Source organism: Pseudomonas sp. G.S.17 (genome assembly GCF_038096165.1).
Lineage (GTDB): Bacteria > Pseudomonadota > Gammaproteobacteria > Pseudomonadales > Pseudomonadaceae > Aquipseudomonas.
The window spans coordinates 3,024,126-3,245,602 of record NZ_CP151076.1 but is presented as its reverse complement, the minus strand read 5'-3'; the positions used below and the strand labels follow the sequence as shown (position 1 = coordinate 3,245,602).

Below are 221,477 nucleotides of genomic sequence, written 5' to 3'. Positions count from 1 at the left end.
ACCTGTACGCCAGCAACGAGCGGTTCCGCGAGGTCATGGCGCCGCTGTATCGCCAGGCGTTGCAGCTCAAGGAGCTCGAGCGCGACCATCCGGATGTGCAGAAACGTGTCACCGTCACCGAGTTGTCGGCCAAGCGTGATGAAGAATTGTGCGACACCATTGAAGACCTGTGGATTCGCGCCAAGGCATGGCCGATCAAAGGCATCGAGCCCATGCGCCAGACGGTGGAGATCAACGGTTTCGGTTTTCACCTGCACGGGTATATCGCCGAACTGGACGCCTGGGTGGTTCTGGGCTTCGATCCATCGGAAGACCAGCAGCTGAAACGTCCGGGGGCGAAATTGCCGGTTTGGGCTGAGTGGGTCATCAAGCGCACCCTGTTTCAAGCTTTCTGCCGCAAACCATTGATATGGCTGGAAAGCTATGAGGCCGGCGGCCGGGTTCTACAGTCCCTGTCCGGCGCTGCTGTGGCCGGGCCAGGCTTTGATTACAAGGTCAAAGGCGAGCTTGGCGCTGCGCCACTGCTGGACAGTTTCGTGGCCGCGGCAAGTTTTATCGAAAACCTGGCGCTCGACGTCCCGGCTGCCGTGGCCGAAATGAGCTTTGCCAACGACGACCCGGATCGATATTTCTTCGAAGCGTTGAGTCTGTTCTGGAAAGCCTTCGAAACTCATCTGCTGGCGCAGACGCCGCCGGTCATGACCTATAACCGGATGTTCGCCCTGTTTGGCGAGAACGCCCCGGAAAACCTGAAAGTTGTGGGTGATGCGCAGCTCAGGCCACTGTCGCACTTGATGATCGATGAATTTCAGGACGTGTCGCCGCAAATCGTTTCGTGGGTCCGGGCGAGTCTTCGGGAAATTCGTCGGCGAGGTCCGGCGTTGCACATCGGGCGTACGGCCCGGCACGCTTCGTTGCTGTGTGTCGGCGACGACTGGCAATCGATCTACGGCTGGCGCGGCAGCTCACCCAAGTTCTTCATGGAGTTCCCCAAGGAATTTTCCTCGCCGGCAACCACCAAGGTCATGCTCAGCGAAAACTATCGTAGCCATCAGCACATCATCGACGCTGCCGAACATATCGTCCGCGCCGCGCCGGCCATCGCCGGCAAAAAAGCCCGCGCCTGCGGAGCCGCTCAGGAGTTGCTGCCGGTCACTGTGCTGAATCGTGAGGATCAGGTGCTTGAAGAACGGCTGATGGAGCATTACCAGGACGGCGATTCGATTTTATTGCTGTACCGTAAAAGCAGTGAAAAAGCCTCTTTGTCCAAAGGCTTACAAGCGCTTATTAATGCAGACTATGCGCAATCATCCGAGAAGCGACGCTTCAAACAATTGACCTATCACAGCGCCAAGGGGCTGCAGGCTGACGCGGTATTCCTGCTGGGCGATTGCCAGCATCTGACCCATTCGCCTTACAAGAACCAGCTGTATCGTCTGGCCGGGCTGGGTAATGCCGGCGATACAGATGCATTCGACAACGCGCAAAAAGACGAGGTGATGCGTCTGGCCTATGTCGCGATTACGCGCGCCGTTCGGCACTGCTATTGGTTTATCGATGGCAGCGTGAAAGAGGGCGCGAACGTGACCAAAGCGTCGGATCGAATCGACGCTGGCAAAGCATTTTTCGAGGATTTGCGTCACAAAACCTGAGTTTCAGGACGCGTTCAACACTCTGGATGGGCGGAACGACTCCAGTTCCGCCTCGATCGCCTCGATAATCAGTTCCACCTCCGTCGCATTCATCACCGTTGCGCAAGGCAGGCCTGCGATGGCAATGACGGTTTCGCCGCTGGCCCGATCGAAAAGTCGGGCAACCATGCTGCTGGGGGCATCCATGGTGGCTTCGAAACCGACCGGGTGGAAGTACCAGCGCATCAGCTGGCAAGCGTTGGGGAACGTGACTTTGTTCATTCAGCCCACCTCGTCTACATCGGCACTGGCAATAGCTCCAATGGGTAGGGAAGGACCGGTCGAGATGGCCAGCGAAAGCACTGGTTGACCTGGAAGCGGGGTCTTGGGGAAGATTCCCACAATGGTCGAGGCACTTTCCTGATAAGAAATCTGAACAGTCCTATCGAGAAACAAAAATAGCACTGCATCGGTTACAAACAGAAAACTTTTTTCCGGATGGGACGAAGTTTCGCATTTTTATGATCCAGGTCATGTTGGTTATTCCTTAAACATCTTTCAGAATGGGCCAACGGTTCATTCTGGCTTGAAGCCTTGCTTTAAAGCGAGGCTTGCCCGCGAAGAGGTCTTTAGCGCCGTGTCTCCCAACCTTTCGAATTAACCAGATTCGCCGGCCTCTGGCCCTTGAGCGCACTGATGAGATTGTCCACTGCGCAACTGGCCATGGCCTCGCGGGTTTCATGGGTTGCCGAGCCCATGTGCGGCGTCGCCACGACATTGTTCAGCCCGAGCAATGGCGAATCGCTGGCCAGTGGTTCGCGCTCGAACACATCGAGCCCCGCCGCGCGTAGCTGGCCGCTCTGCAGCGCCTCGATGAGCGCCTGCTCGTCGACCACCTTGCCCCGGGCGATATTGATCAGAATGCTTTCCGGGCGCATCAGCGCCAGTTGCTCCTTGCCGATCAATCCCTCGGTTTCAGCGGTCAACGGCACCGTCAGGCAAACAAAGTCGGCTTCGCGCAACAACGCCTCAAGGCTGCGATAGCCCGCATCGAAACGGGCTTCCACAGCCGGTTTTGGCGAGTGACTGTGATACAGCACCGGCATGCCAAAACCGAAATGGCCGCGCTGGGCCAGTGCCTCACCGATCCGGCCCATGCCGATGATGCCTAACGTCTTGCCATGCACGTCACTGCCGAAATGCGCGGAGCCGATGTTCTGCTTCCATTCACCGTTGCGCACCATATTGGCCAGTTCGACCACCCGCCGCGCCGTGGCCATGATCAGGGCAAAGCCTGTATCGGCGGTGGTTTCAGTCAGAACATCCGGGGTGTTGCACAGCGCAATGCCCCGACGGTCCAGATCCTCGAGGTCGTAATTGTCCACGCCCACGGAAACAGTGGAGATCGCCTCCAGTTGCGGCGCAAGGTCCAGCAAAGCGGCATCCAGTTTGATGCTCGCGCCCAGAAGACCCTGCGCGTAAGGCAAGGCCGCGCGCAGTCGGGCGAGATCATCACGCTTGGGATCCTCGATAAACGTGACTTCAGCGTGGGCCTGCAAACGCTCCATGAGTGGGGAAGACAGTTGCTTGTAGAGAACGACATGCTTTTTCATCGTGGACATTTCCCTTTCAAGGATGGGCCGGGGCGCGGGGAGTATTGCGCTGGTCAGCGACAGGCTTGGTTTTGTTGTCTGGCCTGAGCATCAGGGTCAGGAATACCGACAGCAGCAGCGAGCCGCTCATGAACAGATACGAAGCGCTCAGGGTTCCGGTCACGCCGTTGAGGTAACCCACCAGATACGAGCCGGCAAACGAACCCAATGCGCCGAGACTGTTGATCAGCGCCATGGCCCCACCGGCCACATTCGACGGCAGGATTTCCGGAACGATGGCAAAGAACGGCCCATAAGGCGCATACATGCAGGCACCGGCAATCACCAGCAGGGAATAGGACCACCAGAAATGTTCAGTACCCAAGGCGTAGGAACCGTAGAAGGCAATCGCGGCCAGCAGCAGCGGCGGCCATACAAACACCTTACGTTTTTGCAGTTTGTCCGAGGCCCAGGACACCACGATCATGCCGATCACGGCAGCCAGATAAGGCAAGGCCGACAACCAACCGGCCTCGACCATGTCCATCTGCATGCCTTTTTTCAGGATGGTCGGCAGCCACAGCACAAAGCCGTAAACGCCGATGCTCCAGCAGAAATACTGCGCGGCGAGCAGCAACACTTTTGGCGAACGAAATGCCTCGGCATAGTTCTTCACCGGTTTGATGCCGACTTGCTCGGCGTCCAGGCGCGCTTGCAGTTCGGTTTTCTCGGCTTCACTGAGCCACTTGGCCTGGGCTGGACGCTCGTCCACCAGACGCCACCAGATAAACGCCCAGATAACCGCTGGCAAGCCTTCGACGATAAACATCCAACGCCAGCTGAAATGGGCTACGAGATAACCGGAAACCACTGACATCCAGAGCATGGTCACCGGATTGCCGAGAATCAGCACGGTATTGGCCCGGGAGCGCTCGGCGCGTGTGAACCAGTAGCAGAGATAGACCAGCATTGCGGGCATTACTGCAGCCTCGACCACGCCGAGCATGAAGCGGATACCGATCAGCATGTAGGCATTGGAAACAATGCCAGTCAGCGTCGCGAGGCCACCCCAGAGAATCAGGCTGACAAAGATCAGCTTTTTAACGCTCTTCTTCTGCGCGTAGATCGCACCTGGCACCTGAAAGAAGAAATAGCCGAGAAAGAACAGGGCACCCAGCAACGACGACATGCCTGGGGTGATGTGCAGGTCTTCGGCCATGCCCGAGGCGGCGGCAAAGCCATAATTGGCCCGATCCAGATAGGCCAGGCTGTAAGTGATGAAGACGATGGGCATGATCCACAACCAGCGACGTTTCAAACCGCTGGTTTTAACGCTATCGAGTAACTTTTCCATTTCGATCTCCTGAGCTTTTTGTTGTTGTCGCAGCAGGTACGGTTATTCAGTTGAGCAGGGGTGGTTCAGATCAGTTCCGCCAGTTTTCGGCTGATGGGCAACGCCGCGTCGAGCGCCGCGCGTGACGGCAGGCCTTCCATATCGCCGCGGCTTTGCACGGCCTGACTGCCGATCCAGTTGCCCCGGGCTACGGCCTGGGCAAACCCCTGGTTTTCCAGCAGGGCGCTGATCACCCCGACGGCGAAACCATCACCGGCGCCGACGGTGTCAACCACCTGGCTGACCGGAACGCCGGCGACAAAACCCTGATCGTTTTGCGTGCGGTAATACGCGCCGTTAGCGCCGAGCTTGATCACCACCGCTTCGACGCCCTGGTCCAGGTAGAACGCGGCAATGTCCGGCGGATCTTCATAGCCGGTGAGCACCAGGCCTTCGGCCAAACCTGGAAACACCCAGTGCGCCAGGCTGGCGAGGTAGTTGATCTCGTTGATCATGCGTGCCTGGTTCGGCCACAGGGACGGGCGCAAATTAGGATCGAACGACACGCTGCGTCCGGCGTTATGCATGCAGGTCATCAATTCCCGGGACAAGTCACGGCAGCTGCCCGACAACGCAGCGGGGATGCCGGTTGCGTGTAAATGCCTGGCGTCGAGCAGGCGCGGATCGATGTCCTTGAGCGACAGGCGACTGGCCGCCGAACCCTTGCGGAAATACTCCACGGCAGGATCGGCGCCCTCCAGTTCCCGGGACTTGAGCTGGAAACCGGTGGGGTGCAGCGGGTCCACGGTCACGTGCTGACAACTCACGCCTTCGCGTTGCAGGCTGTCAACGACGAAACGCCCCAGCGAGTCATCGCCGACGCGGCTCAGCCATTCAACCTTGAAGCCCAGGCGCGCCAGACCGATGGCAACGTTGCTGTCGGCACCGGCAATGCGTTTTTCGAAATGACTGACCTGAGCCAGATCGCCGGGCTGCTCCGCGACGAACATCGCCATGGTTTCGCCGAATGAGAGGATATCGATCTCAGACATGGCTCAATGCCTCCCGTGGCTGAATCGGCGCATCCGGAGCGAGACGCGCCAGGATGGCCACCTGCTGGCGGGTGATCGCCAGCAAATCGTCGCCTTGCAACGGGTATTCGATGGCACGCGGGACTGCGTCCGGCATATACGCCAGCAGTTGTCGCCATGCAGGCAAGTCAGCCTCGGTGGGCGGGACCGCAACCAGCTTGTCACTGGCGTTGCGGGTCACGGCCTTGAAATGCACGTATTGCACGAAGCGCCCCAATTGCTGCGCGGCGCTGAGCACATTCTGGTCCTGCCACTGCCAATTGCCGACATCGAAGGTCATGCCGATGTCCAGTTTCAGGGCTTCTATCTGCGCGAAGAAACGGCGCAAGGGCGCGATTATTCCGCCGTGGGCTGTCTGGTCGTTTTCCACCAGCAGTTGCACATCGTGGTGGGCCAGTTCCTCACTGAGCGCCTGTAAATCACAGGCGTCAGTAAAGTGACCGAGAGAAACTTTCAGCCACTTCGCGCCGCAGGTATGGGCCCGTAGCAGGGTTGCGGTCAGTTGTGGATTGGGTTGCGTCTGATCAGCCAGCCACAATTCCAGCGGCGCCGAATACAGACACTCCAGGCCTTGAACCTGAATCGCCAGAGCCAGGGCGGGGAAATCCTCAACAGTGAACAGCTCTTCGCGCAATTCGATGCGCGAGACGTTGCTATCAACCAATAGTGGAATAAAGGCGGCTTGCCCGCGCTGACGAACCAGATCGGCGCCGAAGCTTGAAAGACTGATGGAGACGGGGTTCATGTGCATTATTTTTATCCTCTGAAACCGGTTTCATTTTTACGTAAAAAGTGGATCGAACAGCGGTCGTTCATGTCAGGAGCGCGGTCGAGTCGAGCCGCGCACAATCAATTTCGCTGGAAAGTCGAACAGCCGGCTGGGTGCCTGATCGCCACGCAGCCGGTTGAGCAGGCATTCGAATGCGGTAATGCCGATGTCATGGGTGGGTTGGGCGAGGGAAGTAATGCCGCTGCCCACCAAGGGATACCAGTCCAGTTCATCCAGGGCGATCAGGCCGATATCATCAAAAAGGTCGCAACCCAGCTCACGAAGCAGCCGGGTGGAGGTCAGCGTCGCCACGCCATTGGCGGTGAACAGCGCCTTGGGGCCGGGGCCCGGTGCGGCGAGAAAGGATCGCAGATTGTCGGCCAGTTGCTCATCGGTTTGCGTGACCTGACCACGAAGCCGGGGTCGCTGCTCCATCAGGCGGGTGAAGGCTTCGGTTCGTTCCAGGCGGGTGCTGGTCCCGTCCTGTTGCTCGCTGACCAGCAAGATGTCGCGGTAGCCGCAGCTTTCCAGATGATCGATGGCTTGTTGCACCGCTGCACTGTTGTTCAGTCCCACCAGATCACTGTCCAGCTGATCGACTCGGCGATCCACCAGAACCATGGGCAGTTCGCGATGCAGATCGCGCAGTTCATCAAGGTGATGCCCGAGGGTATTCACGATCAAACCCTCGATGTTGTAAGAACGCAGCGCCGCCAGATGCAGGCGTTCCTGCTCGTCATCGCGATCGGTATTGCACACCACAAGGCTGTAACCGTGACGTCGGCAGGCGGTTTCGACACCGTGCATGACGGCAATGGAATAGGGGTTGCGAATGTCGGCGACGAGCATGCCGATCAACCGCGTACGACCGCGCTTCAGGCCGCGAGCCATTTGATTGGGGCGATAACCGAGGGTTTCGATAGCCTGTTCAATGCGCAAGGCGATGGCATCGGAGAGTAATTGCCGGTCATCGCCTATAAAACGCGAGACGCTGGCCTTGGATACACCGGCCAGATCGGCAACATCATTCATGGTCACGCGCACACGCGGCGACGGAGGAAAACTACTCACATTGAACACCCTGTTGGATTTATTGGCGGGCTAGTTTTACGGGCTCTGAAAACGGTTTCAGAAAACACCATCGCCGCGCTCACGTCAACACGGCGCCGGATGAAAGGCGGTATTTGTGGATCTGGCGCCGGGTCAATGTTCAATCCTGCGCAGCGCATTGGCGTGACAGTTTTATGAAAGAAGGGTTGTCAGTCCGCATTCCAGAGCCTCATGCTGCACGTCCGTTTTGTAACCGGCTGTTGCTCGAAATGCCTGCGGTTAAACCTTCCGTTGATGCTGCCTCCCGTCGTTCGGCCATAGTCCTGGCGCTGTGTTTACCCAGTGACGTGTTGCTGTATCTGCTGCTGCCGATGCATGTGCAGGCATTTGGCATCAGCCTGGCCCAGGCCGGAGTGCTGTTGGCGGCCAATCGGCTGGTGAGGATTTTTGGTTATAGCTACGTGGTGCGTTATTACGCGCGCCATGGTGATCGTCCTACAGTCATGCTGGCTGCGGCGACAGCGACGGTATGCGCGCTCGGCAATGCGGTCATTTCCGGATTCTGGTGGCTGTTGATCCTGCGCCTGGGTTGGGGATTGGCCTACGCGGCGCTCAATTTGTCTACGCAGGTTCTGGCCACTTCGGAACCTGCGGGGGCGGCGCATCGCTCAGGTCGTTCTCGGGCCTATATCGCGATCGGCCCGATGCTGGCCTTGCCGGTTGGCGCATTGATCAGTATCCAGTTCGGCCCCCGGCCGGTGTTTATTGTGCTGGCCTTGGCCGCGCTGCTCGGTTGCTGGGTGGCCCGTGGCTTACCGGGGCTCGCACATGTCATGCCGACCGCTTCGGGTCGCCGTTTCAAGGCACCGGACAGTGTTGCGATCTGGTCGTTCGTCGAAGGCGTCGCGCTGGACGGGCTGTTCATTTTTGGCTTGTCGCTGCAGGCGCAAGCCGTGATGGGCACCAATGCCGTTCTGGTTGCGGGGGTGCTGCTAGCGTTGCGTTATGTCTCGGAAATGCTCTTGAGCCCATTGGGCGGTCGCCTTGCTGATCATGTCGGGGCGGTGAACATGCTGGTGGTGTGCTCGGTGCTGACCTGCATCGCACTCACGGCGTTCGGTTCCCATTGGTTGATTCTCGGGGCGGCCAGCGTGTTGATCTTGCGCGCGGTGCAACTGCCCCTGGTGACCACGCTGGTTGCGCAACGCAACCCTGGGCCGGGTCGAGTGCAGGCCTTGGCCGCCAACGCTGTCTGGCGAGACATCGGTGCCGGACTGGGCCCATTGTTGGCGGGGGTGTTATTGCCGGTGGCCTCTGCCACATGGGTGTTTGCTGGCGCCGGGCTTGCGGTTGCGCTAAGCGCAATTGTCTGCGGGCTGCGCAAGTAGCTTTCGAGTAATAGTCTTTCGGTCTCTATAACGGGACAGCATTTTACTCGTTGATAGTTCGAGTATTTATGACCCTGGATGCAACCTTCAGGCCTTATTTGACTCTTATCGTCACATTCTTTAAATCGACACATTGGACAACTAGCCTGTGAGCGGCCTTCACAGCCAGCCGCATGCTGATCGGAACATGGAGTTGCGGGGAGCGAACCCAGTCAGGGAAGCATATTCGCAGTAGCGATTGGCGCTATATCTCCAATAAATGCGTACCAGAATCCGAGAATAATGAAAATTTTCAAAGCGCCCCTCATCACCCGATTCCAGCGTCGCTGTGCATTCTTCGTCCTCCCTGTATTGCTTATAGCGTCTTCGGCGTTGTTGTTCAGCGTGGGCAAGGGCGTACATGCCGAACCCAAGAACGGTACACAAACGCTGGTGTTCATGCGCCACGCGGAAAAACCTTCAATGGGCCTGGGCCAGTTGAACTGTCAGGGCCTGAATCGCGCCATCGATCTGTCAGAGCTGCTGCCCAAGGAATTCGGCAAGGCCAATTTCATCTTTGCCGCCAACCCCAGCCGTCACGTTGAAGAAGGTGAGGGCGATCATTCCTATAGCTATCTGCGTCCCTTGATGACGGTTGGTCCCAGCGCGATAAAACTTGGCCTGCCCATCAATATCGACTTCGCGGCCAATGACACCAGCGATCTGGCCGATGAATTAATGAATGACAAGTACCGCGATGCGACGATTTACACTGCCTGGTCCCACGGCTATCTGCCTGAGTTGATCAACAAGGTGGCAGAGGAAGCGTCCGGGCAAAAAATCAAACTTGTGAACGACTGGACGGGCGATGATTTTGACTCGTTGTCCGTGCTGACCCTCAAGTGGACCAACGGCAAAGCGACGCTCGAGTACGAGAACTACAAGCAAGGGCTGAACCACGGCGCCGAAGGCTGTCCGACTTGATTCAGCCTTAGCGGGCCGCTGATTTCGAGTCTGGCGACCAAATGCTCTAGGCAGCAAAAGCGCAAAGGAGTACAAATGTACTCCATGAGCATATTATCTCCTCGCCGCAGCGCAATTCTTACCTTCATTCGCGATCGCATCGCGCAGCAGGGTCAATCGCCGAGCCTTGCGGAAATCTCCGAAGCCTTCGGTTTTGCCTCGCGCAGCGTGGCACGCAAACACATTCTCGCCTTGACCGAGGCCGGCTTGATCGAAGTCATGCCCAATCAGGCCAGAGGCATTCGCCTGATACAGACCGCCCCGCGTCCCGAGCTGCTGGAAATTCCGGTCATGGGCCGCGTGGCCGCCGGCATGCCGATCGGTCCGGATGTCGGCACCCACGACACCTTGCTGCTGGACCGCGCCACGTTTTCCCGCGTGCCGGATTATCTGCTGCGGGTGCAGGGCGACTCGATGATCGAGGACGGCATCCTTGATGGTGACCTGGTCGGCGTCCATCGAAGCAGCGAAGCCCAGGACGGGCAGATCGTGGTTGCACGGCTGGACGGCGAAGTCACCATCAAACGCCTGCAAACCGGCCATAACCAATTTCTCCTGCTGCCGCGTAACCCGGCTTATGCGCCGATTGTGGTCGAGCCCCATCAGGATTTCGCCATCGAAGGCGTGTTCTGTGGCCTGGTCAGGCGTGAATGATGGGCGCCGTGGTCAGCCTCGATGCGCTGCTGGACGAGCGACGGGTCTGGAAAGGCCGGCAAAGTGCGCCCCCGGTCAGTCCGCAACCCACCGGCCATTCAGCCCTGGATGCCGCGCTGCCTACAGGTGGCTGGCCTGCCTCGGCGCTCAGTGAAATCCTGATCCCTGCCGATGGCAGCGGCGAATTGCGTCTGTTATGGCCAACCCTGGCGCGGCTGGCTGACAAGGGCGAACGTATCGTCCTGGTTGCACCGCCGTTCATTCCTTACCCTCAGGCGTGGGAAGCGGCCGGTGTCGATCTACGCTGGCTGGCAGTGATTCAGGCCAGCGAGCGCGACGGCTTGTGGGCGGCCGAGCAATGCTTGCGCTCCGGCAGTTGTGGCGCGGTGGTGTGCTGGCCCCGGCAAGCGGATGACCGGGCGCTGCGTCGCTTGCAAGTGGCCGCCGAAACCGGGCAGACCCTGGCCTTCGCCTGCCGCCCGATACAGGCCGCGACCAATCCATCGCCCGCTGCGTTGCGCATTGCCATTGATACCCGGCCCCTGCAATTGCGGGTGCTCAAATGTCGGGGCGGTATGGCGCCGGCATTTCCCATCCCCTTTACGACAGGCGCTTGAGGTTCTTATGTTGTGGGCCTGTGTCTTGCTGCCACAACTGGCGCTCGACGGCGTCATGCGCCGCCGCACCAATGCCGATGAACCGCTGGCGCTGCTGAGCGGCACGCCGCAACGGCGGATATTGCAGGCGGTCAATCCGGCCGCCCGAGCCTTGGGGCTGCGGCCCGGTCAATCCTTGACCAGTGCCCACGCCATGGTGCGTGATTTCGCAACCGCTGAATTCGACCCGGCGGAAACCGAGCGCTGGCATCGTTTGCTGGCAGCCTGGGCGTATCGCTTCAGCTCGCAAGTCAGTCTGAAATACCCGCGCGTATTGATCATGGAAGTCGAATCAAGCCTGGGTTTGTTCGGACCGTGGCCAGTGTTCGAAGCCCGGTTGCGCGCCGAGTTGAACGCTTTGGGGTTTTCCCACCGAATCGTCGTGGCGCCCAATCCGGTGGCTGCGCGCATGCTGGCCAATGTTCATGACGGACTGGCAGTTACCTGCAGCGAGAGCTTGCGCCGGACCCTGGAGCAGATGCCGGTAGACCGCATCGGCCTGACCCGCGAAACCGCAACGGCCTTGTCGCGCATGGGCCTGCGCAATCTCCAGCAGGTTCTCGGACTGCAACGTAACAGTCTGGCCCGGCGTTTTCCGGCGCAGGTCCTGCAGCATCTGGATACCTTGCTCGGTGAGCGGCCAGTGGCGCTGGAGTTCTATACCCCGCCGGACTATTTCGATGTGCGTATCGAGCTCAATTTTGACGTCGAGTCTCATCAGGCCTTGCTATTTCCCATCAAACGGCTGGTTTCCGATCTGGCGATGTTTCTCGGCGGACGTGACAGTGGCGTCCAGCGTTTCACTTTGCATCTGGAACATCTCGTAGGCGCTGACACACTGGTGCCGGTCGGATTGCTCAGCGCCGAACGTGATGGCGCCATGCTGTTTGAACTGGCGCGCGGCCGGCTGGAGCAGATTCAGGTGCCTTCCCCGGTGCGCGCAGTGCGCTTGCATGCCCGTGAATTGCCACCATTTGTCCCGGCTCATCGGGAGCTGTTTGATGAGCGGCCCCAGCAATCACTGCCGTGGGAGCAATTACGCGAACGGCTGCGCGCGCGGCTGGGCGATGAATCAGTCAATGGCTTGCGCCTGCGCGCCGATCACCGGCCCGAATGTGCCTGGCAAGCGGACTCTGAAACCAGAGTCAGGCTTTCCCAGACTAAAGTGCCGCGTCCCGGCTGGCTGTTGAGTCAGCCATCACCATTGCCGGAAGCGGGTACGCGAATCCTCGCCGGGCCGGAGCGTATCGAGTCCGGCTGGTGGGACGGCGGCGACATTCGGCGCGACTATTTTCTGGTCGAAACCCGTACCGGTCAGCGTGGCTGGGCTTATCGAACAGTGGGTGAGGGCGGCGACCTGTTGCTGCATGGCTGGTTCGCATGAACAGCCCTTATGCTGAACTGCATTGCCTGTCGAACTTCAGTTTCCAGCGTGGAGCCTCCAGCGCCGCAGAATTGTTCCAGCGCGCCAAAGAGCACGAATACCAGGCCCTGGCGATCACCGACGAATGCACATTGGCCGGCATCGTGCGCGCCTGGCAGGCGGCCATGGACAGCGGTCTGCCGTTGATCATCGGCAGTGAGATCAGCATCGTCGATGGTCCAAAAGTCGTGCTTCTGGTGGAAAACCTCAGGGGCTATCAGGCGCTGTGCCGGTTGATAACCCTGGCCCGGCGCAGAGCCAAAAAAGGTCAATACCTGTCGTTACGTGAAGATTTTCCGGGGGCGGGCAGCGGCTTGTTGGCGTTATGGCTGCCGGATCTCGAATTGCCAGCGGCAACGCTTCAGGACCATGGGCAGTGGCTGGCAAAAACATTCCCCGAAGCCACGTGGCTGGCGGTCGAGCTGCATCGTGGCCCGGATGATCAACAGCGACTCGCTCAACTCCAGGCACTGGCGCACGAGTTGAATATCCCGCTGGTCGCCAGTGGCGATGTGCATATGCATGCCCGTGGGCGTCGTGCCCTGCAAGACACCATGACCGCCATCCGCTATCACACCACGGTGGCCGAGGCCGGGCATCGGCTGTTCGCCAATGGTGAGCGTTACCTGCGTCCGCGCAGCGCCTTGCTTGAGCTGTATCCCGAGCAGTTATTGGCGCAAACGCTGTTGATCGCTGCGCGCTGCACCTTCGACTTGAGCCAGTTACGTTATGAATATCCCCACGAGCTGGTGCCAGCAGCACATACGCCGGGCTCATGGCTGCGGGAAATGACTGAGCAAGGCGTGCGCAAGCGCTGGCCTAAAGGGCTGAAGCCAGCGACCCGGGCGCAGATCGAAAAGGAATTGCAGCTGATCGGCGAGATGAAGTTCGAGAGCTACTTTCTCACGGTCCACGACATCGTCTGCTTTGCGCGCAGTCGCGACATCTTGTGCCAGGGTCGGGGTTCAGCGGCCAATTCCGTGGTCTGTTTCGCCCTGGGCATCACTGAACTGAATCCCGAGAAGAGCAATCTGCTATTTGAGCGATTCATTTCCAGGGAGCGCAACGAGCCGCCGGATATTGACGTGGATTTCGAACATGAGCGCCGCGAGGAGGTTTTGCAGTACGTTTTCAAACGTTATGGCCGGGGCAGGGCAGCACTGACGGCCGTGGCCAGTACTTATCACGGCACTGGAGCGGTGCGTGATGTAGCCAAGGTGCTGGGCTTGCCGCCGGACCAGATCAACGCACTCGCGGAGTGTTTCAGCCGCTGGAGCGATGAAATGCCGCCGGTGGATCGTCTGCGCGAAAACGGCTTTGACCCCGAAGCGCCGATTTTGCGGCGTGTGCTGGCATTGACGGACACGCTGATCGGTTTCCCCCGGCATTTATCGCAGCATCCTGGCGGCTTTGTCATTTCCGAGCATCCGCTGGAAACCCTGGTGCCGGTGGAAAACGCGGCAATGGCCGAACGCACCATTATTCAGTGGGACAAAAATGATCTGGATCTGGTGGGTTTGCTCAAGGTCGACATCCTCGCCCTCGGCATGCTCAGCGCGTTGCGCCGCACTTTCGATCTGGTGCGTACTTATCGAGGTCAGCAATGGACCCTGGCGTCAGTGCCCGCTGAAGATCCTGCCACCTACGAAATGATCGGCCGGGCAGACACCATTGGAGTATTCCAGATCGAGTCCCGAGCGCAAATGGCCATGTTGCCGCGCCTCAAACCTGTGACCTTCTACGATCTGGTCATCGAAGTGGCCATCGTCCGGCCGGGGCCGATTCAGGGCGACATGGTTCATCCCTACCTGCGCAGGCGCAACGATGAGGAAGCTGTCACTTACCCACCAAGACTGAAAAAGGTCTTCGAGCGCACTCTTGGCGTTCCCCTGTTCCAGGAACAGGTGATGGAAGTCGCGATCCTGGCGGCCGATTACACCCCCGGTGAAGCCGATGAACTGCGCCGTTCCATGGCTGCCTGGAAGCGTCATGGTGGGCTGGAGCCGCACCGCCTGCGTCTGGCTGAGCGCATGAAAGCCAATGGTTATGAGCCAGAGTTCATCACCCGGATTTTCGAGCAAATCAAGGGCTTCGGCAGTTATGGTTTCCCGGAATCCCATGCTGCCAGCTTCGCCTTGCTGACCTACGCCAGTTGCTGGCTCAAATGTCATGAGCCAGCGGCCTTCGCCTGCGCGCTGATCAACAGTTGGCCCATGGGTTTCTACAGCCCCGACCAGATTCTTCAGGACGCGCGGCGTCACCACATCGAAATTCGCCCGGTGGATGTGCGCTACAGCGATTGGGATTGCTCACTGGAACCTGTCGAGCATCAGGAGCGCAACCGGACCCTTGCGATTCGCATGGGCATGCGCATGATTCGCGGCTTTCGTGAAGAAGATGCCCGGCATATCGAGTCTGCCAGGGCGGGCAGAACATTTATTGATGCCACTGATCTGAGCCTGCGTGCAGCGCTGGAAAACCGAGCTCTGGAGGCATTGGCTGACGCAGGGGCATTGCGCGGACTGATCGGCCATCGCCATCGGGCGCGCTGGGAAGTCGCCGGAGTCGAAGCGCAACGCCCGCTGTTCGGCCCGGAACATACGGTAGAAGAGACGCAAATCGCCTTGCCTTTACCGACGGTGGCGCAGGATGTGTTCGCCGATTACACCATGACCGGAACCACATTGGGCCCTCATCCCCTGGCCATGTTGCGCCGCCAACTGGCCGCCAAACGCTTTTACAGTGCTCACGATCTGCTCGATCTTGAGCATGGACGCATGATCAGTGTGGCCGGGCTGGTGGTGGGCCGCCAGCGTCCGGGTACCGCCAGTGGCGTGACCTTCGTTACCCTGGAAGATGAATTCGGCATGATCAACGTCGTGGTCTGGCTCGACCTGGCTCAACGTCAACGCAAGATTCTGGTGGGCTCCAGGTTGATGCAGGTATTCGGGCGGTTGGAGTCGCAGAAGGGCGTGCGGCATGTGATCGCGCAGCGCCTGCTCGATCTGACGCCGCTGCTTGCCGGGCTGGATGTCCGCAGTCGTGATTTTAAATGAGGGTTCGGGAAGCACAGCCTGGTTGCGGGCAAGTACCTCGCGGCATAGAGCGCAACAGGCTTAGTGCATTAACGAGGTGTGCTGCTGATCGATTCCAGGGGAGTGTTGGCTCGGTCAAGTTGAGCCATTACACCGTTGAGCAGTTGGGTAATCGTCCAGGGCTTGGCGATGAACAGCACGTCAGGCTTGATCTGATCGCTGCCAGGCGTACCGTGCCCGGACATGACCACGATAGGTATGTCGGCCCATTTCTCACCCACCAGATTCGCCAGGGCAATGCCATCCATACTGCCCGGCATGCGTACGTCAGTCAGCAACAAGGCGACCTCGTTACCATGGGCATTGAGGTAATCGACAGCCTCATCAGCGTTCTCGACCGCCTGGGTCTTCAGCCCTTCTTCAGTCAGGATTTCGCATACGAAGTCCCGAATCATTGGCTCATCTTCAACAACAAGCACCAGACTCATTGTGGATCGGGTCTCTTCGTACTGCGGTGTTTGAGTCATTTTGGTTCCCTCAGCCTGCACATTAAATATCCGGGAGCACTGCAACGTTGGATCCATTTTCGTTGTTCCCAGACATCTGAGCGGAATCAAACGGAAAAAATTCATTTTTAAATAAAAAGCGATAAGTTCCAGACGACCGGCATCGAACCCTGGATCGTACGTGCTTCGGTCCCGAGTATTGATCTAGATCAATTCCTCAGTTTGCGACTCTGTAAAAATAGCCGCTCTCCAGCCCCAACCCTGCCGTACGGCCTCTCACTATTTAAATCTCTCCGTCACCTGCTCGTTCAGAAAAGGCACGGCACAGTGAAAGTTTCAGTATCCCGACTACCCTTGTTTACCACCTCTGCCGTCACGGTAAGTTTCATTCGCCCTCTATTCACCCAGTCACGCACAAATCGACTTCCCAATACTCCGCCAAGTCAGTTTTCAGATTGCCCTTCGCAATAGATAACTCTGTCATGCGCTCTTAGAACAGGAAGTTTTAAAATGCCTCGTAAACAGCAAGCTCGTTTGGGTATGAAAGCCCTGCTCATTCATGAAGACCTTACGGCACTGACGGCGGCAGGCAGGGCCGTCAGAGAGATGGCTGAGGTTCTGGAGCAGCGTCAGGTTGAAGTGATTCTCGCGAAAAGTGCGCTGGACGCCGTCGCCATCATCCACGCCGATCCCATGGTTCAATGTGTCCTGCTGGACTGGGACCTCGACCTGGACGACGGCCACGAAAAAGCCATGACGGTGCTCAATGCCGTACGCGCCCGCAGTGAAGCCCTGCCTATTTTTCTGTTGGCTGATCGCAGCAGCGCCGCCACTGTCCCCCTGGAAGCCATGCAGAAGTCCGATGACTTTATCTGGCTACTTGAAGACACCATCGCGTTTATTGGCGGGCGCATCGTCGCAGCGATCCAGCGTTACCGGGAAGCAGTCCTGCCGCCCATGTTCTCGGCATTGGTGAAGTTCTCCCAGGTTTATGAATACTCGTGGCATACGCCAGGGCATACCGGCGGTACTGCATTCCTGAAGTCCACGGTCGGGCGGGCGTTCTTCGATTATTTCGGCGAAAATCTGTTCCGCTCCGATCTGTCGATTTCTGTTGGTGAGCTGGGATCGCTGCTGGATCATTCCGGCCCCATCGGCGCCAGTGAAGTGTATGCGGCACGCGTCTTCGGCGCCCATCGCACGTACCACGTCACCAATGGCTCATCGACATCCAATCGGGTGATCCTGATGGCCAGCGTCACCCGTGATCAAGTGACGCTGTGTGATCGCAATTGCCACAAGTCGGTCGAACACGCCATGACCATGTCCGGCGCGATCCCGACGTATCTGATCCCGTCGCGCAACCATTACGGCCTGATCGGGCCGATTCCGCCGGAACGCCTGAGCGCCAGCTATATCAGCGAATCCATCGCCAATAATCCGCTGGTACACAACGGCATCGATCCAACACCGATGCACGCGATCATCACCAACTCGACCTACGACGGGCTGTGCTACAACGTGCGCCGGGTCGAGGAGCTGCTGGGCGAAAGCGTTGACCGGTTGCATTTTGACGAAGCCTGGTTCGGTTACGCGCGCTTCAACCCGATGTACCACGAGCGTTTTGCGATGCATGGCGAACCGGCCAGCCACGGCGCCGACCGGCCGACGGTTTTTGCCACCCAGTCCACGCACAAGCTGCTCGCCGCATTGTCCCAGGCGTCGATGATTCATATCCGCGATGGCCGTCGCCCTATCGATCACGCACGTTTCAACGAGGCGTTCATGATGCATGCCTCGACGTCGCCCAATTACGCGATCATCGCGTCCAATGACGTCAGCGCCGCCATGATGGAGGGTCCGGGCGGCAAGGCCTTGACCGACGACTCGATCCGCGAGGCGGTCTCGTTCCGGCGCATGCTGGCGCGCCTCAACGTGGAGTTCCTGGAGAAGGGCGAATGGTTCTTCAATGTCTGGCAGCCGGATACCGTGTTCGATCCCGCGCAAGGCAAAGACATCGCATTTCATACCGCCAGTGATGATCTGCTGGCCAGCGAACCCGCCTGTTGGGTCCTCAAGCCCAATGCGGCCTGGCACGGATTTGGCGACATCGAAGACGGTTACTGCCTGCTGGACCCGATCAAGGTCTCGATCACCTCGCCTGGCATTCTCGCGGGCGGCGGCATGAGCGGGCAGGGCATTCCTGCCCAGGTGTTGACGGCGTATCTGGATCGGCAAGGCATCGTGGCCGAGAAAACCACGGATTTCACCATCCTGTTCCTGTTCTCCATCGGCGTGACCAAAGGCAAGTGGGGCACGCTGGTCAATGCCTTGCTCGATTTCAAGCGTGACTTCGATAACAACGCGCCGCTGGAAGTGGTGCTGCCAGCCTTGATGGCTGCGCATGGCGCGCGTTATCGCGGTCTGGGTCTGCGCGACCTGTGCGAAACCATGTTCGCCAGCATGGCGCACCTGGACACCACCGCTGCAATGTCCCGGGGTTTCTCGACCTTGCCGGTTCCGGACTTGAGCCCGGTGCGCGCTTACGAGCAACTGGTGCGCGGCAACGTTGAAGTAGTGAGCCTGGAGCAGATGGCGGGGCGCACCGTGGCCACGGGCGTGGTGCCTTATCCACCTGGCATTCCGTTACTGATGCCCGGCGAAAACGCCGGCCCTGCAGACGGCCCGTTACTGGGTTATCTCAAGGCTCTGGAAGCCTTTGATCATCGATTCCCGGGCTTCACCCACGACACCCATGGCGTGGAAGTGGAGGAGGGTCTTTATAAGGTCCGCTGCCTGACAACGCCAAGCGCCACCCCCTACGTAGCAGAGGTTACCCAGTGAATCGTTTGAAAATTGCTGCCAGTCTGGCCAGCCGCAGCAGCTTCGCCACCTCACGTACCGTGCTGGAATTCAACGAAACCGATCTGACCGACATCGCAGCTGCGGTCATCAGTGCCGAAGACGTGCGCAACGGGCTACTGGAAGTCATCCGCACCTCCGGGTTCGATATTCCGATTTTTTTCGCGGTCACTGCCAAAGACCAACTGACCCCGGAGAACTTGCCGAGCATCGAACATGTGCTGCTGCAAATCAGCGGGGTGTTCGACCTCGGCGTCGATGACGCGCAGTTCTACGGCGACAAGCTCGAAACCGCCGCCAGCCAGTATGAAGAAGCCTTGTTGCCGCCGTTCTTCGGTGCGTTGAAACACTACGTGGAACGCGGCAATTCGACGTTTGCCTGTCCGGGCCATCAAGGCGGCCAGTTCTTTCGCAAACACCCGGCCGGTCGGCAATTTGTCGAGTTTTTCGGCCCGACTCTGTTCCGCGCTGACCGCTGCAATGCCGATGTCGAGATGGGCGATCTGCTGATCCATGAAGGCGCCCCGCTGGAAGCACAGAAACGGGCGGCCAAGGTGTACAACGCCGACAAGACTTACTTCGTGCTCAACGGCACTTCGGCGTCGAACAAGGTGGTGACCAATGCCTTGCTGACTCCGGGCGATGTGGTGCTGTTCGACCGCAACAACCACAAGTCTGTGCATCAAGGGGCATTGTTCCAGGCTGGCGCGACCCCGCTGTATCTGGAAACCGCGCGCAACCCCTACGGTTTTATCGGCGGTATCGACGCCCACTGCTTCAACGAAGACTATCTGCGTGAACAGCTGCGCACCGTCGCGCCGCATAAAGCGGACGAGCCTCGGCCGTTCCGCCTGGCGGTCATTCAACTGGGCACCTACGACGGCACGATCTATAACGCCCGACAAGTTGTGGATCGCATCGGTCATTTGTGCGATTACATTTTGTTCGACTCAGCCTGGGTCGGTTATGAGCAGTTCATCCCGATGATGAAAGACTGCTCGCCGATGCTGCTGGAGCTGGGCCCGGAGGATCCTGGCATCTTCGTCACCCAGTCGATCCACAAGCAGCAGGCGGGGTTTTCCCAAGCCTCGCAGATCCACAAGAAAGACCGGCATATCAAAGGCCAGGATCGTTATTGCAATCACCATCGCCTGAACAATGCCTTCATGGCTCAGGCATCCACCAGCCCGTTTTACCCGCTGTTCGCCTCGCTGGACGTCAACGCCCGCATGCACAGCGGTCGCAGCGGCCTGCGTCTGTGGAGCGAGTGCGTCCATGCCGGCATCGAGGCGCGCAAGCTGGTAATGGACAACTGCACGTTGATTCGGCCGTTCGTGCCGCCAACCATCGACGGCCGTTATTGGCAGGACTACCCGACCGATGTGATCGCCAACGATCTGCGCTTCTTCAAGTTTCACCCCGATGAGCGCTGGCACGCGTTCGAGGGCTATACCGACGATCAATACTTCATCGACCCGTGCAAGCTGCTGTTCACCACGCCGGGGATCGATGCCGTCACCGGCGCCTATACCGAATTTGGCGTGCATGCCGGGATATTGGCCACCTTCCTGCGCCAGTACGGCATCGTGCCGGAAAAGAGCGACCTGAACTCCATTCTGTTCCTGCTGACGCCCGCTGAAGGCAAAGCGAAGATGCAGCACCTGGTGGCGCAGATCGCGCGTTTCGAGCGTTTCATTCATGACGATGCGCCGCTGGCTGAAGTGCTGCCCAACGTATATCAGGCCAATCAGGTCCGTTACCACGACTACACCATCGGCCAGCTGTGTCGTGAGATGCACCAGTTGTACGTGCGCCATGACGTCAAAAGGTTGCAGAAGGAGATGTTCCGCAAGGCCAGCATGCCGCCGATTGTGCTCAATCCACGGGATGCTCATCTGGAATTTGTGCGCGGACATTGCGAATTGATCGCCTTGCAGGACGCCAAGGGCCGGATCGCTGCCGAAGGCGCCTTGCCGTATCCGCCGGGTCTGCTCTGCGTGGTACCCGGCGAGGTCTGGCAAGGCCCGGTATTGGAATACTTCCTGGCGCTTGAAGATGCGATCAATCACTTCCCCGGCTTCAACCCCGAGTTGCAAGGTGTGTATCTGCGCGTTGAAGACGACGGCCGAACCCGCGCCTATGGGTATGTCATCAAGCAATGATCCATCTTGAGGGGCGCCGGCAATCTCTTGCCGGCGTTTTCACTGGAATACCGCGCTTTGTGAAAGGCGAAGGAGTGCAACATGGTTAGCGCAGTCAAGAAAATGAACGTGGTCCAGCTGACGGTGCTGACGGCGATCAACATGCTGGGTTCGGGGATTGTCCTGTTGCCGTCCAAGCTGGCGCAGGTGGGCACGATTTCGATCTTTTCCTGGATCGTCACCGCACTGGGTTCCCTGGCGCTGGCGTATGCCTTTGCCAAGTGCGGACGCTTCAGCCGCAAGCCCGGCGGCATGGGTGGTTATGCCGAATATGCGTTTGGCCGGTCCGGCAACTTCATGTCCAACTACACCTATGGCGTATCGTTGCTGATTGCCAACGTGGCCATTGCGATCACCGCCGTGGGCTACGCGACGGTGCTGTTTAACATGAAGCTGACTCCGATTGGCGTCGCCATGGCCACCGCCGGCCTGTTGGTGCTGACCACCGTGGCTAACTTCGGTGGCGCGCGGATTACCGGTCAAATCGGCAATGTCACCATTTGGGGCGTGGTCATTCCGGTATTGGGCGTTTCGGTCCTGGGCTGGTTCTGGTTCGACAAGTCCTTGTACGTTGCGGCCTGGAATCCCCATGACATGCCGCTCCTTGAAGCCGTGGGTGCGTCCATTTCGATCACCCTGTGGGCGTTTCTCGGCCTTGAGTCCGCGTGTGCCAACACCGATGCGGTGGAAAATCCGGAACGCAATGTGCCGATCGCGGTATTGGGTGGCACCCTTGGGTCGGCGGTGATTTACATCGTGTCCACCAACGTGATCGCCGGGATCGTACCCAACATGGATCTGGCGGCCTCCAATGCACCGTTCGGCCTGGCGTTCGCCACCATGTTCACCCCTGTCGTGGGGCAGATCATCATGGGCCTGATGGTGATCGCCTGCATCGGTTCGCTGCTCGGCTGGCAGTTCACCATCGCCCAGGTGTTCAAGAGTTCTGCAGATGTGGGTTACTTCCTCAAACTGTTCGCCAAAACCACCGCCAAAGACGTGCCGATTGTCGGCATGCTGGTGCTGTTGGCCTGCCAGGTGGCGCTGACGCTCATGACCATCAGTCCGGACCTGAGCAAGCAGTTCGACATGATCGTCAATCTGGCGGTAGTCACCAATCTGGTGCCATACCTGATGTCCATGGCAGCACTGATGACCATGCAGAAGGTCGCGGGTGTCACGCCACGCGATGCTATGTTCACCAACGCGATTGCCTATATCGCTGCGGCGTATAGCTATTACGCGCTGTACAGCGCCGGAGCCAACGCGATGATGTTGGGCGGTATCGTCACCATGCTGGGCTGGACGCTCTATGGCACGGTCAGCCGTCGATTCATGACAGTCGATGCCATTGTGGTGACAGATCCGGTGATAAACGCGGATGCGGGGACGGCAAGAGGCCAGTAGACTGTTCGCCAGATATTCCATGGCGATTAGCGTCAGTCACTCGGACACCAGCAGATCAATGAGACGTATCGTCACCGCTTTAACGGGGCTCGCCATGCTGGCGAGCCTCGCCGGTTGTATTTCCGCTCCGATTCCGTTGACCGCAGAGACGTCCCAACGTCTCCAGTCACAAGCTCCGATCCGCTTTTTGCTGACCTTTGACGATGGCCCAAGCGCCTCGGGCTTCTCCAATCCAACCCTGACGGTTCTGGACAGTCTGAAAAACAACCCACTGCAGCCGGATATAAAAGCCGTGTTTTTTGTGCAAACCGGCGCTGCCCGTGCAGGCGGCAGTGAGCGCGGCCAGCGCGTGATGCGTCGGGAGAACGCGGCAGGTCATATCCTGGCGTTTCATACCGCAACGCCCGGGCACACCAATCATCGATCCTTGCCGCCTGAAGTCCTTGAGCAATCCCTGAGCGCTGGCAGTGCTGCCATTGCTGCGATCAGTGGCGCGCCGCCTGCGCTGGTCCGCCCGCCATTCTGGAATTACGACAAGCGCACCTTTGCCGCTTATCAGCGGCATGGCATGCAGGTTTTGCTGACCGATGTGAGCGCCAATGACGGCAAAATCTGGGGTTTCAACGCCAGCCCACGCAGGCGCGCCAATATGCTCCGGCAACTTTCCGAAGTTCGCGAGCGCATCGCAGCCGGTGAATTGCCTACGGTGGATGGCGTGGTTCCCGTGGTGGTGACCTTTCATGACTTGAATCGCTATTCAGCCCGGCACGCTCGGGAATACTTGCAGATCCTGCTGGACAGCGCCAACGCAACAGGGGTGAGGACTGCCGAAAAGCCGTTTTATGATGACCATTCGATATTGCTGCGCGCGGCACTGGCGCGCACGGTTCAGAACGGCGACGAACCGGTGCATTTGCCGGGGATGTGGAACTGGATCTGGGGTGCCAATTCGCAGTGATGCAAACACCATTGATGTGAAAAAGGCGACCTGATGGTCGCCTTTTTGCTGGATGGTTGCTGACTGTCAGTAACGCTCAAGCCAGTGAGCGTAAGGGGCTGGCAATGTCCAGGAAGCGCGTTCCACACCCAGTTCCTTGGCAGCGAAATAGGCCCAGTGCGGGTTGGCCAGGTGAGCACGTCCGACCATGACCAGATCCAGCTGTCCGTCCTTGATCACTTGCTCGGCAATCGCCGGGGTGCCGAAGCCCCATGCCGAGGACACCGGAATACCAGCCTCACGACGCACACGCTCGGCAATCGGCCCCATGAACGCAGGCGCCCACGGAATATTGGTTTCCGGAATCGTGAAACCGATGCTGACGCTGAGCATATCCAACCCGGCAGCCTTGAACTGACGGGTCAATTCAATGGACTCCACCAGGGTTTGCTCGTCGCGGCCATCGAACTCAAGCACACCGAAGCGGGCAGTCAGCGGCAGATTTTCCGGCCAGACATCGCGCACTGCCGCCAGCGTTTCCAGCAGGAAGCGGCTGCGGTTTTCGAAACTGCCGCCGTAAGCGTCTTCGCGGTGATTGGAGTGCTCGGAAAAGAACGTCTGCGCCAGATAACCGTGGGCGAAGTGCAATTCCAGCCACTCGAAACCCGCATCCCGCGCACGACGGGCCGCCGCGACGAAATCGTCACGAACACGGGCGATGTCGTCCAGGGTCATCGCTTTGGGTTGTTTCGGCAGATTGGCACCGAAGGCGATGGAAGAGGGCGCAATGGTGTCCCAGCCGCGCGCATCATCGGCGGCTATATGATCGTCGCCTTCCCATGGGCGGTTGGCACTGGCCTTGCGACCGGCGTGGGCGATCTGGATGCCCGGCACCGATCCGGCAGCCTTGATGGCTTGCACCACCGGCACGAACGCCTGGGCCAGTTCGTCATTCCAGATGCCGGTGCAGCCCGGCGTAATGCGACCTTCAGGGGCGACCGCCGTAGCTTCCACGATAACCAGACCCGCGCCGCCGCGAGCGATGGCTGCCAAGTGCACTTGATGCCATTCGTTGATCAAGCCATCGACAGCGGTGTATTGGCACATGGGCGGCACGGCAATGCGATTGCGCAGCGTGACGTCTTTGAGGGTGTAGGGTTGGAACAAAGCAGACATGGTCAGACCTCAGGTCAATTTAAAATTCGGTTGTTCGATACTATTCGAACAATGGTCGTCTGGCAAACCCTTGTGTATGATCTGCCCATGCGCCCATTCAAACATCCTCCCGTCAGTGATTTCGTCCTCGAACGCTTGTTCTATGCCTTGAGTGATCCCGTACGCCTGGAAATCGTCCGCCATCTCGGCCGCGTCACCGACGCCAGCTGCGGTGAACTGGACGGCGGTAGACCCAAGTCGAGCATGTCCCATCACTTTCGTGTATTGCGCGACGCCGGCCTGGTCAGAACCCAGAGCGTGGGAACCACCCATATGAACTCACTGCGCAGAGAAGAGCTGGACAGTCGGTTCCCGGGATTACTGGCGGTGATACTGGCGCAGCAGAGCTGATCGACGTGTGGCATTCAAGCGTCTAGATCCAGATATTGACGCAACGCTTTACGCGTAAGGTCGTTTAGAGAGATTTCGTCCCGTGTCGCAGCTACGCTCGCTGCCAGATGCAGGTCATGCCCGACCCTTACGTTGAACGAGCCTTTACATGGCAACTCGGGATCTTTCCCCAAGGTCGCGCAAGTTTCGAGGTAGTCGTCCACCGCAGCCCGGAACGCTTCGGACAATTGGGCCACGGTTTGACCTTCATAACTCACCAAGGCGCGGATGAATTGAAGCTTGCCGAACAGGCAGTTGTCTTCCGGGCTGGCCTCAAGCGATCCGTAATACCCCCGATGGTGTAATAGCGTGTTCATGAAATGAATTCTCCTGCCTTCAAATGCTCGATGACCTGGCGTTTTACGTAGGCTTTTATCTCGTTTCCCGGGTGTGGCCGATGCAGATTTATCATTGCCAAAGCGTTGCCATTTTCAAATTTCACACGACTGCCTTCCCCCTCAATCTGCCTGTACCCAAAGCCCTTCAGCAACGAGACCAGTTCAGGCCAGCTGAAGCCGGCATTCTTGTTCAACAATTTAGCGATTAGCTTTTCCTGCCTGGACATCCACGCTCCTTGCACGCGACTAAATTTAGTCGCACGACAGTCGAAAATCAAATTTTCCATTCAAACTATCGGTGCCTCAGTTTCTGAGCAACGTCCAAAAAGATGGGGTTGTATCCCAACGTTGGATTTGTGCAGAGCGGCAGAACGCCAAGGAGGAGGGCGGCAATCACGCCATTGCGCACCGCCACCATTTGTACGAACCGGATAAGCAAAAAGGGCGTCGTACCCGAGAAATTACTCTGTGATTCGGGTGTTTTTCCCAGGTGTGGACGGTTTGGTTGTTTTGCCAATTTTGAAAGGGCTGATTCAAAACCCCTAAAACGACGAAAGCCGCGCAGTGCGCGGCTTTCAAGGATGGTGCCCCGAGCCGGGGTCGAACCGGCACGTCCTGGAACGAGGGATTTTAAGTCCGTGACGTTATTCAGCTAAATCATATGGTTAGGCGTTATTCCGCACCGCTAATCAATGTAATTAGCTCGCTTCTAGCCCTTTGTTTTCAATGGGTCCAAATTGATTGCGGTGCGGAATTCATCGGGTTGGCGTGACCTTTTTGCCGATTCTTTTGCGTATATAGTTCTCCGTCATGACCACTGTTGTGTGCCCGAGCTGGTCTCGCGCCTGCAAAATATCGCCACTCGACTCTGCCTTGTCCGTTCCGGCTTTTGCTCGAAGGTCACGCATTTGGAAATCCCCCTTCTGAACCCCGGCAGCTTCGCGCGCCGCGTCAAATCTTCCACGCAACATGCTGCTTGTCATGGGCTGGCCGTTATCCATCACGATGAGTCGAGTGGTACGAATCCTGTGACCATCTTTCCTGGCTAGAATCCGATCAATAACAACCCTCAGTTCGCCTGTTATCTCAATTCGCCGCTTAGCCCTGGTTTTTCCTTGCTGAACGGCAAGCCTGCCATCTCTGATATCGCGCTCGTCCATTTTCAGGGTGTCCGCGATTCGCTGGCCGGTTAGATAGAAGAGATCAAGGGCATCTCTGAGCGGCTGCTCGGCATGCCCGTACACCAAAGCAAACATCTCATCCTCGATATAGTGATCCCGACCTACCTCCTTATGACCCTTGACGCCCGCACATGGGTTGGCCAGGGCTGTATATCCGGCACTCCTTGCAAAATTCCAGATAGCGCTCAGCAGCGCCTTTTCCCGATTGGCTCGAACAGGGGCCGTCTTCCCTCGCTGACGCAGGTACTGGACAACGTGCTTCGGCTCAATGGCCTCCAGTGGGGCCGGCGGATCATCGAAGAACTTGAGAAGCTGCTTCAGCTCCCTGGCATTGTCTATTTGCGTTGCTGAGCCCTTGGTTGGCACCACCTCCATCATGTACTTATTGGCTACGTATGCGAACGTGAGCACTTGCTGTACCAGCGAGGAGGATGTCCGACTTTTCTCCAGCTTCGCGTACTCGACGATTGCGAGCCCGTAATCCGAGCCTAGCGGGATTTCCTTTCTGGGCGATCCTCCGGTGTCGTAGTAGTAATAGATGACGCCGCTGCGCTGCTTGCGCTTTCTGAGGCGCGTAACGCTGTCAGATTTAGTTGGCTTCCTTCCCATTTATCCCACCAGCCGCGGCTGCCATGTTGGTTTCTCCGATGTTGCGCTCACGGCCTCGCCACTCAGTGCGGACGCAACGACGCAGGGCCATCCACTGCGCTTGATCGTGTGGCGGATGCCATTCCGCTTCAGAACTGTCACTTGTCCGGCTTTCGTTTTTGCCCCGGTCAGCGTGCAGACCTCTTCATGTGACAGGAAAATAATTCCGTCCATATATAACTCCCGCAGCATATGGCTGAATGGTCAGTTTGATATTGTCGATGCATCCGGGCCGCGCTGGGCGGCGGAAGGGGTTATTCGATTGCTTTAGCTATTGCGCCGTGGCGAGCTGTACAGGTAGATCGCTGAATTGACTTCTCTGGCCCGCTGCATCTTGACGACATCAGCGCCCGTGCAGCTGTACCGCCGCCAGTGACTGCGCGCCTCGCACCAGTTGACGAGGATCAGGGGAAACTTGAGTCGATGCGCGGCGCCCATCACGCCAGACAGGAAGGTGTCCCAGTCGCAGCATCGCCGGTCGACCCATGCTTTCTTGCGGGCCATACAGATACCTCGCCCGCCGATCACCGGCAGGCTGTATATGGAAGAAGGGAGGGGTTAGCGGCGCTTGAATTCGGTGCAGCGGACGATGATCGTCTCGGCATCACGCTGAGTCGGTGAGCCCTCACCACGGGCGACTTTAGTTGCCGATATGAGTCGCTCCAGCAACTCAACAGGTACAGCTCGGGCTTCGTTGTTCATATCAGGACTTTCCACAAGGTCTGTTTTCATCATGCATGTCGTTTCCCTGCGCGCCAAAGTCGCAGCTGTCGCAAGTCCATGCTCCGTCGGTGTCAAGCTCGACTTTCCCAGAGTTGCACTGCGGGCAGGGATAGCTGACCTGTTTGTCTTCTGGAATCGAATCAAAGCTCATACCGTCTCGCTCCCGGCTGGCTTGGACAGATCAGCAATCCGCGCCTTAGCCTCCTCACACGTCTCATCGCTGGTGTGGCAGATGCCGTCATGCGGGCAATGGGCTTGGTTGCTGGTGTTGGTTTGGGGTGGGGCGTATCGGGCCATCATGTCCTCAAGGCTGATGTGCTTGCCTTGATGTGTATTGGAGCGGACAAAGGCCTTCTTGCGATCCTCTTCGTCTTCCTCCAATTCCTCTGCCGTAGGTTTAGATGCTTCTTCCAAAAGCCTCTGCGCCTCGGCCAGTTCGGATTGCAACTTATCCCGCTCATTCGACACGTCGGCCAGTTGTTGGCGCAGTGAGTTGTTTTCGGCCTGCAACCGGGTGGCGTGGGCGCGGTCGATCAGCTCGACAACCGTATGCCCCTCACCTTCAAGTTTGCGCAATGAGTCGTGGTCTCGGCTCAGCGACCAGCACTGGATATTGCCGTTCTTGGCGAATGATGCAGCGGCCAATACTTCCACCTCCCCGCTGAGCACTGGCGCTTGATGGGCTGCGGGGATATCCATCTCATTCAGATCAATTTCGACACCGCACTTCCAGCAGCATCCGTCACAGTCGGCATGCTCGGAGAGGGTGAACACTGCTTTACAGCTCCAGCACTTCAATTCGTTGCTCATGATTTCAATTCCTTCGCGCGCTGCGCATGAATGGCCTGGCGCTTCTTCGAGCAGGCCTTGTGGTTGCCGACGGTTCGCATGAGGCCGCACACATCACATTTTGTCTTGTGAGCGAACCATGGCGAGGGGATGGGGCTGTCTGAGGTGGAGCGGTGGAGGGCGGTCATTCAATAAACTCGTCGCCATCACAGGCGCTCAGGTAGACAGCCTTTGCCAGCGCGATTACCTTTTCCGCCTGCTCGATCAGATCGGGATACTGATCATTCCAGTTCTGCTTGTATGCCTTGCTCAGCACGTCTTCTAGGCACTTGAGCATTTGGGGCGCAGTCCGCATTAGGTAAGCGTTGGCCCAGCTTTCTTCGCCGATCACAAACTTGATGCCGTTGTGGTCCATGGCTCCAATGGTGGCGATCTCAAGCGGATCGCCATCCCGCATTACACAGACGCAGTAGTCCTGGCGATCTACCAGCCATTCTTCTTTGGTGTGCATAGTCGAATTCCAGTCAGGCGCACTTCTCCGATACCGGATGAGGTGGCGCAGTGTGTAGGTGGTTGAGCTACGCTTCATCGCTTACATTGAGGAATAGCCATGAGCGAAGATCGTGTAGAGGCGCTTGAAATGGCGCTGAAATACTTGGTGATTGTGATGAGGGAGCGCGGTGTCGATTTGACTGCCGTGAATGCGGCGGTGGCCGACAGGCTGTTGCAGTCGCCCGAGCGAAAGTATCTTGCGGCTCAGGCGGTGCTCGCTATTGAGGAGGCGGCTGCGGAAGTCAAAGGGACGTAGCAGATCAGCTCGAGCTCGGCGGCCACCTCGAACACCTGGTTGAAGGCTAGACCTTCGTCTCCAAGAGTGTCGCCATGTTCGGCGTCAAACTCCCAGACCAAGTGGTAAAGCGAGTCGCAGCCCAGGCAGAGCTTGGCGGTGTAGAAGTCGCCGTCCCATTTTCCCGCATATCCCATGTATCGCTCTCCTGGCGATATTTGGCGACGGCAGCTTTCGCATTTATGAGGCTTGCGCGCAGTGGTCGTCCGCTTTCCTTGAAATGAATCGCTCATGGCAATCTCCATGCATGCGCCGCCCTCCGTCAGTTCGGACGCGCGCGGGAAGTAAAGCAGGGGGTTATTCGTCGCGACAGATGCGAAGCGTCTTGCGTTTGAATTCAGCGTCAAGCAGTCGGGCGAAACGCGCTGGCAGCACATAAGGCTCGCGAGGCGGCATTGTCAGGAAGGGAATGCACCGCACCGGGCCGCAGTCATGGAGCGCATGAATCACCAGTCGCACTGCCGAGCACTGATCTTTCGCGCCGGACCACTCGACCAGCAACTCCAGTGCATCGCGCGTCCCTTGCCTGGCTCGGAAGCGGATCATTTCGCTACCGGTAATGTGCGCCACGTTTTCGTGATAATCCAAAACCGGGCGCGAGCCAAGGAATCGAATCACTCCGTCCCGGCCAAGCCCTTGAACATGGTGAATCATCCAGGTGAGCGCTTCGGCCTGCTCGTCAATCTTGGACCACTCCATCAGCTCAGCCAGTGCCTGTCGTGTGCCGGGCCTGACCCGTAGGCGCAATTCCTCCTCCTGGGCCGCTATGCGCTTCTTCGCCGTCCGGGCTGACCGTTCTGCTGTGTTAAATGCCATAAACTGGCTCCTTCAAGCCGCTCGGCGGCAGATGGAATTGTTCGGCCCGCCGTCGCTGGCGGACCTTTGCACTGAGGCGTTTCAATCAAGCCACCCGGAACAGTTGTGACTTTAGCCCCTCAACCTGGCGCTCAAGGTTGCGAATTGTCTTCTCGCCGCGCTCACGATCTGCTGGGGTCCAGTTGGGCGAGAACTCATGCAGTCGCTCCAGGCTTTCACGCAGATGGTGCAGATTGGTCTGGCGGGCGTTGTGGACGATGAGGGTGGCGGTCATGGTCAGGCCGCCTGTGCAAACGTGAGGCGTTTGTGGATTTGGCGAACACGCTCCACGTCGCCAACGCAATACTTCGCCACATCGTCGATACGGCCCGCCTGTACGAATTCCCAGACCTTGCTGCCGTCGATCTCGTCTTCAATTTCGCTGCCCTTGGTGGCTATCCCGAAAACCTTACAGAGCTTGTCGAGGCTGACCGTTCCGCGCACACCGGCCCAGGCCGTCATTGTGTCAAACACCTCGGAGCCCCATGGCTTGGCTTCGAATGGGATGCATGCCGGGGGGCGAATGCCGAGCATCACTGCGCGCTGAAAGATGAAGCGAAGGTCGAAGTTGAGGACGTTGTGCCCGATGAATACCGGCTTTCCAGTTTGCCGGGTGCCGCCAGCCAGCTCGCGCCCGGCCGCCGAGTCGACTGCATTGAACAGGCCGAAGAGGATTTCCCGCTCGCTGTCCGGCCAGTTTTTGCCGTAGAAGGTGATTGGCGGTTCGTCGCCGATAGCAATCGATGCCACCACGATATGTCCGAATGCACCGTCAAAGCTGGTTTTCAGCCAAGCCTCATCGACCAGCGCTGGCTTTTCGTTAAGCTCCCACGCGGCGATTGTTTCCGGCTTCTTGTAATTGCCCGGCGCGCTGATTCGCTCGGCGAGGATGCCTTTGATGCCTGGTGCTTGGCCTGGGATCGTTTCAATGTCGAGATAGATGTTCATGCTTTGCTCCAAAGAAAAGGGCGCTCAATAGCGCCCATGGGGAGTGGTGGTCGTTGCTATCAATCGAATGGGATGTTGTCCCAGTCTGCTGGTGGCGCTGAGTCGTCATGACTGGCCGCGTATCCGCTGCCTCCGGCTGGCGCATGACCCTTCGGACGACGATCAACGACAGGCTTCTTCATCACCTGTTGAACCATCTTTTCCAGCTTGGCGGGGGCGGGGCTGCGGGTATCGAGGATTTCCGAGGCGGTCTTTTCGGATTCGGCGCTGAATGGCGCGAAGATGGTCGGCCGCTCCATCCCGGTAGTGCTGTTCTTCTCGATCTCCATCTGAAGCAGTAGGCCAATCGGTTTTCCTACCAGCTCAGGGAACCCCTTGATGATGACCTTCTCGCGCTGACCTGCGTCTTTGTTCCACTTCTCGATTTCCATTGGTCGAGGGTCGGCCACTGTTCGCACCTGAAGGCAGGCCATAATCGCGTTCAGTGTGGCGTGACCGCCGTCGTTCTTCGTCCCGTGCTGATAGGACAGGTTAAGGTAGAACTGAGCCTCGGCGCCTTCCCGCGTCTTGTAGGTGAAGCCGATGCCGGTAGAACCGGTTTCTGACTTTTCCATGTATTCGGCGCGCGTGAAGGCGCCAATGTATTTCCCGGCTTCGTCGATGAACGCTGACTTGTTGTCTGCGGATCGGGCTGAGTTCTGGTCAAGATCAAACATTGCAGGGTTCCTTATGCGGCGATAGGGGATTCAATTTGGTAGTAGGCGCAGATGCCTGCGTCCACGGCGGCCAAGTCGTTGTCGATCAGGTCTTCAAACATGCCCATCGGGGCTTTTGTCGTGTCAGACCCGTTGTTGCGTGTTGCGAAGTAGTTCTTGCCGTCCTGAACGATTGCCCGGAGAACGATGGTAACCATGCCTTCCAGAGTGATCTTGTCGTCCAACATCTTGCCGACCGTTTTCATCTTGATCTGGCCGGTCTCGCTCTCCTCGGTGTGGCTGAGGATGTAGATCCGAACGTCATCGGGCAGCTTGAGCAGGGCGTCGAATACGTCCCAGGTGTGGCGGCCGATGTCATTGAACTTGTCGTAGCCTTTTTCCTGACTGCGCCGCATGAATTCATTGGCGAGCACGTACTGGTAATCATCGATCACGATCACCTTGCGTTTCGTGTTGGTCGCCGCATGGATGATTCGTGCGTGGTCATCAGTTACCAGCGGCTTCCAGGCATTGGAGCCGGGGAATGGAAGTGGCTTCTTGATGACTTGAATCAGCGCGACCTGCCTTGGATCGAAATTACGCAGCGAAGTGGATTTGCCGCTGCCGGACTTGCCGAGAATTAGTGAAAGTGTCGACATGGCTGCCTCGCTACTGCGGTTGGTTGTCCCATTCCCGCTCAATGCGGGCTTGTTCTGCCTCGTACTCTTTGCGCTCATCCCCGGCGAATCGCTCGGGCGAGAAGCTGCCGACCGTCCTCCAGTCAAGCTGGGCGGCCATTCGGGGTGTGCTCATTTAGGGCCTCGCTATCCGTGATTTGAGAACTGCTCGTGATACTTCAGTCGCTGAAGTCGGATCTCATGTGCAGCCTCTTCAAGGCTGTCGAAATACGCTTCGTACACAGTCACGCTGTTTTTGTTGATTTTGGCGGTCCATTTTTTGTAGGTAGGATTCCAGCTGACCCCCTTCACCCCGCTAACGTTGTCCTTCCGAAGGCCTGAGTTCTGAACGTTTTCGCCAGCAGTGGCGAGCCTAAGATTTGCAATCCTGTTGTCGCTTTTATTGCCGTTTATGTGGTCAATTCGAGAGCGTGGCTCCTCTCCATAAAAAAGCTGCCACGCCAATCGATGCCCATAAAAAAACTTGGTTTTAATGACGGCCTGAATGTATCCACTGGCGTTCGTGCAAGTTATCGGCGTCCCAGACTTTGAGTTCGCCGCGAAATCAACTTTCCTTGTCAGCACCCCTGTTTTTGGGTCGTAGTCGATCATCGCCCTCAGTCTTGAGGTATCCATAAATCACCTAATAAATAATTTGGATGGCGGGAATCATGCGACTTGCAATCAGGATCACCGCCTTCTTGGCGCAATCCTCTGGCATGCCACCGTCGATAAATGCCTGAAGCGCCGCGCGGTTTATCCTGCCCTTGTGCGCCTTGTCTGCTTCGCGAGCCTCGGCCTGTTTGCGATCTTCGGCGGCAGCCTGTTCGCTACGCGCTATCTCATCGAGTCGCGCTTGCTCAACTGCCTGCGCCTGGCGCTGTTCGGCTGCAACCCGGTCTTGCTCGGCCTGAAGCTTCTGGCGTTCTTCGCGCTAGGCGGCAAGTTTCAGCTGAAGGGCCTGATTAGCGGCTGCGGCCTCGGCATCGCGGGCTTTCTGATCCGCGTCCCTTTGGGCCTGTGCGGCTTGATCAATCAGCGCCTGTTCGCGCCGGGCCGCTGCATCACGTTCGGCCTGAACTGCTTCTGCGGCTTCACGCTGGGCTTGCTCAACTGCGGCACGGGCAATGGCTGCATCACGCTCTTGCTGTTCGCGTATGGCTTGCTCGGCGTTGAACTTGGCGATGGCGGCAAGATCAGCTTCAACCTTTGTCCGATCAGCCAGCAGCGCCCGCAGGGTGACAAGCGACTTGTCTTTCACCTGGGCGGCTTCCGGCAAAAACTCCTGCCAGCTGTCGTCGATAGCGACCAACTCCAGATCGGCAATCACCTGGGCGACGAATGCAGCCGACGGCATCTCGGTGAATATGGCCAAGTCTTTGAGGCGCTGGATGGCGTCGGCATGCTTGTCGCGGCGAGCCACCTCGGCGACTTCCCAGTCAGTCAGCGGCTTGCGAATCTCGTCACGCAAGGCATCTGCATCGCGTACAAATTCACGCAGCTCGACCTCGATGACCTTGGGTAGCTCTTTGATCTTGCGCAGGTAGTCGCGCCCAGGCTTTTCTACTGCTGCCTTGCGCTTGCTGACCGTGGCTGCAAGGCTGGCTATGCGATCACGGCCCTTGCGACTGGAAAGATCAGGCACCTCTCCAGACACCTCATCCTTGATCATCTGAAGGAAAGGCTTCAGGCCGTTCTGGACGTAGATGGCAGGGGCGTTCTCGTCACTTATGTGGTCGATCTGGACCAGTTGCATATTCGCGGACATAACGATCTCTCCACGCCACCAGAGAGGGGCGCTGTGATATGTGAAATTAGATGTGCAGGGTTATCGCCGGGACGCCTTGTGGTGCGGGGCTGGTGTGGCGATTTGAATGTGAAGGGTTAGCGGCGAGCCTTGGCGAATGCTCTGCCCATTGCCGTGCTTTCATTCAGCGCGGCGCTGCAAATACTGGACGCTGCGGCGCACTGCTCAGGCTCAAACCATCCGAAGTGACATTCAGAGACAGGGACACCCATCCTCTCCGATAGCCACTGGTAAGCCTGATTCCGGCTGAAACCGCGCAACTCTTTCAACTGGTGAAACAAGTCCTTGCTGGCATTTCGGTCCTTACGAAGCTGGTTGGCTGCAAGCGTTCCCAACGGTATATCAGTCGATGGGTGCAAGCCGACATAAGCTTTGCAGTCAGAGCACAGGTAGGCGTACGGCCATTCCCCGTAGCTGCGGCCGTTGTATATTTGCGAATTGCAGACAAGCTCAACGTCGCCGCCGCAGTACCGGCACACGGTCGGGGCTGGAAGTGGGTTCTTGACGCGCTTCAGAGCTTTTCGGCTGATGTGCGGGAGCGGAGCGGGCGCAACAATGCGCTCCGGGCTGTGTGCCCGAGTGTCGATAGCCATTTTGGATTCCTTGCCTGTTAGAGCGGGGCGATGCGGTCGGCGAGGGCGGTCGCAAGGAATACGACAGTTACCGCGAAGAGGACCGGGAAGCTGCCGCGCCAGAACGCGAAGCGCTTGGCACGCTGGGAGCGGGTCACATTTCCACCAGTCGGCCCCGAGGATCAAATCCCCAGTCGCCTTCCATAAAGGAACTGTTGTCGCGAGCGTGCAGGGGCCAGTCGCCCTTGACCTGATTATCAAGCTCGAAGACCAGGGTTTCGCGAGGCAGCTTTAGAATGTCTTCAAGCTGTTCATCGGCCAGAGATTTAACAATTGGCTGGCTCATTTCGCTCTCCCTGGCCGGCGCTCAAGCGTGTCCGTCAGCCGTTTGCAGTAGTGGTGGAATTCTTCGGTTGTGATCTGCCCCGAATCCCTCAGCCTTTTGATATTGCGCAGCGCTATTTCCTCGTACAGAGGAGGGCATGTAGGCGATCCGACGGTGTCTAGATATTCGTCTATGACGATATGAGGGCTCAAAACCCACACTCCGACTGCGCTTTATCGTCATCCCGAGCAGCGTCGGCGTACTCTTCGGCGAGCGGAGACAGAATCTCCAGCGCCAGATCCTGCACGACCCGGCACTCACCCTCATCAACACCGAGGGCTTCGGAGGCGAGCTGATAAAGCACGTCATCTTTGTGAGCGCGCCGCATGACTTCGATCAGGATCCGCTCGATTGCGTAGTTATCACCGCCATTGGCTGACAGGTGATTGGCTACCGACTCAACCAGATGCTGGCTGATGACCAGCACCCCATCCCGACCAAACGGGTTTGGCTTCATCACATCGCGGCCAGACATCAGCCTTGCAGTGGACTTCTCCAGCCATTCCTTGCCTGCGGTTGATTCTAGAAAATCGCCATCCTCTTCGGGCAGCATGTCGTCCCAGCGTTGTTGAAGTTTTCGTAGTGCGCTCATGACTGCCTCCAGAGGCTTGGTTATGCGGTAGGTGGCTGCGGAAGTGGCATCCAGTGGGTGATGCCGATCAGGTCGTCACCGTTTGCATCGAAGAAGCCTGTATCTCCATCGTGAACGCCCGGCTCATGCCGCCAGTATTCGGCGGCCTCGGTAATCGTGCCGAATACCAGAACAGGCTGGCCTTGATGCGGCTCACAATCGATCAATCTGCGCCATTCGCTCATCACTCAATCCTCATCGTTCAAATACAATCGGCTGGAAACATCACTCGGCTGTATTCCGCAAAGGAGCCGGGTGTTTCCATGCGATTGAATTCGGGGCAATAAAAACCCGGCGTTAACCGGGTGCGGGTGTATCTGAGGCGGTGCCGAGATTGAACGCCTCGGCGCACTGTTCGTTTACATAGTCGTATCTCCTGTCGCTCGCTCACTGGGCAGGCAGTGGCCACCTATGGAATTGGGTGCAGACGGCTGGTACTGATCTCCAGCCTGATGGACCGATCCGCTATTTTTAAGTAGGCCCGCGTCACTCCATCGCTTGTGGCATTTCGTTCGCGCATCAGCCTGCGCATTCATCTGCTGTTGTTGCTGTGATGCAAGGTGTCCCGCATGTGCGGGGTTGGCTTCTTACATCGGTCTGCAATCTCAGAGGGCGAACCCTCAGCCCGCCGTATTGGCTGCCCCGTGACGGGCTGGCGGGTAACCGGTATTCACGTTCCGGCGAGATTGCAGGCCGATGTCTCCTCTCGCGAAGAGATCGGTACTCTTGCCCATAGGGCGGTTATGCGGTGGCTTGGGGTGTACGATCCAGCTTGTTCCAGCGGCGCACCACCGCTTCTTCAGAGCAGGCGTGCTGAAGCTTGTGATCGCAATCTCGACACTGCACCCAGCTCGCTGCATTGGTGGCGCTGTCCACTTCCAGATCATCACCGCCGCACACCGGGCATGGTTTTGGCCTAGGGTCACTCATTGTCTTGCTCCGTTGCGTTGATGGGGTGGGTTAGGCCGGGATGAAGTGATCGGCGTGGCGCATGTGTCGCTCCACTTCGATTGGCTCAAGCTCTCTGATCTGATCGCCCGTCTCAATCTGAAACTTGTGAAGCGGCGTGTCGATCATTGCTACGTTTCCGGCCTCTTCTTCACTATCAGCCTCAATCACGACCGTGCACTGAGCCGTCAGCGTCACGGTGTAAGTTTTCTTTGGAGTGGCATCCATCTTCTATCTCCCATCCCAGTCATTTACCTCAGAGCCCGGTATAGGGGTGAGGGGGTGTGGTGTTAGGCGAGAACGAACTTATTGTTCTCGCCCAGTCGATAAGCCTTTTCAGCTTCGATTCCGTCTTCGCCGACATATGCCTGATAGGTTCGGTAGCGCTCAGACTTACTGCACCACTTACGGATTCTCAGTTCGGATTTGTCGCCGCCGGTGAGCGTTGAGTGGTAGCCGCCGGTGAGCGTTGAGTGGTAGCCGCCGGTGAGCGTTGAGTCGTAGCCGCCGGTGAGCGTTGAGCCGTAGCCGCCGGTGAGCGTTGAGTCGTAGCCGCCGGTGAGCGTTGAGTGGTCGCCGCCGGTGAGCGTTGAGCCGTAGCCGCCGGTGAGCGTTGAGTCGTCGCCGCCGGTGAGCGTTGAGTGGTCGCCGCCGGTGAGCGTTGAGTCGTAGCCGCCGGTGAGCGTTGAGCCGTAGCCGCCGGTGAGCGTTGAGTCGTAGCCGCCGGTGAGCGTTGAGTGGTTGCCGCCGGTGAGCGTTGAGTGGTAGCCGCCGGTGAGCGTTGAGTCGTCGCCGCCGGTGAGCGTTGAGTGGTTGCCGCCGGTGAGCGTTGAGTGGTAGCCGCCGGTGAGCGTTGAGTCGTCGCCGCCGGTGAGCGTGACCCCAATAACCGCGACACTCGCAGCGCGCACTTCGTGCTCAAGCAGATATTGAGTGGCACTCAGCTTGTCGCCGATGTGACGAATTGTGCATGACGGGAATTTGATTTTTCCACCCAGCGCGACAATGGATGGCAGCGGCACTTCGACCACCAGCCATTTAGCGTCAGGTTTACCGATGCTGCTGCTTGCACCAGAATCGCCTTGCCCGAACAACCAGCCATGAAGACCATGGCCGCATTCGTCATCTTTACGCCAGTCCGAAGCGGTCACGACAGCGCCCACTTCATCGGGCCATTGGAAGCCGCCGTGACTGGTCATATCTGCGTAGCAAGTACGCAACACCAGGGCCGTTTCAGGCGCCTGTAATTTCTTCTTCGTTGCCATCTCACTTCCTCCACTTGAATTCAACAAAGCGTCCGATGCGGGCGCTTGGGTAGGGGTTATGCAGCTTCAGATTCAGATTCTGGCTCGATGCCGCCCGGCTCTGCTGGCGCGGAGCTGATGATGGTTTCGAGGATTGGCTTCCAGACGCCCCACCAAGCAGTTGCCTGGTTATCCATTCGATCAATCTGCGCAGGACTGAACGCCCACCATTCGCTGATTTCATGTATCTGGCAGCCGATCTGCATGTGGGTGGCGGTATAAGTCACGGCATAAGTTCCGCACTGAAGCGACTTGATTTCGCGACCGTTGCCTGATGCGCCCCAAAGCTCGCGAATGTCGCTCAGGTTGGCACCGCTCAGGTTGGCATCGCTCAGGTTGGCACCGCTCAGATTGGCATCGCTCAGATTGGCATCGCTCAGGTTGGCACCGCTCAGATTGGCATCGCTCAGGTTGGCATCGCTCAGGTTGGCACCGCTCAGGTAGGCACCGCTCAGGTTGGCACCGCTCAGATTGGCATCGCGCAGATTGGCATCGCTCAGGTTGGCACCGCTCAGATTGGCATCGCTCAGATTGGCATCGCTCAGGTTGGCATCGCTCAGGTAGGCACCGCGCAGATTGGCACCGCGCAGATTGGCATCGCTCAGGTTGGCATCGCTCAGGTAGGCACCGCGCAGATTGGCACCGCGCAGATTGGCATCGCTCAGGTTGGCACCGCTCAGGTAGGCACCGCGCAGATTGGCATCGCGCAGATTGGCATCGCTCAGATTGGCACCGCTCAGGTTGGCACGCTCGCCACCCTCTTCGTCATCCAGCCAGGCTTTGTGCTTTCCAAGAATCTCGGCAAGCTGTTCTGCTGTGTAGGTATTCATGATGTGACTCCCGTTGGATTCCCCAATGCAGCCTGTCGCCAAGCTGCATCAGCGAAATGTTCGGTGTGCACCGCGACCCGCTACTGGCGTCGGTCGCGGCTTCAAGCATCAGCGCTGCTCGTCTTGCTTGGGTTGGCCCACCGGTTGCCCGGCTGATGCGCGGTGACATCTCTGGCCCGCTGTCCGCTGCCTGTCAGGTATTGGGCGCAGCCTTCAGGCTTGCTGCGCCGCACGGGTGGATCGCTAACTACTTCATGGCTTGGTTCCTCCTATAGGTGTTTGTTCCGCACCACACGCATCGCCCGATTCGTATCTCTGGCCAGGTCACACATTTCGTGTCCGGTGTTCTTCCTGGCTGGCTTGCATGGTTTGGCGTACTCACATGAGGGAGTACGGCAGCTATCCAGAGCTGGCATGGCATCGACTATTTGTTGCTCGTACTGCTAATCTCAGAAACTGAGAACTCAAAGGCTGATGCCATGGAACTGAAAGAGTCGAAGCACCCGAAACCTAAATCCGACGAGGATGCTTTAACGATTGAGTTGAGGAATGAGTTCGCACTGCTCAACAAGATCTTTGAGCTGCGAGAAATTGCTCGCGACACCAGCAAAAAGAAGCTGAATCGGAAAGCTGCCAAGGCCGCAATCAAAGAAACGAAGAAAACTTCGAACAACAACGCTTCCCTGAAGGCGCCGAAGCTTCCTAAGCCATCTTCACCACCCAGGAAGCCGGAAGGTGAGTGGATTAAGAAGATCTGCTGGCGATGCAATTCTAAATTTGCCGTCCATTCACACTGGCTAAACAAGCCGAGCATGTGCAGAGCCTGCGCCAAAGATCTGGACGAAACCTACTTGCCATCAGGTCCAGATCATTCGACCCCTTTCTCAAAGGTCCACTTTGTCAGTGGCGGCGCACCTGGCTCAGGTAAGCGTCGATAAGCATTTTTCCTGCTTTCCGCGTGATCCCGAGTAGGGCTACCTGGAGAGCATCCGGCCAGCACATGGCCGACCGGGTGCCGGGCTGGCTTTTCAGCTGAACTGCCGCTCGACGTGCTCTTCGACGCGCCTGTCAACCAAATCAGCAATTCTGAAAGCTTCATCGCTGCTGTAGTGCGGGTTGCACTCCGAGCAATGGCCGGTCACTTCAATCTCGGCGATCAACTGCATCAGCGACTGATCACGCAAGCAGGCTGGACACTGCACCTTCTCGTCTGCTTTCGTCTTGACCAGCCCGATGCAGCACTTCGCGGCATCTTCCTTTTCGTCATGGAAGTCAGCGCATACATCGCAGCTCCAGCCTTCGTCAATCGGCGGCTGACAACAGCTTTCAGCTTCGTGATAGAACTCATGGACTTCGTAACAAGCCCCACATTGATAAGCCTTTGTCGGCATATCGGTGCCCTCCGTTGTTTTCCCGGATGCCACTCAACGAACGGCATCTAGTGAAATCTGGTATTGCTGTCTCGCTACGCATATCTGGGTCATTCGCACAGTTATGGCATTTGCCATCGATCAACCGTCAAGGGTGGTCCCTCGCGTTGGCAGGCTTTATTCATTCACCTGTCTGATCGCCGGTCTCCAGTAGAGGCGTAGCGGCCAATAGTTAGTTTTTGACAGAGCCTTTGAGTCGGCCCTACCTGTCCTTGCCGGACAGGCGGCCCCGCTGTTATTTCCGCAGCGGGATCGTGTTCTGAAGTTTTAAAGAGCGAACCTCCGAGGAGGCGGGCCGGGTGGCCCTGTCGCGGTGTTGCTGCGATGGGTTAAATATGAACTACAGGTTCATATTCAGTCAAGTACCAAAAGTACATAATTTATCTGGTTCACTTTTGGAAGAATAAAAACGGGGGCGAAATGGGATTTACGTTGAACCAACGGTTCGCTATGCTCGTGCCACAACTGTACGCATATACAGTATCTAATCAGGGGGTGATTTCATGGCGAAGAAGCAGGCGGCACCGGCAGCACGACAGGAAATGAGCGGTATGGCGCGCCTGGGGTTGCGCGTCTCATCGATGATCAATCACCCGACGGCACAGGCGCAGCGCTGGGTGACGATTCATCGCCTGGACACGGACGGGGATCGGGAGTGGGAAGAGGTGCTGAGCGTGATCGCCGAGACGGACGAGCTTGAGTTGACGCTCAATGATGACGGTAGCGTGACAGTGAGGTGGGAGCAGCAGGATGCAGAGCCGGCGGGGAAGGGCGAGCCGGAGTTTGAAGCAGAGGAAGAGGCGGTTTCGTTCTGAGTGGCATGAAAAAGCCCGCACTTGGCGGGCTGTCGGACTGCCATCATTCCGCTACAATCGGCGTCGGCTGAGCCTCAGCCAGGCCAATGAAGGCGCGATGGAGTGATGGCATGAAGATGGGGAAGGTGGCGGGAGCCGCAACGCTTGCTGCAATACTGGCAACGAACGGGTGCGCCAGCATCGTGAGCACCAGCAAGCCCAAGGTGAATATCTATGCCTTGCCGCAGGTGACGACCTATACGATCAAGGATTCGGCGGGGAAAGTTTTGCTTGTCGGGCAAACGCCTGGAGCGGCGCTGCTGGAGACTAGCCGTGGCTACTTCAAGCGCCAAACCTACTCAATCACGTTCAGCGCTGACGGCTACAGTGACAGCACTCAAGTCCTCAAGCCGACGATCAGCGGTTGGTACTGGTGGAATATCCTGCTCGGCGGTGCAATCGGCATGCTCATCGTCGATCCGCTCACGGGAGCGATGTATACGCTGCCTGACGAAGTTGTGGGAACGCTCAAACCTATCGAAGTCAACACGCCATCCCCTTTGGCAAGGCCGGCCCAGGCTCAGCAGTAGCCCACAAAAAAGCCCGCTCATCGGCGGGCTTTGTTTCCTAGCGGGCGGCTACCACCCAAGCATTTCCGGGACTATCCACTCGGGAGGCTGGCCGTCTTTAGATATTCGGACCATTCCAGCATTCAGCTGGTAAACCTGAACTACAGCGCCGATCTTGACTCCGCGCTTTATGGCGGCCGACGGGTCGGCGGTAGTGCGGATGGGCGCCGCGAATGTAGCAGGTTTGGATTTGCTCCCGATCTTCAGGGTGAGTGATTTAGCTGATGGGGTTGCCGGATCGCCTGAAGCGCTTGGAGGCTTGGAGAAAATAGCCCATTTAGTTAGCGTCCAATAGTTGAGCTTCCCGAGGTCTGGGTTTTTACTATATTCCGAGGCGAGCTTTAGGCCGATTTGCATGTGGTCGCCACGGACCTGCATTACTGTCCATGATATGTCAGAGCTGACATTGCTCTGATGGAAGCAGTATCTGGACCCAGTGATCTCAGCCCAGGCCGTGTATTCAGCTCTGGCATAGTGGTCAAGGGCTCTATCGAGGTCACTTCCGGTCATGCAGCCAATAGTTGACGAGTCCAGCCAGACTTGCTGATCGGCTCTTGGCGTAAGTGGCGATGACGACGATGAACCTCCAGATTGCAGAGAAGATTTGTCGGACATCGCTCCAAATATCATCAGGGCGCCAAATGCGATGACCGGGGTCAGCACTATCCACAACAGTATCTTGCCCAACGATCCCGGCTTTGCAGCCTGGGGCGAGGTCGCCGTTGTTAGGTCGGCCTGGCAGTGTCTGCACCGAATTGCCTCTGCCTTGATCGTTTCTGCGCAATAAGGACATGCCTTTTCTTCCATTGCCAACCGCTCCCGTAATTGAGCCAGCACTCTACCATTCGTGGCGTACAGCCACCATTGGCGGGGAGAGGGCAAGGTTATGCGCTTGCTCATGCGCCAAAAAAAGACCAGAATAAAGACCTATATAGGAGTCTTATCCATGCAAAATATTCTGGCTGATGTGGCCGTCAGCGTATCCGAGCTCAAAAAGAACCCGTCGGCAGTGCTGAGCGGCGCCAATGGCTCGGCCGTGGCCGTACTGAACCACAACCGCGTCATGGGCTACATGGTCCCGGCTGATATCTACGAAGCCATGGTCGAACGCTTGGACGACTTGGAGCTGGCACAAGTAGCCAAGGCCCGACTCGACGCCAAGGCAGCGCCTATCCGTGTATCGCTCGACGATCTCATTGGCGAGGCCGAGGCCGATATCGCTAATGGCCGCTGAGTTCAGCGTTGAGTGGGACCCGAAAGCGCTGAAGGAGCTTCGAAAGCTCGACGGCGCCATCCGCCTCCAGTTCCTGCGAAAGCTCCAGGAGCGACAGAGCGGTCCACGCGTGCCAGGCAATGCGCTTCACGGCATGAAGGATTGCTACAAAATAAAATTGCGCGGGGCTGGGTATCGGCTGGCGTACCGTGTAGAGGACGAGCGAATCGTGATCCTGGTGCTGGCCATCGGTAAGCGCGAGCGAAGCTCGGTGTATGAGCAGGCAGGGAGGCGGTAGGGCAGAAACAAGAAGCCCGGCGCTGGGCCGGGCTGAGTCACTTCTGCTGTGCCGGTGGTGCGGCTGGCTGAGCTGGAGTCGCTTGCTCCACCGCTTTATGAACTGCAAGCTCGCTACGACCCATCTGAAAAGATGAAATCATATTTGAGGTCAGCATAGCGTTGAAACCACCAATGCCGATGACGATGGCGAGAACCGTCGAAACTGCAGTGACAATTATTGTGGTTTTCATGCTGCCAAATGCAGATTTTATCTGATCATGACTTGTGTCAATGCGATTTACGGTCGCCTCCAGCCGCCTGTCACGCTCAGCTTGGACTGCCATGAATGCATCAATTTTAGCCGACACAGACTCGACCCGAGCATCCATCTTGGTCTCGATGGTCTCGATCTTTGCGTTGAATTCTTCTCGAGTAATATCGCTCATGAATTCAGTATCGTTGTTGATCTTGGCCTTGTCATCAGGTGTTTTTAACACGCTCTCTGTAAGTCGGCGAACCGAAGCGCTTAGCGCATCGCTTTGAATAGCCTGCCAAGCAGATAAAATAGTTGGCGCGGCGATTGCTGAATCGCTGATGTTTTTGTATCTCTGGATCGTATCCTGGTCATCCTCGTCATGGCTTTTTGGATCTAACGGTTCGAGAGAAACACCAAAACCCAAGCCGCTCACTTTGGCTCAATCTCTGATTTTTTCCTGTCGCGAGTTTGGCTCACCATCTTCAAGAGGCTAATCGCAAGGCGTTCCGCGACGTCAATAGGCATCGTCAGCGCTGCAACATCATTGCGATAAGGCGTAGCTCGGCCGCCTCCCATTATAGCTCTGCTGGGATTTTCAGGATCAGGCACTATGGGTTCGCTGGTGACTTCTAGCGAGTCTCTGCCGAAGGTTATGTGGATCCGATCTTCGTCATTCCAACTGATAGCCATGGGAGAGTAGCGGTCCACAAACTCATCGATAAAGACGGATGATCTGCGATGTATTAATTCGGTGAGAGTTACTTTGTCGGTCACGAAACCATCCATGCGCTTTGCGCTCAATCAAAGTTCTTAAAATTCCCACCAGGCCTACTCAGGCTTCCCCCGCACAATCCTTCCAGCCTTCACCTCTTCCGCATACCCCGCCAGCTTGTCCTCGGTCTCTTGGAGGGAGAGGGCGATCTTCAGCAGCTCCATAGCCTCGCCTTCCTGGCCTGTCGCGGACAGCCTCTTCGCTGCCTGCATCAGATCGACGCCTGACCACTTGAGCAGGGCCGCAGCCTGTTTCAGGTCGCGGCGTAGCTGCTGGTTGGGTTTGGTTAGGGCCATGGCGTCACACCGGTTGTCCGTTCCACACGTAAAGCACCCGAGCCAGGATATGGGTGTCATCCACTCGGATTTCCTCGGGGTCGTGGTGCTTGTTGTCCGAGATCATCTTGAAGCGGTCCTTGCCTTTCTTCTGGAGGCGCTTCACGTACAGCATCTCGTTGTGGGAGAAAAGGTAGATGCCGTCGCCGGTGAACTCCCGGATCGTGATGTCGACCAGTAGCGGATCTCGGTCTTTGATGGTCGGCGCCATCGACTGGCCCCACCCGGTGATCATCTTCAGGTGGAAGTGTTCTTTGAAGGTGAGGCCGAGATCGCGCAGGTGCTTCGGGCTGACCCTGATGTCCTGGAGCATTTCCGGATATTCGTGCGGGATCTGCCCGCCGCCCATCGCGGCGCGCACATCGTAGTGGGCAATCCACACCTCGTCACCGACCTGGCCGGGCCGAGAGAAGTCAACGGTGATTACGTTGCTCGCTGGCTCATTTGCCGCTGACGCAATGCGCTGGCGCACTTCTTTTGGCAAACCCTTTCCGTGCTTTTCAAGCATGTCACGCACTAGATCGGCGGCAGATAGCCTATCCGCGCTCGCTGGGTCTTTGGCCATGTGTAGGCTCGAGTGGCCCGGCTCATCACCCGACCCATGTTGTAGCCATTCGATTTTTACATCGAGCGCCTCAGCGATCGCCTGCATTTTGGCAGGGCCCGGCATCGCCTCACCATTCAGCCACTTGCTCGCCGCCTTTGGAGTGACTTTGGCTATTTCAGACAGCCGAGCGCCCGCACCCCATTGATCAATGCCTTTTGCGGCAACGGATTTTTTGAGGCGAGAGGCAAACGCTGCGCGTATCTCTTCGATTTGAACCATAGGTTCAATATCGCATGGCCTTGCATGTACTTTCAGTTCCGACATAATATGTACTGCAAGTTCATATTTCGCTTGGAGGCCACATGAGCCCGCTTAAGAAATCAATTGATGATGCCGGCGGCGTTCCGGTGGTTGCCCTGGCATGCGGCAAGACCCCGCGGGCCGTTTACAAGTGGCTTGCCGCCGACTGCCTGCCACGCACCGAGTACACCGGAGAGACGCGGTACGCAGAAAGGATTGCGGCTCTGGCTTCTGCAAATGGAAAGCCATTCGAACCTTCTTGGCTTCTTTCCGAGGCCCATCCGAAGAAAACCGCCGCCTGACATCCCTGTCCGCCGCTCCATTGAAGCCAGATTAGAAGAGAGCAGTCCCCATGCAAACGTCGAACTTGCGACACGAAACACGCGATGCGGTCTTGGTCGCCATTGCGCGCGACATGATCGCGAGAACGAGCATGAGCCAGGACGGCTTCGCCGAGCAGCTCAATCACCAGCTGTTTACGCGGGCGCCGGAGCGCTGCAAGGAAAAGGGCTTTCCTGATTTGCAGGGCATGACCAAAACCGCAGACATGCAGGCATATGGTCGCGCGTACAAGGCTTGGAGCAAGCGTGTAGAGCGTTGGCTCGACGACAGTGGTGACCGCATCGAGATTCCTTCGTGGATTGAGGAGTCGTGGGTTGCGGCGCTGGATCAGCCTTGGCGTGATCGCGCATTGATTGAGCTGTCGAGTCGCTACGGCCTTTTGGCTGTTAAGCAGATTGGCTCTGGTGTCGACGATGCCTTGCAGGTGTTTGCCGGTATCTCAACGAGTTTTGGGCTTGTCGCCGGCCTAGGCGGAAAGGTTTTCGCCGATGGCGTATTTGACCAGAAAGACCAAATTTACGCCGAGTCATTTGAAACCTTCTGCCGGTCCCTTGCCGCTCATGCCGTCGCAATGGCAGATCGGGCCGCGCTTGTTGGTTCGAAGGTTCACTAAATCACGGGCACAAAAAAGCCAGGTTCGTGGCCTGGCTCATTCATTAACACTTTGTGAGGCCGATTATATGCAAACCCAGCCACATATCAATAGCTCTACCAATTCCGCGCCACGTTTTCTGCAATCGCAAAACGTGGCGCGAGAAGTTTCCATGAGCAGTTCGGATATTGCTGATCTGACAGGGAAGCTTCACGCCCATGTCATTCGCGACATTCGCGTCATGCTTAAGGCGCTGGCCGATGATCCAGTTCTGGATCATGTCGTTGAAGACAAGGATTCCCGTGGCTACACAGAAAACTACCACCTCAATCGTGAACTGACCGAAACCCTGGTCACCGGCTATAGCGTGCCGCTTCGACTCAAGGTGATCCGTCGCCTTCACGAGCTTGAGGATGCTCTGGTCAGGCCGTCGTTCGATATCGCCAGCCTAAACGACCCAAAGGTACTGCTGGCTTTATTGACCGACAACGTACGCAAGGTAGTCTCCCTGGAGGCTGACAACACCGAACTCAGCCATGAAAACACCATGCTTGAGCAGAAGGTGGTCGCCGACGCACCAAAGGTCGACTTCTTCAATGCCGTAACCGTAACCCACGAAACCTACTCAGTGGGCGAGGCTGCCAAGCTGATCGGTACAGGCCAGAAACGCCTGATGGATTTCCTGCGCCAGAAACGCTGGGTCACTCTGCGTAAAAACGAACCCATGCAAGCCCCTATTGAGTCCGGTTACCTGACCGCGAAGCTCAGCACCTTCGAGCACCCAGAGAACGGCAAGACCACTGTTGCCACTGCTCGCGTGACCGGAAAGGGTCTGACCAAGATCCGCGCCTTGTGGTCCGCACGCGATGCCGACCTGCTGGGAGGTGCATTGTGATCACCACCGAACGCCTTCAGCTCCTGCTCCGCGTTGCTGATCGCGCACTGGCCCACCAGATTATGTTGGACGACGCTACAGAGTCGAGTAGACGTCTTGATCAGGGCTATTACGACTTCTTCGAAGAGCATGGTCGCCCATTTTCCGATAGTCGCCCGATCAATCCGGAAGTGCCCGAGTTCCTGCCGGTCATCGAAGCCACACGCGAACTCTACATTGCCCGCTGCAACGCCCGCCAATCCGCCAACACAGCCAAGCGTAAGCTGAAGCTGGCCGTTCGTGCGGTTGAGCGTTACGACGCAGCCAGCACTCAGGAGGCCGCGTAATGGCCGGAGACTGGATCAAGTTCGAGCTCACCACTATGGATAAGCCGGAGGTCTGCCTGATCGCAGATTTGGCCGGGATTGATCCTGATGCGGTGGTGGGGAAGCTTATGCGTGTTTGGGCCTGGTTTGATCAGCAAACCGAAAATGGTAACGCTCCGAGCGTTAGTAAAAAGTTACTCGATCGTTCGGTAGGCGTTACCGGTTTCTGCGATCACATGAAGTCAGTGGGTTGGATGGCTGAAGCCGAAGGTGTGATAAGCCTTCCTCATTTTGAGCGTCACAACGGGAAGACCGCTAAAAACAGGCTTCTCACGGCAAAACGCGTCGCAAGCCACAAAGCAGGTAACGCAAAAGGTAACGCTCGCATCGTTACTTCTGCGTTACCTAAAGAAGATGTAGATGTAGAGAAGAATAAAGATCAACACAACTCTCTCTCTGCGCACGAAGCGCTCGTCGCCGAAACGTTCGGCGGATTGGAGCCGGCCGGAATTGTGCTGGAGGACGAAGAGCCAAAAGCCGACCCCATTCCTATCGATACCAAAGCGCCATCGGAAATGACGCTGGACTGGCAGCCAAACCAGAGCCTCCTGAAAAACTACGCGCTGCGCATGACGCTTCCGGTGAGCGTGTTTACGGATGAAGCAACAGCTTCGTTCGTTTGCCACTACACGGCATCTGGCCGGTTGGAGACGCAAGACGCCTGGGTTGCTCTGCTGGTGAAGTGGATTAAGTCTGACCGCAACCAGGCCAGTAACGTGCGCCAGTTCCCGGCGCGCCGCCAAAGCACGGAGCCTGACTTCGACAGCAATGCCTGGGCCGAAGGGCTTGTGGTGAGCCCATGAAGCCAGCCAGTCAACTGATGGCGACCATGGGCAACCTGCCTGCTGTGGAGCCGCGCCAGCCTCTCCAGGTGACGCCGCAAACGGCAGAAGTGGTTAACGACCTGTTCCGTCGCCTGCGCGGGATATTCCCGGCATGGCGCCAGGCCTGGCCATCCACCGAAGCGCTCGACGCCGCCAAGGCCGAGTGGATCAAGGAATTCGCTGACGAGGGCATCCGCACCCTGGAGCAGATCGAGTTCGGTATCCAGAAGTGCCGCAAGCTCAAGAAGCCTTTCGCGCCGAGCGTTGGTGAGTTCATCGCCATGTGCGCACCCGGGCCAGAAGACTTCGGCATGCCGGCTGTTGGTGATGCCTGGATCGAGGCGCTGATGACCACGTACAGCCATGAAGCGGTAAAGCTGGCCGCCGAGGCTACCGGTCTTTTCGATCTGCGAGGCGCCCGCCAAGAAGACAAGGGCCTGCGCGCCAGGTTCGATCGCAACTACGAAATCATCCTTCGTCGTGCCCAGGCCGGGCAGCCACTCGATGGTCGGATCGCCACCGGTATCGGTCACGACAGCCAGAAGACCGACTTCGAACTCTCCAACGAGCTGGCCGACCAGCAAACCCAGGCACGAATCCTCCAGCAAGGCATCCCGGCCGACGGAAAGTCCGCCCGTGAGCTGCTGATGGCCAAGTTCGGCAAGAACAAGACTCAGGAGCAGCGGCCATGAAGCGCGCAAACCCAGCCCAGCTACGCCAATCCTTTGAGACGGCCAACACCATGGTCAAGCACGGAATCCGTTTCGTGTGCATGCCGGTGGTGGATGAGGCGGACTTTTTGAACCTGGCCAGCCAAGCCGCTGAGCGCTTTGAGCGCCTGGCATTGATCGCAGAAGCAGCGGAGCAACGGACATGACCGACAAGATGCGTGACGAGTTTGAAACGGCTGTTGCTTTGGAAGCTGGCGAGCCTGTGCTTTCGGTTTACCTGAGCCGCCGGAACGAAACCTACAGCACCAGCACCCTCCACTTTGCGTGGTGGGCTTGGAAAGCCTCCCACGCGGCGCTGCTGAAAAAGCAAGTCAAGGAGCAAGAAGAGTTCCTTGACCACCTTGCCGACTTTGAGCATGAGGACACTTTCCATGACTGACCGTACCGAACTGAAGCGGCTGGCCGAGGCTGCAACTGCCGGCCCTTGGTATCAGCACGGCGGAATCATGCAGGTGCTGAACCATGACTGCGAAACGGTATGCGAGACGTTTGAGGATGACGGGGAGTGCCCTGACGCTCAGTTCATCGCCGCCGCCAACCCTGCAGCAGTCCTGGCCCTGATAGCCGAGAACGAGCGGCTGAGGGTGGATCTGAAGTCTGTCGTCCGCCTCAATAACGAAAATGCCGACCTGTTCAAGGCAAAAAACGACCAGATCAAGGCCGAGAACGAACAGGCCAAGTTCATTAGTCGACTCGCCTATAACTTCGATGGCTACAAGGCTGTACTGGATGAGCGCGACCAGCTCCGCGCCGAAGTCGCAGGCCTAAAGACCGGCTACGAAGCCTACGAGCGGGTGAATGCTGAGCTGAAGGCTGAGGTCGAGGCGCTGCGGAAGGCAGGATTCGCTGATGCGTTTTACAAAGTTTCTGAAGCCGTCGGCGTCACCGGTGCTCGCGCTGTATCACCAATGCAAGTGTTCGAGGCTGAGATTTTACCGGCGATTGAAGCCGCGGTGAAGGACGCAGAGCGGTATCGGTTCGTCAGCCAGCTTGCTTGGTACGTCGATCAGGCTGCCTACATCTACGACGTGGGCAACCAAAAGGCGGTCTGGTCCGATCAGCGCGAAGCCGTCGATGCCGATCAGATAGAGGATGCGATTGACGAGGTAATGCGAGAGGAGCCAACCCAATGACCCTTACATGGGAACAACTCAAAGCCCTGCTCAAGACCGCCAAGGTGATGAATGACGGGCGTGGTCGGTATTACTTTGTGGGGGTGGATCGTGACCATAACTGAAATCGCTCAATGGCTGGGCTACGGCGTGATGCTATGCGCTGGGTTAGGCGTTGTCGCAGTAATGCTGATTGCCATGGGATGCATGGCATCTATCGCTTACGCCTTCATGGGTAAGGAGTTGCGCGAGGCTTTCGATACCGCCGTGTTGCGAAAAACCATGCGCCAGCTTGAGGCGGACGGGAAGGTCAGCAAGAAGTCGGAGGTGAATCGTGGCTGAGAAAATCAGCGTCAACAGCCAGGCCAAGCTGACCGAGGCAATCACGAGCCTGACCACCATGTTCCGGGACAAGCGTTACGTCGTTGTCTCGCTGCGTCCGGGCAAGGACCGCACGCTCGACCAGAACGCCATGTGGTTCAAGCTTTACGAGCGCATCAGCCTCATGACACAGATCGGCGACGTGGACGAGGCTCGCAAGTACTGCAAGCTCCACGTCGGCGTTCAGATCCTGCTCAACGAAGACGAGGACTTTCGCGCCTCATGGCATAGGACCATGCGCCACCTCTCCTACGAGGAAAAGCTGGACCTGATGGGCGGGAATGCACTGTTCGGCCCCGACGGCTTCCCTGTGACTCGCCTGTTCAATCGGGCGCAGGGCATCGCCTACACGGATCGCATCGCAGCTGAGTTCTCGGCGAAGGGCGTGGTGTTCGGTGATCTGCTCAAGGATTTGGCCGCATGAAGACCCTAATCAGGCTCACCACTCGTTTCACCACCTTCATGGCAAAAGCCTATGAGCGTCCAGAGCTGTGCATTGAGTTTCGGGGAGGGCGGGTATGAGCAAACAAACCAAGCTCACCAAGGCGGCGCGCGGCCGGGACTGCATGGTTCGTCTTCCTGGCTGCCCGAACGATACGGAAACGACCGTGCTCGCCCATTACCGACTGGCCGGCACCTGCGGCATAGGCATCAAGCCGAACAACCTGCAAGGAGCCTGGTGCTGCGCCTGGTGCCATGACCGCATTGATGGCCGAGCCAAGCACGACATGCCGCGTGACGAAATGCGGCTGTACCACGCTGAGGGCGTTATCAGGACGAACGACACTCTCGTTGGCGAAGGAGTGATCGCCGCATGACCTGCCTAATGCTTCCGTGGCCACCAGCCGCATGCAGCCCCAATGCCAGAGTTCATTGGTCCAGGAAGAGCAAGGCAGCCAAGGCCTATCGCGCTGCCTGCTTCCTCCTTTGCCGAGAAGCCAAGATGAAAGCGCCAACTGGTGAATTGATCTTGAGCCTTGAGTTCATGCCGCCCGACTTTCGCCGACGCGATGACGACAACCTGGTCGCCGCATTCAAATCGGGCAGGGACGGGGTTGCTGAGGCGCTAGGGATCGATGACAGCAGATTCGCCACCCTGATAAAGCTCAGCAAAGAAACCATCAAGGGCGGCGCTGTGCGCGTCCGTATCCAGTCAGCGGGAGAGGCCGCATGAGCATTCTGAATCTGAAGTTCACGCCCGGTGCTCCGGCCAAATTGCTGCCGGGGATGGCTGTTCGCTGCCGGGGCGAAATGGTGCTTATCGGCACCCACACTCCGCCATCCATTGAGCGTGTCCTCATGGCTGAGTCTGTTGAATGGGCTCAGGCAATTGACGGCTACGTCCTCGAATGGCTCAACAACATGGGCGTTCCTGCCAAGGCGGTTGTATGAGCATGCGCGAAGAGTTTGAGCGGACATCAGTTCGCGACACCCGACGTCAGCCGCCCAAGGGCAACAACTACATAGATCCAATGGCTCAGATGGATTGGTTGGCGTTCCAGAAGGGTTGGGAGCAGTCCCGCGCCGCTCTGGTCGCCGAGTTTGAGTCCAAAAAGCTGGAGGTCAGCGATGACCACGATGATTGGTCGGAGCGTGAGTGCTGGAACAACGGCATCACTCGATGCCAGTGCATCGCAGATCCGTCGATCATTCAGAAGGTGCCAGCATGACCGACTCCCCAAAGGGCAGGCCATGCCCAAAGTGCTCGGCACCCATGTAAAACCTCGCCAGCCAGTTCATCCGCATGTGCACCGGATGCCCGCATACCGAGGCGTGGGAACTGGAAGAGGGGCAGGCACCACTTTTGACCGAGAGTAGAGATCGAGGGTTGCAGTCATGACTTACCTAAATGTTGTCTCAGCAGTAGTCCGGGCACTGGCCGCCGAAACGATCAACAGCGCGGGAGGGTGTGATTTCGAACCAAAGGTTCAGTGCGCCAAGCAGAAGGGGGAGATTGTCGGGAAGGAAGCGGCGTTCCTCACTGAATGCTGGGTGTTCGGTCGGCTGCATTCCTGCCTTGAACCGAGACACTGGATAGTATTGAACGCCTGCTACTCGACGCATATGGCGTCGAAGGTTGGAGCTATTGGTCGGATTGTATCGCATGTGACTTCGCCGGCGCCGCGCCTGTTTCTGACCAAAGCGGTGACTGCATGGGCATATCCGCAGCTGGGCGGCGCCGAGCGTGTGGCCTCTGTAAAGGTGTCGCTCGACGTTGATGATAATGCCCCGGCCTGGAGGAAGACGGCAGTAGCAAAGGCGCAGAAGTCGATCAACGCGAAGCTGAAGCAGCGTCAGGAGGCGCCCTGCGAAGGCGTGATAATCCTCCCCGCCCACAACTACGACATGAACACTTGGGACTTGGACGGCACGCCAGAACGCACGCGGCGCGACTGGCGCCGGAAGATATTCAACGGCCTGAACAAGATGGTGGACGACGCGCTTCTTGAGGCTGGGATGATCCTGACGGAGGAGGGTGTTTTCTTCGGTGATCAAGATGCCGCATGAGGGTCTTGACAGGGGCCTGCCGGTTCGCCGATTATTCACCCATCCTGTCGTACTTGCGCATGTAGGTGATGCAAGCGACAAACGAAACCCGGCCACCGCGCCGGGTTTTTGCGTTTTCGGCCCCACCACACCCATTGCTATGGCTGGGAGTGCTGCTGGGGCTGATTCAAATCGCCGCTGCTCCCCAGCGCTTGGCCGCTCACACCGGCCTTTTTTATTAATCCCCGAAAGGGAGCGAACCGGAATGTCGACCATGCCTGAAAAACCAGACACATGGGCCGCACTCTGGGTGGCTCTCAGTAATCCACTGTGGCAGGGCGCAATCATGGCGATCCTCATCTCCCTATTGCGCGTGCTGTACGACGCCAAAGAAACCAGCAAGCGCCGGATCTTCTTCGAGGCGCTGATCTGTGGCGGGCTGAGTTTGTCTGCCAGTAGCGTGATTGAGTGGATGGCCTGGCCATCGAGTTTGTCGGTTGCTGCTGGAGGGGCTATTGGGTTCCTCGGCGTTACTGCCATCCGTGAGCTGGTGACTCGTTTTCTTGGTCGCAAGGCGGATTCAGCATGAAGGCGTTCGCAGCAGCAATCATTATCGCCCTGGTCGGCCTGCTACTGGTGGGCATTCAGCAGTCGCGCGTCATTGCCCTTCGCGGCGAGGTGGCATTCGAAACTGGCGAGAAGACAAAAGCCTTCGCGGCCAACGTCGAGAGCCAGGCCACCATCACCACGCTGCGCGCCGAAGCCCTGCGCAATGCCGCATACACCGCAGACCTGGCAAGACGCATCAAGGCCAGTGAAGACAAGGCCAAACAAGCGAGGAAGGAATTTGAAACTCTCAAGCGCAACAGCAAGCCTGTTCGTGATTGGGCTAATCAGCCTCTTCCTGACGGCCTGCGCGGCAAAGCCCCTGGTAGTAACAAAGACCAGCGCGTTAAGAATTGAAGCGCCCGAGTTGGTGCCGTGTGAGCGGGTAGAGGATGAAGACCTCACCGACAACGGCCAGCTTTGGGAGTTGAAGAATCAGGCGGTGAAGCTGCTCGACACCTGCGCAGATCAAGTTGATGCGCAGATCGTGCGAAGTCAGAGCAAATAATCCGCGCCACGATTTCAGATGCGCCGTTTCGTGGCGCGAGGTGATACCCATGGATATTGAAGTCCATCCGGTTCAGACGAGTTGCAAGGGTAAGGCGCGCGCCCCGAAGACGGTGACCATGCGCGCCTACGAGGTCTACTGTCATATGTACGGCAGCCAGGAAGCGATGGTGACGGGCGGATGCCGCGGTGGGTTCGGTTCGGGGGAGCTGATTGCCTTCCTCTACGCCTATTCATTCCCGAAGGCTGAGTGGTCTGCACGGGTTCAAGAGGCCTTCCTGGGCATGAAGAACATGTGACCAAGAAGTCCTGGCACGTTACCACCCCCGGCTATCCACCATTCCCCATGATCATGCAAGAAGACCACGACCCTGTATCGGCGTTGGCATTTGCCCGCAGTATCTGGCCAGTTTGCGAGGTGTCCTGATGACCAACGTCACGCGCATCCGTCACGCGCTGCCGGTAGGGCCTGAAGTCAACGAAGCCATTGAGGCGCTGGATGGTGCAATCGCCAAGGCTATCGATGCCGCCAAGGAGGCTGGACTGCCGCAGGGTTTCATTGTCTCGCTCCTGCACGGGCATGCCCACAAAGAAACTCACCTGATGGTGTGCCAATGAAGGTCGTCGAGTTGAAGCGCGAAGGCTGGAGGGACGCCGCCAAGACGCTGCGCAAGATCGCTGACGACCTCGATGCCGGTGTACATCCGGAATGCACTGTCGGTGCTTTGACCATGATCGGCCCGAAAGGTCAGGTAACTGTGTTCGGGCTTGGACCTAAATGCGATGACCTGCAATGCCTGGGTGCGATGCGGCTGGGTGAGCAGAAGGTGATTGACGTGCTGCTGGATACTGACGATTAAGGATTCCCCATGACAACCATGCACCCCGACTGGGAGGCCATCGAACGCGCCTACCGGGCCGGTCTGCTTTCCATCCGAGAAATCGCATCAACCCAAGGCATCACACACGGCGCAATCAACAAGCGCGCCAAGCGGGATGGCTGGGAGCGAAACCTCAAGGCAAAGATCCAGGCCAAGGCTGATGCGCTGGTATCCAAGCGCACGGTATCCACTCTGGTATCCACCAAACAGGCGGATACCGAAAGAGAGATAATCGAGGTCAACGCTGAGGTCATTGCGAGCATACGCATGGCTCACCGTGGCGACATCTCGCGCGGCCGGCGACTGACCAATAAGTTGTTGGATGAATTGGAAGGGCTGACCGATAACCGACAGCTGTTCGAAGAGCTTGGCGAGTTGATGCGCGACCCGGACGACAGCGGCCAGGACAAGCGAAACGACCTTTACCAGAAGATCATCGACTTGCCGGGCCGATCCAAGACCATGAAGGAAATGGCGGAAACACTGAAGACGCTGATCAGCCTGGAGCGACAAGCCTACGACCTCGACAGCAAGGCTGGCGGCAACGATGCCGACGAACTATCCAAAATGATGGACGATCTATCGAAGGACGCCTGACATGAAGCCTGAGCACATAAAGCTGCTCCGGGACAAATACTGGCGTTTGAATCACCTGTACTTCGTGACAAATGAGGACGGCAAGCAAGTCCGCTTTCGCATGCGACCAGAACAGGTTGAGTATTTCTCGGGACTGCACACACGGAACCTGATCCTCAAGGCTCGCCAGATTGGTTTCACGACCGCCCAGTGCATCATCCAGCTAGATGCGGCCCTATTTGAGGCTGCCAAGTGCGCGCTGATCGCTCACACCCTTCCTGACGCTCACAGGCTGTTCAGGGAGAAAGTGAAATACGCCTACGACAACCTGCCCGCCGAGATACGCGCAGCTAACCCAGCGCGCAATGACGCGGCCGGGGAGCTTGTATTCAGCAAAGGCGGATCGCTTTACGTCTCCACGTCATTCCGGGGCGGCACGCTGCGCTATCTGCACGTGTCCGAGTTCGGGAAGATCTGCGCCAAGGCTCCATACAAGGCAAGGGAGATCGTAACGGGCGCGTTCGAGGCAGTAGCTGCAGACTGCTTCATCACTATTGAGTCGACCGCTGAAGGTCGTGCTGGCTACTTCTTCGACTACTCGCAGAGTGCCGAGAAGCAAGCGCTATCGGGCACGCCGCTGGGTAAGCTGGACTGGAAGTTCTTCTTTTTCACTTGGTGGACTGCGCCGAAGTATTCGCTGGACGCGGATGATGTCGTCATCCCGCAACGCCTGACCGACTACTTCAACGAGCTGCTGGCCAAGCATGGGATCGTCACGAGTCCCGGTCAGCGTGCTTGGTATGCCGCCAAAGAGAAAACACTCGGCGACGACATGAAGCGGGAATACCCGTCGATACCGACCGAGGCCTTCCAGCAGTCTGTCGAAGGGGCCTATTACGCCAAGCAGTTCGCCAAGCTGTACGCGAACAAGCGGATTGGCGTCATTCCGAACAACAGTCACCAGCCGGTGATGACGTTCTGGGACATCGGTGTCGGCGACTCAACGGCCATCTGGTTCGTGCGTCAGATCGGTACCGAATACCACGTGATCGACTACTACGAGAACTCCGGCGAAGGCCTGCGCCATTACATGAAGGTGCTTAAGGATAAGGGTTACACCTACTCCGAGCACTGGGGGCCGCACGACATCGAGAACCGGGAGTTCGGCAGCGATGCCAAGAGCCGCAAGGACATCGCCAAAGAGGGCTACGAGATCGATGGCGAGCGGTATTCCATCAAGTTCCAGGTCGTTCCAAGGACTGGCGTCGATGACGGCATTGAATCGGCCCGGGAGATCCTGGCCCTTTGCGTCTTCGACGAATCCAAATGTGAAGAAGGCATCGGCCACCTCGAAAACTACCGCAAGGAATGGGATGAGAATCGGGGCTGCTGGAAGGACAAGCCATTCCATGACAGTACATCTCACGGCTCGGACGCCTTTCGATACTTCGCTGTGGCGAAGACCAAGCGCATACGTACCGCATCCACTTCACCTCTGAGAATCTGATTATGTCCAACGACCCAAACGCCACGCTGCCAGCGGTGGACCGCATGCGTGCCTATTGGGCCGTGGTTGCGCCGCTGATGGATGGAACGCAGGGGATGCGCAGGGCGGGGAAGGCATTGCTGCCTCAGTTCCCCGCCGAGCATGACGACACGTACAAGGAGCGCCTAGCACTATCCACGCTACTCCCGGTGTACGCCGAGACGATCAACAACATGACGTCGCGGGTGTTCGCCGAACCATTGCAGTTGGGCGAAGACATTCCGGAATCGATTCAAGCGCTGTGCAGTGACATCGACCTGGCTGGCAACGACATCAATTCATGGGCAGTCGAGCTGTTCCGCGACGGGATGAGCCACGGTCTATGCCACGCATTCATTGATCACCAGTCGACCGTAGACGCTGAGGGCAACAAGCTCTACAAGACCAAGATCGAGGAGGTTGCCGCAGGCGTCAGGCCCTACGCGGTGATCGTCAAGCCGCATCAAGTGCTTGGCTGGAGGTTCAGCGCGGGCGTGCTGGTGCAGGTTCGCTACATCGAAGTGATCGAGGTCCCTGATGGCGAGTTCGGGACAAAGTGCGTCGATCAGATCCGCGTGCTTGAGCCTGGCAGCTGGAAAACCTACCGTTCCGCCAACGGCAAGGCCTGGGCGATCTTCGAAGAGGGCACGACCAGCCTCACTTACATCCCGTGGGTGACGTTCTACACCGGCCGCACCGGCTCAATGACGGCTAAACCTCCGCTGCTGGAACTGGCATACCTCAACGTCAAGCACTGGCAGTCACAGAGCGACCAAGACAATCTGCTTCACGTCGCACGTGTTCCGCTGCTGTTTGTGTTCACCGGTGACGAGCAATTTCAACTAGTCATCAGCTCAGGCAGCGCAACCCGCATGCCTGCTGATGGTAATGCGAAGTACGTCGAGCACACCGGGGCTGCAATCGACTCGGGCCGTCAGTCGCTGCAAGACCTGATCGATGAGATGCGCATGGCTGGGGCGAAACTGCTTCAGCGCGACAAGCAGCAGGTCAAGACGGCCGCACAGGCCAACGAAGAGGCAGCGCAAGAGCTATCACCGCTGGCTCGTTTGGCTGGTCAGTTCGGTGACTGCATCGCCCAGATACTCCAGATCATCGCGGACTATCGCGGCGAGAAGGAAGGTGGGCACGTCGAGATGCGCGGCAACTTCGACAGCGACTTCGCTCCCGAAGTAAGTCTGCCGTCACTGATCAGCATGGCAGCGGCCGGCAAGATCAGCGATGAAACCCTGTACTCCGAAATGCAGCGTCGTGGCGTTATCAGCGATGAGCTGGATTGGGAAGACGAAAAAGCACGCCTGGAAGAGCAGGGGCCAGCACTGGGGGCGATGTAAATGGCTACGGTCAACGAGAAGCTTCAGTCGTCCTCCATAGGGCACGCCGTCGACCTGCAGCACCTGAGTAACGCCGAGGTACGGAAGGTCATGGCGCTGCTCAACCGTGCGGACGAAGATCTGCGGGGTAGGCTGCTCGCCGCTGTTGAGCGAATGGGGCCGAATCGCTTCACTGTCACTTACATGAACACCGTGCTTGAATCGGTTCGCGAACTGAACAAGCAGGTATACGACCAAGCTGGCGAGGTTTTGAAAGCATCGGTAGATGAACTGGCCCCCTATGAGATCGGCTATCAGCAGGCGCTGTTCGCCGCAACGCTACCGGCTCAGGTGCTTATCGCCGTGCCGCTGGCAAGGATTGATCTTGCTCAGGTCCAGAAGATCGCCTCAAGCCGCCCATTTCAGGGAAAATTGCTCGGCGAATGGATGGATGATCTGGAAGTGGGTCGCGCGGCTCGCATTCGTGACGCCATCCGCACCGGTATGGTCAACGGTCAAACCACTGACCAGATCGTTCGCGACATCATGGGCATCAAGTCCGAGGGTTATGCTGACGGCCTGCTGAATCGCAGTCGCAATGACATTGATGCGATGGTGCGGACGGCGATCAGTCACACCGCACAGGGCGCGCGCGATGCGTTCTACCAAGCAAACAGCGACCTGATAGCTGGCGTAGGCTGGCACAGCACGCTCGACGGACATACTTCCGGCCCATGCCGAATCCGTGACGGCAAGCAATACACCAATGACACGCACCAACCTGTTGGTCATGACATTCCGTGGCTTGCCGGCCCAGGCCGAATCCACTGGCGCTGCCGAAGCACTTCAACCCCTATCATCAAGGCATGGGAAGAGCTTGGTTTGTCGAAAGAGGATATGCCACCAGGCACTAGGGCGAGCATGGACGGCCAGGTGCCTGATTCGACCACTTACGGTGAATGGATCAAGGGCCAGAGCGCGAAACGCCAGGACGAAGTTCTAGGGCCTGCTCGGGGCAAGCTAATGCGAGAAGGCGGGCTATCTCTGGACAAGTTTTACAACGACCAAGGGAAAACGCTCACTCTCGATCAGCTACGCGAGCGTGACGCTGCCTCTTTCGCCAAAGCCGGGCTATGATGCCTGCATGACTGATAAACCAAAGCTGCACGTAATCGAAGGAACCCCAGCGCCTGATACTCCGGTCGAGCAGGCGCGGGCTCGTATCCGCAAGATGCCTAGGCCCGCGACCATGATCCAGTGCCACCGCTGCGGCAGTCGCGAGGTGATGATTACGAAGATCGGGATGTTGCTGAAGAACGGCAAGGCCACTGGTGGAACTCCGCAGGTTCTGTGTGCAAGCTGTCATCGCAACGGAGAGCGCGTAGTGCTCTGCTGAACAAGCTGAATACCTAAAGCCCGCCAAGCGCGGGCTTTTTAATACCCAAAATTCAAGCCCTGGCATCCGCTGGGGCTTTTTTATGCCCGCTGTTCGGATGGACGGGGCGCACTGAGTCGGATGGCTCGCAGGAGACAAGACCTTGAAACTGAAAACCGTAGAAGTCGATGGCAAGCAGTACGCTGAAATCCAGGACGGCAAGCCTGTGTACGTGGAGGACGACGGCAAAGAGGTCGCCTTCGACGCCGCTGGCACCCGCTCCACCATCACCCGACTGAACGCCGAAGCCAAAGACCACCGCGTGCGCGCCGACTCCGCTGAGAAGATCGTGAAGACCTTCGAAGGCATCGACGACCCCGCAGCGGCCAAAAAAGCGCTGGGCATTGTCGCGAACCTCGATGCAAAAACACTGGTGGATGCCGGTGAGATCGAGAAGGTGAAGACCGAAATCAGCAAGGCCTTCCAGACTCAACTGGACGAAGCAAACGGCAAAGCCCAGACCTTCGAGCAGCAGCTGTACGCAGAGAAAATCGGCGGCAACTTCGCTCGCTCGGCGTTCATTGCCGAAAAGCTAGCTGTTCCGGCTGACATGGTCCAGGCCACCTTCGGGCAAAACCTGAAGATCGAAGACGGCAAGGTTGTCGCTTATGACAGCCAGGGCCAGAAGATTTTCAGCCGCGCCCGCCCGGGTGAATTGGCCGACTTCGACGAAGCGATTGAAACCCTTGTCTCGCAGTACCCCCACCGCGACCACATCCTGAAAAGCTCCAACGCCACTGGCAGCGGCGCACAGAACGGTCAGAACACCAACTCGAACGCTAAAGGCAATTTTGGCGGAGGCAAAGACGACCGAGTCGCCGCCATCAAGGCCATGACCGCCACGAATTAAGGAGTCACCATGTCCCTGTCGAACATGAAGGTATTCAACGAGTACCTCAAGAAAATCACCATTGAAACGCTGGCTCAGGACGTTGAGAAATTCAACGCCGCCTCTGCCGGGTCCATCCGACTCACTACGCAGGGCATCGACGGCGACTTCCTTCAGGAATCGTTCTGGGCTGGCCTGCATGGCGCACAACGCCGTGTAGATCGTTACGCTGCCAACGGCGCACAGGCTGCCACTCCACTGGCTCAGAAGCAGTACGACTCCGTGAAGATCGCAGGCGGCTTCGGTCCGATCCTGTGGGAGCCTTCCCAGCTGTCGTGGGTGCAGAAGAACCCGGAAGAAGCACTGGAAGTGATCAGCCGCAACCTGTCCGAAGCAATCATGTCGGACCAGTTGAACACCGCCATTTCTGCATTGGTTGCTGCTATCGGCAATCAGCCGGCCGCCACGAACGACGTTTCGGCCACTCTCGGCATGAGCTACATCGCCATCAACAACGCGCACGCGCTGTTTGGTGATGCCTCGCAACGCCTGGTTGCTCAGGTCATGACCGGTGCGATGTACCACAAACTGCTGGGCCAGAACCTGGCCAACGAGAACCGTCTGTTCAGCTTCAGCGGTGTGCAGGTAGTCGACATCCTGGGTAAGGCAGTGATCATCACTGACGCTGCGGCGTTGTACGAAGCTGGCACCCCGAACAAGCAGAAGGTGTTGAGCCTGGCTGACGGCGCGGCGGTGGTGATGGATGGTTCCGATCTGATCACCAACATCGAAACCTCCAACGGCAAGGAGCGTATCGAAACCACCATGCAGGCCGATTACACCTTCGGTCTGGGTCTGAAGGGCTACACCTGGGACACCGCGAACGGCGGCAAGTCTCCGGCCAGCGCTGAACTGGCCACCGGCACCAACTGGGATCTGGTTGCGAACAGCATCAAGGCCTCGGCTGGCGTGATGACCATCGGCGATGCCGCCAAGTAACCAAGATGGCGGCCTTCGGGTCGCCTGATCCACTTATCAGGAGTCCGTCATGGGCGAGAAAATCATTTACGAGCAACACCCGGTCACCGCTGAGCGCAAAGCTGAACTGCGCCAGAAGGGTTACAAGATCATCGACGCCAAGTTCGCGCCGGATGACTACAAGCATCCTGAGCCGATGAAGAAGGGCGGGTCTGTCGTCGACAAGCCTTCCAAGGGGCTGAACGTCGACGAGATCAAGGCCAAACTGACCGAAAAGGGCATTGATTTCGATCCTGCCGCCAACAAGCCAGTGCTGGCTGAGCTGCTCGACAACGCAGCGGAGTAACCCATGACCGACTTCATCACTGTTGCAGACGTTGATGCATTGCTGGGGTCGGGCTGGGCGGGTGCCGGTGATCCGGTTATGTCTGTGATGCAGGCTAACGCCTGGCTGACCAGCAAAATTAAGCGTCCTGTTCCCGCCGAAGTACCGGCCGAGATCAAGCAGGCCGGTGCGCAAGTTGCAAAGATCGCCTCGACTGATGGCCTGTACAAGTCCGTCGAGCGCGAGACGATCAGCGAGACGGTATCAGCCACCTCAGGCACTTCCGTCAGCGAAACCTACGTGCAAGGATCTGTCGCGCTGTCCGCTGGCGAGAGTTTCGCCATGGCGCTCATCTATCCATGGGCAGTCGGCACCAATTCCATTCCAATGATCAGGGGTTGATCATGGGCCTACATGACAAGCTTCAATCGAAGCTGGCGAAAGCATTTGACGGCAAGCTGGCTGATGCGGTGCGCGCTGTGTCTGGAGCTCGCGTAGTTGCTGGCGAGTACGACCCGGTGACCGGATCAGAGAGTGCAGGCTCAACCTTGAATTACGGTGGGCGCGGCGTCTTCAGTAGCTACCAAGCACGCGAGATTGACGGCAGTCTGATCCAGACGACTGACGAAAAGCTGCTGATTCTGCAAAACGAGCTGTTTGTTCTCTTGGCAGGCTCGCCGACATCAGAAATTGCCGTTCCAGCGATAGGCGACATCATCAGCGGCAAGCGAGCGTTGAACGTCTCCGAAGACCCGGCCAAAGCGACATTCACCATTCAGCTGAGGGCGTGACAATGAGCTTTTCAGATGACATTCGGCGTTTCACCGCCAAGACTGCGGCCTCTCACAATAAGATCGTCCGCGCCGCGACCATCGAACTGTTCAGCAGCGTTATCAAAATGACTCCAGTCGGCGACCCTGACGGCTGGAAATATCCTCTGCTTGCCCCTCCCGGCTACGTAGGTGGTCGCGCTCGCGGGAATTGGCAGGCTTCGGTAGGTTCGCCGGTAGATGGCGAGGTGGAAAGGCTTGATCAAAGTGGCGGGAGTACCATTTCGGACGCCGAAGGCAAAACCCCTCAAGGGGCTGGGCAGGTTACGTACTTGACCAACAACCTTCCGTACATTGAGCGGCTAGAGAATGGCTGGTCTGATCAGGCGGCCGCAGGCATGGTCACCGTAAGCATGGATCGAGTCTCCAAGATCGTTGCCGCAGCCATCGAAAAGAACAAGGTTTAAGTCATGTCTGAAACCAAGATCAACGGGGCATTGGTCAGCGCCTATCTGGCGAGCGATCTGTACCCGCTAAGCCGAACCAATGTTGAGGGCAAAACCTACACGCCCGTCACCGGCCAAGCTTGGGCACGACTGACCGACATGCCGACCGGCCGCGAGCCTGCTGCATTCGGTGCAGTGAATCCCGTCGAGCGCTCCGGCTACCTGCAGATCGACGTATTCCACCCGAACAACACCGGCACCGGCCCTATTCTGGCTGATGCCGACAAGGCGCTGAGCTTTTATAGGCCGGGCCTTGACCTCGAATATCAAGGGCAGCGGGTTCACATCCGCAAGGCTGAGCGATCCAAGATAACGCCGGAAGCTGTCTGGACTGGCGTCAGCATCAAAGTCTTCTACACGGCCTGGATCTTTCCGACCGCCTGATTCATCCCTCGCAATCCCACACCCTGCCCATATGCGGGGTTTTTTCGTTCCAGGAGATCCCAAAAATGGGCAAGTTATCCAACGGCTCAGCCGCGCAGTATTACTACGTCGAGGAGGTGGCAGGCGCTATCCCTGCAACTCCGGCGTGGAAGCCTATTCGCTTTGTGAGCGCAGGCCTTACCCCGAACATCAACCAAGTCACCACTGCTGAGATGAACGAGTTTCGCCAGCAGCAGGCTAGTCGGGGCGGCACCTACAGCGTGGCCGGCGATATCGCGGTTGAGCTGTCTTTCCGCAGTTTCGACGACTTGATCCAAGCTGCAATGCAAGGCACTTGGACCGCGAACGTCCTGAAGATCGGCAAGGTTGAGCGCTCCTTTGCCATCCTGGAGCGCCACACCGACATCGGTATCGACTACTGCTACCACGGCTGCCGAGTGGGCACGATGGCAATCAGCGCACCGCTGAACGCTCCAGTCGGTGTAACCTTCAGCATGTTGGGTACCAAGGCTGAGCGCTACACCGTGCCGGTTGGCTCGACGTACACGGCCAGCACTGCCACCGACATCATGATCACCACCAACCTTGCGCTGACGGAAGGCGGCCTGCCAGTTGCTTACGCGACAGAGTGGAGCGTGAACCTCGACAACGGCATGGAAGCACTGTTTGCGCTGGGCAGCCGTGAAGCCTTCGATATCTCCAACGGTATCGCGGTCGTCACCGGCTCCATGAGCGCATACCTCGTCGACGCAGTGCTGTGGGACAAGGTTCTCAACGAGACTTCTACCTCACATGTGATTGAGTTCACCGAAGGCGCTGACAGCTACACGCTGGAACTGCCGAAGGTTCGCTACACCCAGGGCCAGAAGCAAACCAGCGGTCCTGGCGCGATCATCCCGCAGTACACAGTGAGCGCCGGTTACGACGCAACGCTGGCCACCACGATGATGATTACTCGCACGTCGTAATCACAACCCCTTCCCAGGCCCGCCATTTGAGCGGGTCTTTTCATTTCTGGAGATTCATCGCATGGCTGCTAAACCCGAAAAAGCTGTAACACCGAAGACTTTCGCTCTGGCCGACTTCTTCACCTTGTCCGCATTGGAAGCAGGCAAGAAGCTGCCTCTGACACTGCCGGACGGCACTGCTACTGATCACTACCTGATTGTAATCGGGCAGGATGCTCCAGTTGCCAGGCGTGCATTGCTGTCATTGGCACGCGAAGGCCGCGACAAGGATGAATCCAAGCTGAGCTCGGACGAGATCTATGACATCCAGAACACTGGCACCATCAAGTACCGCTCTGCACTGGTAACCGGCTGGTCGTTCGATGCGCCGTTCTCACGCGACGCCGTTGCTGAGCTGCTGACCCAGAACCCCGGCCTTGCTCAGGAGGTAGAGTCATTCTCCAATAGCCGCGCGCGTTTTTTCGCGCCAGAGTTGAAAGCCTCCTAACCCACTGGGAAGGCGAGGCCAGGCTTAACAAGCCGGTCAAAGGGTCGACAGCCACAACCCGCGATCACCTGACGCGGGTCTGGAATATGACCGGGCACAAGCCGCGCGAGCTGGATATTCCGTCGATGCCTGACGGCATGGCGTACTTGGCTGGCCTGTTCTGGGAGCTGAAGCGCACCGCTGACCCGTTGACGTGGCAGGAGATGGACGCTTGGGCGCGCATGATGGATCGACAGATTGATCCAGAAGAGGCGCGAACCATCATGAAGATGGACGGCATCCAATGTCGGGTGATGAGTGAGGCTTGATGATAGGCTGCCTCCACATCGTCCGAGGACGCTATTTGGCGCAGCTGATCTTCAGCTCTTTGCGGTTGAATCCCTGATCCTCCTCGATCGTTTTGTATCCGCCCGGGCATACCTCCTGAGCTCTGCTGTAACAGATACCCCAGCCGGTCGCGGCTCCGCAGGCTATTTGGTATTCGACCGTACCATCCGGCCGGTCGATCTTTTGAGCCGTAGTGCATCCGGCCAGTGTGGTAACTCCTGCGAATACCAATACTGCGAGCAGCTTTGCGCTTCCCATGCGTCTCTCCTTAATTTGATCGGCAAGCATGAGGCGGTGAAGCCGTTCGGGCAAGTGGTGTGCGTGGCGATTTGATATTCTGGCGCTTTAATGGGAGGGATTCGGAATGCGCCATTGGCTGTTGGTCGGGGTTTTCCTGGCAGGAGGGGCTCAAGCGGCAGCGCCAGCTACGTCGCAGAGTCAGAAGGATTTGGTAAAATACCTGATAGCGTCCGAGAAGAAATCTGTCAAAGACGCGACCTGGATGAGCAAGGACAACCTGTACATCGGCGCTATTGATGACGGCACGGACCGGAAGGGGCTGGCCAGCTACATATGCACGGTGGCGTCCGAACGCAAAGCCACGGCCAAGATGGTCAAGGTGGTCGACATCGTGAAGGTCCAGCGCTCCGGGAAATTCGAAGAGCTGGGCAGGGCCGACTGCCCATAACTGAAACGTAAACCAAGAGCCTCGCCAAGTGCGGGGCTTTTTTTCGCCCGGAGAAAAGTATGCAGCCCCGAGATTTCTACGTGAAGCAGGAGGCGGAAGAGGGGCGACGGGTCGATTTATCGAATGCTGACGGCGCGCCAAGCGAGCACTGGCTGGTCGTCCGGTCGGTGCTTTCCCAGCAATACGAAAAGGCTTTCGACTCAATCAAGGCGCAGGCACTGGTCCAGGTAGTCGAGCTTTCCAAGGCCGGAGGCAAGGAGCAGGCATTGCGCATGGACAAGCAGCAGCGCCGCGCGCGAAAGGCCCGACTTGTTGCCTCGCTCATCTCGGACTGGTCGCTAGACCTTCCCTGCAACGAAACAGAAAAAACCAATCTGCTCATTCAGGCCCCGCGACTGCGCCGCCAGATCGAGCGCATCAGTGAAACCATTTTCATAGCGAGAGCCGGCCATGTCTGAATACGCAAAGCTGGTCATCTCGGTCGACAGCACCTCTGCCCGGAAGGCTGATAAGGATCTAGGCGCGCTCGATAAGAGTGCATCAAACCTAACTTCCGGCCTGGGTAAGCTGCTGGGCCCGCTGGTATCCGTGGCCACCGCAATGGCGGCGCTGAACAAGGCGGCCGACGTACAGCGCCAGTTCGATGTGCTCAACTCTGGCCTGATCACCGCGACCGGCAGCAGCGAGAAGGCAGCCGTAGCATTTAAAGCGCTGCAAACCTTCGCCCAGAAAACGCCATACGACCTCAATCAGGCGGTGAAGGGCTTCACGCAACTGGTGAACCTCGGCCTCACTCCGTCTGAAAAGGCGCTGATGTCGTACGGCAACACTGCGTCGGCAATGGGCAAAGACCTCAATCAGATGATCGAGGCAGTCGCTGATGCGGCAACAGGCGAGTTTGAGCGCCTGAAAGAATTCGGTATCAAGGCGAAGGTCAATGGCGACAGCATCGCGCTCACCTTCCAAGGTGTCACCAAGAAGATCGGCAACAATGCCGCCGAGATTGAAAAGTACCTGACCGATCTGGGCGAGAATCAATTTGCTGGAGCCATGGAGCTCCGCATGAAAACCCTGGACGGCGCAGTTGCCAACCTGGGCAAAACATGGGATAGCACATTCCGCCTAATCAACGATGCCGGGCTCGGCACGCTGATGCAGGATTCGGTCAACTCCGTCACCGACGCACTGAGTGAGCTGAATAGCCAGATTGCATCAGGCCAGATGGAAACAAATCTGTCTGCCGCCGCTTCCCAGTTCACGGCATTTGGATCTGACGCAACAAAATCCCTTCAGACGCTGAAAGATTGGTGGGGCAGCCTTTTTGATGTGGATCAGCAAGGAGGAATGGCTGCCTCTGCATCGGAAACAGCGAATTTCGTAAGTGATGCGTTTGCATCTCTGCCCACCAATATTCGAGCAATGGTCCAGATCGCGACCGTTGAAATCGCTTCGTACTTTGACCGCCTGATTGCTCAAGCCGTCTTCGCCAAGGACGCAATAAAGTCTGCTTTCTCGGATGACACCGTTCAGGACGCAGCCAATCGGTATCAGGAATCCCTCAACGTAACGAATCAGGCTCGCGAAGACAGTATTGTCAGCATCCTTGAGGAGCGCGATTCTGCCCTCGACTCATTCAAAAAGCAGCGTGAGTCAGCCCTGGACAAGCGCAAAGTCTTCGACGAAGGCGCAAAGGCTGATGCGGCCAACACTACCGATCGTCTCGCGCAGTTCAAGGTTCTGGGCGATGGCACCAAAGCCCAATCCGCAGCAAGCAAGAAGGCAGCAACTGAAGCCGAGCAACTCGCCAAGCAGCAGAAGAAGGCCCTCGACGACCTAGTTGCGCAGTCTGGCATCGCGGTGTCATCGTCAAACTCCATGGCCGACGCCTATCTGGCCGGCGCCGACAACGTTCGCGATCTGACCATTCAGCAAAAGATCGAAGAGTCGCTACTGAAGACCGGCGCCGCCGCGCACGACAAGGTAACGGACGCGGTAAACAAGGAAGCGGACGCCAAGGATCGTCTGGACATTGCGCAGTCCATTGCGGCTATGCGCACCGAAACTACGCAGACACTGGCCCAGGCCACCGCCACACTCCAAGGCAAGACAGCACTCGAAGCCTTCAACATTCAAAAGTCGATGACTGTTGCGCTTGCCGGCAAGAATATCGAATACGGCAGCCAGGAATACGACCTGCTGCTGCAACAGACCAAGGCCCAGCTCGACGCCAATAAGGCGCTGGAGCAGGCTAACTCGGTTGAGGGGATCGTTGATCGTCTCAATCCTCAGGTAAAGCTCTTACGCGATTACACCACCGAACAGAAAGCTCTCAGCGCCGCTATCGCTTCCGGTACAGGAGATACAGCGCTATATCAGGACGCGCTGGCGAAGCTCGGCCTGGAATATGAGCAGAACAAGGCATCAGCTACCGCGTGGGGCAAATTCACAGAGGGTGCAGTTGACCGAGTAGACGACGCATTCGCTGACGCATGGAAGAACATCGACAAGGGCTTTAAAGGGTTTGCCGATAGCCTGGTCGACGGATTCAAGCAACTGCTGGCCGAGATGGCACACATGGCGATCACTAAGCCGATCATCATGCAGATCGGGGCATCGCTTGGCGTTGGCGGGCTTTCCGCGCAGTCCTCCGGCCTTTTTGGTGGCTCGGGCGGAATGAATGCCTCGAACCTTTTTGACGGTGCGAGCAAAGCTTACAGCCTTGCGACATCCAGCTTCGGCGATGCGGTAAGCGCAGGCTGGAGCGCTGGTGATGGTTTCTTGGGAGGCGTCCAAGGCGCGTTTAAAGCCGGCTCGGGCAGCATTTCCAACGGGATATCCGGGTTGTTCTCGGGCGCCGGCTCTACGGCTGGTGCAACGGCGAACGGGGTTTACCAACTCGGCTCAAGCGCGGCACCCGCAACAGTCGATTTGATTTCGAACACCGTAAGCAATAGCGCGACCGGCGCGGTAACTGGCACGGCCAGCGGAGCCACAACAGCGGCCACTTCCGGCCTTGCTGCGTCCAGCGCGCTAATGTACGGCATTGGTGGCGCGATTCAGGGTTATCTAAAGGCTGGCGTTAAAGGTGCCATCGCGGGCGCGGGCGGTGCGGTGGCGGGCGCATATGCGGGCGCGGCCATTGGTTCTGCGGTTCCAGTGATCGGCACTGCCATCGGCGCGGCCATCGGCGCTGTACTTGGCGGCCTGTTTGGTTCATCGCTGTTCGGCGGTGACTGGGTGACGAAGGACCAGGGCTTTCAGCTGGGCGTGACTGGCGGCGAATTGGATTCGAATTCGTTCGAGTACCAAAAGAAAAAAGGAGGCTTGTTCAGCAGTAACAAGAAGCGCACGCGCCTCACCGCCATGGACCCGGAGATGCAAACCGCGCTGGATAACACTTACGCGGCGACACTGGGCACTGTTGTGGGCTTGTTCGATAGCCTGAACGTACAGCTGAATGACGGCGTGCTCGACGGCTTGAATGTCGCGGCCACTCAGATAAGTACAAAGGACAAAACCGCCGAACAGATACAAACAGAAATCGCAAAGTGGTTCACGGACCTGGCTGACGCTGCGATTTCCGAAGTGGATAAAGTCACATCGGCTGGCTTGTCGGGAATGACCTTCGAGGGACTGACGGCATTCGTTAACAACTTGTACAGCGTCAACGGCTCTCTTGAAATGATCGGCGTGAAGGCGGTCGACTTCAGCGTTGCCGGTGGGCGAATGATTGAAAATCTTGTCGGCATGGCTGGCGGGATTGAAAATCTAAACACCAACATGACCGGCTTCTATGACGGCTTCACAACCGATGTTCAGAAGTCTTCTGACTTGCTGGATGGTGTTCGCGCTCAGTTCTTGGCAATGGGGCTTACCTTGCCCGCCACCCGCGAAGCATTTGACGCGGCGGTTAAAGGGCTGGACCTCACCTCCGAGGCCGAGCGTGTCATTTTCAATTCAATGACTGCGAACGCAAAACAGGCTTCCGCCGCATACTCAATCCTGGAGCAGCGAGCAAAAGCCGCCAAAGAAGCGCAGGACGCGCTGGATTCGAACTACTACACCCTCTTCACCACTGAAGCCGAGCGTGCCAACGACAAGCTCTCCGACATCACGGCGCAATTTGCCGCGATGGGCCTGGCACTGCCGACGACCAATCAAGACTTCAAGAACATGGTCTACGCCGCTGGCCAGGCAGGCGAATCCGGCAAGAAGGTTTTCGACTTCCTGAAGGGTTCGGCGGGTAACGCCAGTGATGCAATCGCGATCCTTGCAGCCAGGTCGAAGGCTTCGCTGGACTCTGCTTTCAGCACCTTGCAGCGGTCGATCGCGGCCCAACAGAAAACCGCTTCCGACGCATACAACGCACTGAACACCTCGCTCAACGACATGCTCAGCACGGCGAGCAGCAGCGTTTCTGACCTGACTTCGGTCGGCTCGGATCTCAGCTCGGCGCTCAAAGCATTGCGTGGCGATTCGGACGAGGCGGTTCGTACCTTGCGCGCCCAGGCTCAGGCCACGCTGCAATCGGCACTGGCTACCGCGCGGGCTGGCGGTTCGCTGGCTGGCTTCACCGGTTTGAGTGATGCACTGGACACGGTCAGCGATAACAGCACTGATCTGTACTCGTCGCTTGAAGACTTCAACCGGGATCAGGGTCGGACTGCAAACGTCGTGGCCGAGCTGAACGCCATCAATGGCAAGCAGCTCACCGCAGCGGAGAAATTGCAGGAGAGTCTGGAAGATCAGATCGATCAGGCCAAGGCAGCCTACGACCTGCAAAGCGCACAGTTCGAGTCGGAGCAGGCGTTTGCGCAGGCTCAGCTGGACATGCTCAACGGCGTGAACAATTCGACTATGACCGTAGCGGCAGCAGTTGCAGCTATGAACTCGGCCGTGGTCGCGGCGCTGTCGACATTGCCACGTACCGGCGCAGGCAGTGCAGCCCAAAACACGCCGCAGAACAACTCGAACGCGATCCAGACCATTTACAAGGATGTACTGGACCGGGACGCAGATGCGGGCGGCTTGGCCTTCTGGTCTGCTGCTCTGCAGAACGGGACGCTGAGCTACGACCAAGTTATTGCGGCTATTCGTGATTCGGCATCGACCAATGGGCAGCTCAAGGTTCCAGGCTACGCAACCGGTGGCGACTTCGGCGGCGGGATGCGCCTCGTTGGCGAGAACGGTCCGGAACTGGAAGTCACAGGCCCTAGCCGGATATTCAACGCGAACCAGACGGCGGCGATGCTCAGCGGGGGTGGCGATTCTGGGGCTACGGCTGCCGAAGTTCGGGCACTACGCGAAGAGATCAAGAGCAACGCCACCTACATGGCGCAACTCACGAAGGCGGTCGCGCAAGGCATGGACACGCTCGTTAACTCCGGCATGCAGATCATTGGCACTATTGAAACAAAGGCGGCGACCGCATGAGCCAGATGAAAGTGGTGCCGGGGATAGAAATAACCCCGGCGAAGATGATCGTTAATGCGCTGCCTGACGCCGACTATGCGGCCTGGTCGGCAGCTACGACATATGCGATAGGCGACTTTGTAACCATTGACCGCATCAACTATCAGGCATTGGTTGCGCATAACAACCGCAATCCAGTGACTGATATGGTTTCGCCTCCTGCTTGGCAAAACCTCGGGTGGATCAACAAGTACAGGATGTTCAACAAGGCAATCGGCAACACCTGGAAGATCGGGACATTCACGGCCGCACAGAATGTCATCGACTTCACGATCCGGCCCGGCCAGCGCATCAACGCCATCGGCCTTGTTGGGGTTTACGCCTCATCGGTGCGCATCGTTATGACCGTGCCGGGGGTGACTGATCCGGTGTACGACAAGACCTTTGCCATGTCGAGCAAGGCCGGGGGTAGCTGGTATCAGTACTTCTTCGGCCAGTTCACCACCAAGGACAACTTGGCCGAGTTCGACCTGCCGCCATACAACAATGCCGATATTCGCGTAATCGTCAGTGCGACAGGCAGCACCGCTCGCGTGGGGATGATGATTATCGGCTGGGCCAAGAATATTGGCACCGCAGTTTATGGAACATCGCTTGGCCGCAAGAAGTACTCGACCATCAAGGAAGAGTTTGACGGAAGTATCACCATCACCAAACGCGGGCGACGGAGATCGATCGACTTCCAAGTCGAGCTAACCGGCGACCAGATTTCCAGCACTCAAAGAATCCTGGATGACGTCGACGACGTTCCGTCCCTGTTCGTCGGGGCCAGCAATCTTGCCTACACCATCATCATCGGGATTTACGACGACTTCGACACAGGTCTTCCGACTTACAACCGTGGGCAATACACACTCAAGACAAGGAGCCTCATGTAATGGCAGACATCGAATTACTTTCAACGCTTCCTGATCCGCCATTGCCAACTGACGCTGAGGATGTTTTTGACGCAAAGGCAGGCGCCACGCTCACAGCCCAGCAGAAGATGGTCAATGTCGATATCAACGGCAAGCTGGTGCCGCAGATCAACTCTGCTACGGCGCAGATTACGGTGGATAAGAACGCTGCGGCCGCTTCAGCCCTGACAGCTACCCAGCAAGCCGCCATCGCAAGTGGTGCCGGTGGTGCCGCTGCCGCCCAGGTCGCATTGGCCACGGCCGCAGCCAACAACGCCGCCGCCTCAGCGACAGCCGCCGAATCTGCCCCCGGCTCTATCGGCAATCTCGCCCTCATGCATGCCGTCGCACTCTCTTTCTAAGGAATCACCATGGCCAAGACATTCACTGCGCCGTTTGCTCAGACGTACAAGACTGGCACCGCCGTCGTTACTGCCGCACTGACCGGGATCGGCACTTCAACCGTCACTGGCGCTGCTCTACTCGCTACGGCGGGCGCCAATGGCGCGCTAGTTACCAAGCTGACGGCCATCCCTCGCGCAACAGTGGCGGCGTCGTCACTGGTCCTATTTCTGGTGAAGGCCAGCGCTCCGACGGTCTACAACCTGATTGATTCCGAACTGATGGCCGCCTATACGCTGGCCGCAACCACGGCCATTCCTGAAACCGCGTTCGGCAACATTGCGCCGACTACACCGCTGCGCCTCGAAGCTGGCGACATGCTCTACGTCGGCTCGCAAGTCGCCCTTGCTGCAGGGATCGTCTTCTACGCAGAGCAGGCCGACCTATGATTGGCAATCCATTGGGTAATCCGCTTGGGAATCCGCTGGGGTTGAAGATTGGCGGCGGGACTGGCTCCAGCATCGGCGACATCGTGACCCGCATGTCGCCACCATCCGGCAATTACCTTTTGGCGAATGGAGCCACCCCCGCCAAAGCGGACTATCCAAGACTGTTTGAAAAGCTAGGGCAGCAGGCCCTGAAGAACCCGGTGGCCCCATCGAATCCAGGGACATCAACAAGCACATTTATACCGGTAGCTAGCAGCCTAGCTTATGACGGGGTTTACTTCTACGGCGTAGCTAACGGCAGTAGCGGGATTTATCGTAGTATTGACGGCCAGACGTGGACGACCACGGCGGCAGGTATTTTTACGAATGGCGGGGCGGCGATTTCTAGCGCTAACGGCTCGATCTTCGGGACCGATCAAGTTTCGTCAAACCTTGTAAAAAGGTCGGTAGATAACGGGGTAACGTGGTCGAGTGTAACGCTTCCTCGGGCGGACACGTGGGGGAAAATGTTTTATTTCTCCGGCCGCTATATCCTTTTTTCTACTAGCTCTAGCGGCATACTCTATTCAAGTGACTTAGTTAATTGGACTGAGGTAGGGATTAGCGGTAGCTATACCGATATGATTATCGGGAACGGTGTCGCGGTGATCACTACTAACACGAGTAGCGGAAGTAATGGAGTTATTTACGTATCCACCAATGGTGCAACTTGGCAACAAGTACTTCTACCTAATGGCATATTTATATCTGGTGCGTTTCAAAACGGTTTAATAATTGTGTCCAGTCGCTCGACGACAGCTGTTTATACTACCGTCGATGGGGTTGCCTGGACCGCCTCTACGCCGCAACCTGGTAACGGTGCATTCGCCTTTATGGCGGCAGGTGATGGTCTATTCTTCGCAATGACCAGTGTAAATATCGTGTACACGTCTATAGATGGGGACGTTTGGGAGCCGACTGCGTTTGGCGGTACGGCGTTCAACTGGAATAGGATCATCTACGGCAACAAGCGGCTTTTAGCGAGGGAAGGTACCAACGGGGGGTACTCGATGACTTGGGATAGATACAATTTCGACAGCAATACGTTATTTGCACTCCCGACAATCAAGTTGCAAGGTGGACTGCGCGCTTACGTGAGGGCTAAGTAAAATGATCAAAGTAGAAAACAACACCGCCACTCGCGAGCCGATCCCATCCTTTCTGGATCAGTCCGGCACTTCCGAAGCGCTCGCCTCTCTCCTCGACCTCTCATGGACAGACCCGCAGTTCGGATTGCAGGAGGCTGCATGGTGGCCGGAAGAAAACGCCGACGTAACGCTTGGCACCAACAAGAAATGGGGCGCTGAAGTCCTAACGCTTGATGCAGATCGCAAGGTCGTAGTGGTCACGCGCAAGCAGGTAGCCATGACAGCGGCAGAGAAGGCGGCGCGGGATGCTGATCTGGCAGCTCAGATCGCAGCTGCTCAAGCTGCAACCATGGCCGAGTTCGAGCAGGCCGTACAAGCCAAGCTGAACTCCGCTGCTATCGCCGCCAAATACGACAGCGTCGAAAACGCTGTGAGTTATGCCGAAGAACCGGCTGTGCCCAAGTTCCAGAATGACGGAATCGCCTTCCGCGCCTGGCGCTCGCTGGTCTGGGCCTACGCCTATGAGCAGCTTGCCTTGGTGCTGGCCGGCGGGCGTGAGCAGCCGACAGTCGAAGCCTTCCTGCTTGAGTTGCCGGTGCTGGAATTGCCCGCGTAACCCATCGACTACAAATTTCAGCTATCCCACTCAGATAGCCTTGAACCTTTATTGACCCTTGCACTCCTATGAATGAGTCCGAGAGCTCTCCCGGCAATTTGAACGTCGCTGTTTCATGCCGGGGTTATTCATAAGCTGTTTGGTGTCGAACCGCCGAATGGTTGAGAAAGGTCCAGCCGTATATCTCACTCCAAAGCCGCCTTGAGCGGTTTTTTTGTGCCCGCGATTCGGCGGGCCAAGGACTTTCTATGCCTACGATTTCTCGCGGCATCCGCTCCAATAACCCCGGAAACATCGACTACAACAAGGCCAACGACTGGCTTGGTCAACTCCCTTTCGATCCGCTCATTGAATCCCGATTCGCCCGGTTCGATAAGCCAGAGAACGGCATCCGCGCACTGGGTAAGCTGTTGCGCAACTACCGGGCCAAGTACGGCCTAGATACCGTGAAAGGCCTGATCAGCCGCTGGGCACCCTCAAACGAGAACGACACAGCTGCATACGTGGCCGCTGTAGAAAGCCGCATCGTCAAGGCAACCTGCAAGCCTGCTGGCAAGCTGGACCTGAACAGCCCGGTCATTCTAGGCTGCCTGGTGCGCGCGATCATCCAGCACGAGAACGGCAGCATTCCCTATCCGGACGCGGTGATTGATGAAGGCGTGCAGCGGGCTCTGGCATGAGCAAATCCGGGTCGCTCGGGAAATTGCCCTATGTCGGCAACGGTCCTGGCCAGTTCTCCATCATTCCGCCGCTCCTCCCTTACAAAGTCGGTGAGTGGGCGCTGTTGGACGATCCGATTTATACCGACAAGGCAGGCAAGCAGCATCCATGCCCTCGCTATTTCATAACTGACCTTGCATCAATCCCATGGCTCGCCGAGCCGATCTTCAATTCGGTTGATTCCCGGCTCCCAGGCGTGATGCACGATCTTTTTTACTGTACCAATGCGCTACCCCGCGCCGAGTGCGATGCTCTGCTCAGGGAAATGCTGATTGTCACCGGTTGCGACGTCGTGCGTGCGAACCTGATCTATGCAGCCGTCCGGGTCGGTGGTGCGAGCCGGTACAAGGCCTGCACTGGCGGACCTAAGTATGAGGACTTCGCTTGGGAATACATGACGCCTTACGAGGTGATTCTGTATGAGTCCGCTTACAAGCTGGGCGCAAATCACATGTGATGCTTTGATGTTGGGGGTGTTCGTCGGCAGGACGCCGGGGAGGGGGTGAAACCTTGAATTGCGGAGCATTGGTAGAAATTGCGGAGCAATAAACAACAAAGGCCCACGCACCCAAAGCACGTAAGCCCTTGTTCTGTAAGTGGTGCCCCGAGCCGGGGTCGAACCGGCACGTCCTAGAACGAGGGATTTTAAGTCCCTTGCGTCTACCAATTTCGCCATCGGGGCGGTCTTGCAGAAGAGCAGGGAGGATATACATCCAGCTTCCTTGAAGCAAGCTTGCAAACCCTTTATGTGAAACAGAATCTTGCCTGGCCACAAAAATAAAAAGCTTCAGAATCATGGCTCTACGCAGCTTCTCCATGAAAGGTGCGCCGACGCAAGCGTGATCTGCGTCTGATAATGCACATTCACTTCCTCCTGTCGGCACGGACATTGCGCTGTTTTGTTTTGGGGCTTGGTGCTGTATAGCTTGAGTTCCATATTGTGTAGCACGGAGGCAACAATGACAGACGCACGCCAGAATCAGCAGTCGGACACGTCAGCCAGCGGTGAAATTGAGGACGCGCTTTCGCATTTGAAGTGGCAGGGCAAGCAGATTGATTGGCTGCTGCAGTGGCTGGTCAAATTTGTCGCAAACACCAAGGTCGAGATGGGCATCACGTTAACCGTCGGTGGCAATCTCGTCTCAGGTCAGCTGATTTCCCACGATGCGTACTTTGAGCAATTGGCAGCCGACATTTCTGCGCCCTTCGCTCAGTTCAACAACGGTACCGAAGCCTCCATGAAGGAAATGATTTTGTCGTTTCGCCCGGGCGAATCCTCGGACGATACTCCAGAGTTCCACTTCATTCATTTGAAGGACTGCAAGACTTACTCAAACGAGCAGAACCCTATCTGCGCAGAGGGTGTTCTCTGGCGAGGGAAAATTGCCTCGGTTACAGGATTCACTATTGGGCTCATCGCCCGGAAATAAGCGCTTGCCCTCCAAGGCCCCGATTCAAGCGGGGCCTGTCATCCCGCCTGACATGAACGTCCTCATTGACCGGCGAGTAGCTTCAATACCGTCAGGTTGCGTCGAATAGGCTGCTGTTCGGCAGGGCGCACGATTGATATGACTTTCCCATGCCCCGCATCATATCCAAGACTCTCGCTCTCGATAGCTTCCAACAATGTTTTGGCCAGAATGGTTGCTCCGTAAGGCCCTCGATAATCCGCTGGGCGGATACCCGAAACGCCGTAGACGGCATGTGTGTAAGCGTGCGTTAACACTAACGAGATCACGTTTATATCAGTTTCTTTACACGACACTTTGTAGTCGCGAAGTCGGGTTTCGAGAACATTGCCTATTTGATGGTTGGACAGCAGCTTCATAACGACTCCTCTTCCTTAGAGTACGAAAGGCATTGCCTGTGCTTAAGTGTTATCCATTGAACATTCTTGCTGTGTCGATCCCGTCATGGAAAGCAACTTTACGCGCTTCAGGGCTGTCATTCACAAAGTCATTTAGCCGGAATAAAAGATGGTCCATGAGCTGTTTGTCGACGCCGTCTATATTCCGGTAGGACGCGATGAATGTTCGTTCGTGGCCGACGAGTTGCGACAGTCCGACCGAGCGTTTTCCGGTAAGAATGAACAGCAAGTCGATTCCGGTGCCGGCTATCGCGGCCAGGTAATCCCCACGAGGCAACCGACGCCCACTTTCATACTTGACCTGCGCGTTAGGTTTGACACCGCCTATCGCCGCAAATGAGTACTGAGGCATGCCTATCCTGATCCGCTCGTTGCGCAGCCTGACATGCAAACTGTTCATACCGTGAGTAATTGAATGCGCGAAGCGAGGCTTGTTTTTTTAACGGAGCAGTGCTCGGTTTTCCGCTGGTGGGCTGCAGGCCGTGATCCAGAACTCAGAAGGTTCAAAGTTTGACATGTTTCAATTTCGGACAATAGGAAGTTCGCCAGCCGGGTCACGGCAAGCGTGTTGAAATAATTCATTCTAGCGACCCCTGAAATAGCATATGTCTCCTGACTGTTAACGTGAGTTAACACTAACTCCAATGTTCCATTCTTGAGAAACTTGCACTGGACTTTGTAATCGTGCAAACGAGCCCGAAGCGCCTTTGCCAAATAACCTGATGCTAATGAAATCATGCCATAAGTCCGAGCCATTTGTTGATAACTTAGCAAGACAGGTTTTTTGAGTAAATAGTGTTGCAGGCAAATACTCTACGAGCCGTCGGCAATTAACGTAACAAAGCTCTCTGGCGTGGGCGCTGAGGAGAATTAGGGGTGTTATAAAATATTACTGCAACGCAGAGTGAGCGCAGAAACGAACTTTCCGTTCGGATGGGCTAGCCGCGTTAACGTGTGCATTTGGATGCATCAAGGCTGCCGACAACAGTCTCGATTGCAGACATGCCGTGGTCAGCCTGTTGGAGTGTTGGAGCGGGTTGACCTCGATCTGGTTGTATCACTGGTGCCGCTCCGGAGGACCGGAGCGGACAAGCTACAGATCAGTTGCGACGATGATTACGCTTGTTCTTGTGCTTGCGGGAATGGCTTTTGTCGTTGCTGCTGCTGCCGAGGTTGTTACCCACTGCACCGCCTGCTGCGCCACCCAGGCCAGCGCCAATGGTGGAGCCGGTGCTGCCGCCCAATTGGTTGCCGATCAACGAGCCGCCGGCAGAGCCGATGCCGCCACCGATGGCTGCCTCAGTTCGACTGCCCTTGCGTGCGCCTACAGCACTGCCCGCAGCGCCGCCGACGCCAGCGCCTACCGCCGCGCCGGTGCTGCCACCCATTTGTTGCCCGATGACATTACCCAAAGCGCCGCCCAGGCCGCCGCCAATTGCGGCAGTACCGTCGCCAGCCGCCATCGCGCCTTGGGTGATCAGAAAACTCAGTGCCAATGTTGGAAAGATATAACGCATGCCGTGAACCTCAGAAATACTCACTGCGTGTAGTGGCGTCCTGATGGCTACCACTGTACAGGCCGCCACTTTACCACCAACTGATTGCAAGGCATGTTCGATCGGATGGAATACCTTAAATGCTGGCATTGCCGCTTAACTGAACCGCCACCCGTCTGCAACGGCGGGCGGCAAATCCACTCGTTAGCGGCCCAGTAAAGGCTTGAGAAATGGCGCGGTCCGACTCGTCTTGACCTTGGCCACGGTCGCTGGAGTGCCGCTGGCTACGATGCGGCCACCTTCGTCGCCCGCTCCCGGGCCGATATCGATAACCCAATCACTCTGCGCGACCACACGCATCTCGTGTTCGACCACGATGACGGTATTGCCGGCATCCACCAGCGTGTTGAGTTGTATCAGCAGCCGATCAACGTCGGTCGGGTGAAGACCTGTGGTGGGTTCGTCCAGCACGTATAACGTCGCGCCGCGTTGGGTGCGCTGCAACTCGGTTGCCAGTTTGATGCGCTGCGCTTCGCCACCGGACAATTCAGTTGCCGGCTGACCCAAGCGCAAATAGCCCAGGCCAATATCGCGCAGCACTTCCAGGGCGCGAAGCACTGGCGGCTCACCCGCGAACTGAATCACAGCCTGGTCGACAGTCAGTTGCAGGACCTGCGCAATGTTCAGCCCTTGCCAGGTTACCGTCAGGGTCTGCGGGTTATAGCGGGCGCCATGACACGTCGGGCAGGGCGCGTAGACGCTGGGCATGAACAGCAATTCAACGCTGACAAAGCCTTCCCCTTCACAGATGGGACAGCGACCCTTGGCGACGTTGAAGGAAAACTGACCGGCATCGTACCCTTCGCTGCGCGCCTGGGGAGTGGCAGCAAAGATCTTCCGGACCTGATCAAACAAACCGGTATAGGTCGCGAGGTTGGAACGTGGCGTACGCCCGATAGGTTTCTGATCGACCTGAACCAGACGACGAATGCCTTCAAGCCCTTCGATGACTCTGCCATCGCTGGTTTGCGGTGCGTCATCTTCAAGGCTGGGTGTTTCCTGGGTGTGATCCTGAGCCGGACGCCCCAGATGCGCGCCTACCAGTTCCAGCAGCGCGTGACTGACCAGGCTGGATTTGCCAGAGCCAGAAATCCCCGTCACTGCGGTAAAGCAGCCCAGCGGAAATTCGGCGCTGAGGTCGTTCAGGTTATTTCGCGTAACACCTTCCAGGCGTAACCAGCCCGAAGGCTCGCGTCGGGTATGGGCCTGGGGCTGGTGCTCGGCAAACAGATGCAGCCGAGTCTGCGAAGCTTCGACCTCGGCAAGCCCCGCAGGAGGACCGCTGTAGAGAATGCGTCCACCTTGCTCACCCGCAGCCGGGCCGACATCAATGAGCCAGTCGGCCCTGCGCATGGTTTCCAGATCATGCTCCACGACAAATAACGAGTTGCCCGCGGCCTTCAGACGTTGCAGAGCGCTGAACAACGCTTCGCCATCAGCCGGATGCAAACCTGCGGACGGCTCATCGAGCACGTAGATCACGCCAAACAGTTGCGAGCCCAGCTGGGTGGCCAGACGCAGGCGCTGCAATTCCCCGGATGACAGTGTCGGGGTGCTGCGATCCAGTGATAGATAACCAAGGCCCAGTTCGGTCAGGGTGCTGACTCTGGCCAGCAGATCCTCGGCAATACGTTGCGCCGCCAACCGTTTTTCGATGGAAAGGCTGGGCGTCAGTCTTACGTCCGGGGCCGCCGAATGGTCAGATTTGCCTTGGGCCGCGCGTTGTTTACGGGTCCGCCTGGACTCCTCCGGAGTAACGACTTCACCCTCGACGAGGTTCTGGGCCAGGAATTTCTCGTCAGCCACCGGCTTCAACACCTGGGCCAGTTGCAATAACGGCATCCGCGACAGCTCGCCGATATCCAGGCCGGCAAAGGTGACCGACAGCGCCGCGCGGGTGAGGCGTTTACCGTCACACAGCGAGCACGGGCTGCCGATCATGAATTGCGCCACACGCTTCTTCATCAGCGCGCTTTGCGAATGGCTGAACGTGTGCAGCACATAGCGCCGGGCGCCGGTAAACGTCCCTTGATAGCTCGGCTCGAGTTTGCGTTTGAGCGCGACGCGGGTCTCTTCCGGCGTCAGGCCTGCGTAGACCGGAACCGTTGGCTGCTCGTCGGTAAACAGGATCCAGTCGCGTTGCTTTTTAGGTAGATCGCGCCAAGGAGTGTCCACGTCGTAACCCATGGTGACGAGAATGTCGCGCAGGTTCTGGCCCTGCCATGCAGTTGGCCAGGAGGCGATGGCGCGCTGGCGAATGGTCAGCGAGTCGTCTGGCACCATCGTTTGCTCTGTCACTTCGTAAACCCGACCCAGCCCGTGGCATTGCGGGCAAGCGCCCTGCGGGGTATTGGGTGAAAAATCCTCGGCGTAGAGCATCGGCTGGCCGGGTGGATAACTGCCGGCACGGGAGTAGAGCATGCGGATCAGGCTGGAAAGCGTGGTCACGCTGCCCACTGAAGACCGGGCGCTGGGCGAACCCCGTTGTTGCTGCAATGCCACGGCAGGCGGCAGCCCTTCGATGGAGTCCACATCCGGCACGCCGACCTGATCAATCAAACGCCTGGCATACGGCGCCACCGATTCGAAGTAACGACGCTGCGCCTCGGCATACAAGGTTGAGAAGGCCAGCGACGATTTGCCGGACCCCGATACGCCGGTGAAGACCACCAGTGCGTCACGGGGTATGTCGACGTCGACGTTCTTCAGATTGTGCTCACGCGCACCCCGCACCCGGACGAAGCCTGTGTGATTCGCTATCGGCAGAGGAGACAGGGCGTGGTTGTCTGGCGTATTGCGCTGTGAAGTCATCGTCCAGCCTTGTACAAATGAATAAACGGGGCGAAACCCGGAGCGTCAGTGTATGTGGGAGAGCGCCCGCTCAGCGAGGGCTGGTCGAATCGGGCACCTTAGGAGTGTGCCCCTGATCATCGTGATCGCCGCCGGTCTGCTCTTCCTCTTGGCGGGTTTCTTCGGTGCGTTGTTGATGGTCGGCGATGTCGGCCGGGCTTGCATCGGGGTCGTTGATGTTGTCGTTGCGAACGGTGCGTTTGTCATGTGCCATGGGAAACGTCTCCTTGAGTTGATATGACTACGATCCGGCGACGGGCCGGATCGTTCAGTCCATATCTGCGACCTCAGGGCACACTAAGACTTGGTCGGCTTGTCCAGCCTGCGAAAGCTCACCACCCATACCCATGGATTTTCGTTCCATGAATCATTGCCATGCAGCCGTTGCCAGTACAGGGCGAAGGCAATCACCGCGGTGATACTCATGCCGGTGCTGGGATGGGGCAGGTGATTGACGAAATACATGTGGACACCGTCATGCATCGGCGAAAACCCCTCCGCTCGCGCCTGTTCATCGGTAATGTCACGCAAGCGCTCGATGCGTATCTCGGTGACTTCCAGGTCAACCCGTGAAGCGCGTCGGGGCATGAACAGACTCGGCCGCAGCCACCATGTCGGGGCAGGATCGTCGCGGGAGGTCTTGACGTAGCGCGCCGGTTCGCTAAAGCCGTAGTCAAGCCCGGATCCGACGGTCATATCGATAAAGCGCCAGTCGTTACGGCCGCTTTTTTTATTGGGATGCATCTCCCAGCGCCCGAAAGCGTAAAAAGCTTCCTTGAGCCACAGCGTGGTGCCCGGTTGACCATAGGGACAAAGCCCGGCGGGGCCTTCCGCGAAATGACTTTGCAGATCAAGTTGAGGCGGGCCATCGCTTGATTCCTGTTGTATACCGCCTGCGTAGTGCGCCCCAGGGCCGGCCTGATCCTTCGCAACCAGACGACGCAGAGGGAATTTAATGATGCGACGAGTTACGCTTTTTTTGCCCGACAGAATCGCATTGACCATGGGGGCACTAAAGATAATAGGGCGTTCAGTCACAAGTTTTCCTTGGAACGATAAACTACGTTTATCAAGATTTAATTTTCAATAGCCCTTTATTTATGACTGCAACTAATAGCCCGCAGGCCATCAGAGAAATGTGAAGGGTTTGCGCTGGAACAGTTGACACTACTGTTGTAGCGTAGGAAACGGCCTATTGCCAGGTGCGAACGGTCCTACGGTAATGTTTGGTATCTGGAAAGCCCAACAGACCGTTTTAATCCGCCGATTTTTTTGAGAAACTTGCGGCTCGTGATGGCGGGAGTATCCAGATCCATGAGTGAAATAGGCACAAGACTGAGAGAAGAGCGCAAGCGCCTGGGCCTGTCCCAGCGCGAAATGGGCCAGCTGGGCGGGGTCGCCGCGAATGCTCAAGGCAAGTACGAAAGTGGTGAGCGCGTGCCCAAGGCTGACTATCTGGCAGCGTTGGCGAGCATCGGAGTAGACGTTTTGTATGTATTGACCAGTCGCCGCGCTACGGGACTTGGTGTAGACAACCTGTTCAGTCGGTTCGAAAATCCCGCTGTGCAATCCGATGTTCTACTGACTGAGGTCCAGCACGCGGTCAAGAATTTCCTTGCCACGATCGAGGAGCTGTCCAATACCTATGACGTCAACGGCAAGCAAAGCAACGCCGGCGCCTGAAGTGTGGCGAGAACGCGTCGGGCAATGATGAAAAACCAACTAACCAACTAACCAACTAATCAACTGGCCAGTGAGCGGATGCCAGCCACTCACCGGCAGCGGTACCCAGGCTCCGCGCTCAGTCATCCTGCACAACCAACTCTGCGGCCTTATCCATAAGGTTTTGCAGGAAACTTGCCAGCGCGACCTCTTCGGCGCGCAACCCCTTGCGCTGGCGGCTGCGCGGCAGTTTGGCAAGCTCTCCCTGTAGAAACCCTTCCATGACTGCCGGGTGGATGTAGCACTTGCGGCAAATGGCAGGCGTGTTGCCCAGCTGTCGGGAAACCGCCTTCACCATGTCGACAATATGTTTCTTCGCATCACCCTCTGGCTCCCAATCAAGCTTGCGCAGCGTCGCCAGGGCCAATGCGCTGCCGGCCCAGGTGCGATAGTCCTTGGCGGTGAAATCCGCGCCGGTCAGGCTTTGCAGATACGCATTGATGTCCGAAGAACTGACGGTATGGCGTTCGCCGTCATCGTCCAGATATTGAAACAGGTTCTGCCCCGGCAATTCCATGCAGCGCTTTATAACCCTGGCCAGCCGTCGGTCCGTCACACTGATTTTATGCTCAACGCCACTTTTACCGCGAAACTCGAAGAGGATCGAATTGCCACGTACGGCAACGTGTTTGTTGCGCAGGGTGGTCAATCCATACGAACGGTTGTCCCGGGCATATTGACTGTTGCCGATACGGATCAGGGTTGCATCGAGCAATGAAATAACCGTCGCCATCACCTTGTCCCGGCCAATACCCGGCTGCGCGAGTTGCGCCTCGATTTTCTTGCGCACCTTGGGCAAGGCCAGTCCGAACTCGACCATGCGTGAATACTTGTTCTGATCACGAACTTCCCGCCAGCGCGGGTGATAGCGATATTGTTTGCGCCCCCGTGCGTCGCGCCCGGTCGCCTGCAGATGACCTTGCGGGTCGGCGCAGATCCACACATCGGTGTAGGCGGGCGGTATCACCAGCGCATTGATGCGTTTGATTTCGGCTTCATCCTTGATGCGTTGGCCTTGCGCATCGAAATAGACGAATTTGCCCCGCAGGATCTTCCGACTCAGGCCAACCTGGGTATCTTCGACGTAGTGCAGGTCAGAGGGAAGTTGTGCGATGACGGTGGTGTCGGGCATGGCAATCGGTCCGTAGGGCAGTTAAATCCATTGACCGCAGCCCTACGCAGTGGTGCCGACTATTTACAGCTTGATCAGGCCAGCACCGCGACCGACTTGATTTGTGCCCATAACTGCTGGCCCACAGACAGCTGCAACTGGTCGCGGGAATAACGGGTGATTCGCGCCAGTAATGGCGTGCCGGCAGCATCGAGACCTACCAACACATGCGCAGCATTGTCCGCAGCAACTTCGCTGATTACCGTGACCGGCAAGCGATTGAGGATACTGCTGTGCTCGTCCGGTTGCCGAGTGAGGCTGACGTCACGGGCCTGGATCTTGAAACGCAGCGACGTGCCGGTCGCCAGAGGCGTATGCGCAACGCGCATTACTAGATCGCTGCCGGGCAGGCGCAGGCTGAGCAATTGGTAGTCGGCATCGTAGGCGCTGACCACCCCCTGAACGACCACGCCAGCGTCGTCGCCCATGGCCAGCGGCAGGTCGAGCCTGGCCAGGGTTTCACCAATCGGCCCGCTGGCAAGCACTCGACCTTCGCTGAGCAACACCAGATGATCGGCCAGACGCGCAACCTCATCCTGAGAGTGACTGACATACAGCACGGGGATGTCCAGCTCGTCATGCAGGCGCTCGAGATACGGCAGGATTTCACCTTTGCGTTTGGCATCCAACGCGGCCAGTGGCTCGTCGAGCAACAGCAGGCGAGGGCTGGTCAACAGCGCCCGGGCAATACCAACCCGCTGCCGTTCACCTCCGGAAAGTTTGTCAGGCCGACGTCCCAGCAGATGCTCAATGCCCAATAGCTGCGTGGCTTGAGTCATATCGATGCGGCGCTCTGCTTTGCGGATACGCCGCATGCCGAATTCGAGATTGTCCTGCACCGACAGATGCGCAAACAGGCTGGCCTCCTGAAACACATAACCCAGCGCGCGTTTATGCGGTGGAAGGAATATACCGTTGACGCTGTCCTGCCATACCTCGCCGTTGATATTTATGTAACCGCTTTGAGCTTTTTCAAGACCGGCAATGCAGCGCAGGCAAGTGGTCTTGCCTGAACCGGAATGACCGTAAAGCGCGGTGACGCCTTTGCCCGGCAGGGCCAAATCCACGTCTACGGAAAACTCCGGGTAGGCAACCTGCAAGCGCACCTGTATTTGCGACGTCATCGGTCAGCTCCAGCCGGATTTGGTCTTGCCGCTGGAGTAGAGCGCCAGAAGAACCAGAAATGAGAACACCACCATGGCGCCCGCCAGCCAGTGGGCTTGCAGGTATTCCATGGATTCGACGTGATCGAAGATCTGCACGGAGACCACCCGGGTTTTCTCGGGAATATTGCCGCCAATCATCAAGACCACGCCAAATTCGCCCACGGTGTGAGCAAAGCCGAGAATGGCGCCGGTGATAAAGCCTGGCTTGGCCAGTGGCAAAACCACACTGAAGAAGGTGTCCCATGGATTGGCGCGCAGGGTCGCGGCCACTTCCAGAGGCCGTGGACCCATCGCGGCGAAGGCATTTTGCAACGGCTGCACCACGAACGGCATGGAGTACAACACCGAACCGATCACCAGACCCGGGAAGCTGAAGGTCAGCGTGCCAATGCCCAGGTGTTGGGTGAACTGACCCACAGCACCATTGGGTCCCAGCAGTAGCAGCAGATAGAAGCCAATGACCGTAGGTGGCAATACCAGCGGCAGCGCAACAATTGCCCCGATCGGGCCTTTGAGCCACGAGCGGGTGTGCGCCAGCCACAACGCAATGGGCGTGCCGATCACCAGCAGAATGACCGTGGTCAGCGACGCCAGTTTCAGCGTCAGCCAGATGGCAGCAAGGTCAGAGGCGTCCAGTGGCATTTACAACTGGTACCCGAACGACTTGATCACGGCGGCGGCTTTCGGACCCTTGAGGTATTCGATCAACGCCTTGGCGGCTGCGTTGTCCTTGCCTTTGTTGAGGATAACGGCGTCCTGCTTGATAGGATCATGCAGGTCGGCCGGTACGATCCAGGCCGAACCGCTGGTGAGTTTGCCATCCTTGAAAATCTGCGAGAGCGCAACGAAACCCAGCTCGGCATTGCCGGTGGAGACGAATTGGTACGCCTGCGTGATGCTCTGGCCTTCAACGATTTTCGGCCTCGTGGCGTCGGTCAGGCCCAACTTGTCGAGCACTTGAGTCGCCGCCAGACCATAAGGCGCGGCCTTGGGATTGGCGATGGACAGATGTTCGAACTTATTGCCCTTGAGCACTTCGCCTTTGTCGTCGACATAACCTTCCTTGGCCGACCACAACGCCAAAGTGCCGACTGCATAGGTGAAGCGCGAACCTTTGACGCTGTCGCCTTCCTGTTCAAGTTTGGCAGGCGTGGTGTCGTCGGCAGAGAGGAACACTTCGAAAGGCGCGCCGTTCTTGATCTGGGTATAGAACTGCCCGGTTGCGCCGAACGAGGCCACCAGTTTGTGGCCGGTGTCTTTTTCGAAATCCTTGGCAATGGCCTGGATGGGCACGGTGAAGTTGGCGGCGACGGCCACTTGCACTTCATCTGCGAAAGCACTGCCCATTGCCAGGGCGGCAAGCATGCCAGTCAGGGACTTGAACGCAACACCCGTGGAGGAAAAACCCATTGAATAGCTCCGAGACAGCGACACGATGATTGAATGGCAGATTGCTACCGGCCACTCGCTATATATCGAAATATATAGCGTCAGGTCGTGTCAGGGGAAGCGGAGTTTCAACGGCTTACAAGTTTTTTCAGCGCCTGCTGCGCCATGGTCTCGGTCAGCTGCGCGGCCGAATATTGATGTTTGATGCCCACGGCTTGTCCCGCCCAGAGACTCATGAAGTCAGGATTGCCCTTGGGTTCGGCAACGGCCCGCAGTGGAATCAACGGACCGCCCGCCAACGGAAATGCCGAAGCAATCGTGCTGATAGGGCCCAATTCACGCATGACACGGTTAACGATGCCGCGGGCAGGGCGTCCGGTGAAGATGTTGGTGAGAGCGGTCTGGCTTTCGTCGGCGGTGCGCAGTGCTTCCCGATGCAGTTTGTTGGTGGTGGATTCCGGGCAGAACAGGTAAGCCGTCCCTACTTGCACCGCCGAGGCACCGAGAATGAACGCCGCCGCCATCGTGCGACCATCGGCAATCCCGCCGGCAGCGATGACCGGCAGACTCACCGCGTCGACGATTTGCGGCACCAGGGCCAGCGTGCCGACTTGCGAGTACAACGCTTCGCTCAAAAACATGCCCCGATGCCCGCCAGCTTCGTAGCCCATGGCGATGATGGCGTCGCAACCGTGCTGTTCCAGCCAGATCGCCTCGGCGACGGTGGTTGCCGATGAAATCACTTTGGCGCCACTGGCTTTGACGCGTGCCAGCAGCGCGGCATCCGGCAGCCCGAAATGGAAACTGACCACCTCTGGCTTGAGCTCTTCCACCAGTTCACAGCTGGCGGGATCAAACGGCGCGCGGCTGGACACCGGCGAGGGCGCAGTGAAATCGGCACCCAGTTCCTGATAGTAGGGCCGCAAGGCATCTTTCCAGCCAGCGGCTCGCTGGGGGTCATCGGCGGGCGTTTGGTGACAGAAGAAATTGAGATTCAACGGCGCCTTGCTGTGCTGACGAAAAAGCGCGACTTCATCGCGGATTTGTTGGTGGCTCAACATCGCGCAGGGCAATGAGGCCAGACCTCCGGCATTGCCAACCGCAATTGCCAGCGCCGAACCACTGGCACCCGCCATCGGAGCTTGCAGAATCGGAAGCTGAATATCGAACAGTTCAAGAATGCGACGATCAGGCCAGGCAGTCATGTGTGCTCCGTTGCGCGCGAATGTGAAGTCGCTATTGAGCGTCGATTTCGCCTGTTTGGCAACCGAACCAAAGGGCGTATTGACATAAAAGACGATCGGTCTAATATCCAGCCCAGGACCAAAGAAGCGCACCACACCGATGCCCGGAAACCCCGCCGCCCAGGCCGTCCGCCCAAGGTCGATAGGGAAAATTTCGAAACCCGCGCGGCCCTGCTTCGCTGCGGCACGGAAGTGCTCACCGAACAGGGTTTCATGGCGACCGGCATCGATTACATTCTCAAGCAGGTGGGCGTGCCGAAAGGCTCGTTCTATCACTACTTCGAGAGCAAGGAAGCGTTTGGGCGCGCGGTGCTGGACAACTACGCCGAGTATTTCGCACAAATGCTTGATCGCTGGCTGCTCAACGAATCCCACACTCCGCTGGAACGGCTGGTGGGATTCGTGCAAAACGCTAAGGCCGGCATGGCCAGGCATGATTATCGCCGTGGCTGCATGGTGGGCAATCTGGGGCAGGAAGTCGGCATGCTCCCCGACGGTTTTCGGGAGACGCTCGAAACGATCTTTCTCGCCTGGCAGGCCCGTTTGAGCCAATGCCTGCAAGAAGCTCAACGGGCCGGAGAACTGGCCAAAGACGCTGACTGCGACGAATTGGCTGCGTTTTTCTGGATCGGCTGGGAAGGGGCGGTACTGCGCGCCCGGCTGGTCAAAAGCGATGTTCCCCTCAATACATTCATCAGCGGATTTCTGCGCGGACTGCCGCAGTGATTCTTTTGGCGTATTTAAAGACGATCGGTCTAAACAGGAGGCACCATGGTCTACGGTACTGAGTTCAGAGGCATCTTGATCGAAAAAGACGACCCGGCAAGCCGCGACATGGCGGGTTACCGGGTTTCCCTGACGAAGCTCAACGAAGATTCGCTACCGCAGGGCGACGTCAACGTCGACGTTTCCTACAGCACGCTGAACTATAAAGACGCCCTGGCGATTACCGGCGCCGGCCCCATCGTGCGCAGCTTTCCCATGGTGCCGGGTGTGGATCTGGTCGGCACGGTCAGCGCCAGCAGCGATGCAGATTTCTCCATTGGCGATGCCGTGCTGCTCAATGGCTGGGGCGTGGGGGAAGGGCATTGGGGCGGACTGGCGGAAAAAGCGCGTCTGCAAGGCAAATGGCTGATCCCGCTGCCTAAGGCTTTCACGCCTGCCCAGTCCATGGCCATCGGCACCGCTGGCTACACCGCAATGCTGGCGGTCATGGCGCTGGAGAACAATGGCGTGACGCCCGACAAGGGAGACATTCTGGTCACCGGCGCCAACGGCGGAGTTGGCAGCTTTGCCGTGGCAATCCTTGCCAGATTGGGTTATCGAGTCGTTGCTTCCACAGGACGCTTGAACGAAAGCGCTTACCTTGAAAAACTCGGCGCGGCTGAAGTCATCGACCGGGCAACGTTGTCCGAGCCGGGCAAGCCATTGACCAAGGAACGCTGGGCGGGCGCCATCGACTCCATCGGCAGCCACACCCTGGCCAACGTCTGCGCCGCCATGCGTTATCGCGGCACCGTCGCAGCCTGCGGACTTGCTCAAGGCATGGACTTTCCCGGTTCAGTGGCACCCTTCATCCTGCGCGGGATAACCCTGGCGGGTATCGACAGCGTGACCCGGCCCCGGGCCGACCGCATCGAAGCCTGGGACCGGCTGGGTCGAGATCTGGACCTGTCTCTACTGCCGCTGATCAGCCATGAAATCGGCTTGAGCGAAGTGATCGAAGCCGCTGCGCAACTGCTCAAAGGTGAAGTTCGGGGCAGGGTGGTGGTCGACGTCAGACGTTGATGGGTGGCATCCGGGAGGATTTCGCCTCCCGATCCAGCAACTCCCGCTTGCGCTCCACACCCCAGCGATAGCCTGAAAGATTGCCGTCGCTGCGTACCACCCGGTGACAAGGAATGGCCACGGCCAGGCGATTGGCACCGCATGCCTGGGCCACGGCGCGAAACGACTTGGGCGCGCCAATCTGCTGGGCAATTTCGGCATAACTGGCCGTGGTGCCTGGCGGAATGTCTTTCAAGGCGCTCCAGACCCGCTGCTGAAAGGCCGTACCGCGTAGGTCCAGCGGCAGATCAAGCCCCATGGACGGTGCCTCGACGAAACCCACGACCTGGGCCACCAGCAACTCAAAATCAGGGTCGGCGCCAATCAGCGTGGCGTTGCGAAACTGGTGCTGAAAGTCATCGATCAAGGTGTGCGGATCTTCACCCAGCAGGATCGCGCAGACGCCCAGGGCGCTTTGTGCGACCAGAATCGCCCCCAGGGAACATTCCCCTACCGCAAAGCGGATTTCAGTATTGGCCCCTGCGTCACGATACTGCCCGGGTTTCATGCCCAATAGCGTGCCGGATGCTGCATAGAAACGGCTATTGGAGTTGAACCCTGCGTCATAGAGCGCATCGGTAATGGACCCGCTGCCGGACAATTTCTGCCGGACTTTCTGGCCTCGATGCGCATTGGCGTAGCCCTTGGGCGTCAGGCCGGTGACTGCCTTGAACACCCGGTGAAAATGATACGGGCTCAGCCCACCGACCTCAGCCAACTGCTTGAGGCTCGGCAGCTGTTCGGCCTGTTCGATCGCGCGGCAAGCATTGGCGACCAGCACCGCATGCTGCGCTGCAACCAGGGTTTGATCCGCCGCAGCGCGTTTGCTCGGGCGATATCCGGCGGCTTCGGCATCGGCCGCGCTGTCGAAAAACACGACGTTTTCCCGCCGTGGCAAGCGCGAAAGGCTGCTGGGCCGGCAGTACACGCCGGTGGTGCGCACCGCATAGACAAACTGCTCATCCGCCGAGGCATCCCGAGCCTGCACGGCAATCCAGCGCGGATCGTCTTCGGCAAGGGGATTGGTCATCGCAAGGGGGCTGTTCATGGCTCGGTTACCTGTTACTGAACTCGGTTGACCTTAGAGTAGGGCGCTGCGAGTCCACGAGAACTCCGAGTCTTGCGCTCAAACTCGAGAAACTCAAGCAGCCAGCATCGGCGGTAACGTCCCGAGCAACGATACGGCAGCAACGGCGGCGAAGCCGAATGCACACTCCAGCGCAATGCTGATACGCAGCCTGCCCAGACGAACTTCACCGCCGCGCAGCATCATCCTGTTCAGAGCTGCCAGCAACAGCATGCACAGCACCAGGCCGACTTTGATGGCCAGGATCAGACCGAACCCGGAAAACGCCGGGATTGGCCATGGTGCGCCACTCAAGACCCGAACGTTGATCAGTCCAGTGACGATAATCAGCGCCACCAACCCATAGCCGATGCCGCTGAACCTGAGCAGCAATGCGCGCATATCCAGCGCTCCGGGTCGTACAACCAGGGCCAGCAATAAACACAGTGCGCCAAGCCAGGCCGCAACGGCGCCCAGGTGCAGCATCTGATTGAGGATCAGCAACTGGCCGAACGTACCGCTGAACATGGCGCCATGGCCAACCGGGGCCAGAGTTGCCAGCAGCAGTGCGCTGACGATCAGCCTCAGGCCGGGAAAACAAGTCGAGCGCGCCAGCAGCACCGTCATCAGTACGCCAAGCGCCAGATGCCAAACCCAGACCTTGCCGAAAAACGTATTGCTCAAAATCAGCAGCAAGGTCTGCGAATCAACCGCGTCCCGCCAACTGCCGGCCATGCTCGCAGCGGTGAGCGACAACCACACCACGGCGCTGATCAGCCCCAACGTCGCAAGCCATTGCATGGCGCAGCGTAACTGGCGGTCGAGCACTGTGAGGTGCGCCGCAGCTAGACTGGAACGGAAAATCACGTCTCGCGACAGGTAGAGACCGAACAACGCCAGCACCACCGAAAAATGCACAAATCGGCACAGGATCAGCGCGGTCGCCATGAAGTTAAGGGCTTACCGTAAAGCTGTAAGTGCCTTCGCTTTTATGGGTATCGACGGAGACCGCGTGCCATTCGATTTTGTATTCACCAGCGGTCAACTGTGCAGCCGGCTTAACGATCAGGATTTTGTTGTCGGCAGGGTCGGTGGCAATTTCGGGAACCGCTTCAACCATGGTTTTGCCGCTGGCGGCAGTGGATGTGATGCTGACTTTGGTGAATTTCTCTTCCACTCCTTCGGAAAAATGCAGGCGCAGTTCCTTGGCTACAGTGACGGTGCTGTTTGCGGCGGGGAATTGGCTTTCCAGATGGGCATGGGCAAAAGCCAGGCCGGACAGGGAAACCGAGGCGAGGAGGCTGAGGGATGCAACGATGTGTTTGAAGCGCAGGGCAGACATTGAAGGTACCTGTTTGCTTGAACTGAATTGGTGCGTAAACGGCAGTTAAGCGGGCTACTAGACCAGAAACTGTCGATCGACTCCAGTATTCAGGTCAAGATCAAGGCGACAAATGCGAGCACAATCCTCAGCAGCGGCTGTAGGACTGCACTCGTGTCTGCGCAAAACCGGACTTAAACCTTGAAGAAACTCACCCGTTCAGTCAGCACATCGGCCAGGGTCGACAGCTCCTTGCTGGAACGTGCTACCTGACTGGAACCCTCGGCGGTTTCAAGCGCCGCGTCGTGAATACGATTGATATTCAGACTGACGTCCTGGGCCGCAACACCTTGTTGCGCGGCTGCCGTGGCGATTTGTGCGTTCATGTCATTGATGGCTGCGACCTCGTGGCGAATCTGGATCAGTGCAGTTTCCGCCAGATGGGTTTGCTCAACGGTGTGCTGGGCCATTTCCCGGCTGTCACGCATCAGATCTGCGGTTTTCCCCGCGCCAGCCTGCAACTGACCGACCATCTCGCGAATTTCACGGGTGGAGTCCTGAGTCCGGGTTGCCAGCGAGCGCACCTCGTCAGCCACCACCGCGAAGCCACGGCCGAACTCACCGGCGCGGGCGGCCTCGATGGCAGCGTTCAGCGCCAAAAGGTTGGTGCGCTCGGCAATCGAATTGATCACCGCAACGATGGTTTCAATCTGCTTGCTGTCTTGCGCCACCTGGCCCACCGATTGCGCAGCGTTTTCCAGAACCTGCGCCAACTCATCCATCGCCAGCGCCGTGCCTTCGACCACGCGCTTGCCTTTTTCAACTTCCTGATCAGCGGCCTGGGAGGCGTTCGCAGCCCGGCTCGCATAACCCGCCACTTCATGAACCGTGACCGTCATCTGCGCAATGGCCGATGCCATGCGCTCGGTTTCGCTACTCTGCAGGCGCATTTGCTCACTGTTGCTGTCGGAACTGGCCCGCAGACGGGATGACGAACCCATCAACTCCATCGCCGCTGAGCGAACCTGAGTGATGGTGCCGGACAAATGCGTGGCGGTGGTCTTCAGCGCACCCATAACGCTGTCCGGGTAGCGGGTGTCGATTTTGTCGTTGAGTTCACCGCTGGCCAGACGGCGAATCAGCCGCGCGACTTCATTGGGTTCGGCACCCAGGGTGGACTTGATGCTGCCGATGATCAGTAACGAGGCGATGATGCCAATTGCCACGGCCACAGCAGTTGCCAGCGACATCAGCCAGGCGAAATTGGCGGCAGTCACCCGCACGAAACGCACATCGCTACCGATGGCGGCTTCTTCGTTATCAATCAGCGCGTTGATGCGCTTCAGCCATTCCTTGTAGGCAGCGGACACATCGGTCATCAGCACGGCTTGCGCACCAGCCAGATCGCCCTGTTGACGCAGGTTCAGCAGCCGCGCGGTCAGCCCAAGCGTGGTGCGTTCGCTGCTCTTGATGTCATCCAGCAGGCGTTTTTCGTCGGCGCTAACACCTTTGGTGGCATAGATTTGGTCCAGGCCCTTGGCCGAGGTCTGGTACAGGCCATTGAGTCCTTCAATGTCGCGCAGCTGAATCGCCAGGTTTTGATCATCCTGCACCAGCACCGCATCGCGGATGGCAATCGCCCGGTCGTGGACGCTGCCACGGAAGTTGATCGCATAACGCTGTTTGACACTGGCGTCTTCGCTGACCCGGGTCAGGGTGTTTTCAATCAACCCCACGCGCTGCACGCCAATGGCGGCGACCGCGATCATCAAGGCCAGCACCAGGCCGAATCCCAGCCCAAGGCGTTTCGCTATTGTAAGTTGTCCGAGCATGACGAATTTCCTGAACCGAGAAGGCGGGGCTCCATGTGATATCACACGGCTATCATTGGTTCAGTCTGCACTAACAACTGTGAATGTCCGTCGTCGTTTAGATTAATGATGGCTATATAAATTAGTGATGGGACGCTTGGCCGGTACTGGATATGCATACAGCCTTGTTGTAGAGTGGCGCTTTTGAGCGATCCGCGATCCATTGAATACCACCGATTCCGTTTCTCCAGGCAAACAGCTGTCGCCCTTGACGCTTTATCTGGCGCGACTGGCCCCTTCGAGCCGCGTGACCATGACTTATGTGCTGCAGGACGCTGCGGATCGGCTGGGTCTGGCCGACATCGACATTCACGACGTTCCCTGGCATTGCGTTGAGCCCGGGCATCTGACGGCGCTGGTGGCGACCCTGCGCGCCGACGATTACGCGCCCAACACCACGTCGCTGTACGTCAACGCGATTCGCGGCGTGATGAATGAAGCGTGGCGCCAGAACCTGATCAGCCATGACCAGTTGCTGAAGATCCGCTCGGTCAAGCCGGTCAATGGCACGCGGCTGTCCAAAGGCAAGAATATCCGCCGCACGCTGATCCGCGAACTGATGGAAGTCTGCGCCGCCGACCCGCGTCCCCAAGGTCGGCGCGATGCGGCCATCATCGCCATTCTGTATGGCTCGGGCATGCGCAAAAGCGAGTCAGTCAACGTCGATCTGGCGCAGGTCGACTTCGTCGAACGCAGCTTGCAGGTGCTGGGCAAAGGCAATAAACAGCTGATCAAATACGCCCCGACGTGGGCCTTTGACACCCTGGGCCAATGGCTCGAGCTGCGCCGTTCATGTTTGCCAGCAGGGCAGGACGACGACCCGTTTCTGTTCAACCGGATCCGGCGCGGCAACCACATTACTCGTGAGCGAATTACCAAACACGCTATCTATTTCATCGCCAAGCAACGCGGCCGGCAGATCGGTGTGGAGATCATGCCTCACGACTTCCGACGTTCTTTCATCACGCGGGTGATAGAAGAGTTCGATCTTTCCATTGCCCAGAAGCTCGCGCACCACACCAACATCGCTACCACGGCGGCCTACGACATGCGCGGCGACAATGAACGACGGCGGGTGGTGGACCGATTCGACCTTTAATCAACCCGCAGCTGGACGCTGCGGTTGAACGAACCTGAGGTTTTACTTATGGTTCGGCTTTTGCCGACGCCGTGCCGTCGGCTCTTTCACTGGGCAGGGAGGCATGTATATGCGTTTTTCACCTCTGGTTGACCGGATTGCCGGCCATGGCGTTGCAGCCTGGGACATTCATTACGCCGCCTGCGAGGCGCAGGAGCGGGGCGAGGATGTGATCCTGCTCAGCGTGGGCGACCCGGATTTCGCGACCCCGGACTTTATTACCGAGGCCGCGATCACTGCACTGCGCGCCGGCGATACCCATTACACGCACATTGCCGGGCGTACCGAGTTGCGTCAGGCGATTGCCGCGCGTTACGCGAAATCCCTGGGGCGCGAGGTACTCGCGGAAAATGTGATCACCATGGCCGGGGCGCAGAACGCCTTGTTCGTTGCCTCCCTGTGCTTGTTGCAGGCAGGGGACGAAGTGATCTCCCTCGATCCGATGTATGTCACTTATGAAGCGACGCTCAGGGCTTCCGGTGCAACCCTGGTGCGGGTGGCTTGTGATCCGGACGCGGGCTTTCGCCTTGATACTGCGCGGCTGGCCGCTGCGGTTACTCCGCGAACCCGGGCGATATTCCTGTCCAACCCGAACAACCCGACTGGCGTGACGCTGGATGTTTCCGAACTGCAAGCCATTGCCGATCTGGCGATTGCCCATGACTTGTGGGTAGTCGTCGACGAAGTCTATGAAAGCCTTTGCTATGAGCGTGAGCACGTCAGTCTGGCGAGCTTGCCGGGCATGGCCGAGCGCTGCGTCGTGGTCAGCAGCCTGTCCAAATCTCATGCGATGACCGGCTGGCGTATGGGCTGGATTGTCGCCACCCCAGCACTGATCGGCCATGCGGAAAACCTGTCGTTGAGCATGGTTTATGGTTTGCCCGGTTTCGTCATGGAGGCCGCTTTGGTGGCAGTGACGGCTCACGCTGAAGTGACGGTCAACATGCGCGAGATCTATCGGCGCCGGCGCGATCTGGTGGTAGCGGGGTTGCAGGACTGTCCGGCAATAACCGTACTCAAGCCCGACGCAGGCATGTTCGTGCTGCTGGACGTTCGCGCCACGGGGCTCAGCTCGCTGGAGTTCGCCTGGCGATTGTTGCGCGAGACCGGTGTCTCGGTACTCGACGCCGCCGCATTCGGTGAGCCGTCGCAAGGTTTCGTGCGGCTGGCCTTCACCGTAAGCGATGAACATCTGACCCAGGCATGCCTGCGTATCAAGGCATTCGTGCGCAGCCTGGCGCTGTAGAGCACGCAAAAAAAAAGCCACCGCACTTATGTGTGGTGGCTATAAAGTTCTAACCAAAGGAATGATGAAGTGGAGCAAAGTATTCGATTGCTTTCCGATGCGGAGTCGGAAAGTGATGGAAACGTTGTGCTTCATCGCCGCAAACATTAACACCGGTTCATAGGGTCCAACTATTACAATAATCGATAATGACTATTATCAAACTAACATGATGGCACTTGGCGAAAGATGCTAAAAAATCCGGGCATGGGAGCACATCATGCACAGTAGAGCGGCAGCGGGTTGTTGAAGTGGATCGCCAGAGTCCTTGCTCAATCCTGCCTTGTCAACCATATATGTCCTTAAAAAAATTCTGCCGATCACATGTTCATTTATCGTTGAATTCGGTGGAGTCCAGGGTCGCCCTGCAACTCGCGAATTGCAACGATAAGACTTATTCGAGATACAGGGGAAAACAATGAAGTTTGTAAAGTGCAATATCTTGACGCTGGCCGTTTCACTGGGCGTGAGTCAACTCGCAGCTGCGGCGGCGGTCAGTGATCAGTCCGAAGCCACCGGTTTCGTCGAAGGCAGCAGCCTGAACGTCCACCTCAAGAATTACTACTTCAATCGCGACGGCAAGAACGGCGCCGGCGATCGTAAAGACTGGACACAGGGCGTACTGGGCAACTTCAGTTCCGGCTTTACCCAAGGCACCGTCGGTTTCGGCGTCGATGCTTATGGCTACTGGGGCATCAAGCTGGATGGCGGCGCAGGCACCTCCGGCACCGGCAACCTGCCGGTACGCAACGATGGCTCACCCGAAGACCAATACGGCACGGCCGGCGGTTCGGTGAAGGTCCGGCTGTCCAAAACCGAGCTGCATTGGGGCAACCTGCAACCCACGGCACCGGTATTCGCCGCTGGCGGCTCGCGTCTGTTTCCGCAAACGGCTACAGGCTTCAACCTGTTGAGCAGTGAAATTCAGGGTCTGGACCTGGATGCGGGGCATTTCACCAGCAGCAACGGCCCGGTCACCACCAACAACAGCCAGGAACTTTACGCCTCTTATGCGGGTGTGACGGCCAAGAGTATCGACTACGCCGGTGGCAAGTACGCCATCAACGATAACCTGACCGTCAGCCTGTACGGTTCGGATCTGGAAGATGTCTGGAACCAGTACTACGCGAATACCAACTTCACTCTGCCATTGTCGGATCAACAGTCGTTGAATCTGGATTTCAATATCTATCGCACCAATGATTCGGGTCAGGCGAAGGCGGGGGATATCAGCAACACCACTTGGTCGCTGGCGGCCGCTTATTCTTTCCTGACTGCGCATACCGTGACCCTGGCATTCCAGAAAGTTCATGGCGATACGCCATTTGATTATGTTGCCTTCGGCCATAATGGACCGGGCGACACCGCTGACTCCATATTTGTCGCCAACTCCGTGCAGTACTCCGATTTCAACGGACCCGGAGAGAAATCCTGGCAGGCACGCTACGATTTGAACATGGCAAGTTATGGCGTGCCGGGCCTTAGTTTCATGGCGCGCTATATCACGAGTGATGATATCGACGGCAGCCATATGGACGCTAACAGCCCATATCGCAACTACGGATATGGTGATGACGGCAAACACCATGAAACCGATGTAGAAGCCAAATACGTGGTGCAATCCGGCCCGGTCAAGGACCTGGCATTGCGCATGCGTCAGTCGTTTCACCGAGGCAATGCGGATCAGGCCGAAGGGGATAACAACGAACTGCGCCTGATCGCCGATTATCCGATCAATATTTTCTGATCGGCTAAACGTGATCGGTTGAAGACAGCCAGGCCGCTTGCGACGGGCGGCCTGGCTGGATGGCGAGCAAATCTCTTATTCCTCGCGAATCGAGAAGTTCGCCATGTGCTCCAGCCCCTTGATCAGGGCCGAGTGATCCCACTGGCTGCCACCCAGGGCCGCGCAGGTGCTGAACACTTGCTGAGCATTGGCGGTGTTGGGCAGGTTCAGGTTCAACTCACGCGCCCCTTCAAGTGCCAGATTCAGATCCTTCTGATGCAGGGCAATGCGGAATCCGGGGTTGAACGTGCCCTTGATCATCCGCTCGCCATGCACCTCAAGAATCTTCGAACCGGCAAATCCACCCATCAATGCCTCGCGAACCTTGGCCGGGTCGGCGCCATTCTTCGCGGCGAACAGCAACGCTTCGGCAACCGCCTGAATGTTCAGGGCGACGATAATCTGATTGGCGACCTTGGCGGTCTGCCCATCACCGTTGCCGCCCACCAACGTGATGTTTTTGCCCATGGCTTGCAGCAAGGGCAGGGCGCGCTCGAAGGTGTCCTGATCACCGCCGACCATGATGCTCAAGGTCGCGGCCTTGGCCCCGACTTCGCCGCCCGACACTGGCGCATCCAGATAACGGGCGCCCGTGGCGCTGATCTTCTCGGCAAACGCCTTGGTCGCCGAGGGCGAGATGGAACTCATGTCGATAACGACTTTACCTTCAGAGCTGCCTTGGGCGATGCCGTCCTCGCCGAACAACACCCGCTCGACATCGGGAGTATTGGGCAACATGACGATAATGAACTCAGCCGCCTGCGCCACCGCCTTGGGGCTGTGCAGTACTTGTGCGCCGCTGTCTCTCAGGGATTCGGGTGCCGGCGAGTGATGGTCGGAAAGCAGCAGGCTGTGCCCGGCCTTGATCAGGTTGAGGGCCATGGGCAGGCCCATGATGCCGGTGCCAATAAATCCAATGCTAGCCATGGAAATGCTCCTTCTTATTAAAAATTGAACACGCTGCAATTAAACAACGTTGTGGGACTTCATCCAGCCCAGGCCCGCCTCGGTGGTCGTCAGCGGTTTGTATTCGCAGCCAATCCAGCCCTGATAACCGATGCGGTCGAGGTGGCCGAACAGGAAGTGATAGTTGATCTCGCCGGTGCCCGGCTCATGGCGGCCCGGATTGTCGGCCAGCTGTACGTGCTGGATTACCGACAGGTTGTTTTCAAGGGTTCGGGCCAGATCGCCTTCCATGATTTGCATGTGATAGATGTCGTATTGCAGCGCCAGATTGCTGCTGCCAACCTGCTCCAGAATGTCCAGGGCCTGGCGCGTGGTGGTGAGGTAGAAGCCCGGAATATCCCGGGTATTGATCATTTCCACGATCAGGCGAATGCCCGCCGCCTGCAGTTTGTCCGCCGCGAATCTGAGGTTGCTGACCAATGTCCGCTCGGTCAGCGTGGCGCTGGCGCCCGCCACAGGAATCCCGGCCAGGCAGTTGATCTGGGTATTGCCCAGCACTTTGGCGTAAGCAATGGCCAGATCGACCCCGGAGCGAAATTCCTCGACCCGATCCGGGTGGCAGGCAATGCCGCGTTCGCCGCTGGCCCAATCCCCGGCCGGTAAATTGAACAGCACCTGGGTCAGGCCATTGGCGTCCAGTTCCGCCTTGATCTGCGCGGAGCTGAATTCGTACGGAAACAGGTACTCGACGCCGCTGAAGCCAGCACGGGACGCTGCATCGAAACGTTGCAGAAAGTCCACTTCGGTGAACAGCATGGAGAGGTTGGCGCAAAGACGTGGCATGTCGGTTCCTCGTAAAGGTGGGGGTCAGTCCATCAGACTGACGGAAGTCGGTGCATCGGCGCGGGTTTCAGCCAGCGCTTCGAATTCGTTGATGGCGTTGATCTCGGTGCCCATGGCAATGTTGGTAACGCGCTCCAGAATGACCTCGACGATTACCGGCACGCGGTGCTGCTGCATGAGCGACCGGGCTTCAGCAAAGGCCGCTTGCAGATGGGCCGGATCGGTCACCCGAATCGCCTTGCAACCCAACCCCTCGGCCACCGCCACATGGTCGACGCCATAACCTTCCAGCTCGGGGGCGTTGATATTGTCGAACGCCAGCTGCACGCAAAAATCCATGTCGAAGCCGCGCTGCGCCTGGCGAATCAGGCCCAGATAGGAGTTGTTCACCACCACATGGATGTACGGCAGCTTGAATTGCGCGCCAACGGCCAGCTCCTCGATCATGAACTGGAAGTCGTAGTCGCCGGATAACGCCACCACGTTACGGCCCGGATCGGCCTTGACCACGCCCAGCGCGGCGGGAATGGTCCAGCCCAGCGGACCGGCCTGGCCGCAGTTGATCCAGTGCCGAGGCTTGTAAACGTGCAGGAATTGCGCGCCGGCGATCTGCGACAGGCCGATGGTGCTGATGTAGCAGGTGTCCTTGCCGAAGAAGCGATTCATCTCTTGGTAAACCCGCTGCGGCTTGATCGGCATGTCGTCGAAGTGGGTCTTGCGTTGCAAGGTGCGCTTGCGTTGCTGACAGCTGGCCAGCCAGGCGCTGCGGTTTTTCAGCTTGCCAGCGGTGTGCCATTCACGGGCGACCTCGATGAACATATCCAGCGCAGCGCCCGCGTCGGAAACAATGCCCAGGTCAGGCATGAGCACGCGACCGATCTGGGTCGGCTCGATATCGATATGGATGAACTGCCGACCTTCGCTGTACACCGCCACCGTACCGGTATGGCGGTTGGCCCAGCGATTGCCGATGCCCAGCACCAGATCCGATTCCAGCAGCGTGGCGTTGCCGTAACGATGGGAGGTTTGCAGACCGACCATGCCGGCCATCTGCGGGTGATCGTCGGGGATCGTGCCCCAGCCCATCAACGTCGGGATGACCGGAATGCCCGTCAGTTCGGCGAACTCCACCAACGCCAAAGAAGCATCTGCATTGATGATGCCGCCACCCGCCACGATCAATGGGCGCTCGGCGGCATTGAGCATGGCCAACGCTTTTTCGATCTGCTTGCGGCTGGCCTGGGGTTTGACGATGGGCAGCGGTTCGTAGGCGTCGATATCGAATTCGATTTCCGCCATCTGCACGTCAAACGGCAAGTCGACGAGGACCGGGCCGGGGCGACCGCTGCGCATCAACTGGAAGGCTTTCTGAAAAACGTAAGGCACCTGGCCCGGTTCCATGACCGTCGTGGCCCATTTGCAGACCGGCGCGGCGATGCTGGCAATGTCGACGGCCTGGAAGTCCTCCTTGTGCATTCGCGCACGCGGCGCCTGGCCGGTGATGCACAGGATCGGAATCGAGTCCGCCGAAGCCGAATACAGGCCGGTGATCATATCTGTTCCGGCCGGGCCGGACGTGCCGATACACACGCCGATATTGCCCGCCACCGCGCGGGTATAACCCTCGGCCATATGCGACGCGCCTTCAACGTGGCGGGCCAGCACGTGATCGATGCCGCCGATTTTTTTCAGCGCGGCGTATAACGGATTGATGGCCGCGCCAGGAATACCGAATGCACTGTCGATACCTTCGCGACGCATGACCAGTACAGCGGCTTCGATGGCTCTCATGATGGTCATTTGTTAGTCTCCTGAGCTCGATAGTTTTTGTATGGGCCTAGACTGCTTTCAATCCATATCGATGGGAATTGCAGTGCGGGGCATTTCTGTCGGTATCAGGAGTATCGAATGGATCGTTATACCGAACTGCGCAGCTACGTTCTGGTAGCCACCCGTGGCAGCTTTGCCGCAGCCGCTCTGGTCGAGGGTGTAACGCCGGTCATCATGGGCCGGCGCTTGAGTGCGCTGGAGGCGAGGTTGGGGGTGAAGTTGATTCATCGCTCGACGCGCGGTCTGACCCTGACTGAGTTGGGCGAGTCATATCTGGAAAACGCCAGGGCGCTACTGAGCAACTTCGACGAGCTGGACGCCAGCGTCAGCGAGAACGAAAGCGCGGTGCGCGGGCATCTGGTGGTGTCGGCACCAGCCGGTTTCGGCCGGCGGCATGTCGCACCGCATGCGCCGGAATTCCAGGCACGGTTCCCCGAGCTGAACCTGTCGTTCAACCTGACCGATAACGTGATTGATCTGGTGCGCGAGGGCTACGACATGAGCATTCGCATCGGCGAAGTGCTCGATCCCAACTATGTCGCCATCAAGTTGTATGAAAACCAGCGAGTGGTCTGTGGTGCGCCTTCATATTTTGCCGCCCACGGTTATCCGCAAACCCTCGAAGACCTGACTGAGCACAACTGTCTGGCGTTCAACCTGCAAGGCGGGCAGCATCGGGGCTGGACGTTTCAACGCGATGGCAGGCAGGTCGCGGTGAAAGTTGCGGGGAATTTATATTGCAACGACGGCGAGCTGTTATTCGACTGGGCCAAACGCGGCCTGGGTTTGAGCTGGCGTTCCGTGTGGGAAATCCAGAATGAGCTGAACACCGGTGAGCTGGTGACCGTGCTGGATGAGTTCGCGCTGCCCAACTACGACATTCAAGGCGTCTATCCGCAACAGCATTATCTTCCGGCCAAAATCAGGTTCTTTATTGCGTTCCTGAAAGAAGTTTATAACCGGCCGGGCTATTGGATTCAGCAATAACGAACTGTAGGAGCTAACGTGTTCGCAAAGTACTGGGCTTCGCCAACACGTTAGCTCCTACAGGGCGTCTGGTTCAACCATTCTGGCAACCGTTGCCAGCGCGGGTGTATTCAAGATTGTGGCGAACGCCCTGGCTGTCGAGGTAGATCATGTGCGCGTCAACCTGGCCGCAAACGTTGTCATTGGCAGGCGTAGTCTGGATAACCTTCGCAATATCAAGGTGTTGTGAGTAGTTATATTGCACGGCCGGGGTGGATTGTTGTGCAGCGTTATTAGCATTGGGCACCTGGCCGTTGGCCGAGGCAAATACCGAGAATAATGATAACGCTGCGAACATTGCATAAGTTTTCATGAGGCGCTCCAACTATTAAATTAACAAGTCTGCAAAGTTTCAAGATTGCTTTGCTGTTGGCGTGAATTCTAGGCGCCAATCCAGGCGTGCTGAAATGGTGGTTATCGATACACGTCATCATTGATAGTGATGCCCATTTAAAAAATCGATACGTGACGAGGGTTATATCTATGGATGAGATAGCCGGACACTATCGCTGATTGCATGCTGGCGGCCATCTAAAAAGTACGGGCCAGACCATGCATAAGTTCGCCATACACCGATCAACCGATTTCACCGGTCTCGTTCATGAGTACGGTCTGGACGGCAGCCGCCTGTTGCCGTGGCCGGGCTATCCGATGCCGTTTGCCGGCGGCTGGTGCGTGGTGCGTCCGGGGACGCGCAGCGAAGCGCACACGCAGATCGATCAGGAGCTATTCATCGCCATCAAAGGCCGATGCCGGTTGATCGTCGGCGAGCGTGAACTGGAGTTCGGCGTTGGCGATATCGCGGCAATTCCGAAACACACCAATCACTACATCATCAATGACTCGGAAGAGGACTTTCATTTCTACGTCATCTGGTGGGACATGAATTACGTCAACGGCTTCGTTGCCCAGCACGATGACACAACGGGGTGTCTGGATGACTAAGTACATCGTCACCATTACGCCACCAACGCCGAACGGCGACCTGCACATCGGCCATATCGCCGGGCCCTTTCTCGCCGCCGACGTTTTCACCCGTGTGCAGCGCCAGCGCGGTCATGACTGCGTGCTGGTTTCCTACTCCGACGACTATCAGTCGTACATGCTGCGCAAAGGCCTGGAGCAGGGCGTCGAACCAATGCTGCTGGCCAGCCGTAATTCAGACCGGATTCAAGCGTCGCTGGCAGCGATCAATATCCAGCCGGACAACTGGCTGCGACCGTTCCAGAACGTTTTTTTCGCAGACGCTGTTCGCGAAGTGTTCGACAAGGCTCGCGCTGCCGGGGTCATCGAATTTCGCGACTCCCAGGAAGCTTATTGCCCGGACTGTGCGGTCTGGGGCTACGAGGCATTCGCTCGCGGCTTGTGCAATTACTGTGGCGCGGAATCCGACGCCAGCCAATGCGAGAACTGCGCCCAGGCGCCGGATGCGCAACAGATGACCGATCTGCGCTGCAAGTTGTGCAGCCAGCCTGTGCAGTGGCGAAGCGCGCATCGTGGTTTTCTCAAGCTGGCGCAGTTGAAACCGGCATTACGTGACGCGCTGCTCAATCGCCAATGGCGCCAGCCGCTGGATGCCTGGCTGCTCGATACCCTTGAGCATCTTCATGACTGGGGGGTGACACGCCCCGGCGATGCCGGGCTGGATCTCGCCGCCGATGGCTCGTGCCGGATTCATACCTGGTTCATGGGGCTGGCCGGATACATGGCGGCCTTTCGCGAATATGCCGCGCAAGTCGGCAAGCCGGAGTTGTATCAACAGTACTGGCAATCGGGGCAGGGCACGCTGGTCCACTTTCTCGGTTTCGATTGCGTGTTCAGTCACGCCATCGTTTATCCGGCGTTACTTTCGACGATGGATGACCTGCGCGTCAGCCAACATTTCGTACCGAATCAGTTCCTCAAGCTGGACGGTTTGAACCTGTCGACCAGTCGCAACCACGCCATCTGGGTCGCGGATCTGGCGCGTCAGGCCTGCGCCGACAGCGCGCGCTTGTATCTGGCCAGCATCGCCCCGGAAGAAAGCGAAGGCGATTTCCGGTTACAGCAGTTCCTGACGTGGCGCGAGGAGTTGTTCGGCGAGTTCTTTCCGGCCTTGCTCCGCGTCGGCGCGCAAGGTGGCGAGAGTTGGTGGAGCGGCATGTGTGGCCCGGACGCCGCGCTGCTCGAAGCCCTGCGTCTGCAATGGCTCAAAGCCTCGCAGCCAGATCGATTCTCCATGAAGGACATGGCTTCGGTGCTGCTCGACGTGATCGCGATCACGCGTACGCGCCTGGCCGAAGGTCGTGCGGTCAACCATTTCGCTGCGTTCATCGCCGTCATTGGCCTGGCGCTGATCCCGGACACCACGCAGCGCATCGTCGAGGCGTATGCGCTGCAGATGGATCGGGTCAACGCGACGATTCTCAATGGCTGCGCAGCCGACTACTCCATCTGACAGGTTGGAACACAATGTTTATGGATTACGAAGTTGCCGTTATCGGTGCCGGCATTGTCGGCGCCAGTATCGCGGCCAGGTTGTGCAGCGCCGGAATTTCCGTGGCGTTGATTGACAAGGACGGCAGCGCAGCGAGCGGTGCCAGTGCGCTATCTGGTGGTCTGGTGCGTTTGTACGACCCGGATCCGCTACTGATGGAACTGGCCGCGTATTCCATCGGAGTGATGCGCGAGGGGATTTTCGCCGCCACTTATGCCCGTGCATTACGCCGCAGCGGCGTGCTGTATCGAGCGGCGCCGGACCAGCAGGAGCGAATTTCCCGGGCTATTGAACAGCACGCCAGCGCGCAATATCCGATGCGTCTGGTCTCCAGTGAAGAGTTCAATGGCGGACATTTCCCCCGGTCGCCGAGCTCGGAGCGGGTAAATCTGTATGAACCCCAGGCGTGCGTCGGCAATGTTCGTCTGGCGACCGCGTTGCTGGCCAATTCGGTGCGGCAAGACGGCTTGTTGCTGGAGCACTGTGAGGTCAAAGGCATTGAGTGTCGCTCGCGGCACCAAGCCCACGTTGATCTGGGCGCTGTAACTTTACGCTGTCGGGCGGTGGTGGTTGCCGCAGGCGCGTGGAGTCGGCGTCTGCTGCCCGATCTGCACTTGCAAACCCGGTCGATTCCCTTGGCGCGGGTCGTCACCGCCAACGATTGCAGCATGCCGATCATCGACAGCGAAACCCAGGCGTATGCCATTCCGCTGAGTCGCCATCTGGTGCAAGCCGGGTGTGGATTCCGCGAGGTACGGGAGTTTCCTGAACACCTCGCGCTGCCCGATGTTCGCAATCAGCAAGATGCACGGGAGCGGGTGCACCATCTGCTTGGCGCCAACGACGCAGCAGTACTCGACGTGCTGCCCGGCTTCGACAGTTACAGTCTGGACGGCAGGCCGCTGGTGGGGTTTTACGGTAGGCAAAGCCCGGTTTATCTGGCGACAGGTTTGTGTGGCCTTGGCTTCAAACTGGCACCGGGAATTGCACAGATTGCCTTCGAGCAGTTGCAGCGACACTTGCGGCATCAGGATTCGGATGGCGGCTGGTCGGCGTTGTCGCCGGATCGAGCGATGAGCCGCGCGGGCGGCCTGTCGAGCGTGCAGCCATGAGCCGGTTCAAGGTTGGCGTCAGCGCGTTATTCGATCCCGCAGACACGCCCCATGGCCGAACCTTTCTGCGGGCGATGACCGTGGCGCGCAACGGCATACCGGGTTTTGACCATGTGCACTGGCAGTTTTGCGATGACGGCGCCAATCCCGCACGCGCAGAGCAAGTGGCCCGGCAGCTGGTCGCCGCGAAAGTGGATCTGGTGATCGGGCATTTTTCGTCCGACGCGGCAATGGTCGCTGCGGGTATCTATCGGCAGGCCGGCATTGGGTTACTGAGCCCGGCAGCCACCATTGATTGCCTGACCCAGGACAATCCCAACGTATTTCGCTTTTGCCCTTCGGACCGACATCTGGCGAAAGATGTGGTCGCTTGGCTCAGGCACAGGAAATGGACCTGCGTGCATATCGACGCTGATCCCAGCGCCCACGGTCAGGCGCTGGCCAAGGTCATTGCTCAAGTCACCAGCGATTCCGGGATACGCCGCACAGTCGACCGCGAGCAGGCGCAGGTGGAAGTGTTCGCCGGACGTCTGGCCAGCAGCCGCGAGCATTGGCATGCGCGCCGCCGCAGCGGCAGCCAACGAGCACTGGTGCTCACCGACGACGCCGCTTCGCCATATCTGGGCAACGCCGCAGCACAGGACGTGAACACCTACGTCATCGGCTTTGGCACTGCTGGGTCTGCAGCCAACGAATCCGCCAGTCACCGCGCGCTGTTCGGTGCGGAACCTGAAACCTACTTCCGCGAAAGCCTGCTGATGTTTCACGTATTGGCCCAATTGGCCCGGCGCTCGTGGCGACCGACTGAACTGCTGCATGCCTTGAATCACGAGACCTTCGCGACGCCGCTGGGCGCGGTCAGTTTCGATCAGGGTGAATGCCGGGGTGCTAGTACCGGCCTCTGGCAGGTGGGAGTCGCGGGTCTGATGCCCATCGCCGATTGACCTTGTTCTGACACTGCGCTCACCGCTCCAACACAACTTCAACTCAATGGATGGGTACTTCTATGCTTGATTCACCCGCTGGCGCCGTTCACGCGGACGCCCTATGTATTGGCTTCGGACCCGCAGGCATTGCCCTGTCCTGCGTTTTCGCCGACGCACAGGACGTGGACGCGCCGCTGGCAAAGCTGTCGGTGCGCTATCTGGAGGCCGCGCACGATACCCAGTGGCACAGGGAGCTTTTACTGGCCGGCACCGACATCAATCACCATGTTTTTCGGGATCTGGTGACGCCGCGTAACCCCCGCAGCCGGTTCTCTTTTGCCATGTACCTGAAAGAACGCGGGCGCCTGTTCGACTTCGGTTTGCTCGGTCGCCCGGCCAGCCGCCATGAATGGTCGGATTACGTCGGCTGGGTGGCGCAGCAGGTCAACGGTCACACCCACTTCAACGCGTCGGTGAGTGAAATCCTGCCGATCATTCGCGATGGCCGCCTGAGCCAGGTTCGCATCGACACCGCGCAGGGCAGCTTCGTGACGCGCAATGTTGTGCTGTCGAGCGGCACCGCGCCACGCGTGCCGGAGCAATTTCAGGCGCTGCTGGGGCCAACGCTGTTTCATACCTCGCAGTTTCTGACGCGTCTGCAAGCCTTTGGCCGAGCATTGCCCAAACGCTGGATGGTGATCGGCTCGGGGCAAAGCGCCAGTGAGTCGGTGCTGGAACTGACTGGGCGTGACAGCGCCATTCAAGTGCATTCCGTGCATCGCTCGGCGGGTTTCAAGCTGACCCAACTGGGGCAATTTCCCAACCGGGTGTTCGCCCCGGACCACGTGGATTACTTCCACAGCCTCGATGCTGCGGCCCGGCAGCAGTTCCTCGACTGGAGCCGCGCCACCAACTACGCCGGAATTGATCCGGATGAAAGCCAGAAGCTGTTCTCGCTGATGTACGAAGACTCCATCGCCGGCCGTCAGCGTCTGCAAACCTACGCCTACCGCGCCATTACCAAAGTCGAACACGGCGAAGCGGGTTATCGCGTGACCCTGACCGATACCTTCAGCCAACACAGCGAAGTGCTGGAAGTCGACGTCATCGTCCTTGGCTCCGGCTATCAGCAGTACCTGATGCCGCCGCTGTTGAGCAACCTGCAACCCTGGCTCAAGGCCGGCGTAGACGACGGGTTGGTCATTGATCGTGATTACAGCGTCGCCACTCAGGGTGATTGCGACGTGAAGGTGTGGGTCAACGGCCTCTCCGAACGCAGCCACGGCATCAGCGACAGCCAGTCATTTTCGCTCATGGCCTTGCGCGCCGAGCGTATCGCCAATGGTCTGCAACAGGCTGTTCAGGCGCAAAAACATCCTCAACCTGCGCTGGCTCAGTGAGTGATCGCCATGGACGAAAGCATGTACGAAAACATTTCCGACATCGTTCACGACCAGGCTTTTCTCAAAGTCTCGGGGCTGGGCCAAACGTTTTTCCTCAAGATGGAATCGCTCAACCCGGCGGGCTCGATCAAGCTCAAGACCGCAGTCGGCCTCATCGATGATCTGCAGGGCAGGGGGCTGATCACGGCGGACACCCGGCTGATTGAATCTTCATCCGGCAACCTGGGCGTGGCGCTGGCGATGATCTGCGCCGAGCGTGGCATCAAGTTCACCTGTGTGGTCGACCCCAATAGTTCCGATCACAACATCCGCATGATGCGCTGTTATGGCGCCGACGTTATCCAGGTGGACGAGCCGGACGCCAATGGCGGGTTTCTCGGCACGCGCATCGCGCTGATCCGCAGCATGCTCAGCGCCGATCCCCAGCTGGTCTGGCTCAACCAATACGAAAACGCCGCCAATCCGCGCGTCCATGCGCGGACTACCGCGCGTTCCATTGCCCAGCGTTTCGGGCATGTCGACTATCTGTTCGTGGGCGCGGGCACCACCGGCACGCTGATGGGATGTGTGCAGTATTTCCAGAAGCATCACCCGACCACCACGATCATTGCCGTCGACAGCGTAGGCTCGGTGACGTTCGACACGCCGCCCAGCCGCCGTTTCATCCCCGGTCTGGGCACCAGTCAGCGACCGCCGATTTTCACTGCCGAAGGTATTGATTATCTGGAGATGGTTCCTGAAGCGCGCACCGTGGCCATGTGTCGGCTGTTGGCGCGCAACAAAGGGCTTTTGGTGGGCGGCTCTACGGCGACGGTGATCTGCGCCGTGCACGCCTGGCGCGAACGAATCGAGTCGGGCGCAGTGGTGGTGGCTTTGTCGCCGGATTGGGGCGAACGCTATCTCGACACCCTGTATGACGATCAATGGGTCGAACAGCGCTTTGGCAAAGACGTGTTGCAGATGAAGCTGGATGACCTGCACATCGAGCCCGGCTGGACCACTGACCTGCGTGCAGCGCGCATCAAGCAGGCAGCGTTCCATGCGGTGGACGGCAAAGTGGTTGCGCAGATTCTGGCGGCTGATCCTTGCGCCTGCATCGCTGATGTCGAACGCGCTTACCTGGAACACGAAGCCGGGCGCTCGATCAACCCGGACAGCTACTTCTTGCGGTTCCCCGAGGCACCGGCGAATCGGATCATTGCCTTGCCCGCCAGCGTCTCGGGCACCCAGCCGGTCAGTGGTATCAAGTGGATTTCCAGTTTCCCCGGCAATCTCGACTCCGGCCTGCAGCGGGCGTCAGCGGTACTCATCCTCAATCGGCCGGACACCGGTTACGCCTACGCCTGCCTTGAAGCCTCGCGCATCAGCGCAATGCGCACGGCCGCTTCGGCCGTATTGGCGGCGCGCTGGCTGAACCGGCAACAACGTAAAGTCGGTCGTCTGGCCATCGTCGGCGCCGGGTTTATCTCCCGGACCATTCTTGACCTGTTCGTCAGCGATGGCTGGGATATCGGCACTGTGCAGGTTTGCGATCTGCACGCGGAATCGGCGGAGGCGCTGTTGCTGCATGTCACCGCGCAGCATCAATTACCCGCCCAGCGCGTCGAACTGCAAGAGGCCTTGCTCGCCGACATCGTGCTGTTCGCGACCACCGCGCCAACGCCTTATGTGCTACAGCACAGGTTTCGCCCGGAGCAGCTGGTGCTCAACATTTCCCTGCGTGATCTTGGGCCAGACGTCATTGCCCAGGCCAATAACGTTCTGGATGACATCGAACACTGCCTCAAGGCCCAGACCTCGCCGCACCTGGCCGTGCAGCAGTATGAGGACCGTTCCTTCATCACTGGCACCCTGGCGCAATTGATGCTCGGCCAGGTGGAACTCAGCCCTGATCGGCCGACGATTTTTTCGCCATTTGGCCTTGGCGTGCTTGATCTGGCGGTGGGAAAACGGGTCTACGACACGGCCATCGCCCAGGGCAAGGCACTGCCGGTTGCGGACTTCTTCTTTGAGTCGAACCGCTGGTGAGCGGTCTGCATGCAGTGCGCAGCGCCCAGCGTGTGGCGATCGTCGGCATGGGTTCCCGAGGCCTGAGCATCCTGGAGCAGCTGATTGGACTGGCGCGGAGAAATCCCGACCGGCAATGGGTGATCGAGGTGTTCGATCCGCAGACACCCGGCAGCGGGCTGCATCTGCCAGAGCAAGCGGATTACCTGATGCTCAACACCATGGCTGGACAGATTTCTGCGTTCTCCGCCGCGTTTCCCGCATGGATGCCGGATGAGCCCGCCGGCCTGACATTCCTGCAATGGTGCTTGGCTCAAGACGTGGGACTTGACGAGCGCGGGCACCTCGACGCGGAGGGCAGACCTGTGGAGTTTGGCGACTTCGCCCCGCGTCGCTTGCTCGGGCGCTATTTGCGCGACAGCTACCGCTACCTGCTGAAGTTATGTCCGGCCCATGTCCAGGTGCGCCATTACCCGCAATCAGTAGTCGGCTGCTGCCCGAGCGCAGGGGAGTCTGGCTTTCAGCTGAGCGGTAGCGGCGGACAACAAATGGCTGTCGATGGCGTGTTCTTGACCACCGGCCATGCGCCGCACCAGTTTGAGTCGGTGACGGAAAAGCACGTTGCTATCGAAGGCCTCGGCCTGACGGCGATGGACACCCTGGCAGAGCTGACCCAAGGACGCGGCGGGCGCTATGTCCGGGACAACAGCGTCAGCGGCTGGCGGTATCAGCCCTCAGGGCGCGAGCCACAGATCTATCTTTTCTCACGCAGCGGCCTGCCGTTTCATGCACGGCCGCAATGGCGGCCCGATCAACCTGCGCCTGAACCAGCAAGGTTTTTTACCCCCGCGGCGATCCGCTCCTTGAGACGGGAAAGCGTCGATGGGCGTCTGGATTTTGTCAGGCAAGTGCTGCCCTTGATCAAAGACGAAATGCGTGCGAGGTGTGGATCGTTCGATCCCAACGTCCATTTGCCCATCGGGCACTGGCAAGGCGAGCCTGCCGCTTATGAGCAATGGTTTCGCCAGTGGATCGAAGCCGATCTGCTGCGCAGTCGTCAAGGCAGGGGCGCGAATCCGCTGACGCAAGCGCTGGAAGTGTGGCGCGATTGTCGCGATGTATTGCGCCTGGCAATCGATCACAACGGGCTGACTGACGCCTCGATCCAAGGGTTTTATAGCCTGTGGGCGGCGCTTGGCAATCGACTGGTGGGCGGTCCGCAGCAGGAACGCTACGAAGATTTGCTGGCGCTGATGGACGCCGGGATCGTCAAGGTGCTGGCGCCCATGCAAATCCATGGGCCGGGTATTCAGGTCGATAGGGTGATCAAGGCGCGGACTGCACACAGCGGCTTGTCAGGCAGCCGCTCTGCGTTGCTCGATGACTTGCTCAAGCAAGGATTGGTGCGCCCAGCCCACCCGTATCCGGCCGACGGCATCGAAGTCGACCGGCAAAACCGTGCGGTAGGCAGCGACGGCAAGGTCCAGCCGCGGCTGTGGGTTCTGGGACCTGCCGTGGAGGGCAGCACGTTCTACAACCATTACGTGCCGACGCCCGATCCTGCGTGCCGCGCATTGCTGCAAGCGCGCGCCGCCGTTGACTCGTGCTTCGCTGCATTGGAGGTCGACCTCGCCTTCGAACAGTTCACCACCTGACTGAATTCCCGAACCGCAATCACCTTAAACACTACTCAAAAGGATCATCTCTATGTCCGAGATCACTTTGCTGACGGCGCTCGCCGGCGCTTTCATTGTCTTGATTATCAGTCCTGGCCCGAACTTTCTGGTCATCACCCAACTGTCCTTCAGTCAGTCCCGGCAACAGGGGATCTGCGCCGGGCTTGGCGTTGCCTCGGGCAGCATCATCTGGGCACTGCTGGCGGCAACCGGTCTGGGCCTGATGTTTCAGCAATTGCCCTGGCTGCAACCGGCCTTGCAACTGCTGGGCGGCGTTTATCTGACCTGGCTGGGCAGCAAAAGCCTGCGCAATGCCGGCAGCCAGCCCGCACCGCGCAACATTGCCGCGCTGGGTATCGGCAGCCTGCGCCGGGCCTATCACTTCGGGCTGCTGACCAACCTCACCAATCCCAAGGCGCTGGCGTTTTACACCAGTGTGTTCACCACCGTTACCACGCCGGGCCTGCCGATGTGGGTGCGCACGGCCGGGGTATCGATCATCGCCGTGCTGGCGATTTCCTGGTTTGTCTTGCTGGCGACGCTGTTCTCGATTCCGGCGGTGCAACAGCGTTATCAGCGCATGAAAAAGGCCATCGACATCATTACCGGTCTGTTCATGATCGCGTTTGGTCTGCGCCTGCTGCTCGGTTTATTGCCTGCCTGATTCAAGCGACTTCATTCAACCGATTCAAGGATTGCAACCATGCACAGTAATGACTGGAATTACCCGACCTCCATCCGCGTCGGCGCGGGGCGGGTCAGCGAACTGGCCCAGGCGTGCCAGAGCATCGGCATGCACCGGCCGCTGCTGGTCACCGACCGGTTTTTGGGGGGCACCGACATGATTCAGAGCGCGCTGGCTGAATGCCGGGCCACCCTGGGTGATTGCGGCTTTTTCGATCAGGTCAAAGGCAACCCGACCGGACGCAACGTTGCCGACGGTTTGGCGGTTTATCAGGCTGGCGCTTATGACGGCGTCATTGCATTTGGCGGCGGATCAGCGCTGGATGCCGCCAAGGCCATTGCCTTGATGTCGGGGCAGAGCCGGCCACTGTGGGATTTCGAGGACATTGGCCAGAACCACTTGCGCGCCGATCCAGCGGGTATCGCGCCGATCATTGCCTTGCCGACCACGGCAGGCACCGGTTCTGAGGTGGGCCGAGCGTCGGTGATCACTGATGAAGAGGCGCGGGTCAAACGCACCATCCTGCATAGCCGGATGATGCCGAGGATTGCGATTCTCGATGCCAATCTGACCCTGGGCTTGCCCAAACACCTTACGGCCGCGACTGGCATCGATGCCTTGACGCATTGCATGGAAGCTTATTGCTCGCCGGTTTATCACCCCATGGCCGAGGCCGTGGCGGTCAAAGGCATGCAGCTGATCAAGCAGTTCCTGCCGCTGGCGGTCACGGATGGCACAGACCTGCATGCCCGCCAGGAAATGCTCGTGGCTTCAAGCCTTGGCGCAGTGGCATTCCAGCGCGGTTTGGGCGGCGTGCATGCCATCGCCCAGACCTTGGGCGCGCTGTACGATCAGCATCACGGCCTGCTCAATGCGATCCTGCTGCCTTATGTATTGCGGGCCAATCAAACCGCGCTCGGCCCGCAGATGCAGGCGCTGTCCATTGCGCTGGGTTTGCCCGGATCGGGATTTACCGCTGTGCTGGATTGGGTTCTGGCCTTACGCGAACAGATTGGCATCCCCCATACCTTGAGTGCACTGGGCATTGATGATCGCGACGCAGAGCTGGTTGGACGTATGGCCTTTGCGGATGGCTGTTCGCACACCAATCCGATACGGCATTCGGCGCAGACTTATGCCGGGATTTTTTGTCGTGCTGTCGCGGGCGACTGATCCATGCCGATGATCGACACTGCGAGGGTCAAGCGACTGGCCGGGGTCTGGCAAGAGTTTGTCGAATCGGGACGCCTCGTTGGCGGGATGTTACTGGTCGCCGAGCGGGGCGAACTGCGCTTCGCTTCGGCGCGGGGCTGGGCGGACCGGGAAAACCGGCGACGGGTGACGCCAGACACGCAGTTTCGCCTGGCGTCACTGACCAAACTGCTGACCTCGGTGCTGGCGTTGCGGCTCTGTGAACTGGGGCGATTGTCGCTGGACGAGCCGATTACACGCTGGCTTGCGGACTTCCGACCACGCTTGGCCGATGGCGCAGAAGCGACCATCACCTTGCGTCACCTGCTGTCGCACACGGCGGGCTTGTCATACGGATTTGAGCAGCCCGTCGGTAACGCCTATGAGCGGGCAGGGGTGTCGGATGGCCTGGATCACGCGGGCTTTGACCTGCAACACAATCTGACCCGTCTGGCTGACGTGCCATTGTTGGTCAAACCCGGCGAAGCCTGGGGTTATTCCCTGGCGACGGATGTGGTCGGCGCGATTATCGAGCAGGCCAGCGGCGTGTCACTCCCGCAAGCCATTGAACACTGGGTGACGCAGCCGTTGGCGATGCATGCGACCGGGTTCGTTGCGACCGACAATCAATCGTTGGCTGTTGCTTATCGGGATTCCGCTCGTGAGCCGCTGCGAATCGGCCGCGCTGATGTCCTCGAACTCGAGAATGGCGAAGCCCGGCTGTCAGCAACGCGCGTGGCTGATCCGCAGGCTTATCCATCCGGAGGAGCGGGCTTGATCGGTACGGCCGGAGATTACCTGAAGTTGCTGGAATGCCTGCGGGAAGGCGGCGCGCCGTTGTTGAGTCCGGCCAGTACCGCAAGCTTGTTGAGCAATGCCATTGGCGACCTGCCGATCAGCAACCGGGGTCCAGGCTGGAAGTTTGGTCTGGGTCCGATGGTGCTGACCGATCCGGGGCTGGCACGACACAAGCAGGGGCCTGGAACCTGGTCGTGGTGCGGATTATACGGCTGTCATTATTGGGTCGATCCGGTCGCAGGTATCAGTCTGACCGCACTGACCAATACCGCTGTGACCGGCGCCTGGGGCTGGTTTGCCGATGCACTTGTCAATGCGTTGTACGACGAAGGATAAACCTCAGACCCTGGCGAATTGCTTGCGATAGCTGCTGGGACTGACGCCAACCAGGTTGCGAAAGTGGCGACGAAACGATTCTTCGGAGCCGAAACCGGCAACGTCCACCAATTCGGCCAAACGCATGTTGGAAGATTCCAGCAGCTCTCTGGCATAGGCGATTCGCTCACCCAGAATCCAGTCGTACGGTGTCAAACCGGTGCTTTCCATAAAGGTTCGGTGCAGCGTGCGCGTGCTGATGGCTGCCCGGTCCGCCATTTCCTTGATGCTGTGGGCGTGTTTGAGATCGCCGCGAATCCAGTCCATCAGGTTCGATATCGGCCCGTCGCTGGCCGACACCAACTGGCGTGACGCATATTGCGACTGTCCGCCTTCGCGATGGGGTGGAATCACCATGCGCTGCGCGACCATGTTGGCCACCCGGGCACCGTGATCGGTGCGCACCAGGTGCAACATCATGTCCAGCCCCGCCGCCGACCCAGCCGCCGTAACGATCTGGCCTTGATCGACATACAGCTCATTGGGCTGGATGGTCAGCTCGGGATACATGCTGGCCAGCATGTCGGTATAGCGCCAGTGGGTAGTGACTCGTTTTCCTTCCAGCAATCCGGCCGCTGCCAGCACGAACGCGCCAGTGCAGATCGAACAGATCCGCGCGCCCCGCGCATGGGCGGCCTGCAATTGAGCGATCAACTTGGGCGGTACTTCGCAGTCCACGCCACGCCAGCCCGGCACGATGATGGTATCGGCGTTTTCCAGCAGCACTTCGCCGGGCGTTGGCACGATGGTGATGCCCCCGGCAGCCGTGATCGCGCCTTCATCCACCGAGTAGGTGGCGAACTCATACCAGGTCACGCCCAGTTCGGGCCTTTTCAAGGCAAACACTTCGACCGTGCAGCCAAATTCGAAGGTGCACAGCTGGTTATAGATAAGCGCGACGACAAGATGATTTTTCATGGCGCGATGTTACCGGATATTGGCATTTCCGACAGTAGTTCAGTGCAAATGGACTGGTTAACCTGAGCGCTGCAATCAGGCCAGAACCTGACCCTTTGACCAAGGTCGCGCAAGCCGCCCGGGAGTCCTTTTCCGTGACAATCAACATCGGTATCTACGTCTACGACGACGTTGAAGTCCTCGACTTCGCAGGCCCTTACGAAGTATTCACCACCGCCGCCCGCATGCACCAGCGCAACAGCCGCGACGAACGTCCGCTGTTCACGGTTTTTACCATCGGCCGTACCTTGTCGTCGGTCCGCGCCCGGGCCGGTTTGAAGGTCGATCCGGATTACACCATCAATGATCACCCGGTCATGGATTGCCTGGTGGTACCGGGCGGGGTGATCACCTCCGAACTGGATAAACCTGACGTGATCCGCTGGATCAGCGGCCAGGCCGTGCCGGAGCGGGTGATCGCAGCCGTCTGCACCGGCGCATTCCTGGTGGCCAAGACTGGCAAACTGGCTGGCAAGCAGGTCACCACGCATTGGGAAGACATCAACGACCTCAAGGAAATGTTCCCGGCCGTGGATGTGCTGAGCACGTTGCGTTGGGTTGATGAAGGCGCGTTCGTGACCTCTGCCGGCATTTCGGCCGGTATCGACATGAGCCTGCACATGGTCGAGCGCCTGCACAGCCGCGAGTTGGCGGAGCGTACCGCCTTGCAGCTGGACTTCGACTGGACTGAAAACGACTGATGGGTTCAGTCATTGATCCACGAGGCTGACAGGGACCGCCAGCCTGTGGATTGACCGGGAAAACCTCACCTGATGAATTCATAAGCTCCGATCCGCGTTACGTTTCCCACCGTTTTTTCGGAAAGTGCCGGTCTGAATGCGTGCCGCCGCTGACAGTCGTACCGCGTTCGCCGCGTTATCAATGGCTCTGGTACGGAGCAAGCAGCGCGCAAGTCTCTCCTGATGAACCCCCGAGCTGCCGAAACAAAGCCAGTCCGCCGTTGCTTTTGGGTGGTGCCTGGCGGCTGGAAACGTGACCTGCGCCTCGTGCAATCGCGCCCGCGCCAACCATCGCTCACGCCAGAGTTCAGGAAAATGAAAACCCACTTCTTCAAAGTCGTTCAGACCGTCGCCGTGCAGGGCTCTTTTTCGGAGGCCGCCGCTGTCCTGGGTTGCAGCCAATCGAACATCAGTTATGCCATCAAGGAAGTCGAGGCGTTCTTCAACAAGCGTCTGTTTGTACGCAGCCGTACCGGCTGCACGCTGACGCCGGATGGACAAGTGATCACGCGTACTCTGGAAATGATGCTGGCAACCCTTGAGCAACTAAAAAAAATGAGATCAATGGTCGCGTAACTGTCCACTATTTCACTCACATTCAAGAAACCGCGTTGGCGGCGTGCATCGCATCGCTCGGCAAACTCCACCCGCAAGTTTCCCTGTCCGCAGTGCATGGCAGCGAGCAAAACCCCTCGCTGGATAATCTGAAACGGGACGTGGCGGACATCGTGATCATGCCGAGTACGGCGCTCGACGATCATTATCTGGAACACCTGCACTGGGCGGACACCTATATGTTGGTGACGGCAAACCACCCACCCGGCATTCAGCCGACGTTTACTCAGCTGGCGGAAACCGTGCGTTATGTGGCCTGGCGGCATGCGGGTGTCGAGGCGCTGCACCATCAGCTGAATAGTGCCCAGGTCCGTCTCAGCCATCGTGGCGAACTCAGTTGCGTGGAAACGCTGCTGGATCTGGTCAAGAAAGGGCATTGCATGTCGATCCTGCCTCGCACACTGCTGCCGCTCAATGACGGCAGTTTTGCTTGCATGCAACTGCCCGTGACAGTCGAGCGGCGGATCAGCGTGATTGCCCGGCCAGTCTCGCTGATGTCCAACGCCGCCAACGCGGTTCTCGACGCGCTGAGGCAAGCCACGCGCCCCGCAGACTGAAAACTAAAATGCAACGTTTGGCGCCAGCGAGGCTCATAGCAATAGGTATTTAGAAGCAGAATCGCAGTTTCGGCGCGGTTCACTTGAAGCGGATGATCGGAATTTATGACCACACCGGACAAGCAATACGTGGATTGGCTGGTAGAGCAATCGATGCTGAACGCGGCAAAACAACGGGCCAAATTGTATTCGGGGCAGGGCAGGCTTTGGCAGCGCCCCTTCGCCGAGGCCCGGCCGCGCGACGCTTCAGCCATCGCCTCTGTATGGTTCACCGCCTATCCGGCGTCCATTGTCACCCGCGAAGGTGGTTCCGTTCTGGAAGCCTTGGGTGATGAAACCCTGTGGCACGCGCTGTCCGAAATCGGCATTCAGGGCATCCATAACGGCCCGCTGAAAACCTCTGGCGGCCTGCAAGGGCGCCAGCGTACGCCCAGCATCGACGGTAACTTCGACCGCATCAGCTTCGGCATCGACCCGGACCTGGGCACCGAAGCGCAGTTGTTGAATCTCAGCCGTATTGCTGCTGCGCACAACGCAGTGATGATCGATGACGTGATTCCTTCGCATACCGGCAAGGGCGCGGATTTCCGCCTTGCGGAAATGGCCTATGAGGATTACCCCGGCCTTTACCATATGGTGGAGATTCGCGAGGAAGACTGGCACTTGCTGCCGGATATTCCAGCTGGTCGCGATGCGGTCAATCTGATGCCTGAAGTCGTTGATCAGCTGAAAGACAAGCACTACATCGTCGGCCAGTTGCAGCGGGTGATCTTCTTCGAACCCGGCGTCAAAGAGACCGACTGGAGTGCGACCAGCATCGTCCAGGGCGTGGATGGCAAGGCGCGACGCTGGGTGTATCTGCATTATTTCAAGGACGGCCAGCCTTCACTGAACTGGCTCGACCCAAGCTTTACCGCACAGCAAATGATCATCGGCGATGCCTTGCATGCCATCGATGTCATGGGCGCGCGGGTACTGCGTCTGGACGCCAACGGCTTTCTGGGCGTGGAGCGCAAGGCCGAGGGCAATGCCTGGTCGGAAAGCCATCCGCTGTCCATCACCGGCAATCAGTTGCTGGCCGGTGCGATTCGCAAGGCGGGCGGTTTCAGCTTCCAGGAGTTGAACCTGACGCTGGATGACATCGCCTCGATGTCCCACGGCGGCGCGGATCTGTCCTACGACTTCATCACGCGCCCGGCCTATCAGCACGCATTGCTCACCGGCAATACCGAGTTTCTGCGGCTGATGCTGCGTCAGGTGCATGCATTTGGCATTGACCCGGCGTCGCTGATTCATGCGTTGCAAAACCATGATGAACTGACCCTGGAACTGGTGCATTTCTGGACGTTGCATGCCCATGACACCTATCACTACCAAGGCCAGACCTTCCCCGGCAACATCCTGCGCGAGCACATTCGCGAAGAGATGTACGAACGCCTCACCGGCGAGCACGCGCCGTACAACCTGAAGTTCGTCACCAATGGCGTGGCGTGCACCACGGCAAGCATCATTACCGCCGCGCTGGGCATTCGCGATCTGGATACGATCACCGACGCGGACATTCTGAAGATCCAGCACATTCACCTGCTTCTGGTGATGTTCAACGCCATGCAACCGGGTGTCTTTGCCTTGTCCGGCTGGGATCTGGTGGGTGCGCTGACGCTGCCAGCCGAGCAGGTTCAGCACCTGATGCAGGATGGCGATACGCGCTGGATCCATCGCGGCGCCTATGACCTGGTCGATCTGGACCCTGAAGCGGAGTTTTCCGCTGGCAACATGCCGCGTCCGAAGACGCTGTATGGCAGCCTTGTCGATCAGCTCAAGCGGCCGGACTCGTTCGCTTCACAGCTGAAGAAAATCCTCTCCGTGCGCCGCGCCTACGACATCGCGGCAAGCAAGCAGATCCTGATTCCGGATGTGCAGCATCCTGGCTTGCTGATCATGGTCCACGAACTGCCGGCCGGGAAAGGTACGCAAATTACCGCGCTGAACTTCAGTTCCGAGCCCATCGTCGAGACATTGCATCTGACTGACGTAGCGCCGGGCCCCGTGGTAGACATCATCAACGAGCGGGTCGAAGGCGATTTGACCGAGCAAGGCGAGTTCACCATCACACTGGACGCTTATGAAGGTCTGGCATTGCGCGTGGTCAGCGCGCTACCCATCTAAAGTGCGGCTGCAACGCGGTTTCAGTGATCACTGAACCGCGTTTGCCTGCGACCCCTCACGCGTTGACGAAAAAACGACATTCCCCCTCTGATAATGCGCGCCTGTCTTGTGTCCAAGCGGCATGCATTGATCGGAAATTTCATGGATATCAAACACAGTCTCAAACAGCGAATCGTGATTGTATTCACGCTGATGAGCACACTGGTGGCTGTCGTCTTTGCCGCTGGCATTGTTGTCACGGTTCATTTTGTCGAGAAAAAACTCACCGTTTTATCTCTCGGCGGCGATCTGCATCGCCTGTTGGTCATGGAGGATGCTGCCAATTGGAGTCATCGTCCGGACAAAAATTCGCGGTTCTACGTTGAGGGCGGGGCAGGTGATCTGGCCATGGCCGATGACCTCAAACAGCTGACGCCAGGTTTCCACACCTTTGTGCGAGGCAAAAAGTCCTATTACGCCATGGTCGATTCGGTCGACGGGCGCAGTTACGTATTGCTGCGCGACCAGCGCAGTAGCGTGAAGCGCGAACGAATCCTTTTCGGCGTGGTGTTCGTGGGCTTTGTGCTCAGCGTTTTGTTGGCATTGCTGCTCGGGCGTCTGCTCGCACAACGAGTCATGGCACCGGTCGTCAAGCTGGCTGGCCAGGTGCGCCATCGGGATCAGATACTGGAGCTGGCGCCGTCGCTGGCACCTGAATATGCCAAGGACGAGGTCGGCGAACTGGCGGTTTCCTTTGATGAAACCCTGGGACGACTGCGCGCCGCGCTGGGCCGCGAAAAGCTGTTCACCAGCGATGTCAGCCATGAATTGCGCACGCCATTGATGGTGCTGGCCAGCTCCTGCGAGCTGCTCCTGGAAAACCCCAATCTGGACCCGCGCTCACACGCCCAGGTGACCCGTATTGCGCGCGCCAGCGAAGGCATGCGGCAGCTTGTGGAAACCTTTCTGTTGTTGGCGCGAATCGAGAGCGATCAAGCCGGACGCGGGCCGCGCGCCACTGTTAAAGCGACCGCCGATGAGCTGGTGGACATATGGCGCAAACCCATTGAAGAAAAGGGCATTGTCCTGCGCTACGAGCCCGGTGAACCTTTGCCTGACCTGTACAACGCGACGTTGCTGCATTCGGTCATGAGCAATCTGCTGCGCAATGCCTGGCATTACACGGACGAGGGCTTCATTTGCCTGACGCTGGACCCACAGGGTTTCAGCGTTCAAGACAGTGGCATTGGCATTCCGGAAGAGAAACAACAGGCTATGTTCCAGCCGTTCGTGCGCGGCGATGAACAACGCGGAGAAGGCCTCGGGCTGGGTCTTTCCCTGGTGCAACGCATCTGCGCTCATCAAGGCTGGAGCGTGACGCTGCACAGCCGGGTTCCCCACGGTTGCTGCTTCGACGTGCGGCTTTGAGCGCACCCGGTTAGAGCGGGGCTTGTACTTTCGATCGAGTTCGAGCCTGAAAAATCGGCTTCGCGGGCAAGCCTCGCTCCAACGGGCTGATACCTGCTGAAATCCAATTCGTTGGAGCGACGCTTGCCCGCAAAGAACGATGACGCGGTGGATCTGACACTAACGAGGGGTCTGATTCACGGGCGAAACTTACAACCGTGCCAGCGCCGTCCGAAAAACCAGCAGAAAATCACTTCTGGATGAAAGATCAATCGCAGCCGCGAAGGCTCAAGCTCGCGGCTTGTAGTGTTGCGCTTGCCAGACAATTCAAAATTGTCCAGTCGTCATACCATCATCCCAGTATACAAATGAAAAAACCCATGCTAAAAATTCAGCCAGGTCAGATCGCATCGTTGCGCAGCTGACCCAGGTTTGGAGGCTGCCTTATAGCGTCCATAATAAGAAATCATCTCATCACATAAGCCTTGAACCGCGCTTGCGACAGGCCGTAGATGAGCCGGAGAAATGACATGCCCACGGTCTCCGCATCTCCCAGTATCGAGAAATCAGCTATCCGCAAAATCTCACTGCGACTGGTTCCTTTTGTTGCTTTGATGTTCTTCATTAACTTCCTCGACCGCACCGCAATTTCCTTCGCCGGTCCCAACGGCATGACCCAGGATCTGGGGCTGACCATTGCCCAGTTCGGCCTGGCATCCGGGATCTTTTTCATCGGTTACATCCTGCTGGAAGTGCCGAGCAACCTGGCATTGCACAAGTTCGGCGCACGCAAGTGGCTGGCCCGGATCATGGTGTCCTGGGGCGTGGTGTCGCTGTTGTTCACCTGGGTCAGCAGTCTGGAAGGGCTGTACACGCTGCGCTTCCTGCTGGGGATTGCCGAAGCCGGTTTCTTTCCGGGCGCGATCCTGTTTTTAAGTCTGTGGGTGCCTTCACGCTATCGCAGCAAGATTCTGGCGCTGTTCTATCTCGCCCAACCGTTGACCGTGGTGATCGGCGCGCCGCTGGCAGCCTGGTTGATCGGTCACGACGGCTTGTTCGGCCTGGCGGGCTGGCGCGTGATGTTCCTTGGCGTATCGCTGCCAGCGATTCTGGTCGGGTTCATTGCCTGGTTCTATCTGGTTGATCGTCCGGCCGAGGCCAAGTGGCTGAACGCAGAAGAGAAGAAATGGCTGGTGGCTGAGCTGGAAATCGAACAGCAGCAAACCCAGGCCAACTCCAGTCATCTCAGCGTCGGCCGCGCCATGCTCAATGGTCGGGTGTGGGTGCTGTGTTTCATCTACTTCGGTTTTATCTACGGCCTGTATGCACTCGCGTTTTTCCTGCCGACCATCATCGGCGGCTTCCAGGCTCAGTTTGGCACCACTTTCACCGTGTTGCAGAAAGGCCTGATCACCGCGATTCCCTATCTGCCGGCAGCCGTTGTCTTGTACCTCTGGTCCCGCGACGCAACACGCCGCGGTTGCCGCACCTGGCATATCGCGCTGCCAGCGTTGACCGGTGCCGTCAGCATTCCCCTGGCACTGGCGATGGGTTCGCCAACCGCCACGGTGGCCGTCGTGACCATCACGGCCTGCTCGATTTTCGCCGCGCTGCCTAACTTCTGGACGTTGCCTACGCAGTTTCTGACCGGTGCATCGGCCGCTGCCGCAGTGGCTTTGATCAATACCGTGGGCAACGTTGCCGGGTTCTCGGCCGGCTTTATCACCGGCGCGCTCAAGGAATCGACCGGAAGTTACACCGTGCCGATGTTCGTGGTCGGCGGTTTGATGCTCATGTCTGCGGTGCTGATGGTCGCCCTGGGCAGCCAGCGTCGCTTATCGGTCGATGGGCTGACGCCTGCACGTCCAGCGCAGCAATAAGGAGACTCCCAATGACTCGTTTATTCAATCAGCCTTCTGCGTTTGCCGGCGAGCTTGTCGAAGGGTTTGTTGCCGCTCACGCGAGCATGGTGCGCCAGGTTCCTGGAGGCGTAGTGCGCAATACTCGCAGCACTGAAGGTTGCGTGGCTGTCGTCATTGGTGGCGGCTCAGGCCACTATCCGGCGTTCGCCGGGCTGGTCGGGCAAGGCCTGGCTCACGCCGCAGTCATGGGCAATCTATTCGCATCACCTTCGGCACAACAGATTTACGGCGTCGCCAAACTTGCTCAGCGTGGCGGGGGTGTTTTGCTCGGCTATGGCAACTATGCCGGAGATGTCCTGCATTTTGGCCTGGCCAAGGACCGGCTTAACGCCGAAGGCATTCCCTGCGAAGTCATCGCGGTCACCGACGATATCTCCAGCGCGGCAGTTGACGAGATTCACAAAAGACGCGGCATCGCCGGAGATCTGGTGGTTTTCAAGGCGGCCAGTGCGGCGGCAGAAGCAGGTTATGAGTTCAGCGACGTGGTGCGCGTCGCGCGGCATGCCAACGAGAGAACCCGCTCGCTGGGCGTAGCCTTCTCCGGCTGCACCTTGCCTGGCGCGGAACATCCGCTATTCGAAGTGCCCATCGGCAAGATGGCGTTGGGCATGGGCATTCATGGTGAGCCTGGCATCGATGAGGGCCCGGTGCCAACGGCTGATGAACTGGCTGAATTGCTGGTCGGTTCGTTGCTCAAGGAGTTGCCTGTCGGCATCACTCAACCTCAAGGCCAGCGAGTCGCGGTCATTCTCAATGGGTTGGGCAGCGTCAAGTACGAAGAACTGTTTGTGGTCTACCGGCGTGTGGCGCAGTTGCTGGCAAACGTCGGCCTGACGGTGATCGAGCCCGAAGTGGGCGAACTGGTCACCAGTTTCGACATGGCCGGGGTCTCGCTGACCCTGTGCTGGCTCGACGAAGAACTGGAACGTTTTTGGCGCGCGCCTACCTCAACACCGGCTTACCGCAAGGGCAGTCTGCAAATCGCCGAAGCTTTGAATGAACTCGACCTGCAACCCATCGAGCAGCAGATCATTCCCCAGGCCAGTGCCAGGTCCAGGCGTTCGGCACGCTGCGTGGTGCAAGTGCTGGAAATCGCCAGGCACACGGTCTTGACCCACGTCGAGGAGTTAGGCCGCATCGATGCCGTAGCCGGTGATGGCGACCATGGCATCGGCATGCAGCGTGGCGTGAGTGCTGCGGTTGCCAAGGCCCACGAAGTCCTGGAACTGGGCGCCGGCGCAGGGACTGTCATGCGTTTTGCCGCCGATGCCTGGGCGGACAAGGCGGGCGGGACGTCCGGGGCGATCTGGGGCGTTGCACTGACTGCATTGGGGAATTCCTTGGGTGACGTGCGCAGCCCGGATGCGGCAACGGTCGCCGAAGGAATCCGCAAGGCCAGCGAAGGCATCATGCATTTCGGCAAAGCCCGGGTTGGCGACAAGACCCTGGTCGACGTCCTCGTGCCGTTCTCTCAATCGCTGGTGGATTCTGCAGCGCAGGGCCTGGAACTGCCGGAAGCCTGGAGCATTGCAGCCATCGTTGCCGAACAAGCCGCCGCCGCTACCGCGCAATTGCGCCCCAGGATCGGTCGCGCCCGGCCGCTGGCAGAAAAAAGCCTGGGCACTGTGGACGCCGGCGCGTTTTCCCTTTCCCTGATTATCAATGCGATCAAGCCGGCAATGCTGGCTGGCGCGCCTGCCGCTTCCAGCCGCATCAAGGAGACAGTCCATGAGTGACAAACTACGAATCGTGATCGGCTGTGACGATGCCGGTTTTGAGTACAAAGAAGCCCTCAAGCGTGATTTGCTCGCCAATCCGCTGGTGGAATTGATCAAGGATGTCGGCGTCGACAGCCAAAGCCATACGTCCTATCCATTGGTTGCCATCGCCGCAGCAGAGATGGTCGCTGCTGGCGATGCGGACAGGGCGCTGTTGATCTGCGGCACCGGTCTGGGTGTTGCCATCGCCGCGAACAAGGTGCACGGAGTCCGCGCAGTGACCGCCCACGACAGTTTTTCCGTCGAACGCGCCATCTTGAGCAATAACGCTCAGGTGCTGACCTTCGGCCAGCGTGTCATCGGCCTGGAACTCGCGCGCCGCTTGCTCAAAGAATGGCTGACCTACCGCTTCGACGAGGGCTCGGCCTCTGCGCAGAAAGTGCAGACGTTGAACGAATACGAGCGAGTCAGCGCCCGATGAACGCGCCCATCGTCACGCTGGGCGTCAGCCTGAAGATGTATTTCGGCTTCCAGCAAACCTTGCAATGGAGCCGATCCATCGCGGCGCTGCTGGAGCGAGAGACGAGCATCCGCAATGGCGAGGTCCAGGTGTTTGTGATCCCCAGCTTCCCGATGCTGGCTCCAGCCCTGGAAATATTTGAAGGCCTGGCCCTGGTCGGCGCCCAGAATCTGTTTTGGGCAGACGAGGGCGCTTACACCGGGGAAGTCAGCCCCAAAGTACTCAAGGAGATGGGCTGCAACGTGGTGGAAATCGGCCATGCCGAGCGCCGCCGATATTTTGCCGAAACCGACCAGCAGATTGCCGACAAAACCGCAGCGGCCTGGCGCAATGGCTTGACTCCGGTGTTGTGCATCGGCGAAGACCGCCAAAGTCTGCCCGCCGAGGCCGCCAGACTGTGCGCGCAACAACTGACTGCGGCTTTGGACCGTGCCCATGGCGCCGGCCTGTCGGGTGATTTGATCGTTGCTTATGAACCCCAGTGGGCGATTGGTGCGGCGCAACCTGCATCGCCGCAGTACATCAGCGCAGTGTGCGCGGCGCTGCGTCAGCACTGCATTGATACCGGCCTGCAAAATACCCGGGTGATTTATGGCGGCAGCGCCGGGCCCGGTCTGCTGACGCAGCTCGGTGCTCACGTGGATGGCCTGTTCCTCGGCCGCTTTGCCCATGAACCCGATGCCTTTGCAGCGATTCTCGGTGAAGCGCGGTCGCTGGCGCAGTCCCGTCGGGTATTGATAGAGGAGGGCGCCCAATGGCAATCGGCCTGAGCACTTATTCGTTCTTTTGGCGCGCCAGCGAGCGGGTGCCCAATCCGCTCGATCTACCCGCGATGCTGCAACACACCGCAGCGCTGGGCGTGAGTGTTTTCCAGATCTGCGACTACAAAGGGCTGGAAGCTTTTTCGGTCACTCAACTGCGTGACCTGAAGCAGCAAGCCGACGCGCTTGGCCTGACCCTGGAGCTGGGCACGCGCGGCCTGGAAACCGCCCATCTGCGCAAATACCTTGAATACGCAGCGATTCTCGATGTTCGTCTGCTGCGCAGCATGTTCAACAGCAACACCAGCAAGCCGACGCCTGATCAGGCTTTCGCGCTGTTGGAGGCGATCATGCCGGCGTTTGTCGAGCAGGACGTCAAGCTGGCCCTGGAAACCTACGAACAGGTTCCGACCCGCACCATTCTCGATGCGATCGAACGCGTTGACAGCCCGTGGCTAGGCATTTGCCTCGACCCTGGCAACTGCGTTGCGGCGCTTGAGCATCCGACCCAGGTCATCGACATGACGGCCAAGCGGGTGCTGAACCTGCACGTGAAGGATTTCAGTTTTTCCCGGCGCGACGGTTGGGTCGGTTTCACCTTTGCCGGCTGCCCGATGGGCGAGGGCTTGCTGGACTACGACTACATGAAAGCCAGGGTTCGGCCCAACGAACGACAGATCAATCAGATCATCGAGCACTGGCTTCCCTGGGAGCAGGATGCGGCGTCTACATGCGCGCTCGAAGATCAATGGACTCGACACAACCTGAACTATCTAAATACAAAACAGAGTGAGGAGTGACCCCATGACATACGAACTCAAAAAAATCGCCATTGTTGGCGCTGGCGGCAAGATGGGCATGCGTATTTCCGCCAATCTGCAGACCAGTCATTACAGCGTGACTTACTGCGAGAATTCTCCCCGAGCGCAAGAACAAATCGTGGCGGCAGGACGCGAACTTTCCGCCACCAATGAAGTGGTGCCGCAAGCCGACGTGGTGATCCTTGCCGTTCCGGATATAGCCCTTGAGGCAGTCTCCGCGCAAATCGTGCCGCAGATGAAAAGCGGTGCAATTTTGCTGACCCTTGATCCAGCTGCTTCTTATGCAGGCTTGTTGGCCCAACGGGAAAACATCCACCAAGCCGTAGCGCATCCCTGCCATCCTTCGGTATTTCTGGAGCGCACCACCAAGGAAGAACATGCCGATGCCTTCGGCGGCAATGCCGCTGTGCAGGATGTTTGCGCGGCATTCGAGAGCGGCAATGATAAACAGCGTTCGGAATTGGCCAATATCATCGCTGTCATGTACGGGCCGGTCGGTGTCGTGCATTGGGTGACGGTAAAACAACTGGCGTATCTCGAACCCACTCTGGTGGAGACCGTCGCCTGTATGGTCGGCACCTTCATGAAAGAAGCGCTGGATGAAACCATCAACCGTATCGGCGTGCCCGAAGCCGCTGCAAAAGCCATGCTTTACGGGCATATCCAGATTGCCCTGGCCGTCGCATTTCGCAGCACCAATCCGTTTTCCGATGCGTGCATGATTGCCATCGACTACGGCCGCGAAAAGATCATCAAACCCGACTGGAAAAGCATTTTTGATGAGGAAGAACTGGACCTTATCATCGCGCGCATGCTGAAAATCGATGCCGTGCGCAAGGTCAAAGCTGACGCGGCTTGATCCAGTCAGTCAGGTGCAACACCACTCGGCCCGATGTCAGCTTGTGTGGGGCCGGGTGGTGATTGACTGCAATGCTGTGCTCAAGGCTGGCTTATAATGGTGGCCGTCGTGTCTACCGTAATGCCTTTGCCTGGAGCTACTTTTCGCAATGCCCGAGATAAAAAAGCGCCTGATCCAACGCAAGAAGCTCTCCGATGTGGTCTTTGAGCAGCTGCTTAGCCTGATCGAGGAAGACAATCTTCAGCCTGGCGATCAAATGCCCGCCGAGCGAGAACTCATGGAGACGTTCGGGGTAGGGCGCCCGGTCGTTCGCGAAGCCATGCAGCGTCTGGCGGGCATGGGCATGATCACCATCCAGCATGGCGAGCGGGCCAAAGTCGGGCAGGTCGACATGCACTCGATGATCGGCCAGATTGATCTCGCGGCCCGCCATTTATTGTCGAGCTCGGCCTCCAATGTCGACCATCTTCGTCAGGCCCGGACATTTTTTGAGACCGGCCTGGTCAAGATTGCCGCCCAGAAAGCCTCGCCAGCGGATATTGCGCGTCTGGAAGCCATTGTCGCGAACATGCACAAATTCCAGGACAGCCCAGACTTCATTACCATCGACATGGAGTTCCACGGTGAAATCGCGCGTATTTCAGGCAATCCCATCTATTCGGCAATCTCTCGCGCCATTCTTGAATGGATGGCTGACTATCGCCAGGAAATGCTGAGGGCCAAGGCTCGCGAACTGACCATCGCTGAACATGAGGAAATTCTCAAGTTCATCAAACAAGGCGATGCCAGCGGTGCCGAACGGGCGATGCATGACCATTTGGTGACGCACGTCGGCGATTGAGGCCAGTAACGTGACACGTGTAAATACCGTGTTGATCCTCACGCAACCCGTACAGACTGTGTGAAAACTACTGCAGGCTGGGCGACCTTCGGCGCTACGCACACAATACTGCGTTAAAAACAGGCGGAAAATGCTCATTTAGAACACCTAGACTCCGCTTTTCCGCCTGTTTTTGCCTTGTCTTGCCTTCGCTCGTCACGTTTTCACACAGTCTGCGTAGGACCGGCTTTAGCCGGGAGGAGGCCGATACATTCGCAGCAGTTGCGTTGTCAGACCTTTCGCCCTCCCGGCTAAAGCCAGTCTTACGCCTTTTATTCCGCCAGCAACACCGCCGCATCAAAGCCCATGCGCAGGTTGCCCCAATGGCGGCCGTCGAAGAAGAACGGCACGTCGATCTCGGTCATGATTTCCCCTGTGTCGCGCAGGTAAGTCTGGAGCAGGAAGCGCTGTACATTCCCCGCTGCACGCAGGCCGATAGGGTCGCTGAACATCCGTTTGTTACGGCAGACGGGCAGGTCGACAGTGCGGTCGCCGGTTGGCGGTTTCGAAACCCAGCTGTTGTTGACCGGGCAATAGCCCTTGTTGTCGACGATGAACGACACCTTGCCACCTTTTGTGCCCTTGGTCAGCTTGTCGCATTCTTCCTGACACGCCTGCGCGAAGCGTTCGGTGTAGCTGGTCATGTACTGCTTGGGATCCGTGTTGGGGATCAGTTTATAGCTCTGGTCGAACAGATTGAGTCCTTCGCGTTGCATTACCGCCAAGCGCAGCTGAAGGGTATCGCGGCATTCGCTTGCCCGGGTAATCGCCGCATCCAGCGCGCCATGGCCCAGGACAAATTTGCCGAGCATCGTCTGCACCCGTTCGGCGACGCCTAACAGGTCGCGGGTCGCCGTGGCTGAAAGCACCATGCGTTGATCAATGGACTGGCTGTCGGCGTAGATCCGGGTGACGCGCTCGTTGATGCCGGTATTGCTCTCGGCGAACTGCTGAATGTGTTCGGCGATGTCGGCAAGCTTGCCGTTGGTGGACTCGAAGTCGCCGATCATGGTCTCGAAATGACCAGAGGCGCGCTCGACGACCTTGCGGGTTTCCCGGGCGCTATGGCTGATGTGTGCGGTTTGCTCATGGGTGGAGCCGACTTCCAGCAGCATGGCGTCGATGTTCTGCGAGATATCGTCAGTGGCCTTGCTGACGTTCTGCGCCAGCGTACGCACTTCATCCGCCACAACCGCGAAGCCGCGTCCGCTTTCACCTGCACGTGCGGCTTCAATCGCAGCGTTAAGCGCCAACAGATTGGTTTGCGAGGAAATCTTCTGGATCAGGCCAACGATGGATTTGATGCTCGATGAACGCTGGTTCAATGCAGAAACGAGGGTACTGAATTCGTTGAGGTTGTTGGAAATCTCACTGATGTTGCCGGTGACTTCCAGCAGTTCGGCATAGGAGTTGCGGGCCATGCTCAGGTTCTGTGCCGTGGTGCTGGAGATCCCTTGAGTCTGTTGCGAAACCTCCTGAATATTGCCCACCGCCATGTTGCTTTGGTCCATCACTTCCTTGGCGAAGCGTGCCTGATGGGTCGCGCTGTCGCTGGAATCGCTGATGTTCTTCAAGGAACGAGCCGACTCGACGGCAATTTGCACAGTCAGGGCCTGGATGGTACTGATGATTTCCCGTTGTTTGCCCAGAAAGCGATTACAGGTGCTCGCCAGTCCGCGAATTTCGTCATGGGTCAGCAGCGGCAGATCTTTGGACAGGTCGCCGCTGCCGCTGGCAATTTCTTCAAGGACCTTGGTCATATGCGTGACCGGACGCACGATCAGGTGGCGGAAATACCAGACCAGGAAGCTGACCATGCACAGCGTGAACAATGTGCTGAACAGGATCGCGTTGCTGAGCGAGCTCAAGCTGTCTTCAATCTGGCCCAGCACGGTCGCATCCAGCTGCGAGGTGTGCAGTTGTTGAACGATATCGGCACGAATGCTCAAGGCTACCCAGTAGAGCAGACCACTGACGACGACAAGCAGGAAAAGGCTTGAGAGTTTTTTGGTGAGTGAATCGAAACATTGCATTTCGATGGACTCATACAAAGCCTTGAACATCCGCATCCCGCTGCTCCTTCGCAAGGTTATAAAAACCATTCTTCAATGGGTAGTCGTCGACCGCAAAGGGCAAAGCTTTAATCTAAGCTGCTGGCGCACGCTCCATCCTGGAAACGTTTACCGACCACTGCGTCACCAAGTTGAAACAAATCTACCTGAAAAGTGATCGTTAATCGCACGCTTTATCAGCTCCAGGCCTCAAATCCCTATTTGGATGTTGACCGTATTAACCAGTTAGTACATTTTTAACCCCACACCTGGATTGTCATCGCCAGGAAAACAACAATAAATGATAGAGGCCCTCCCATGCAGCAGACCTTGCTCGCTGTTCATCTTCCCCATTCTCCTCTGCGTTCTACCACGCCACCCGTTCCGCGCGGTCGCCGTTCGCCCGCAGTTTTGTTTTAACGCAGCCATAAGGCACAGGGCATCTACGGGAGTCAGACCTGTTTTTGCCTTTGCGGCGTCGCTTTAAGCATTTCGGTTTCGGGGCATTTTCGAGGTAGGCAATGACAAGAATCGTGGGGTTGTATTTCAAACTTCTGAAGTTGCTGATTGTGCTGTGCATGGTCGCGATGATCGTGCTGGTCTTCGGCAACGTGGTACTGCGCTATGCGTTCAACTCAGGGATCAGTGTCTCTGAAGAGTTGTCTCGCTGGTTTTTCGTCTGGATGATTTTTCTCGGTGCACTGGTCGCGCTGAAGGAGCGGGCGCACATGGGCCTGGACAGTCTGGTCAGGCGCTTGCCCCCTGGCGGCAAGCGCATTTGCCTGGTGATAGGGCACGTCTTGATGATTTACATCTGCTGGCTGGTGTTCAGCGGCAGTTGGCAGCAGGCAGTCATCAACCTGGAGGTCGTGGCGCCCGCATCAGGCTTGTCCATGGCGCTGTTCTACGCCGCAGGCCTGGTATTTGGTGCCAGCGCCGGCGCAATTCTCATGTACGAGTTGTATCGGGTGGTCAGCGGCAAGCTGAGCGATGACGAGTTGGTGATGGTCAGGGACAGTGACGCAGCGCAGGAGATCGACACTATCCAGAAACAGCAGTCCACCACCAAGAGTACTCACCCATGACCCTGGCTATTTTCCTAGGTTCGCTGATCGGCACCATGGCCTTGGGTATCCCGATTGCCTTCGCTTTGCTGCTGGTCAGTGTCGCATTGATGCTGCATCTGGACCTGTTCGACGCGCAGATCATCGCGCAGAACCTGCTCAACGGCGCGGACAGCTTCCCGTTGATGGCGGTGCCGTTCTTCATGCTGGCTGGCGAGATCATGAATGCTGGCGGCTTGTCCAAACGCATCGTCAATATCGCCATGGCGTTAGTCGGCCACAAGCGCGGCGGACTGGGCTATGTGGCAATCATTGCCTCGTGCCTGCTGGCGTCGTTGTCAGGCTCGGCGGTGGCCGATGCGGCCGCGCTCGCCGCGCTGCTGGTACCGATGATGATTCAGGCCGGGCATAACCGCGCGCATTCGGCTGGCCTCATCGCTGCGGGCGGGATCATCGCGCCAGTGATTCCGCCAAGCATCGGATTCATCGTCTTCGGCGTCGCGTCCGGCGTATCGATCAGCAAGCTGTTTCTGGCTGGAATCGTGCCGGGACTCATGCTGGGCGTCGCGCTCGCAGTTGCCTGGTGGTTTGTTTCCCGCAGCGAGAACATTGCGCCTCCTGCCAAACAGAGCCTGGCCCAGATCATGGGGACCCTGGTCGACGGCAGCTGGGCGCTGGGCTTGCCACTGATCATCGTTTTCGGCCTGAAGTTCGGCATCTTTACCCCCACTGAGGCGGCCGTGGTTGCGGCGGTTTATGCGCTGTTCGTATCGCTGGTGATCTACCGGGAGCTGAAGGTCAACCAGCTGTATGACCTGATTCTGGCTTCAGCGAAGACCACATCGGTGGTGATGTTTCTGGTGGCGGCGGCCATGGTGTCGTCATGGCTGGTGACGATCGCCGAGTTGCCTCAACAACTGGCGGGGCTACTCGCACCCTTCATGGATAACCCGACCATGTTGTTGATGGTCATCATGCTCCTGGTGATTCTGGTTGGCACGGCGATGGACATGACGCCGACCATCCTGCTGCTGACGCCGGTGTTGATGCCGGCCGTCGTCATGGCTGGTATTGATCCGGTGTACTTCGGCGTAATTTTCTTGATCAACTGCGCCATTGGCTTGATCACGCCCCCCGTCGGTACGGTACTCAATGTGGTGTGTGGTGTGTCGAAGATACGTATGGACGAGATCATTCGAGGTGTCTGGCCGTTCATGCTGGCCCAGTTCGTTGTGCTGTTTCTGCTAGTGCTGTTTCCTTCGCTGGTTCTCGTGCCGTTGAAGTTTTTCACCGGTTGATCTCGGTGAGCATCCCAGTAATTCGACTTCTAAAAACAATATGGAGAGTGACATGCAAAAAATCATGAAATCCCTGCTGGCGGGTGCCTGTGCAACAAGCCTGTTGCTGGGCAGTATGGCCAGCCACGCGGCGGAGATTCGAGAGCGAACCCTGCGCTTTGCGTTCCAGAACGTCATAGAACACCCGCAAGGGCAGGGCGCCCAGAAATTTGCCGACCTGCTGACCCAAAGCAGCGGCGGCAAGATCAAAGTTCGACTTTTCCCGGGTGGCACCCTGGGCGGCGATGTGCAAACCGTGTCCGCATTGCAGGGCGGTACGCTGGACCTGACCGTGCTCAACTCCGGCATCCTGGCCGCCCAGGCCAAGGACTTCGCGATGCTGGACTTCCCATTCCTGTTCAACAATGTGGCAGAAGCTCACGCGGTGATCGATGGCCCGGTAGGTCAGAATCTGGCCGCGCAACTGGACAGCAAGGGGCTGATCAGCCTGGGTTACTGGGACCTTGGTTTTCGTAACATCACCAACAGCAAACACCCCATTAACAAACTGGAAGACATGCAAGGCCTGAAGCTTCGGGTGATCCAATCGCCAATCTATCTGGAAACGTTCTCCGCGCTGGGCGCCAACCCCGTGCCGATGGCTTTTCCCGAGGTGTATACCGGCCTGGAGCAGCACACCATTGACGGCCAGGAAAACCCGTTTACGGTGATCGAAGGCAGCAAGTTCTACGAAGTACAAAAGTACCTGTCGGTGACGGGCCATATCTTCAATCCACAGTCCTTCATCATCGGCAAGAAAACCTGGGATCGTCTTAATGAAGATGAAAAGAAATTAATAAAAGACGCTGCCGTAGAGGCTCAGGTGTTCCAGCGCAAGGTCACTGCGCAGAGCATGGAAAAAGCGCGAGGCAATCTGGAGAAGCACGTTGCGGTGAACGACATCTCACCCGAAGAGAAAGACCGTTTTCGTGAGCGTGTGCAGCCGGTGATCGAGAAGTTCTCCAAAGAGCTTGATGGCAGCCTGGTGAAAATGATGTATGCCGAAATCGCCAAGGTTCGTGCTGGGCAGTAAAGGGCTTGAGTGGGTTATAAGTTAGCAACTCAGCTTATAGCCCACAGCTGTCTGACGAGGTTCTCAACATCAGGTTTTACCGTGGCCAGACTCTCCGGATGACAGCTCCGCCATGCCCTTGAGCAATTCAATAGGCAACGGAAAGACGATGGTCGAACTCTTGTCGCCGGCAATGGAGCTGAGGGTTTGCATATAGCGCAGCTGCATGGCGCCGGGTTGTCTGCCAAGCATTTCGGCAGCCTGCATGAGTTTTTCCGAAGCCTGCAATTCGCCTTCGGCGTGAATGACCTTGGCCCGGCGCTCACGTTCGGCTTCGGCCTGTCTGGCAATCGCGCGGATCATCGATTCGTTGAGATCAACGTGTTTGATCTCAACGTTCGCGACCTTGATACCCCACGCATCGGTCTGGGCGTCGAGGACTTGCTGAATGTCGAAGTTCAGGCGTTCCCGTTCAGCCAGCAATTCATCGAGTTCATGCTTGCCCAGTACCGCCCGCAGTGTGGTCTGAGCCAGCTGACTGGTGGCCATGAGAAAATCCTCGACCTGGATGATGGCTTTCTGAGGATCCAGGACACGGAAGTACAGCACGGCGTTGACCTTGACCGAAACGTTGTCCCGGGTGATGACGTCTTGCGCAGGGATGTCCAGCACCACCGTGCGCAAATCGACCCGGACCATCTGCTGGACCACCGGAATGAGCAGGATCAGACCGGGTCCCTTGACCTGCCAGAAGCGCCCGAGCTGGAACACCACGCCGCGTTCGTATTCGCGCAGGATGCGAAAGGCCCCAGCGGCCAGCACAATTGCCAGCAGGAGCAGCGCGACAAAACCCAATTGCAGGCCCATGATCAATCTCCATCCAGTGCCATTTCAGCGGCGGTCACTTCCAGCAATAGTCCCTTGCGCGCCGTCACTTTTACCCGCTGCCCCGTTTGTAGCGGCGTAGCGCTCAGCACCTGCCACTGCTCACCTTGCAGGAGCACCCAGCCGCTGTAGACATCGCCGGCTTGCAAGCGGGTGATCGGGGTTACGCTGCCCAGCAGCCCGGCATCCCCGCTGACGGTATGGCGCGGTCGGGTTTTCAACGCACGGATCAGCAGGAATGCCAACAACAGCGCGCTGATAAGCCCCAGTCCGACTATCAAGGGCACGGGGACCTCGGTGCTGTTTAAAACGATGGCGCCAACGACAAACATAACGATCCCGCCCAAGCCGATCACGCCGTAGTTGGGCACTGCCGCTTCGGCGATCAGAAACGCAACGCCAAAGGTGATCAGCCAGATCCCGACAGGATTGGGGGCTATCAGCACGACGGCGTCGGCTGCGAACAGCGATGTGCTTATCGCCAGCAGCATCGCCACAAGAAAACAGCGGGTGTTCACTTGACCCTCCGGGAGAGTCATTTTTTGGCTCTGTTTAAAGTCTAGTTGAATCTTGCCAGCGTGGGTTTGTGAGTTCGAATTCGCACATCATTAGACCGGCAAGATGTGGTTAGCCAAATCGAAGCAGGGGGGCTGCTCAAGGGCGCTGCTCATACAGGTTGGCGGGACAGGTGATCACCATTGACGCATCCACTCAGACCCAGGAGCAGCGCGGACCAGACCTGATGGGGTTATTTAGACGATTCACGGGATGGCATCGTTTGCATCGAATAACGGCCGTAGCCACGTGCCGGAGGGTCGGCTTTCACCGATCACTGAGTAGATTTTCACAAAGTCTTTACGAATAGCAGGTGACACTTAACAAACGTTCGCCAAATGAGGGCTGCTTTTTGTGAACCTGAAAATGGAGAGGTCATCCTCTGACATCATCAAACTTGGCGATTGCCCTTCGACAAACCACGCCTTAACTATGGGCAAATTAAAATGAGGGCAGGATGCGTATTCTTGTCATTGAAGATCACAAAGATATCCTCGCCAATATAACCGAGTACTTCACGCTCAAAGGGTGTGAGGTGGTAGGCGCGCTTGATGGGTTGACAGGCCTTCATCTTGCGCTGACGGGCAATTATGACGCGATCATTCTGGATCTGATGCTACCGGGCATGGATGGCAATCTCGTCTGCAAAAGGCTGCGAGAAAACACCAGACAGAGAGTCCCCATCCTGATGCTTACGGCCCGGGATGAGCTCAGTGATCGCCTGACCGGATTCCAGGTGGGCGCAGATGACTACATCGTCAAACCGTTTGCGCTGGCCGAGCTGTTTGCTCGCGTCGAAGCCGTCTCCAGGCGGGTAACAGGCTTGAAGAAAAATATTCTTCAAATCCACGACCTGACGTACGACCTGGATTCTCTTGAAGTCGCTCGGGGTGGAAGCTTGATCAAGCTCAACCCAACCAACATGGCGTTTCTCCAGCTCCTGATGCGCAAGAGTCCATGGGTGGTGAAAAGAAGGGAGCTTGAGGAGGTGGTATGGAGTCATCGTGCTCCAGACTCCGACAGTTTACGAAGCAATATTTATTTGCTTCGTAAAGCGATAGACAAGCCCTTTGATACGCCGCTACTGCACACAATTCATGGCGTGGGCTACAAGCTACACGGCCCGACATAAAAAATGCCGCTTCAATGAAGCGGCATTTTTTTTAACGGGGATAGGTCACTTGTGCGTCATGTCCGATTTAATAAACGTCGCCGACTTATTGCAGTGTGTTAACGGTTTTCTGCCGAACGGATTACGAAAATTACCGTCAGCCACAACAGAAATGACACTTTTTTTTCACATTTTTTTGTCACGTGCTGACCTATTTTTCGCGCCAATTGTTATGCAAATCATTCGCATCGACCCTCCCTTGTCTGATTATCCTCCGCAAGCCTAATCGCAGTCACAACAACTATGGAGCTGCACACCTATGAAATTGGCTACAAGAACTCTTTTCAGCAAGACTTTGCTCGCTGTGGCGCTGTGGCGCTGTGCAGCGCAGGCGCTGCGTTCGCGACCGAAAAAGCCGATGGCATCGTTGTATACAACGCGCAGCACGAAACCCTCACGAAGGCCTGGGCTGACGGTTTTACGCGTGAAACCGGCATCAAGGTCACTTTGCGCAATGGCGATGACAGTGAACTTGGTAACCAAATCGTGCAAGAAGGAAACGCCTCTCCCGCTGACGTTTTCCTTACTGAAAACTCGCCTTCGATGGCTCTTGTCGACAATGCCGGACTTTTTACGCCGGTGGCACCGGCCACGCTTTCTCAGGTTGACTCCGCGTATCGTCCGGCCCACGGCAAGTGGGTCGGGATTGCCGCCCGGTCCACTGTATTCGTTTATAACAAAGACAAGTTGAACAGCGCAGCACTTCCTGAATCATTGATGGATCTTGCCAGCCCTGAATGGAAAGGGCGCTGGGCTGCGTCACCCGCGGGCGCTGATTTCCAGGCAATCATCAGCGCAGTGCTGGAGTTGAAAGGCGAGGCGGCGACACTTCACTGGCTCAAAGCGATGAAAGCCAATGCGACGATTTATCGCGGCAACAGCGCCGTCCTCAAGGCAGTCAACGCGGGTCAGATAGACAGCGGTGTGATCTATCACTATTACAGCTTTGGCGATCAGGCCAAAACCGGTGAGAACAGCAAAAACACCTCATTGCATTACTTCCGACACAAAGACCCGGGCGCTTTTGTCAGTATCTCCGGCGGTGGTGTATTGGCATCCAGTACACATCAAGAACAGGCTCAAGCATTTCTGAAGTGGATCACCAGCAAGCAAGGACAGGAGATTCTCAGAACCGGCAGCTCGTTTGAATACGCTGTGGGTGAAAACGTGCAATCCAATCCCCAGCTTGTTCCGCTTAAGGAGCTAGACGCTCCTCTTGTGGACGCTTCAAAACTCGATAGTAAAAAGGTCGTTGAACTGATGACTCAGGCAGGCTTGCTCTAAATGGAAGAGGAGCGCGTGAGCGTAATGAGCCTGGGGCCGGCAGCCGTCGTTCGAGCCGCTGGTGCGGCGCGTGCTCCGGTTTTCGGAAGACGCCGCCGTGCATCCGGCGACCGTGCTCCCAAGTGGATTTCAATTGCAGCCCTGTTGATTTCACTGGCGGCACTGTTGCCCCTGGCGTTCGTCATTTCCATTTCAGTCAAGACTGGATGGGCGACTGTTGTTGAACTGGTAGTCAGACCTCGTGTACTGGAGCTGTTGATTAATACTGCAACACTGGTCTTGATCACTCTGCCGTTGTGCATCGTCTTAGGGGTGGCATTGGCTTGGCTTACAGAACGTACAGACCTTCCAGGTCGAAGACTTTGGTCGCTGCTGGCCACGGCACCGATTGCGGTTCCTGCGTTTGTTCACAGTTACGGTTGGGTCAGCTTGTTCCCCGGCCTGCATGGTTTTCCTGCTGCGGTGCTGATTTCCGTGCTGGCCTATTTCCCATTTCTTTATTTGCCAACAGCCGCCGCCTTGAGACGCCTGGATCCGGCAATCGAAGATACGGCCCAGTCACTTGGGAAAAGGCCAGTGGTGGTGTTTTTCAGTGTAGTGCTGCCTCAGTTGCGTCTCGGCATTAGCGGCGGGGCGCTGTTAGTCGGCATTCATTTGCTGGCTGAGTACGGTCTATTCGCCATGATCCGCTTTGACACCTTCACTACCGCCATCTTTGACCAATTCCAGTCAAGCTTTAACGGCCCAGCCGCGAACATGCTCGCTGGTGTGCTGGCGCTGTGTTGCCTTGCCATGCTCATGACTGAGTTCGGCACACGAGGCACAGCCCGCTACGCACGAATAGGCTCTGGCAGTTCTCGTATTCAGCGCGTATGGCGCCTCAAGGGCGTCTGGATACTCGTGTCCATGTTTTTACCTGTCCTGACAACATTCCTGGCGCTGGGTGTGCCGATGTTCACATTGTGCAAATGGCTCATCTCGGGCGGGTCTGGCGTTTGGCGCATGAGCGACATCCTTCCCGCGCTGCAGCAAACTCTAATATATGCAGCAAGCGGAGCGTTTATCACCACGTGTGCAGCAGTTCCGATTGCCTGGCTCTCGATACGCGCGCCCGGTCGTCTGAGCCGCGTACTGGAAAGCTGTAATTACATCACTAGCGCGCTGCCGGGCATCGTCGTAGCGCTGGCGTTGGTGACGATCACTATCAATTTTGCACGACCGGTTTACCAGACTATCGTCACAGTGCTTTTTGCGTATGTGCTGATGTTCGTGCCCAGGGCATTGGTGAGCCTGCGAGCGGGTATTGCGCAGGCCCCGGTGGAACTGGAAGACATTGCTCGCAGTTTAGGCCAGTCACCAGGTCAGGCCAGCGAGTTCGTTATCGATCCAAAGCTCCAAGTTTTCGGCGCCGAGGAAATACTTGTAATTAAGCGGAGATCCGGCCCGCGCGATCTCATCGACCAAAGGCGCTTTCTGCTCATCGGTGGCCATTCCTACTGAGATGTAGCAATTCCATTCAGATCCGCTATCCGCCAGATGTCGGAAGACGGCGAGAATGCGCTTCTGCGGGCCCTGAAATCCATCCTGATGGAATGGGGACAAATCTTCGGCCGTCATGTCATCTTCGGTGCAAAAATTGCTTGTTTCGGTCATGCCATTGAATCCTTGGTCTAGCCTGCAGCATCTGAAATGACGGGGAGACTGAGCGGAAGTGCCGCTTGTGGGTCGTGTCCAGGTTGCATCAGTCGGCTGCGGTAACAGAGTGGCCATCGCTCCCCTCTGATTCAATAATGCCGTTATGTGAGCAGGCTGCTGACTTCACTTGGCCAGGTGGAATGCCAAAGCTGAATGAAGCCGTTTGTTGATTCATGACCCTGATGTCTCCCTATGTGACCCTGCCTTTGAGGTTATCGCTGTCGCCCGACCACAGTCGCTTCAGGGGGTTGGCACAGCAATATACCAAGATGCCTGCACGAGCCAGTTCGGCTTGTCGTCATCTGGTGCGTGCCGAGGTTTGGACTTCGAAAGTCTTGAGGCGATGACCTAGCAAAGTCACTTCAGACGCAGACCTCAACGCTTCAACAGATCTTTCGCAAGTGGCCAAACAGGGGCAGGAGCCTTTCCACTTGCCCAGCTGTCGGCTAGGTCTTTGGGCTTGAAGAACCAAGTAGCTTGAAAGCTTTTCATGTCCGCCAATCCGCCATGAAAAGCTGCGTCTTCTGTGACGACAAATGCCGGCAACTTCAGGAAGCGGTAAAGGTGGAAATCAATACCATCGTTGCGTTTTTTTAGAGAATTTGGGTCATACCCTTTCCTGGTTTTTTGCATGCGGGAAAACTGTCGCCAGCAATACATGACCTCTAAATGGCTGCGCATAAGTCCGGAAAATGAGGCGGTAGTAGTATCGAAGTCTTTCATGACGCCTTCACTCATTAGAGGGCCGATCACATCCCAACCCAGCTGATGATCAATCCGCTGTGTCCAGGATTCATGAGAATTAACATCGACGCTAGCAGGGCGATCCTTCTGCTCGGTGTATCCCCAGATAAATCCGAGCACACCCGGCAGATCTTCTTTGGCCAGAGGCTTGAGCGCCTGCAGTAGGTTCTGCACTAAGGCTTTTGGAATGTTATTGAACGCCGTTTCGAAATCCTCAATGGCATGTGCTTGAAGGATATGCATCGCTTCCAAGGTTTTAAGCCAGTTTTCAATGGAGATGCCTTTGAATCCGGGAAGAATTCCCGAATCGTCCAACGCTTGGAGCAGTCTCATTTTTGTGCGATAGTTGTCGCGAAGCGCGTTAACCCCTTCCTGCCAGCCCCAGAGCATTGCTCGCCATTCGGCTCGGGCCTGCTCCAGCACCCATTCGGTCGATTCTGGCGCGAATTCAGAGTTGGTACAGCGAAGCAGCTCAGACCAAGCTCCCGTGGAGATCGTTTGACATTCCTGCACGCTCCAACGCTCTCGGCTTTGCTGGATCATCCCAGACACGTCCCCTCCACCCGGAATGACTGGGAAACTTGGGTTTAGAAACTTGGCCAGCCGTGAGCACATTCGATGAAATTGAGCAGCGGAAATCCCGTTTTCCCGTCGTTGGTTTACTAGCTCGGCGTAAGCCACGTCCGACAAGGCAAAGGAATATCCCTCTCGGGACATCTTAGAAAATGTGTCTACCCATTCAGGACAGCCCTCTTCGTGGGCCAACCCACGCGCCGAATTTGTATCGAGAACAATGATTGTCTGCAGGTCATCAATTATTCGGCGCGGAGGAAATACAGAAGTCATTTTTAATTCCGAGAAGTTGGACACTGGAACCGCTATGTGTGGCTTGTCACGATCAGGATTAGTGCTTAACCGTATGACCGATTCGCCTCTGTCTTGCGCCGCGCCTCCATGATCGGATGGTCTGCAGCTACTTGCTTGCCAAGGTGCATGGGGCCAGGCAGGCGCAGATGACCATCCCACAGTGGAGGATTGCGACAGAGCAACGCCACTTGCTCGGCGACCGCAGCTGCACCGCCAAAGGCTCCAGGATGGATGATGGCAATCTCCGTGACGCCGAGCTGTTGCCAAGGATCCCCAAGATCTCTTTCCTGTACGTCGTAACGCGTGTTATGACGCTGCGAACGAGCGCTGCCAAACTGCTTGGATGGGGACACAAAGTAAAATACTGAAGAACTCTCACAGGACTGGAATGCGCCGATCTTCGTACCGATGAAATGGGCTGCTCGCGGTGACAAGGTGTAGCTGCCACTGACCTGTGCTACCTGGTGATCTGCACGAATCCGCACGACCGCCGCATCGACGGGTACAGGGGGCAACCCCTCACCAGGACTGTCCTTCAGGCCTGCGTAAAAGGTTCTCAGATCTGCATCAAGGCAGACGATCAACGAATCAGCAGGACTGACTTTGCAATCAAGAAAGGCTGGTTTGATCAGCGTTTTCAGCTGATCGGGCGTCAGCAGCGTGTCCGTGGCATGAATCGCAGTCAGTCCCGAGCTGTAGCTGAACCATTTGCCGGCAGAGTCTGCGCCAGACTCAAACCAGAAGATTTCAGGGGTGTGGCCACCGAGCGTGGTGCGCGTGATCACGGGTAGGAATTTCGCCCAGCCTTTGTTCTGGAGTCGATCTAGCAGGACTGACACTACCGTAGTGTTGGCCGGCATAGACTTGACCTTGGGTGTGGGGGCAGGGTGCTGGCCGCTCAACCGGATCGCTTCGATGATCGAGTTGATCGATTTGAAATCATGGTCATCTTCCTTAGGCTTGCGCTTCTTCACCTGCGCATCGGGTTCAACGTGCATGATGAATTGGGTGGCGATCCCATGCTTCGCCAGCACCCTGCGGATGACGTGCTTGGGGTCGAGTCCCGCTTCACGTGATGCTGCTGATGCACTGGTCTCAACAATCATAACCTTGGCGTCGTTTTGAGCGAGCACTCTGCTCGCCGGAACCACGTGATTCAATAACCATTCGTTGAGGCTGTTCAGGTCATGCTGCCCCTCCAGCATACGCTGCGCATCTGACACATCCAGGCGTGACAGCGTCACACGTGGTGGGGCGACTTTCTTGAAGAACTTGCTGTCCATGGACAAGTTTGAACTTGCCCCGTGAAGCCTGAGCATCACGTCTGCGTGAGCTGCCAAGACCATCACGTTCAAGTGGATCACCTCGCCCGTAGCATTGGTCTTCTCCTCACGCAGAACAGCGACAGATTTTCTGACCAGAAGCGGCTTTGTCCTTGGCAGACAAGCAAGCAGATGGAATCCTGCCTGGTCAAGAAACAGGGGGCCAGTGCCTGACGCGATCAAGGGGTTCGAGGGTGGAATGGCGTAGATAGGGCGCACGTCGCTGTCGACAGGGATATCGCCCTCGATTATTGGAGGAAGCGACGGAACCCCCATAAAGGTAAGCAACTTTTTAGTGGGATGTTCGTAAAATGTTTCCCAGCCCCCATGCCCGTCAAGCTTGCTTCGGATTTTCGCTTTGACAATCAGGTCGCCGGTTTTGACCCAGGCATGCTTCTTTTGGCCCTTGAGGTTCGGCATCACCTGAGTCAGCTTTACCCGCAGCTGTAGATAGGGCTTGGACTGACCGTAGAGCAGCACCAATGCAGGCTCGATGGCGTGAAGCGCACTGGCGTAGCGTACGTCGTTTTGCGAAACGACTGGGTCGTCCCAGGCGAGCACGCACCCGTCGGCAGCCTGATAAAGCTTAAGAGGTTTCGCGGCCGACATTGGGTTCGCGATGAGCGCTTGACCTACCAGCCAGGGAATGACTGTGTACGCAAGGGACGATACGTCACCAGGCGCGACCAGGCGGGTGGCGTCCATAGGTACCAGCTCGGTAACGACCAGTTTGGGTTCAAATTCTACCAGTTCTTGTTTGTAAAACTGCATCACGTCCATTGCCCAGAGGCGGAGCGCTTCGTTGACGGTGTCAACGGGCAGGGGCTTCAGCAAAAGGATCGCCGAGACGCCTCCTTCTTTTTGCGGAAACATGTTCACCTTGACCGGCCCTCCGGAGAAAGTGGCGAGCATTTCTTCAAGTCCTATGGTCGGTAGGTCAGGATGACGTTTCCTTACCTTGCCTAATGCCCGGTCGGGCGAGGAGGGAGCGAACCCTTCCTGCATACCCGTTTCCTGCGGTGCTTAGGCAGGCAGGCTCACATTCCATTAAGTCCGCGGCTACGGCTCACACTTACGTTGTTTTCACCCCGCCTAATGTTCTTCTGCATCATTGCGACTTCCCCACGAGTTAGAATTCCGCATCGCCATGGGAAGTGGAGGGCTAATTCATTAAACAATTTTGCCTCATCTTCAAATTGGTTAACAAGACCTTCGACATGGTATAGCTGCTCCGCATCTACCGCAAAATCATTTTGATCTTTTATTGTTGCATACAGAGCGCGCATATTGTTTAGAATCTGCCCGATTTCTTTTGATGTGGCTGGGGAAACCAACACTTGTAGTTTCGCTCCGCATGCCGGCGTTAACTCGTCAGCTTGTAAATCGATGATTATTGCTTGCGATTTTCCGCCGTTTTCGTAGCATTCTGTTGCCGTGACAGGCTTCCAATAGACCTTTTCCTTGCTCAGATCGACACACACAACAATTATCGGAAGACAAAATTTCTTCCAATACTGAATGTGATTACCTTTCACATAGATTTTTTTCGAACTGGCTTTAGAGATGGAGTTGAATGTTTTTACCTGAACCTTGATTACATCAGAGGTTGAAATGCCAGCGCTATCAAGGATTTCGATTTCACCATCTACGCCTATATCTAACATGCGATATGGCCATTGCAGTACCTTAGTGAGTTGGTATGCTGCAAGATATTCCCCTGCGTTACCGTTCGCCGAGCGTTTTTTATATTCTTTCAAGTCTATAAATTCTATTCTTTAATATTACGCTAGTGCACTGAGTGTCAATAAAGCCACCGAAGAGGCGTCGCGACTGCGACAGCAGTTAGGCGGGCCTGATTTGGTTGACGAAACCTTCAGCCCCATCTGGAAGAGCGCGGCTTCTACCGATCGGAGATCCGGGAAATTGACGGGGCGATTGGCCTTGGCAAAAGCAGCACCTAACAGCCAATTGGCCCTCACGTTCCACATATAATGCTCTGCGGGATTGCTTCTCAGCGTGTTGAAGACGGCTTTGTCTGGGTTCCTAAAAGGCGCCATTTTTCCGTTCCCAGGCAAGCAACCGAATCTCAGCAACGGTGGCAAGCTGTTCACCGACTTCCTCAGGTCGACTACCCACCAGCGGTGTACCAGCCAGGCCAAAGCAGCTGCGACACGACTGTCGTAAATGATGAAATCATCGATCAACAGGGAGTAGACCTTGGTCATCCCAGAGTTGAAGCGCAGGCCAGCGATCGTTGTGGTGTCATCCCCTCGCGAGTGGTCGAGCTCAACGCCGCGGAGCACGGTGTGTAACGCAAGGTGATTCTGAAGCAACCAGGGTTTGTTCCCTTTGCTTGTGTAGACGCCTCCCCAATGAAATATCGCAGCCACTACACCTGCGAGCTCAAGCGGGTTGGCCGTGCCTCCGCTGTAAGCCTTACGGAGCTCACGCTGTAGCGTTGCTAGAACAGCAGCGTTTGTGGCCAGGTTGCTGTTGCGCAGCAGCGGAGGTACGACAGGATGTCGATATGTGAATCCTGGAGCCGATATTGGAAGTGGAGCTTTAGCTCTGGGTGGCCACTGGTACGCGCTCAATGCATGGTGGAGATGAACATAAGACGCAGTGTCAGGGGCTGAAAAATGGATAGGCGCGCCGTTCAGTCGGCTTGCTAACCAATCTGCGAAATCGCTGACCTGTCCGGCGAGGTATTGAGTTTGGTTCATACGCAAAACGGTTCTCGCAGGCAAAGAATTTAAGGCTAATGCTGCCAATTGGGCGGTAATGAGCGACTCTAAACCTGCCCGGTCATTCCTGGCAGATCACACATCCGAAAGCACCGACCTCGGTACAGGCAGCAAAAAAGGACGACAGCAACCAATAAAGCTGGACGAAGTAGGGGCTGGCGGTATGGCCCGCCGCAATATCCCTGAAGGCCTGCTCAACAGCCGCTTTGCTCAGCGATGAGGTTACGATGGCGACTCGCTTAAAGGTGTGAGGGGCGTTCCTGCAGAACTCAACCGCAGTTATGGATTCAGCCGGAGTGCCCCTACACGTGCGGTGAATACGAGTCCTCGTCCGGTTGTTCGTGTACATCCGGTTCCATCGAGCGAATTTCTTGGTCATGGCCGGAGCGGGCAAATTAAGATTGCCCAAGTTTTTGATGGCCTGGCCGACAGAAACGTGGAATGCGCTAGCTCCGAGAGTCAAGTCGCCGTGTTTAGCATGGTAGAAGGTGATTCTCGGAGAGGCTGCATCCGTTCGAAAACCGATGAAATCGGCCCATTCATCACCGAGGTCATCACAGACCATGACATTGTCCTCCGGGGCGATCGTGGACAGTACCGCGCCAAACGTGGAGTCAGGGTCGAACGTATGATGGGCAGCGGTGAAGGCGCCTTTTTCATCCGTGATAGTTGCCAGCTCTGCATTGCCGAAGAGATAGCCCAAGAACTGAGAGCCACCGTTTACCAAGGTATCGTCTTGGTAGAGATTGCCGTCCAGATAGGCAAAGCGAGGCTGGTCGAACAGGACGATGAATATGTCCTCTTTGTCAATGAATTGCTTAAGCAGCACGCGATCTTCGTCCGTCCCGAGCGCTACCTGGGTATTTTCTACGTAGACATCGGCGAGCAGAGGCAGCGCCAGGCGTTTCAACGCGATACGCGTTTTGTTGATCGCGACCTCGCCCACTTCGATGCCTGCCGCAATCTGGGACACGAGCAATTTTCCAGCGGCATTTTTGGCAACGCCCAGAACATCTGTCAGCTCTGCGAGTATCAAGTCGACCTCAGCCTTAGGCAGCTCTCGATAGCCCACTCCGTCACGCCTAACCAAGCGGATGATTTTTTCGTCAAAGATGGCCTGTCCGAGGATGGCTGTATCAACGGCGAACTGAGTAGGGTTGGCGGTCAGATCCGATAGCTCAAGCGGTCGCGCGAAAGCGGCGAGGAACGAGGAGGACGATGGTCTGCCGGGGCGAGGGTGCAGGCGGTCGATGATGTTGCAGGCATAATCCACCAGCTCCAGGTAGCCAGCCCGATCAGCCCGAAGCGAGATCCGCCCGGTTCGTGGTGTCGTTGAGAAGTGTTCGTCCGCTTCCGTGAAACTGTAACCTAGTGGAGCAAACCGAGCCGAGGAGGCCATGCCTACGTTGTTTTGAAGGTTCTCGCCCTCAAGTGTCTTACTGCGCAACGCAAAGCGAGACAGCGTCATGTGCCGGAGTCGTACCCGGGCAAATACAGATTCTTTGCTGGTGAGTCCACGATCAACGTCCTGGGCGCCGATACGCTGCAGGTGCCATCTGGCGAATTCAGCAGGAACATCGATTTGAGATTTGAAGATGGCGACGTAATCACGGTGTTCGACGATCAGCAGGTATCCAGTTACCCGGTCTACCACATCGTTAGCGCCAGGCAGGAAAGCGGGCTTCTTGTCGAATTGAAAGGACAGAGCAGACCAGGTTGATGCCCCCTGGGCCTGCCGTATGAAAGAGAAGAGGTTGTTCGAGGGGGAGGTTTGGGCCCCTCTTATCGCCCGGAACATGGCTGTGATCGCGACAGCTGTGATCGGCGCCTTTAGGCGATAGAAGTAGCAGGATTTGCTGGCTTGCAGTTCGTCAATCATGTCCGTGTCCCTACGCCCGGTGTGAACCGTGAAGTCCGTAAGATTCGAACGGTAGCCCAGTGCCATTAATACTGTCCAGCAAGAACGCATGCCGACTGACACCGCCACGCGGGCTGAAAAAGCGCAACGAGACTACCAAACCTATTCGGTTGCTGTGAGTATGGAGCACGCCATCGCGGGTTCTCGGGCTGCTCAGGTCGCCATGGTTACACCGGGGCATCAGAGCCCGCTGTCGATGGCACTGTCGCTGCCACGCCGACAGCTGCTACTGGATTGGGCTGTCCGCACCGGTGGATGGATTGTCGAGGACGATTACGGCGGCGAGTATCGCTACGTCGGCTGTCCACTTCCAGCGCTGGCCAGACTGGATCGCCATGGGCGCGTGCTGTATGCCGGCACCTTTAGCAAGGTGCTATTTCCCGATATTCGCCTGGCTTATCTGGTGGTACCGCAGGCGCAGGCGGCAGCATTCTAGCGCGTAGGCAGGGCCTTGTTTGCTGTCGGATCACCGTCAATTACCCAGGCCATGGTGGCATAGTTCATTGCTGAGGGACATTTAACTCTGCATATCCAACGCATGCGCCGGCTGTACAACCACCGACGGGAATTTGACCATCAAGGCACTGGAGCGGAGTTTGCCGAAGGGGATGCAGGTGGAACGCTCGCCAGGCGGCATGCACCTGGTACTGCGTTTGCCGGAGGACGTAAGCGACATGCCCCTGGCCAAACAGGTGCTGGCCAAGGGCATGCCGCTACAAGCCTTGTCGCGCAGGGCTGCATCATTGCAGCGTCAGTCAGGTCTGCTCCTGAGTTTTACTAACTGCGCCACGACTGCTCCAGGCGAGGAGCTTGGTGCGTGGATCAGCAAGTTACTCAGTTGAGGTTGGCCTTGTTCAGGCCGAACAGCTCATCGGATGAGCCCGGAACCTCCTGGAACGCCACATTTAAGCGATTCCAGCCATCGATGGTGACGATCAGGAACGACAAGTCCGACAGCTCTTGCTCGGAAAACTGTTCGTGCGCGCTCGCATATAGGCTGTTGGAAAAACCATGAGGCGGCAGTTAGGGCTGGGCTTCAGTCCACTCCAGCGCCGCCCGCTCTACTGGCGAAAACAGCTGCGACTCACGCAGACAGCGACGTGGTGAAGACGCAGCTCGCGCTCGCCGTGGATCTTGGCCTCTTTCACATGCAAATCTACGCAGAACGCACAGCCGTTGAGCTGGGGAATACCGGCTCCAAAATGACAAACTCTCGATATCTGCAGGAGCTGGATAAGCCGATCTCCGACTCCACGCCGAGCTGAAGCGTCGTGGGTTGCTCAGGAATGACTTTAGCCTAGCAGACAACGCAGACCGGCTCTCCACGGAGCTCGCCTGATACCGGGCCACGGTGAGCCATGGCATAATGATGGCCGATCAATCACAAGGATGTTTCTATGAATTTCCTGAGGCTACCGGCAGTGAGATGGCTGCTTGTTCTCCCTGCTGCAGTGCTCGCTGCTCTGGTTGTGGTTTTCCTGATTCGGCTGGTTAATGGGATCTGGGCAAGCGGAGATCCGAATAAGCTGACCCTGTTTGGATCTTTCGGCGAAGCCTTCGTGAACGGTATGGGATGCTCTGTTTTAATCTGGGTTGCTGCCTGGATGGCTCCCAAGGGCAAACTCATCATCAGCGTAATCTTGGCTACATTGCTTGGACTGGCTTATATTGGCGGTGGCATCTTTTCCGCATACAACTCCCAGTACCTAATGATTATCGTCTGTCTTGGCGGCTTGCTGGGTGTAGGATCTGCTGTTTATAGCATCAATGAAGATCCGCCTGATTTCGGCTCTTGAATTTTATTAAGCGGCGGCCGCAAAAACTGAGTGCAACACCTCACCTCAGGTAAGGTGCCGCCATGTCTTATACCGAACTCAGTATTGAAGAACGCGCCACGATTCAGGTCGGGCAGTACCAGAATCTCAGTCAGCGCGAAATCGCCCGGATGCTGGGCCGTAGCCCCTCCACGATTAGCCGGGAGCTTCGTCGTAATCGATGTTCCAGCACGGGCTATGCCGCGCTTGCTGCACAAACTCACACCCGTGAGAGGCGCAAAGTCTGTCGCCCTTCCAGAAAGCTGGTGGTGGGCAACGATCGCTTCGAGTTGGTTATCCACTTGCTCCGAGAGCGCTTTTCTCCTGAGCAAATCGCGGGCAAGCTGCGGCTTATGAAAATGAACTTTGAAGAAGCCTACGTTTGCCGTGAAACCATCTACAACGCCATCTATGCGCTGCCTGTAGGGCAATTGCGCAAGGAGTTGATTCAGTGCCTTCGCCAAGGGAAAAGTACGCGAAGACCTCGCTCCGGCGGTGTTGACCGGCGTGGGCAGCTCCCCGAAATGGTCAGCATCCACGTGCGTCCACCGGAAATCGAAGACCGGCAGATGCCCGGCCACTGGGAAGGCGATTTGATCAAAGGCAAGGACAATGGGTCGGCCGTTGGCACCCTCGTCGAACGGACCAGCGGGTATTTGATCCTGGTAAAAATGCGCGATGCCACCGCCACTTCGGCGGTGGAGGGGTTTAGCGCGGCGCTGAACAGCATGCCGTTGGCGGTGCGTAAAAGCATGACCTATGACCAAGGCCGGGAAATGGCTAAACACGCTGAGATCACGCAAAAAACCGGTGTGGCAATTTACTTTTGTGACCCGCATAGCCCTTGGCAGCGCGGCAGTAATGAGAACATCAACGGCCTGATTCGCCAGTACCTGCCCAAGGGTACGGATCTGTCGAGACACACTCAGGAAGAGTTGGATGCCATTTCTTATCAAATGAATATTCGCCCTCGTAAGCGATTCGGTTTTAAATGCCCGATTGAAGTGATTACCGAGGTCATGGGTATGCATCATCCAGCCCCGTCTTCAATTCAATAACTGTGTTGCACTCAGCTCCTGCAACCGCCAGCACTAATTTCTGAGGTGTTACATGTCCCGTCTTGCTGAATTCCGTCAACTCGAAAAACATCTGGCTGAGCAACTGGCAGCCCTCGAAGCAATGAAAGGTGACGAAGGCCTGAAGAAAGAGGTTGAGTTCGAAACCAAGCTGCGCGCCTTGCTCGCTGAATACAGCTACAGCCTGCGCAACGTCATCGCCATCCTTGACCCCCAGGCATCCACTCGCCGCGCTCCTGCTGCCACCGAATCCAAGGCAGGCTCCCGCAAGCCACGCCAGGTCAAAATCTACAAGAACCCGCACAGCGGTGAAGTCGTCGAAACCAAAGGCGGCAACCACAAGATTCTGAAAGAGTGGAAAACAGAGTACGGCAGCGATGAAGTTGAGTCCTGGTTGGCTCAGTAAGACTGTTTGAGTACAAATGAAGGCCCCAGTGGGGCCTTTAGGCTATGTAGCACCTGAATCTATGTCCGCCGATTTGAAATCCCTTACTCATTGAGACTGACAGATCATGAAGGAAACAGAAGATAGTGAGAAGATAAAGGCCCCGCCTGGATTTGACCGTTTCCTCCGGCTAGGGATGCTAATAGAGAGTGACACCAAAACGCTGATGGTTAGGCTGTTGCACTTAATTCGCGGAAATGGGATCTACAAAATGATTCCGTCACGCGAAAACCGTGAGAACTATCAAGAATTCATCTCCGCCGTGCATGATGGCTGGAAGCTAGCACAAAAACTCATAGCAATAGAAGTCTGTAAAAACCTCTCCGAGATATCATTGCTCGAAGCGCAGAAAAGTGACTTCCATATAAGAAAGGACTCAGTCGAGAAATCCAATACAATTGAGAAAATAAAAAAGCTAAGCCTTGAAAACAACATGCTTCGCAGGTTTGTCGACTCTATTGTTTGGCATATGCTTTTTGATGAGCAGTCAACAATTAGGCGATTGCCCATGAAAAAACATGGAGATAATCTCTCTATAAAAAATATTGAAGATATCCAAGAGGTCATAGACCAATATAACGAATGCCCTATGACCATAGCCATCATGGCGGATCTTACTACATTCGTTCATCATGGAGACATCGCACTTAAAAGTATTCAAGGAACATCGTTCGTCGAGGTTAAAAGCGGCAGCAAAAGCAAGGTATTGCTTGATGTCATGGAGCACTCAGAAGGACTTGGCTGTAAATTGGCAGAAACAATCCTCACCAAGGATTTTACTAGATCTGAAAAGCAGCAGTACAAGCGAACTAAAAATCAGGCTGATCGAGCGAAGAACCTGTCATCAACACTGAAGACGAATGAGGGGTACGATCAATTAACTGGCAGAAAAGTAAAGATTACGGAAACCAAGTGCGAGATAAAATACTACAATAAGGAACTCTTGGATTGCCGGAAGAGGCTGGAAGAGAATGGCACATATGCAATAAGCGTCATTGATTCATGCCTTTACATTGGCATGTACAAAGAGCCGGAGTTCGCATATGTTGGGTTTAGCTCATGGATGAGCATGTTGAAGTGCAGCAACCCAATATACAACCTGACAGATAGTTTTTTTGATGCGCTCGCTAGGCCTTTACCATCCCTCAATATGCCGACTGAATTTATTGAGGAGATAATAAATGGGAAGATCATTGTGATGGGATGCCTCAACACAAGGGGCTTTTTTGAATTATCACGAAGACTGTATCCGAACATGATTACCTTGGCGCGACCTCCCCAAAACGCTGATATAGGAGCGATGCGTGTTGACGGGAAAGCCATGGCAATGGCTATGAGCGACCAGGGAATTCAAGGATACCTAGGAGATGGACTAATGAATCGTATGAGATTTGATCTTCAGAGTCCGAGGAGTATTTTGGAGAATCAGTACGCAACGACCAACAAATATTACTATATTCCAGTGCATCACCAGGCATCGGATGACCTTGCGGAGGAATCCATTGGCTAGCTGAGGATCTTATAGATCCACCCCAAGCTGGCCAACCCGGCAGTGCTGGCAGTATGACATTGGCTTGAGTGCAAATGGGCTTCGCAGAGCTTTTTTCAACTGATGTACAAATGAGGTAATCATGGAGCGACATCTCTACAGATTCAGGACGGCAGACCGTCTACTTGGAAAGGACAGCACTAACAGTGAGCCCGCTGTACCTGGCGAGCTGGAAATGCTCGAGATTTACTTTGCCCCTCCTGAACAGTTGAATGACCCACTGGAGGGATACCGTGAGGTCTATTGGTCAGGCGACAGAATCGTCTGGATAAATCTATTTCGACATTACTTGTTGGTATTGGCATTTCGTAGTTGGCAACTTAATGACGTGCGTTATGGGCATCCTTTGCCAAAGGAGCTTCCAGTTGGAATTTACCCTTTGCAACTTGAAGGTGTTGAGCTTGCTACATACCAAGAAATGGATGAGCTGCTGAGAGCGGATGAAATCTTTCAAGCATATGCAATTGCGTTTGCGAAAGATGAGAATAAGCATTACAAGCCTCAACTGTCGTACTACTTGATTGGATTACACTCTAGATTTCTATCTATTGTCCTTACAGTGAATGAAAGACACCAACTGACGAATATTAAGCATGCAGAGGGCCCGTTTGATCCTCTGGTTGACTGTGATTATCATCTACCCCTAATCGCTCAAATCGAGAAGCACGGCGGCGTCGGCAGAAATTTTCACACTTACAGACAAATAGCGCTTAACTTTTCAGCTCTTGAAATAAAAACTGCCAATGCTTTGGAATCTCACGTCGCTATACTCAAGGAAATTACTGAGGGTTTTGCGCCTAGGTACGTAGATCAAATCGAAGTTCTGATGCATCCCAAGTGGTATATATCCTGTTTCATGAAAGAGTGTGACAACTCGGCAATATGGGGTAGCTACGGAGACAACCACAAGGGAATATGCTTAAAGTATCTCGTATCTGCTCAAGACTCCGAATTGTCGATGGAGATAAACAAGCCAGTTGGCCTTGGAGGCAGAGGCAGAGATATAGATTTCAGTTTTCAGAGCATGCGGTTCAAAGAGGTACGCTACGACCGAGAACACTCAGAGATTGATTTCTTTAGATCGCTAGGCAATGTTCCAAACGAAGCGCTGGGTGGCTTTTGGTATAATGACGGCAATAATTATTTGAGCACTAAAAGCGAATGGTATAAGACTGACTCCAGTGACTTTAGAAAGCAGCACTGGTATGAATTTTATCTGGCTTTGACTTCAAAGCTGCCTCAATGGAAGTCCGAGAAAGAATATCGTTTAGTGCTGAATTCTGGAATGGATCTTTCAGACAAGAAAAGCCGGACATTGAAATATAAGTTTTCAAGCCTCTCAGGGATTATCTTCGGGATCAGGACGCCTTTAGAGCACAAGCTTAAAGCGATGAGAATCATAAAGGCCCACTGTATACGTGAAGGCCGTGAAGGTTTTGACTTCTATCAGGCCTACTACGATCCGCAGACCAAAAGTATTCAACATGCCTTGCTGCCAATATCCATCGATGATGTTGAATCCTAGCCAGGAATCAAGAGGCTCGCAAGGGAATGCTGTTTTCAATATTTAAGCTCAAATCTTAGGAAGTTAAGTAATGCTAGAGGCAAAAAAAGATTTCAACCTGATTTCTTATATTGGAGATTCACTGAGCCAAGACGACCATATATCTGATCCGGCATTTGTATCTGCTTTATCTTTGACTGCGCAAGATAATAGCGACGTCCACCTTGTACTTCTAGCCTGCAGAAACCACAGGTATTTTCGATGGGTAGTTAAAGATCTTATACTTTTTCATCACAAAAATTCGAGTAAAGAATATCAAAATTATGGCGTCGTAGGAATTATCGCAAACGTTTTTAACTTACTCTGTGAGTATAATAGAGATTCACCTTTGCCGCCTTTAGCTAAAGATTACCCTGGGTTTAGGCTGACGGTAGAAATGCTAATGTATTAATTGGCAGTGATTTGATAGCAAGAAATGCAAATGTTCATGAGGCATTCTTGCTGTCAAACCCTCAATGCCCATACCGACGCGTTGGCCGAACGGCACAGGAGGGAGGGTGAAATGTCTTCGGCCCTTGGAGCGCTGACGTCGGCCGCTGAGAACTTTCCGCATCTCATCCAGCTGCGTACCTTGACGGCCAATTTCGATCCAAGCACTCCCATCGCTTGGCTTGCGATTATCTATCCCAACATCGTCAAGCAGCAGGCGAATCTTGAATGCGCTGGTCTGTAAAAGCCCACTAGGCTGGGCTCTGAGAGTAACCCACTGATGCCACGCTGCCCGTTGTGAGCAGAGTTCAAGAACAGCCCCACCACGCGCACCTCAATTCTGAGAGTCGACGATCAGGGAGAACGAGTAATGGAACCACCAACCGACCGAAAAAGGATGGACGTCACGGCTTGCAATCCATTTATTCCCGCTGGGGACTATCGTCGAGGCCTGGAGCTCACGTTGCAGACCATAGCACCGCACCTTACCCAGCGCTAGCTAGTGGCTTTGGTGCATAAGAAGCTGCGCATAGAGGATCCTGAGCCGGCAGAAGATCAGTACCTTCAAGCAGCTGTGGAACTCACGGTATGCGCTCACTATGCGCGTTACTTCACCAGCAGCTTTGTCTACGAAGACAAGGTGATGCCACCACGAGATGTCGACTGTTCTTTTTGCAGCGGGGGTTACAAATTCAATGTAGAGGTCAAATGTGCTGATTACACTGCCATGCATAAGGTGGATTCGGGCAGCGAATTCATTATTCGGGCCATAGGGTGGCAGTCAGATTACAGAGATACAGTCGCTAAGCTCCAAAAGAGCTTTGCAAGTGTTGGCAGCACCCTTGTGCCGGGCCTCCACATGGACAACAAGCTAAAAGACTATTTGTACGATGCTCATGGGGAATTCCCAGATGTCGCGGATGATCGCCAGTACAACGTGCTCGTCGTCGGCTGCGATGATCCTGGAGACATGCAGCTATGGGAGGGGTATTTGACCGGCGAGAGGGGGCTGTTCACTGGCGACTCATTTGCAGACCCCGCGCGCTACAGCAGTGTCGACTTGGTCGTCCTGACCAACCTCTACCATCGTCACAGGTCGGTACCTGAGAAGGACATGCTGAGAGGGCACTGGACATTTACCAATGCCTTTTCGATTCTGTATGCCAATCCCAGATCCAGGAAACCTAGAGCGATGTTTGAGACTTTTGCTCGGACGCTACGCACTTACAACAACGAGCTGAGTACACATAAGATCGAAGGTGATGCGCCTGAATATGTGATGCAGCGTCTTGTCATCTCTCACTACGTCAGCCAAGTACAATGGCCGAACGGGCAGTATTGTTTCCAGCCCAAACCCGGCAAGTCTACCCAGACAGAAGCTTGCTAGACCAAAGGGCCGTATTCAAAAATCAGGAAGCCCCTAACATGAAGCCAGGAATATAGAAATCGGCGCAGGTCATGGACAGCACTTCAACGTGTGTAGTGCTTATGGAGGAATCCGTGCGCACCTTGGAATACGCTCAGCCTACAGAGCAGATGAAGCTGAAAGATATCATGGATCTGGACAGTGCTGCATCCATAGAAATTAACAGCTTCCTGACCCGAGAATTGTCCCTGGTCATACAGGATAGGGCGGAGCTGGCTTCTCGGTTTTTACTGGATCGAGATAAGCCTTGGCTGGTTTGCCAGCTGTGGGGGGCCGCTCTTTTGCTGGTGCGTACACAGCATCGTTTCTTCCACTTCCGCCACCACCCGACAATAGAAGGGCTCATTCCGTGCGACATCTCCACCAAGGGAGAGCTCAGCCCAGCTCAGATCACCGCGATCAAGTACAGCGCGCAGAAGGAGAGCCAAGCGCACATCCGGCTTAAAGGGATCATTCGCGACAGCTTGATTGCAGATCTATCGTGCGGTGAGCCTCAGGTTGAGAAAGTATGGAAAAGTCAAGCAGTTGCCGACCGTGCCACCTGGCGCAAGCCCGATGTCCAAGTCGCTAGAGGCAATGAGCGGATTGCGTTTGAAGTTCAGCTCTCGACCACCTTTCTGACCTAGATCGTCGGACGTCGGGAGTTTTACCGAGCTAATGGCGGGGCGATGATCTGGGTATTCCAGAGCTTTGATCCTGGCGCAACCAAGACTGCCGAGGAGGACATTTTCTTCCTGAACAATCTGAACGTCTTTATTGTCAACGATCAGTCGCTGGCGCGATCCAAAGCTTCTGGACGCATGGCATTTGATTGCTGGTACGCAGTACCCCAACTGACCGGTCGTACCATAGTCAACGACTGGAGGAGGGCTGAAGTGTTTCTGGACGAACTGACGTTAAATTCGGAAAAGCAGCTTGTGTTCTATAACGATTACCAAGCACAGAGAGAGGTATTGGAAAGCACGATAAACACAGATGTGCTGCGCCGCGACTTCCATGCGTTCTGGACGGAGTTTGGCAGAGAGGACACGCCACAGTCCCGGGAACGCTGGGTCGACCTACGCGAGCGTATGGAAATTGCTTACCCGGATATCAAACTTCCGAACTTCCATTGGACAGATCCATTCCAAGGGGCAGTCTCCATTGTGCTGAGCGCGCGTTACCGTCGCCCGATCGGATATCGATTCGAGCGTCTCCTCAACGTCAGCAACCAGGCCTTCGATTCCTACAAACCCTTTTTGCTTCAGTTCGGGTGGACGCTGGAAATCTTTGAGCAGAATGAGCTATTGGCCGAACAAGACAAGAAGGGGACTTGGGCAAAGCGACGCAAGATCATCCGCGCTGCACTGCAAACTCGGGATGAAGCTTATCGGCCCGACCGGCAATACAATCGTCTATTCGCATTTTTGGTACCTGAACTCACGGACCGCCTGATCAACATGCGTGAATGGTGAGGGCGGGACTTCCCGCTCAGTGCTCATGGCTGCGATGAGAAAGGAGCCGGCTCCTTAACGTACGTCTCACGCCAGCGCAGCACATATCCCATGCTTTACGACCAACCTTTCCCAAAATCCGGAAGGCTTGGTAGCTCATGGGCTTCGCGCCAAGCTTTGTCAAACAGCTGCGAACGCGTTTGCGAATACAGAGTCGTTGAATGAAAGCCTACCGCTGATTCAAGCTTTCCCGCCTTTCCAAAATCGCTGCTGGAGACCCAGACAGTTTCAGGGGCGACTAAAACAACTCTAGCCCCTATGTCGGGGTGTAACGCGATCCGGAGCCAAGGCCTGGCAGCTTTCAGAGCTTTGGCCGCGTCGAGGCACTCAGAATGCGCCACTATCCAGATATTCTGAGGACGTTTATCCAGAATATTTGCGATGTAACCAATATCTGCCAGGCCTCGGGTCAAGATCAGGATCTCGCCTGTGGCACTGCCAAGCTGACTCAAACGAGTAGCCCAGGTAGATGAACCAATTGACATTTTTGCGTCCGAGCAAGCAAATGCAAAGCCACCGTTATCATCGCTAAAAGCCATTTCTTTTTCTGCCTGCTGTTCGGTGCCCAATCGTGGCATGAAAGACCTGCGTGGTCGACCGAGGGAGCGATAACGCAGTCGAGAGAAGCCATACTCCGAGGTGCGGATGCAGAAGTGACCGCATCGATAATGGGGTCATGATCGCCAGGCGCGACAGAGCTCAGCTGCAATAATCCGGTCTGACGGGGGATGCCCCAGCGTAACCTGAATTTACAGCTGACATTAATCAAACGACCTGGTATGCCGTCCGTGCGAAACAGGGCGGATCGGTGTCGACGGCGAAGGCGTGTCGGTCAGGATGACTCGATTCCACACTACAGAAATCTTTACCAGTACCCATGTGGTCTGCTCCTGTGCGGATGCAGATTCCAATCAAAGGCATGGCACAAACCACACTGGGTTTAATCGCGCGAAAAAAATGCGTATACAACCAAATATGAATCACTTCATAGGCAGCGATGAGATATGACCACTATCTACATTGATGAAAGCGGCCACAGCGGGGACATGGTAAAAAGCGGCAATGCTTACGACTTCCAAGGCCAGCCCTACTTTGCATTGGCCGGCGTTGGCCTTGAGGACGGAGATGACTGGGAGTGCCGTATCAATGAACTGAGAAGCCGCCATCGCATACCTGACGGTGAACTCAAATCCAAGTCATTGACCGCCAAGCCTAGGTTCTCGGCTGAAGTCATCCACGCCTTGCTAGACCGACAGGCCCCGCTTTTTGTCGAGGTGGTCGATAAGCGATTTTTTATCTGTACCTGCATCACCTCGTTCCAACTCTTACCACCGTGTCTTGGTTACCCCGAATCACTGGAGTTTCACTTCATCAGGAACACAGTGGCGGACTTCCTGTATTTTCACGCTTCCGAGCGGGTGCTGGACGCGTTCGTCGCCTCGTGCCTGACTCCGGGTGACGCAGCCCTCCGCGAATCATTCGCTACGCTACAGGACATGGTGGCAAATCCTGGCCTTACCGGATCGGTCATGCAAATTGCGCAAGGCATTGCCCACATGGTGCAGGAGGCAGAAGCCGAGTACCGCAAGCGAAGTAATGAAGGCGCGGGAGCCTGGTCAAGATTTCTTCCGCCTCCAGATATCAACAAGCATGCGAAGCAGGTCTGGATGCTGCCAAATCTGACATCATTTTCGAACATCTATGCTCGGATGAATAACTACTTCAGCCGCCGACTGTTGGGTATTCGATTGGTGCACGACCAGCAATTGGAAGTGGAGAACATTCTGCTCCAAGGCAAGCTGCTAGCGGAAAATCTGAGCCCCACCATAGATCTGCCTTACACGCCGCATTCTGACTATCGGTTCGAGGAAGAGGCCAGCATTGAATTTGCGCAGTCGCACGAGGTAGTTGGGTTGCAATTGGCTGATATTGTTGCCGGCACAGTGATGCGTTTCTTTCGTGATACAGACTCCGGTGCGCCAGTGTCGGGTGACCTGCGTGAAGCCGTGATGCGACTCATCGATGAGGGTGATGAGCGAACAGGTTACGGCCTCAATCAAGTCGTCGCGACTGCCCGTGTCTACCATGCCGAATGATGTTTTCAGTCAAGATGTCTTCCGCGCTGAAGCAGGGAGCGCCGATGTCAGTCGGGGCTGCAAGGTAGTGAGGCCTTCAATGCTTTCTCGAAAACGAAGGCGTCACCCCGTAACCGATGATCCAGTCCTTCAAGGACATTCCGAAGCTCCTGCCGATAGGTAACCGTTGTGGGCAAACCGGCCCCGTCGATTACAGCGGTGAGGAATGACGATGCAACGGCCGCCATCTTGGGATCGCCTTGGAGTGTTACATGGCTGCGAATAGCGATTGCCAGCAACTGCCTCTTGAACGACGCCGACAGCTTTTCACTAGTGATGATGCCCTGCAGCATCGAGCCAAGCACCTTCGTGGCCTCTTTGGAGATGTAATAGCGATCAAAATCATCGGCTGAAAGGGTTGCCTGCGGGATTTCTGAACCATCCATGCACGCACACTGCTCAGCCCAATCCGTGGCGATGCTGACCACGCGAGACAGGAGGTAGTGAAAAGGCGTTGGCCATTCCAGTAAGGTTTCTTCGTCGAGTGGCCCAGCCATTTGCTTGAGGATCTTTTTGGCGAACCAATCAAAGTAGTGCAGCCACATATGGTCTTGCAAACCCTGATGGATGCCTTCATGCACCATGATCTCAAAAAGCGTGATGCCCGAATTGATCGGACAGCGAAATCGACCAGTTTCCTGGTAAGAGCCCAGCGGCTCGTTGAGTTTTTCGGCCAGTTGTCTATCTTCATCCAACCGGCGGCGTACAGAGTCACCAATGGCTGAATCCAAGCCGATCTTCACCGCCGTGGCTGCATCAGTGAAGAAAAACCGAAGAAGACGATTGCTCTCCGGCAGGTACAGGCGGCTTCCGCCGTTCAGGTTTTGATTGTTTTTTAGTTCGACGTAGAGTCGGCTTCCAGGCGCGTGGAGGAGGGCATCTATGTAACGCGCAATGAAGTCGGAGCGTATTGCCTCGTCCGCTTCAAGGAGCTTGAGGCAGAAATGCGGGTGGGCCTGCGCCAAGTGATGGGTTAGCTCAGGTGAGGTGACAAGATTCAACAGGATTTCCCGGGCTTGCGTACTAGCCTCGTCCCGAGCCACGCGCCAAGACTTCACTTTGTGCAGCATGTCGCGCCAGTACTTACGCTCGCCAGATTGAGGTTGAGGGGATTCCCCATTCAGTAGTGCTGCCATGTCGATCTTGGGCGTGTCGAGGTGAGCAATCCAGCGGACTAGCCAAGATTGCTGTCGTGTCAGGGCGATGAGTTTCGGCAGTTGGGGCTCGACCAACAGTATCAGTTCATCGTAGCGCTTGGTGAGATGCAAATTCTCGATCAACTCACGAAAAACGTGGACTCTACTTCGGACGAGCTTAGGAAACCGGGTTCGCCAGAAGAAGTATAGAGCCACCGAAAGCAGCAACAGATAAACCGCGCTTGAGCTGTCGAGGCCCCATTTCCAAGGCCCCAGGCTGTAGTACAGTCCAAGTTCCTTCAGTGCAGGGGCGAACACCAAATAATGGATCAGGAGAAAGATCGAGGCTCCAATAATCCAATCTCCACAGGTTGTGCAGAAGCGAAGTCGAAGCCGGTTCGTTGGAGAAATTAACGCCCATACGGCAGCGACAACGCCCAGAATGGTGAGCAAATTGGTGGTATCAATTTGAGTAGGAGTCGTCATGGCGTAGTCATTTTCTGTCCATTTTTCAGCTGACTAGATTACATGTGCCTAGCGAAAAATTCTCAGATATACCTATGGTTACGTAATAGAGAAGGTGTCGAGCGGCCCGATGGCATGCACCTGCGGTCGCGCCGTATCTACGGCTGACTGCAGCCATGATGAGTCCTCGGCAAGAGCCGATTGCAAGGGCCGGATAAGACTCAGGCGGTCAGAAGTCAGGTCAGGTCAGGTTTCGGAAAACACTGGGATTTATTGAACCCGACGGAAGCTGTTGATAAACCCACTACGCGAGGCTGAGGCTTAACCCGGCGGTCGTCGGGGCTTGTATTATCGTGAAATGAAAAAGGGCCATGTCGAAGCCCTTCGTTTGCACTCAAAAAGTCCTACTCAGTTCTCGACTTCCTTGAAACCATACTGGCCTTTCCATTCCTTGAAGGTCTTGTGGTTGCCGCCCTTCGTTTCGATCACTGACCGTCCTGACCAACTTCCACCGCTCTGCAATTCTTATTATCCATTTCTCTCCGTTACAGATAGCATCTGCTCGAGATAGCGCCTTGCCCCAGTCTGTGGCATATATCCAGTCACATTGCGTTCGGCTTGGAAGCCCAGAGGTCGATTGAAGCCAGGCTTAGGGAGAAGTGGGGATGTACCTTTCAGCGCTGTCTATCCGTAATTTCCGCCAGTTTGGCGATCTGACTCCAGGCTTTGTCATCCACTTTAATGAGGGAGTCACTGCGCTTATAGGGGAGAATGATGCTGGCAAGACCGCAGTAATCGACGCCATCCGGCACGTCCTGCAGACCCGTGACTCGGACTTCCTTCGGCTTGAACTGGAGGACTTCCATGTCACAGGGAATGGCGAACCTGCGACCGACATCACTCTAGTCTGTACGCTGTCCGGGTTATCCACGCTGGAACTCGGAGCCTTTGCTGAGTACGTAACCTTTTCAGGTGGCGAGGGTCTGCTTCATGTGCACTGGTCAGCACGTCGACTCACGTTGCCGACAGCGTCACGTCGCTGGGTCGACATCCAACTCCGCTGTGGTGCGCGCGGAGAGGGGCCTGCCTTGGACGTTGGAGCGCGCCAGTTACTGGCGACCGCCTACTTGAAGCCGTTGCGCGATGCTGAACGTGAGATGTCGCCAGGTCGTAACTCGCGCTTGTCCCAAGTCCTGTCAAGTTTTCCGGGAATCGAAACGGGTGAGTCCTACGTCGGTACGGCTCCGCCGGCGTCAACAGCCGAAGCTTCCGACCTGAGCATTGCCGGCATGAGCGATTACATGTGTGAGCTCGTCAGAGGCCACGGAGCAATCAGGGTGGCCCAAGCGACGATCAACGAGCGCTACCTGGAACCTCTTTCACTGGCGGGACAGCCACTTCATAGCCATCTCGGCTTCGGCGACAGCGGCAGTGAGACTACGAAGCTCAAACAGATTCTCGAGCGGCTCGAGTTGGGACTGTTGGACAAGGGCTCGGGGCTTGCAAAGGGCAGTTACGGCCTGGGCTCCAATAATCTGCTGTTCATGGCCTGCGAGCTCCTCCTGCTGGGCAAGGAGCCAGACGGTCTGCCACTGCTGCTGATTGAAGAGCCAGAGGCGCACCTCCATCCGCAGCGCCAACTCAGACTGATGGAGTTCCTGGAGCGAGCTTCCCAGCCTCAAGCCCATGCTGAGGAATACGTTCAAGAACAAGTGCAGACACGGCCCGTCCAGGTGATTCTGACAACGCACAGCCCCAACCTGAGCTCCAAGATCGCCTTGGAAAACCTCGTGCTCATTCAAGGTCGGCGCGCGTTCTCCATGGCGCAGGGGCGAACCAAGCTGTCGGTTGATGACTATCGGTTTTTGAGTCGTTTCCTGGATGTCACCAAAGCCAGCCTGTTCTTTGCCAAGGGGCTGCTCATCGTTGAAGGGGATGCTGAGGCGATTCTTCTGCCGGCGTTGGCCCGGCTGCTTGGACGTGACCTGACCGAGCATGGTGTATCAATCGTCAACGTCGGCGGGGTTGGTTTGCGTCGATATGCGCACATCATGCAGCGCGCCGACGAGTCTGAAGGCGCCATACAAATCCCCACCGCCTGCATCACCGACATGGATGTGATGCCTGATTGCGCGCCAGCCATCATGGGGCTGAACCCGAACAAGCGCAAACCCGATGGTAAGCCGGCGTCTCGGCGGTGGCGCATTCTGAGCGACTTCGGCGCGACTGATATGGAGCGAGAACCCAAGCTAGCGGCTCATCGGCAAAAACGGACACGTGGCGATGGCCAGAACGTGAAAACCTTCGTGGCCAATCATTGGACGCTTGAGTACGACCTGGCTGTCGGGGGACTCATGGATTGGGTACATCGAGCCGCCGTGCTGGCTTTGCATGACGCGAAGATCAACGAGCGCAAGCTGACTCGGGAGAAAGTGCTCGAGAGGGCAAGCAGGGCGCTGGAGACCCTCAAGACTCGGTACCCCACCGAGGAGGAGCGCGCTACGGAGATCTACCGTCTTGTGGATTCCGGTTCCAAGTCGATCACCGCACAGCACCTGGTCGACCTGTTGCAGCTGGCAGTTTATGAGGGTGAGCTCGATCAGGCGAGCTTGCGTACAGCGCTACCGACCTATGTCGTTGAAGCGATCGACTACGCCACAGGCGGCCCTCTCTTGGCTCAATCACCAGAGTCACCTGCGGCTCCTGCAACCACGGCCGATGCACAAGCAGCCGGTGTGGAGGAACCTGCGTAATGCGGCTTCAGGATCTTGTTCCGCCAGTCACGGATGCAGACATCGAATGGGTGAGCGGGCTTATGTCGCTGCGCGATCTGGATGAGCCTCGGAGGGCGTTTCTCAAACGTCTCGATACGCTCGATGTGGCGGCATGCCCAGGGAGCGGCAAGACCACCCTAGTGGTTGCCAAGCTCGCCATCCTTGGTCGTCACTGGCGTAGCCGTACTCAGGGGATTTGTGTGCTTTCGCACACCAATGCGGCGCGCGAAGAAATCGAGCGTCGGCTGGGCGCCACGGAGGTTGGCCAGCGGCTGCTGCGATACCCCCACTTCATCGACACCATCCATGGTTTTGTCATGCGGTTTCTGGCGCCCCCTTGGCTGCGATCGAATGGCCACCCGCTGGTAATGATCGATGACGAGGCGACCGGGCGTGCCAGGGGTAGGGCGCTGGGACACGGGCGGAGAAATATGGAGACTTTCCTAGGCAGAAAGGAAAAAAGGCTTGCTGATCTTCGTATTCAAACGACTGATTTTTCGAATCCGCTTGGGGGCGTACATTACATTTGCTCACCTGGGGCTCCCTCATACGGAAAACTAGGTAGAGCCATGGGCGCTGCCGCTTCGGAAGGTTACTTTTGCTATGACGAGGTTTTCACGCTCGGCCAGGCCATGATTGAGCAGGAGCCGAATGTCGCTCAGTCGCTGCAAGCTCGGTTCCCCTGTGTGCTCATCGACGAGATGCAGGACACGGATGTCGTGCAGAATCAGCTCTTGAACCACGTGTTTCCACGCGATGCCGTGAATACAGTCGTGGTCAGGGTTGGGGATCCCAATCAGCAGATCTTCGATGGTGACGGTGAATCCGATGGCGCTTTTCCTCATGGAGAGACAATCGATATCTCCAACAGCTTTCGATTCAACCAGGCTATTGCTTCCTTGGCGAACAGCTTCGCAGTCGCTCCCATTGCCGGCGGATTGATCGGTAGGGGCAGGGCCGGCGATGTTTGTCCAAACACGATCTTTGTCTTCCCTGATGACGATACGAGCGGTGTTCTCGGTGCGTTTGCGCAGCTGGTTTCCCGGTGCCTGTCTGTTTCGGATCGCAAGGATGGGGTGCATGCGATCGGCGCCGTTCACCGGCTGAAGAACTACAAGGCGGAGCAATTCCCGAAGGCTCTGGAGCACTATTGGAGCGCCTATCGCTCAGATGCCAACAGCTCGAGGTATACGCCCAAAACATTCGTTGAAGGTATTCGCAGGGCGAGAGCGCATCTGGCCGTTAGCGGTCATGCACACGAAAGCGTTGAAATGATCGCCAAGTGTTTGCTTCACCTGGCTGAACGTGCAGGCTTGAGGAGACCTATCCAGATCAGGATGAGACTTCACCGCTTCATAGAGCGCAGCTTGGCGTTGAACACGACGCTTCTGGGAGCCTACCAGCGAGGCATCTACCTCTATTTGTTCTATGCCCACCCGCTACGAGAGGAGCGTTGGGTTCAGAGGCATGCCGTACTGCTGAAGCGCCTGATCGCAGAGCTGCATCCTGACGAGACGATTTCAAACGAACCCGAGGTTGAGGCGTACCTGGCGTGGACAGAGCCGCGTGATAAGGACGAGTCCGAGATCCCCCGTGAAACCATCAACGCATACCGATCCGACGAAGGTGATCATGACCCCGTCGACGTCCAACTGTCATCCATGCACGCCGTCAAAGGCAAGACTCATTCGGCGACACTGATTGTGGAAACGTTCAGTGGTCAGCATGTCTTGGAGATGATGTTGCCCTGGCTGGAGGGTAAGCCGCTGGTGAAGAAGCAACATCAGGTGACTTACCGGAAGAACAGGATGCTCATGTACGTCGGGATGACCAGGCCTACGCACTTGCTGTGCCTGGCTATTCGAACCAGTGCAATGGGTGAGGGGGATGCGAGAGCTGAGCGAAGGGCAGCGCTCGAAGCGCAGGGATGGGTGATCAATGAGCTCGGCGCGCGAGTGACTCACTAAGCCACGCTACTGAATGTGGGGCCCGGGAATACTGCGGCACTCGTTGTACAGATTCCCCTGAGCATATCGAGCGACAAAGACTGGATGCTGACTCAGACAGCATCCAGTCCAGTGATTGCTTGCGTTCAAACAAAAAGGAAACAGCCAGGGCTGCCGCCGAGCTGTTGCAGCATTGGCAGGAGAAAGGTGCCATTTTCGACAAAGCAAGGCTAGAAGCTGCTGTGAGCCATTGGGGTGGACGAGAGACAGTTCTTGAGGTTTCCTCCTGGAACACGCCTTTTTATTTGATCATTGAGCTGGCCGATAAAGCTGCTGCCCAGTCTTCACCGGATAGCAGCCTAGAGAGCTGAAAGGTTGATGACATGGCCGGCATTCCTGGCATGTTCTGCGACGGGCTAATGCATTGGCATGGCGTCTCCAGGGCGCTTGCTACCCACTGGTACCACGTGAGCAGCGATGAGGCCTGGCTCGTTGAACTGCTTTTGGCCCAAGATGAGAGCCTGGTTGTTCGGGAAGTCTAGGCGGTCACACCCAGCTGGATGAAAAAAGGCGAAGGCTGGATGTGGTGGTCTAATTTCCCCGGACACCTCTATAGGTGGAAAATACATCTATCGAGGAGCTTTCCATGACTAAAAAACGCAAAACATTCGATGACAGCTACAAGCTGGAAATCGTAAAGATGATCAAGGATCAAGGGCTGACCGTTCCACAGGTTTGCCGGGATCAGAATATCGGTGAAACGGCGGTACGACGCTGGGTGCAGCAGTATGAGGCCGAGCAATTGGGGCAGGCCGGAATTGGTAAGCCGTTGACGTCTGAGCAACAGCGCATCCGGCAGTTGGAGCAAGAAAACCGGCAGCTCAAGATGGATAATGACGTCTTAAAAAAGGCTACGGCCTTCTTTGCCCGCGAGCTGAAGTGACGTATCGACTGGTTCGGCAGCTGCAACAGAAGGCTTATTCGGTGGCGTATCTTTGTCGTTTACTGAGCATCAGTCGATCCGGCTTCTACGAAGCACAGAAGCGTGTTGAAGCGCCTGTTCAGAAGAGTTGTCCTGTCGTTGTGCAACTCAAGGCGTCGTTTGCCGAGAGTGGCGGCTGCTATGGCAGTCGCCGCTTGCGTAAGGTTTTGCAGGCCCAAGGCATCGAAGTGGGCCTTTATAAAATCCGCGGTTTGATGCGTGCAAATGGCCTGCGCTCTGCCTGGAAGCGCAAGTTTGTGCACACCACCGATAGCAAACATGACCTGCCGATTGCCGAGAATGTTTTGAACCGACAGTTTGAGCCCGAGGCTGTGAACAAGGCCTGGGTGGCGGATATCACCTACATTCGAACTCGCAGCGGCTGGCTCTACCTGGCGGTAGTGTTGGACTTGTTCTCGCGCAAGGTGGTGGGATGGTCGATGGCCCCAAACATGCCAGCGGAGTTGGTGTGTAGCGCGATGCAGTTGGCCATAGCACAGCGCCAACCGCCACCGGGCTTGATCGCTCATTCGGATCGCGGCAGCCAATACGCCAGCGCGAGTTACAGAACGCTGCTAGCCAGAAGCGATATGCAGCAAAGCATGAGTCGAAAAGGTAACTGCTGGGATAACTCAGTAATGGAACGCTTCTTCCTGAGCTTGAAGATGGAGCGGGTATGGCGGCGCGATTACGCCAACCATGCCGAAGCAATACGCGACATCACTGAATACATCGTTGGGTTTTACAACAACGAGCGACTGCACTCAAAACTGGGATATCTGCCACCGACCGTTTACGAACGGGCGATGGCGTCGGAACAACCTATCGAGGTGTCCGGAATGAGTTGACCACTACAGGATTTATTCGGCTTGCGGAAGTTTCAGGGGGGGGGGGCTATGAATATGCTCACGACGTTAGGGCTTTCTATCGAGTCGCCTCTCGCCGTTCCTGGGGCATCGAATTACCGTCCAGAGAGCTGGCCTCCACCACCTGATTGGCCGGTCGTAATTGATGCACAGGGCAAAGTAATAAGCCGTTGGGGCGATCCAATTTGGAGGCTTGATCCATGGGCCAAGAAGGCACTGACGCTGAATTTTGGTGATGGGCCAGTTAAAAAATCAGCGACACCAATTAGCTCAAAGAACGCAAATTTACTTCGAATCATCACTGGCTGGTGGCTATACGGGCCGTACGGCGCTCGTGGCTACAGATCCCTTAAAACGCGTTTCGATCAGATGCGGCGGCTGTTTGTTCTTTGCGAGGAGGCAGGAATACTTGCCAGCGAATTACGCCACTTTCCACGCGTATGCGAACGGATCCCTGCCTTTCTTCATACCTCAAGAAAAACCGAGTTTCTGACGTTAATGCATGAGCTTTACGCGTCCAGGGATGCTGTAGGGTTTACGTTGCTGGACTCAGGCTCCCTAACCCGTCTGGCCGCGCTTTTTCCAACTCACCACACAGCTCAAACACCGTACATCCCTCCACGTATTTGGCGCTATCAAGTTACTAGGCTGCGAGAGTGCCTTGATGATTTCCTATCCCATCGAGAACAGGTTGAAGCTTGTTACCGGTTCTGCTTCGCGGCTTACGAACATAACCAGAGGGTTTCGGAGAGAACGGCGTGCGTAAACGCCCAGCCTTTTAGCGGCCATAAAAATCAGTTATCAGGCGCTAAAACGGGGCTTCGTATTCTCGGCGCGTTTGCAGATACCGCGAAACGCTTCGGCATATTTGAGCTGCTTGAACGTTGGGTGGGTCGCAGTGGCGACTTACAAGTAGGAGCGCTGACTAGCTATCTGAAACTGGTCAACGGCGCGGGATTAGCTTATATCCTTAACTTCAGTCTCATGCGGGTCGAGGAAGCATGGAATCTTCGAACCGGGTGCCTTGACACCGAGCACGACAAGAGCTTCGGCGACATTTTTTTGTTACGTGGGCAGACGACAAAAACGCTCTCTGATAGCGACGCGGTTTGGGTCACATCCCCATCTGTGGCAGTCGCCGTGAAGGCGATGGAGGTTATTTCTCTGTTTCGCTCACTATACGCACCTCGCGAAGCTGCGAGAGTTCTCACTGGGCGTTACTTGACCGATTTTTCTTACGAGCCCTGGAGTTCGTTGCGCAATAAAGGTAATCACTCACTGAGGCCGAGCATTCGGTCATATACCGACCTTTTGGGGCAGTACGGAAAGCTCTTTGACTTAGAACGTTTGCGTATCACGCCTGAGGATTTGAAATTGGCCCGGCTAGCTACCCCTTCATTGCCGAAGCATTATCAAGTGGGCGCTGTATGGCCGTTGGCGTGGCATCAGTTGCGTAGAACTGGGGCAGTAAACATGCAAGCTTCCGGGCTCGTCAGTGATGCTTCGCTTCAGTACCAGCTCAAACACGTCACTCGAGCAATGAGCCTTTACTACGGACAAAATTACTCGCGGCTGCGTCTAGAGGAGAAGGCTCACACTCTGTACGTTCGCACGATGTACGAGACGCTTGGAAGAGAGTTACAGCAGCTTACGAGTGAGCGTTTTGTCAGTCCCCATGGCGACAAACGAAAGGCTGAGATCGTTCGGCTGATTTCGCCAGAGGATGCGAAGAAGGTGATTGGTTTGGCAAAGAAAGGCGCGGTCGCTTGTCGCCCGATAATTCTTGGCGTTTGTTCGAGTCGTGAGCCTTGTCCGTACGGCGGAATTGACAACATTGCCCATTGTGGAGGTGGTGATTCAGTGGATGCAAAACCTTGCCCTGATGTGCTGTATGACTCAGAACGATTGGGCGCGGTAGATGATCTTGAGCATGTGCTCAAAGAGCGGCTTGCTGCTGCTCAGGATGGGAGTCCGCTAATGGAATCGTTGATGGCTCAACAGCGAAGCGTAGAGAGCTTCCGTCGTGTCCTAGGGAGCGCAAATGGACGTTGAACTCCCTGCTCGCCGCAGCGCGGCTGATCAGTATCGTGATGCTTTTGAGCGCCTGAAGCTCAATAGGCCACAGCTTCTACCAAAGGGGACACCGGTCACTCAGAACAACGTGGCCAAAGAGGCCGGGAGCGATCCGTCGGCGCTTAAGAAATCTCGTTTCCCGAGTCTCATTGCAGAGATACAAACCTACGTGGAACAACATGCGGAGGAGCGACCTCCTTCGTTGAGCAAGGTCAATCTTCTCGCCCGCCAGAAAAGCCGCGCCCTACGTGATCGGATGGAGCAAGTTGCCCGGCAGCGCGACCAACTCGCAAGCTTATTGAGCGAAGCGGATGCGAAAATCATTGAGATGTATGACCGTATCGCTGAGCTTGAGCGGCAGTTGCCTGCGTCAAATATAATTTCGTTGGATCCGCGCGGGCCGAGAAAGCTTTGAGATAACAGCGCGCATGCAGCTAGTCGCCTGAGCATTGCCGATCTGGAGCGGCAATTGCCTGCCTCAAATGTCCTACCTATAGATCCGCGGGTATGGATCGACTGCCCGGTATTGGCCGAGAGTCGCCGGTCTTGAGAGGCGACTGTCGACCCATTGCGGACGTTCACAAAGATCCTGCACATGTCCTGCGCGTGGTTTTGCCAACGTCCTCTAGCCGACTCGAGATTCGCTTAGGATTCTCGCCGCATCTCGTCCAGGAGGGAGACCGAATACACGCGCATAGTCCCTTGTGAACTGCGTAGCGCTTTCATACCCCACCTCGAAGGCGGCGGCCGTAACGCTTTTAGCACTCGCCACCATGAGCGTTCTGGCCTGGAGCAGGCGGACCCGCTTTTGGTATTGCAATGGGCTAAGCGTAGTCACGGCTTTGAAATGCCGATGAAACGCCGACACACTCATAGCCGCTTTCTGCGCGAGGCTCTCCACTCTGATGGGTTCAGCAAAGTCCCGACGAATCCACTGAATGGCAAGGTTCACGCGGGCCATAGCGGTATCGGGCGAGGCAATCTCCCGCAACATCCAACCATGCGTGCCCTGTAACACTCGAAAGAGGATTTCGCGCTCATAAGCCGGTGCGAGTGCTGCAATGGCATCCGGGTTGCCCATGAGCCGAAGCATACGCACCCAGGCGTCCATCAGTTCTGGCGTGACGGCCGCCACCGAAAAACCGGGGTCGTTGTCATAGCGCCCTGTCGGTTTGGGCAAGTCCGCCAGCAACGTAGCGAGCACCATCGGATCGAGTGTCAGGCTGACAGCCAGATAAGGCTCGCCTGATTCAGCTGCGTGCACCGCCCCCACCGCAGGCAAGTCGATGGACATCACGAAATACGTCGCCGGGTCATGCCGAAGCGTCTGGTCGCCTACGGTCATCGTCTTGCTGCCTCGCAGGATCAGATTGATCATCGGGTCGTAGACGGCGGCCAGCATGTGTTCGGGAATCTTGCCCTGAACCATGGCGACACGCGGGATACCCGTCTCAGTACGGCGGTTTTCGGCCTTGGCAGCCAGAGTGCGCAGTTCATTCAGTTGATTTTTCATAACGCGGATGTTGACCGTAGAGCAAGGCGCTGTGCAAGCAAAAAGCAGAAACGGGCAAGTTTCGAGTAGGAACGGTTGCGTCGACGAAGCTGTGCGTCGTTACTGTGGTGCCTCATTTCATCAACAGCGGAATACGACATGGGCGTTATCGTCATCACCGGAGGCAGCCGTGGTATCGGCGCCAGTGCAGCCCTTCATATCGCCCAGCGCGGCATGGGCGTCATCCTGACGTACAACAAGAATCCGGAGGCAGCGGATGACGTTGTCGCGAGTATTGAGCAGGCAGGCGGCAAGGCTGTAGCGGTCAAACTCGACGTTGCCGAGGTCCGCAGTTTCGAGGCTTTCCGAGAAACCGTTTTGATCACGTTGAAAGAAGTCTGGAGCATCAACAGTCTCAGTGGCCTGGTCAACAATGCCGGTTACGGCCTGTTTAATCCGCTGGAGTCGGTCAGCGAAGCGCAGTTCGACGGGCTGTTCAATGTTCACTTGAAAGGTCCGTTCTTCCTGACCCAAGCCTTGCTGCCGTTGCTCGAAGAAAACGCCAGCATCGTCAACCTGACCAGCGCAACAACTCGCGTGGCCACAGCGGGTGTAGCGCCTTACGCGGCGTTCAAGGGCGGCCTTGAAGTGCTCACCCGTTACATGGCCAAGGAGTTTGGCGAGCGGCGCATCCGTGCCAACGCAGTATCTCCGGGCGCGATTCGTACCGAACTGGGCGGCGGCCTGAATGACGAGTTCGAGGCAATGCTGGCGGCACAGACAGCGCTCGGCAGGGTCGGCGAGCCCGACGATGTGGCGCGGGTTATTGCCATGCTGCTGTCCGAAGAAGGCGCCTGGATCAATGCCCAGACCATCGAAGTCGCTGGCGGCTACAACATTTGAACCACTGAGGGTTTGCACATGCTGGATCACATTTTTTTGTCGGTAAGCGATATCGAGCGCTCCATCCGGTTCTACGACGCGGCCCTGACACCGCTTGGTATCACTGCGCGCCTGGACTACGACGGCAAGAACGGTCCTCCCGGCCATCCTGACCTCAAAGGCTTCGGTGCTAATGGCCGGGTATTCTTCTGGTTGCGCGAAGGTGTGGTAGAGGGTCGAGCGGTTCACGTCGGTTTTGTGGCAACTAGCAAGGCCGAGGTCGAGGCCGCCTATGCTGCCGCGATAAATCAGGGTGCTGTTGACAACGGCGCACCCGGCGCTCGGCTGCATTACGACCCAAACTACTACGCCGCCAATGTGCTGGACCCGGATGGCTACAGCCTGGAATTTGTATACAAAAACTGGCAGCACGCGAAATGAAAAAACTGATGATTTACGGTGCGACGGGTTACACCGGTCGCACGGCCGCAGAACGAGCGAAAGCTCTGGGGCTCAACTTCGAAGTCGCAGGGCGCGGTTTTGATCGATTGGCGCAGCTGGCTGCGCTACTGGATGTTCCTTACCGAGTGTTCGCTGCTGATACTCAGGCCGCAGAGGCGCTTGATGGTATCGATGTGCTGTTGAACTTCGCCGGGCCTTTCGCCCAGACAGCCGAGTCTCTGATGCGTGCGTGCATTAAGGCAGGCGTCGATTACCTGGACATCACCGCCGAAATTAATGTTTATCGGCTTGCAGAACGGCTGGGCGCTCAGGCCGTTGAGGCCGGTGTGATGCTGCTGCCAGGCGTTGGCTGGGATGTGGTCCCTACCGACTGCCTGGCCGCGCATGTCGTTCAGCGGGTCGAGAACCCCCATGCGCTGAGCATCGCACTTCAGGTCCCTGGCTCCATGTCGCGTGGCTCGGCGATGAGTGTCAACGAAATCATTGGCGCAGGGTTGCTCGCAAGGGTCAACGGTGAACTCGTTGTAACGCCCGATGCGCAGCCACGTCAGTTTGATTTTGGCGACGGGCCGGTGACATGCCTGCCACTGTCTTTCGGTGACCTGGTGACGGGCTGGCATTCGACAGGTATCCCGAATATCGAGATGTTTGTACATATTGCTGACGATGCATTCCCTGAGGGCGATTTGTCGCTATTGCCTGATGGCCCAAGTGCTGATGAGCGAGATGCGCATCGGGCTCGCGCAGTGGCAGAGGTTACAGCGTTGGACGGCAGCGTTGCGCGCTCTATGATCGAGACGGTCAATGGTTATTCCTACACACCACTGGCGGCCATCGAGGCAGCACGCCGCGTGTTGGGCGGCGAGAGGAAAGCGGGCTTTGAAACGCCTGCGCGGACCTTCGGTGGCGGATTCGCGGAGAGCATTGCCGGAACGACAATTATCGATATTTGAAGCCGGTAGCTGTGCCAAATCGGTGCTCAGGAAGCGGCTTTAAGCTTCTCGTTGCTCCTCTGTGCAACGGGCGGTGACCTGAATCTCGCAGCGTCCTGCACAGGTGGCAACCCGAACAGCCGCGCGTATTCCCGACTGAATTGCGAAGCGCTTTCATAGCCGATGTTATAGGCGATAGATGTCGCATCCAGCGTATCGAACAGTAACAGCCAGCGCGCTCTGAGCAAGCGCAGACGTTTCTGGTACTGGATGGGCGTCATGGCAGTGACGGATTTGAAATGCCGGTAGAACGCCGCAACGCTCATGTCGCTCATGACCGCCAAGGGCTCAACGCGGAAGGGCTCTGTGTAGTGCTCGCGGATCCACTGGGTCGCGCGGCTGATCTGCGCCATTCGACTGTCTGGGCGTGCGACGTCACGCAGGATGCCGCCCAGCGGCCCCTGCAATGCACGGAATAAAATCTCACGCTCAATCATGGGGGCCAGCACCGCTGCTTCGTGAGGGCGGTCCATCAGCCGCATCATGCGCAACCATGCATCAATCATCTCAGCAGGCGCTGGCACGGCATCGAAGCAGGTAATGCCGGGCGCCCCTTGCGCTTTCACCTCGTCCACCAGCAGTCCTGCGATTACATCAGGATTCAGCGTAAGGCTGATCGCCAGATAGGGCTGATTCAGTGCCGCGCTGTGAATCTGACCCGTCGCGGGTACGTCGACTGGGACCAGAAAATAGCTCCCGGCAGCGAACTGGGAAACCTCATCCCCTATCGACAGGGTTTTTTGGCCCTGAAGCACCAAGTGCAACATCGGTTGATAGACCTGATCCGCACAGGCCTCTGCGCGGACCATCTCCACGCGGGGCAATCCGGTATCGGTCCACTTGTTTTGAGCACGCATCACAAGGCTGCGCAGTTCTGCCATTGCTTTTTCCATGCCGCTGAACATGGGCCAGTTTGAGATGCAGCGCAAGTCATCTGAGAAGAAGAGGCAAAGATGAGCGACTAACCGGCAAACGGAGGCCCCTGCGATACCGGAATACTGGGGGCATGAAGTTCGTTGCTCTCCGGCGTTTACAACTTGGAGGCAACGGCTCTGGATTCAGACATCACTTAACTTCAAAAAGGTCAGGCCATGAAACTCGAAGGAAAAGTAGCAGTAGTCACCGGTGCATCCAAAGGCATTGGCGCCGGGATTGCCAAGGCGTTGGCAGCACAGGGCGCAACTGTCGTCGTCAACTATGCCTCCAGCCAAAGTGATGCAGATGCGGTTGTCACCCAGATCAGCGCGCACGGCGGTACAGCCTTCGCCATTCAGGCAGATATGAGCGTGGCTGCCGATGTTGTGCGCCTGTTTGAGACTGTGAAGACGAAATACGGTGCACTGGATGTGCTGGTCAACAATGCGGGTGTCGCGGTATTTGAAATGATTGACGACCTGACAGAGGAGGCCTTCCACAAGCAGTTCAACCTGAATGTGTTGGGCTATCTGCTGGCTGTGCGCGAGGCCGTCAAAATGCTCGGCCCTAAAGGCAGCATCATCAATATCAGCTCCATCCTCAGTACTGATCCGTACTTGGCATCGAGTGTGTACTCCGCCACCAAAGGCGCCGTCGACACCCTAACCTTTGCCTTGGCCAGAGAGCTGGGATCGCGTGGCATCCGCGTCAATTCCATCCTGCCCGGCCACACCAACACGCCTGCTACCGACGGTAACTTCGCCGGTGAGTTTGGTCAGAAGCTTATTGCCGGTACACCGCTGGGTCGCTTCGGTGAGCCCGAAGATATTGCGCCATTGGCCGTGTTCCTGGCGTCCGAGGATTCGCATTGGGTCACCGGCGAATCGATCAGGGCTTCAGGCGGTGTTCGCGGTGTCGGTTACTGACAGCGTTGTTTGAAACGATGGGCGCACGGTGACGTGCGTCTGCATCATCTTGGTATTCAGTTTATGACACAGCAATCAGTTGAAGTGGACTCTTACGCTGGCGAAGCCATGCTCGCGGCTCCGGCTCCCTGGAGTGCGGTCGCGGCTATTGGCGTCGGCGCGTTCGCGCTGGTGACGGCGGAGTTCTTGCCAGTGGGGCTGTTGCCGCAGATTGCCAGCGATTTGGCGATCAGTGAGGGACGCACGGGCCTGGTGATTACCATCCCTGGCATCGTTGCTGCCTGTTCTGCGTTCCTGACGATCAGCCTCGCCCGAACATTTGATCGAAGACATGTACTCTGGGTGCTGCTCGGTCTGCTCGTTGTTTCCAATGTGCTGGTGGCGACTGCCTCCGATCTCTCTTTGCTGTTGCTTGGACGTGTTCTGCTCGGCATCGCGGTGGGAGGATTTTGGACCATCGGCGTCGCGCTCGGGCCCAGGCTGCGACCCGATGCGGTGGGAAGGGCAACCTCCATCGTATTTTCCGGGGTGACCCTGGGCACCGTTCTAGGTGTTCCGGCAGGGACGCTGCTCGGTGGGGCGTTCGGTTGGCGAGCAGCTTTTGCTGTCTCTGCGGCGTTGGGCTTATTGGTGGTCATCGCTTTGATGTGGCTGCTGCCAAAAATCCCGCCAGAGCGCTACTCGGGGGTGTCACATGTGCCGATGGTACTGCGCATACCCAAAGTACAAGTGGGGTTGGTCGCTGTCGTTTTCATTTTCACCGGGCAGTTCGCGGCTTACACCTACGTCACCCCTTATCTAAATCAAGTGAGTGGAATCGAGTCCGCGCAGCTAAGCCTTCTCTTGCTGGGTTATGGCGTGGCGGGGGTATTTGGCAACTTGCTGTGCGGCTGGTTCGTCGAGCGTGATGTGCGAAACGCGGTATTGTTAACAGCGCTCATGCTGGGCAGTTCTATGCTGCTGCTGGTGTGCATGGGCGATCATTCATGGGTGGCAGTAGCAGCGGTGGTCGTTTGGGGCCTGGGATTCGGGATGTTGCCCATCGCCGTTCAAAGCTGGATTTTCAGCGCGGCACCTGATCGCCTGGAAACAGCAGCCGCATTGTTCGTTGCTATCGGGCAGTTGACCATGGGAGCGGGTGCTTTAATGGGCGGTATGGCAATCGATCACTACGGCGTTACGAGCCCGCTATGGTTTGGGGCCACTGCCGCTTTGGCGGGCGCGATATGGATAGGGGCTCGTTTCCCTCGCAAGCGAATCTGATACCCGGACTTGCAGGAATTTAGGTTCGTATACGATCTTAGGAAAGCACGTTTGGGTGCGCTGCAAAGAGTTCTACCAGCCAGTCGACGAAGGCGCGCACTCGCACGCTGAGATGCCTGTTAGGCATGTACACCACGGAAAGCGTATTGGCTCGCGTCGACCAGTCCTCCAGCACCGGAACCAGCTCTCCTGCGTCAATATGTCGTTGCACCATAAAACGCAGGGTGTGGATGACGCCCAATCCGGCGAGACCCGCCGCTAGGTAGCCATTGCTGTCGTTGACGGCCACAATATAGTTGCCATGCAACCATACGTGTTCTTCCTCGCGCACAAACTCGATTTGATTGTGCTTGCCCGAAGCTGGAAAGAAATAGCGCACGACCGTATGGCCGTTCTCCAACTGCGCTGGATGGCTCAACACTTCGTGGGCGGCGAGGTATGACGGGGTAGCGCAAGTGACGAAATCAACGCTGCCGAGGCGACGGGCGATCAATGATGAGTCTTTCAGGTCACCGCCACGTATTACACAGTCAATGCTTTCGCTCGCTAGGTCTGCGGTTCGGTCGCTGGCACCTATCTCGATCTGGATATTGGGGTAGAGACGACTGAAGTCAGGCAAGGCTGGGATAACCAAGTGCGTTGCGATGGTCGTGCCCATGTCTACACGAATTAAGCCATGCGGGTTGGAGTGCGACACCACCATCTCTGATTCGACCTCGATCCATTGATCCAGCAGCCGACTCATTCGCTCGTAGTAAACGCTACCTTCACTCGTCAGCGTGACCCGGCGAGTGCTGCGGTTGAGCAGCTTGACCCGCAGATGCGCTTCTAACGTCTGCACCAACTTGGTCACGACGTTGGGATGCACATCCAGTTGTGCAGCCGCCTTGACGAAGCTGCCCGTCTCGACGATGCGGTTGAACGCTTGCACTGCGAGGAAATAGTCCATGGGCCCCTCAATGAACGATTGATTATCACGAGTTATGGGATACGAGATACCTTTCTACACCGTTTATCATCTTCGGAGTGAGGCATATCGTGATTGCTCTGTCTGCGAACGCGCAGACCTAATGATCCACTACCTTCATTCAGGAATCCGATGATCAAATTTCTCAGCGGTAAAGTTGCACTGGTAACAGGGGCATCGCGCGGTATCGGCGCTGCCATCGCCAAGCGTCTGGCAGCAGAGGGTGCCGACAGCGTCTTCAGCTACTCCAAATCGCCGGAACGCGCACAGGTAGTGGCAAGCGATATTAGAGCCCTTGGCGTGAAGGTGCTCGCTGTTGCTACCGACCAGGCCGATGGCGCCGCTGTCGCGGCACTGGTCAGGCAAGCGCACACCCATTTCGGACAGCTGGACATCCTGGTCAACAGTGCCGGCGTATTTGTCACCGGCGTTATTGGTGACCCACAGGCAGACGTTGCCGAGCTTGACCGCCAGCAAGCCATCAACCTCGGTGGAGTAGTCGCAGCTGTACGTGCCGCTGTACCGCTTATGTCAGATGGCGGGCGTATTGTTTCGGTCGGCACCATGTTCGCCAGCCGCGCACCGTTTCCGGGAATTGGCGATTACGCAGCCAGCAAAGCTGCGGTAGCCGCCTACAGTCGAGCTTGGGCCCGCGACCTTGGCTCTCGGCAGATCACCGTGAACACAGTTCAACCGGGGCCAATCAATACTGAAATGAATCCGGAAACCAGCGACGTCGCGTCGATGGTCAAACAGATGACTGCTTTAGGTCGCTATGGTCAACCCGAAGAAATTGCTGGGGTGGTGGCGTTTTTGGTTGGCCCTGATGCGGCATATATCACAGGCGCCACGCTCAATGTTGATGGTGGTCAGAACAGCTAATTCAGATAGGTATGCAACGCTTGAGCGGCGCTGTATTCCCCGCAGGGGATGCAGTGTTCTGCCTCGAAAATGGTTTTCGAGTACCCGGTTTCAGCCCGCCTCAACTTATGTCGAACGCCCGCGTTGAGTCGAAAATGGCACTTGGCGACCGTCCGCACTTGGCCGACTCTTGCCCCTTGTCAAGGACCGCTTTGGGTCGTTGTGAGCCTCTCAGGTTGAACGTTAGGCTGTTCAAATCCTCTGCAATCAGCGGTCAAGTCCAATGCAAATGACTGGTCAGGTCGAATGCACGCTGGTGGTCAAGTAGACTGCAATTTCGCATCATGGACATTATGTGGGATATCTATATCCAAAACGCGTGTGGACTATGGACATCTGACGCCAGCGCTCAACCCCTACGGTCATTACGCTCCAGCCAATGTCCATGGGTTGACATCTTTCCTTTATGTGGACGAAGCCTTTGCAGATCTGACCGGCATTCCTGGCGACCTGACCGCACTCGGCCGCCGCATCCGCTCCAGTGTGCAGCGCAGCACCGGCATTCCGGTCGGTGTCGGCATCGCGCACACCAAGACCTTGGCAAAGCTGGCCAACCACACGGCGAAACGGCTGCAAGGTGCGACCGGCGGCGTGGTGGATATCTGCGAACCGTTCAAGCGCGACTGGGTGCTGCGCAATACCTTGGTGTCCGAAGTCTGGGGTGTCGGGCGCAAGATGAAAGCGCACCTGGAGGTGATGAACATCCGTACGGCCATGGACCTGGCCAAGGCTGATCCGGCGATGCTGCGGCAGAAATTCAGCGTGGTCATCGAAAAGACCGCCCGGGAGCTGGCTGGCACACCTTGCCTGGAACTCGGCGAAGCCGATCCACCCAAGCAGGAAATTTGCTGTAGCCGCATGTTCGGTAAGCGTCTGACCACCATCGAGCCGATCAAGGAAGCGGTGGCCACCTACACCCAGCGCGCCGCCGAAAAGCTCCGCGCCCAGAATTCGCTGTGCAAGAAAATCCGCGTCAGCATCCGCACCGGCATGTTCAATCCGGAGGAGGCGAAGTACGCCAATGGCGCGCTGGTCGAGCTGCCATATCCCACCAACGACGTGCGGCTGATGACCAAGGCCGCGACCGAGGCAGTCAATCGGCTGTTCCGGCCAGGATTCAAATACAGCAAAGCCGAAGTGCTCCTGCTGGACCTGCGCCAGCCGGGTGAATTTACGGACGACATGTTCGCCGAGGCGCAGCCGGTTGAGGCGGAAAAAGTGATGGGGGTGCTGGATGAGATCAATGGGCGTTGGGGGAGGGGGACGCTACGTGCTGCGAGCGTTCCCGCCGATCCGGATTGGGCGATGCGGCGGGAGATGATGAGTCAGAGTTATACGACGAAGGTGGGGGAGCTTTGGACGGTCGGAAATTGAGCGGATTGAAACGCACCATGGTCCAGATTAATTTGCCATAAAGGTTGCCATCTCGCGCAACTCGAACCAAACTAACTAAACTTAGTTCACGCGAGGGCTACGCCATGCTCACCATCAACATCCACGAAGCAAAAACCCACCTTTCCCGCCTGATCGACCAAGCAGTGAAGGGTGAACCCTTCATCATCGCGAAAGCAGGAACGCCGCTGGTCAAAGTCATGTCTCTGGCATCCCCGGAGCCGAGCCAGGTGCGCCGCTTGGGATTCATGGCAGGGCAAATTACGGTTCCCGACGACTTCGATCAAATGGGCGCCGAGGAAATCGAAAACATGTTCGGCGGTGAAGCATGAAGCTGCTGCTCGATACGCATCTGTTGCTCTGGGCGGCCGGGAATCCCGAACGACTGTCTGAGGCGGCCACCGCACTGATGAACGCACCTGAAAATGAGCTGTTTTTCAGCGCTGCGAGTCTTTGGGAAATTGCTATCAAAAAAGGCCTCGGCCGGTCTGATTTCAAGGTGGATGCCCGTGTGTTGCGCCGTGGTTTGCTGGACAACGGATACAGCGAGTTACCGATTGGCAGCGAACACGCGGTGGCCATCGATAGCTTGCCAGCGATCCATAAGGATCCGTTTGCTCGAATTCTTGTGGCCCAAGCCACTGTTGAAGGCATCACGCTGTTAACGGTTGATGCCTTGGTTGCGCAGTATCCAGGTCCAATTCAAAAGCTCTGAATATTCACCTGGATTCCTGAATAAATGGAGAGCATGGCCCGTTACCAAGGCGCATGCTTCAATCATCGAGCGCAGCGTATGGATTTGCTTTCCGAGCTACAGGCGCTAATCGCCGACGATCCAATGCGCCTACGAGTCCTTCATCACGTCCACGACCTGCGCCTGCCAGATTGCTGGGTTGCTGCAGGCTTCGTTCGAAGCGGTGTTTGGGATCGGCAGCACATGCGAAGCGATTCGCCTCTGCCATCCGACGTGGATGTGATCTGGTTCGACAGGGACCGGACCAGTCCGGACATCGATGTCCATATCGAAGCCGCCTTGCGTAACGCAGATAGCTCGGTGAGCTGGTCCGTAAAGAACCAGGCCCGAATGCACCTGCGCAATGGCGATCATCCCTACAGCTCAGCAGTTGAGGCGATGAAGGCATGGCCGGAGACAGCAACTGCTGCGGCCGTCAGGATTGGGGAGGGTGGCGATATCGAGGTCGCGGCTCCATTTGGCCTGGACGATCTTTTCAATTTGATCGTTCGACCAACCGACAGATTCCTCCTGGATAAAAGGCAGGTTTATTTAGACCGTCTCCGTTCGAAGGATTGGCTGACGACTTGGCCTGATCTCCAGATCAGCTATGGCGACAATGTATAAACTGAGCTTTTTTCAAAACAGACTCAACACAAAAGGAAGCGGTAGTGATAGATGGATTATTAGACGGGTCTGACAAGCTACACCTTGAAATTCTCAGCCTTCTTGAGGGAACTCCATCTTTCCCCGGCATTAGATTCGAGGTCGCATACGTCGCCTGCGCCGTAGCGTTGGAACACGCTTTGAGTCTGATTTTGCTTGTCAGAACGCAGTGCTTCACCTCAGCCGTTGCGCTCACGCGATTGCAGTTTGAGGCGCTGACCAGGGGGATGTGGCTGCTCTACGCAGCGTCACTCGGCCTCCGCGATCGAAAGCCCTCGAGGGGGGGCTACCGCGCTACAAGACGCGAAAAACCCTACTGAAAACGCCGATGGAGGTCCGGGAAGATATCCTGCGCAAACCATGCCGGCAGGCCTGGCGTTACTGTCCGGGATTTGGGCGTAGGGCTTATCACCAGCCCGGCCTTGATCAAGCGTGTAAGTTCGTCGATGGCCGGGCGGGGCGTCAAACCGGTGAATGTCTTCAAATCGTTGCGTGGCATTGATCCTGCCATGATGAGTGCATGAATGGCCGGGGCGCTTTCCGGCCTGATTTTCATGCTCTGCAGCTTTTCATTGGTCTTGAACGACCGCACGATTCGTTCTCGCATTGACGAAGGGTTCAATGCTGACGTCATGTAATCGACCTGATCGTGACAAACGTCCAGCATGAACTCTATGAACGCGAAATAGTGCTTGCGCGACATCTGTCCTCGCCCGTCCAGATCGCCTTCGCGCTGGCGATCAGCCAATGCAAGCATGCGGTAGTATTCCTCATGCCGCCGCGCCAATCCTCTGGCCAGTGACCAAAGGCGTGGCTCCAGTCCCAGGTAGACCAGTTGCAGATGAGTGATCATTCGTGCCACTCGACCGTTTCCGTCGACAAATGGATGTACCCAGGCAAGACGATGGTGATAGGCAAGAGCGCCGATAAGTTGCCGTCGCGGGTCCTTGATACGGCCAAATCCGGTTTGCAGATGTAGCAGCATGCTCTCAACTGCCGCCGCGTCCGGCGCATCATGACCGCCAACCGAAACGTTCTGACCGGTCTCTGACCGCAACAAGCCGGCCTCCATGACTAGCCCGTTTTGTAGCGTCCTGCTGTTCTCGCTGGTGCCGGCGAAAAGCCGGTAGTGGACCAGGGACAACAGTTGCGGATCGTACATCTGGGCCCAGTTTTCCGGCACATTGCGCCGCAGTGCGCGTTCAAGAACTGACTGCACTTCCATGTGCTTGACGGCCAGATCATTCAGCAGCTTGCGCTCGCGGCGCGGCGCAGATTGAGCCTTCTGCATATCTGCAGGTTCTGTGTACTGCCCTTCGATAAGATTTGAATAATAAGTGTTCGTCACCCTCAGCAGACGAGCCAATCGGACGCCTGTTTCCGGGGCCAGGCGACCAGCGAGGAATTGGGTTTTCCTCGGGAGCGCATCGGCCAACGAGACGATGGAGGGTGGAAGGTCTTCGGGTAGGATTGGGTCGAGCCAAGTCTTCGATGTGATCAATGACATCCCTGAGCACCTTACTGTCTATGGATAGTCGAGCAGAACTTTCTTCACATATTATTTCACATATTGTCAGGGCTAAAACACCTTATTTATAAGGCTATAAGTGATTTTTATTGTGGTATTTACAGCGTCCATGTTCACATAATATTTCACATATTGACATGAGGGTTCTGACGGGGGTGACCACGATCCATCACTGTGCTACAGGTCATCATCGCAGCCGATCCTGTGTGCTCGCGAGGGCTTCATCACGTCCACGGGCTGGGCCTGAACGATCTTATCAGCTGATATTTGCGCCAACAGTCAGATTCCACATGGAGAAGAGGCAGATGCACCCAGTCCGTCTTCGATCAACGTTGGCTGTGGGGCAATTTTAATGACTGGGGCAACTAAACCCCACCTGCAGACTCATAGGTCCGGTACCTGGCGCAGTAAGCGCAAAGGTTGGATGGTCGCGATCGGTCACCGCATACAGCGTCTGGCAGTTGGCTTTACCCTCTGTGTAATTAAACGGCGCTGCCCTCAGGAAGGCATGGATGACGATTCTTTATTTTCAGTTATTTATTATCTTTACCCTTTATATCGCGAGTCTCATAGGCAAAAAATCACTGGTTGTTGCATGCGCGGCGTGGACATTATTCACACTGGTGACCGTGTTTTTTTCGGGTCTTATTCTGCTGCAGTTGATCACGATATGGGCGTGCTACGCGTTTTTCAAACCGGGAGGTCGCAGCACTGAGACAACCGGCCCGATCAAACCCAAGAGCGTCGAAACTGCGGTTCCAACCCCATCGCAACCGGTGTCGAGTGCACGGCGCACGGTTTCAAGATCGACCCAAATCCCGCCTCCGGTCAATACTGTTCAGCGCTCGCTCGACTCTGTGAACAATGCCCTTACGGCCTTTACTGACTCGATATCCTTGAGCATGGCGGTTAACAGCGCGACTGAAGCGCTGCAAAGTACGCTGCTCAATGAAAAACTCGGTGTTGAACATGCTTTGCAGCGGGCACAACTTGCGCTCAAGGTGCAGGCTTTTCGCGAGGAGCGTGGCGAGGAAGGCAGGGCTTACTATCAGGAAGCTTATGCCCGGTTTACCAAGGTCCTCAAACCGCCAACTGATGCGGTTGTGGTGAAACCTTCGCCTGGGTGGCAGTTTCCAGATTTTACTGTTGCACCCAGTCATGGCGCTGCCAGCGTGACTAACATTCTTGCCGTTGCAGCCAAAGTACGCCTGCTGAAAAGCGAGCGAGATGGTTTTCTACGCGACATGGTTCGCCAGGTCTGGAGTGATGAACCACTGCGCAACGCGCTGCATGATGAACTCAATAAAGTGGGCGGGGCCCAGACCTGGGACAGCCTGTGCCAGATAGCTGCCGAAAAAAAACAATCCTCTGCACGTCTGTCGTTCGGTGCCTTGTTACGTACGATTCCCGCGCCGGCCACCGATTCGTTACAGCCTGAGTCTGCCATCGACGAGGCGATAACTCCGCGCTCGATACTCACATCCGCAGCTGAGATAGAAGTCCGGGTGAAAGCTCTGGAACTTCCCTACCTGGTTCATTTCACCCGTGTCGAAAACTTGCCCTCGATCATGCAGCATGGGTTGTGTTCAATCACCACGCTCGCTGAAGCTGATGTCGATTTCAGGTCCAATGATCGCCTGCGTCTGGAAGGGCGCCCTGATGCCGTTTGCCTGTCTGTCGGCTATCCAAACGAAAAAATGTTCGCCCATTACCGCTGGCAGGCTCCTGAACAAGGCTGGGTCGTACTGGTCATTGATCGTTGTGTGCTCTGGACCCTGAACGTCGCGTTCTGCAATCACAATGCCGCTGATCATCGTATCCGCCAACAATCCCTGGACGACCTCAAGACTGCATCGGCCTTCGCCAATCTGTTCAATCCTGTGCAGGGCTTGCCGGCTCGCGAAGAAAGCAAGTTGTTGCCTTTTGATCCTACGGATGTTCAAGCCGAGGTTTTAGCGTTTGATACAGTGCCGCCTGAGCTGATCAAAGGGGTGGTGTTCAGTGATGCGGGCAGCCTGCACAACTACCGGGATTGCATTGGCGATCGGCGTATTCTGATTAACTCCGAAGGTCGTGGTTTTCTCAGTGCGCGCTCTTATGCACGTAAACGCGGATGGACTTACTGATGGCTAGCAGACCGGTTTTCATGCCGAACCCCGATGGGCAAGCGCCTGTGATCACGCACGCCGTAGACTTCGAATGGTTCGCTGGTCTCTCCGTGACTCAGAAACAAAAATCCATCACTTCCCTGCATCAGGCGGCACGTAAGTTAACGGGCATCGATAGCGTGCTGGAAGTGTCGACCAAATCTGCGGAACCACTCGGAGTGGCGCTAAGCGCGTTTAATCTGTCCTTTACACTATCGATGCTGGAACATCCGGTAAGCGTTGAATGCGCTTTCCAGGGCAGCAAAGTGTTCGAACAGGGCGGCCCTTTTACCGAGATTTACGGGTTTACCTCTCGTGACGCCAAGCGTGATGAGCGCTTGCGTACCTCCGGAAGACTCACAGGCTTCAACTTCATGGGTACGGACTGGCCGCTTGAGCCGCAGACGGCCTTCTATGACTGGTTGTATATCAATGCGCTGACGCATCGAAAGGACCTTACGGAGCAACTGGCTGACTATTCTGCGTTCACCGACATTGAATTCAGCCCGCTAAAGTCCATCAACTGCCAGGCCTATTCCCTTGCGCTGTTCGTCTCATTGCAGAAAAGAAACTGTCTGGAGTCGGTCACTTCATCACAAGCAGCGTTTCTACATTTTTTGCAATCCCGGCCCGTGGTGAGCGCGCGCCAGGATGATCTGTCCCAGGGACGGCTTTTCTAGTTAGTCTGGCCGTTGAGGGCCGTGACTGGCGTTTACTGCGAGGGGGATGCATCGCTGGCGATGCGCTGCCGGCTACGCGCCTGGCTGGCGGTGTAGCCGAAATAGTCCCGGAAGCACCGGCTGAAGTGATGGGAGCTGATAAAACCACAGGCCATGGCAACTTCCACGACCGACGCATTGCCCTGCAATAACAGGCGGCGTGCCCGCGTCAGGCGCAATTCCAGATAATGGCGGCGCGGCGAGCTGTGCAGGAACGTCTGGAACAGGCGCTCGATCTGCCGACGGGACAGGTCCACATACCGCGCCAGTTCATCCAGCTCCAACGGGTCTTCCAGATTGTTTTCCATCAGCTCGATCAGGCTCGACAGCTGAGGCGGAAAGGCCGGATCCCGGCCACCGCGTGCCAAGGGCATATCCTCGGCATAGGCGCCACGATCACAGCTGAGAATCGCCTCGATACCCTTGACCAATTCGGCGCCTTGCTGGCGCCGAATGATTGCCAGCATCATCCCCAACGCGCTATTGGCGCCGGCACAACTGACCAGATCTCCAGTAATGACAAAGGGCTGCGGTCGCAAGCGAACGCCGGGGCATAGTTCGTGAAGGCTGGCCTGGCTTTCCGGGTGCACGGTGCATTCGCGCTGGTCCAGCAGCCCGGCGTGCGCCAGTTGGAAACAGCCGTTCCACAGGCTCCCGAGCAGCACTGATTGGCGACTGGCCTGCCGCAGTTTTTTGATGAGTGCCGCAGCAGGCGTCAACGCGGTGCGCAAGCCACCACAGACGATCAGCATGTCGAGGCCGGCCACGGTCAGCGCGTCGACGGGCAGGTCAGTGGCAATCGCGATGCCCAGGTCACTGCGCACCTGACCGCCCTTCAGGCTGTAAGTAGTGATTTCGTAGCGCGGTGTCTGGCTCAGATAATTGGCCGTCACCAGCGCATCCAGTGAGCCGGTGAAAGCCATCATCGAAAAATGCTCCAGGACCACCACGGCAATTTTTCGGCAGCCGTCTGCCTGCGGCCCGGAAGGGACGTCGGTCCGACCATAAGGCTGATTGATGCCTTTAAGGCTCAGACCAAAATGTCGGCGGCTGTCGGCTGGGGCCATGGGAACTCGGGCGCACAGTGGGGAAGCCGGAAAGGTAGCTGTTCACGGTCAGCAATGCCAGCCCTGCGGCTGCGCAGGCGTCACGGGTGTAGAGTCTTATCTTCTGAGCAGAAGGGTCGGGATTACCAGGTGCCGGCCGTCGAGCCGCCATCGACTACCACGACACTGCCGCTGGTAAAGGACGAGTCGGTCAGGTACAGCACCGCATCCACCACGTCTTTCGGGTTGCCGATGGTGCCGCTTACCGCTGCGATCTGCCTTCGGCTGAAGTGCATTTCCTGGATACCGGGCATTTCGCCCTTGAGTTACGTGCGTGCGGCTGAAGAGCTGAATGTCAGTCCGGCAGCCATCGGCCAACTGGTCCGAGGGTTGGAGGACGCACAGGGTGTAGTGCTTTTTCATCGGTCGCGCGGTGGTCCTGCGCGACTGGAGTTAACCGATCAGGCGCTGGCAGCGCTGCCGGATCTTCAGGCCGGTTTTGACTTCTTTTCTTCAGCCGTCGCGCGTTTGAAAACCGAAGGGGGCGCAACGATTACCGTCACGGTGCCGCCTGCATTTGCTGACAAATGGCTTCTGGCGCGTGCCGAAGGTTTTCGTGCCCTGCATCCAAGCTACGAACTGCGCCCTGATACCAACGGCAAGCTGGCTGATTTCAACGCCGAAAGGAGTGATCTCGGCATCCGTTTGGTAGCGGGCATTGGCCCGGGCCAGGGCGACGCAAACGAGCTGTTTCAGCATTCAAGCCGACCAGGCGGACCGGCGAATCACCTCGCAAAAATTACCCGCCACGAACGACGGATCCTTGTCCGCGAGGACATTGGCCTTGACGTTGCCAAAGGTGGTATCCGGCTTGTCTTTGATCCCGTCATAGAACGCCTGAATGATGTCTTCCTTGAACTGCGCGCTGCGTGGATACGCCTTTACCACAGCTTCGCGCTCTGCGTGGCTGTTCAGCGGATATGTCAAGCCGAGCACATCCATTTCCACACCTGCTGTAACCAATGCGACCACCGGATGCATGTGCTCGGGAATACCGGGCGTGGTGTGCAGCGCGATGGCGGTCCAGACCGTGTCGATATCCTGCTGGCTCACCTGATAGCCCTTGAGAAAATCCCGCGCCGCGTTGGCGCCGTCCACTTCAAAGCGTTCGCAAGCGCTGCTGCACTTATGGGTCAGACCCATGTCGTGGAACATGCAGCCAGCGTAGAGCAATTCGGAGTCGAAGCTCAAGCCGCGCTTCTGACCCGCCAGGGCGGCAAAGTAATAAACGCGGCTGGAGTGATTGAAGAGCAGCTCCGGCTCGGTATCGCGTACCAGTTCGGTAATCTGCCGCGCCATGGCGCTGTCGGGAATCTTGATGTCGCCAATATTCAATGTCATGGGATTTCTCCTGCGGTGGTTTGTGAGCCCAGTATCGAACGCTGGCGTAATGGCTTCAAATGGCGCTAACATTCAAATCCTGCCATATCGCGCAGCTGACAGACACGGAGCCCTGCATGTCGAAAACACGCACCATCGCCATCCTTGCGGTGCCCGGCGTTCAGTTGCTGGACGTCTCGGGGCCATTGGATGTGTTTGCCGAAGCCAATGCGCAGAGCGGTCGTGAGTACTACCAACTGCAAATCTGGGCGCTGGAGGCGGGGCCGGTCCGCAGTTCATCCGGCGCGCGTTTATTGCCTGATCATGTGGTGGGGGATGGGCTGACTGAGGTCGATACGCTGCTGGTGGCTGGTGCGCCGAACGCTCCGTATCTGATTCTGAAACCGAGCATTATTCGCTGGCTTCAGGACTCGGCGCTGAGGGCTCGCCGCTACGGCTCGGTATGCACCGGCGCCTTTGTGCTGGCGGCGGCCGGACTGCTTGAGGGCAAGCACGTCACGACTCACTGGATGCGCTCGGCGCTGTTGGCCGAGCGCTATCCCGATATCTGCGTGGAAGAAGATGCCCTGCATGTCCACGACGGCAAGGTGCATACCGCAGCCGGTGTTACAGCGGGGCTGGATATGGCGCTGGCGCTGGTCGAAGACGATTTGGGTCGTGACATCGCCAAGCAGGTCGCCAGCCAGCTGGTCATGTATTTCAAACGTCCGGGCGGGCAGTTGCAATTCAGTCGGCGCGGCGAATCGTTGCCCACCGGGCGCGCCATGCTGCAAGAGCTGCAACGCTGGATCGCGGCCAATCCTGCTGACGATCACAGCATTTCCCGTCTGGCCGAACGGGTGAACCTCAGTCCACGGCACTTCGCTCGTTTGTTTCACGCTGAGGTGGGCATCACGCCAGCGGCCTGGGTCGAACAGGCACGGGTCGCCGCGGCCAGAAAGCAACTGGAGAGCGGGGTGGATGTACCCAAGCAAGTGGCGGCGCAGTGCGGATTCGCCAACGCCGATACCTTGCGGCGCACGTTCACCCGACACGTCGGCGTGACCCCCAGCGAATATCGCAAGCGCTTCGTCAGGGCGCTGTGACGGGGTTGATCAGGCTGTCATAGGCAGTGCGGGCGCTGCGAAAACCTTCCGCGTTTTCCACCACCCAGGTCCACAGGGGGATCATGTGCACCAGCAAACCCATGCCTAGCGCGGATAACTCATATTCAACGCGCGGCGGCACTTCGTGGTGATCGTGACGCAGCACCAGACCGTCGCGTTCGAGTTGGCGTAGCGTGCGGGTCAGCATCCTTTGTGTCACGCCGTGCATGCGCCGTCCGATCTCTGCGTGGCGCAATCTGCCCGCCACCCCCAGCGTATGAACAACACCCAGTGACCAGCGGTTACCTGCGTGTGTCAGCACTTCGCGTTTCAGCCCGTCATCGTCTGCGCTCAAGGCGTCACAGGCGGCTTGTGACTGTCTTAATACTTCTGCGTTGTCCAATTGCCCTCCCGGTATCACTGGTGTGCCTTCTTATGAGCCGTCTTCAAGTGTGCCAGCATCACGCAGTGCCATCGGTGGTGCAAACAAATAACGGGAGATGATGATGCAAGCTGCCACACGCATTACAGAGCGCGGGATCCTCGTCCTCGGCGCGGGTGAATTGGGTATGGCCGTGCTTCGTCAGCTGGCCAGGTTGGCTGCGTCGTCGGGCGATACGCGGGTCACAGTCCTGCTGCGTCCCTCGACGATGACGTCCAGCGTGCCAGGCAAGCAGGAGGAAATTGATGAACTGCGCTTGCTGGGTATCGAATTGCTGCCAGGGGATCTGGTGTCAGGCTCGATTGCCGAACTCAGCGCGTTGTTCGGCGGCTTCGACACCGTGGTCAGCTGCATAGGGTTTGCGGCTGGCAAAGGAACACAAATCAAACTTGCGCGTGCGGCAATCGAAGCGGGTGTTCAGCGTTATGTGCCTTGGCAGTTTGGTGTGGATTATGACGTCATTGGCAGGGGCAGCGCCCAAGACCTGTTCGATGAACAACTGGACGTACGGGATATCTTGCGCGGGCAAGATGCAACCGAGTGGCTGATCATTTCCACCGGGATGTTCACCAGTTTCCTGTTCGAGCCAGTGTTCGGCGTGGTCAATCTCGCCGAAAACACGGTACACGCCCTCGGCAGTTGGGACACCGCCGTCACCGTGACGACGCCTGAAGACATTGGCTTGCTCACGGCAGAAATTCTGTTCGCGAAGCCACGACTGGCTAATCAGGTGATTTACACTGCGGGTGACACGCTGACGTATGGCGAGTTGGCGGACAAAATCGATAAGGTGCTCAATCGCAAGGTGCAGCGGGTCGAATGGCCTGTGGCGAAATTGAACGCGGACCTGGCACTTGAGCCTGACGACGCAATAAGAAAATACCGGGCAGTATTTGCGCAAGGGAAGGGTGTCGCCTGGGATCCAGGCTGCACGTTCAATGCTCAACATGGCATTGAAGTAATGGATGTGGAGCACTGGATGCATTTGAACCTCAGATGAGAAGGCCCAGATTTATTCACATGAAAAAGCCGCTCTCAATGGCAAGAGCGGCCTTGTGCCCGGGGCTAACGATTACCAGCGGCCATCGCCCCGGTTATGGTCGAAGCCGCGGTCACGATCGCGACCATGATCATCACCACCGTTGTAATAGCCGCGAGGCGGGCGCGGATCGAAGCGGCGATATTCGACGCGGGTGGCCACCGGTACGTAAGCCACAGGCTGGTACTGCGGTTGATACTGTGGCTGATAACGGGGCTGTGCTTGGTAGCCCTGATAGTGCGGGCGGTAATTATCGTGACTTGAACCGCTGATCACAGTGGCCAGTATGGCGCCCACCGCAGCCCCGGCAATGACTGGCACGATCACATTGCGGTCGCTGGCGGATACCGCACCAGCGGCAACCAGGCAACCGGACAGGATCAAGACGTTGGTTATCTTCGAAAACATGGTGTCTCCTCAGGCGGCATGTGTGGGTTCGCCATGGATGTATGAAACACCCGTTTCGTGTAAACGGAGGTCTGGATTCGGTAAAGGTTGCGTAAAGCGATCCGACCCGCGCAACTGTATTTTGCTGCGCCAGCGCAACCTGGAAGCTGCGGATCATCACGAGGGCCTGGGAGCCCTAGCGCCGCCTCTATTTGCTGGGTGGCAAAAATACAGACCTCTTCAGGCCGACAGCGCCTTCATTAAACCGCAACTAACCTCGGCGTAACTGTCCGGGACTGATACCCAGACGCTGCCTGAAAACGGTCGTCATGTGCGCTTGGGAGTTGAAGCCGCAGGTGAGGGCGATGTCCGACAGGCTGGCACTCGAGTCGCGCATCAGAGCACGGGCTTTGGCGAGACGTCGGTCGATCAGATAAGCGTGGGGGCTTTTGCCGGTGGCGGTCTTGAATGCGCGGATGAAATAGCCCTCGGACAATCCGAGCAACTGCGCCATTGCTTTTACACCCAGCGGCCCGCCAAGCATCGCGTCGATAAATTCATCGAGCAAGCGCATCCGTGCACCCGTTATCGAGCCGGTGTGTGGCATCGACAATGCATCGTGGCTGTGCACCCGTTCTGCCAATGCAAATGCCCAGCTCTCCCAGTCGTCCGCCACCGAGACCTGCAACAGTGCGTTGCGCATGCGCGATGCGAGCCTGCTCGCTTGGGGATCGATGCGATTGTTGAAGGCTCGATCGCCCGCCAGCGCGATACCGTCGGTGCGGATTACCCGCAGGTATTCTCCACCCTGAGGGGACTCGGATAGAACGTCACAGCCAGCCGGGACGAACGCCAAACCGTTGGGTACGGCAGTGAAGGGCAGCACGCGATCGCTGCCGATGGCATGCAGGCCTCGCTGGCTGTCGAAGGCGAAGCCAATTGCCGCTTGAGTCGGTACATATCGGGTTGCGTAGGCGCTGCCGGGGAGCAATTCAATCGTCCACGGCCCTGTTTCGACCCGGCGGACCGGTTCGGGCAGGCGCGATGACTGTAGGCGATTGCGATGGCTCATGAGCGCCATAGTAGCGAAGAGGGGGCATTGAAGTCAGGTCAGTTTTATGAAAGCCAAACGGCTGCGCGCGTCCCTAGACTGGGCCAAACCTTCGGAGCGCAAATCATGCACAGACTGACTCTTGATGATATCGAACAGGCAGCTTGTCTGGTCTATCAGGTCATGCCGGCTACTGCCCAATACGCCTGGCCGCTGCTGGCTGAGCGGTTGGGATGCGAGGTGTGGGTCAAGCACGAAAATCACACACCCACTGGCGCTTTCAAGGTGCGCGGCGGTATTACCTTTATGCACTGGCTCAAGCGCGAGCATCCAGAGGCGAAAGGTATCGTCAGCGCTACCCGTGGCAATCATGGGCAGAGCCTGGCGCTGGCGGCAGGCGCGCAGGGGTTGCGGGCGTTGATTGTCGTGCCGCAAGGCAATTCCTCGGAAAAGAACAACGCCATGCGCGGTTTTGGCGGGGAAGTGATGGAGTACGGCCGCGACTTTGATGAGGCTCGTGAAGAGGCCGCGCGCCTGTCGCAGGAGCATGGTCTGTTTCTGGTGCCGCCGTTCCATACCGAGCTGGTCAAAGGTGTCTCCACTTATGCGCTGGAGTTGTTCAAGGCTGCGCCAGACCTGGACGCCGTCTATGTGCCCATTGGCTGCGGATCGGGGATTTGCGGGGTGATCGCCGCCCGCGACGCGCTGGGTCTCAAGACCCAGGTGGTGGGCGTGGTGTCCACTGAGGCTGCTGGCGCCAAGTTGTCGTTTGAGACGGGAGCCATATGCGAGACTGCTTCGGCAGATACCTTCGCTGACGGTCTGGCCGTGCGCAAGCCGGTCCCTGACGCCTTTGCTGTCTACGCGGCAGGCGCGGCGCGGATCGTATCAGTCAGCGACGCGCAGATCTGCGCTGCCATGCGTATCTACTATTCCGATACCCATAATCTCGCCGAAGGTGCCGGCGCGGCGCCCCTGGCAGCGCTCATTCAGGAGCGCGAAACAATGCTGGGGCGCAAGGTCGGCGTGATTCTGTCCGGTGGCAATGTGGACAGGTCAGTCTATGCGCGGGTAATTGCGTGAGTGACTGGCGTCAGCTATCGAGGGACTGTCTTTAACTTCTGAGTCGTATCACATGGCTGTCGCAGAGTAAGACAGGTGTTTCTGACACGGACAGGCTGCGGCATAGTGATAGGCACTCAATGTTGAGTCCAGCTGCGTCGGAGACAAAAAGATGCGAGTCAGAGCCGCTGTTCTAAGACACATGAATGTTGCGCCGCCTTATGCCCAGAGCAAGCCGATTGTGATCGAGACCATCGAACTGGCACCGCCGGGGCCCGGCGAGGTATTGGTGCGTATCCGCGCCGCAGGCCTCTGCCATTCGGACTTGTCGGTGATCAACGGTGACCGCCCTCGGCCAATGCCCATGGCGCTCGGTCACGAGGCAGCAGGTGTGGTCGAAGAGTTGGGGGAGGGCGTCAATGATCTCGAACCGGGCGATCACGTTGTCATGGTGTTCATGCCCAGCTGCGGGCATTGCCTGCCATGCGCGGAAGGCCGTCCGGCACTGTGCGAGCCGGGTGCGAAAGCCAACGCCGCCGGCACCCTGATAAACGGCTCAGTGCGTTTGAGCAGTCCTGCCGGCCAGGTCCATCACCATCTGGGTGTTTCGGCGTTTGCCGAGTACGCCGTGGTGTCGCGTAACTCATTGGTCAAGATCGACAGGGATCTGCCTTTTGTTGAAGCAGCGCTTTTTGGTTGCGCGGTGTTGACGGGAGTCGGCGCTGTGGTCAATACCGCACAGCTACGGGTCGGCTCGACCGCTGTGGTGATCGGTTTGGGCGGCGTTGGCTTGGCGTCGGTGTTGGGTGCAAGGGCGGCAGGCGCGAGCAAAATCATTGCCGTAGATCTTTCGCCAGAGAAGCTCGCACTGGCCAAAGAGGTCGGTGCAACCGCGGTTGTCAACGGCGGCGATGCGGACGCCGTTGATCAGGTGCTGCAACTCACCGGTGGTGGTGCCGACTATGTGTTTGAAATGGCCGGCTCGATCCGGGCATTGGATAACGCCATGAAGATGACCAGGCGCGGCGGGATGACCGTGACTGCCGGCCTGCCGCCACCCGGCTCGGCGCTGTCGGTCAATGTTGTTCAGTTGGTCGCCGAGGAGCGTACGCTCAAGGGCAGTTATATCGGTACCTGCGTGCCCATCCGTGATATCCCGCGGTTCATCGAACTCTATCGAGATGGGCGCTTGCCGGTAGACCGACTGTTGAGCGGCAGACTCAAACTGGATGACATCAACGAAGGTTTCGACCGCTTGCATGAAGGCAGCGCGGTCCGTCAGGTCATCGAGTTTTGAGGAGTAGCTGCATGGCTGATTCAGACGCTAAATCAGTGGCCCATTGCGCTGACAGGCGCAGTGGATAACGGTTGGTCTTTATCCAGGCGACCGCTGAGTACGGTCAGGGCGTAGGCGACCAACACCACCCGCCCGCACCCCAAAGCAGAACGGTGACGATTGCCAGCCATGGAGTCCCGGCGGTGAACGTCAGCAGGATCAGCACGGCGGCCAGCGCCAGGAAGATGACCTTCAGAGCGCCTACCGGGCCTTTACTGTCAGCGAGCTTGCCGCCCCAGATATTGCCGATCGCGACAGAGGTGCCGTAAACCAGCAGCACCAGGCTGACTGTCGAAGTGCTGAAGCCTGACACTTCCTGAAGGATCGGGGCGAGGTAGGTGAAGGCGATGAAAGAGCCGCCGTAACCAATTGCGGTCATTGCATAAACCAGCAACAGACGAGGCTGCTTCAATACCTGCAATTGTTGCAGCACCGAGGCGGGTTTGCTGTGCTGAATGTTTTTCGGAACGAAAATCAGACTGCCGATGAACGCAATGACACCCAGGGCCGATACCGCGAGGAAGGTTTCGCGCCCCCCGAAGTGCTGACCGATGAAGTGCAGTAGAAAGAAGAGGGCGTCGAGGGCTAGGACTACTCCCCATTCAATGGGTTGGACTGAACTACTCGGCGCCTCAAACGCGGTAATGGAGCGTGAGGGCTAGCTTGAAGGTCAGTCCATGCGTGCCTCAGCTGCCGCAGCAGCACCCCCCTTTCGTCTTGATCATCGCTGGGCTGGTAGTGGGGGCGACAGGCGAGTAGCCAGCCTGCACAATCGCGTCGGCCAGTTCAGTTGCTTCGACGCTTGCCGACTCAATCTGCACAAGGTGTGATGGCAGATCTATTTGTACGCTGGCCGCTGGGTCCAAGGCCAGCACAACGTCGGTAATGACCCTCACGCAGTGTCCGCAGGTCATGTCTTGTACTTCAAAGGTGGTCATCTTCCGTTCCTCTTGAGTCGTATTTGATCACACGACTTTCATCCTTGCCCTCATGGCAAGGTCAAGAAAAAATTCCCTCCACTCTTTTCCCTTGGAACGGCGACAGGGCTCGCCGACGGCGAATTGACCTATTTCCGAGCTTTTACTGGTCCAGTCTGACTCCTCACAGGTCCTTGTCTGTGGTGAATCCCAATTGCATCGTGAAAAACCTTACAGGTTGAACTTCCGGATCATTGATCGTCGGCAACAATACACAGGCTATCCCATAGCCCCATCATTTGAGTCACTGCGGCATCCAGCGTGGCGTGTGGAACGCCATCGCGCGCCAGTGTCGATAAACCCAGGAGAAAACTGTCGAATGCGGCGGCGAGGGTCTGCGGTATCACCGACGTAGGCAATTCGCCTGCGGCAATGGCGCGGTCGATACAAGCAACCAAGCCCGCACGGTTCAAGTTCCTCGCCTTTGCGAGAGGCTCAGAGATGGCCTTGCTCTCTTCTGAGCAAGCGCTCATCAGGCCTAACGACACCAGACACCCCTTGGGATGATCGGGCTCACATTGCATTTTCGCTGACCGGCGAAGGGTGAGTTCAATCGCCTCTCGGGGCGTGAGGGTCGTATCAAACAGGCTGTCGGTGACCCGGCCGTGAGTGGTGAGGTAACGTCCTATTACCTCATTGAACAGGGCCTGCTTCGAGCCAAAAGCCGCATAAAAGCTAGGTGCGGTGATGCCGCCACCAATGTTGGCCTTAAGCTGGCTGAGGGAGGTTGCATCGTATCCATGCTCCCAAAATAAATGCAGTGCCTGAGTGATTGCTACGTCACGGTCAAACGTGCGCGGACGTCCCATCTGTGCCATGTCGGATCTCCTCCAGACTTACTTGAATAGCGCTACTTAAATACTAATCGATACATAAGTCGTTGACTACCCGGTAACTCGCCCCTATATTTATACCGATCAGTATATTAGTGGGTGGATGCATGACTAACGATGAGAGACATTCCGAAAGACTCCCGCTTGGGGCATTACTGGCACTGGCGATGACGGGGTTCATATGCATCGTGACCGAGACGTTACCTGCGGGATTACTGCCCGAGATCGGCAGCGGGCTGGAGGTCTCGGCATCGTTTGCAGGGCAGATGGTGACTGTTTACGCACTCGGGTCGCTGCTGGCAGCAATTCCGCTGACCATCGCCACGCAGAGCTGGGGCCGCAGAACAGTCTTGCTGCTTACGATTGTCGGGTTTTTGATTTTCAATTCTGTCACTGCGCTGTCCTCCAACTACTGGCTGACCTTGATCGCGAGGTTCTTCGCCGGCGTTTCCGCGGGTCTGGCCTGGAGCCTGATTGCAGGTTATGCGCGACGCATGGTTGTGCCCCAATTACAGGGCCGCGCGCTCGCGGTAGCGATGGTGGGAACGCCCATCGCATTGTCGCTGGGGGTGCCTTTGGGTACCTGGCTGGGTGGATTCATGGGCTGGCGAATGGCGTTTGGATTGATGTCCGGGATGACCCTGCTATTGATCGCGTGGTGATGCGCGGCGCGAAAAATGAAGAGGCTTTGCTGAGATAAATCGTTTTTGGATTTGTTGCATCCACTGCAACAGAATAACGAAAACGGTGGCCAGGTGTGACTCCCGATTCACCAAATGCCTATAGAGTTATCCGCGTCCTCTCACCAACCTCAAATCACCAAGTACTCCTTCTACGGTGCGACTAGCGTTGCAGTGCTTCGTGTACGCCAGGAAGCTACAGACTCGCTGCCTGACGTGCTGCTGGCTGATCAGCCCTGCCTTATATCTCGCCATCAATGCCCGGAACGATGACCGCGCCCGCTTGATGTTCCGCTTGCGGGGCAAGATGTGGGTTGGCCATATGCGATAACCGCAGAAGTCCAAGCCGCGCTGCCAAGGATGAATTGCCGTCTTAGGGTTCAACTCCAAGCTGAGCGCCGCCACTTCCGTTGCCAGCTCGCTCAGAGCCGCTGCGGCGCACTCCTTATTGGGCAGCACTGCGATGAAGTCATCCATGTACCGCACGTAGTGCTTGATACCCATCTGATCCTTGGCAGCATGATCCAGTCGGCTGAGCAGGATGTTGGCTCCTAATTGGCTGGTGAGCGCGCCAACCGGCAAGCCGATGCCGGTCTCATTACCGTAGCCGCTGATGATCTGCCGCCAAAGCCACAGCACGTTCTTATCGGAGATGGTGCGCTCAATTTCCCGCAGCAAGGCGTGATGCCTTATGCTCGCGAAGAATTTACTGATGTCGGCCTTGAGTACATACGCGCTGTCGCCGTGGTTGCGCTTCGCAACCCTAATGAAGTGCTGAACTCGTGCCACAGCCGCCTGGGTGCCCATGCCGACGCGGCAGGCGTAGGAGTCACTGATGAACTTGCGCTCGAAGAGAGGGTTGACCACTCGCACCAGGGCGTGATGGATGACGCGGTCGGCAAACGGTGGAGCCTGGATCAGGCGCAGCTTGGGCTCTTTAACCACGAATTCGCGAGGCTTGCCGGGTGCCCAGCTTTTCCAGATCAGATGGTTCTGCAGGTTGACGAGATTTTCTTCGACATTGGCGGCAAAGCGCATGACAGAGGATCGATCCCGCTTGCCACGACGCGCCTCTAGATAGGCTTGGTACAGGTTATCAAAATCAATTATCTGGCCCCAGAGGCCATTAGTGGTGATCGGCACAACATAAGCCTTAGCCCATATGAGGGCGAAAAATGAGGGCGGGCATCGCCACATTCGCCGAAGCTAGTAGCCGCGATGCCCTGTAAATCTTTGACTACATGGTCTGGAGAGGGGCTCCAAAGGAAGCGCGCTGGACACAGGCCCTTGGGCCTGATGCCTTCTGGCGATAATCGTTTGCGAGGCGGCCGCCGACGTTCGTGTTCGCGCTCGACGAGGCGTTGTTGACGTTCAGATAGAACAGCCCGGCGTTCGAGCCGTTGCCGTAGTTGCCACCGTAATAAGCCTCCCCCCAATGCTCTTTACTTCTTAACTGGTGCTAATCCTTCGTGCTTGATCCACGCACCAACAATCCGGCCCACCTCGTTGACGTGACGCATCCATACGTCCAGTCGGTGCGTGTTGATGTAGGTGAGCCGGTGAGCTTTGCGCACCAGGTGGCGGAATATCTCAATCTCAACATCTAGATCAAACAGTGCCGCCGTCTTCTGGCGGCGCTTCCAAGCCACCACCGTAAGACGCAATAAATGATTGGTTACAGCCCTTAGCTCGGCGCAAAGCAGGTGGCGCTCAAGCTTTGGGAACTGGTGCAATACGGTATGCGTGTATGCGTCCAGCTCTTCAAGCTTGGTCAGCAGGGTCAATTGGGCATCACTCACGCTGACATCTTCCCTTCATCTGCTTCGATATTCTTCTCGCAGTGGTCGGGTTCGAAGCGATTGAGCAGCCCGCACAGCACGCAGCCCCATCGCTTTCCCTGTCGAGCAGCCTTGCCTGCGCGAGAGCTGATCGTCTCATCTTCGCTGCCGCCAAATGCGGTATTGGCCAACTGGTCAAATGAAACGGCCAAGCGCCAGGCCCGCGTGCTGTTACCGAGCACAGCAAAGAACATCCAACAAAGCGCGACCAAGGTGACGAACGCGCAGAGCAACAGCAGGACCAGGCCCAGCGCAATACGCTTCACCATACAATGGCCGCCACTTCTTCAAGCGACTCAGCATTGTCGAGGAGATCCTCGGCAGCCTGGCGCTTGCCGATGATTGCCCCCGAATAGGCGGCGTAGCCCTCGGCCTTGGCCTGTACACGCCCCGCCAGATCCGCGACCGTCAAGCCGCGCACCTCGGCAATGGCCGACAACAGCAGTGTGGGGCCTGGTGGATCGAGCAGAAACGCCGCCGCTTCCTGCACCTGCTGCGGCCAGCTCTGCAATTCACCGGGTGGATAGGTGCTGGTCAGTGATGCTAAGGCCAGATCGCACGCTGCGTTGATCTGCTCCAGCTTGGCGGTCTTGGCGGCGGCCAGCTTGTGCGGGGCAGCAGCTTCGTATGTGATCTCGCCCAGATACTCGGCGGCGTCAAATGAGCAGGCCGGGACTTCGTCCGGCTGGCCCGGCAAGATCACGGCGACAAACAGGCCGTTCGCTCGGTACTCGGACGGTACCAGCCAGACGCGGACCAGCCCGTCAACGCTGATATCGGCCAGAGCAATGGTTTGGCCGTTGACGCTTAATGTTCCATTTTCAATTTTCAAAGCGCTCTCCTAAGAGCAAAGGGCGCCCGCTCGGCGGGCTAGCCCAAAGACATGACTCAGGTCACAGGACCCATTACACCTTTGCGAGGCGGCCGCCGACGTACGTGCTCGCGCTCGACGAGGCGTTGCTGACGACCAGATAGAACAGCCCGGCGGTCGAGCCGCTGCCGAAGTAGCCACCGTGGAACGCCACGCAGTTCGGGTTGGCATAGAAGTAGTCGCCGTATGTTCCATTGCTGGCCGTGGAATCCACCGTTGCGGGCGCAAAGATGTCGCGCAGGTCGTAGTTGGCCCCTGCGTCCTCCGCCATGGTCACCGGGTAACTGCCGCCAGAGGGCGCGGTGCGCGTGGTGGTCAGATACGACTTGTTGCCGTTGCGATCCCAGACCATGAACCTGCTCGACGCATCAGTCTGCAGGCCGTCAACCATCTGGTAGACGTTGCCCCACAGCCCGACGATGCCGCGCCAGGTGGCTTGCGCAACCATGGCACTGTCTACCGCCTGCACGGCGCTGGTACTGACGTTGCCCTGACCGATCAGCGCTTGTGAATCCGACCCGCCCATTTCGATCATGGCCAGCGTCTGAATGGCGGACAGCTGGTAGATCGACCACAGCGCGAAACCACTGACGCCCGCCGTGTTGCGTGCTGCTGCACGGGCCTGCATGGTCGGGAAATCGATACTGGCCAGCGGCATCAGGCCCGGCTTGGAGCCCAGCTTCGCCCCGTCAGTCGTGCCTTGGTATTTGCCGATCCAGAACTGCGCGAGATCCGCACCTGCATTCTTGAATGCCGGGTGCAAGGTGAAGCCTGTCGCTGGCTGGTCGGAAATCCATACCGCCTTCTTGCCGACGTTTGCGCCCGAGGCGATGGTGCCGCGCTTCACATAGAAGGCCGGGATTCTGACCATGTTCTGGCTGTCGACCACCTGATCCTGGATTGCGCCGTACGTGGCGTGCGAGCTGAAAAACGAAGCGTCTGTCACCTTGGTTGCGCCGTTTTCATCAACGCGAGCCCAAGTGCCACCGCCGCCGCCCGTGGCGAGCATCGCAATGCCGATCACGTTGGCGAACTGCGCCTTAGTGGTGATCTTGCTTTCGGTCGACCACTCCGACCAGCCCTTGGCGGTACCCTGATGGCGCACCTGCAGGTAATAGCTCAACTGACCCGGCAGCAACTTGCCAGCAGGCACTACTGCCGTGAGCTTGTTCACCGCATCGGTGCCGCTGTCCCAGACCGGCGCTGTGTAGGTTCCCGCTGCAGCGCGAATCCGCCATTGGCTAGCTGCATGCGTATCCGTGCCGCCCGACACGACAAAGGCTGAACTGGTGAGCGTCGGCTGCTCAGGCACGTCCGTGGCGTTTGCGGCAGGCCCGGTGATGCCTGGCGCGGCTACATACACAAACGAGGCAGCCGTAGCAAAGCTGGAAACAGCCGAATAATCCGACCATAAGCCCGCCACGTCCTGGACGCGGGCACGCCAGTAGTAAGTCGCTCCAGCGACCAGCACCGCAGCGGGCAATGCATACGACAGCCCGGAGCCGAGGACGCCAGAGTCATGCAGGATCGAAACGAAGGCGGCTGTCGTGGACAGCTGGAATTGGACCGCCGCCTGGGTGTTGCCCGATGGCGAGCTGTAGCCCGACAAGGCCAGCGTTGGACGCTCCATGACCCCGGTTGCAGCGGCGGCAGGCGTGCTGATCAGCGGCGTTGCCGGACGCAGATCCGGGTTGATAAAGCCGCCCAGGCCAGTTGGCGTGCCTAAGGCCACCAGGTGGGCAATGCTCATAGCCTCGCCCGAGATGTCCAGTCGCAGCCAGCCATCACCGCGCATTGGCAGAATGTATTCATAGTCGGCATAGCCGGTCGGGATATCGCCATCGGTACGGCGCAACGACCAGCCGGTTTCTTTCCACGTAGGCTGGTAGCCGTCGCGGTAATACAGACGGGCCATGCCCGAGTTGAGCGAGCGGCGAATCACGACCGCGCCACCAGCGGTGTCGGTGCCGATGTTGATCGAGCGCGTCAGGTAGATGTCGCCCGGCATGGCAGCAGCGCGGGAAGCGCCCAGCACCTTGATACTGGAGCGGCGCAGGGTTGCCGATGGGCCCCAATCGCGTGACAGGTTGGCAGCGAGACGAATGCGGGCCGCAGACAGTACGGTTTGCACCTGCACCAGCGCGGATGCCGGGGCCGGGTCACCATTGGCATCGACCGCAGCCGGATCACTGAGGACGTAAAACTCGCCGGGGCGCAGCTGGGACGTGGACGCCAGATCGATAGAGTCATCGCCGTTGACGCCCTGGATAACAGTGACCGGCTCCAGATCGATCAGCGTGTAGCCTGAAACGAACATTTCGAAGCGGACGACGTTGTTGCGGTACAGCCAGTCAAGATCAACGGCCTTTTGAACTGAAACAGCGCTCGACGACTCAACGCCGCCAAGGCGCTCATCCAGCGAGTCGATGGCCAGATCGGCTGCGGCCTTGTTATCGCCAACTGCCTTATTAATAGCTGCGTCATTGTCCAGCAGCGCCTGGTGAATCGGATTCCACGTGTCCGGGTGGGCGACACTGGAGGTTGTCAGCGCCGGCATGCTGGCGGAGAAAATCGGATTTGGACTTGGGGTCAACGGCATGACGGTGTTCCTCAGTATTCAAAATCAAGATCGAGTTCGATCTCGCTGGTGGACTCGAACTCTTTTGGCTTAACGACGCGGCGACCCATCAGCACGCCCGACTCGGTAAACACACCGAACTCGCGCAGGACGTTGTCTGCAGCCAGGATTCCGCCCATGTTGCCCCTGACTGTCAGCACAGCGCCTACCACGATGTTGGTCACTGGAACGCGGGCGAACTCAGCCACGAGGGCCACGTCCTCGTCCGGCGAATACGCCTTGCTACCCGACCCGAAGGCCATCCAGGCGGCTTTGGAAATTGCTGCACCAGTTGCGGCGCTAACCGCGACCTGGTGCCGATAGGCCAGCGTGGTGGGTGTGGCAGTCGGATTGCTCATAGCGGTTCCTGGGTCGTAATGCCGTTGTGTTTAACGCGCAAAGTGGCGCGGAATCTGATGCTTGGTCCGCCCAGTTCGCCGCCCAGCAGCCAGGTGCCGTCGAGGCGATGCAGGCCAACGCGGTCGAGCTGGGCATCGGCAAGGCTTCGGCCTTCATCCATCGGCCAGCCCTGAAGTGTTTGGGTGTCCAGAGCCCAGCGGCCATCCAGCGCAAGAAAGCGATCGCCTAAGAGGACCGGTTCAGAAGCGCGCGGGCCACCCATGGCCATGGCGGCACGCAGGGTGATCTTTTGATGAGTGGTGATGTGGCTGTTGTCCAGGGTCGCGCCGGTCGGTGTGCGCCCATTGAGAGGCCGCCCGTCAAGAGACCAGCCACCGTCAAGCAACACGTCGGCATACCCGCCGCTGAGTTTCCAGCAGCCATCCAGCGTGCGGCGCGCTGCAGGCTGGAAACGCTGGCACCTGGAGTACTTCAAGCGCAGGCGCGCAGCCATCGACTTGATGGTGATTCGTGAATCGAACTTTGCCTGCAGCGCAATGATGATGCCGACCAGCTCGTCGCGAGTGGGCGCATAGGCTTCTGCGACTTGGCGAATGCGTTTCTGTTGGTCGCGAGACCAGTCGCCTTCCGAGGCGTTGAGGCGGATCGCATACTGAGCCCAGTGGCTCATGGCGATGCGCTTCATGACTTGACCGTTGATGCCAGTCGCGGGCGGCGTGAGGCTGACGCTGCCATCGAGCAGCCAGGTGCCATCGAGGGTCTTGCCTCCTGCAGCGATCCATTCGGCCTGGTAAGTCTTCTGCTCGATCAGCTCCAGGACCGGATAACCGATGGTGGCCAGCGCCTGCTTGACTGCCCAGGGCGTGCCCTTGTAGCGGTGCAGCATGATCGCGGTTTTGATCAGCGCTCGCCGGTCATCATCGGATCTTGCCACCGGCCAAGTCGCCTCTTCCAACATGGAAAACTGTTCGGCAAGGATCGGCAGCAGCGAAGACGGCACCAGGTCGACTAGGTAGACGAGCATCGGGTCGAGATCGAGGCGCTGCATGTTCTCGTTGAGCAGCTCATTCAGCCAGACGAAGCGCTCATCACCGGCCAGCGCCGGAGGCAGCTGTTGATCAGCCATTGGACGTACCTGCATCGATCAGCTGGATCGAGGAGCAGACCGCCCATTCGTTGCCCAGCAATTCACGCGGAACCGCTGGCTGCTCGACAAAGGCCCGATACACACCGGCCACTTGAAGCCGTGCGATCAGCTGCTCAGGGACGATATCGACACCTAAACCGACACTCAACTCAAGCGCGTACGCATCGGCAGCAGCTTGTACTCGGGCCATCGTGGTGACGCGATCGGCGCTGTTGAAGAAGACGATGCGAGCGCTGATCGAGTAATCGACCTGCACCGGGGGCAGCGCATGCACGGTGTCACAGAGGGGCCGCACCTTCTCGCCACTCACCAAGGTCAGTACGCGCTGTAGCAGGTCTGCGGTCGGCAATCCGCTGGTGGTCAGCGGGAACAGCGCGACATGGCCGGGTTGCTGGCCTTCAGCCGGACCATGCACCGCCACATCTTTGATCGATTGATGCACGGCCATGGCGTGATAACGATACGCCCCACGGCTGCCAGCATTGGAGTAAGCCTCAGGGGCGAGAATGATGCGTTCACGGTAGCGATCGTCGTCCTCATCCTCCGCGCCGTCATAGCTCACGGTGATGTTGGTGGCCAGCAGACCGGCGAACGGTGGATTGGCGATGACGCTGATCTGCCCGATCGCCCAACCATTACCAGCTGCGCCGACCGTACTGCAGGTCGCAGTGACGGTGACTTGAGCCTGGCCAGCAGGGATCAGCACGTCTTCATCAGTGGCGAATGCCAGCTTGGCGTCCTGGGTGGCCACTCGTGTACCGACAGGGATCAGGATCGGCTGAGTTGCAGGCAGCGCAATGGTGAAGCGCACCGTGCAACGTGCCGCTATCGCCAACAATCGAGGGGTGGCGACCAGCTCACCCAGGTAATCCAGAATCGGGCCGTTGCTGTGCCGCACCAATAGCTGCTCACCAGCATTCTGAATGGACATCTGCAGGCCGGTGGTGGCGTACGCGATTTGGTCGATGAAAAGACGTTCGATCTGCGCCGGATACAGGGTTTTGCCCGACTTCTCTTCATAGCGCGCAATCAGATCCGCTTCGGTGGCGGCAGGATCGATCGTGACGAATATTGGCTTAGGCAGCTCGCGCATACGGCACCTCCGTCAACTGAGGCACACCGTCTGCGACCCGCCATACAACCGTCAGGGTGACCTGGGCGGCTTCAATGGCTGGATTGACCCGCACCACTGTCACCCGAGTTTCCCAAAGGCGTATAGCGTCCACAGCTTCGCGCACCAGGTGCGGCACAACCCGATTAACAGGCCAGTCGATATAGAGGTGGATGTCACTGCCAAAGGTCGGGCGGTGTGGGTCGCTGCCCTTGGGCGTCGTGAGGATGATGCGAATAGCCTGGTCAATATCACGCAGGCCTTCCACGACCGCACCGGCAGTGCCAAGTGCTGGCTGCCAGTGGGCTGCGGTGATGCTGGTATAGGAGATAGGCGTCGTCATGCGCCCATATTGAGGAGGTGCGCGCCTGCTAGCTTTTAATCTGGTTTAAAGCTTCCCGTGCAGGCCGGTCAGCCGAACATCCTTCTATATATAGGGTGCTCAATGACTATGGTGATTCGAGTTGCCGCCACCATCCATCACGGTGCCGCCCGCATTGACGTTACCGCCGACCTCCACATTGCCGCTCACCCTGAGGTTGCCATTCAGATGCACCTCAGGAACATCCAGGGTGGCGGATGGGGCCTTGACCGACACGGGCTCACCGCACCGTATGTCCAGGTTCTTGGCGCATTTCAGCGTCGTGGCACCGACGCAATCCAACGCCATCACATGCGCAGCACGGTCGTAGGTCAGGGTCGTGCCGTCGCTGAACCGCACATAGTCCGTGTCTTCGTCGATGACTGGCGGCGGCTCAGCAGTCGAGTAGATGCCTCCCAGGCAAACACCACCGACGCCATCCGCATCGAGCAGCACCGCCACCTGCTCATTCAGCTCGGGCATCAACGGACGGCGCTGCGTGCCCTGGGTGTTGCGCTGGGGCACATGCAGCCAGAAGCTCTCCACGCCATCCCGGTCATCCAGACGCACGCGGATCCTGCAGGCCTGGTGATCGACCGCGCTCACTTCGCCGTATTCCAATTCAACGCCCATGGCTAAGGCTTCCTGCTGCTTTGAGGTTATGCAAGGGCACCATCCTGCTGAAAGCCATAGGTCGAAAGCGCCAGATCAGGCTTGGAGGCGTCGAATGACAGTGATATCGAGGTCGCGGATACACGGCAGAGGCTCAGCTCAACCGTATAGCCACCACCACGGGTAATCCGGTGCTGCGCGGACAGGATCAGGTAGTTGCCGCCCATTTTGCCCGCTGCGACGAGGGTGACGACGTTGCCACTGACCAGATTGGGCTGACCCATCAATGACCAGCTGCCCGTCGTGCGCTCCCGATTGGCTTTAGCCAGATCGGCCTTGGCCTTGGCCTTGGATTCCTCCTCAGAGGCCGAACGCTTGCGATGTTTCTTGGTGTCAGCACTGGTGGTCGCGCCACTACTGCTGCTGGGGACCGCCACAGTCTCACCGTTCTTAATGTCGTAGGAGATCAGCTTCTTCTTGGCCGGATCCTTGTGTTTGACTGACACCTTCTCCGGCACGGTCCTGATCTGGTCCCGCAAGCGCACGTTACTCAAGTCTTTGAGCATCAACTGAGCGACCGGCTTGCCCTTGGCCAGCTCGCTGATGGCGTGAAACACCAGGCGCGAACCGGTCACTTTAAAGGCGTAGTCATATTCATCTGCCAGGTTGCGCAGGAACTCCAGATCAGACTCCTGCTGCGTCAGGCGATCCAGCTTGATCGGCTCGATACTACCTACCAGAGTCAGCCCCAGGCGACTCGCAACCTCCTGGGCTACGGCGGCAAGCGTGGTGCTCTCGTATGCCTTGTGCTCGGTGGTGCGCAGCGCCGTGTTGATGCCTGTTGCGATCGCCCTGATGCCGACCGTAGCCGGGGCAGAACTGAAGTCCACCTCATCAATCTCCAGGCGGCTCAGCGTGCGCAGCGGCTTGCCGGACCAACCCAGGGACAAAGCCAGTGCGTCGCCATGCCCCGGATACCAAGCATCGAGCCACTTCCCCTCCGCGTCCTCCAGCTCGATATCTAAGGTGTCAGCCTGGCCCGTCAAAAAGTCCGAGTAAGAGATTGAGGTCAGGTTTTTACTGATATCGCGGGTGATATTTCGCTGCTGGTAGGTCAGCACAAAGCGAGCCTCGGGCACTTCTCCTGGTACTAGCGCATCCATGGCGGCAGATCCTCGCTCGATACAACGGGATCGAGCATCGGAATAGCCAGGATCAAGCCTGCGGGCAATGCTCCCGTGATCGGCACATGGGGGTTGGCCTCAACGATCGGCGGGTAACGATGTGCGTCACCGTAGTACTTCCAGGCCAGCTGATCCCAGCGCTCGCCCTCAGTTGTGACATGGGTCAGAAACATCAGGCTCTCCTGGTGATGACTTGAGCGGCAAGGCCGGTCAGGCGCGTTGAAGCCCCGTCGAGCCGGTCGTATGCCTGGGCAATGTAGTTGCCAGAGGTCTCGAACCTGTCGGCCACATTGCCCAGGTCCAGCGGGGTCAGGCTAGAGCGTGCGCCGCTGACGCTGCCATACAGGCTTTGACCCAGCTGGGCGATGTCCTCCCCCTCATGAATAAAGCTCGCAGCCTCAGTCAGGCCAGCGATCGGGCCCAGCGCCCGCTCAGTCAGCGCAGCGAGTTGCGGTGCCTGAGTCAGCAGCGTCATCGGATTGAAGTTCTTGACCGCGTCATAGATGGTCTTTGCCTGTTGGATCATGGTCCCGGCCTGGCGCGCATAACCAACCACTGTCTGAGCAGACGACAACACGGGCGCGAGCTTCGAGATCAATGCTGGGGTCGCGATCTTCGCTGCAGCCGTGGACTGCACCGCCGAATCAATCAGGCCAGCCTTAACGACCTTGGGCGTGAATGGCCCGGCGTATTCGCGCAGAGTGACCTGAACATTCGACGAATAAAGCCGACCGTCAGCCGAGGTCCGACGAGGCGTGTTGCTGATGTCCGTAATCACGAAAGCGCCAACGTATTCCCCACTGCCCAGGACAAACGCCAGCGGCTCGTGTTTGCTCTTTGCCTCGCGCAGGGTGCGCAGGCGTGCCTCGGGGTCGCCCAGCCATGGATGCAGCTGCATGCTGAATTTAAGTTCGTCGAGGCCGTCGCCGACCCACTCCAGGAGCGGCTTGCCCTGGATCAGCGAATGCTCAGCCCAATCGGCAGTGCTGCTCTGCTCCATGCCGGTGATGCCGCTGGCCACTTCGAATTCGATCTTTCCCAATACGGCATACATCAGGTGCGTCCTCCAGCTGGTGGTCCGTAGCTGCGGCGTCCCTGGTCATGCTGGAAGCGCTCCATGAACCTGACGAACTCGGCATAGCTTGTGTTCAATGCTTGGGAAACCTGGTTGCCAACGCCTTCACCGCCCGGCACGTTGATGACCGGAGAGAAAGTCACCTGCAGAGGCTGCGCGCCAGCTCCGCCGCCCATGGAGCCCGCACCTGCGGATCCGTCAGCGCCCGCCATGTTGGCGCTAGTAAGCGCATTCAGATTAGGAAGGCGCATCGCGACGCCCGTCTGGTCGGCCATGCCCAGTGCTGCCTGGCGAACGAGGCCGGACTGCGAGGCAATACCGATGGCGGCACCTTCGCTGATGTTGGCACCGTAGCCCATGAACACCCGGCTCGGCGACTGGATGCCCAGCGTCTCGGTAAACCAGCCCTTGATCGAAGTGCCAATGCCGACCACGGTTTCCTTCGCACTTTCAAGCTTGGCGCTGATGCCGCTGATCAGGCCGCTGATGATATTGCCGCCGAACTCACTGAACTTGCTAGGCAACTCAACTCCGAAGTAACTCATGACTCCGGCGAAGGCCCGATAAAACAGGCCCAACGGGGAAAAGTTAATAATCAGTCCGGCAATTCCCGCAAATCCCCCGTTAAAGGCAGTCTTTATCTCGCTCCAAAGACCTCCGAAGAAGCCTTTGATGGGCTCCCAATATCGGTAAATAAGATAGGCACCCAGCGCAATAGCGGTAATGGCCAAACCGATGGGGTTCATCAACAGTGCGCGGCCAAGCCAAAGAATGGCCTGTCCTGCGAGCTTCAGGCCGAACAGCAATGTCCCTCCCAGTACTTTGCCGAGCATGAGACCGCCGCGAGCAGCCATCATGAGCGGCGCACCAAACGCCATGCCGATACCACGCAGGAATATGCCGCTGTATCTGAGCGTGGTCATCAGTCCGCCACCCAGCATCTTCAGGCCCGAGATCGCCGGAGCAAACTTGCCCATCTGCCACGCGGCCCGCAGCAGCAGCCATTTGGAGGACATCGACGTGACGGCGGTCGTTGCCGCTGCGAAGGGCGACATCACCAGGTTAGCGCCGTAGGCCACGCCGATGAACGCCAGCTTGGCTGTCAGCAAGCCCGCGACCAGACCGACCACACCCTTCACCAGGGCTGGGTTTTCACCTGCCCAAGTGGCGAATGACTGGACGACTGGCAGAGCTGCCTTAGTTATGTCTACAAGTGCAGGCAACAGGACGCTGCCAACAGTGATGCCCAGTTCCGACAGATTTATCGAGAGCGCCTTCATTTGCTCTCGCGGGCTCTCCATCCGCTTATTCCAATCGCCATCACCGCCCTGGTCGGCGGCGCCAAAACTACCTTTCTGAATATCTGCGCCCTCGTTTCGGTTTGCGATAGCGGGACGAATAAAAGCCAGCGTTTCCTGGTCCGCGAACAATTCACCCAACTTGTATGATTCGTTCAGCCGGGCCAGTGCCGTCTCACGCTCTTTATCATCCTTGAGGGCCATCACTTTCTGAAACTCACCAGCTGCCTTTGGCCCCTTCGTGCTCATGTACTTGGTGATGATTTCGAGCATGGCCTGCATCGGCGTCATACCTTGGCTGACCATGTTTTTCATAGCGTCTTTTAGGTCAATACCTGCGTCTTTGAAACTCTTCAAAGTGTCCTTCGCAGTAATTTTCGACAAAAAGTTTTTAAAGTTGTTGGCCGCCTCGTCGTTGCTACCCGCACCCTTACGCGCAATTTGCAACGATGCACCAATCTCAGCAACGGCTCGCTCACCCGTTATGCCCAGGGCGGCAAACTGCGGAGTCAACTGAGGCAGCCATTTAGCCATGTCGGCCAGCTCGAACTGGCCTCGCTTACCGGCGTAGGCCAGCATGTTCATGGAGCGCTCAAGACCCGCAGCGCCGATGCCGAGGTTGTCATTCAGCGCGATGGCCACAGACCCCAAATCATCCATGCTGGCCCGCGTAGCAGTTGCCGTTTTTGCCATCACTGGCGCATAAGCAGCCAGCTCTTTTGCGCTGGATATGCCGCCAGCGATCAGCACTGCAGTACCTTTTGCCACTTCAGTCTGAGTCTGATTCCACCTCAGCGCAGCACCACGCATTACGCCGCCGAGACGCTCTTCCTCAGCAGCATCAAAGCCGCCGGTGATGGCGATGTCGTTGGTTTGATCCTTGAAGTCGATGGCGGTGCGCATGGATTGCACGACTGGAGCGCCAAGCACGGCAGCCGTCCCAATCGTTTCCATAGCTTGGCCGCGCAACTCTCCACGCCGGTTCTTGAGGGTTTCGCCGCGAGCGATGCTGGTATTAAGCTGCTCCTGCTTCACCTTCAACTGGTCGATGGTGCGGCCAACCTGCGTGTATTGATTGCGCAGGCGCTCGATACCCGTGCCGCCGCGTGCGAGCGACGCGGCAAGCTCCGTACCAATGAGTTTTTGTCGGGAGGTCAGGCTGTCAGTTGCTCGCCCGAGCTGCTGGACAGTGGAGCGTGCAGATCCGAATGCTGACTGCAGCGTGCCGGAAACCGCAGCACCGATCCGTAGCCCGACAAGAACTTCATTCGCCATATTGATTACGCCTGGAGCTTGGACCTAGACCGGCCGAGCCAATAGCCCGGCCTCTACGATGACACTCATTGCGAGCGCATCTTTTCTGCAGCTTCGATACGTCGGTCGATTTCTCGACTGCACGCATCAACCCACCGCAGGTACTCCGGCATCTCCAGGTTCGCTATCTCTGATGGCTGCATCTTTAGCACCATCAACAGCGCTTCGTCCCAGGAGTGCAGCCAGGTCTCGTCCATCAGCCATTTCCCGAAACACCTCGGTAACGACTTTGGAGTCGGCGATGTCCAGCTCTGCCAAATCTTCAATCGTCATGCCGGTCATTTTGGCAAAGAGGAAGTCTTCCTGCAGCCCTTCGTCCTTGCTGTAGGCCTGAGCCTTGCCGATGTCCTTGCGCTTGAGGCGGGTGATAGGCAGTGAGGTAAGGCAGACGCCAGCAGCGGTCGTGAAGGGAAATTTAAGAGAGATACTGAGGGAAGCGGCCATCGCTGTTGCTCCAGGTGAAGTGGGAGTGCTCTGAAAGAGTCCAGAGGTTCGCACCTGGTGAGCGATTCGGCTTTTAATACGCTTTAAAGAGAAGCCCCGCACGGTGGCGGGGCTTCAGGGTTGCATCCATGCTGCCCCGTCCATGGGGCTATTCAGATCAGGCGCATCCAGCGCTACCGTTAAGCCTGGCCGATGTTCTTCCTGTATGTCGCCAGCTGATCTTCGCCATTTACCTTGAAAATGTTCGCCAAGTAATCCAGTAACAGGACTTCTTCACCATCGAGCACCTGACGCACATAGGTGGCAGAGAATGGGGATTCGTACTTCGCAGGATCACGAGGCTTGTGGCTCCCCAGTTTGTAATCCTTGAAGGTGATGGTCATCATCGTGACCAGCGGGATTTCGCTCACCAAACCAGTACTGTCAAATACCTGGACATTCGATCGGCACTGGAGCGCAACGCTTTTAAAAGGCGATGCGAGCTTGGTGGCGGCGTCACCGTACAGGCTGTTCCAGTTGATTTTGCCCTCGATCTTGTCGAAGCCATCGGGCAGCTCGATCAGGCCGATCATGCCCAGCCCCTGGAAGTCCGACATCACCGCCTTCACGGAGCCAAGGTCGATCTCTTCGGCCTTGCCGAAGAAGCTGGCCCCGTCCAGGTAGATGTTAGCGTTGGAAATGCGGTGCGCACTGAAGGCCATTATGGTGCTCCCAGGTTGACCAGGTATTCGCTGGTGATTTCGGTTTCGAACGTGCCTCGCTCAAGCGGCAAAGGCACGGTCAACTTGTAGCTGAACAGCGCATGACCGAGCTGCAGCTCTGTCTGTGGGTTGCGAGCGGGGTCATACCAGCACTCACCACCGATCAGCGCTTCATCGCCAATCAACTTGCGAAACAGCAGATTGACGCTTTCGGTGATGCTGTCGATCAGAGAGTCGGTGATCGGCATGTCAACGAACTGCAGCGAGCTGTAGCGGATGGATTCGTCGATGATGTCCTTGGTGCGACGGACGTTTTCGAAGTTGCGCATCTCCGTAACAGTTGGCCAGGCAGCGGTGCGGTTACCCCACAAGCGCAGCCCGGTACCGAAGGAGTTGAACACGGTGGTGATGCCGTTTTCGTTGAGCAAGTTCACTTCGCTGCTTGCGTCGTCAACACGAGCGGTCAATGGCCGTTCCAGCCCGATCACACCAATCAGCTCCTGATTGGAGCTGCTCCACCAGTAACCCTTGTCATTGTCGATCTTTGCCCGAAGAGCAGCGGCGCGGATCGACAAAGGCTCCAGGCGCTCACCGCTGGTGGCGGTGTCGAGTACTTTCACGTGGGGATAGCACAAGCGTACCCGGTCACTGCTGGTGTTGAAGTTGATCGCGCCTGCAGGCCCGCGACCGGCAATGCACTGCTGCACCGTGGTGCCGATCGGCGCATCGATGTAAGCGACCCCGCCAACCTGAGTGGCGGCAGCGATCAGCTCGACGCTGATCGAATTGAGCTGACTGAACCCTGGTGCAATGAAGATTTTCGCGAAGAAGCCCAGGGTGTTGTAGCTGTCCTGGAACGCTTTGAGCCCGCTTCGCTGACCTGCAATGTTGACCGCGCCGACGATATCGGCAGGCGTGACCTTGCTCGGATCTGCATGGGTGTAGTCGGCGAGGACCGAACCGTTTACCGGGATGGCGCCAGCGGCCAATCGGGTGACCTTGCCAGTCAGCATATCGACGGTGTAATCGACGCCGAGTGCGTAGGCAGCGCCATTGCCAGTAGCCGGTTTTAGCTCCAGCAGCTGCAGTGCGCCATGACCCAATCGCAACAGTTCGTTGTCGCCAAAGGAGCGGGCCTGGCCCACAACGTTGGTGCGATGGATCAACGGATCCAGAACATTCACCACCAGCACAGTGCCTGCGCCGAAGTCGTAGATGCTCGACAACGCCTTGGGGATACTGAAGCCGTCCAGATCATCAGGACCAAACTGAGCGCCGTCGGTCTCGTTCAGCGACAGCGTGACCGCATTCACCGCCCCGACCGGTGCGGTACCGAGTAGCGCAATGACTGCCGACTTCACAATGCGGATGGGTCGCGCCCCTCGGGAGATCTCAAGGGTTTCAATACCGTGCAAATAGTTAGCAGCCATCAGGCTTTTGCTCCTTTCTTGTCTTGCGCAGTTGGCGCATCGACCACAGCGCTTTCGGCAGCATCGCCTGGAAGCAACTCCAGGTGTTTGAGGACGAGCAGTACCTGAACATACTCATGATCTTCAGGTAGCTCGACAGGCTTGCCAGGGATCAGCTGTACTTCGAGCAGCTCGGCAGGCTTGCCGGATTCAGCCACTAAGCGAAGCGTCGCCGCGCTCTGGGGGCCTTTGTACAAATAGCGGGTCAGTTTCACTGGTATTCCTCGAAACGGGTCTGTGTCAGTAGAGGCCCGGTTTCGGGCTCCATGATTTGCAACTGAGTTGCACGGGTGGAAATGTCGAGGCTGTACTGCCAGATGCCCTGGACCTGACCGATGAACGCTTCAGCGAGCGGGCGACAGGCAACATCACAGTGCGGAGCCTTCCAGCCAGCCAGCGCGCCACGGGCGCGATCAAGGAAGCTGATCACCCCGTCCTTGCCGTTCAACTGCCGGAACACAAAGGTCAAGCGCAGCACGATCTTGCGGGCCTGGAACATGGCATCCAACGATTCGGAATCGTCGAAGGATGACTTGCCGAAGGCCACCAGCACTGCGCCCCGAGGATGGTTAAGCCGGTACTGGGCCGGGCTTTCCGGGAACAACTCGATCATCAGCTCTTTATCGAAGTGCGCTTTCAGGCGCTCCACGATGGCAAGCATCAGCTGCTCGGTTTGTGTCTTTGGCTGAATCAGGGGCTGACTCATCAGTAGCTCTTCCATAAATCGTTGCCAAACTGCTGGCGACGGGAGCGGACCCGGATCTCACCGGGCTCAGGAGCCGCCTTGCCTGACGGCATGCCCAGGGTGACGACACCATCACGGATGCTTTCCAGCAGCTTGATGGTGTCCTTGCGGCTGTCCTTGACTGGATCCGGCAACGAGCCTTCTGGGCGACGCTGATACAGCCAGTGTCGCGCCAGATAGACCACGGCATCGCGCAGCACCGTGGGGACCGGATCGAGCGGCAAGGTGTAGCGCCCGCGCAGATAACCGTCGACCAGCTCTTCGGCCTGGCGCACGCCATCCTCGATCACGGACTCGTTCGGCTGCATGGCCGAGGGGTCATCGTTGGAGAGCTGAATCAGCGTCATCTCTGGGATGGCGCTGCCGATATCGGCGCGGGTGCAGTAGCGCATGGCCTAGAACGACAGTTCGACGAGGGCTTCAGGGAACAAGCACATGGCCAACGGGTTAGCCTGCGCTTCTACGTCCCAGCCTTTGCCCATCTTGCGTTCTTCACCCTTGCTGTAGAACGGCAAGCCCACGGTGTTGACCGTCTCGTTGTAGTTCGCCGGGGCGTTGAACATCTTGAAGACGCCTTTGCCCACCGGGAATACCTGGGCGACGTTGGACGGAATGAAGCGTTGGCCGCTGACCGTTACGTCGTACTCGACAAACTCGATGCCGCCGAAGGTGAACCCCGAACGCAGATCGCCACCAATACGGTCCTGCGCCTCCTGGTAACCAGCGAACGCAGCCTTGACCTTCTCGTGCTCGGTAAAGGCGTCGAACCAGTCGGGACCGCAGAAGGAGCGGAAGCCGGTGACCATGACACCACCGAGTTTAGATTCGGCGTGACGCTTGGCGTCCAGGCAGGCCTTGCGAACATTGGTGGATGCCGTGCCCAGGGCGACGGTGACCTTCTTCTGTTCAACGCCAAACTCGCTAAACAGATCAAAGAGCACCGAGCCGTCGGCATTAAGCAGCTTGCCTCGCAACGCACCCACGCGCTGGAACTCACGGGTGGACTCGATGCTGTTCTTCAGTTCCTGCAGGTGATCATTGATGATCGTTGCCTGCGGGACGGTCGCAGTCTCTTGGCCGAAGGACGCAATGCCTTGAAGCTGGCTCGGGAGCAAAGGTCGAGAGATTGGCAAGTGCAGCGTTTCGAACGTGCGCCGGGCGCGCTTGCCAGCTTTCACGGCTGCCGGATCGGCATCGCGGGAAGTGTTCGGGACCAACACCAGGCGGCCTTCGTATTCGTCGATCACCACCGACGTGGTGGTGACGCCTTTCTCTTCGAAGATGCCCATCGCACCGACTTTGCTCGGGATGACCGGCAGTTTGTTGATGGATGCGCTAAGGCTTGCAACGGTGAAGAGGTCTTGAAGATTCATGTACAACTCCTATCAGAGCGCCGCACGAGCGACGATGCCCAGGGCGTTAAGTTCGTCCAGGGCGGTGACTTTCTGGACATCGGTGATACCGGCAGGCCAGTGCAGCTCTACCAGCTCGACGACTGCACCCCGAGCGATGACCACGCCAGGCGTATCAGCGGCGGTGGCATCCACGCTCTCACCGAGAACAGCCACGGCCTTTTTGGCTGCGCCCGCGCCCGCCAGATCAAGCGCTTGGCACTTGCCGTTGACCTTGGCCAGAACCGTGCCCAGTGGGTAAGCGGCACCCATCGCGAGCAGCGCTTTTTCTTTGGTCCAGCCGGGAGCGACTTCAACCAGGAGCAAATCACCCAGCGTTTTGGGTGGTGTGTAAGTAGGCATGGAGCCTCCTATCGTTTCGAGCGGGCTTCGGCGTCAGCCACAAGCGGGTTAATGGATTTGTCCAGGACCTTGCCAGCACGTTGCTTGGAGGCCTGCTCGCTGAAGCTGACAGCACCGGTCAGCTCCTTGAACACGGATTTCAAGCCTTCGCTGAGCGGCTGGCGGTCGTCGGCCTCGCCAAACTCCAGAGGCTTATCGCTCTTGTCGCCGGCCTCGGCGTAGTCCAGCGCAGCGACCACAGCGGCCACGTGGGCAGGCTTCATGCCGCTGGCCACCAGCTGCTCGGCGAATTCTGTGTTGCCGGTATGGATCGCTTCCTGGGTCGCGGCTTTGTCGGCCTTGTCGCGGCGGGCGATCTGGGCTTTAAGACGCTCGTTGTCCGCCGTCAATACGGCCTGTTCTTCCTCGGTCACGGGATTTACCTCAGTGGTGGGTTTGGGTTCTGAATAGGAAGGGCCTGCATCCAGGTCATTGCGGCGCGCCTGCTCGGCAAGGCTGTCGATCTCCCAGGACGGAGCCACCTTGTCAGCAGTTTCAGCGCCGAACTGGCCGATCAGGAACTCACGGAATTTGCGCCACAAGCCCGAACTGATCTCGTGCCCGTAGTCGCCGAACTCGACGACACCTTCATCGGTGTCAGCCAGATCGATGGAACGCAGCCCCTTGATCGAAGGCGGCTGGGCTCCGAGAAAGCCGACGTGGCGCAGGTAGTACACGCCAGGCACTGGGTTGCTCGGTGAGTCGGGGTGATAGAACGAGGCGGAGATCTTCTTGTAGCTGCCTTTGCCGATCAGCTCGGCGAACGCCGGGTCGACCTGCTGCGGCACGGCGATCAAGCCTTCAGCTGTTGCCTGAAGAGACTTCACCCAGCCCATTGCCGGGTCATCGTGCTTGGGATGGCCAATCACCAATGGCGCTTCGTGCAATGCCGGTGAGTAAGCACTCACCGTGGCGGCCAGATCACTTTCGCTGAAGTTGAAGCTGGCACCGCTCATGGCGGTATGGGTACCCGGCTTGAAAATATGGAGTGGCTTCATGGCTATTGGCGTGCGCTTGATGGGGTAAGCACACAGCCTGATGCAATGGACTGCCAGAGACTTTTAATCGGCTTTAAAGAGTTATCGCGAGGGAATGTGATGAAGTGTTCGGGATATGCACCCGATCAACAGGGGCAAAGGACGGCAGCGGGGATTTATAAAGCATATACAGCGGACTTCGGGGGTGTGGCGTGATGAACCGGGGCGCTGAACGCCCCTAATCGCCTCCTGCGGCCTTACACGCGGGCCGCTTTTCCCAGGCGCATCATCGCCAGATCAAGGATTGCTTCCTCGGCTTCGGGCTGCACGACACCCTCGGCGTCCATCGGCAGGTAAGGTCGAGCGGGAATATCGCCCCAGAGATGAGGGAACTCCGCCTTGGTACCGCCGAAGTGCATCATGGCCGCATAGGGCTTGTTACTGCCAACCACGGCTGAGCTATCGGTGGCATAGGTGGAGATGGATGCTGCCAAGCCAGCGGAACTGACCTGCAGCATTTGACCTGGCCACGTCCCATCCTTTTCGCGCTGGCCGATACGCACGTCAGACAAATCGGCCCAATCTGGACGGCCTTGCTCCTCCAGATTCTCCTCGGTGATGCTGCCCAGCTCTGCGGCAACTGATCGCATCAAAGGCGCGAGATCTCCTACAGCCCATTCAACCTTGCGCAGCACATCTTGCAAGCGCTGCTGATCCAGCTCGACGGTGAACATGTCATTGCTCCTGCTGGGCGGAGGCTGCCTGTTTGCGCTTGAGCGCCTCGGCCAAACCTGCACCTGGTGCGTGATTGAAACCCGGATCGGTGCTGAAAACCGCGACCCGACCTTCGCTATCGGTGGTGCGCAAGGATGTCACCTGGGCGGTGCGGATCTCGCCGGTACGCTTGTCCGCGCCGATTTCAACCGTTCTTGTTTGCATGCGACCCTCGCTGCTGTCGACCGTAAATCCACGACGCTTCAGGGCGGCCTCAGTCAGCGACGTGATACGGCATCGGCAGTTGAACCCGTTGGGCGGATAGATCGATGACCACACAGGATCATCATGGCGATAGACCTTGCCACTCAGTGCGCGATGGCTGGGCCGCGTCATGCCATCCAGGATGGCGACATAACGCCAGTAAGGGTGCGTATCTGCCGTCTCTTCCATGCTGGCCTTGCGACCAGCCATATAGGCGCTCTGCAGATTGGTCTGGTAGATCGTTTTCAGGCGGCGCGGACTGCCCAGTTGCACCATCTCGGCACCGCCGCTGCTGTCGACGATCACCTGCTTGCCCCACCAGCCCTGCGCCTCCAGGACAGGCTGCAATGCCTTGGTGAACTGCTTGAGGGTCTGACCATCCTGCAACGCCGTTTCCAGTGCGCCGCGAATATCCGACAGCAGATCGAGGCGCATAGCCTTGGCGACGGTGAATGCTTGGTCGTGCGCCTGGTCGAGCATCTCCTGCCAGTTCCAGGTAATCGCATAGCCCTTCGATTTCATGTACTCCACCGCATTCTCCGGCTCCAGGCCAAAGATGGCTTTGAGGTCGGCAGGCGACGGCATTTTGGATGAGGTGGCCATGTCAGTCCTCCCGATCGGCAGCTGCTGTCAATCGGCCCCACATGTCTGCCATGAACATCAACTTGGTGAGTGTCTGCTGCAGCGCCTGATCGTCCATCTGCGGATAGGCTTCAGCCAGCAATCCCAATGCCTCGGTTTCAGTTCGGCCTTGCTGCAAGGCTTCGATCAACGGCGCGATCGCTTTTTCGGCTTGCTCCTGCAGCAGCTGCGCGGGCAACGCATCAATGACCTGATCAAGCGCGACCTGGTCGAGAACCGGCTTGAGCGTGGCCTCGGCAAACTCTGCCGTGGGTGCGGTGGCCACCTCTGGGGCAGCGAGGTCTCCTTCCTGCAGGTTGTAGGTACGCATCCAGTAAGCCTGGGTGAACTTGACGCCTGCGTCGGTGAGGTTCTTATCACGCTCAGCCAGCGTTTTATCGATCTCGTCCTGCTCCCACAAGTCGTACAGGGGAGCGGCCACGGATTCGCCGAAGTTGAGATCCACGATCCGTCGAATAACGCCGTTGATCGCAGCGGCCACGATGCCTGCGTCGCCGTCGCGAATGTCGTTGGTGACTTCGGCACCAGCTGTCGCGCTGGCCCGGTTGCTTTCCTTCTCGGTGGTCTGGTTTTGCCCGAGCATGGCCACGTTGATTTCACTGCGGCAGTACTCCAGCAACTCGCGGTACACGTCGGCGCTGTCGGCCTTGCCTGCTGCCTCAACGATAGACACGCTGGAGTCGTCCGGGATCGCGGCAACCGCGTCCTGGACCATGGCTTCCAGACTATCGAGCAGCAGATCGGTTTCTTCATTGGTCGCGCCGCGTGGGTGCTTACCGATTACCCAAGGGCTGCCGTATTTCTCGGTGAACTGCACCCAGAACTTTAAGCCGCCCTTCATGAACACGGCAGGCCAGAAGCACATGGACAGGTCGGGGAAGCCGTAAGGGTTCGCGTAGGTCGCGTCCTGGCGGGCCACGACGAAGCGCATCGGGTCGCACAGTTCGCCGTCCTGGCCTGCCTCTTTGGAACGAAAGCGTAGCGCGTTGTCCTGGTCGTAGAAAAAC

Annotated in this window: 240 protein-coding genes, 1 tRNA gene and 7 pseudogenes (2 of these 248 cut by a window edge); 135 read left to right on the top strand and 113 right to left on the bottom strand. The window is 57.5% G+C overall.

Going from position 1 to position 221,477, the window contains the following annotated elements; genetic code table 11:
- On the top strand, positions 1-1,652 hold the 3' portion of the coding sequence (locus tag AABC73_RS15285; RefSeq protein ID WP_341519914.1) for a UvrD-helicase domain-containing protein. Its footprint begins 823 nt before the window's first position; 1,652 of the gene's 2,475 nt are visible here — the last part of the coding sequence; the start codon falls outside the window, past its left edge; its stop codon occupies positions 1,650-1,652.
- Between the two features lie 3 nt (positions 1,653-1,655).
- Here the strand turns inward: AABC73_RS15285 and AABC73_RS15280 are convergent, their stop codons facing one another.
- From AABC73_RS15280 to AABC73_RS15255, 6 genes are all read right to left on the bottom strand, one after another.
- Positions 1,656-1,913, bottom strand: coding sequence for a DUF1652 domain-containing protein (locus tag AABC73_RS15280; protein WP_065835649.1), 258 nt, complete (start codon positions 1,911-1,913; stop codon positions 1,656-1,658).
- Positions 1,914-2,260: 347 nt separating this feature from the next.
- Positions 2,261-3,244: a D-glycerate dehydrogenase gene (locus tag AABC73_RS15275; protein WP_341519912.1), complete on the bottom strand. Its 984-nt coding sequence runs from the start codon at positions 3,242-3,244 to the stop codon at positions 2,261-2,263.
- Between the two features lie 16 nt (positions 3,245-3,260).
- Positions 3,261-4,577, bottom strand: a complete 1,317-nt coding sequence (locus AABC73_RS15270) for an MFS transporter (RefSeq protein ID WP_341519911.1) — start codon at positions 4,575-4,577, stop codon at positions 3,261-3,263.
- 65 nt (positions 4,578-4,642) lie between these two features.
- Complete coding sequence (locus tag AABC73_RS15265; RefSeq protein ID WP_341519910.1) at positions 4,643-5,608, bottom strand: sugar kinase; 966 nt, start codon at positions 5,606-5,608, stop codon at positions 4,643-4,645.
- Positions 5,601-6,398, bottom strand: a complete 798-nt coding sequence (locus AABC73_RS15260) for an AP endonuclease (protein ID WP_341519909.1) — start codon at positions 6,396-6,398, stop codon at positions 5,601-5,603. Before AABC73_RS15260 ends, AABC73_RS15265 begins: the two co-directional genes overlap by 8 nt.
- A 66-nt stretch (positions 6,399-6,464) precedes the next feature.
- Entirely contained in the window at positions 6,465-7,487 is a 1,023-nt protein-coding gene (locus AABC73_RS15255; protein WP_341519908.1) for a LacI family DNA-binding transcriptional regulator, read from the bottom strand.
- 248 nt (positions 7,488-7,735) lie between these two features.
- Here AABC73_RS15255 and AABC73_RS15250 point away from each other — a divergent pair, with 248 nt between their 5' ends.
- From AABC73_RS15250 to AABC73_RS15225, 6 genes are all read left to right on the top strand, one after another.
- Complete coding sequence (locus tag AABC73_RS15250; RefSeq protein ID WP_341519907.1) at positions 7,736-8,854, top strand: MFS transporter; 1,119 nt, start codon at positions 7,736-7,738, stop codon at positions 8,852-8,854.
- 282 nt (positions 8,855-9,136) lie between these two features.
- Complete coding sequence (locus AABC73_RS15245) at positions 9,137-9,817, top strand: hypothetical protein (RefSeq protein WP_341519906.1); 681 nt, start codon at positions 9,137-9,139, stop codon at positions 9,815-9,817.
- A 75-nt stretch (positions 9,818-9,892) separates the two neighbouring features.
- Positions 9,893-10,510, top strand: a complete 618-nt coding sequence (gene lexA, locus AABC73_RS15240; protein WP_341519905.1) for a transcriptional repressor LexA — start codon at positions 9,893-9,895, stop codon at positions 10,508-10,510.
- Positions 10,510-11,127 (top strand): translesion DNA synthesis-associated protein ImuA, encoded by a 618-nt coding sequence (imuA, locus tag AABC73_RS15235; RefSeq protein WP_341519904.1) that lies wholly within the window; start codon positions 10,510-10,512, stop codon positions 11,125-11,127. Before lexA ends, imuA begins: the two co-directional genes overlap by 1 nt.
- A gap of 7 nt (positions 11,128-11,134) precedes the next feature.
- The gene (locus AABC73_RS15230; protein ID WP_341519903.1) at positions 11,135-12,550 is read left to right on the top strand and encodes a DNA polymerase Y family protein; all 1,416 of its coding nucleotides are present in this window, start codon (positions 11,135-11,137) and stop codon (positions 12,548-12,550) included.
- Entirely contained in the window at positions 12,547-15,645 is a 3,099-nt protein-coding gene (locus tag AABC73_RS15225) for an error-prone DNA polymerase (RefSeq protein ID WP_341519902.1), read from the top strand. Before AABC73_RS15230 ends, AABC73_RS15225 begins: the two co-directional genes overlap by 4 nt.
- 68 nt (positions 15,646-15,713) lie before the next feature.
- Here the strand turns inward: AABC73_RS15225 and AABC73_RS15220 are convergent, their stop codons facing one another.
- Complete coding sequence (locus tag AABC73_RS15220) at positions 15,714-16,151, bottom strand: response regulator (protein ID WP_341519901.1); 438 nt, start codon at positions 16,149-16,151, stop codon at positions 15,714-15,716.
- A 519-nt stretch (positions 16,152-16,670) separates the two neighbouring features.
- Between AABC73_RS15220 and AABC73_RS15215 the strand changes: the two genes are divergently transcribed.
- The 4 genes from AABC73_RS15215 (at position 16,671) to AABC73_RS15200 (ending at position 23,558) form a co-directional block, all read left to right on the top strand.
- Positions 16,671-18,974, top strand: coding sequence for an Orn/Lys/Arg decarboxylase N-terminal domain-containing protein (locus AABC73_RS15215; protein ID WP_341524248.1), 2,304 nt, complete (start codon positions 16,671-16,673; stop codon positions 18,972-18,974).
- A complete protein-coding gene (locus tag AABC73_RS15210; protein WP_341519900.1) occupies positions 18,971-21,154 on the top strand; it encodes an ornithine decarboxylase in 2,184 nt (727 codons plus the stop codon). The genes AABC73_RS15215 and AABC73_RS15210 overlap by 4 nt, the downstream gene beginning before the upstream one ends.
- A gap of 81 nt (positions 21,155-21,235) precedes the next feature.
- Positions 21,236-22,600 (top strand): putrescine-ornithine antiporter, encoded by a 1,365-nt coding sequence (gene potE, locus AABC73_RS15205; RefSeq protein WP_341519899.1) that lies wholly within the window; start codon positions 21,236-21,238, stop codon positions 22,598-22,600.
- 58 nt (positions 22,601-22,658) lie between these two features.
- Positions 22,659-23,558, top strand: coding sequence for a polysaccharide deacetylase family protein (locus tag AABC73_RS15200; protein WP_341519898.1), 900 nt, complete (start codon positions 22,659-22,661; stop codon positions 23,556-23,558).
- 66 nt (positions 23,559-23,624) lie between these two features.
- Here the strand turns inward: AABC73_RS15200 and AABC73_RS15195 are convergent, their stop codons facing one another.
- The gene (locus tag AABC73_RS15195; RefSeq protein ID WP_341519897.1) at positions 23,625-24,713 is read right to left on the bottom strand and encodes an NADH:flavin oxidoreductase/NADH oxidase; all 1,089 of its coding nucleotides are present in this window, start codon (positions 24,711-24,713) and stop codon (positions 23,625-23,627) included.
- A gap of 87 nt (positions 24,714-24,800) precedes the next feature.
- Between AABC73_RS15195 and AABC73_RS15190 the strand changes: the two genes are divergently transcribed.
- Positions 24,801-25,103 carry a helix-turn-helix domain-containing protein gene (locus tag AABC73_RS15190; RefSeq protein ID WP_341519896.1) on the top strand — a complete coding sequence of 101 codons (303 nt, stop codon included), beginning with the start codon at positions 24,801-24,803 and terminating at the stop codon, positions 25,101-25,103.
- Positions 25,104-25,117: 14 nt separating this feature from the next.
- Here the strand turns inward: AABC73_RS15190 and AABC73_RS15185 are convergent, their stop codons facing one another.
- From AABC73_RS15185 to AABC73_RS15150, 8 genes are all read right to left on the bottom strand, one after another.
- Positions 25,118-25,459, bottom strand: coding sequence for a type II toxin-antitoxin system HicB family antitoxin (locus AABC73_RS15185; RefSeq protein WP_341519895.1), 342 nt, complete (start codon positions 25,457-25,459; stop codon positions 25,118-25,120).
- Positions 25,456-25,707, bottom strand: coding sequence for a type II toxin-antitoxin system HicA family toxin (locus AABC73_RS15180; protein WP_341519894.1), 252 nt, complete (start codon positions 25,705-25,707; stop codon positions 25,456-25,458). The genes AABC73_RS15185 and AABC73_RS15180 overlap by 4 nt, the downstream gene beginning before the upstream one ends.
- Positions 25,708-26,235: 528 nt before the next feature.
- Positions 26,236-27,270 carry a tyrosine-type recombinase/integrase gene (locus AABC73_RS15175; protein ID WP_341519893.1) on the bottom strand — a complete coding sequence of 345 codons (1,035 nt, stop codon included), beginning with the start codon at positions 27,268-27,270 and terminating at the stop codon, positions 26,236-26,238.
- Positions 27,271-27,483, bottom strand: coding sequence for a DUF4224 domain-containing protein (locus tag AABC73_RS15170; protein ID WP_341519892.1), 213 nt, complete (start codon positions 27,481-27,483; stop codon positions 27,271-27,273).
- A gap of 93 nt (positions 27,484-27,576) precedes the next feature.
- Positions 27,577-27,813: a hypothetical protein gene (locus AABC73_RS15165; protein ID WP_341519891.1), complete on the bottom strand. Its 237-nt coding sequence runs from the start codon at positions 27,811-27,813 to the stop codon at positions 27,577-27,579.
- 54 nt (positions 27,814-27,867) lie between these two features.
- Complete coding sequence (locus AABC73_RS15160) at positions 27,868-28,011, bottom strand: hypothetical protein (RefSeq protein ID WP_341519890.1); 144 nt, start codon at positions 28,009-28,011, stop codon at positions 27,868-27,870.
- A gap of 168 nt (positions 28,012-28,179) precedes the next feature.
- Positions 28,180-28,842, bottom strand: a complete 663-nt coding sequence (locus tag AABC73_RS15155) for a hypothetical protein (protein WP_341519889.1) — start codon at positions 28,840-28,842, stop codon at positions 28,180-28,182.
- A 163-nt stretch (positions 28,843-29,005) separates the two neighbouring features.
- The gene (locus AABC73_RS15150; RefSeq protein ID WP_341519888.1) at positions 29,006-29,332 is read right to left on the bottom strand and encodes a hypothetical protein; all 327 of its coding nucleotides are present in this window, start codon (positions 29,330-29,332) and stop codon (positions 29,006-29,008) included.
- A gap of 99 nt (positions 29,333-29,431) precedes the next feature.
- On the opposite strand from AABC73_RS15150, the gene AABC73_RS15145 reads away from it, so the two are divergent.
- Positions 29,432-29,629 (top strand): hypothetical protein, encoded by a 198-nt coding sequence (locus AABC73_RS15145; RefSeq protein ID WP_341519887.1) that lies wholly within the window; start codon positions 29,432-29,434, stop codon positions 29,627-29,629.
- Here AABC73_RS15145 and AABC73_RS15140 read toward each other — a convergent pair.
- From AABC73_RS15140 to AABC73_RS15060, 17 genes are all read right to left on the bottom strand, one after another.
- A complete protein-coding gene (locus tag AABC73_RS15140) occupies positions 29,578-29,901 on the bottom strand; it encodes a hypothetical protein (protein ID WP_341519886.1) in 324 nt (107 codons plus the stop codon). The two genes, AABC73_RS15145 and AABC73_RS15140, sit on opposite strands and share 52 nt — an antisense overlap.
- 64 nt (positions 29,902-29,965) lie before the next feature.
- The gene (locus AABC73_RS15135) at positions 29,966-30,484 is read right to left on the bottom strand and encodes a hypothetical protein (RefSeq protein WP_341519885.1); all 519 of its coding nucleotides are present in this window, start codon (positions 30,482-30,484) and stop codon (positions 29,966-29,968) included.
- A gap of 85 nt (positions 30,485-30,569) precedes the next feature.
- Positions 30,570-30,758: a hypothetical protein gene (locus tag AABC73_RS15130; RefSeq protein ID WP_341519884.1), complete on the bottom strand. Its 189-nt coding sequence runs from the start codon at positions 30,756-30,758 to the stop codon at positions 30,570-30,572.
- A 2-nt stretch (positions 30,759-30,760) separates the two neighbouring features.
- On the bottom strand, positions 30,761-31,483 hold the full coding sequence (locus AABC73_RS15125) for a hypothetical protein (RefSeq protein WP_341519883.1): 723 nt from the start codon (positions 31,481-31,483) through the stop codon (positions 30,761-30,763).
- Positions 31,484-31,530: 47 nt separating this feature from the next.
- Positions 31,531-32,187, bottom strand: coding sequence for a hypothetical protein (locus AABC73_RS15120; RefSeq protein ID WP_341519882.1), 657 nt, complete (start codon positions 32,185-32,187; stop codon positions 31,531-31,533).
- An 11-nt stretch (positions 32,188-32,198) separates the two neighbouring features.
- On the bottom strand, positions 32,199-32,825 hold the full coding sequence (locus tag AABC73_RS15115) for an AAA family ATPase (protein ID WP_341519881.1): 627 nt from the start codon (positions 32,823-32,825) through the stop codon (positions 32,199-32,201).
- Between the two features lie 10 nt (positions 32,826-32,835).
- Positions 32,836-32,979, bottom strand: a complete 144-nt coding sequence (locus AABC73_RS15110) for a hypothetical protein (RefSeq protein ID WP_341519880.1) — start codon at positions 32,977-32,979, stop codon at positions 32,836-32,838.
- An 11-nt stretch (positions 32,980-32,990) separates the two neighbouring features.
- Positions 32,991-33,455, bottom strand: coding sequence for an HNH endonuclease (locus AABC73_RS15105; RefSeq protein ID WP_341519879.1), 465 nt, complete (start codon positions 33,453-33,455; stop codon positions 32,991-32,993).
- A gap of 322 nt (positions 33,456-33,777) precedes the next feature.
- Entirely contained in the window at positions 33,778-34,611 is an 834-nt protein-coding gene (locus AABC73_RS15100; protein ID WP_341519878.1) for a hypothetical protein, read from the bottom strand.
- Positions 34,612-34,727: 116 nt separating this feature from the next.
- Positions 34,728-35,243: a zinc-finger-containing protein gene (locus AABC73_RS15095; RefSeq protein ID WP_341519877.1), complete on the bottom strand. Its 516-nt coding sequence runs from the start codon at positions 35,241-35,243 to the stop codon at positions 34,728-34,730.
- A 133-nt stretch (positions 35,244-35,376) separates the two neighbouring features.
- Positions 35,377-35,568, bottom strand: coding sequence for a hypothetical protein (locus AABC73_RS15090; protein WP_341519876.1), 192 nt, complete (start codon positions 35,566-35,568; stop codon positions 35,377-35,379).
- Between the two features lie 187 nt (positions 35,569-35,755).
- Complete coding sequence (locus tag AABC73_RS15085) at positions 35,756-36,199, bottom strand: hypothetical protein (RefSeq protein WP_341519875.1); 444 nt, start codon at positions 36,197-36,199, stop codon at positions 35,756-35,758.
- A gap of 20 nt (positions 36,200-36,219) precedes the next feature.
- A complete protein-coding gene (locus tag AABC73_RS15080) occupies positions 36,220-36,423 on the bottom strand; it encodes a DUF551 domain-containing protein (protein WP_341519874.1) in 204 nt (67 codons plus the stop codon).
- Positions 36,424-36,979: 556 nt separating this feature from the next.
- Positions 36,980-37,168, bottom strand: a complete 189-nt coding sequence (locus tag AABC73_RS15075; protein WP_341519873.1) for a Lar family restriction alleviation protein — start codon at positions 37,166-37,168, stop codon at positions 36,980-36,982.
- A gap of 30 nt (positions 37,169-37,198) precedes the next feature.
- Positions 37,199-37,414 (bottom strand): hypothetical protein, encoded by a 216-nt coding sequence (locus AABC73_RS15070; RefSeq protein ID WP_341519872.1) that lies wholly within the window; start codon positions 37,412-37,414, stop codon positions 37,199-37,201.
- A 62-nt stretch (positions 37,415-37,476) separates the two neighbouring features.
- Positions 37,477-38,451: a hypothetical protein gene (locus tag AABC73_RS15065; protein ID WP_341519871.1), complete on the bottom strand. Its 975-nt coding sequence runs from the start codon at positions 38,449-38,451 to the stop codon at positions 37,477-37,479.
- Positions 38,452-38,507: 56 nt separating this feature from the next.
- Positions 38,508-39,320, bottom strand: a complete 813-nt coding sequence (locus tag AABC73_RS15060) for a pentapeptide repeat-containing protein (protein ID WP_341519870.1) — start codon at positions 39,318-39,320, stop codon at positions 38,508-38,510.
- A 479-nt stretch (positions 39,321-39,799) separates the two neighbouring features.
- Here AABC73_RS15060 and AABC73_RS15055 point away from each other — a divergent pair, with 479 nt between their 5' ends.
- Complete coding sequence (locus AABC73_RS15055) at positions 39,800-40,258, top strand: hypothetical protein (RefSeq protein WP_341519869.1); 459 nt, start codon at positions 39,800-39,802, stop codon at positions 40,256-40,258.
- A gap of 90 nt (positions 40,259-40,348) precedes the next feature.
- Here AABC73_RS15055 and AABC73_RS15050 read toward each other — a convergent pair whose 3' ends face one another.
- Positions 40,349-40,711 carry a hypothetical protein gene (locus tag AABC73_RS15050; protein WP_341519868.1) on the bottom strand — a complete coding sequence of 121 codons (363 nt, stop codon included), beginning with the start codon at positions 40,709-40,711 and terminating at the stop codon, positions 40,349-40,351.
- A 542-nt stretch (positions 40,712-41,253) separates the two neighbouring features.
- On the opposite strand from AABC73_RS15050, the gene AABC73_RS15045 reads away from it, so the two are divergent.
- Positions 41,254-41,565, top strand: coding sequence for a DUF1654 domain-containing protein (locus AABC73_RS15045; protein WP_341519867.1), 312 nt, complete (start codon positions 41,254-41,256; stop codon positions 41,563-41,565).
- A 110-nt stretch (positions 41,566-41,675) separates the two neighbouring features.
- Positions 41,676-42,134, top strand: coding sequence for a hypothetical protein (locus tag AABC73_RS15040; protein ID WP_341519866.1), 459 nt, complete (start codon positions 41,676-41,678; stop codon positions 42,132-42,134).
- Positions 42,135-42,182: 48 nt separating this feature from the next.
- Here AABC73_RS15040 and AABC73_RS15035 read toward each other — a convergent pair whose 3' ends face one another.
- Positions 42,183-42,980 carry a hypothetical protein gene (locus AABC73_RS15035; protein ID WP_341519865.1) on the bottom strand — a complete coding sequence of 266 codons (798 nt, stop codon included), beginning with the start codon at positions 42,978-42,980 and terminating at the stop codon, positions 42,183-42,185.
- Between the two features lie 139 nt (positions 42,981-43,119).
- On the opposite strand from AABC73_RS15035, the gene AABC73_RS15030 reads away from it, so the two are divergent.
- Both AABC73_RS15030 and AABC73_RS15025 read left to right on the top strand, forming a co-directional pair.
- Positions 43,120-43,407 (top strand): type II toxin-antitoxin system Phd/YefM family antitoxin, encoded by a 288-nt coding sequence (locus tag AABC73_RS15030; protein ID WP_341519864.1) that lies wholly within the window; start codon positions 43,120-43,122, stop codon positions 43,405-43,407.
- Positions 43,397-43,684 (top strand): type II toxin-antitoxin system RelE/ParE family toxin, encoded by a 288-nt coding sequence (locus AABC73_RS15025; RefSeq protein WP_341519863.1) that lies wholly within the window; start codon positions 43,397-43,399, stop codon positions 43,682-43,684. The genes AABC73_RS15030 and AABC73_RS15025 overlap by 11 nt, the downstream gene beginning before the upstream one ends.
- Positions 43,685-43,721: 37 nt before the next feature.
- On the opposite strand, the gene AABC73_RS15020 is transcribed toward AABC73_RS15025, so the two are convergent.
- Genes AABC73_RS15020 through AABC73_RS15005 form a run of 4 tightly spaced genes read right to left on the bottom strand, consistent with a single transcriptional unit; the run spans position 43,722 to position 45,854 of the window.
- Complete coding sequence (locus AABC73_RS15020; protein WP_341519862.1) at positions 43,722-44,354, bottom strand: hypothetical protein; 633 nt, start codon at positions 44,352-44,354, stop codon at positions 43,722-43,724.
- Positions 44,351-44,695, bottom strand: a complete 345-nt coding sequence (locus AABC73_RS15015; protein ID WP_341519861.1) for a hypothetical protein — start codon at positions 44,693-44,695, stop codon at positions 44,351-44,353. Before AABC73_RS15015 ends, AABC73_RS15020 begins: the two co-directional genes overlap by 4 nt.
- A 54-nt stretch (positions 44,696-44,749) precedes the next feature.
- Positions 44,750-44,989 (bottom strand): hypothetical protein, encoded by a 240-nt coding sequence (locus tag AABC73_RS15010; protein ID WP_341519860.1) that lies wholly within the window; start codon positions 44,987-44,989, stop codon positions 44,750-44,752.
- Between the two features lie 4 nt (positions 44,990-44,993).
- Positions 44,994-45,854 (bottom strand): LexA family transcriptional regulator, encoded by an 861-nt coding sequence (locus AABC73_RS15005; protein ID WP_341519859.1) that lies wholly within the window; start codon positions 45,852-45,854, stop codon positions 44,994-44,996.
- Between the two features lie 83 nt (positions 45,855-45,937).
- On the opposite strand from AABC73_RS15005, the gene AABC73_RS15000 reads away from it, so the two are divergent.
- The 18 genes from AABC73_RS15000 to AABC73_RS14915 all read left to right on the top strand — a co-directional run bounded on the left by AABC73_RS15000 (position 45,938) and on the right by AABC73_RS14915 (position 54,567).
- A complete protein-coding gene (locus tag AABC73_RS15000; RefSeq protein ID WP_025856086.1) occupies positions 45,938-46,177 on the top strand; it encodes a hypothetical protein in 240 nt (79 codons plus the stop codon).
- A gap of 50 nt (positions 46,178-46,227) precedes the next feature.
- Positions 46,228-46,830, top strand: coding sequence for a hypothetical protein (locus tag AABC73_RS14995; protein WP_341519858.1), 603 nt, complete (start codon positions 46,228-46,230; stop codon positions 46,828-46,830).
- A gap of 151 nt (positions 46,831-46,981) precedes the next feature.
- Entirely contained in the window at positions 46,982-47,704 is a 723-nt protein-coding gene (locus AABC73_RS14990) for a phage antirepressor KilAC domain-containing protein (protein ID WP_341519857.1), read from the top strand.
- Positions 47,701-48,030 carry a hypothetical protein gene (locus tag AABC73_RS14985; protein WP_341519856.1) on the top strand — a complete coding sequence of 110 codons (330 nt, stop codon included), beginning with the start codon at positions 47,701-47,703 and terminating at the stop codon, positions 48,028-48,030. The genes AABC73_RS14990 and AABC73_RS14985 overlap by 4 nt, the downstream gene beginning before the upstream one ends.
- Positions 48,030-48,872: a DnaT-like ssDNA-binding domain-containing protein gene (locus tag AABC73_RS14980; protein WP_341519855.1), complete on the top strand. Its 843-nt coding sequence runs from the start codon at positions 48,030-48,032 to the stop codon at positions 48,870-48,872. Before AABC73_RS14985 ends, AABC73_RS14980 begins: the two co-directional genes overlap by 1 nt.
- On the top strand, positions 48,869-49,585 hold the full coding sequence (locus AABC73_RS14975; protein WP_341519854.1) for a replication protein P: 717 nt from the start codon (positions 48,869-48,871) through the stop codon (positions 49,583-49,585). The genes AABC73_RS14980 and AABC73_RS14975 overlap by 4 nt, the downstream gene beginning before the upstream one ends.
- Complete coding sequence (locus AABC73_RS14970; protein WP_341519853.1) at positions 49,582-49,770, top strand: DUF1382 family protein; 189 nt, start codon at positions 49,582-49,584, stop codon at positions 49,768-49,770. Before AABC73_RS14975 ends, AABC73_RS14970 begins: the two co-directional genes overlap by 4 nt.
- The gene (locus tag AABC73_RS14965; protein ID WP_341519852.1) at positions 49,767-50,003 is read left to right on the top strand and encodes a hypothetical protein; all 237 of its coding nucleotides are present in this window, start codon (positions 49,767-49,769) and stop codon (positions 50,001-50,003) included. The genes AABC73_RS14970 and AABC73_RS14965 overlap by 4 nt, the downstream gene beginning before the upstream one ends.
- The gene (locus AABC73_RS14960; protein WP_341519851.1) at positions 49,996-50,757 is read left to right on the top strand and encodes an ead/Ea22-like family protein; all 762 of its coding nucleotides are present in this window, start codon (positions 49,996-49,998) and stop codon (positions 50,755-50,757) included. Before AABC73_RS14965 ends, AABC73_RS14960 begins: the two co-directional genes overlap by 8 nt.
- 90 nt (positions 50,758-50,847) lie before the next feature.
- A complete protein-coding gene (locus tag AABC73_RS14955) occupies positions 50,848-51,078 on the top strand; it encodes a hypothetical protein (RefSeq protein ID WP_341519850.1) in 231 nt (76 codons plus the stop codon).
- Positions 51,071-51,541, top strand: a complete 471-nt coding sequence (locus tag AABC73_RS14950; RefSeq protein ID WP_341519849.1) for a hypothetical protein — start codon at positions 51,071-51,073, stop codon at positions 51,539-51,541. Before AABC73_RS14955 ends, AABC73_RS14950 begins: the two co-directional genes overlap by 8 nt.
- Before the next feature lie 94 nt (positions 51,542-51,635).
- Positions 51,636-51,935: a DUF1364 domain-containing protein gene (locus tag AABC73_RS14945; protein WP_341519848.1), complete on the top strand. Its 300-nt coding sequence runs from the start codon at positions 51,636-51,638 to the stop codon at positions 51,933-51,935.
- A 125-nt stretch (positions 51,936-52,060) separates the two neighbouring features.
- The gene (locus tag AABC73_RS14940) at positions 52,061-52,291 is read left to right on the top strand and encodes a hypothetical protein (protein ID WP_341519847.1); all 231 of its coding nucleotides are present in this window, start codon (positions 52,061-52,063) and stop codon (positions 52,289-52,291) included.
- Positions 52,288-52,509 carry a hypothetical protein gene (locus AABC73_RS14935; RefSeq protein WP_341519846.1) on the top strand — a complete coding sequence of 74 codons (222 nt, stop codon included), beginning with the start codon at positions 52,288-52,290 and terminating at the stop codon, positions 52,507-52,509. Before AABC73_RS14940 ends, AABC73_RS14935 begins: the two co-directional genes overlap by 4 nt.
- Positions 52,506-52,787, top strand: a complete 282-nt coding sequence (locus tag AABC73_RS14930; RefSeq protein ID WP_341519845.1) for a hypothetical protein — start codon at positions 52,506-52,508, stop codon at positions 52,785-52,787. Before AABC73_RS14935 ends, AABC73_RS14930 begins: the two co-directional genes overlap by 4 nt.
- A gap of 166 nt (positions 52,788-52,953) precedes the next feature.
- Positions 52,954-53,625, top strand: coding sequence for a hypothetical protein (locus tag AABC73_RS14925; RefSeq protein ID WP_341519844.1), 672 nt, complete (start codon positions 52,954-52,956; stop codon positions 53,623-53,625).
- A 244-nt stretch (positions 53,626-53,869) separates the two neighbouring features.
- Complete coding sequence (locus tag AABC73_RS14920; protein WP_101209879.1) at positions 53,870-54,193, top strand: phage holin, lambda family; 324 nt, start codon at positions 53,870-53,872, stop codon at positions 54,191-54,193.
- On the top strand, positions 54,190-54,567 hold the full coding sequence (locus tag AABC73_RS14915) for a hypothetical protein (RefSeq protein WP_341519843.1): 378 nt from the start codon (positions 54,190-54,192) through the stop codon (positions 54,565-54,567). The genes AABC73_RS14920 and AABC73_RS14915 overlap by 4 nt, the downstream gene beginning before the upstream one ends.
- Here the strand turns inward: AABC73_RS14915 and AABC73_RS14910 are convergent.
- On the bottom strand, positions 54,557-54,769 hold the full coding sequence (locus tag AABC73_RS14910) for a hypothetical protein (protein WP_341519842.1): 213 nt from the start codon (positions 54,767-54,769) through the stop codon (positions 54,557-54,559). The genes AABC73_RS14915 and AABC73_RS14910 overlap by 11 nt on opposite strands.
- Here AABC73_RS14910 and AABC73_RS14905 point away from each other — a divergent pair.
- From AABC73_RS14905 to AABC73_RS14820, 18 genes are all read left to right on the top strand, one after another.
- Positions 54,768-55,016, top strand: a complete 249-nt coding sequence (locus tag AABC73_RS14905; RefSeq protein ID WP_341519841.1) for a hypothetical protein — start codon at positions 54,768-54,770, stop codon at positions 55,014-55,016. The two genes, AABC73_RS14910 and AABC73_RS14905, sit on opposite strands and share 2 nt — an antisense overlap.
- Positions 55,017-55,143: 127 nt before the next feature.
- Positions 55,144-55,335 (top strand): hypothetical protein, encoded by a 192-nt coding sequence (locus tag AABC73_RS14900; RefSeq protein WP_341519840.1) that lies wholly within the window; start codon positions 55,144-55,146, stop codon positions 55,333-55,335.
- Positions 55,326-55,577 (top strand): hypothetical protein, encoded by a 252-nt coding sequence (locus AABC73_RS14895; protein WP_341519839.1) that lies wholly within the window; start codon positions 55,326-55,328, stop codon positions 55,575-55,577. The genes AABC73_RS14900 and AABC73_RS14895 overlap by 10 nt, the downstream gene beginning before the upstream one ends.
- 9 nt (positions 55,578-55,586) lie before the next feature.
- Positions 55,587-56,195, top strand: coding sequence for a hypothetical protein (locus tag AABC73_RS14890; protein ID WP_341519838.1), 609 nt, complete (start codon positions 55,587-55,589; stop codon positions 56,193-56,195).
- Between the two features lies 1 nt (position 56,196).
- Complete coding sequence (locus tag AABC73_RS14885) at positions 56,197-57,681, top strand: terminase (protein WP_341519837.1); 1,485 nt, start codon at positions 56,197-56,199, stop codon at positions 57,679-57,681.
- 2 nt (positions 57,682-57,683) lie between these two features.
- Positions 57,684-59,051, top strand: a complete 1,368-nt coding sequence (locus AABC73_RS14880) for a DUF4055 domain-containing protein (protein ID WP_341519836.1) — start codon at positions 57,684-57,686, stop codon at positions 59,049-59,051.
- Positions 59,052-60,167 (top strand): hypothetical protein, encoded by a 1,116-nt coding sequence (locus tag AABC73_RS14875; RefSeq protein WP_341519835.1) that lies wholly within the window; start codon positions 59,052-59,054, stop codon positions 60,165-60,167.
- 7 nt (positions 60,168-60,174) lie between these two features.
- Positions 60,175-60,426, top strand: a complete 252-nt coding sequence (locus AABC73_RS14870) for a hypothetical protein (protein WP_341519834.1) — start codon at positions 60,175-60,177, stop codon at positions 60,424-60,426.
- 142 nt (positions 60,427-60,568) lie between these two features.
- Positions 60,569-61,315, top strand: a complete 747-nt coding sequence (locus tag AABC73_RS14865) for a DUF6651 domain-containing protein (RefSeq protein ID WP_341519833.1) — start codon at positions 60,569-60,571, stop codon at positions 61,313-61,315.
- Positions 61,316-61,324: 9 nt separating this feature from the next.
- The gene (locus tag AABC73_RS14860) at positions 61,325-62,293 is read left to right on the top strand and encodes a major capsid protein (protein ID WP_341519832.1); all 969 of its coding nucleotides are present in this window, start codon (positions 61,325-61,327) and stop codon (positions 62,291-62,293) included.
- A gap of 49 nt (positions 62,294-62,342) precedes the next feature.
- On the top strand, positions 62,343-62,618 hold the full coding sequence (locus AABC73_RS14855) for a hypothetical protein (RefSeq protein ID WP_341519831.1): 276 nt from the start codon (positions 62,343-62,345) through the stop codon (positions 62,616-62,618).
- 3 nt (positions 62,619-62,621) lie between these two features.
- Positions 62,622-62,999, top strand: coding sequence for a hypothetical protein (locus AABC73_RS14850; protein WP_341519830.1), 378 nt, complete (start codon positions 62,622-62,624; stop codon positions 62,997-62,999).
- A gap of 2 nt (positions 63,000-63,001) precedes the next feature.
- A complete protein-coding gene (locus AABC73_RS14845; RefSeq protein WP_341519829.1) occupies positions 63,002-63,388 on the top strand; it encodes a hypothetical protein in 387 nt (128 codons plus the stop codon).
- A gap of 2 nt (positions 63,389-63,390) precedes the next feature.
- Positions 63,391-63,834: an HK97 gp10 family phage protein gene (locus AABC73_RS14840; RefSeq protein ID WP_341519828.1), complete on the top strand. Its 444-nt coding sequence runs from the start codon at positions 63,391-63,393 to the stop codon at positions 63,832-63,834.
- A gap of 3 nt (positions 63,835-63,837) precedes the next feature.
- Positions 63,838-64,257 carry a phage tail terminator-like protein gene (locus AABC73_RS14835; RefSeq protein ID WP_341519827.1) on the top strand — a complete coding sequence of 140 codons (420 nt, stop codon included), beginning with the start codon at positions 63,838-63,840 and terminating at the stop codon, positions 64,255-64,257.
- A gap of 65 nt (positions 64,258-64,322) precedes the next feature.
- Positions 64,323-65,225: a phage tail tube protein gene (locus AABC73_RS14830; protein ID WP_341519826.1), complete on the top strand. Its 903-nt coding sequence runs from the start codon at positions 64,323-64,325 to the stop codon at positions 65,223-65,225.
- Between the two features lie 61 nt (positions 65,226-65,286).
- Positions 65,287-65,712 (top strand): phage tail assembly chaperone, encoded by a 426-nt coding sequence (locus AABC73_RS14825; protein WP_341519825.1) that lies wholly within the window; start codon positions 65,287-65,289, stop codon positions 65,710-65,712.
- Positions 65,713-65,798: 86 nt separating this feature from the next.
- Positions 65,799-66,020, top strand: a complete 222-nt coding sequence (locus tag AABC73_RS14820; protein ID WP_341519824.1) for a hypothetical protein — start codon at positions 65,799-65,801, stop codon at positions 66,018-66,020.
- A gap of 31 nt (positions 66,021-66,051) precedes the next feature.
- Here the strand turns inward: AABC73_RS14820 and AABC73_RS14815 are convergent, their stop codons facing one another.
- On the bottom strand, positions 66,052-66,297 hold the full coding sequence (locus AABC73_RS14815; RefSeq protein WP_341519823.1) for a hypothetical protein: 246 nt from the start codon (positions 66,295-66,297) through the stop codon (positions 66,052-66,054).
- 106 nt (positions 66,298-66,403) lie between these two features.
- On the opposite strand from AABC73_RS14815, the gene AABC73_RS14810 reads away from it, so the two are divergent.
- From AABC73_RS14810 to AABC73_RS14765, 10 genes are all read left to right on the top strand, one after another.
- Positions 66,404-66,727 (top strand): hypothetical protein, encoded by a 324-nt coding sequence (locus AABC73_RS14810; RefSeq protein WP_341519822.1) that lies wholly within the window; start codon positions 66,404-66,406, stop codon positions 66,725-66,727.
- A 59-nt stretch (positions 66,728-66,786) separates the two neighbouring features.
- Entirely contained in the window at positions 66,787-67,185 is a 399-nt protein-coding gene (locus tag AABC73_RS14805) for a hypothetical protein (protein WP_341519821.1), read from the top strand.
- Positions 67,178-72,160, top strand: a complete 4,983-nt coding sequence (locus AABC73_RS14800; RefSeq protein ID WP_341519820.1) for a DUF4214 domain-containing protein — start codon at positions 67,178-67,180, stop codon at positions 72,158-72,160. The genes AABC73_RS14805 and AABC73_RS14800 overlap by 8 nt, the downstream gene beginning before the upstream one ends.
- On the top strand, positions 72,157-73,077 hold the full coding sequence (locus AABC73_RS14795) for a hypothetical protein (protein WP_341519819.1): 921 nt from the start codon (positions 72,157-72,159) through the stop codon (positions 73,075-73,077). The genes AABC73_RS14800 and AABC73_RS14795 overlap by 4 nt, the downstream gene beginning before the upstream one ends.
- The gene (locus AABC73_RS14790; protein ID WP_341519818.1) at positions 73,077-73,457 is read left to right on the top strand and encodes a hypothetical protein; all 381 of its coding nucleotides are present in this window, start codon (positions 73,077-73,079) and stop codon (positions 73,455-73,457) included. Before AABC73_RS14795 ends, AABC73_RS14790 begins: the two co-directional genes overlap by 1 nt.
- Before the next feature lie 9 nt (positions 73,458-73,466).
- The gene (locus tag AABC73_RS14785) at positions 73,467-73,886 is read left to right on the top strand and encodes a hypothetical protein (protein WP_341519817.1); all 420 of its coding nucleotides are present in this window, start codon (positions 73,467-73,469) and stop codon (positions 73,884-73,886) included.
- Positions 73,883-75,034, top strand: coding sequence for a hypothetical protein (locus AABC73_RS14780; protein ID WP_341519816.1), 1,152 nt, complete (start codon positions 73,883-73,885; stop codon positions 75,032-75,034). Before AABC73_RS14785 ends, AABC73_RS14780 begins: the two co-directional genes overlap by 4 nt.
- Before the next feature lies 1 nt (position 75,035).
- Entirely contained in the window at positions 75,036-75,629 is a 594-nt protein-coding gene (locus tag AABC73_RS14775) for a hypothetical protein (protein WP_341519815.1), read from the top strand.
- Positions 75,630-75,877: 248 nt separating this feature from the next.
- Positions 75,878-76,309 carry a structural protein gene (locus AABC73_RS14770; RefSeq protein ID WP_341519814.1) on the top strand — a complete coding sequence of 144 codons (432 nt, stop codon included), beginning with the start codon at positions 75,878-75,880 and terminating at the stop codon, positions 76,307-76,309.
- Complete coding sequence (locus AABC73_RS14765; protein ID WP_341519813.1) at positions 76,306-76,806, top strand: DUF1353 domain-containing protein; 501 nt, start codon at positions 76,306-76,308, stop codon at positions 76,804-76,806. Before AABC73_RS14770 ends, AABC73_RS14765 begins: the two co-directional genes overlap by 4 nt.
- Positions 76,807-76,946: 140 nt before the next feature.
- On the opposite strand, the gene AABC73_RS14760 is transcribed toward AABC73_RS14765, so the two are convergent.
- Positions 76,947-77,031: transfer RNA gene (locus AABC73_RS14760), tRNA-Leu, on the bottom strand.
- A gap of 277 nt (positions 77,032-77,308) precedes the next feature.
- Here AABC73_RS14760 and gvpU point away from each other — a divergent pair.
- Positions 77,309-77,779 (top strand): gas vesicle accessory protein GvpU, encoded by a 471-nt coding sequence (gene gvpU, locus AABC73_RS14755; RefSeq protein WP_065835667.1) that lies wholly within the window; start codon positions 77,309-77,311, stop codon positions 77,777-77,779.
- A gap of 62 nt (positions 77,780-77,841) precedes the next feature.
- On the opposite strand, the gene AABC73_RS14750 is transcribed toward gvpU, so the two are convergent.
- The 6 genes from AABC73_RS14750 to AABC73_RS14725 form a co-directional block, all read right to left on the bottom strand.
- Entirely contained in the window at positions 77,842-78,177 is a 336-nt protein-coding gene (locus tag AABC73_RS14750) for a hypothetical protein (RefSeq protein WP_341519812.1), read from the bottom strand.
- Between the two features lie 49 nt (positions 78,178-78,226).
- Positions 78,227-78,616, bottom strand: a complete 390-nt coding sequence (locus AABC73_RS14745; protein ID WP_341519811.1) for a helix-turn-helix transcriptional regulator — start codon at positions 78,614-78,616, stop codon at positions 78,227-78,229.
- A gap of 700 nt (positions 78,617-79,316) precedes the next feature.
- A complete protein-coding gene (locus tag AABC73_RS14740; protein WP_341519810.1) occupies positions 79,317-79,733 on the bottom strand; it encodes a hypothetical protein in 417 nt (138 codons plus the stop codon).
- Between the two features lie 183 nt (positions 79,734-79,916).
- Positions 79,917-82,583, bottom strand: coding sequence for an excinuclease ABC subunit UvrA (locus AABC73_RS14735; RefSeq protein WP_341519809.1), 2,667 nt, complete (start codon positions 82,581-82,583; stop codon positions 79,917-79,919).
- Positions 82,584-82,653: 70 nt separating this feature from the next.
- Positions 82,654-82,836 (bottom strand): hypothetical protein, encoded by a 183-nt coding sequence (locus AABC73_RS14730; protein ID WP_341519808.1) that lies wholly within the window; start codon positions 82,834-82,836, stop codon positions 82,654-82,656.
- 83 nt (positions 82,837-82,919) lie between these two features.
- Complete coding sequence (locus tag AABC73_RS14725; protein ID WP_341519807.1) at positions 82,920-83,660, bottom strand: hypothetical protein; 741 nt, start codon at positions 83,658-83,660, stop codon at positions 82,920-82,922.
- 276 nt (positions 83,661-83,936) lie between these two features.
- Between AABC73_RS14725 and AABC73_RS14720 the strand changes: the two genes are divergently transcribed.
- On the top strand, positions 83,937-84,305 hold the full coding sequence (locus tag AABC73_RS14720; RefSeq protein WP_341519806.1) for a helix-turn-helix transcriptional regulator: 369 nt from the start codon (positions 83,937-83,939) through the stop codon (positions 84,303-84,305).
- A 118-nt stretch (positions 84,306-84,423) separates the two neighbouring features.
- Here the strand turns inward: AABC73_RS14720 and AABC73_RS14715 are convergent, their stop codons facing one another.
- From AABC73_RS14715 to AABC73_RS14695, 5 genes are all read right to left on the bottom strand, one after another.
- Positions 84,424-85,476 (bottom strand): DNA topoisomerase IB, encoded by a 1,053-nt coding sequence (locus AABC73_RS14715; RefSeq protein ID WP_341519805.1) that lies wholly within the window; start codon positions 85,474-85,476, stop codon positions 84,424-84,426.
- Between the two features lie 74 nt (positions 85,477-85,550).
- The gene (modC, locus tag AABC73_RS14710) at positions 85,551-86,639 is read right to left on the bottom strand and encodes a molybdenum ABC transporter ATP-binding protein (RefSeq protein WP_341519804.1); all 1,089 of its coding nucleotides are present in this window, start codon (positions 86,637-86,639) and stop codon (positions 85,551-85,553) included.
- A 3-nt stretch (positions 86,640-86,642) separates the two neighbouring features.
- Positions 86,643-87,323, bottom strand: a complete 681-nt coding sequence (gene modB, locus AABC73_RS14705; protein WP_341519803.1) for a molybdate ABC transporter permease subunit — start codon at positions 87,321-87,323, stop codon at positions 86,643-86,645.
- Positions 87,324-88,046, bottom strand: a complete 723-nt coding sequence (gene modA / locus AABC73_RS14700; protein WP_341524247.1) for a molybdate ABC transporter substrate-binding protein — start codon at positions 88,044-88,046, stop codon at positions 87,324-87,326. It lies immediately after the preceding gene.
- A 152-nt stretch (positions 88,047-88,198) separates the two neighbouring features.
- Positions 88,199-89,275, bottom strand: coding sequence for a nitronate monooxygenase (locus AABC73_RS14695; protein WP_341519802.1), 1,077 nt, complete (start codon positions 89,273-89,275; stop codon positions 88,199-88,201).
- Positions 89,276-89,380: 105 nt separating this feature from the next.
- Between AABC73_RS14695 and AABC73_RS14690 the strand changes: the two genes are divergently transcribed.
- Positions 89,381-90,040 carry a TetR/AcrR family transcriptional regulator gene (locus AABC73_RS14690; RefSeq protein WP_341524246.1) on the top strand — a complete coding sequence of 220 codons (660 nt, stop codon included), beginning with the start codon at positions 89,381-89,383 and terminating at the stop codon, positions 90,038-90,040.
- A 45-nt stretch (positions 90,041-90,085) separates the two neighbouring features.
- Positions 90,086-91,102, top strand: coding sequence for an MDR family oxidoreductase (locus AABC73_RS14685; RefSeq protein WP_341519801.1), 1,017 nt, complete (start codon positions 90,086-90,088; stop codon positions 91,100-91,102).
- Here AABC73_RS14685 and ada read toward each other — a convergent pair.
- The 4 genes from ada to AABC73_RS14665 form a co-directional block, all read right to left on the bottom strand.
- Positions 91,092-92,189, bottom strand: coding sequence for a bifunctional DNA-binding transcriptional regulator/O6-methylguanine-DNA methyltransferase Ada (gene ada, locus AABC73_RS14680; RefSeq protein WP_341519800.1), 1,098 nt, complete (start codon positions 92,187-92,189; stop codon positions 91,092-91,094). The genes AABC73_RS14685 and ada overlap by 11 nt on opposite strands.
- Before the next feature lie 93 nt (positions 92,190-92,282).
- A complete protein-coding gene (gene copD / locus AABC73_RS14675) occupies positions 92,283-93,155 on the bottom strand; it encodes a copper homeostasis membrane protein CopD (protein WP_341519799.1) in 873 nt (290 codons plus the stop codon).
- Between the two features lie 4 nt (positions 93,156-93,159).
- On the bottom strand, positions 93,160-93,549 hold the full coding sequence (gene copC / locus AABC73_RS14670; RefSeq protein ID WP_341519797.1) for a copper homeostasis periplasmic binding protein CopC: 390 nt from the start codon (positions 93,547-93,549) through the stop codon (positions 93,160-93,162).
- Positions 93,550-93,722: 173 nt separating this feature from the next.
- Positions 93,723-95,360: a methyl-accepting chemotaxis protein gene (locus AABC73_RS14665; RefSeq protein WP_341519796.1), complete on the bottom strand. Its 1,638-nt coding sequence runs from the start codon at positions 95,358-95,360 to the stop codon at positions 93,723-93,725.
- Positions 95,361-95,562: 202 nt separating this feature from the next.
- On the opposite strand from AABC73_RS14665, the gene AABC73_RS14660 reads away from it, so the two are divergent.
- The 3 genes and pseudogenes from AABC73_RS14660 to AABC73_RS14650 all read left to right on the top strand — a co-directional run bounded on the left by AABC73_RS14660 (position 95,563) and on the right by AABC73_RS14650 (position 99,569).
- Positions 95,563-96,498, top strand: coding sequence for a tyrosine-type recombinase/integrase (locus tag AABC73_RS14660; protein WP_341519795.1), 936 nt, complete (start codon positions 95,563-95,565; stop codon positions 96,496-96,498).
- 109 nt (positions 96,499-96,607) lie between these two features.
- Positions 96,608-97,774 (top strand): annotated as a pseudogene (locus AABC73_RS14655) (aminotransferase class I/II-fold pyridoxal phosphate-dependent enzyme); the annotation flags it as partial.
- Between the two features lie 466 nt (positions 97,775-98,240).
- Positions 98,241-99,569 (top strand): OprD family porin, encoded by a 1,329-nt coding sequence (locus tag AABC73_RS14650; RefSeq protein WP_341519794.1) that lies wholly within the window; start codon positions 98,241-98,243, stop codon positions 99,567-99,569.
- Between the two features lie 75 nt (positions 99,570-99,644).
- Here the strand turns inward: AABC73_RS14650 and AABC73_RS14645 are convergent, their stop codons facing one another.
- From AABC73_RS14645 to gcl, 3 genes are read right to left on the bottom strand one after another with little or no spacing between them, the layout of a single operon-like run.
- On the bottom strand, positions 99,645-100,535 hold the full coding sequence (locus tag AABC73_RS14645; RefSeq protein ID WP_341519793.1) for a 2-hydroxy-3-oxopropionate reductase: 891 nt from the start codon (positions 100,533-100,535) through the stop codon (positions 99,645-99,647).
- Positions 100,536-100,574: 39 nt separating this feature from the next.
- Positions 100,575-101,357 (bottom strand): hydroxypyruvate isomerase, encoded by a 783-nt coding sequence (hyi, locus tag AABC73_RS14640; protein WP_341519792.1) that lies wholly within the window; start codon positions 101,355-101,357, stop codon positions 100,575-100,577.
- 24 nt (positions 101,358-101,381) lie between these two features.
- A complete protein-coding gene (gene gcl, locus AABC73_RS14635) occupies positions 101,382-103,157 on the bottom strand; it encodes a glyoxylate carboligase (protein ID WP_341519791.1) in 1,776 nt (591 codons plus the stop codon).
- Between the two features lie 108 nt (positions 103,158-103,265).
- On the opposite strand from gcl, the gene AABC73_RS14630 reads away from it, so the two are divergent.
- Positions 103,266-104,174, top strand: a complete 909-nt coding sequence (locus AABC73_RS14630) for a LysR family transcriptional regulator (protein ID WP_341519790.1) — start codon at positions 103,266-103,268, stop codon at positions 104,172-104,174.
- Between the two features lie 73 nt (positions 104,175-104,247).
- Here AABC73_RS14630 and AABC73_RS14625 read toward each other — a convergent pair whose 3' ends face one another.
- Entirely contained in the window at positions 104,248-104,526 is a 279-nt protein-coding gene (locus AABC73_RS14625) for a DUF2790 domain-containing protein (protein ID WP_341519789.1), read from the bottom strand.
- Between the two features lie 239 nt (positions 104,527-104,765).
- On the opposite strand from AABC73_RS14625, the gene AABC73_RS14620 reads away from it, so the two are divergent.
- The 10 genes from AABC73_RS14620 (at position 104,766) to AABC73_RS14575 (ending at position 116,823) form a co-directional block, all read left to right on the top strand.
- On the top strand, positions 104,766-105,158 hold the full coding sequence (locus tag AABC73_RS14620) for a cupin domain-containing protein (protein WP_341519788.1): 393 nt from the start codon (positions 104,766-104,768) through the stop codon (positions 105,156-105,158).
- Positions 105,151-106,650: a methionine--tRNA ligase gene (locus tag AABC73_RS14615; RefSeq protein WP_341519787.1), complete on the top strand. Its 1,500-nt coding sequence runs from the start codon at positions 105,151-105,153 to the stop codon at positions 106,648-106,650. Before AABC73_RS14620 ends, AABC73_RS14615 begins: the two co-directional genes overlap by 8 nt.
- Before the next feature lie 14 nt (positions 106,651-106,664).
- Positions 106,665-107,801, top strand: a complete 1,137-nt coding sequence (locus tag AABC73_RS14610; RefSeq protein WP_341519786.1) for an FAD-dependent oxidoreductase — start codon at positions 106,665-106,667, stop codon at positions 107,799-107,801.
- Positions 107,798-108,745 carry an ABC transporter substrate-binding protein gene (locus tag AABC73_RS14605; RefSeq protein WP_341519785.1) on the top strand — a complete coding sequence of 316 codons (948 nt, stop codon included), beginning with the start codon at positions 107,798-107,800 and terminating at the stop codon, positions 108,743-108,745. The genes AABC73_RS14610 and AABC73_RS14605 overlap by 4 nt, the downstream gene beginning before the upstream one ends.
- A gap of 62 nt (positions 108,746-108,807) precedes the next feature.
- Positions 108,808-110,127 carry a SidA/IucD/PvdA family monooxygenase gene (locus AABC73_RS14600; RefSeq protein ID WP_341519784.1) on the top strand — a complete coding sequence of 440 codons (1,320 nt, stop codon included), beginning with the start codon at positions 108,808-108,810 and terminating at the stop codon, positions 110,125-110,127.
- Between the two features lie 21 nt (positions 110,128-110,148).
- Entirely contained in the window at positions 110,149-112,158 is a 2,010-nt protein-coding gene (gene sbnB / locus AABC73_RS14595) for a 2,3-diaminopropionate biosynthesis protein SbnB (RefSeq protein ID WP_341524245.1), read from the top strand.
- A gap of 47 nt (positions 112,159-112,205) precedes the next feature.
- Complete coding sequence (locus AABC73_RS14590; protein WP_341524244.1) at positions 112,206-113,792, top strand: FAD/NAD(P)-binding protein; 1,587 nt, start codon at positions 112,206-112,208, stop codon at positions 113,790-113,792.
- Between the two features lie 52 nt (positions 113,793-113,844).
- Positions 113,845-114,477 carry a LysE family transporter gene (locus tag AABC73_RS14585; RefSeq protein ID WP_341519783.1) on the top strand — a complete coding sequence of 211 codons (633 nt, stop codon included), beginning with the start codon at positions 113,845-113,847 and terminating at the stop codon, positions 114,475-114,477.
- Between the two features lie 39 nt (positions 114,478-114,516).
- A complete protein-coding gene (locus AABC73_RS14580; RefSeq protein WP_341519782.1) occupies positions 114,517-115,671 on the top strand; it encodes an iron-containing alcohol dehydrogenase in 1,155 nt (384 codons plus the stop codon).
- A gap of 3 nt (positions 115,672-115,674) precedes the next feature.
- The gene (locus AABC73_RS14575) at positions 115,675-116,823 is read left to right on the top strand and encodes a serine hydrolase domain-containing protein (protein ID WP_341519781.1); all 1,149 of its coding nucleotides are present in this window, start codon (positions 115,675-115,677) and stop codon (positions 116,821-116,823) included.
- 3 nt (positions 116,824-116,826) lie between these two features.
- Here the strand turns inward: AABC73_RS14575 and ftrA are convergent, their stop codons facing one another.
- Positions 116,827-117,780 (bottom strand): transcriptional regulator FtrA, encoded by a 954-nt coding sequence (ftrA, locus tag AABC73_RS14570; RefSeq protein ID WP_341519780.1) that lies wholly within the window; start codon positions 117,778-117,780, stop codon positions 116,827-116,829.
- A 134-nt stretch (positions 117,781-117,914) separates the two neighbouring features.
- Here ftrA and AABC73_RS14565 point away from each other — a divergent pair, with 134 nt between their 5' ends.
- The 12 genes from AABC73_RS14565 to nanR all read left to right on the top strand — a co-directional run bounded on the left by AABC73_RS14565 (position 117,915) and on the right by nanR (position 130,728).
- Positions 117,915-118,520, top strand: coding sequence for a DJ-1/PfpI family protein (locus AABC73_RS14565; RefSeq protein ID WP_341519779.1), 606 nt, complete (start codon positions 117,915-117,917; stop codon positions 118,518-118,520).
- 354 nt (positions 118,521-118,874) lie between these two features.
- Positions 118,875-119,135, top strand: a complete 261-nt coding sequence (locus AABC73_RS14560) for a LysR family transcriptional regulator (protein ID WP_341519778.1) — start codon at positions 118,875-118,877, stop codon at positions 119,133-119,135.
- 35 nt (positions 119,136-119,170) lie between these two features.
- Complete coding sequence (locus AABC73_RS14555; protein WP_341519777.1) at positions 119,171-119,731, top strand: LysR substrate-binding domain-containing protein; 561 nt, start codon at positions 119,171-119,173, stop codon at positions 119,729-119,731.
- A gap of 105 nt (positions 119,732-119,836) precedes the next feature.
- Positions 119,837-121,900, top strand: coding sequence for a maltose alpha-D-glucosyltransferase (gene treS, locus AABC73_RS14550; protein WP_341519776.1), 2,064 nt, complete (start codon positions 119,837-119,839; stop codon positions 121,898-121,900).
- Positions 121,901-122,041: 141 nt separating this feature from the next.
- Complete coding sequence (locus AABC73_RS14545) at positions 122,042-123,307, top strand: HAMP domain-containing sensor histidine kinase (protein WP_341519775.1); 1,266 nt, start codon at positions 122,042-122,044, stop codon at positions 123,305-123,307.
- 509 nt (positions 123,308-123,816) lie between these two features.
- Entirely contained in the window at positions 123,817-125,166 is a 1,350-nt protein-coding gene (locus AABC73_RS14540) for an MFS transporter (RefSeq protein ID WP_341519774.1), read from the top strand.
- 11 nt (positions 125,167-125,177) lie between these two features.
- Positions 125,178-126,944: a dihydroxyacetone kinase family protein gene (locus AABC73_RS14535; RefSeq protein ID WP_341524154.1), complete on the top strand. Its 1,767-nt coding sequence runs from the start codon at positions 125,178-125,180 to the stop codon at positions 126,942-126,944.
- Positions 126,937-127,407: a ribose-5-phosphate isomerase gene (locus AABC73_RS14530; RefSeq protein ID WP_341524153.1), complete on the top strand. Its 471-nt coding sequence runs from the start codon at positions 126,937-126,939 to the stop codon at positions 127,405-127,407. The genes AABC73_RS14535 and AABC73_RS14530 overlap by 8 nt, the downstream gene beginning before the upstream one ends.
- The gene (locus tag AABC73_RS14525; RefSeq protein WP_341524152.1) at positions 127,404-128,216 is read left to right on the top strand and encodes a triose-phosphate isomerase family protein; all 813 of its coding nucleotides are present in this window, start codon (positions 127,404-127,406) and stop codon (positions 128,214-128,216) included. The genes AABC73_RS14530 and AABC73_RS14525 overlap by 4 nt, the downstream gene beginning before the upstream one ends.
- Complete coding sequence (locus AABC73_RS14520) at positions 128,201-129,007, top strand: sugar phosphate isomerase/epimerase family protein (protein ID WP_341524151.1); 807 nt, start codon at positions 128,201-128,203, stop codon at positions 129,005-129,007. Before AABC73_RS14525 ends, AABC73_RS14520 begins: the two co-directional genes overlap by 16 nt.
- A 4-nt stretch (positions 129,008-129,011) precedes the next feature.
- Complete coding sequence (locus AABC73_RS14515; protein WP_341524150.1) at positions 129,012-129,887, top strand: phosphogluconate dehydrogenase C-terminal domain-containing protein; 876 nt, start codon at positions 129,012-129,014, stop codon at positions 129,885-129,887.
- A gap of 148 nt (positions 129,888-130,035) precedes the next feature.
- Positions 130,036-130,728 carry a transcriptional regulator NanR gene (gene nanR, locus AABC73_RS14510; RefSeq protein WP_341524149.1) on the top strand — a complete coding sequence of 231 codons (693 nt, stop codon included), beginning with the start codon at positions 130,036-130,038 and terminating at the stop codon, positions 130,726-130,728.
- 311 nt (positions 130,729-131,039) lie between these two features.
- Here nanR and AABC73_RS14505 read toward each other — a convergent pair whose 3' ends face one another.
- Entirely contained in the window at positions 131,040-132,836 is a 1,797-nt protein-coding gene (locus tag AABC73_RS14505; RefSeq protein WP_341524148.1) for a methyl-accepting chemotaxis protein, read from the bottom strand.
- Between the two features lie 503 nt (positions 132,837-133,339).
- On the opposite strand from AABC73_RS14505, the gene AABC73_RS14500 reads away from it, so the two are divergent.
- Genes AABC73_RS14500 through AABC73_RS14490 form a run of 3 tightly spaced genes read left to right on the top strand, consistent with a single transcriptional unit; the run spans position 133,340 to position 136,252 of the window.
- Positions 133,340-133,903 carry a TRAP transporter small permease gene (locus AABC73_RS14500; protein ID WP_341524147.1) on the top strand — a complete coding sequence of 188 codons (564 nt, stop codon included), beginning with the start codon at positions 133,340-133,342 and terminating at the stop codon, positions 133,901-133,903.
- Positions 133,900-135,180 carry a TRAP transporter large permease subunit gene (locus AABC73_RS14495; RefSeq protein ID WP_341524146.1) on the top strand — a complete coding sequence of 427 codons (1,281 nt, stop codon included), beginning with the start codon at positions 133,900-133,902 and terminating at the stop codon, positions 135,178-135,180. Before AABC73_RS14500 ends, AABC73_RS14495 begins: the two co-directional genes overlap by 4 nt.
- Before the next feature lie 52 nt (positions 135,181-135,232).
- Positions 135,233-136,252 carry a TRAP transporter substrate-binding protein gene (locus AABC73_RS14490; protein WP_341524145.1) on the top strand — a complete coding sequence of 340 codons (1,020 nt, stop codon included), beginning with the start codon at positions 135,233-135,235 and terminating at the stop codon, positions 136,250-136,252.
- A gap of 69 nt (positions 136,253-136,321) precedes the next feature.
- Here the strand turns inward: AABC73_RS14490 and AABC73_RS14485 are convergent, their stop codons facing one another.
- Together AABC73_RS14485 and AABC73_RS14480 are read right to left on the bottom strand one after the other, a co-directional pair.
- Complete coding sequence (locus AABC73_RS14485; protein ID WP_341524144.1) at positions 136,322-137,098, bottom strand: slipin family protein; 777 nt, start codon at positions 137,096-137,098, stop codon at positions 136,322-136,324.
- A 2-nt stretch (positions 137,099-137,100) separates the two neighbouring features.
- Positions 137,101-137,634 (bottom strand): NfeD family protein, encoded by a 534-nt coding sequence (locus tag AABC73_RS14480; RefSeq protein WP_341524143.1) that lies wholly within the window; start codon positions 137,632-137,634, stop codon positions 137,101-137,103.
- A 494-nt stretch (positions 137,635-138,128) separates the two neighbouring features.
- Between AABC73_RS14480 and AABC73_RS14475 the strand changes: the two genes are divergently transcribed.
- The 3 genes and pseudogenes from AABC73_RS14475 to AABC73_RS14465 all read left to right on the top strand — a co-directional run.
- Positions 138,129-138,803, top strand: a complete 675-nt coding sequence (locus AABC73_RS14475; protein ID WP_341524142.1) for a response regulator transcription factor — start codon at positions 138,129-138,131, stop codon at positions 138,801-138,803.
- 282 nt (positions 138,804-139,085) lie between these two features.
- Positions 139,086-140,126, top strand: coding sequence for an iron ABC transporter substrate-binding protein (locus AABC73_RS14470; protein WP_341524141.1), 1,041 nt, complete (start codon positions 139,086-139,088; stop codon positions 140,124-140,126).
- Positions 140,127-141,494 (top strand): annotated as a pseudogene (locus AABC73_RS14465) (iron ABC transporter permease); the annotation flags it as partial.
- A gap of 702 nt (positions 141,495-142,196) precedes the next feature.
- Here AABC73_RS14465 and AABC73_RS14460 read toward each other — a convergent pair.
- From AABC73_RS14460 to AABC73_RS14440, 5 genes are all read right to left on the bottom strand, one after another.
- Positions 142,197-143,411 carry a hypothetical protein gene (locus tag AABC73_RS14460; RefSeq protein WP_341524140.1) on the bottom strand — a complete coding sequence of 405 codons (1,215 nt, stop codon included), beginning with the start codon at positions 143,409-143,411 and terminating at the stop codon, positions 142,197-142,199.
- Between the two features lie 65 nt (positions 143,412-143,476).
- Positions 143,477-145,759, bottom strand: a complete 2,283-nt coding sequence (locus tag AABC73_RS14455; RefSeq protein WP_341524139.1) for an RNaseH domain-containing protein — start codon at positions 145,757-145,759, stop codon at positions 143,477-143,479.
- Positions 145,760-145,791: 32 nt separating this feature from the next.
- Positions 145,792-146,511 (bottom strand): DUF4365 domain-containing protein, encoded by a 720-nt coding sequence (locus AABC73_RS14450; protein WP_341524138.1) that lies wholly within the window; start codon positions 146,509-146,511, stop codon positions 145,792-145,794.
- A 24-nt stretch (positions 146,512-146,535) separates the two neighbouring features.
- Entirely contained in the window at positions 146,536-147,477 is a 942-nt protein-coding gene (locus tag AABC73_RS14445; RefSeq protein WP_155516584.1) for a hypothetical protein, read from the bottom strand.
- A gap of 82 nt (positions 147,478-147,559) precedes the next feature.
- A complete protein-coding gene (locus tag AABC73_RS14440; protein ID WP_341524137.1) occupies positions 147,560-149,377 on the bottom strand; it encodes a hypothetical protein in 1,818 nt (605 codons plus the stop codon).
- Between the two features lie 88 nt (positions 149,378-149,465).
- Here AABC73_RS14440 and AABC73_RS14435 point away from each other — a divergent pair, with 88 nt between their 5' ends.
- Positions 149,466-149,852, top strand: a complete 387-nt coding sequence (locus AABC73_RS14435; RefSeq protein ID WP_341524136.1) for a hypothetical protein — start codon at positions 149,466-149,468, stop codon at positions 149,850-149,852.
- A gap of 178 nt (positions 149,853-150,030) precedes the next feature.
- Entirely contained in the window at positions 150,031-150,258 is a 228-nt protein-coding gene (locus AABC73_RS14430; protein ID WP_341524135.1) for a hypothetical protein, read from the top strand.
- On the opposite strand, the pseudogene AABC73_RS14425 reads toward AABC73_RS14430, so the two are convergent.
- Positions 150,251-150,600 (bottom strand): annotated as a pseudogene (locus tag AABC73_RS14425) (carboxymuconolactone decarboxylase family protein); the annotation flags it as partial. The gene AABC73_RS14430 and the pseudogene AABC73_RS14425 sit on opposite strands and share 8 nt — an antisense overlap.
- Before the next feature lie 213 nt (positions 150,601-150,813).
- On the opposite strand from AABC73_RS14425, the gene AABC73_RS14420 reads away from it, so the two are divergent.
- From AABC73_RS14420 to AABC73_RS14380, 9 genes are all read left to right on the top strand, one after another.
- Positions 150,814-151,212: a hypothetical protein gene (locus tag AABC73_RS14420; protein ID WP_341524134.1), complete on the top strand. Its 399-nt coding sequence runs from the start codon at positions 150,814-150,816 to the stop codon at positions 151,210-151,212.
- A gap of 62 nt (positions 151,213-151,274) precedes the next feature.
- Positions 151,275-152,288, top strand: a complete 1,014-nt coding sequence (locus tag AABC73_RS14415) for an IS30 family transposase (protein WP_341522017.1) — start codon at positions 151,275-151,277, stop codon at positions 152,286-152,288.
- Positions 152,289-152,340: 52 nt separating this feature from the next.
- Positions 152,341-152,712: a histone-like nucleoid-structuring protein, MvaT/MvaU family gene (locus AABC73_RS14410; protein WP_055002574.1), complete on the top strand. Its 372-nt coding sequence runs from the start codon at positions 152,341-152,343 to the stop codon at positions 152,710-152,712.
- A gap of 106 nt (positions 152,713-152,818) precedes the next feature.
- Entirely contained in the window at positions 152,819-154,261 is a 1,443-nt protein-coding gene (locus AABC73_RS14405) for a hypothetical protein (RefSeq protein WP_341524133.1), read from the top strand.
- Between the two features lie 121 nt (positions 154,262-154,382).
- Entirely contained in the window at positions 154,383-155,825 is a 1,443-nt protein-coding gene (locus AABC73_RS14400) for a DUF2971 domain-containing protein (protein ID WP_341524132.1), read from the top strand.
- A 541-nt stretch (positions 155,826-156,366) separates the two neighbouring features.
- Positions 156,367-156,537, top strand: coding sequence for a hypothetical protein (locus AABC73_RS14395; protein ID WP_341524131.1), 171 nt, complete (start codon positions 156,367-156,369; stop codon positions 156,535-156,537).
- A 267-nt stretch (positions 156,538-156,804) separates the two neighbouring features.
- Entirely contained in the window at positions 156,805-157,680 is an 876-nt protein-coding gene (locus AABC73_RS14390) for a hypothetical protein (RefSeq protein ID WP_341524130.1), read from the top strand.
- Between the two features lie 113 nt (positions 157,681-157,793).
- Positions 157,794-158,345: a hypothetical protein gene (locus tag AABC73_RS14385; RefSeq protein ID WP_341524129.1), complete on the top strand. Its 552-nt coding sequence runs from the start codon at positions 157,794-157,796 to the stop codon at positions 158,343-158,345.
- Between the two features lie 42 nt (positions 158,346-158,387).
- Positions 158,388-159,173 carry a hypothetical protein gene (locus tag AABC73_RS14380; RefSeq protein WP_341524128.1) on the top strand — a complete coding sequence of 262 codons (786 nt, stop codon included), beginning with the start codon at positions 158,388-158,390 and terminating at the stop codon, positions 159,171-159,173.
- Between the two features lie 95 nt (positions 159,174-159,268).
- Here the strand turns inward: AABC73_RS14380 and AABC73_RS14375 are convergent, their stop codons facing one another.
- On the bottom strand, positions 159,269-159,790 hold the full coding sequence (locus tag AABC73_RS14375) for a hypothetical protein (RefSeq protein ID WP_341524127.1): 522 nt from the start codon (positions 159,788-159,790) through the stop codon (positions 159,269-159,271).
- Positions 159,791-160,216: 426 nt separating this feature from the next.
- Between AABC73_RS14375 and AABC73_RS14370 the strand changes: the two genes are divergently transcribed.
- Positions 160,217-161,308 carry a DUF3800 domain-containing protein gene (locus tag AABC73_RS14370; RefSeq protein ID WP_341524126.1) on the top strand — a complete coding sequence of 364 codons (1,092 nt, stop codon included), beginning with the start codon at positions 160,217-160,219 and terminating at the stop codon, positions 161,306-161,308.
- Positions 161,309-161,355: 47 nt separating this feature from the next.
- On the opposite strand, the gene AABC73_RS14365 is transcribed toward AABC73_RS14370, so the two are convergent.
- The gene (locus AABC73_RS14365) at positions 161,356-162,969 is read right to left on the bottom strand and encodes a hypothetical protein (protein ID WP_341524125.1); all 1,614 of its coding nucleotides are present in this window, start codon (positions 162,967-162,969) and stop codon (positions 161,356-161,358) included.
- 644 nt (positions 162,970-163,613) lie between these two features.
- Here AABC73_RS14365 and AABC73_RS14360 point away from each other — a divergent pair.
- From AABC73_RS14360 to AABC73_RS14335, 6 genes are all read left to right on the top strand, one after another.
- Entirely contained in the window at positions 163,614-165,701 is a 2,088-nt protein-coding gene (locus AABC73_RS14360) for an AAA family ATPase (protein ID WP_341524124.1), read from the top strand.
- Positions 165,701-167,689 (top strand): UvrD-helicase domain-containing protein, encoded by a 1,989-nt coding sequence (locus AABC73_RS14355; RefSeq protein WP_341524123.1) that lies wholly within the window; start codon positions 165,701-165,703, stop codon positions 167,687-167,689. Before AABC73_RS14360 ends, AABC73_RS14355 begins: the two co-directional genes overlap by 1 nt.
- Positions 167,690-167,808: 119 nt before the next feature.
- Entirely contained in the window at positions 167,809-168,039 is a 231-nt protein-coding gene (locus AABC73_RS14350; RefSeq protein WP_341524122.1) for a hypothetical protein, read from the top strand.
- 275 nt (positions 168,040-168,314) lie between these two features.
- Positions 168,315-169,498 (top strand): IS3 family transposase gene (locus AABC73_RS14345; protein WP_341524189.1). Its coding sequence is split into 2 segments (ribosomal slippage): positions 168,315-168,579 and positions 168,579-169,498, totalling 1,185 coding nucleotides; the frame shifts between segments, so codons are not numbered across the junction.
- A 48-nt stretch (positions 169,499-169,546) separates the two neighbouring features.
- A complete protein-coding gene (locus tag AABC73_RS14340; protein ID WP_341524121.1) occupies positions 169,547-171,568 on the top strand; it encodes a hypothetical protein in 2,022 nt (673 codons plus the stop codon).
- Positions 171,558-172,004, top strand: a complete 447-nt coding sequence (locus tag AABC73_RS14335) for a hypothetical protein (protein ID WP_341524120.1) — start codon at positions 171,558-171,560, stop codon at positions 172,002-172,004. The genes AABC73_RS14340 and AABC73_RS14335 overlap by 11 nt, the downstream gene beginning before the upstream one ends.
- Positions 172,005-172,214: 210 nt before the next feature.
- On the opposite strand, the gene AABC73_RS14330 is transcribed toward AABC73_RS14335, so the two are convergent.
- Entirely contained in the window at positions 172,215-173,102 is an 888-nt protein-coding gene (locus AABC73_RS14330) for an AraC family transcriptional regulator (protein WP_341524119.1), read from the bottom strand.
- Between the two features lie 138 nt (positions 173,103-173,240).
- On the opposite strand from AABC73_RS14330, the gene AABC73_RS14325 reads away from it, so the two are divergent.
- The 3 genes from AABC73_RS14325 to AABC73_RS14315 are packed head-to-tail and all read left to right on the top strand — an operon-like array spanning position 173,241 to position 175,378.
- Positions 173,241-173,984 carry an SDR family oxidoreductase gene (locus AABC73_RS14325; protein WP_341524118.1) on the top strand — a complete coding sequence of 248 codons (744 nt, stop codon included), beginning with the start codon at positions 173,241-173,243 and terminating at the stop codon, positions 173,982-173,984.
- An 18-nt stretch (positions 173,985-174,002) separates the two neighbouring features.
- Positions 174,003-174,404 (top strand): VOC family protein, encoded by a 402-nt coding sequence (locus AABC73_RS14320; RefSeq protein WP_341524117.1) that lies wholly within the window; start codon positions 174,003-174,005, stop codon positions 174,402-174,404.
- Positions 174,401-175,378: a saccharopine dehydrogenase NADP-binding domain-containing protein gene (locus AABC73_RS14315; RefSeq protein ID WP_341524116.1), complete on the top strand. Its 978-nt coding sequence runs from the start codon at positions 174,401-174,403 to the stop codon at positions 175,376-175,378. The genes AABC73_RS14320 and AABC73_RS14315 overlap by 4 nt, the downstream gene beginning before the upstream one ends.
- Before the next feature lie 26 nt (positions 175,379-175,404).
- On the opposite strand, the gene AABC73_RS14310 is transcribed toward AABC73_RS14315, so the two are convergent.
- Positions 175,405-176,298: an AraC family transcriptional regulator gene (locus tag AABC73_RS14310; protein ID WP_341524115.1), complete on the bottom strand. Its 894-nt coding sequence runs from the start codon at positions 176,296-176,298 to the stop codon at positions 175,405-175,407.
- Between the two features lie 210 nt (positions 176,299-176,508).
- Here AABC73_RS14310 and AABC73_RS14305 point away from each other — a divergent pair, with 210 nt between their 5' ends.
- Positions 176,509-177,258 (top strand): glucose 1-dehydrogenase, encoded by a 750-nt coding sequence (locus tag AABC73_RS14305; protein WP_341524114.1) that lies wholly within the window; start codon positions 176,509-176,511, stop codon positions 177,256-177,258.
- A 33-nt stretch (positions 177,259-177,291) separates the two neighbouring features.
- Complete coding sequence (locus AABC73_RS14300) at positions 177,292-178,521, top strand: MFS transporter (RefSeq protein WP_341524113.1); 1,230 nt, start codon at positions 177,292-177,294, stop codon at positions 178,519-178,521.
- A gap of 37 nt (positions 178,522-178,558) precedes the next feature.
- Here the strand turns inward: AABC73_RS14300 and AABC73_RS14295 are convergent, their stop codons facing one another.
- The gene (locus AABC73_RS14295; protein ID WP_341524112.1) at positions 178,559-179,470 is read right to left on the bottom strand and encodes a LysR family transcriptional regulator; all 912 of its coding nucleotides are present in this window, start codon (positions 179,468-179,470) and stop codon (positions 178,559-178,561) included.
- A 150-nt stretch (positions 179,471-179,620) separates the two neighbouring features.
- Between AABC73_RS14295 and AABC73_RS14290 the strand changes: the two genes are divergently transcribed.
- The 5 genes and pseudogenes from AABC73_RS14290 (at position 179,621) to AABC73_RS14270 (ending at position 183,161) form a co-directional block, all read left to right on the top strand.
- Entirely contained in the window at positions 179,621-180,370 is a 750-nt protein-coding gene (locus AABC73_RS14290) for an SDR family oxidoreductase (protein ID WP_341524111.1), read from the top strand.
- Positions 180,371-180,817: 447 nt separating this feature from the next.
- Positions 180,818-181,783 (top strand): annotated as a pseudogene (locus AABC73_RS14285) (DUF4113 domain-containing protein); the annotation flags it as partial.
- A 104-nt stretch (positions 181,784-181,887) separates the two neighbouring features.
- Positions 181,888-182,133 carry a type II toxin-antitoxin system prevent-host-death family antitoxin gene (locus AABC73_RS14280; protein WP_341524110.1) on the top strand — a complete coding sequence of 82 codons (246 nt, stop codon included), beginning with the start codon at positions 181,888-181,890 and terminating at the stop codon, positions 182,131-182,133.
- The gene (locus AABC73_RS14275; RefSeq protein ID WP_341524109.1) at positions 182,130-182,516 is read left to right on the top strand and encodes a type II toxin-antitoxin system VapC family toxin; all 387 of its coding nucleotides are present in this window, start codon (positions 182,130-182,132) and stop codon (positions 182,514-182,516) included. The genes AABC73_RS14280 and AABC73_RS14275 overlap by 4 nt, the downstream gene beginning before the upstream one ends.
- 78 nt (positions 182,517-182,594) lie before the next feature.
- Entirely contained in the window at positions 182,595-183,161 is a 567-nt protein-coding gene (locus AABC73_RS14270; RefSeq protein WP_341524243.1) for a nucleotidyltransferase family protein, read from the top strand.
- A gap of 352 nt (positions 183,162-183,513) precedes the next feature.
- Here the strand turns inward: AABC73_RS14270 and AABC73_RS14265 are convergent, their stop codons facing one another.
- The gene (locus AABC73_RS14265) at positions 183,514-184,707 is read right to left on the bottom strand and encodes a Fic family protein (protein ID WP_341524108.1); all 1,194 of its coding nucleotides are present in this window, start codon (positions 184,705-184,707) and stop codon (positions 183,514-183,516) included.
- Positions 184,708-185,240: 533 nt separating this feature from the next.
- Between AABC73_RS14265 and AABC73_RS14260 the strand changes: the two genes are divergently transcribed.
- A complete protein-coding gene (locus AABC73_RS14260; RefSeq protein WP_341524107.1) occupies positions 185,241-186,854 on the top strand; it encodes a DarT ssDNA thymidine ADP-ribosyltransferase family protein in 1,614 nt (537 codons plus the stop codon).
- Positions 186,854-187,555 (top strand): hypothetical protein, encoded by a 702-nt coding sequence (locus AABC73_RS14255; protein ID WP_341524106.1) that lies wholly within the window; start codon positions 186,854-186,856, stop codon positions 187,553-187,555. The genes AABC73_RS14260 and AABC73_RS14255 overlap by 1 nt, the downstream gene beginning before the upstream one ends.
- 32 nt (positions 187,556-187,587) lie before the next feature.
- Here AABC73_RS14255 and AABC73_RS14250 read toward each other — a convergent pair whose 3' ends face one another.
- The 4 genes and pseudogenes from AABC73_RS14250 to AABC73_RS14235 form a co-directional block, all read right to left on the bottom strand.
- Entirely contained in the window at positions 187,588-188,661 is a 1,074-nt protein-coding gene (locus AABC73_RS14250; protein ID WP_341524105.1) for a helix-turn-helix domain-containing protein, read from the bottom strand.
- A gap of 122 nt (positions 188,662-188,783) precedes the next feature.
- A pseudogene (locus AABC73_RS14245) lies at positions 188,784-188,903 on the bottom strand (3-oxoacyl-ACP reductase); the annotation flags it as partial.
- A 250-nt stretch (positions 188,904-189,153) separates the two neighbouring features.
- On the bottom strand, positions 189,154-189,399 hold the full coding sequence (locus AABC73_RS14240; protein ID WP_341524104.1) for a hypothetical protein: 246 nt from the start codon (positions 189,397-189,399) through the stop codon (positions 189,154-189,156).
- Positions 189,400-190,041 carry an HD domain-containing protein gene (locus AABC73_RS14235; RefSeq protein WP_341524103.1) on the bottom strand — a complete coding sequence of 214 codons (642 nt, stop codon included), beginning with the start codon at positions 190,039-190,041 and terminating at the stop codon, positions 189,400-189,402.
- A 116-nt stretch (positions 190,042-190,157) separates the two neighbouring features.
- Here AABC73_RS14235 and AABC73_RS14230 point away from each other — a divergent pair, with 116 nt between their 5' ends.
- Positions 190,158-191,126 carry a GlxA family transcriptional regulator gene (locus AABC73_RS14230; protein ID WP_341524102.1) on the top strand — a complete coding sequence of 323 codons (969 nt, stop codon included), beginning with the start codon at positions 190,158-190,160 and terminating at the stop codon, positions 191,124-191,126.
- On the opposite strand, the gene AABC73_RS14225 is transcribed toward AABC73_RS14230, so the two are convergent.
- The gene (locus tag AABC73_RS14225; protein WP_341524101.1) at positions 191,113-191,529 is read right to left on the bottom strand and encodes a helix-turn-helix domain-containing protein; all 417 of its coding nucleotides are present in this window, start codon (positions 191,527-191,529) and stop codon (positions 191,113-191,115) included. The two genes, AABC73_RS14230 and AABC73_RS14225, sit on opposite strands and share 14 nt — an antisense overlap.
- Before the next feature lie 103 nt (positions 191,530-191,632).
- On the opposite strand from AABC73_RS14225, the gene AABC73_RS14220 reads away from it, so the two are divergent.
- Complete coding sequence (locus AABC73_RS14220) at positions 191,633-192,568, top strand: aromatic alcohol reductase (protein ID WP_341524100.1); 936 nt, start codon at positions 191,633-191,635, stop codon at positions 192,566-192,568.
- 72 nt (positions 192,569-192,640) lie between these two features.
- On the opposite strand, the gene AABC73_RS14215 is transcribed toward AABC73_RS14220, so the two are convergent.
- Entirely contained in the window at positions 192,641-193,015 is a 375-nt protein-coding gene (locus AABC73_RS14215) for a hypothetical protein (RefSeq protein ID WP_341524099.1), read from the bottom strand.
- A 250-nt stretch (positions 193,016-193,265) separates the two neighbouring features.
- Entirely contained in the window at positions 193,266-194,075 is an 810-nt protein-coding gene (locus AABC73_RS14210; protein ID WP_341524098.1) for an AraC family transcriptional regulator, read from the bottom strand.
- A 96-nt stretch (positions 194,076-194,171) separates the two neighbouring features.
- On the opposite strand from AABC73_RS14210, the gene AABC73_RS14205 reads away from it, so the two are divergent.
- Both AABC73_RS14205 and AABC73_RS14200 read left to right on the top strand, forming a co-directional pair.
- Positions 194,172-195,128 carry a threonine dehydratase gene (locus AABC73_RS14205; RefSeq protein WP_341524097.1) on the top strand — a complete coding sequence of 319 codons (957 nt, stop codon included), beginning with the start codon at positions 194,172-194,174 and terminating at the stop codon, positions 195,126-195,128.
- A gap of 181 nt (positions 195,129-195,309) precedes the next feature.
- Positions 195,310-196,404, top strand: a complete 1,095-nt coding sequence (locus AABC73_RS14200) for a zinc-dependent alcohol dehydrogenase family protein (protein ID WP_341524096.1) — start codon at positions 195,310-195,312, stop codon at positions 196,402-196,404.
- A gap of 103 nt (positions 196,405-196,507) precedes the next feature.
- Here the strand turns inward: AABC73_RS14200 and AABC73_RS14195 are convergent.
- The 3 genes and pseudogenes from AABC73_RS14195 to AABC73_RS14185 form a co-directional block, all read right to left on the bottom strand.
- A pseudogene (locus tag AABC73_RS14195) lies at positions 196,508-196,999 on the bottom strand (MFS transporter); the annotation flags it as partial.
- A gap of 130 nt (positions 197,000-197,129) precedes the next feature.
- On the bottom strand, positions 197,130-197,381 hold the full coding sequence (locus tag AABC73_RS14190) for a heavy-metal-associated domain-containing protein (protein WP_341524095.1): 252 nt from the start codon (positions 197,379-197,381) through the stop codon (positions 197,130-197,132).
- A gap of 230 nt (positions 197,382-197,611) precedes the next feature.
- Entirely contained in the window at positions 197,612-198,238 is a 627-nt protein-coding gene (locus AABC73_RS14185) for a TetR/AcrR family transcriptional regulator (protein WP_341524094.1), read from the bottom strand.
- Between the two features lie 122 nt (positions 198,239-198,360).
- On the opposite strand from AABC73_RS14185, the pseudogene AABC73_RS14180 reads away from it, so the two are divergent.
- A pseudogene (locus tag AABC73_RS14180) lies at positions 198,361-198,906 on the top strand (MFS transporter); the annotation flags it as partial.
- Positions 198,907-199,041: 135 nt separating this feature from the next.
- On the opposite strand, the gene AABC73_RS14175 reads toward AABC73_RS14180, so the two are convergent.
- The 26 genes from AABC73_RS14175 to AABC73_RS14050 all read right to left on the bottom strand — a co-directional run.
- Positions 199,042-200,076, bottom strand: a complete 1,035-nt coding sequence (locus tag AABC73_RS14175; RefSeq protein WP_341521559.1) for a reverse transcriptase/maturase family protein — start codon at positions 200,074-200,076, stop codon at positions 199,042-199,044.
- Between the two features lie 299 nt (positions 200,077-200,375).
- Positions 200,376-200,732, bottom strand: a complete 357-nt coding sequence (gene avd, locus AABC73_RS14170; protein ID WP_341521558.1) for a diversity-generating retroelement protein Avd — start codon at positions 200,730-200,732, stop codon at positions 200,376-200,378.
- Positions 200,729-201,040 carry a hypothetical protein gene (locus AABC73_RS14165; RefSeq protein WP_341521557.1) on the bottom strand — a complete coding sequence of 104 codons (312 nt, stop codon included), beginning with the start codon at positions 201,038-201,040 and terminating at the stop codon, positions 200,729-200,731. The genes avd and AABC73_RS14165 overlap by 4 nt, the downstream gene beginning before the upstream one ends.
- Positions 201,034-201,603: a hypothetical protein gene (locus tag AABC73_RS14160; RefSeq protein ID WP_341521556.1), complete on the bottom strand. Its 570-nt coding sequence runs from the start codon at positions 201,601-201,603 to the stop codon at positions 201,034-201,036. Before AABC73_RS14160 ends, AABC73_RS14165 begins: the two co-directional genes overlap by 7 nt.
- Positions 201,604-201,676: 73 nt before the next feature.
- Positions 201,677-204,241 (bottom strand): hypothetical protein, encoded by a 2,565-nt coding sequence (locus AABC73_RS14155; RefSeq protein ID WP_341521555.1) that lies wholly within the window; start codon positions 204,239-204,241, stop codon positions 201,677-201,679.
- Between the two features lie 11 nt (positions 204,242-204,252).
- Positions 204,253-204,618 carry a hypothetical protein gene (locus AABC73_RS14150; protein WP_341521554.1) on the bottom strand — a complete coding sequence of 122 codons (366 nt, stop codon included), beginning with the start codon at positions 204,616-204,618 and terminating at the stop codon, positions 204,253-204,255.
- Positions 204,615-205,745 carry a phage tail protein gene (locus AABC73_RS14145; RefSeq protein WP_341521553.1) on the bottom strand — a complete coding sequence of 377 codons (1,131 nt, stop codon included), beginning with the start codon at positions 205,743-205,745 and terminating at the stop codon, positions 204,615-204,617. Before AABC73_RS14145 ends, AABC73_RS14150 begins: the two co-directional genes overlap by 4 nt.
- The gene (locus tag AABC73_RS14140) at positions 205,738-206,859 is read right to left on the bottom strand and encodes a baseplate J/gp47 family protein (RefSeq protein WP_341521552.1); all 1,122 of its coding nucleotides are present in this window, start codon (positions 206,857-206,859) and stop codon (positions 205,738-205,740) included. Before AABC73_RS14140 ends, AABC73_RS14145 begins: the two co-directional genes overlap by 8 nt.
- Positions 206,843-207,220, bottom strand: a complete 378-nt coding sequence (locus AABC73_RS14135) for a GPW/gp25 family protein (protein WP_083359100.1) — start codon at positions 207,218-207,220, stop codon at positions 206,843-206,845. The genes AABC73_RS14140 and AABC73_RS14135 overlap by 17 nt, the downstream gene beginning before the upstream one ends.
- A 99-nt stretch (positions 207,221-207,319) precedes the next feature.
- Positions 207,320-207,871, bottom strand: a complete 552-nt coding sequence (locus tag AABC73_RS14130; RefSeq protein WP_341521551.1) for a phage baseplate assembly protein V — start codon at positions 207,869-207,871, stop codon at positions 207,320-207,322.
- Between the two features lie 26 nt (positions 207,872-207,897).
- Positions 207,898-209,013: a contractile injection system protein, VgrG/Pvc8 family gene (locus tag AABC73_RS14125; RefSeq protein WP_341521550.1), complete on the bottom strand. Its 1,116-nt coding sequence runs from the start codon at positions 209,011-209,013 to the stop codon at positions 207,898-207,900.
- Positions 209,001-209,207, bottom strand: coding sequence for a tail protein X (locus AABC73_RS14120; protein WP_341521549.1), 207 nt, complete (start codon positions 209,205-209,207; stop codon positions 209,001-209,003). The genes AABC73_RS14125 and AABC73_RS14120 overlap by 13 nt, the downstream gene beginning before the upstream one ends.
- On the bottom strand, positions 209,207-210,088 hold the full coding sequence (locus AABC73_RS14115) for a phage tail protein (protein WP_341521548.1): 882 nt from the start codon (positions 210,086-210,088) through the stop codon (positions 209,207-209,209). Before AABC73_RS14115 ends, AABC73_RS14120 begins: the two co-directional genes overlap by 1 nt.
- Positions 210,088-212,682: a phage tail tape measure protein gene (locus AABC73_RS14110; protein WP_341521547.1), complete on the bottom strand. Its 2,595-nt coding sequence runs from the start codon at positions 212,680-212,682 to the stop codon at positions 210,088-210,090. The genes AABC73_RS14115 and AABC73_RS14110 overlap by 1 nt, the downstream gene beginning before the upstream one ends.
- Before the next feature lie 126 nt (positions 212,683-212,808).
- Positions 212,809-213,165: a phage tail assembly protein gene (locus AABC73_RS14105; RefSeq protein WP_341521546.1), complete on the bottom strand. Its 357-nt coding sequence runs from the start codon at positions 213,163-213,165 to the stop codon at positions 212,809-212,811.
- A gap of 179 nt (positions 213,166-213,344) precedes the next feature.
- Complete coding sequence (locus AABC73_RS14100) at positions 213,345-213,866, bottom strand: phage major tail tube protein (protein WP_341521545.1); 522 nt, start codon at positions 213,864-213,866, stop codon at positions 213,345-213,347.
- Entirely contained in the window at positions 213,866-215,296 is a 1,431-nt protein-coding gene (locus tag AABC73_RS14095; RefSeq protein WP_341521544.1) for a phage tail sheath subtilisin-like domain-containing protein, read from the bottom strand. The genes AABC73_RS14100 and AABC73_RS14095 overlap by 1 nt, the downstream gene beginning before the upstream one ends.
- Positions 215,296-215,550 (bottom strand): hypothetical protein, encoded by a 255-nt coding sequence (locus AABC73_RS14090; RefSeq protein WP_341521543.1) that lies wholly within the window; start codon positions 215,548-215,550, stop codon positions 215,296-215,298. Before AABC73_RS14090 ends, AABC73_RS14095 begins: the two co-directional genes overlap by 1 nt.
- Entirely contained in the window at positions 215,547-216,041 is a 495-nt protein-coding gene (locus tag AABC73_RS14085; protein ID WP_341521542.1) for a Gp37 family protein, read from the bottom strand. The genes AABC73_RS14090 and AABC73_RS14085 overlap by 4 nt, the downstream gene beginning before the upstream one ends.
- Positions 216,041-216,472, bottom strand: a complete 432-nt coding sequence (locus AABC73_RS14080; protein WP_341521541.1) for a DUF1320 domain-containing protein — start codon at positions 216,470-216,472, stop codon at positions 216,041-216,043. Before AABC73_RS14080 ends, AABC73_RS14085 begins: the two co-directional genes overlap by 1 nt.
- A 3-nt stretch (positions 216,473-216,475) precedes the next feature.
- Positions 216,476-217,453: a major capsid protein gene (locus AABC73_RS14075; RefSeq protein ID WP_341521540.1), complete on the bottom strand. Its 978-nt coding sequence runs from the start codon at positions 217,451-217,453 to the stop codon at positions 216,476-216,478.
- A 12-nt stretch (positions 217,454-217,465) separates the two neighbouring features.
- The gene (locus AABC73_RS14070; protein WP_341521539.1) at positions 217,466-217,834 is read right to left on the bottom strand and encodes a head decoration protein; all 369 of its coding nucleotides are present in this window, start codon (positions 217,832-217,834) and stop codon (positions 217,466-217,468) included.
- 8 nt (positions 217,835-217,842) lie between these two features.
- A complete protein-coding gene (locus AABC73_RS14065) occupies positions 217,843-218,871 on the bottom strand; it encodes a peptidase (RefSeq protein WP_341521538.1) in 1,029 nt (342 codons plus the stop codon).
- A gap of 236 nt (positions 218,872-219,107) precedes the next feature.
- Positions 219,108-219,584, bottom strand: coding sequence for a phage virion morphogenesis protein (locus AABC73_RS14060; protein WP_341521537.1), 477 nt, complete (start codon positions 219,582-219,584; stop codon positions 219,108-219,110).
- 1 nt (position 219,585) lies between these two features.
- Entirely contained in the window at positions 219,586-220,431 is an 846-nt protein-coding gene (locus AABC73_RS14055; RefSeq protein WP_341521536.1) for a phage minor head protein, read from the bottom strand.
- A gap of 1 nt (position 220,432) precedes the next feature.
- On the bottom strand, positions 220,433-221,477 hold the 3' portion of the coding sequence (locus AABC73_RS14050; protein WP_341521535.1) for a DUF935 family protein. Its footprint extends 455 nt past the window's final position; 1,045 of the gene's 1,500 nt are visible here — the last part of the coding sequence; its start codon lies off the right edge, out of view; its stop codon occupies positions 220,433-220,435.

Excerpts from the sequence above, each read along its gene's own strand:
- AABC73_RS15280 (WP_065835649.1), bottom strand. The coding sequence starts at position 1,913 with ATGAACAAAGTCACGTTCCCCAACGCTTGCCAGCTGATGCGCTGGTAC.
- AABC73_RS15275 (WP_341519912.1), bottom strand. The coding sequence starts at position 3,244 with ATGAAAAAGCATGTCGTTCTCTACAAGCAACTGTCTTCCCCACTCATG.
- AABC73_RS15270 (WP_341519911.1), bottom strand. The coding sequence starts at position 4,577 with ATGGAAAAGTTACTCGATAGCGTTAAAACCAGCGGTTTGAAACGTCGC.
- AABC73_RS15265 (WP_341519910.1), bottom strand. The coding sequence starts at position 5,608 with ATGTCTGAGATCGATATCCTCTCATTCGGCGAAACCATGGCGATGTTC.
- AABC73_RS15260 (WP_341519909.1), bottom strand. The coding sequence starts at position 6,398 with ATGCACATGAACCCCGTCTCCATCAGTCTTTCAAGCTTCGGCGCCGAT.
- AABC73_RS15250 (WP_341519907.1), top strand. The coding sequence starts at position 7,736 with ATGCCTGCGGTTAAACCTTCCGTTGATGCTGCCTCCCGTCGTTCGGCC.
- AABC73_RS15245 (WP_341519906.1), top strand. The coding sequence starts at position 9,137 with ATGAAAATTTTCAAAGCGCCCCTCATCACCCGATTCCAGCGTCGCTGT.
- lexA (WP_341519905.1), top strand. The coding sequence starts at position 9,893 with ATGTACTCCATGAGCATATTATCTCCTCGCCGCAGCGCAATTCTTACC.
- imuA (WP_341519904.1), top strand. The coding sequence starts at position 10,510 with ATGGGCGCCGTGGTCAGCCTCGATGCGCTGCTGGACGAGCGACGGGTC.
- AABC73_RS15230 (WP_341519903.1), top strand. The coding sequence starts at position 11,135 with ATGTTGTGGGCCTGTGTCTTGCTGCCACAACTGGCGCTCGACGGCGTC.
- AABC73_RS15225 (WP_341519902.1), top strand. The coding sequence starts at position 12,547 with ATGAACAGCCCTTATGCTGAACTGCATTGCCTGTCGAACTTCAGTTTC.
- AABC73_RS15220 (WP_341519901.1), bottom strand. The coding sequence starts at position 16,151 with ATGACTCAAACACCGCAGTACGAAGAGACCCGATCCACAATGAGTCTG.
- AABC73_RS15215 (WP_341524248.1), top strand. The coding sequence starts at position 16,671 with ATGAAAGCCCTGCTCATTCATGAAGACCTTACGGCACTGACGGCGGCA.
- potE (WP_341519899.1), top strand. The coding sequence starts at position 21,236 with ATGGTTAGCGCAGTCAAGAAAATGAACGTGGTCCAGCTGACGGTGCTG.
- AABC73_RS15200 (WP_341519898.1), top strand. The coding sequence starts at position 22,659 with ATGAGACGTATCGTCACCGCTTTAACGGGGCTCGCCATGCTGGCGAGC.
- AABC73_RS15195 (WP_341519897.1), bottom strand. The coding sequence starts at position 24,713 with ATGTCTGCTTTGTTCCAACCCTACACCCTCAAAGACGTCACGCTGCGC.
- AABC73_RS15190 (WP_341519896.1), top strand. The coding sequence starts at position 24,801 with ATGCGCCCATTCAAACATCCTCCCGTCAGTGATTTCGTCCTCGAACGC.
- AABC73_RS15185 (WP_341519895.1), bottom strand. The coding sequence starts at position 25,459 with ATGAACACGCTATTACACCATCGGGGGTATTACGGATCGCTTGAGGCC.
- AABC73_RS15180 (WP_341519894.1), bottom strand. The coding sequence starts at position 25,707 with ATGTCCAGGCAGGAAAAGCTAATCGCTAAATTGTTGAACAAGAATGCC.
- AABC73_RS15175 (WP_341519893.1), bottom strand. The coding sequence starts at position 27,270 with ATGGGAAGGAAGCCAACTAAATCTGACAGCGTTACGCGCCTCAGAAAG.
- AABC73_RS15170 (WP_341519892.1), bottom strand. The coding sequence starts at position 27,483 with ATGGACGGAATTATTTTCCTGTCACATGAAGAGGTCTGCACGCTGACC.
- AABC73_RS15165 (WP_341519891.1), bottom strand. The coding sequence starts at position 27,813 with ATGGCCCGCAAGAAAGCATGGGTCGACCGGCGATGCTGCGACTGGGAC.
- AABC73_RS15160 (WP_341519890.1), bottom strand. The coding sequence starts at position 28,011 with ATGAACAACGAAGCCCGAGCTGTACCTGTTGAGTTGCTGGAGCGACTC.
- AABC73_RS15155 (WP_341519889.1), bottom strand. The coding sequence starts at position 28,842 with ATGAGCAACGAATTGAAGTGCTGGAGCTGTAAAGCAGTGTTCACCCTC.
- AABC73_RS15150 (WP_341519888.1), bottom strand. The coding sequence starts at position 29,332 with ATGCACACCAAAGAAGAATGGCTGGTAGATCGCCAGGACTACTGCGTC.
- AABC73_RS15145 (WP_341519887.1), top strand. The coding sequence starts at position 29,432 with ATGAGCGAAGATCGTGTAGAGGCGCTTGAAATGGCGCTGAAATACTTG.
- AABC73_RS15140 (WP_341519886.1), bottom strand. The coding sequence starts at position 29,901 with ATGAGCGATTCATTTCAAGGAAAGCGGACGACCACTGCGCGCAAGCCT.
- AABC73_RS15135 (WP_341519885.1), bottom strand. The coding sequence starts at position 30,484 with ATGGCATTTAACACAGCAGAACGGTCAGCCCGGACGGCGAAGAAGCGC.
- AABC73_RS15130 (WP_341519884.1), bottom strand. The coding sequence starts at position 30,758 with ATGACCGCCACCCTCATCGTCCACAACGCCCGCCAGACCAATCTGCAC.
- AABC73_RS15120 (WP_341519882.1), bottom strand. The coding sequence starts at position 32,187 with ATGTTTGATCTTGACCAGAACTCAGCCCGATCCGCAGACAACAAGTCA.
- AABC73_RS15115 (WP_341519881.1), bottom strand. The coding sequence starts at position 32,825 with ATGTCGACACTTTCACTAATTCTCGGCAAGTCCGGCAGCGGCAAATCC.
- AABC73_RS15110 (WP_341519880.1), bottom strand. The coding sequence starts at position 32,979 with ATGAGCACACCCCGAATGGCCGCCCAGCTTGACTGGAGGACGGTCGGC.
- AABC73_RS15105 (WP_341519879.1), bottom strand. The coding sequence starts at position 33,455 with ATGATCGACTACGACCCAAAAACAGGGGTGCTGACAAGGAAAGTTGAT.
- AABC73_RS15100 (WP_341519878.1), bottom strand. The coding sequence starts at position 34,611 with ATGTCCGCGAATATGCAACTGGTCCAGATCGACCACATAAGTGACGAG.
- AABC73_RS15095 (WP_341519877.1), bottom strand. The coding sequence starts at position 35,243 with ATGGCTATCGACACTCGGGCACACAGCCCGGAGCGCATTGTTGCGCCC.
- AABC73_RS15090 (WP_341519876.1), bottom strand. The coding sequence starts at position 35,568 with ATGAGCCAGCCAATTGTTAAATCTCTGGCCGATGAACAGCTTGAAGAC.
- AABC73_RS15085 (WP_341519875.1), bottom strand. The coding sequence starts at position 36,199 with ATGAGCGCACTACGAAAACTTCAACAACGCTGGGACGACATGCTGCCC.
- AABC73_RS15080 (WP_341519874.1), bottom strand. The coding sequence starts at position 36,423 with ATGAGCGAATGGCGCAGATTGATCGATTGTGAGCCGCATCAAGGCCAG.
- AABC73_RS15075 (WP_341519873.1), bottom strand. The coding sequence starts at position 37,168 with ATGAGTGACCCTAGGCCAAAACCATGCCCGGTGTGCGGCGGTGATGAT.
- AABC73_RS15070 (WP_341519872.1), bottom strand. The coding sequence starts at position 37,414 with ATGGATGCCACTCCAAAGAAAACTTACACCGTGACGCTGACGGCTCAG.
- AABC73_RS15065 (WP_341519871.1), bottom strand. The coding sequence starts at position 38,451 with ATGGCAACGAAGAAGAAATTACAGGCGCCTGAAACGGCCCTGGTGTTG.
- AABC73_RS15060 (WP_341519870.1), bottom strand. The coding sequence starts at position 39,320 with ATGAATACCTACACAGCAGAACAGCTTGCCGAGATTCTTGGAAAGCAC.
- AABC73_RS15055 (WP_341519869.1), top strand. The coding sequence starts at position 39,800 with ATGGAACTGAAAGAGTCGAAGCACCCGAAACCTAAATCCGACGAGGAT.
- AABC73_RS15050 (WP_341519868.1), bottom strand. The coding sequence starts at position 40,711 with ATGCCGACAAAGGCTTATCAATGTGGGGCTTGTTACGAAGTCCATGAG.
- AABC73_RS15045 (WP_341519867.1), top strand. The coding sequence starts at position 41,254 with ATGGCGAAGAAGCAGGCGGCACCGGCAGCACGACAGGAAATGAGCGGT.
- AABC73_RS15040 (WP_341519866.1), top strand. The coding sequence starts at position 41,676 with ATGAAGATGGGGAAGGTGGCGGGAGCCGCAACGCTTGCTGCAATACTG.
- AABC73_RS15035 (WP_341519865.1), bottom strand. The coding sequence starts at position 42,980 with ATGGAAGAAAAGGCATGTCCTTATTGCGCAGAAACGATCAAGGCAGAG.
- AABC73_RS15030 (WP_341519864.1), top strand. The coding sequence starts at position 43,120 with ATGCAAAATATTCTGGCTGATGTGGCCGTCAGCGTATCCGAGCTCAAA.
- AABC73_RS15025 (WP_341519863.1), top strand. The coding sequence starts at position 43,397 with ATGGCCGCTGAGTTCAGCGTTGAGTGGGACCCGAAAGCGCTGAAGGAG.
- AABC73_RS15010 (WP_341519860.1), bottom strand. The coding sequence starts at position 44,989 with ATGGCCCTAACCAAACCCAACCAGCAGCTACGCCGCGACCTGAAACAG.
- AABC73_RS15005 (WP_341519859.1), bottom strand. The coding sequence starts at position 45,854 with ATGGTTCAAATCGAAGAGATACGCGCAGCGTTTGCCTCTCGCCTCAAA.
- AABC73_RS15000 (WP_025856086.1), top strand. The coding sequence starts at position 45,938 with ATGAGCCCGCTTAAGAAATCAATTGATGATGCCGGCGGCGTTCCGGTG.
- AABC73_RS14995 (WP_341519858.1), top strand. The coding sequence starts at position 46,228 with ATGCAAACGTCGAACTTGCGACACGAAACACGCGATGCGGTCTTGGTC.
- AABC73_RS14990 (WP_341519857.1), top strand. The coding sequence starts at position 46,982 with ATGAGCAGTTCGGATATTGCTGATCTGACAGGGAAGCTTCACGCCCAT.
- AABC73_RS14980 (WP_341519855.1), top strand. The coding sequence starts at position 48,030 with ATGGCCGGAGACTGGATCAAGTTCGAGCTCACCACTATGGATAAGCCG.
- AABC73_RS14975 (WP_341519854.1), top strand. The coding sequence starts at position 48,869 with ATGAAGCCAGCCAGTCAACTGATGGCGACCATGGGCAACCTGCCTGCT.
- AABC73_RS14970 (WP_341519853.1), top strand. The coding sequence starts at position 49,582 with ATGAAGCGCGCAAACCCAGCCCAGCTACGCCAATCCTTTGAGACGGCC.
- AABC73_RS14965 (WP_341519852.1), top strand. The coding sequence starts at position 49,767 with ATGACCGACAAGATGCGTGACGAGTTTGAAACGGCTGTTGCTTTGGAA.
- AABC73_RS14960 (WP_341519851.1), top strand. The coding sequence starts at position 49,996 with ATGACTGACCGTACCGAACTGAAGCGGCTGGCCGAGGCTGCAACTGCC.
- AABC73_RS14945 (WP_341519848.1), top strand. The coding sequence starts at position 51,636 with ATGAGCAAACAAACCAAGCTCACCAAGGCGGCGCGCGGCCGGGACTGC.
- AABC73_RS14940 (WP_341519847.1), top strand. The coding sequence starts at position 52,061 with ATGAAAGCGCCAACTGGTGAATTGATCTTGAGCCTTGAGTTCATGCCG.
- AABC73_RS14935 (WP_341519846.1), top strand. The coding sequence starts at position 52,288 with ATGAGCATTCTGAATCTGAAGTTCACGCCCGGTGCTCCGGCCAAATTG.
- AABC73_RS14930 (WP_341519845.1), top strand. The coding sequence starts at position 52,506 with ATGAGCATGCGCGAAGAGTTTGAGCGGACATCAGTTCGCGACACCCGA.
- AABC73_RS14925 (WP_341519844.1), top strand. The coding sequence starts at position 52,954 with ATGACTTACCTAAATGTTGTCTCAGCAGTAGTCCGGGCACTGGCCGCC.
- AABC73_RS14920 (WP_101209879.1), top strand. The coding sequence starts at position 53,870 with ATGTCGACCATGCCTGAAAAACCAGACACATGGGCCGCACTCTGGGTG.
- AABC73_RS14915 (WP_341519843.1), top strand. The coding sequence starts at position 54,190 with ATGAAGGCGTTCGCAGCAGCAATCATTATCGCCCTGGTCGGCCTGCTA.
- AABC73_RS14905 (WP_341519841.1), top strand. The coding sequence starts at position 54,768 with ATGGATATTGAAGTCCATCCGGTTCAGACGAGTTGCAAGGGTAAGGCG.
- AABC73_RS14910 (WP_341519842.1), bottom strand. The coding sequence starts at position 54,769 with ATGGGTATCACCTCGCGCCACGAAACGGCGCATCTGAAATCGTGGCGC.
- AABC73_RS14900 (WP_341519840.1), top strand. The coding sequence starts at position 55,144 with ATGACCAACGTCACGCGCATCCGTCACGCGCTGCCGGTAGGGCCTGAA.
- AABC73_RS14890 (WP_341519838.1), top strand. The coding sequence starts at position 55,587 with ATGACAACCATGCACCCCGACTGGGAGGCCATCGAACGCGCCTACCGG.
- AABC73_RS14885 (WP_341519837.1), top strand. The coding sequence starts at position 56,197 with ATGAAGCCTGAGCACATAAAGCTGCTCCGGGACAAATACTGGCGTTTG.
- AABC73_RS14880 (WP_341519836.1), top strand. The coding sequence starts at position 57,684 with ATGTCCAACGACCCAAACGCCACGCTGCCAGCGGTGGACCGCATGCGT.
- AABC73_RS14875 (WP_341519835.1), top strand. The coding sequence starts at position 59,052 with ATGGCTACGGTCAACGAGAAGCTTCAGTCGTCCTCCATAGGGCACGCC.
- AABC73_RS14870 (WP_341519834.1), top strand. The coding sequence starts at position 60,175 with ATGACTGATAAACCAAAGCTGCACGTAATCGAAGGAACCCCAGCGCCT.
- AABC73_RS14860 (WP_341519832.1), top strand. The coding sequence starts at position 61,325 with ATGTCCCTGTCGAACATGAAGGTATTCAACGAGTACCTCAAGAAAATC.
- AABC73_RS14855 (WP_341519831.1), top strand. The coding sequence starts at position 62,343 with ATGGGCGAGAAAATCATTTACGAGCAACACCCGGTCACCGCTGAGCGC.
- AABC73_RS14850 (WP_341519830.1), top strand. The coding sequence starts at position 62,622 with ATGACCGACTTCATCACTGTTGCAGACGTTGATGCATTGCTGGGGTCG.
- AABC73_RS14845 (WP_341519829.1), top strand. The coding sequence starts at position 63,002 with ATGGGCCTACATGACAAGCTTCAATCGAAGCTGGCGAAAGCATTTGAC.
- AABC73_RS14840 (WP_341519828.1), top strand. The coding sequence starts at position 63,391 with ATGAGCTTTTCAGATGACATTCGGCGTTTCACCGCCAAGACTGCGGCC.
- AABC73_RS14835 (WP_341519827.1), top strand. The coding sequence starts at position 63,838 with ATGTCTGAAACCAAGATCAACGGGGCATTGGTCAGCGCCTATCTGGCG.
- AABC73_RS14830 (WP_341519826.1), top strand. The coding sequence starts at position 64,323 with ATGGGCAAGTTATCCAACGGCTCAGCCGCGCAGTATTACTACGTCGAG.
- AABC73_RS14825 (WP_341519825.1), top strand. The coding sequence starts at position 65,287 with ATGGCTGCTAAACCCGAAAAAGCTGTAACACCGAAGACTTTCGCTCTG.
- AABC73_RS14820 (WP_341519824.1), top strand. The coding sequence starts at position 65,799 with ATGACCGGGCACAAGCCGCGCGAGCTGGATATTCCGTCGATGCCTGAC.
- AABC73_RS14815 (WP_341519823.1), bottom strand. The coding sequence starts at position 66,297 with ATGGGAAGCGCAAAGCTGCTCGCAGTATTGGTATTCGCAGGAGTTACC.
- AABC73_RS14810 (WP_341519822.1), top strand. The coding sequence starts at position 66,404 with ATGCGCCATTGGCTGTTGGTCGGGGTTTTCCTGGCAGGAGGGGCTCAA.
- AABC73_RS14805 (WP_341519821.1), top strand. The coding sequence starts at position 66,787 with ATGCAGCCCCGAGATTTCTACGTGAAGCAGGAGGCGGAAGAGGGGCGA.
- AABC73_RS14800 (WP_341519820.1), top strand. The coding sequence starts at position 67,178 with ATGTCTGAATACGCAAAGCTGGTCATCTCGGTCGACAGCACCTCTGCC.
- AABC73_RS14795 (WP_341519819.1), top strand. The coding sequence starts at position 72,157 with ATGAGCCAGATGAAAGTGGTGCCGGGGATAGAAATAACCCCGGCGAAG.
- AABC73_RS14790 (WP_341519818.1), top strand. The coding sequence starts at position 73,077 with ATGGCAGACATCGAATTACTTTCAACGCTTCCTGATCCGCCATTGCCA.
- AABC73_RS14785 (WP_341519817.1), top strand. The coding sequence starts at position 73,467 with ATGGCCAAGACATTCACTGCGCCGTTTGCTCAGACGTACAAGACTGGC.
- AABC73_RS14780 (WP_341519816.1), top strand. The coding sequence starts at position 73,883 with ATGATTGGCAATCCATTGGGTAATCCGCTTGGGAATCCGCTGGGGTTG.
- AABC73_RS14775 (WP_341519815.1), top strand. The coding sequence starts at position 75,036 with ATGATCAAAGTAGAAAACAACACCGCCACTCGCGAGCCGATCCCATCC.
- AABC73_RS14770 (WP_341519814.1), top strand. The coding sequence starts at position 75,878 with ATGCCTACGATTTCTCGCGGCATCCGCTCCAATAACCCCGGAAACATC.
- AABC73_RS14765 (WP_341519813.1), top strand. The coding sequence starts at position 76,306 with ATGAGCAAATCCGGGTCGCTCGGGAAATTGCCCTATGTCGGCAACGGT.
- gvpU (WP_065835667.1), top strand. The coding sequence starts at position 77,309 with ATGACAGACGCACGCCAGAATCAGCAGTCGGACACGTCAGCCAGCGGT.
- AABC73_RS14750 (WP_341519812.1), bottom strand. The coding sequence starts at position 78,177 with ATGAAGCTGCTGTCCAACCATCAAATAGGCAATGTTCTCGAAACCCGA.
- AABC73_RS14745 (WP_341519811.1), bottom strand. The coding sequence starts at position 78,616 with ATGAACAGTTTGCATGTCAGGCTGCGCAACGAGCGGATCAGGATAGGC.
- AABC73_RS14740 (WP_341519810.1), bottom strand. The coding sequence starts at position 79,733 with ATGCGTTATATCTTTCCAACATTGGCACTGAGTTTTCTGATCACCCAA.
- AABC73_RS14735 (WP_341519809.1), bottom strand. The coding sequence starts at position 82,583 with ATGACTTCACAGCGCAATACGCCAGACAACCACGCCCTGTCTCCTCTG.
- AABC73_RS14730 (WP_341519808.1), bottom strand. The coding sequence starts at position 82,836 with ATGGCACATGACAAACGCACCGTTCGCAACGACAACATCAACGACCCC.
- AABC73_RS14720 (WP_341519806.1), top strand. The coding sequence starts at position 83,937 with ATGAGTGAAATAGGCACAAGACTGAGAGAAGAGCGCAAGCGCCTGGGC.
- AABC73_RS14715 (WP_341519805.1), bottom strand. The coding sequence starts at position 85,476 with ATGCCCGACACCACCGTCATCGCACAACTTCCCTCTGACCTGCACTAC.
- modC (WP_341519804.1), bottom strand. The coding sequence starts at position 86,639 with ATGACGTCGCAAATACAGGTGCGCTTGCAGGTTGCCTACCCGGAGTTT.
- modB (WP_341519803.1), bottom strand. The coding sequence starts at position 87,323 with ATGCCACTGGACGCCTCTGACCTTGCTGCCATCTGGCTGACGCTGAAA.
- modA (WP_341524247.1), bottom strand. The coding sequence starts at position 88,046 with ATGCTTGCCGCCCTGGCAATGGGCAGTGCTTTCGCAGATGAAGTGCAA.
- AABC73_RS14695 (WP_341519802.1), bottom strand. The coding sequence starts at position 89,275 with ATGACTGCCTGGCCTGATCGTCGCATTCTTGAACTGTTCGATATTCAG.
- AABC73_RS14685 (WP_341519801.1), top strand. The coding sequence starts at position 90,086 with ATGGTCTACGGTACTGAGTTCAGAGGCATCTTGATCGAAAAAGACGAC.
- ada (WP_341519800.1), bottom strand. The coding sequence starts at position 92,189 with ATGAACAGCCCCCTTGCGATGACCAATCCCCTTGCCGAAGACGATCCG.
- copD (WP_341519799.1), bottom strand. The coding sequence starts at position 93,155 with ATGGCGACCGCGCTGATCCTGTGCCGATTTGTGCATTTTTCGGTGGTG.
- copC (WP_341519797.1), bottom strand. The coding sequence starts at position 93,549 with ATGTCTGCCCTGCGCTTCAAACACATCGTTGCATCCCTCAGCCTCCTC.
- AABC73_RS14665 (WP_341519796.1), bottom strand. The coding sequence starts at position 95,360 with ATGCTCGGACAACTTACAATAGCGAAACGCCTTGGGCTGGGATTCGGC.
- AABC73_RS14650 (WP_341519794.1), top strand. The coding sequence starts at position 98,241 with ATGAAGTTTGTAAAGTGCAATATCTTGACGCTGGCCGTTTCACTGGGC.
- AABC73_RS14645 (WP_341519793.1), bottom strand. The coding sequence starts at position 100,535 with ATGGCTAGCATTGGATTTATTGGCACCGGCATCATGGGCCTGCCCATG.
- hyi (WP_341519792.1), bottom strand. The coding sequence starts at position 101,357 with ATGCCACGTCTTTGCGCCAACCTCTCCATGCTGTTCACCGAAGTGGAC.
- gcl (WP_341519791.1), bottom strand. The coding sequence starts at position 103,157 with ATGACCATCATGAGAGCCATCGAAGCCGCTGTACTGGTCATGCGTCGC.
- AABC73_RS14630 (WP_341519790.1), top strand. The coding sequence starts at position 103,266 with ATGGATCGTTATACCGAACTGCGCAGCTACGTTCTGGTAGCCACCCGT.
- AABC73_RS14625 (WP_341519789.1), bottom strand. The coding sequence starts at position 104,526 with ATGAAAACTTATGCAATGTTCGCAGCGTTATCATTATTCTCGGTATTT.
- AABC73_RS14620 (WP_341519788.1), top strand. The coding sequence starts at position 104,766 with ATGCATAAGTTCGCCATACACCGATCAACCGATTTCACCGGTCTCGTT.
- AABC73_RS14615 (WP_341519787.1), top strand. The coding sequence starts at position 105,151 with ATGACTAAGTACATCGTCACCATTACGCCACCAACGCCGAACGGCGAC.
- AABC73_RS14610 (WP_341519786.1), top strand. The coding sequence starts at position 106,665 with ATGTTTATGGATTACGAAGTTGCCGTTATCGGTGCCGGCATTGTCGGC.
- AABC73_RS14605 (WP_341519785.1), top strand. The coding sequence starts at position 107,798 with ATGAGCCGGTTCAAGGTTGGCGTCAGCGCGTTATTCGATCCCGCAGAC.
- AABC73_RS14600 (WP_341519784.1), top strand. The coding sequence starts at position 108,808 with ATGCTTGATTCACCCGCTGGCGCCGTTCACGCGGACGCCCTATGTATT.
- sbnB (WP_341524245.1), top strand. The coding sequence starts at position 110,149 with ATGTACGAAAACATTTCCGACATCGTTCACGACCAGGCTTTTCTCAAA.
- AABC73_RS14590 (WP_341524244.1), top strand. The coding sequence starts at position 112,206 with ATGGGTTCCCGAGGCCTGAGCATCCTGGAGCAGCTGATTGGACTGGCG.
- AABC73_RS14585 (WP_341519783.1), top strand. The coding sequence starts at position 113,845 with ATGTCCGAGATCACTTTGCTGACGGCGCTCGCCGGCGCTTTCATTGTC.
- AABC73_RS14580 (WP_341519782.1), top strand. The coding sequence starts at position 114,517 with ATGCACAGTAATGACTGGAATTACCCGACCTCCATCCGCGTCGGCGCG.
- AABC73_RS14575 (WP_341519781.1), top strand. The coding sequence starts at position 115,675 with ATGCCGATGATCGACACTGCGAGGGTCAAGCGACTGGCCGGGGTCTGG.
- ftrA (WP_341519780.1), bottom strand. The coding sequence starts at position 117,780 with ATGAAAAATCATCTTGTCGTCGCGCTTATCTATAACCAGCTGTGCACC.
- AABC73_RS14560 (WP_341519778.1), top strand. The coding sequence starts at position 118,875 with ATGAAAACCCACTTCTTCAAAGTCGTTCAGACCGTCGCCGTGCAGGGC.
- treS (WP_341519776.1), top strand. The coding sequence starts at position 119,837 with ATGACCACACCGGACAAGCAATACGTGGATTGGCTGGTAGAGCAATCG.
- AABC73_RS14545 (WP_341519775.1), top strand. The coding sequence starts at position 122,042 with ATGGATATCAAACACAGTCTCAAACAGCGAATCGTGATTGTATTCACG.
- AABC73_RS14540 (WP_341519774.1), top strand. The coding sequence starts at position 123,817 with ATGCCCACGGTCTCCGCATCTCCCAGTATCGAGAAATCAGCTATCCGC.
- AABC73_RS14535 (WP_341524154.1), top strand. The coding sequence starts at position 125,178 with ATGACTCGTTTATTCAATCAGCCTTCTGCGTTTGCCGGCGAGCTTGTC.
- AABC73_RS14530 (WP_341524153.1), top strand. The coding sequence starts at position 126,937 with ATGAGTGACAAACTACGAATCGTGATCGGCTGTGACGATGCCGGTTTT.
- AABC73_RS14525 (WP_341524152.1), top strand. The coding sequence starts at position 127,404 with ATGAACGCGCCCATCGTCACGCTGGGCGTCAGCCTGAAGATGTATTTC.
- AABC73_RS14520 (WP_341524151.1), top strand. The coding sequence starts at position 128,201 with ATGGCAATCGGCCTGAGCACTTATTCGTTCTTTTGGCGCGCCAGCGAG.
- AABC73_RS14515 (WP_341524150.1), top strand. The coding sequence starts at position 129,012 with ATGACATACGAACTCAAAAAAATCGCCATTGTTGGCGCTGGCGGCAAG.
- nanR (WP_341524149.1), top strand. The coding sequence starts at position 130,036 with ATGCCCGAGATAAAAAAGCGCCTGATCCAACGCAAGAAGCTCTCCGAT.
- AABC73_RS14505 (WP_341524148.1), bottom strand. The coding sequence starts at position 132,836 with ATGCGGATGTTCAAGGCTTTGTATGAGTCCATCGAAATGCAATGTTTC.
- AABC73_RS14500 (WP_341524147.1), top strand. The coding sequence starts at position 133,340 with ATGACAAGAATCGTGGGGTTGTATTTCAAACTTCTGAAGTTGCTGATT.
- AABC73_RS14495 (WP_341524146.1), top strand. The coding sequence starts at position 133,900 with ATGACCCTGGCTATTTTCCTAGGTTCGCTGATCGGCACCATGGCCTTG.
- AABC73_RS14490 (WP_341524145.1), top strand. The coding sequence starts at position 135,233 with ATGCAAAAAATCATGAAATCCCTGCTGGCGGGTGCCTGTGCAACAAGC.
- AABC73_RS14485 (WP_341524144.1), bottom strand. The coding sequence starts at position 137,098 with ATGGGCCTGCAATTGGGTTTTGTCGCGCTGCTCCTGCTGGCAATTGTG.
- AABC73_RS14475 (WP_341524142.1), top strand. The coding sequence starts at position 138,129 with ATGCGTATTCTTGTCATTGAAGATCACAAAGATATCCTCGCCAATATA.
- AABC73_RS14470 (WP_341524141.1), top strand. The coding sequence starts at position 139,086 with ATGGAGCTGCACACCTATGAAATTGGCTACAAGAACTCTTTTCAGCAA.
- AABC73_RS14460 (WP_341524140.1), bottom strand. The coding sequence starts at position 143,411 with ATGACTTCTGTATTTCCTCCGCGCCGAATAATTGATGACCTGCAGACA.
- AABC73_RS14455 (WP_341524139.1), bottom strand. The coding sequence starts at position 145,759 with ATGCAGGAAGGGTTCGCTCCCTCCTCGCCCGACCGGGCATTAGGCAAG.
- AABC73_RS14445 (WP_155516584.1), bottom strand. The coding sequence starts at position 147,477 with ATGAACCAAACTCAATACCTCGCCGGACAGGTCAGCGATTTCGCAGAT.
- AABC73_RS14440 (WP_341524137.1), bottom strand. The coding sequence starts at position 149,377 with ATGATTGACGAACTGCAAGCCAGCAAATCCTGCTACTTCTATCGCCTA.
- AABC73_RS14435 (WP_341524136.1), top strand. The coding sequence starts at position 149,466 with ATGCCGACTGACACCGCCACGCGGGCTGAAAAAGCGCAACGAGACTAC.
- AABC73_RS14420 (WP_341524134.1), top strand. The coding sequence starts at position 150,814 with ATGAATTTCCTGAGGCTACCGGCAGTGAGATGGCTGCTTGTTCTCCCT.
- AABC73_RS14415 (WP_341522017.1), top strand. The coding sequence starts at position 151,275 with ATGTCTTATACCGAACTCAGTATTGAAGAACGCGCCACGATTCAGGTC.
- AABC73_RS14410 (WP_055002574.1), top strand. The coding sequence starts at position 152,341 with ATGTCCCGTCTTGCTGAATTCCGTCAACTCGAAAAACATCTGGCTGAG.
- AABC73_RS14405 (WP_341524133.1), top strand. The coding sequence starts at position 152,819 with ATGAAGGAAACAGAAGATAGTGAGAAGATAAAGGCCCCGCCTGGATTT.
- AABC73_RS14400 (WP_341524132.1), top strand. The coding sequence starts at position 154,383 with ATGGAGCGACATCTCTACAGATTCAGGACGGCAGACCGTCTACTTGGA.
- AABC73_RS14395 (WP_341524131.1), top strand. The coding sequence starts at position 156,367 with ATGTCTTCGGCCCTTGGAGCGCTGACGTCGGCCGCTGAGAACTTTCCG.
- AABC73_RS14380 (WP_341524128.1), top strand. The coding sequence starts at position 158,388 with ATGATCTGGGTATTCCAGAGCTTTGATCCTGGCGCAACCAAGACTGCC.
- AABC73_RS14375 (WP_341524127.1), bottom strand. The coding sequence starts at position 159,790 with ATGCCACGATTGGGCACCGAACAGCAGGCAGAAAAAGAAATGGCTTTT.
- AABC73_RS14370 (WP_341524126.1), top strand. The coding sequence starts at position 160,217 with ATGACCACTATCTACATTGATGAAAGCGGCCACAGCGGGGACATGGTA.
- AABC73_RS14365 (WP_341524125.1), bottom strand. The coding sequence starts at position 162,969 with ATGACGACTCCTACTCAAATTGATACCACCAATTTGCTCACCATTCTG.
- AABC73_RS14360 (WP_341524124.1), top strand. The coding sequence starts at position 163,614 with ATGTACCTTTCAGCGCTGTCTATCCGTAATTTCCGCCAGTTTGGCGAT.
- AABC73_RS14355 (WP_341524123.1), top strand. The coding sequence starts at position 165,701 with ATGCGGCTTCAGGATCTTGTTCCGCCAGTCACGGATGCAGACATCGAA.
- AABC73_RS14340 (WP_341524121.1), top strand. The coding sequence starts at position 169,547 with ATGAATATGCTCACGACGTTAGGGCTTTCTATCGAGTCGCCTCTCGCC.
- AABC73_RS14335 (WP_341524120.1), top strand. The coding sequence starts at position 171,558 with ATGGACGTTGAACTCCCTGCTCGCCGCAGCGCGGCTGATCAGTATCGT.
- AABC73_RS14330 (WP_341524119.1), bottom strand. The coding sequence starts at position 173,102 with ATGAAAAATCAACTGAATGAACTGCGCACTCTGGCTGCCAAGGCCGAA.
- AABC73_RS14325 (WP_341524118.1), top strand. The coding sequence starts at position 173,241 with ATGGGCGTTATCGTCATCACCGGAGGCAGCCGTGGTATCGGCGCCAGT.
- AABC73_RS14320 (WP_341524117.1), top strand. The coding sequence starts at position 174,003 with ATGCTGGATCACATTTTTTTGTCGGTAAGCGATATCGAGCGCTCCATC.
- AABC73_RS14315 (WP_341524116.1), top strand. The coding sequence starts at position 174,401 with ATGAAAAAACTGATGATTTACGGTGCGACGGGTTACACCGGTCGCACG.
- AABC73_RS14310 (WP_341524115.1), bottom strand. The coding sequence starts at position 176,298 with ATGGCAGAACTGCGCAGCCTTGTGATGCGTGCTCAAAACAAGTGGACC.
- AABC73_RS14305 (WP_341524114.1), top strand. The coding sequence starts at position 176,509 with ATGAAACTCGAAGGAAAAGTAGCAGTAGTCACCGGTGCATCCAAAGGC.
- AABC73_RS14295 (WP_341524112.1), bottom strand. The coding sequence starts at position 179,470 with ATGGACTATTTCCTCGCAGTGCAAGCGTTCAACCGCATCGTCGAGACG.
- AABC73_RS14290 (WP_341524111.1), top strand. The coding sequence starts at position 179,621 with ATGATCAAATTTCTCAGCGGTAAAGTTGCACTGGTAACAGGGGCATCG.
- AABC73_RS14280 (WP_341524110.1), top strand. The coding sequence starts at position 181,888 with ATGCTCACCATCAACATCCACGAAGCAAAAACCCACCTTTCCCGCCTG.
- AABC73_RS14275 (WP_341524109.1), top strand. The coding sequence starts at position 182,130 with ATGAAGCTGCTGCTCGATACGCATCTGTTGCTCTGGGCGGCCGGGAAT.
- AABC73_RS14270 (WP_341524243.1), top strand. The coding sequence starts at position 182,595 with ATGGATTTGCTTTCCGAGCTACAGGCGCTAATCGCCGACGATCCAATG.
- AABC73_RS14265 (WP_341524108.1), bottom strand. The coding sequence starts at position 184,707 with ATGTCATTGATCACATCGAAGACTTGGCTCGACCCAATCCTACCCGAA.
- AABC73_RS14260 (WP_341524107.1), top strand. The coding sequence starts at position 185,241 with ATGACGATTCTTTATTTTCAGTTATTTATTATCTTTACCCTTTATATC.
- AABC73_RS14255 (WP_341524106.1), top strand. The coding sequence starts at position 186,854 with ATGGCTAGCAGACCGGTTTTCATGCCGAACCCCGATGGGCAAGCGCCT.
- AABC73_RS14250 (WP_341524105.1), bottom strand. The coding sequence starts at position 188,661 with ATGGCCCCAGCCGACAGCCGCCGACATTTTGGTCTGAGCCTTAAAGGC.
- AABC73_RS14240 (WP_341524104.1), bottom strand. The coding sequence starts at position 189,399 with ATGCTGAAACAGCTCGTTTGCGTCGCCCTGGCCCGGGCCAATGCCCGC.
- AABC73_RS14235 (WP_341524103.1), bottom strand. The coding sequence starts at position 190,041 with ATGACATTGAATATTGGCGACATCAAGATTCCCGACAGCGCCATGGCG.
- AABC73_RS14230 (WP_341524102.1), top strand. The coding sequence starts at position 190,158 with ATGTCGAAAACACGCACCATCGCCATCCTTGCGGTGCCCGGCGTTCAG.
- AABC73_RS14220 (WP_341524100.1), top strand. The coding sequence starts at position 191,633 with ATGCAAGCTGCCACACGCATTACAGAGCGCGGGATCCTCGTCCTCGGC.
- AABC73_RS14215 (WP_341524099.1), bottom strand. The coding sequence starts at position 193,015 with ATGTTTTCGAAGATAACCAACGTCTTGATCCTGTCCGGTTGCCTGGTT.
- AABC73_RS14210 (WP_341524098.1), bottom strand. The coding sequence starts at position 194,075 with ATGGCGCTCATGAGCCATCGCAATCGCCTACAGTCATCGCGCCTGCCC.
- AABC73_RS14205 (WP_341524097.1), top strand. The coding sequence starts at position 194,172 with ATGCACAGACTGACTCTTGATGATATCGAACAGGCAGCTTGTCTGGTC.
- AABC73_RS14200 (WP_341524096.1), top strand. The coding sequence starts at position 195,310 with ATGAATGTTGCGCCGCCTTATGCCCAGAGCAAGCCGATTGTGATCGAG.
- AABC73_RS14190 (WP_341524095.1), bottom strand. The coding sequence starts at position 197,381 with ATGACCACCTTTGAAGTACAAGACATGACCTGCGGACACTGCGTGAGG.
- AABC73_RS14185 (WP_341524094.1), bottom strand. The coding sequence starts at position 198,238 with ATGGCACAGATGGGACGTCCGCGCACGTTTGACCGTGACGTAGCAATC.
- AABC73_RS14165 (WP_341521557.1), bottom strand. The coding sequence starts at position 201,040 with ATGGTGAAGCGTATTGCGCTGGGCCTGGTCCTGCTGTTGCTCTGCGCG.
- AABC73_RS14155 (WP_341521555.1), bottom strand. The coding sequence starts at position 204,241 with ATGCCGTTGACCCCAAGTCCAAATCCGATTTTCTCCGCCAGCATGCCG.
- AABC73_RS14150 (WP_341521554.1), bottom strand. The coding sequence starts at position 204,618 with ATGAGCAATCCGACTGCCACACCCACCACGCTGGCCTATCGGCACCAG.
- AABC73_RS14145 (WP_341521553.1), bottom strand. The coding sequence starts at position 205,745 with ATGGCTGATCAACAGCTGCCTCCGGCGCTGGCCGGTGATGAGCGCTTC.
- AABC73_RS14140 (WP_341521552.1), bottom strand. The coding sequence starts at position 206,859 with ATGCGCGAGCTGCCTAAGCCAATATTCGTCACGATCGATCCTGCCGCC.
- AABC73_RS14135 (WP_083359100.1), bottom strand. The coding sequence starts at position 207,220 with ATGACGACGCCTATCTCCTATACCAGCATCACCGCAGCCCACTGGCAG.
- AABC73_RS14130 (WP_341521551.1), bottom strand. The coding sequence starts at position 207,871 with ATGGGCGTTGAATTGGAATACGGCGAAGTGAGCGCGGTCGATCACCAG.
- AABC73_RS14125 (WP_341521550.1), bottom strand. The coding sequence starts at position 209,013 with ATGGATGCGCTAGTACCAGGAGAAGTGCCCGAGGCTCGCTTTGTGCTG.
- AABC73_RS14120 (WP_341521549.1), bottom strand. The coding sequence starts at position 209,207 with ATGTTTCTGACCCATGTCACAACTGAGGGCGAGCGCTGGGATCAGCTG.
- AABC73_RS14115 (WP_341521548.1), bottom strand. The coding sequence starts at position 210,088 with ATGTATGCCGTATTGGGAAAGATCGAATTCGAAGTGGCCAGCGGCATC.
- AABC73_RS14110 (WP_341521547.1), bottom strand. The coding sequence starts at position 212,682 with ATGGCGAATGAAGTTCTTGTCGGGCTACGGATCGGTGCTGCGGTTTCC.
- AABC73_RS14105 (WP_341521546.1), bottom strand. The coding sequence starts at position 213,165 with ATGGCCGCTTCCCTCAGTATCTCTCTTAAATTTCCCTTCACGACCGCT.
- AABC73_RS14100 (WP_341521545.1), bottom strand. The coding sequence starts at position 213,866 with ATGGCCTTCAGTGCGCACCGCATTTCCAACGCTAACATCTACCTGGAC.
- AABC73_RS14095 (WP_341521544.1), bottom strand. The coding sequence starts at position 215,296 with ATGGCTGCTAACTATTTGCACGGTATTGAAACCCTTGAGATCTCCCGA.
- AABC73_RS14085 (WP_341521542.1), bottom strand. The coding sequence starts at position 216,041 with ATGAGTCAGCCCCTGATTCAGCCAAAGACACAAACCGAGCAGCTGATG.
- AABC73_RS14080 (WP_341521541.1), bottom strand. The coding sequence starts at position 216,472 with ATGCGCTACTGCACCCGCGCCGATATCGGCAGCGCCATCCCAGAGATG.
- AABC73_RS14075 (WP_341521540.1), bottom strand. The coding sequence starts at position 217,453 with ATGAATCTTCAAGACCTCTTCACCGTTGCAAGCCTTAGCGCATCCATC.
- AABC73_RS14070 (WP_341521539.1), bottom strand. The coding sequence starts at position 217,834 with ATGCCTACTTACACACCACCCAAAACGCTGGGTGATTTGCTCCTGGTT.
- AABC73_RS14065 (WP_341521538.1), bottom strand. The coding sequence starts at position 218,871 with ATGAAGCCACTCCATATTTTCAAGCCGGGTACCCATACCGCCATGAGC.
- AABC73_RS14060 (WP_341521537.1), bottom strand. The coding sequence starts at position 219,584 with ATGTTCACCGTCGAGCTGGATCAGCAGCGCTTGCAAGATGTGCTGCGC.
- AABC73_RS14055 (WP_341521536.1), bottom strand. The coding sequence starts at position 220,431 with ATGGCCACCTCATCCAAAATGCCGTCGCCTGCCGACCTCAAAGCCATC.